The organism is Aliiroseovarius sp. CAU 1755, from assembly GCF_054482655.1.
Window position 1 is genome coordinate 112,572 of record NZ_JBTLRH010000002.1, and the last position, 227,646, is coordinate 340,217.

A 227,646-nucleotide genomic window follows, 5' to 3' on the forward strand; every position below is an offset into this window, starting at 1 on the left:
GTTGAACGGATTTCGCGCAGGCACGCTGCGCTTTTTGTGCGCGTCTGACGTTGCGGCGCGCGGGCTCGACATTCCCAATGTCAGCCACGTGTTCAACTTCGACGTGCCCGGACACGCAGAAGACTATGTCCACCGCATCGGCCGCACGGGCCGCGCCGGGCGTGACGGCAAGGCCATCATGATTTGCGAGCCGCGCGACGAAAAGAACCTTGATGCAGTAGAGCGCCTGATTGAGACGAAAATTCCGCGCGTCGACAACCCGCTTGCGACCCATCAGCCAGCGGCTGACAAAAAGGACGCAGGCGAGGTCGAGGAGAAACCGAAGCGGTCGCGTGGTCGCCGGTCAGATGACACAGCCAAGCCTGCACCCAAGGATCAGCCCGCCAAAGAGGCGCGCCAAACACCCGACACCGAGGCGCAACAGCAAGCGCCTAAGGCAAAGCGCGACGACGCCAAGCCGCAACGGGGCGGGCGTGGACGTGGCGGCTCTGACCGTCGTGACGGCGGCAACAAGACTGTCGGCATGGGCGATCATCTGCCTGATTTCATTGCAAAAAGCTTTGACGAACGCCGCACAAGCTAAGGCACGCGTCCTTCAGCACAAATACGAAAGGCCCGCAGGATAACCTGCGGGCCTTTGAGTTTTCCAAGTGCCTTCGCGCGTTTTGTGACACGACAAACTCTGCCACAGCTTGCCCCGCAACACGCAGCAACACCCACGTTTATTCCAGGCGGCTGACCACCAAAGTGACTTCCGGCTTGTGGCCGGTTTCATCATTGGTCGTCTTGCGCGCGATACGCTTGAGCTCTTCGCCCAGCTTGTCGTCGTCCCGCAGGGTCTTTTTGCCCGCGCGCATCAGGAATTGACCAAGGTCTTCTTCAAGCACGTCGACCAGAGCCGCTTTGGACTTTCCAATCTCGGGCAGCCCCATCAGTTCGACCCACGGCTCACCCAAAGGCTCGTTGCCTTCGACAATCACGTTCACGATGACATGACCGTTCAGCGCCAGACGAATGCGGTCGCGCACGACCCCGTCCAGTGCGCCGATCAAAATGTCGCCATCCAGATAGATGCGCTCTGCCTCGACATGTTCGACCACGTGTGGGGTGCCACTTGTCAGGTCACACATCGCCCCATTCACCACGACCAGCGATTTGCGGCCACTCTCTTGCGCCAGCATGGCGTGTTGGCGCAGATGACGGTGTTCGCCGTGCATCGGGATCACGATCTCGGGGTCCACAATCTCGTGCACGCGTTGCAGGTCCGGGCCATTGGCATGGCCAGACACATGATAGCGATCGCTTTCAGCAACGACATCGACACCCATCTCGGAATAGGCATTCAGGATGCGGATAACCCCGCGTTCATTGCCGGGGATGGTCTTGGACGAAAACAGGAACATGTCGCCTTCAGCAAGGCTGAGCCCCATATACTTTCCACGCGCCAATTGGGCGCTGGCGGCGCGCCGTTCGCCCTGACTGCCGGTCACGATCAGCATCAGACTTTCACGCGGAATATCGCGCGCGTCTTCAGGGGTGACGGTTGCGGGGAAGTCCTGCAACACACCGGTTTCGATGCCCGCCTGGATCATACGACGCATCGCGCGCCCCAACAGACAAACAGAGCGTCCCGCCGCTTTGCCCGCTTCGGCCAGTTGTTTCACGCGGGCGACGTTCGAGGCAAAGGTGGTCGCCACCACCATATGCGGTGCCGCCTCGATCAGCGTCACCAGTTCGGGGCCAACTTCGGCTTCCGAGCGGCCGGGATGGGTTGAAAACACGTTGGTGGAATCGCACACCAGCGCCTTCACGCCCGGTTTCGCAATTTCGCGCCACAGCGCTTCGTCAAACGGGTCACCCAGCACCGGGGTTTCGTCCAGTTTGAAGTCACCCGTATGCACCACCCGGCCAGCAGGCGTGTCAATCACCAGCCCTGCGCTTTCCGGGATCGAGTGGCTGATCGGCAGAAAGCTGACCTTGAACGGCCCCGCCTCGATCACTTGTGGATAGACATCGGCCGCGATCACGACCTCGGGCACTTGGCCCGCTTCTTCCATCTTGCGCTGCGCGTGATAGCGGGTGAAGGGGCGCGCGTGGATCGGCGCTTTCAGCCGCGGATACAGCCGCCCAATTGCCCCCACGTGATCTTCATGCGCGTGGGTGATGAAGATCGCTTCCAGCCGGTCGGCATTGTCAGCAAGCCACGTGATGTCCGGCATGATCAGGTTCACCCCCGGCGTGGTGTCCATATCCGGGAAGGTCACGCCCAGATCCACAAGGATCAGACGTTCTTTCCCCGGTTTGCCATAGCCATAGACATAGGCATTCATGCCGATCTCGCCGGCGCCCCCCAGTGGGAGGTAAATCAGACGGTCAGCACTCATAAGTTGCCCTGTTCCTTATTGTAATCGTAGATCCGAACCAGACCGTGCATGGTCAGGTCGTGATCAATTACGTCATATAGATTGTCGCCCTGCTCGAACAGCGGGGCAAGGCCACCGGTTCCGATGACTTTCATTGGCAGGCCGTATTCGTCTTTCACCCGTTGCACAAGCCCTTGCACAAGCCCGACATAGCCCCAGAAGATGCCCGACTGAATGCAGCCAACCGTATTGGTGCCAATCACCTTATCTGGCTGGGTCACGTCGACATGCGGCAGGGCTGCGGCGCCTTGGTGCAGAGCCTCGAGCGACAGGTTAACACCCGGCGCGATCACGCCCCCGATATAGGCCCCGTCATGCGCCACCACGTCGATATTTGTGGCGGTGCCGAAATCGACGACCATGCAATCGCCACCGTGGCGATCAAAGGCCGCAACCGCGTTTGCCAGGCGGTCGGGGCCGGGCACAGCGCCCACGTCCACACGTGGCGGAACGGGCAAAAGGCAATCGGGCTTTCCGACCACCAAAGGGCGGCAGTCAAAAAACCGATCCGCAAACACGCGCAGGTTCCACACGACGCGCGGCACGGTCGAGCTGACGACCACATCCGTGATCTCTGGCTTGATCCCATAGTGGTTGATCAGAGTCGAGAACCACGTGAAATAGGCATCCGCCGTGCGTGAATGGTGGGTCGAGGTTCGCATCGTGCACAGAAATTTCTCGCCATCCCAGATCGAGAATGCTGTGTTCGTGTTTCCGCAGTCGATCGCCAAAAGCATGCGTTGCCCCTTAGAAGAAAATCTCGGCCGCGGGGATGACCTCGCGGGATGTGGCTGTTGATAGAACAAGGTTGCCGTCCGCGTCCACCGTGTCAAACCGTCCGGTATATTCGGCGCGCGTGGTGCGCGCGGTGATGACCTCGCCCAGACGGGCGGCGCGGGCCAGCCATGCTTCGCGAATGGGCGCGAAACCGTAGGTGGTGAAGCTCGCCTCGTGTTGCGCATAGGCGGGGGCCAGCAGGTCAAGAAAGCCTTCAGGCGTCAGGCTGACCCCGGTTTCCCCGGCCAGACTGACAGGCGCAACGGCGCGTCCTTCGATGGCCGCTCCTTCGGGCGCGTCGATCAGGTTCACGCCGATGCCGATGGCAAAATGCCCAACCTGCGCGCCCAACCCGGCGCTTTCCAGCAATATGCCAGCCACTTTGCCGCCGTTCAGCAGCACATCATTGGGCCACTTCAACGAAAACGCCTCCGGCCGACCGGTGGCCATGACGAGTGCATCAAAAAGCGCCAGCGAGGCCACGAAGCTTCGCAGTGCCACCTGTGCAGGTGGCTCAGTCGGGCGCATCACAAGGGTGGCTGAGAAATGTCCCTTGGGGTCCGCCCAAGCACGGCCCCGGCGACCGCGGCCTGCAGTTTGACGGTGGGCTAGGATCCATGTTGGACCCAAAAGACCCGGCGCGATGCGCCGGGCCTCTTCATTGGTGCTGTCGACCTGGTCCAGAACGCGTTTTCCAACGCCCTCTGGCCAAGCCGTGACGGGTTTATTTGACAAGGGCTTCGGCCGCTGCAGCGGCGGCTGTTTCGATGCCGAAGAAATTGACGACGCCCAGAACAACAATCGCAGCCGATCCGACCAATGCCACCCAAGCGGCAGGCGACATCTTCATCTCGACCCCGGCGCCTTCTTCCCCGAAATACATGAAGTAGACAATGCGCAGGTAATAGAACGCACCGATCACCGATGCGATTACACCGGCCACAGCCAGCCATGCCAGACCGGATTGCACGGCAGCGATCAGCACACCGTATTTGGCAAAGAAGCCCAGCATCGGCGGCACACCGGCCAGCGAGAACAGCAAGATCAGCATGGCCAGCCCGCGCAGCTTGTCATTCACCGCAAACTGGTTCAGCGCCGAGATGTCAGCGACCGGGCGCCCGTCACGTTCCATCGACATGATGAAGGCGAAGGTGCCGATGTTCATGGTCAGGTAAACCGCCATATAGAGCAGCATCGCCTGCACACCGTATTCCGTGCCAGCGGCCAGACCCATCAAGGCGAACCCCATATGGGCGATCGACGAATAAGCCATCAGGCGTTTGATGTTGGTTTGACCAATGGCGGCAATGGCACCAAGGAACATCGACAACACGGCCAGAAGCGCGATGATCTGCTGCCAGTCTCCGATGGCTCCGCCGAACGCATCGAACAATACGCGGCCGAAAAGGCCCATTGCTGCCAGCTTTGGTGCGGTGGCGAAGAACGCCGTGACCGGGGTCGGCGCGCCTTCGTATACGTCCGGCGTCCACATGTGGAACGGCACGGCCGAGACCTTGAAGGCCAAACCGGCAGTCACGAAGACCAGACCGATCAACAGGCCAAGGCCCACATGCCCGTCATTGGCAGCTTGAATGATGCCCGAGAACAACGTTGTGCCCGCATAGCCGTAGGTCAGCGACGCGCCGTAAAGCAGCAAGCCCGAGGACAACGCGCCCAGCACGAAATACTTAAGACCCGCCTCGGTCGATTTCACGCTGTCGCGGTTCAGGGACGCGACGACATAGAGCGACAGCGATTGCAGCTCCAGCCCCATGTATAGCGACATCAGATCGCCTGCGGACACCATCATCATCATGCCGACGGTGCCAAGCGCCACGAGGATCGGGTATTCGAAGCGCAGAAGCCCGCGGCGCGACATCGTCGCCTCGCCCATCACCAGAACGGCAGCAGCGGCCAGCAGGATTGCCACCTTCGCAAAGCGCGCATAGGCGTCGTCCAGGAACATGCCACCGAAGCTCGCATGTGCGCCGTCACCACCTGCCACCATCAACGCGATGGCAACCATCACCGCACCGGTGATCCATGTGATCGGCTTCGCCAGCGCATCCTTGCCGGTATAAACCGCGCCCAAAAGGGCAACCATCGCATAGATGGCCAAAGCGAGTTCAGGCAGAACCGTTTGAATATCGACAGAGCTCATCTGTGCTCTCCTTAATGCGATGCAGTCTGGGCCATCTCTGCAACATTTGCAGGAACGGCGGCGTGGAAGTTGGTCAGAAGGGCCTCAACCGAGGGACCGATCATGTCGGTCACAAGGCTGGGATAGATGCCCAGAAGCAGGGTCATGAAAACCAGCGGGGCGAAGATCATCTTCTCGCGCCCGTCCATGTCGGTGAGCGACTTCAGGCTTTCCTTGATCAGATCGCCAAAGACGACGCGGCGATAAAGGTAAAGCGCATAGGCCGCCGAAAGGATCACACCCGAGGTGGCAACCAGCGCCACCCAAGTGTTGGCTTGGAACATACCGACCAGCGTCAGGAATTCCCCGACAAAGCCAGAGGTGCCCGGCAGGCCGACATTGGCCATGGTGAAGAACATGAAGATCAGCGCATAGGCCGGCATCCGGTTCACAAGGCCTCCGTAAGCGTCAATCTCGCGGGTGTGCATGCGGTCATAGATGACGCCAACACACAAGAACAACGCGCCCGAGATAAAGCCGTGGCTGAGCATCTGGAAGATCGCCCCGTCCACACCTTGTTGGTTGAGCGAGAAGATACCCGCTGTCACATAACCCATATGTGCCACGGAGGAATACGCGATCAGCTTTTTCATGTCCTCCTGCACCAGCGCCACGAGCGAGGTGTAGACAATCGCGATGACCGACAGCCAAAGCACGAAAGTCGCCATCACATCCGTCCCAATCGGGAACATCGGCAAGCTGAAGCGCAGGAAGCCGTAGCCGCCCATCTTCAAAAGGATCGCGGCCAGCACGACCGAACCCGCTGTTGGCGCCTGAACGTGTGCATCCGGCAACCAGGTGTGCACCGGCCACATCGGCATTTTCACCGCGAACGAGGCGAAGAAGGCCAGGAACAAGAGCGTCTGCGCCCCGCCAACGATCTGGATGCCCAAAAGGCTGAAACTGTCCGACCCGAACTTATGCGCCATCAGCGTCGGAATGTCGGTCGAGCCCGCATCCACATACATATAGACCATGGCAACCAGCATCAGGACCGAGCCGAGGAAGGTGTAAAGAAAGAACTTGAAGGCGGCATAGATCCGCTCTTTCCCGCCCCAGATCCCGATGATTAGGAACATGGGGATCAGGCCTGCTTCGAAGAACAGGTAGAACAGCACCAGATCCAGCGCCATGAAAACACCCAGCATCAGCGTTTCAAGCAGCAGGAAGGCGATCATGTATTCCTTCACGCGGGATTTTACGCCCCAGCTGGCCCAGATCGTCAGCGGCATCATGAAGGTGGTGAGCATCACGAACAGGACCGAAATCCCGTCGACGCCCATCTTGTATTTCAGGCCCATGATCCATTCACCTTCTTCCACGAACTGGAAGTCGGTGTTGGCAGAGTCAAACCCGGTCAGCAGAAGAAGCGAGAACAGGAACGTGGCCACAGTTGCCGCAAGCGCAAGCCACTTGGCGTTGCGAACGGCCGCTTCGTCATCCCCGCGCAGGAAAAGCGCAAGGATCACCGCCGCGACCAGCGGCAGGAAGGTGATGATGGAAAGCAGATTGTTCATTAGTGCGCTCCACCGCTGAAGAGGATCATGATTGTCACCAGAGCGACGATGCCAAGGACCATCGCGAAGGCATATGTAAAGACGTAGCCAGTTTGTGCCCGACCTGCCTGTTTGGTGAACCATGGGACAACGCCCATGGCGACCCCGTTCAGGAAGCCGTCGATGACGTTGCCGTCACCGCGCTTCCAGAAGAACCGCCCTATGGCGAAAGCAGGCTTGACGAAGAGCACGTCATAGATCTCGTCGAAATACCATTTGTTCAGCAGGAACTGGTAGACATGCGGGAACGTCTCGGCCAGCTTTTTGGGCAGGCTCGTGTTCACCATGTAGAACCAATAGGCCGTCACAAGCCCGATCAGCATCGCGATGAAGGGCGACACCTTGACCCAAGCGGGCGCATGGTGGGCATCGTCGATCACGGTGTTGTCCGCGCCCATGAAGATCGCACCTTTTGGTGCCTCCCCATGATGGACGGCGGCGACGGGGGCGTGGGCCGGATCTGCCATATTGGCGGCGTGATCCTCGTCCTCGGTATGGGTGGTGTCGGCGGTTGCGGTGTCCGTCGCCGGGGCCTCGGCGTGCGTGTCCGCAGCTTCGCCGTGGCTTGCGTCAGCCTCGGCATGCGTTTCAATCCCGAAGAAATGGTTGACCTTGTGATGGTCGCCAAAGAACGAGCCATACCAGATCATACCCGAGAAGATCGCACCCAGCGCCAGTACGCCAAGCGGCACCAGCATGACCATCGGGCTTTCATGCGCGTGTTCATGCGTGTGCTTGTCACCGCGCGCCTTGCCGTAGAACGTCATGAACATCAGCCGCCAGCTGTAGAAGCTGGTGAACAGCGCCGCGATGACCAGCATCCAGAAGGCATAGCCGCCTTGCGTGCCAGCATAGGCGCTTTCGATGATTGCGTCTTTCGACAGGAAGCCTGCAAAGCCGATGGTTGTCAGCGGAATGCCGACACCGGTGATGGCCAGCGTGCCGATCATCATTGCCCAGAAGGTCATCGGTAGCTTTTTGCGCAGGTTGCCATAGTTCCGCATGTCTTGTTCGTGGTGCATGCCGTGGATCACGGAGCCTGCCCCTAGGAACAACATCGCCTTGAAGAAGGCATGGGTGAACAGGTGGAACATGGCGACCGAATAAACGCCGACGCCGGCGGCCACGAACATGTAGCCCAGCTGCGAACAGGTCGAATAGGCGATCACGCGTTTGATGTCGTTTTGCACCAGCCCCACGGTGGCCGCGAAGAACGCGGTCGTGGCCCCGATGAAGACGATGACGCCAGTTGCCTCGGGCGCGTATTCCATCAAGGGCGACATGCGGCAGACAAGGAAGACACCCGCAGTCACCATGGTCGCAGCGTGGATCAGCGCCGACACGGGCGTCGGGCCTTCCATCGCGTCGGGCAGCCAGGTGTGCAGGAACAGCTGCGCCGATTTGCCCATCGCGCCGACAAACAGCAGGAACGCCAGCAGGTTGGCCGCATTCCAGTCGCGCCACAGGAAGTGAAGCTCGGTCTCGGCCAGCGCAGGGGCGGCGGCGAACACGTCGTCCAGCACAATCGAGTCCGTCAGGTAGAACAGACCGAAGATCCCCAGCGCGAAGCCGAAGTCACCCACACGGTTCACCACGAAGGCTTTGATCGCCGCCGCGTTGGCCGAGGGTTTCTTGTAGTAAAAGCCGATCAGCAGATAAGACGCGACGCCCACACCTTCCCAGCCGAAGAACATCTGAAGCAGGTTGTCGGCGGTGACCAGCATCAACATCGTGAAGGTGAAGAAGCTGAGATAGGCGAAGAAGCGGGGGCGATAGCTTTCGCCCTCAAATTGCGGATCGTGGGCCATGTAGCCCATGGAATAAAGGTGAACCAGCGACGACACCGTGGTCACGACGATCAGCATGATCGCGGTCAGCCGGTCTAGTCGGATCGACCAGTCAACCGACAGAGTGCCTGACTGCACCCAATCCAGAAGGTGGATGTGCTGGGTCTCGGACCCAAGGCTCAGGAACGTCGCCCAAGACAGCAGCGCAGACAGGAACAGAAGTGCCGTGGTCAGCACTTGCGCGCCCTTGTCGCCGATGACCCGATGGCCAAAGCCCGCGATCAGCGCACCGATCAGGGGGGCAAAGAGGATGATTTGTACCATTTGCCGTTAGCCTTTCATCACGTTGACATCTTCAACCGCAATGGTGCCGCGGTTTCGGAAGAAGCTGACAAGGATCGCCAGACCAATGGCCGCCTCGGCGGCCGCAACGGTCAGCACGAACAAGGTGAACACCTGCCCGACCAAATCGCCTAGGAAGCTTGAGAAGGCCACGAGGTTGATGTTCACCGCCAGAAGCATCAATTCAATCGACATCAACAAGATGATGATGTTCTTGCGGTTCAGGAACAGCCCGAAAATGCCGATGACGAACAGCGCCGCCGCCACCGCGAGATAGTGTTCAAGTCCAACCATGTGCTTGCGTCCCTTCGTTCCGGGCTTGGCTGCCGGTGCAGCCTGCCCAAGTCTTGTTATTCGTGTTCATCAAAGCCCCTGCCCCGGTTTCACGTCGATGATCTTCATCGCCTCGGCCGGGTCGCGGTGCATCTGGGCAATCACGTTCTGGCGTTTGATATTGGTGCGGTGGCGCAGGGTCAGGACGATCGCGCCGATCATGGCGACCAACAGGATCAAACCGGCCAGCTGAAACAGCAGGATGTAGTCTGTGTAAAGGATCATCCCCAGCGCCTGCGTGTTATGCGCGACATCAAGCGCGGGCGTTACAGCAGCACGCGCCGCCTCGGCCCCGTCCGAGAACTGCCAGACGCCAAAAATGGTGCCCAGTTCCATCAAGAGGATCACGCCGATCAGAAGTGCCAGCGGCAGCGATTTGGCCATTTCAGCCTTCAACGCCGCGAAATCCACATCCAGCATCATCACGACGAACAGGAACAGAACCGCGACCGCGCCCACATAGACGATCATCAGAAGCATCGCGACGAACTCGGCGCCCAGCAGGACAAACAGCCCGGTGGCCCCCACAAAAGCGGTGATCAGCCACAGGACCGAGTGGACCGGGTTTCTTGCCATCACGGTGAAGAACCCGCCCACCACAGTGGTCAGGGCAAAGAGGTAAAATGCGAAATCGGCAACGCTCATGCGTCCCCCTCCTCGTTGTCGGCAAACACGGCTTGCGCCAGTTCCAATGCACGGGTCATGGCCGGAAGGCCGCCCAGCATCGACATTTGATAGATCACCTCGGCGATCTCTTTCTCGGTCGCGCCCGCTTCCAAAGCGTGGCGCACGGTCATCTTGATCTGCGCGTCGGCTTGCGCGCCAAGAACGGTCAGACCCGCCAGCGTGATCAGCATCCGCGTCTTGGCATCCAGCCCGTCCTTGTTGAAGGCGTTGCCAAACATCATGTCCATCATGTCTTTCGGCATGGTCGGCATCATCTTGTCAAAACCCTGCGGCTTGAACGTCTCCAAGGCAGGATTGAAGTTGCGGAGCATTTCCTGCCCCTGCTCCATCATCTGTGCGTATAGTTTGGAGAAATCGTTCATGGCTTTTCCTTCGCGGTCACTTAGCGATACGGCGCGTCAAGTTCGATATTGCGGGCAATCTCGGCTTCCCAGCGTTCGCCGTTCTCAAGCAGTTTGGCCTTGTCGTAAAACAGTTCCTCGCGCGTTTCGGTCGCAAACTCGAAATTCGGACCTTCCACGATGGCATCCACCGGGCAGGCTTCCTGACAGAAGCCGCAATAGATGCACTTGGTCATATCAATGTCATAGCGCGTCGTGCGGCGCGATCCGTCGTCGCGGGGTTCGGCGTCAATCGTGATCGCCTGCGCGGGGCAGATCGCCTCGCACAGCTTACAGGCGATGCAACGCTCTTCCCCGTTGGGATAACGGCGCAGCGCATGCTCCCCCCGGAAACGCGGGGACAACGCACCTTTTTCATGCGGGTAGTTCAACGTCACCTTGGGCGCGAAGAAGTATTTCAGCCCCAGTCCGAACCCCTTGATGAAGTCCGTCAGCAGGAAGTATTTCGTTGCGCGTGCGTAGTCGAATGCCATCCGATCAGCCCCCTACAGTCCAGCGGGCGTAAGTGCCCCAGAATGCCCCGTATTGGGCGAAGAATGCGACCAGAACAACCCATGCCAGCGACAAAGGCAGGAAGACTTTCCAACCGATGCGCATCAACTGGTCATAGCGGTAGCGCGGCGTGATGGCTTTCACCATCGAGAACACGAAGAAGAAGAAGAAGATCTTCGCAAACAGCCACAGGATACCATCCGGCAGCGCCTCGACCGGCGACAGCCAGCCGCCGAAGAACAGGATCGAAATCAGCGTGCACATCAGAACGATGGCCACGTATTCACCGATCATGAACAGAAGGAACGGGGTCGACGAGTATTCCACTTGATAGCCTGCGACCAGTTCCGATTCAGCCTCGGGCAGGTCGAACGGCGGGCGGTTGGTTTCAGCCAAAGCCGAGATCAGGAACAGGAACACCATCGGGAAGTGCGGCAGCCAATACCAGCTCAAGAGCCCCTTGCCGTCTTGCGCCATGACAATGTCGCCGAAGTTCATCGAGCCGGTCGTCAGGATCACACCGATGATGATCAGGCCGATCGACACCTCGTAAGAAATCATCTGTGCGGCGGACCGCAGCGAGCCAAGGAACGGGTATTTCGAGTTCGACGCCCAGCCGCCCATGATCACGCCGTAGACCTCAAGCGAGGACACCGCGAACACAAACAGGATCGCCACGTTCACATCGGCCAGAACCCAGCCATCGTTGAATGGGATCACGGCCCAGGCGAGCATCGCCAAGACGAAGCTCATCAGAGGTGCCAGGAAAAATACGAAGCGGTCCGCGCCTGCGGGCACCACAATCTCTTTCAGCACATATTTGATGAAGTCCGCGAAGGACTGCAAAACGCCGAACGCGCCAACCACGTTGGGGCCTTTGCGCATCTGCACCGCTGCCCAGACCTTGCGGTCGAAATAAAGCAGGAAGGCCAGCGCGACCAGAAGCGGGACCACGATCAGCAGACACTGACCAAGGATCAAAAGGGCGATGCCCAGATTTGTTGTCGTGAAGAATTCAATCATTTCTCTTCATGCCCTTAGACCGTCGGTATTCCGTTTTCAAAACAGCTCTGAGCGGTGACCGCCGCGTCAATTGTCACCAGCCCACGCGGAAGCGTCTCTGACACCCAATAGACCGACCTTCCCGTCCAGATACTGTTGTCTCGTGTCACACTTGTCAGAACGTGACGGGTGAACCCATAGCCCCGACTAAGTGTATATTGCGCTGCTACACATTCAGCATACTCAGCGACATCTTCATTCTTTACTTCGCCATTCAGACGCACGGTGATCTGCACCAATTCGTCATCCAAACGTTTTGTTTGAACGCCGAGATACGAAATCTTCCATTTGTCTTCCAGCGCGTCGAAGCTGTTCTCCAACGGGTTGGTTTCCAGCATCGTTGCTTCTTGACCCGCATTGTGTGCGTCCGCACTGATCAAGGCGATATCCTCGCCTGCCGCTGCATCGGTGTTCGCTTCAGTCGACACATTCGACGCAACCTGAGTTGTCCGGTTGGACGCAGCCCACCAACAATCGCCACGCGCTCTGCCCACAGGTCGCCCCGGCGTGTGAAGGATCACATGCTCGCCATTTTCCGAGCCACTCACGGTCTGGACAGCCAAGCCGCCATCCTTAGGCTCGCCAGTTTGGCAATCACTCAGTCCAATGGCCTGCTTCATGACGCCTCCGACATGATCAAGAAACGCACAGGACGACAGGGCGGAGGTGATCACCACCACGCCCAGCAATCGTTTACCCCATCTTCCTATGATCACGGGAAATCCCATAAACTTTTCAGACCCTTAGTTACTCTGCCGCCAGCTTCGACGACGCCCGTGCGCGCGCCTGTGCTGACAGCTCTGCCATCACCTCTGACGCCCGTGCGATCGGGTTGGTCAGATAAAAATCACCGATTGTGTAACGGAAGCTCGCCGCCCCCATCTTGTCGACCGGCAACGGTTGCCATTCATTCTCTGCCACCTGATCGACACCACCCAAAACCGGTGCGGCCTCGACCATCGCCCGGCGCAGGCCCGCCAGGCTGTCCCACGGCAAGGTCGCGTCCAGTTCAGCAGACAGAGCGCGCAGGATGGCCCAGTTTTCCTTGGCCTCGCCCGGTGCGAAATTCGCCCGGAGCGCCAGTTGGGGGCGGCCTTCGGTGTTGACGAACAGCCCGCCTTCTTCGGTATAGGCTGCGCCCGGCAGGATCACGTCGGCACGCATCGCACCACGGTCGCCGTGGCTGCCCTGATAAATCACGAAGGGGCCAGCATCGATGTCAATCTCATCGGCACCCATGTTGTAAATTACATCCGCGCCCATCGTGGCCGCTTCCATGCCACCCTCGGTCACGGCGCCAACATCCATCGCGCCAACGCGGCCAGCGGCGGTGTGCAGGATCATCAGCTTCGATCCGGTGTCCTCGGCCAGCTTCATCGCGTTGGACAGAACCGCCAGACCATCGGCTTCGCGCACAGCGCCCATGCCCACGATCACCACCGACGGGGCATCTTTCACCGCGCCGTAGTCTTTGCCCACGATGCTTTCCAGCGCAGCGCGGTCATTGCCGACATGCGCATAATCATAAGTCAGATCAACGGCTTCGCCGACCAGACCGACCTGAGCGCCCTTGAGCCACGCCTTGCGAATGCGCGCATTCAGAACCGGCGATTCAACGCGCGGGTTGGTGCCGATCAGTTGGATGAATTTCGCGTTGTCGATATCTTCAATCGACGCCGTGCCGACATAGCCCGAACGATTGCCGATGGGCAAACGCGCGTTGTCGGTGCGGCACTCGACATTGCCGCCCAGCCCTTCGACCAGAGTTTTCAGGCTGAACGCTGCTTCGGTCGGGGCCAGATCACCGACCAGACCCGCAACTTTCTTGGCGCCCTTCATGGCGTCGGCCGCCTTGGTCAGCGCCTCGGCCCACGTGGCTTTGCGCAGTTTGCCGTCTTCGCGGATGTAGGGCACATCCAGACGCTGGCGACGCAATCCGTCCCAGATGAAGCGTGTCTTGTCCGAAATCCACTCCTCGTTCACGCCATCATGGTTGCGCGGCAGAACGCGCATGACTTCGCGACCTTTCGTATCGACCCGGATGTTTGACCCAAGCGCATCCATCACGTCGATGGTTTCGGTCTTGGTCAGCTCCCACGGGCGGGCGGTGAAGGCGTAGGGTTTCGAGGTCAGCGCGCCAACCGGGCACAGGTCAATGATGTTGCCCTGAAGGTTGCTGTCCAGCGTTTGGTTCAGATAGCTAACAATCTCGGCATCTTCGCCGCGACCGGTCTGACCCATCTGGGCGATACCGGCGACTTCGGTGGTGAAACGCACGCAGCGGGTGCAGCTGATGCAGCGCGTCATCGCGGTGCCAACCAGCGGACCCAGATCAATATCGTCCACGGCGCGTTTTTGTTCCTTGAAGCGCGACCCGGACAGACCGTAAGCCATCGCCTGATCCTGCAAATCGCACTCGCCGCCCTGATCGCAAATCGGGCAGTCCAGCGGGTGGTTGATCAGCATGAACTCCATCACGCCTTCACGGGCCTTCTTGACCATGGGCGAGTTGGTTTTAACCACAGGCGGCTGTCCTTCGGGACCGGGGCGCAAATCGCGCACCTGCATGGCGCAGGAGGCCGCGGGCTTGGGCGGACCGCCCACGACTTCGACCAAACACATGCGGCAGTTGCCAGCAATCGACAGGCGTTCGTGATAGCAGAAACGGGGCACCTCGATCCCGGCCACTTCGCAGGCCTGGATCAGCGTCATCGCGCCATCAACTTCAACTTCCATGTCGTCAATGACGATCTTTTTCAAGTCGCTCATCACGGTCCCTTTTTCAATTCGCAAGCCGGGGTGTTCCCCGTGCCCGCACGTGTCTACCCCTAGCGTTCGTAAAGCAACGAACCAGCGAAGGAGCCCTTTTCAATCTCGGCGCGGCCAACCGCGCAATAGCTTTCCTCGTCGCCCGCATTCACACCACGCTTGGCCAAGATCGGCTCGGCAATCGCGCGGAACCGGTCCTGCTCGGATTTGCTGTCGACATAGGCCATCACCTCTTTCGACGTGAAACCCAGTGCCATCGCATGTTTGCGCAGTGAAAACGCCTTGTTCAAAAGGCGCAGCTTGCGCAGGTGCAAGGACGAGCAGTTTTCGTCAATCAGATAGGCAATCGACGCGCCCAGCAATTCGCTGTGCATGCGGTCGTCGTCACGCAGCGGCGCATAGTCCTGGGCCGAGGCCATGCTCGTCGTGGCGGTGGCGGCCATAACCGAGGCAAGGGCGAAAATACGTAGTTTCTTCATGACAGTTCTCCTTTTGTCATGAAGCACGTGGGGACGCAGGGGGCTGACATGCAATAACAACGCACCGAAACGGGCGCTTTCGCACCTGTTTTCAATATGTTGTGTTGCATTACCATTTTCATGTCTTCCCTTGCCCAAGCCGACGGATCACTCCGCCGCGATGCTGGCCTTGCCTTGTTTGTTCACTTGAATGCGGTCTTCGATTTCGTCGCGGAAGTTGCGGATCAGGCCCTGAATGGGCCATGCCGCCGCGTCACCCAAGGCACAGATCGTGTGGCCTTCCACCTGCTTGGTCACGTCCCAAAGCATGTCGATTTCCTCGACCTCAGCCTCGCCGCGCATCAGGCGATCCATCACGCGCATCATCCAGCCGGTGCCTTCCCGGCACGGCGTGCACTGGCCGCAGCTTTCGTGTTTGTAGAACTTCGCCAGACGCCAGATCGCCTTGATAATGTCGGTCTGCTTATCCATTACGATCACCGCCGCGGTGCCAAGGCCCGAGCCGAGCTCTCCGCGCAGGTAGTCGAAATCCATGATCGCGTCGCGCATGTTTTCACCACGCACGCATGGCACGGACGAGCCACCGGGGATTACGGCTTTCAAATTGTCCCAACCACCGCGAATGCCGCCGCAATGCTTTTCGATCAACTCCTCGAAGGAAATCGACATGGCCTCTTCGACGACGCAGGGGTTGTTCACGTGACCCGAGATGCCAAACAGCTTGGTGCCGGAGTTGTTGGGGCGACCAAAGCCCGCGAACCATTCGGGCCCACGGCGAAGGATGGTCGGCACAACGGCGATGCTTTCCACGTTGTTCACCGTGGTCGGGCAACCATAGAGGCCCGCGCCCGCCGGGAACGGCGGCTTCATGCGCGGCATGCCCTTCTTGCCTTCAAGGCTTTCGAGCAGAGCGGTTTCTTCACCACAGATATAGGCGCCTGCACCGTGGTGCAGGAACAGGTCGAAATCCCAGCCGGAATTTGCCGCGTTCTTGCCCAGAAGACCGGCGTCATAACATTCGTCGATCGCAGCCTGCAGGGCTTCGCGCTCGCGGATATATTCGCCGCGAATGTAGATGTAAGATGTATTGGCGTTCATCGCGAAAGACGCGATCAGCGCGCCTTCGATCAGCGTGTGCGGATCGTGGCGCATAATCTCGCGGTCTTTACAGGTGCCCGGCTCGGATTCGTCGGCGTTAATCACCAGATAGGCCGGACGACCGTCGCTTTCCTTCGGCATGAAGGACCATTTCAGACCGGTCGGAAACCCTGCCCCACCACGACCGCGCAGGCCCGAGGCTTTCATCTGCTCGATGATCCAGTCCCGGCCCTTCTTGATGATCCCGGCGGTGCCGTCCCAGTGGCCGCGTTGCTTTGCGCCCGCAAGAGTGCGTTCGTGCATGCCGTAAAGGTTGGTAAAGATCCGGTCTTTATCCTGCAGCATTCGTTCTTATCCTTCATCCGCCCGGCGCTTGCGCCAGATCCGATACGTTACCACCAGGCCAAACAAGAACCCGGCAAGGGCCAGAAGATCCACCAACGCCATGGTCCTGTTGGACCAGTCGAGGCTTTTCCCAACCCATGTGCCACCGACCCACAGCGCACCGGTGAAGGCGATGACAAGACCTGCCAGGCGCCCTTCCCGCTGTATGCTGTTTTTTGGATCGGTGTGCATGATCTGTGTCATCCTTTAATAAACATCGCCCTTTTTGACCTTTTTCGAGAACGCGGTTTCCCCGCCCTCGGCCAAGGTCTTGGCTTGTTCCACCCAGCCGTCACGTTCGATCCGGCCTTTGAAGCTTAGGTTGTCATCAACCCACGAAATCTCGTCCGCGGTCCATTTGGCGACCTGGTCGAAATGCCAAAACCCCAGACCATTCAGCGTCTGTTCCAACTTCGGACCCACGCCCTTCAGTTGTTTCAGATCGTCGGCGCCAGATTTTCGCGGCGCTTTCAGGGTGCGTGGCTTTTTCGGCTGGCCAGTCTGCGCGGGTGCTGCCGCTGCTTTCGCGGCGGGCTTGCTGGCGGGCTTGGCGGCTTTCGCTGCGGGCTTCTTGGCCGCCTTCGCAGCCGGTTTCTTTGCGGTCGATGCCTTTGCTGCTGTTTTCTTCGCAGCAGGTTTCTTGTCCGCAGGTTTCTTTTTCGCAGGGGGCGTTGCAGCCTCTGCGGGCACAGGTGCGCCGTCCATCGCGGCCGCCGGAATGCTGGCTGCCGATGCTGCTACGTCCTCAGATGCCGAGGCATCCGCTGCACGGGTGCTGGCGGTTGCGTTGCCACTCAGACTCGCGGCCGTCATCTCGCCCTTGGCGGGACGGGTATCGACCACTTCGCCACAAAGGAATTTCTGCAGAAGTATAGCCGCGGCGACGGCCACGATGATGCCAACGATCAGGCCGATGAAGCCAGAAATCATCAGGAAAACTGCGAAACCCAGCAGCGCGCCGATCATCCAGCACATGTTCTTGCAGTTAAAAAATCCAGTATTGTTACTCATTGTCCCTATCCCTGTTGTTGATTGTGGACACATTTGTCGGGCGCACAGATGCGTTGGCATTTTTCTGCCTTTTCTTACGCTTATGTTCCAAACGACCCGTCAACATACCTGGTTCCTGTCAGACCTTGCCCTTCTTGCCCTTGCGTGAGAACGCGGTGTCACCGCCTTCTGCAAGGATCTTGGCTTGCTCTACCCATCCGTCACGCTCAATCCGACCTTTGAAGGACAATTGATCGTCAACCCAGGCAATTTCTTCCGCACCCCATTTGGCAACCTGATCAAAATGCCAAAAGCCAAGGCCATTCAGGACACCTTCCAGCTTGGGGCCAACGCCCTTCAGCAGTTTCAGGTCATCCGCACCCGACTTGCGGGGGGTCTTCATGACGCGCGGTTTCTTGGTTTCTGTTCCCGCAACCGGCGCAACAGCAGGCTTCACCGGAGGTTTGGCAATTTTCTTGCTGTCGTCCTCGGGCACTTTGCGCACTGGTTTTTGCTTGTTTGCAGGCTTCGCGCTTGCCGCCGGTTTCGGTGGCTGCGTCTTGCCGCTGGTCGCGTTCTTGCCCAGCCACGGCGTCAACAAAGGCACTTCGGTGCCGTCGATCCGTTTGACCGTGTCGCCAAGATCGGTAGCCAGTTGCGCGCTCGCGTTATACTGCGTCTTGCCGCTGTCATATTCTTTCAGGCTGGTCAGACCCGACAGAGGTTCGGACGCATAACGCCCGTTCTGCGGGCCCGGCACGGGCACTTTGCCAGCGGCCAGATCATCCAGCAGCTTGGCGAAGGTTTCGGCGGTCAGATCTTCGTAATAATCCTTACCGATCTGGGCCATCGGCGCGTTGGTGCAGGCACCCAAGCATTCGACCTCTTCCCAGCTGAACTTGCCATCGGCGGACACGACATGCGGCTTGTCGGCGATCTTTTCACGGCACACCGCGATCAGATCTTCCGCACCACAGATCATGCAGGACGTTGTGCCACAAATCTGGATATTTGCCACAGAACCAACAGGTTGTAGCTGGAACATGAAGTAGAACGAGGCCACTTCCAGCACCCGGATATCGGCCATGTCCAGCATATCAGCGATATGTTCAATCGCAGGCTTGGTCAGCCAGCCTTCCTGTTCCTGCGCGCGCCACAAAAGCGGGATCACAGCCGAGGCTTGACGTCCTTCGGGGTATTTCGAAATCTGCCCTTCGGCCCACGCAAGGTTGGCGGGCGTGAAAGCGAAGCTTTCGGGTTGTTCATGATGCAAACGGCGGAGCATTAGCGGTCGATCTCCCCAAACACGATGTCCATGGTGCCGATAATGGCGGCGACGTCGGCCAGTTGGTGGCCTGTGGCCACATGGTTCATTGACTGCAGGTGAAGGTATCCGGGCGCGCGGATCTTGGCGCGGTAGGGTTTGTTTGACCCGTCCGACACAAGATAGACGCCAAACTCGCCCTTGGGCGCTTCGACGGCGGCATAAACCTCGCCTGCTGGGACCTTGAAGCCTTCAGTGTAAAGCTTGAAATGGTGGATCAGGCTTTCCATTGATCGCTTCATATCGCCACGCGACGGCGGTGTCAGTTTACCACGCGCCAGCACGTCGCCCTGCCCTTCGGGCGCGCGCAACTTGGCAATGGCTTGGTGAATGATCGACAGCGACTGGCGCATCTCTTCCAAGCGGACCAGATAACGGTCATAACAATCGCCCTTGGTGCCGACGGGAACCTGGAACTCAAACTCGTCGTAGCATTCGTAAGGCTGAGCGCGACGCAGGTCCCACGCCAACCCCGATCCGCGCGCCATAATTCCGGAATAGCCGTAATTCTGGATGTCTTCTTCGGTCACAACGCCAATATCGACGTTTCGCTGTTTGAAGATGCGGTTCTCGGTCAGCAGACCGCCGATGTCGTCCAGCACTTGCGGGAAGCCATTGGCCCATGCCTCGATATCGTCGATCAGGTCAGGCGGAAGATCCTGATGCACCCCACCGGGGCGGAAATAGGCCGCGTGCATGCGTGCACCACAAGCCCGTTCGTAAAAGATCATCAGGTTTTCACGCGCTTCCAGCCCCCAAAGAGGCGGCGTCAGAGCGCCAACGTCCATCGCCTGCGTGGTCACGTTGAACACGTGGTTCATGATGCGGCCGATTTCCGAAAACAGAACCCGGATCAGAGAGCCGCGACGCGGCACTTCCACGCCCGTCAGCTTTTCAATCGCCAGACACCAGGCGTGTTCCTGGTTCATCGGCGCCACATAGTCGAGCCGGTCGAAATAGGGCAGGTTTTGCAGATAGGTGCGGCTTTCCATCAGCTTTTCGGTGCCACGGTGCAGCAGGCCGATATGCGGGTCAGCACGTTCGACAATCTCGCCGTCCAGTTCCAACACCATGCGAAGCACGCCGTGGGCGGCCGGGTGTTGCGGGCCGAAATTGATGTTGAAGTTGCGGATCTTCTGTTCGCCGGTCAGGGCGTCGTCGAAGTCCTTGGATCCGTCCATCATGCGCTCACCATCTTCTGGGTCCATTCCGACGGAAGCTCACCCATGAACTTCTCGACGAAATTGTATTGCGGTTTCAGTGCTGCTTGCAGTTGGGCGCGTTGGCCCATCGGCAGCGCGGCTTTCACGCTTTGGTGCACCATGCGGTCAAACGGTGCGGGCTGGGGGACAATCCCCAGAAACGCGCACAAGCGTTCGATGGCGGCAGGTGTGAAAAGCCGTTCATAAAATTCGATATGCAGCGCCTCGCGCGGGATCGCGCGGGTCAGCCGGTTCAGCGTCCGGCGATAATTCGAACGGTCAAGGATATTGTCGGCGGTGCCGTTCAACACACCGTCAACCTTCGCATCCAGCGCCGTCTGGCCCCCGGCCCCCGCGACCATGCGGATATTCGACCAGATCCGGTCCACCGGATCGCGCATCAGGTAAACAAAGCGCACTTTGTCTGTCAGTGCGGCCATCGTCGCCAGCGTCTTTTCTTTGAGCAATCCGTAAGCGGGGGTGAAATCGCCGATCACACGGGCCTTTTCGCCACCTTCCTGCACATAGTTCAGATAGGCGGCGTCATCGCGGGTCTTGCCGTCAAAAGTCGCAAGCCAGCGTTCCAGATCAGCGACAAGGCGGTGTTGCCACGCTGTCGGCTTCTCGGCACGGGCGCGATCAAGCCGCGCTTGGGCTTCTTTGCGGTGCCACGCGCCATTGCCCTGCTCCAAAGCGTCGAAATAGTGCAATTCCTTCACCGCCGGGAAATGACACTCCCGGTGACCATAGAGGTAGTCGAACAGCCAGCTTGTGCCAGCTTTCGTTGCCCCAAGGCAGAATATGAAGGTTTGCCCGCTCATCTGCTTCAGCCCTTGGCCTCGTCAGATTTTTCATCACCGGGCAGGATGTAGTTGGCCCCTTCCCACGGCGACATGAAGTCGAACTGGCGATATTCCTGGGTCAGCGACACGGGTTCGTAAACCACGCGCTTTTCAACTTCGTCATAGCGCACTTCGGTGTAACCCGTGGTGGGGAAATCCTTGCGCAGCGGGTGACCCTTAAACCCATAATCGGTCAGGATGCGACGCAGGTCGGGGTGGCCCGAAAACAGGATGCCGAACATGTCGAACACTTCGCGTTCAAACCAGCCGGCCGAGGGGTGAACGTCAGTGATCGACGGCACCATATCATCTTCGCGCACAGCAACCTTCACGCGGATGCGCTGGTTCGTGTACATCGACAGGAAGTGGTAAACCAAGTCGAAACGTTGTTCGCGCGATGGGTAATCCACCGCAGTGATATCCACCAGCGTCGAGAACATGCACGCCCTGTCAGCTTTCAGAAACTCGATGAAGGCCGGAATGGCCGACAGCGGCACATTGACGGTCAACTCGCCAAAGGCGATGTCCCAGCTCAGCACACAGTCGGGGCGTTTTGCTTCCAGCAGACCGCCTAGTTCGTTCAGGGCGTCGCTCATTGCTTACCTCACAATCGTGCCGGTGCGGCGAATTTTGCGTTGCAGTTGCAGGATACCGTAGACCAGTGCTTCGGCGGTCGGCGGGCAGCCGGGGACATAGATGTCCACGGGAACGATCCGGTCACAACCGCGCACGACGGAATAGGAATAGTGGTAATAGCCACCGCCATTCGCGCACGATCCCATCGAGATCACGTAACGCGGATCGGGCATCTGGTCGTAGACCTTGCGCAGTGCCGGAGCCATCTTGTTGGTCAACGTGCCAGCCACGATCATCACGTCCGACTGGCGTGGCGAAGCGCGCGGCGCAATGCCATAACGCTCTAGATCATAGCGCGGCATCGAGGCGTGCATCATTTCAACAGCACAGCAGGCCAGACCAAAGGTCATCCAGTGCAGCGACCCGGTGCGCGCCCAGTTGATGATGTCGTCGGTGGTGGTCAGCAAAAAGCCCTTGTCGGCCAATTGCTCGTTCATCAGGCGCGTGCCGTGTTCGCGGTCGCCTTGTGCCGTGTTGGCTCCAGTCATCACTCCCATTCGAGCGCCCCTTTTTTCCACTCATAGGCAAAGCCGATTGTCAGAACAGCCAGGAACACCATCATCGACCAGAACCCGACCATGCCAACATCCTTGAAGGCCACGGCCCAGGGGAACAGGAATGCGATCTCGAGGTCAAAAATGATGAACAGGATCGCCACCAGATAAAACCGGACGTCAAACTTCATCCGCGCGTCGTCAAAGGCGTTGAACCCGCATTCGTAAGCGCTGAGTTTTTCGGGATCAGGATTGCGCACTGCCAGCACAACGGCTGCAAGGATCAGAACAAGTCCGATAACAATGGCTAATCCAAGGAAAATGATAATGGGGAGATATTCTCTGAGAAGGTCTTCCACGTGTGGCTCCTTTGAACGGTTTACCCGCCTGTCGCTAGCTATCAGCGGTTTACCTTTGCGGGTTCGCAGGGTCAACCGAGTGCATATCGCATTCGAGTTTGTGAATGCGAGCGCAAAACCAAGGGCTGACCTCTCAGTATACCGTTGTTTGCAAGGGTTTTAGCCACAGGTTAAGCATTTTGCGTGTGCAGAAATTCGTCACCTGTTAACCAAAAAACCATCATGTTTTGCCGTCGCGCAGCAAATGGCCGGCAAAACCGGCTTGGGAAAAGAGACTCACCTGCTTGAAATCCCGCAGGGCTAACCCCAGGCAAGTCGCAGCCCGCACAGGACCAGAAGAACGGTCACCGGCCCCCAGATCCGCCGCTCGGGTAGCGACGGGGTGGCAAGGTTTGCGACACATGTCATGACAGTCACCCCCAGCGCCGCCCAGAAGGTCCAAACAGGAAGCGTGCCAACAATTCCTGCCCGCGCTGCCATCGCCCAGCGCATCAAGCCAAGTATTGCTCCCTGCCCCACCGCCGCGAACCGCATCGGCACTGGCAACTGTCCCGGCCACCTGCCGCCATTCGCCAAGTGGCCCCATGGTGCACCTGCCGCCATGCACGCCTGAAACAGCATAACGATGGCGATCAACGCGACATAGATGTATCCGGCCCAGATCATTAGCTCTCAGTCAGGTCAAGCATCACGCCCAGCTTGGCTTGCGCTTGTCAAAGAACGCGGCAATGCCTTCTTGCGCTTCGGCGCTTTCCCAACGTGCAACCAGACCCGCGATGGTTTCGTCAATGATCGCCTCGGTGATGGGGGGGCCAAGTCTGCGTGTCAGCGCTTTGGCTTCGGCAACTGCACCGGGGGCAACGGACAGGTAGGGTTTCACCTCGGCCTCGACCGCCGCGTCCAGCTCTTCGGGCGCGACGGCTTTCGCCAGAAGGCCCAGCGTGACCGCTTCCTCGGCATTAAAAATACGCGCCGACATGAACACGCGGCGCGCCATCGCCTCGCCCAGACGGGCCAGCACATAGGGACCGATGGTGGCCGGGATCAGGCCCAGCCGCGTTTCGGTCAGACCGAATTTCGCGCCGGTCACACCGATGGAGACATCGGACACCGACGCCATGCCAACCCCACCACCAAACGCCTGCCCCTGCACCTTGGCAATCAGAGGTATTGGCATTTCATTAAGCGCGTTCAGCATCATAGCGAGCTTCTTGGCCTCGATCCCCCGTGTTTCCGGGTCGGCTGCCATCTGGTCTTGCATCCAGCGCAGATCCCCGCCCGCGCAAAAACTTTTGCCCGCGCCGGTCAGGATCACCACGCGCACCGCGTCATCAGCGCCCAGCGCGTGGGCGGCGTCAGTCAGTTCCTCGATCATCTTGGCGCTGAGCGCATTGTGCTTGTCCGCACGATCCAGAAGCAATGTCGCCACGCCACGCTCGTCAGCGCTTATGGAAATCGTCTCGTAACCCATGATCAGTCCCCTGCCCGCATTTGCCGCGCCATCTGGGCAGCCTTTTCAAGAATGTCCCGGTCCAACCCGGTCGAATAGCCCAGCGCCGTGACGCGGTCATGCACCGCCTCGGTCGCCACGTTACCTTGAGCTCCCGGGGCATAGGGGCAACCGCCAAGGCCACCCACCGCAGCGTCAAACACGCGCAGACCCTTTTTCAACGACGCCTCGATATTGTCGCAGGCCCGGCCCCCCGTGTCGTGGTAATGGCCCGCAAACATATCTGGACCCGCCACGCTCAGCACCGCATCCAGCATCGCGTCGATGCTTGCGGGTGTCGCCTGCCCGATCGTGTCGCCCAGCGAGATTTCATAACACCCCATGGCGATCAGCTGATCGGCCACCCACGCCACCTTGTCGGGCGGGGTCGGCCCGTCGAACGGGCAGTCGGTCACGCACGAGATATAGCCCCGCATCATGATCCCCGCCGCGCGCGCCGCATCCGCCACGGGCTGAAAGCGTTCAAGGCTTTCGGCGATAGTGCAGTTGATATTGGCCTTGGAGAACCCCTCAGACGCCGAGCCGAATATCGCGATCTCGTCCGCCTTGGCCGCCAGCGCGCCTTCGAACCCGCGCAGGTTTGGCGTCAACGCCGCATAGGACACATCCTTGGCCCGCGTGATCCCTGCCAGCACTTCGGCACTGTCCGCCATTTGCGGCACCCATTTGGGGCTGACGAAGCTCGCGACCTCGATCCGTTTGAAACCCGCACCGGACAGAAGATCAACCAGCGCGATCTTGTCCTCGGTCGGGATCTGGCGTTTCTCGTTTTGCAGCCCGTCGCGCGGGCCGACCTCGAATATTTCGACATAGTCAGCCATCGGGCACCTCATAGAAGTCTTGGGCATAGAAGTTTTGCGGCCCTTCGATCTGCGCCGCCGCCTGCCAGCCGGGGCGCGCCTTCACCCGGTCGATATAGGCGCGCAGGTTCGGAAAATCGTCCAGATGCACGAAGAACGGCACCGCAAAGAGGTTGAAGCCCAACATCACATCCGCGCCCGAAAAGCCCGACGCGAGCAACCAGTCCTGCGCGCCCAATCGCCGCTCTAACGGGGCAAGCGTCTTTTCCAGCCGCTTGGTGTCCAGCTTGATCAGCAAGGGCGAACGTGCCGCCGGGTCCCGCAGAAACACCTGCGCCAGATTGAGGTTGGCGATCAACGCCGCCTGCGTTTCAGCGAAATGCAGGAATTCCAGATAGCGGGGGCGTTCCGGATGACCCGGTGCGCGGCCCAGCCCGGCCTCGGGTCGTGTTTCGCAGAGGTATTCGACGATCGCGCCGCTTTCAAACAACACCTGCCCGTCGATTTCCAGCGCGGGCACACGGCCTGCGGGACTGATCGCCAGAAAGTCCGGGTGGCGCAGCGACCCATCGGTGATCGAATAGCATTCGATCGTCGAGCGCAGGCCCAATTCTTCCAACAGCCACAACACCCGGAAGGAGCGCGACCACGGCACATGATGCAGCTTGATCATGCGGCGGCCTCCTCCTGTTCTTCCTCAAGCCGCACAAGCGGCGCGCCCGCTTCGACCTGATCGCCATCGGCAACCAGCACCTCGGCCACGACACCATCGCGCGCGGCGGTCAGGCTGTGTTCCATTTTCATGGCTTCCAGAATGGCCAACCGGTCGCCTTGCTTGACCACCTGCCCTGCTTTGGCAAAGACGGCTTTCACAAGACCCGGCATCGGTGCTTCGACCACACCGGCCCCTGCACCCGCGCCCGCGTCTTGGTCCAACGGATCAACGATGTGGAATTCCAGCCCGGATTGCGCAAAGACGGTCACGACATTGCCCGCCATTGCGACGCGCGGCCCGCGGTCGCCGCCCATCTTCCATTGGCCATTGAGGCACGTGGCCTCGATGCTGTCTTCCCCAACGGTGATCACATGACGGTCAGCACCATAAGAGGTCACAACAACCTCATATGTATCTTCGGCATGGGTCAGTGTCACAAAGTGGTTCAATCCACCCCAGAGCGTAAAGCCCGACCCTTCGCGCTTTAGCAAATCCAGTGCACACAGCGCGGCTGCCCCCACATCAGCCATGCTTGGGCCGGGGTCGGCGGTCAGCGCCTCTAGATCGCGTTCGATCAGTCCGGTATCCACATCGCCTGCCGCAAAGCCCTCGTGTCGGGTCAACGCCCCGAGAAAGGCGAGGTTCGTGACGGAACCCGCCACCTCGGTATGGGTCAGCGCCGACGACAATTGCCGCAGAGCCGCCGCACGTGATCCTGCATGCACGGTGATCTTGGCGATCATCGGGTCATAGAACGGGCTGATCGTGTCGCCCGCCCGCACGCCAGTATCGGCCCGCGCGCCTTCGGGGAATTTCAGATGGGTCAGCGTGCCGGTGGCGGGCAGGAAACCCTTCGGCACGTCCTCGGCATAGAGCCGCGCTTCAAAGGAATGGCCGTTGATGGACAGTTCGTCCTGCTGCTTCGGCAGCCCCTCGCCTGAGGCCACGCGCAATTGCCATTCGACCAGATCGACGCCGGTGATGGCTTCGGTCACGGGATGTTCCACTTGCAGGCGTGTGTTCATTTCCATGAACCAGAACCCGTCGGTGCGCAGGCCGTTTGCGCCGTCGACGATGAATTCCACCGTGCCTGCGCCCTTGTAGCCGATGGCTTCGGCTGCGCGCACGCCCGCCTGTCCCATCGCCTCGCGGACCTCTTCGGTCATGCCCGGCGCAGGGGCTTCCTCGATCACCTTCTGGTGGCGACGTTGCAGCGAGCAGTCGCGTTCGAACAGGTGCACCGCGTGGGTGCCGTCGCCGAAGACCTGAACCTCGATGTGGCGCGGAGACAGGATGTATTTTTCGACCAGCACGTCAGCGTTGCCAAAAGCGGTCTGGGCTTCGCCCTGCGCAGATTTCAGCGCGTCGGCAAAGTCCTTGGGATCATCAACCCGGCGCATCCCCTTGCCACCACCGCCTGCCACGGCCTTGATCAACACGGGATAGCCCATCTTGTCAGCCTCTGACGCCAGCAGCACGGGGTCTTGGTCTGCACCGTGATAGCCGGGCACGACGGGCACGCCAGCCTCGACCATCAGTTTCTTGGCGGCATCTTTCAGACCCATCTTGCGGATCGCGTCTGACGACGGACCGATAAAGACCAACCCGGCCTTTTCAACCGCATCCACGAAATCGGGGTTTTCCGACAGGAACCCATAACCCGGATGGATCGCCTGCGCGCCGGTATCAAGTGCTGCCTGAATGATGACATCACCCTTCAGGTAAGACTGCGCGGGTTGCGACGGGCCGATATGCACGGCTTCGTCCGCCATTTTCACATGGCGCGCGGCCGCGTCGGCGTCGGAATAAACCGCCACCGTGGTCACACCCAGCTTGCGGGCGGTGTCGATCACGCGGCAGGCAATTTCGCCCCGGTTGGCAATCAGGATTTTTGTGAACATCAAGGTTCCTCCTTCGGGTGGGGTCGCAGTGCGCCCCGGAATTTCAACTCGCCCCTCAATCCGGAGCGTCAAAAAAGTCAGCCGCCCAAGCGGTCACACCAATTGATCCGTGCGCCGGCAGTATAGGCCACCGCCAATCCTTCGCGGATCAGCGTCTTACCAACATCTTGTCCGTCCGCTGACAACCGCACCAACTCGCGCCCATATTTGTCGTGGCCTTCGTGGCGCAGCGTAAGGTCCGCACTTTCAACGATCACACGCAGACGGCGCGTGGCCTTGTCACCCAGTGCCTTCTCAGCAGCGCATCCGGCGTCCTTCGTCTCGGGCGTGTCAAACCCCACCAGCCGGGCAGTGCGCGTGCGGTCGGGGCATTTCAGCTCGACCGTATCCCCGTCATAGACAAAGCCGACCACACAGCCCGCAATCCCACTTTTGCGCGGCACGGGCGCAATCTGCTCGGCCAGCGAATAAAGGATCAACAGCGTCAGCCCGCAATATATGACGAGGTTCGTGTCCAAGACTTACATCCGGAACACGCCGAATTTCGTCGGCTCGATCGGGGCATTCAGCGCCGCCAGCAGCGACAGATACAGCACCTCGCGCGATTTACGCGGGTCGATCACGCCGTCATCCCACATCCGCGCCGAGGCATAGAGGGGATGGGACTGTTCCTCGAACATATCGATGGTGGGTTGTTTGAAGGCGGCTTCTTCTTCCGCCGACCATTCACCGCCCTGACGCTCAATGGCGTCGCGCTTTACGGTGGCCAACACGCCCGCCGCCTGCTCGCCCCCCATCACGGAAATCCGCGAGTTCGGCCAGGACCACATGAAACGCGGCTGGTATGCGCGTCCAGCCATGCCGTAGTTGCCAGCCCCGTAAGAGCCGCCCACAACCATGGTCACCTTCGGCACGTTCGTCGTTGCCACAGCCGTCACCATCTTGGCGCCGTGGCGCGCGATACCTTCATTCTCATATTTACGACCCACCATGAACCCGGTGATATTTTGCAGGAAAACCAAGGGTATATTGCGCTGGCTGCACAGTTCGACAAAATGCGCACCCTTCTGGGCGGCTTCCGAGAAGATCACACCATTGTTGGCGATGATCCCGATGGGGCAGCCCTTCAGATGCGCAAATCCTGTGACCAGAGTGTCGCCAAAGCGCGGCTTGAATTCATCGAAGCGCGAGCCATCGACGATGCGCATGATCACTTCGCGGATGTCGTAAGGCGTCTTGAGGTCGGCAGGCACCACGCCCAGCAACTCCTCCGGATCATAGGCCGGTTCTTCCGGCTCCTGCCATTTCACCGTCATCGGCTTGGTGCGATTCAGGCTTTCCACCGCGCGCCGCGCCAAGGCCAGCGCGTGGGCGTCATCCTCGGCCAGATAATCTGCTACACCGGACAAGCGCGTGTGCACGTCGCCGCCACCAAGGTCTTCGGCCGTAACGACCTCGCCCGTCGCGGCCTTCACCAAGGGCGGACCGGCAAGGAAGATCGTCCCCTGCTCCTTCACGATGATCGTCACGTCCGACATGGCAGGCACATAAGCGCCCCCGGCGGTGCACGACCCCATCACCACGGCAATCTGCGGGATGCCTTTGGCGGACATACGCGCTTGGTTATAGAAAATGCGGCCAAAGTGATCGCGATCCGGGAACACCTCGTCCTGATTGGGCAGGTTGGCGCCACCACTATCGACCAGATAGATGCAGGGCAGATTGCATTCCTCGGCAATCTCTTGCGCGCGCAGGTGCTTCTTCACGGTCATCGGATAATAGGTGCCGCCTTTGACGGTGGCGTCGTTGCAGACCACCATCACCTCTTGCCCGTGCACCTGACCAATGCCCGCGATGACACCGGCACAAGGCGCAGCCCCGTCATACATGCCATGCGCGGCGGTCGCCCCGACCTCGAGGAACGGCGATCCGGGATCGAGCAGGTTCGACACCCGGTCGCGCGGCAGCATCTTGCCACGGCTCAGGTGCCGTTCGCGCGATTTCTGCCCGCCACCCATCACGGCGGCCTCGGCAGCGTCAGCCACAACTTGCAGCGCCTCAAGATGGCCCTCGCGGTTGGCTTTATACGCCTCGGAACCGGGCGTGGCTTGGGAATTCAGTTTCATCTCAGCATCCTTCGTGGTTGCAGATTGTATCGCCGTAGCCGTTCAGATCGGCCTCCAGCGCAAGCGACTGGCGGGCGGTCAGTTGGAGCATGCAGGCGATAGAAGCAGGGCCGCCGCCTGTGCCACCACCCCATTTCGACCGTTCATAGTCGCACGACGCGTCGCGGAAGGTGATCCAAGCGCGTTGCATGTCCAGAAGCGCAGGGGCTTGTTTGGGGGCTGCTGACCCAAGCGTTGCCATTTCTTCATCTTCAGCCTTCAACCGGGTCATCAAAAGCCCATAGGCGCGGTTCAGGCGGCGATCCCAGTCCTCGTATTCCAGCCCAAGACAGGACGACATGCCAACCGTGCTTGACCCGCCTTCGGTTGCTTCCATGCAATAATTGGCCGCCGATCCAACGCAGCGCATCGGGTCGCCATCGTCCCCCATGGCGGACAGGCAGTCCGTTGTGGGGTGGAAGCTATAGGTCATGTCCTGGGCTGTGGCCGGAGAGGCCAAAGCCACGAGCGCAGCAAAGATAAACCCCCGGATGCGCATCACATCTTGCCCATCAATTCGCGCCCGATCAGCATCCGGCGGATTTCCGAGGTGCCGGCGCCGATCTCCATCAACTTGGCGTCGCGGAACATGCGGCTGACGGGGGTTTCGTTCATATAGCCCGAGCCACCCATCGCCTGCACCGCTTGGTGGGCCTGCTTCATCGCCTCCTCAGACGCATAAAGCACACAGGCCGCGGCGTCCTGACGGGTCACCTGACCACGGTCACACGCCTTGGCGACCTCATACACATAAGCGCGGGCCGAGTTCATCGCGGTATACATATCCGCGATTTTGGCCTGCATCAGCTGGAAGTCCCCAATGGGGCGGCCGAACTGTTTGCGCTCTTTCATATAGGGCATGATTTCATCCATGCAGGCGGCCATGATGCCGGTGCCGATGCCCGACAGAACGACGCGTTCATAGTCGAGCCCGGACATCAGAACGTTCACGCCTTTTCCTTCTTCGCCCAGCACATTTTCGAACGGCACTTCGACATCTTCAAAGATCAGCTCGGCGGTGTTCGACCCGCGCATCCCCAGCTTGTCGAAATGGGGGCTTGTGCTGAAGCCCTTCATATCCTTCTCGATAATGAAAGTGGTGATGCCCTTGGGACCAGCGTCCGGGTCGGTTTTAGCATAGACGACCAAAGTGTCTGCGTCCGGGCCATTGGTGATCCAGAACTTGGTGCCGTTCAGCACGTAGTAGCCATTGCGCTTCTCGGCGCGCAGTTTCATCGAAACGACGTCCGACCCCGCACCCGCCTCGGACATGGCCAAGGCGCCCACATGCTCGCCCGAAATCAGCTTGGGCAGGTATTTCTGTTTCTGTTCTTCGGTCGCATTGCGGCGGATCTGGTTCACACACAGGTTCGAATGCGCCCCGTAGGACAGCGAGACCGAGGCCGAGGCCCGCGCGATCTCTTCCACGATCACAACATGCGCCAGATAGGTCATGCCGGCACCGCCGTATTCTTCGGGCGTGGTCACACCCAAAAGGCCCAGCTCGCCAAACTCTTTCCACAGCTCGTTGGGAAACTCGTTCTTCTGGTCCACTTCACCGGCGATCGGTTTGATCCGGTCTTGTGCAAAGCGGTGCACCATCTCGCGCATTGCATTGACGTCTTCGCCCAGGTCGAAATTCATGGAGTGATTGAACATGTGCTGCCCCTCTTGGTGGTCAGGTTTATTGAACGCTTGTTCAGTTATGCGCGCAAGCGACGATTCGGGTCAATACGCAAGCAATTGCACGCAGCGTCACAAAGGGTCTCAGTCGCCGATGTCAGGCCCCGGATTGGAAGCGCGTCGACACCTCATCACGGATAATCCGGCCAATCATGGCACAGTCTTCAAGGCTGAACGTCAGCGGCAGGCGCAGATCCAACACGGCTTTCAGAACGCGGTCGGTCTGCGGCAATTTTGGCGACTGGGCATAGCGCCAACTGTCATAACGGCTGGTGAAGCCGGTCGGCTCGGCCCCGCCGAACCATTTCAGTTCGACCCCACGGTTTGCGCATTTTTGCACGACCTGCTGCACATCAGCCTCGGCCCAATCCAACAGCAGGAATTGAAACGAGGACATGACATAGGCTTCCGCCTCAGGGCGATTGATCAGTGTCAGGCCGGGCGTGTTTCGCAGCCCCTCCTCGACGACACGATAGCGCGCGTTCCACGCCCCACACTGCTCATCCAACTTCGCCAGTTGCGGGCGCAAGATCGCCGCGCGCAAATTGTCCATCCTACCCGAGATGTTGGGCGTCAGGTATTTTATTCGCTCGAAAGCTTCGGGTGGTGGCCCTGCCAGGTGCCGTTCATACAGCATATAGCTGCCTGACAGCACAATCGCCCGCGCCATCAGGTCGGGATCGTCCGAGATCAGAAGCCCACCTTCACCCGAATTCGCGTGCTTATAGGTTTGGGTCGAATAGGCCGCCATCGCTCCATGACGCCCTGACAGGGTGCCATTCCAGCGCGCGCCCATCGTGTGGGCGCAATCTTCGATCACCGTCACACCAGCCGCATCCGTAATTTCCATCAGCCGGTCCATATCACAGATATGTCCGCGCATATGGCTGAGCAGCAAAACCTTCGGCGCGTCCGGCCCGGCGACTTTTGCGGCCAGATCGTCCAGATCTATTGTCAAAGCCTCGGTGACCTCGACAAATACCGGCGCGCCGCCGACGGAGGCAATGGCACCGGGCACAGGGGCCAGCGTAAAGGCATTGGTCAGCACCTGATCGCCCGGCCCTACCCCAATCGCGCGCAGGGCGGTCGCAATGGCATACCCGCCTGACGCCACCGCCAGCGCGTATTTCGACCCCATCAGGGCGGCGAATTCCTGCTCCAACAAGGCTGTGTGGGACGTCTCGCCCTCGGCCACATTGTAGCGGTGCAAGCGCCCGTGGCGCAGCACCTCCATTGCCGCGGCAATCCCGTCCTCTGGAATCGGTTCTTGCTGGGTGAAGCTGCCAGTGAATCGCTCTGTCATGTGGTGAGCCTGCGCAGGAAGCCGCTCGGCGTCAATGGATCAACCGATCAGACGCGCAACCACTGCATCCAGATCATCGAAATGACCCAGCATCGCCTCGGGTGCCAGCCGCGCGACACCCGGCCCTTCGGGGCCAAAGCCCACAAGGATGCACGGCACACCTGCGGCCCGTGCGGTCAGGCGGTCCGTTTCGGTGTCACCGACCAAGAGCGCGCGGGCCGGATCGCCACCCGCCCCATGCGCCGCCGCAACAAAGGGGGCTGGGTCAGGCTTGCGGGTCGGCAGTGTATCCGCCCCGATCAGCGAGGTGAAACGATCCAGAATCCCCAGACGGGTCAACAACAGCCGCGCCAACCCCTCGGGCTTATTGGTGCAAATCCCCACCGCATAGTCGTTGCCGTGCAGTCGCGCGACCGCCTCCATCGCGCCGGGATACAGGCGTGTGTGGCGGTCGATATCGTCCTCGTAGGCGATCAAAAGATTGGGGAACTCGCGATCCACATCGGCCTCGTCCACGTCGCCACCATTCAGCCGCGAAAAGCCAAGACGCAGCATCGCCCGCCCGCCGTGGAAGGCCGTCAGCTGATCCGCTTGGGGGTCCAGAACCTCGCCATGCCCCAGCGAGATGAAACACGCATTGGCCGCCGCGATCAAATCGCCAGACGTATCTGCCAATGTTCCATCCAGATCGAAGATCACCGTGCGGCGCCCTTGGGTTTGTGGGTTCGTCATGTTGACCTCTGTCTTTGGTGCCTCTGGCAATTCCCCGCCAAGCCTGTAACCTCGCGTAAGGTTAATTGAACAGCTTTCGCTTGCGAGCCGCGCCCCAAGGGGTAAAACGGGCGAAAAGAAATTGGAAGAGCAGATAGATATGGCGACCGCCCTGATTGTCCTTGCCGCTGGCAAGGGAACACGGATGAATTCCGACCTGCCCAAAGTGATGCACGAGATTGCAGGCGCTCCGCTGTTTGCCCATGCGTTGGCATCGGGGGCTGCTTTGTTGCCGGATCGCGCGGTGCTGGTTGTGGGTCACGGCGCCCAGATGGTCGAAGCTGCGGCCAAGGACATCGACCCCGAGATATCCATCACCGTGCAGGAAGAACAGTTGGGCACCGGTCACGCGGTTCAACAGGCGCGGGCCGCGCTGGACGGGTTCACCGGCGACGCGATCGTGCTTTACGGCGACACGCCCTTCATCCGCACCGAGACGCTTGAGGCGATGGCAGCGGCGCGCACGAAGGGCGCAGACGTGGTTGTGCTGGGCTTTGAGGCCGCAGACCCCGGCCGTTATGGGCGCTTGATCGTCAAGGATGGCGGGCTGGATCGCATCGTTGAATTCAAAGATGCATCAGATGAAGAACGCGCCGTAACACTTTGTAACAGCGGCGTTGTTGCAGCAGACGCTAAGCTTCTGTTCGACCTGCTGGACGGGGTTGGAAACGACAACGCAGCGGGCGAATATTACTTGCCCGATATCGTGTCGGTCGCCCGCGCGCGCGGTCTGACCGCCTCGGTGGTAACCTGCGACGAAGCGGAAACCCTCGGCATCAATTCCCGCGCCGAACTGGCCGCCGCCGAACAGGTGTTCCAGACCCGCGCCCGCGACGCCGCGCTGGAAGATGGTGTCACGCTGATTGCTCGCGACACGGTCTTTTTTGCCCATGACACCGTCATCGGGCGCGATACGGTGGTGGAACCCAACGTGGTGTTCGGCCCCGGCGTGACCGTTGAAAGCGGCGCATTGATCCGCGCGTTTTCACACCTCGAAGGCTGCCACGTCTCGCGCGGCGCGGTGGTCGGCCCCTATGCCCGCCTGCGCCCCGGTGCCGAACTGGCCAATGACGCCAAGGTGGGCAATTTCGTCGAGATCAAGAACGCCCAGATCGAAGAAGGCGCGAAGGTCAACCACCTGTCCTATGTGGGCGACGCGCGTGTCGGCGAGCACGCCAATATCGGCGCAGGCACCATCACCTGCAACTATGACGGTGTCTCCAAACACCACACGGACATCGGCGCGCGGACGTTCATCGGGTCAAACACCTGCCTTGTGGCCCCCGTATCCATCGGGGACGAGGCGATGACGGCAACCGGCACCGTGGTCACCAAAGATGTGCCCGCCGGTGCCATGGCGGTCGCCCGCGCCAAGATGGAGGTCAAACCCGGCCTTGCCGTCAAACTGTTTGCAAAGCTAAAGGCCGCCAAGGCCAAGCGCATGAAAGGATCCTGAAATGTGTGGAATTGTAGGGGTCCTGGGCAATCACGAGGCCGCACCCATCTTGGTTGAGGCGCTGAAGCGGCTGGAATATCGCGGTTATGACAGTGCTGGGATTGCGACGATCAACGAGGCGGGGTCTTTGGAACGCCGCCGCGCCGTCGGCAAATTGGTGAACCTGTCGGACATGCTGGTGCATGACCCGTTGGCAGGGAAATCCGGCATCGGTCACACCCGCTGGGCCACCCATGGCGCGCCGACCACCGACAACGCCCACCCGCACCAGGCAGGATCGGTCGCGGTGGTGCATAACGGGATCATCGAAAACTTCCGCGAGCTGCGCGCGCAACTTGCGGCAGAAGGGTTGGAGTTCTCGACCGAGACCGACACCGAAACCGTTGCCCTGCTGGCCCAAAGCCACGTCGCACGCGGCAAAACGCCGAAAGAGGCCGTGGCCGCCACGCTGTCCGAGTTGGAAGGCGCGTTTGCGCTGTGCTTCCTGTTTGACGGTGAACACGACCTGATGATCGCCGCGCGCAAAGGCAGCCCGCTGGCCATTGGACATGGTGAGGGCGAGATGTTCGTGGGCTCTGACGCCATCGCGCTGGCCCCGATGACCGACAAGATCACATATCTGGAAGAAGGCGACTGGGCCGTCATCACCCGCGACGGGGCCGAGATATTCGACGCCGAAGGGCGCCTTGCCAACCGCCCGATGAAACAGGTGCGCCTTGACGCAGCCCGGATCGAAAAAGGCGGCTACAAGCACTTCATGGCGAAGGAAATCGCCCAGCAACCGACCGTGGTTGGCGAAGTGCTGAATGCCTATGTGCAAGGCGACCAGATCACCATGGACATGGGCGGTATCAATTTTGCCGATGTCGACCGCCTGTCCATCGTCGCCTGTGGCACCGCCTATTACGCAGGTCTGGTGGCGAAATACTGGTTTGAACACTACGCCCGCCTGCCCATCGACATCGACGTGGCAAGCGAATTTCGCTATCGCGAAGCGCCATTTGCACCCCGCAGCTTGGGCCTGTTCGTCAGCCAGTCGGGCGAAACCGCCGATACGCTGGCCGCGTTGCGCTACTCGGCAGGTAAGGTGGACAAGATCGTCAGCCTGATCAATGTGCCCGAAAGCTCTATCGCGCGCGAAAGCGACGTGGCGGTGGAAATCCATGCGGGGCCGGAAGTGTCGGTCGCCTCAACCAAGGCATTCACTTGCCAGTTGACCTGCTTTGCAATCATGGCACTGAAAGCGGCGCATGATCGCGGTCATCTGGACGACGCCGGCCTGCGGCAGCACCTGTTTGAACTGCGCCAATTGCCCGGCCTGATGAGCCACGCCCTGACCATTGACGCGGCGACCAAAAAGATCGCGGCGCAATTGGCCGAAGCACGCGATGTGCTGTTTTTGGGGCGCGGGCAGATGTTTCCTTTGGCGCTCGAAGGCGCGCTAAAATTAAAAGAAATCAGCTATATACACGCCGAAGGTTATGCGTCAGGTGAACTGAAACACGGACCCATTGCGCTGGTCGACAAGGCCACCCCAACCGTGGTGATGGCGCCCCATGACAAGCTGTTCGACAAGACGGTGTCCAACATGCAAGAGGTCATGGCACGCGGCGGCCGCGTGGTTCTGGTGTCAGACGCACGCGCCGCGAAAGAGGCGGGCGACGGGGTTTGGCAAACACTTGCCCTGCCAGAAGCGCCCGAACTTGTTCAGCCAATCCTTTACGCGATCCCGGCCCAGCTTTTGGCCTATCACACCGCGATTGCCAAAGGCACCGATGTGGACCAGCCGCGCAACCTTGCCAAGTCGGTCACGGTCGAATGACGCTGGATGATGCCCTCGCCGCGCTGAAATCGCATGTGGAAGAAGGTCGCGCCGAAGGCATGGCCGCCTATCACAAGCAGACGCGCGAAGTGCTGGGCATACCAAACCCAGCGCTGAATGATCTGACCAAAAGCTGGCGCCAAACCCTGACGGTCGAGGAGCGTGTAGCGCTGGCCGACCAGCTCTGGCAAAGCGACATCTTTGAAGCGCGCATCGCGGCGGCCAAGCTGCTGACCCAAGCGCGTTTGCGCCCGGACGACGCGGCTTGGGCGTTGATCCAATGCTGGCTGCCTGAATTCGACAGCTGGGCAATTGCCGATCATGTCTGCATGGCCGGTCAAAAGCGGCTGGTCGCCGACCCCGCGCGCATCGACACCGTTGAGGGTTGGACCAGATCGGACCACATGTGGACCCGCCGCGCCGCCCTTGTGATCACCCTGCCCTGGACCAAGCAGAACTTCCCGAAACCTGACGAACTTGCGATCCGCGACCGCGTGTTGGGATGGGCCGAGGGGTATGTCGAGGACCACGACTGGTTCATTCAGAAAGCCGTGGCATGGTGGCTGCGCGATCTGTCAAAGCACGACCCCGACCGCACCCGCGCCTTTCTTGTCGCCCATGGAGACAAGATGAAGGCATTTGCCCGCAAAGAGGCCGGTAAGTATCTGCCCTGACCCCACCTGACACCGCTCAGGCTTTGTCCGAGAACGGATCTTTTGCCGTGTGCAGCCTGAGGTGGCGCATGAACGCACGCGCAATGCCGGGTGTGGGGCGGTGGTCGCTGGTCACAAAATAGCTCCGATAGTCGATTTGCGACGCAAAGGGGCGAAACACCACGTCGTCAGAGCGGTATTGCACAATCGGAAACGGGTTCACGATGGTCAGGCCCAAGCCCTCTTTCGCCAGATCGACCGCGGCGAACGAGGTCGAGACCTCGGCAACGATACGCGGTGTGCTTCGGCTGGCGTGCAAGACCTTCTCGAGTTGGGCGCGGCGGGCGTGGCGGTGTGTCAACGCGACCAAGGCCTGTCCGTGCAGGTCTTCGGGGTGGATGATATCACGCCCCGCCAGCGGGTGGTCGTTGGGCATGACGCAAACCGCGCTTGAGTTGCGATAAGGGGTCAGCTTCACGCCACTGCGCGACAGTTCGACCCCGGTGACGCCCAGGTCAAAGCGCCGCTCCAAAACGCCGCGAATGACATCTTCGGACGGCGACACCTCAAGACTGATGAAAAAATGCGGGTTGGTCTTCAGGAAATTAGCGATGTGCTGGACCAGGAACCGGTGGGCATAGGTGGGCGGGGCAATGATGCGCAGGGTTTCCTGTGCTCGCTCGGGTGGGCCATCGATCCGGTCCAGCGCCTCGAAAAGCGGGTCGAGACGGCGGTTCATCTGCACCGCCTCGTTGGTTGGCCGCAGCCGCCCGCCTTCGCGTTCGAACAAGATACGGCCGGTGCGCGCCTCCAAATGTGCGATGGAGCGGCTGACGGCAGATTGCGACCGCCCAAGCCGGATCGCCGCCTTCGAGGTGGTGCCGCTTTCCATCAGGGCGCGCAGGGCTTGGTATTCCGGCAAGCTGTGCCAAGTCTTCGTGGGCATGGGACTCTCTGCGTATTGGTAATGGGGCTATGATCTTTTATCATGCACTTTACACTGGTCCATGAGAAATACTGCAATAAGCTGTTCAGGTGTTTCTTGGGGGAAATCACACGTGACCGATCCAACTGCTCCAGTTGTCTTTGATGGGCACAACGACGTCCTGCTAAAGCTGTATCGCGCCGGCGGCCTTGCTGTGGCGGACAGCTTCCTGACCGGGCGGGTTGGCGCCATTGACGCTGCGCGTGCCAAGGCCGGCGGTTTCGGCGGCGGGTTTTTCGCGGTCTACATCCCCTCGCCCACCGATCTTGATTTCAAGACCGAGCAAATGACCAAGCCAAGCTATGACTTGCCACTGCCCGATCCCATTGATTGGGAAGACGCCTTCCCCGTGGTGATGGCGCAGGCCGCCATTCTGTTTGATCTGGAAAAGCGCGGCGCGCTGACGGTGTGCCGCAGTGCCGCCCAGATCCGCGATGTGCTGAAGGCCGGTCAGATGGCCGCGATCTTCCACATCGAAGGCGCCGAGGCCATCGACGCCGAGTTGAACACGCTGGAGGTCTTGTATCAGGCCGGATTGCGATCGCTTGGCCCGGTTTGGAGCAGATCGACGATCTTTGGCCATGGCGTGCCCTTTCGGTATCCCAGCACCGGCGATATCGGCGACGGGCTGACCGATCACGGGCTAAGGCTGATCAGACGCTGCAACGAGCTTGGCATCATGGTCGATCTGTCGCATTTGAACGAAGCCGGGTTCTGGGACGTGGCGCGCCATTCGACCAAGCCCTTGGTGGCCACGCATTCCAACGCCCACGCCATTTGCTCGCACAGTCGCAACCTGACTGACAAACAACTTGCCGCAATCCGTGAAAGTGATGGTATGGTGGGGCTGAACTTCGCCGTTGCCTTCCTGCGCGACGATGGCCGCATGGTGGCAGATGTCCCGTTGGAACAGATGTTGCGTCATCTTGATCACCTGATCGACCATTTGGGCGAAGACCGTGTGGGGCTTGGATCAGACTATGACGGGGCGATCGTGCCCGAAGACCTGACGTCCTGCGCCGGCTTGCCAAAGCTGAGGCACGCCATGGCGCAGCATGGGTATGGCGAGGCGTTGATCGCCAAGCTTTGCCAAGAAAACTGGTTGCGAGTGTTGGAGAAAACCTGGGGGCAATAACCCCGCCGCGCGCGCAGCCCGAAATGAAACTGAACAGGAGAGGTTCAAAACATGAATGCTATCAATAGATTACTGACAAGTGCTGCGATTGGCGTGGCGATGGGGGTATCCTCCTTTGCGGCTTACGCGGAAACGCCCGCCAACATGCTGGTCATCGCCAACCGTATCGACGATGTGACGACGCTGGACCCGGCGGAAAGCTTTGAGTTTGCAGGCTCGGACATCAGCCGCAACGTCTATAGCCGTCTGGTCTACCTGGACCCGCTTGACCTTGCCGCAGGCTACCAACCCGGCCTTGCCGAAAGCTGGGAGGTCAGCGAGGACGGCAAGACCATCACCTTCACCATGCGTGAAGGGGTCACGTTCCATTCCGGCAACCCGGTGCGCGCCGAAGATGCGGCGTATTCGCTGCAACGCGCGGTGATCCTGAACAAGACGCCTGCGTTCATCCTGACCCAGTTCGGGTTCACCCCCGAAAACGCGACCGAGACCATCAAGGCCGACGGCAACAAGCTGATGATCACGACGGACAAGCAATACGCGACCTCGTTCGTGTTGAACTGTCTGACGGCCACCATTGGCGGGATTGTCGACAAAGAAACCGTCATGGCCAACGAGGTTGACGGCGACATGGGCAACACATGGCTGAAAACCAACTCGGCTGGCTCCGGTCCCTATACGATGGCAGGCTGGAAGCCCAATGAAAGCGTGACGCTTGAAGCTTATCCGGACTATTACGGCGGCGCGCCGACGATGGAGCGGGTGATCGTGCGGCACGTGCTGGAAAGCGCGTCGCAACGTTTGCTGCTGGAGCGTGGTGACATCGACATCGCCCGCAACCTGAACCCGGAAGATATTGCCGGTGTGATGGAAGCTGGCGGCATCAAGGTCGAGGACGAGCTGAAAGGCCGTCTGATGTATCTGTCTCTGAACCAGAAGCACCCTGAGCTGTCCAAGCCTGAGGTTCGTCAGGCGATCAAATACCTGATCGACTATGAGGGGATGAAAGACAGCTTCCTGAAGGGGCAGTATACGATCCACCAGAACTTCCTGCCCGCCACCTATCTTGGCGCGTCCGAGGAAAATCCCTTCTCGCTGAACATCGAAAAGGCCAAGGAACTGCTGGCGGCTGCCGGTGTCGAAGGGCTTGAGATCGAAACAGGCGTGCGCGAGGCGCAGGAACGCATGGAGATCGCTCAATCGCTGCAAAACACCTTCGCGCAGGCTGGAATCACGCTGAACATCACCGTGGGCACGGCGAAACAGATCCTTGCCCGGTATCGCGCGCGCGAGTTGGATATGTATCTGGGGGCATGGGGGCCGGACTATCCTGACCCGCAAACCAATGCGGGCACCTTTGCCTATAACCCCGACAACAGCGACGAGGCGAACGCCACCGGTCTTCTGGCCTGGCGGAATGCCTGGGATACAGGCGGGCTGACACCGAAGGTCGAGGCCGCCGTAACCGAGGGCGATCGCGACAAGCGGGTGCAGATGTATCAGGACATTCAGGCCGAGTTCCGCGAGATCTCACCCTTCGCGATCATGTTCCAGCAGATCGAACAATCTGCATTGCGTGACAACGTGATGAATTGGTCGACCGGGCAGGCCGTGACCTCTGCCGCCTACTGGCAGGTCACCAAGTAAATGGCCCTGACCGAAGACAATAACGAGAGGCGCCCAACACGGGCGCCTCTTTCAGACACGCTTTGGCCGGCGCTGAAAACGGCTGTCAGAACGCTTAGCTCGATCGCGGTGACGTTGTTGGGACTGCTGTTTGTCACCTTCATTATCGGGCGGGTCATGCCGATTGATCCGGTGCTGTCCATCGTTGGTGAACGCGCCTCGCAATCGACTTATGACGCGGTGTATGAGCAGCTTGGGTTGGACAAGCCCTTGATCGTTCAGTTTCTGTATTACCTCTGGGACGTGCTGCATCTGGATTTCGGCACCTCGCTTCTGAACGCGCGCCCGGTGTCCGAGGATATCGCGCGGGTTTTCCCCGCCACGCTAGAGCTGGCCACGCTGGGCATTCTGTTCGGCGTCATTCTGGGTGTGCCACTTGGCGTGCTGGCCGCAGTGCGTAAGGGATCATGGATCGACCAGGTCGCACGGGTGTTGGCCCTTGTGGGGTATTCCATGCCCATTTTCTGGCTCGGCCTGATGGGGCTTTTGATCTTCTATGGCATTCTTGGATGGGTTGGCGGTCCGGGCCGGGTTGGCATTTTCTATGTCGATGTCGTCCCCAGTGTGACCGGCATGATCCTGATCGACGCGGCATTGGACGGCAATTGGGACGTGTTCAAGGACGCGTTTTCCCACATCATCCTGCCAGCCTCGCTGCTTGGCTATTATTCACTCGCCTATATCAGCCGCATGACGCGGTCGTTCATGCTGGAACAGCTCAGCGCCGAGTATATCACCACAGCCCGCGTGAAGGGCATGTCGGAGTGGGACGTGATCTGGAAACACGCCTTCAAGAACATCCGCGTGCAACTGATCACCGTGATCGCACTCAGCTATGCGGGGCTTTTGGAAGGGTCCGTGCTGACCGAGATCATCTTCTCGTGGCCCGGTATCGGCAGCTATATCACCACAGCGCTTCTGTCCGCGGACATGAACGCTGTGCTTGGCGGCACTGTTGTGGTGGGTTTGGTTTTCATCCTGCTCAATATTTTCTCTGACCTGCTCTACAAGGTCTTTGATCCACGCGCGAAATAGGGCGGGACAGTATCAATGACAGAACAAACACTGAAACAGTGGCTTTTGACGGACACGCCGACCTCGCGCCGCCATGCCAAGATATCCGCCTTCTATCAGGGCTGGCTGTCGTTTCGCAGCAATACGATGGCGATGATCGGTTTGGGCATTCTGGTGGCCTTGGTGTTCATAGCGGCCGCCGCGCCGTGGCTATCGCCGCATAATCCCTTTGTGCAGGATCTGGGCAACCGGCTGGCACCGCTGGGAACCGAGGGTCACATCTTCGGCACCGACAGCCTTGGCCGGGACATCCTGTCGCGGCTGATCTATGGCGCGCGGATCACGCTGTATATCGTGGCGCTGGTGGCGCTGATCGCGCCGGTGGCGGGGCTGCTGGTTGGAACGATCTCGGGCTATGTAGGCGGCTGGACCGATACGATCCTGATGCGGATTACCGATATTTTCCTGGCCTTCCCCCGTCTGGTTCTGGCGCTGGCTTTCGTGGCCGCTCTGGGCGCCGGGATTGAAAACGCGGTTCTGGCGATCTCGCTGACCGCATGGCCACCTTACGCGCGGATTGCGCGGGCCGAGACGCTGACCATCCGCTCCTCGGACTATATCAGCGCGATCAAGCTGCAGGGGGCCGGTCCGCTGCGCATCATTACCAAGCATATCTGGCCCTTGTGCATTTCGTCCCTGATCGTGCGGGTGACGCTGGACATGGCGGGGATCATTCTGGCCGCTGCCGGCCTTGGGTTCCTCGGCCTTGGCGCGCAACCACCCAGCCCGGAATGGGGCGCGATGATTTCCGAAGGGCGCCGGTTCATTCTGGATCACTGGTGGGTCGCCACCATGCCCGGTTTGGCCATCTTCACGGTCTCTTTGGCGTTCAACCTTCTGGGCGACGGTCTGCGTGATGTCCTTGATCCGAAGGCAGGTGAATGATGAGTGTGCTACTTGATGTCGAAAACCTTTGGGTGAAATTCCCGACCCGCCAAGGCGTGTTTGACGCGGTGCGCGGTGTGTCGTTTACACTGGGGCGCGAGCGGTTGGGGATCGTCGGTGAAAGCGGCTCGGGCAAGTCGATGACCGGCCGCGCCATCCTGCGCCTGATCCGCCCGCCGGGGATCGTTGAAGCCGATCACATCAACCTTGAAGGCGTCAACCTGCTGGACAAGACCGAAAAGGAAATGCGCGACGTGCGCGGCCAGCGGATCAGCATGGTGATGCAGGACCCGAAATTCTCGCTCAACCCCGTTATGACCATCGGCGATCAGATCATCGAGGCGTATCGGCTGCACAATTCCGTGTCCAAATCGGCGGCCTATAACAAGTCGCTCGAGATGTTGGAGGCCGTGTCGATCCGCGACTCCGAACGGGTCATGCGCGCTTATCCGCACGAAATGTCGGGCGGGATGGGCCAGCGGATCATGATCGCCATGATGCTGATCCCGAACCCCGAGATCCTGATCGCGGACGAGCCGACCTCGGCGCTGGATGTGTCCGTGCAGCGGCAGGTGCTGGATATCATGGACAAGCTGGTGAAAGAACGCGGCATGGGGCTGATCTTCATCAGTCACGACCTGAACCTTGTGGCCGATTTCTGTGACCGCGTGTTGATCATGTATGCGGGCCGGATCGTCGAAGTTTGCGACGCCGACAAGCTGCATGACGCCAAGCACCCTTATACCCGCGGGCTGCTTAATTCTCTGCCCCGGCTGGACGCGCCGCGTGATCGGCTGGAAGTGTTGCAGCGTGACCCCGCCTGGTCAGACGCCCCAAGTGTGAGTGGACGCGTATGAAGATGTTGGAAGTTCAAAACCTGAACGTCTGGTTCGGCACCCATCGCGACCGGGTGGATGCGGTCAAAGACGCCACATTCGACGTAATGGAAGGCGAAAGCTTTGGGCTGGTGGGCGAAAGCGGATCGGGTAAGTCGACCATTCTGCGCGCGATCACCGGCCTTGCGCCGGACTGGTCCGGCACGATCACGGTCGAAGGCGAACAGATAAGCCACAAGCGCCCCAAGGCGTTCTTCAAGACGGTGCAGATGGTGTTCCAAGACCCCTATGCCTCGCTTCACCCGCGCCATTCGGTGGATCAGGTGCTGGGCGAGACGCTGCAACTGCATGGGTTCAAGGATATTGATACCCGTGTGGTGAAGCTGTTGGGCGACGTTGGGTTGGGCCAGAGTTTCCGGTTCCGCTATCCGCACCAACTGTCCGGCGGGCAGCGTCAGCGGGTCGCCATCGCCCGTGCACTGGCGCCCGAACCGGACCTGCTGCTGCTTGATGAACCCACCTCGGCGCTGGATGTGTCGGTGCAGGCGGAAATCCTGAATCTGCTGGCCGATCTGCGCGCCGAACATAAGCTGACCTACCTCATGGTGTCGCATGATCTGTCGGTTGTGAGCCATATGTGCGACCGGCTGGCCGTGATGAAGGATGGCGAGATTGTCGAGATTCTGGACGTCGAGGCGCTCAGGCAGATGAAAGCGACCCATCCCTATTCGCAAGACCTGCTGGAAGCGTCCCAGTAGCCACGGCCACGACGCAGCGCGCTGCCGAGACCTTGAGCGGTCCGGCCCTTTACCCGTCGCGCAGCGCGCGTCGCATGATCTTGCCTGTGGCCGTCATCGGCAGATCTGCCACAAATTCCACCTGACGCGGCGCCACATGAGGGCTGACGCGGTCACGCACTAGTTGGATCAGATGGTCGCCAAGATCTGTCAGATCGGCCCCTGTGCGGGGGACGACAATTGCTTTCACCGCTTCGGTGCGTAACGGGTCCGGCACGCCGATCACAGCGGCCATGACCACATCGGGGTGTGTCATCAGGCAGTTTTCGATCTCGGACGGCCCAATGCGGTAGCCTGCCGAAGTGATCACGTCGTCATCGCGACTGGCAAAGGTGAAATAGCCGTCGCCATCGCGCACAGCCAGATCGCCAGTGCGCATCCAGTCGCCCTGAAACTTCTCGGCCGTCTTTTCGGGCAGGTTCCAATAGCGCAAGAACATCACCGGGTCACCGGTTCTGACCGCAATCTCGCCCATTTCACCGGGCGCACATTCGCGACCCTGATCATCAATCACGGCAACCTCATGGCCCGGAATGGCCTGCCCCATACTGCCCGGCTTCACGTCCATCGCCCCCGCGACAGAGGACAGGACAAGATTGCATTCGGTCTGGCCATAGAACTCGTTCACATCGACGCCCAGCACGTCGCGTGCCCACCTCAGAAGGCCGGCGCCAAGGCTTTCGCCCCCCGACCCAATTGACCGAATGTCGACACCCAAGGTTGGGCTTTCGGACTGGCGCAGAAGTTTCAATGCCGTCGGTGGCATGAACAGATTGCGGACTTTATGGGTGGCGATCAGACGATATGCCGTTGGCGCGTCAAACTTGCGCATTCGATGGCTGACGATCGGCACACCGAAATACAGGAACGGAATGGCAAGGTCCATCAACCCACCGATCCACGCCCAATCCGCCGGGGTCCAACCCTTGTCACCCAGCTGCGGAACATCCTCGTTATAGGTTTCGACGCAGGGCAGATGGCCCAGCAAAAAGCGATGTGCGTGCAGCACACCTTTGGGTGGCCCCGTAGTGCCCGAGGTATAGATCATCACCGCAGGGTCTTCGGCCAGAGTGGAATGGTCAGTGGAATAGGGCGTTGCAGCGTCGATTTCGGCCCAGAAGTCACGCCCGCCGGCTGTTGCGGTGGTTGTGAAGACCTCGGTCAGGTCAGGCAGGCTGACGCGAATTTCATCAATCTTGCCAAGGCTTTCTGCATCCGTCACCACCATGCGGGCGCCGCTGTCGGACAAGCGGTAAGCCAACGCATCGGCGCCGAACAAAGTAAACAATGGCAACACCACGGCGCCCAGTTTGTAGGCGGCGAAATGGGTGATCAGAACCTCTGGCCCCTGCCCCAGCAACACCGCAATCCGGTCGCCCTTGCGCAAGCCGCGCGCCTGCAAGACGGATGCAAGCCTGTCCGAGGCCTCTTTCAGCGTGCCAAATGTCCAGTCCTGCGCGCTGCCATCCTGTGACACATGGGTCAGAGCCACGCGGTCGGGGTCAAGTGCTGCCCAGCTGTCACAGCACCGTTCGGCGATGTTGAAATGCTTGGGAATATCCCAGCGAAACGCGGCGCGCATCTTGCCCCAAGGCGCCCATGGGGCGACAAGCTTGCGCGCGCGCCCATGTTCCAGCCACGCCGCGTCCGACAGGCGTGGGCTCACGATCCGTAGACCACCAATTCATGCAGCCCGGACAGATCAAGATCCAGAAGTTGCAGTGCAGACAGAGAGATACGGCTGCCACCGCTGGAAATGGGGCGCAGGGTGACTTTGACCGTGCGTCCAGTCACTTTCGATTTCACCCGGCCTTGCGTGTCTGAAGAAACCAAGGGCGTCTCCATCCAAAACCCGGGTGCCGCCGGGTCGCCAAGGCTGGCCACGGTTGTGCCGATGGACCCGGTGTCGACGGGTGCAGTCGCCGCCGCCGCCATCTTGTCTTCATCAGTCGCGGTGTCGAAATCGTCGATCGTCGTCGCGTTCATCGGCGGCGCGGGCGGCGTGTTAGGTGTCATCGTCGCACGCGGTTGGTTTTGAAGATGCGGCGGGCGCGGCAGGAGGTTGTCCATATCAAGACCGGAACACCCGGCAAGCCCAACGCAAAAAAGCGGAATAAGAATTGTGTGTTTCATAACTGTAGCGTGGCGCAATTTCGTGTCGCTTTCAACGGCGGATTTGACGCCTGCGTCTCTTGCGCGCCAGACCGCCCGCAACTAGTGTTACAGCATGGAAACGCCGACGCTCATCGACCCGTTCATGCGGGCGGTTACCTACTTGCGCCTGTCTGTCACGGACCGGTGTGATTTTCGCTGCACCTATTGCATGTCCGAGGATATGACCTTTCTGCCAAAGAAGGATCTTCTGACGCTTGAGGAGCTGGACCGCATCTGCACAGCTTTCATCGGGCTTGGGGTGCGCAAGTTGCGTATCACCGGGGGCGAGCCGCTTGTGCGCAAGGGAATCATGGGGTTTTTCGGGGCCATGGGCCGCCATCTGGAAAGCGGTGCGCTGGACGAATTGACACTGACGACCAATGGCTCGCAACTGCACCGGTTTGCCGACGACCTATATGCCGCTGGCGTGCGGCGGGTAAATATCTCTCTTGATACGCTGGACGAGTCGAAATTCGCCCGGATTACCCGCTGGGGTCGCCTGCCCCAGGTTCTGCGCGGCGTGGATGCCGCGCTTGAGGCCGGTTTGAAGGTCAAGATCAACGCGGTCGCGCTGAAGGGGTTCAACGAAGATGAGTTGTTCTCGTTGGTCGATTGGTGCGCGGCAAAAGGCATGGATCTGACCTTTATCGAGGTCATGCCAATGGGCGATATGGGGGCCGAGGACCGGATTGGGCAGTATTGGGCGCTTTCAGACCTACGCGCCCAATTGGCGGACCGCCTGACGCTGACTGATCTGGATGAAACCACCGGCGGACCAGCCCGGTATATGCGCGTGCAGGAAACCGGCCAGAAAATCGGCCTGATCACCCCGCTCAGCCACAATTTCTGCGAAAGCTGCAACCGCGTGCGGATGAGTTGCACCGGCCAGCTCTACACCTGTCTGGGCCATGACGGCATGTCTGACCTGCGTGCGCCCCTGCGTGCGTCGGAAAATGATGCGGTCTTGATCGACGCCATTCACGCGGCCATCGGGCGAAAGCCCAAAGGGCACGATTTCGATTACTCCCGTCAGGGTGTGCAAGGTCAGACAATCCGCCATATGAACCACACAGGTGGCTGACCGGCAGGTGCGGTCTGCGGTGGTGTTTAACGCGCCGGCATCCGCTGCTCGACGATTTCAGCCCACCACGAACAGCCTTGCGGAATCACTTCGTCGTTGAAGTTGTATTCTGGGTGGTGGACCATCGCCGTATCGCCATTGCCCACAAGGATATAGGCGCCGGGCCGCTCTTCCAGCATATAGGCAAAATCCTCGCCGCCCATGACCAAGGGGGCGTCGTCGCATGCCCCGGCCACGGATGTAGCGACTTTGGCGGCAAATTCGGTTTGTTCGTCATGGTTGACCATCACGGGGTAATTGCGATCGTAGCGCACGGTCGCGGTCCCGCCGAACGTGTCGGCAATACCGTTACAGATCACATGCACCCGCGCCTCGGCCAGATCTCGAACCTCCTGCGAAAGCGTTCGCACCGTTCCCAGAAGATGAACACTCTGCGGTATCACATTGAAAGTCTTGGAACTTGTTTCAACTGACGTGATGGACAAAACCACCTGTTCGGTTGGATCGGCATTGCGTGACGCGATGGTCTGCAAGGCTTGAACCGCCTGAGACGCCATCACCACCGGATCAATCGTGTCATGCGGTTTGGCGGCATGTCCGCCACGCCCTTCGAAACGGATGTCCAAAAGGTCGGTTGCGGCAAAAAACGGGCCGGGGCGGATCGCAAACGTCCCCTGTTCATGGCCCGGCCAGTTGTGCATTCCGTAAACTTCCTGAATACCGAACCGGTCCATCAACCCATCTTCACACATGACACGCGCCCCGCCTCCGCCCTCTTCGGCTGGCTGGAAGATGACGACGCAGGTACCGTCGAAATTGCGCGTTTCAGACAGGTATTTCGCAGCCCCCAACAGCATCGCCGTATGTCCGTCATGCCCGCAGGCGTGCATCTTGCCGGGCTGGGTCGAGGCATAGTCCAGCCCTGTTTCCTCTTCGATCGGCAGCGCGTCCATATCTGCGCGCAGCGCCACCACTTTGCCCGACCCATTGGCCTTGCCACGAATGACCCCGACCACGCCGGTGCGCCCAAGGCCTTCGACCACGTCGTCACAGCCAAACGCGCGTAGCTTTTCGGCAACGATGCCTGCCGTGCGGTGGGTGTCGAACATCAGTTCGGGATGAGCGTGGAAATCACGCCGCCATGCCGTGATTTCGGCTTGCAGCTCGGCAAATCGGTTCTTGATCGGCACGGGTGAACGCTCCTTGTTGCGGCATGTGAGGGTGTGTCTGATTGTGATGTGGGCCTGACCAAACTCTGCGCCGAATTGATCAAGCGTTCAACCATCTTGCGACCGGTGTGCATTGGATCAGCCACGCGGTCTTGGGACGCAAGCTAAAAAAGGACGCAAGGACACAGGTGATGCGATCGGGGTTGGCCCGCGTTCGGTGCAGGCTGGCTTTGGCAAGACGACATTCACCCCGAGAAGCATCGCGCAGGAAAATGTTCTACTGACACCGCGATGCCACGCCACATAGACCCTTGTAAGGCAGAAAAAATCCCGCCAGATGGAACACATTCCCAAAAGCGGAGACGTGAAGATGTTTGAGACCTTTGGCTTTGAGACCCTGACCCCACGCACAGCCTCGATCCTTTTTGGATTGGGACTTGGTGTGGCCTTTGGTGTTCTGGCGGAAATCACACGTTTCTGCCTGCGCCGCGGCCTGATTGGTGGCGGCGGTGACAACCGATCCGCCTTGGCGATTTGGCTGACCGCACTGGCCGTCGCTGTGCTGGGCACACAAGGCATCGTTCAGGCCGGGTGGGTCGAATTCTCTGCCCACCGCTTCCAAGCCGCAAACCTGCCCTTTCTGTCGATCATCATCGGCGGCCTGATCTTCGGTGTCGGCATGGTCATGACACGCGGCTGCCTGTCACGCCTTGCCGTGCTGGGAGCTTCTGGCAACCTGCGCGCGCTGGTCGTGCTGGGTGTCGCCGCACTGGCCGCGCTTGCCACGTTGAAAGGATTGCTGGCCCCCGCCCGCGTCGCGTTGGAGGCTGTGGTCACCCCTGCCCCGACCCTGCCCATCTGGACAGCTGCGGTGCCGCTGGTGCTTGCAGGCTATCTTGTGATCCAATCGCGCCCACGTGCTGGAATGTTGGTTCTTGCGGCCCTTTTGGGTGCCCTGATCCCGTTGGGGTGGCTGGGCACCGGGCTTGTGCTGCAGGACGAGTTCGATCCGATCACCTTCGAAAGCCTCTCGTTCACCGCGCCGTTGGCCGACACGCTGTTCTGGACGGCTGCATCATCGGCCGTTGGCGGCAATTTCGGCACCGGCCTGATCGGCGGCGTGATCCTTGGTGCGCTGGCGTCAGCCCTGATCGCCGGGCGTTTCCAATGGCAGGGCTTTGATGGCCCGGCCCAGATGGGGCGTTACCTCAGCGGCGGCGCTTTGATGGGCTTTGGTGGCGTGCTGGCTGGCGGTTGCACCGTGGGTGCCGGTATTTCCGGCGTGGCCACTTTGTCGGTCGCGGCAGTGTTGGCGCTGCTGGCCATATCGGCGGGCGCATGGGTTGCGGGGCGCGTTGATGCGCGCGTCACTTCTCGATCGAATGACGGATCCGTCGCACGGCCAGCCACACAAGCCCAACCACAGGCAGCGTAAGCACCGCGGTCAGCATCCCTTTCGAGATGCCAAGCACGTCCGTCAGCGGATAGGCCAGATAGCCCGCCAGCGACACAGCGTAGTAGCTGATCGCGACGACGGACAAGCCTTCGACCGTTTCCTGCAACCGCAACTGCATATCGGCGCGCCGGTTCATGCTTTCCAGCAGGGCTTGGTTCTGCTCTGACCGCTGCACATCGACGCGCGTGCGCAACAGATCGCCCGCGCGCATCGACCGCCGCGCCATCGCCGTCAGCTGCTTTTCGGCGCTTTTGACCGTGCGCATGGCCGGGTCATAGCGGCGCATCATGAATTCGCTCAGGGTCTGGCGATCCATGAACCGGGCTTCACGCAGCGAACTGATCCGTTGGTGCACAATCGCCTCATAGGCTTTCGTGGCGCTTAACCGAAACGAGGTCGCCGCCGTCAAATCCTCAAGCTCGGACGAGATTTGAAGCAATTCGTCCAACGTCGCTTCGGCGGGTTCGTCATCGCGTGACATGGCGCTGACCAGATGGGTCAACTCTCCGTCCAGATAACCCAGCTTGGCCTGTAGGTTACGCGCCAACGGCAGGCCCAGCATGGACATGGACTTATAGGTCTCGATCTCGCACAGGCGCTGAACGATCCGCCCGATGCGACTGTCGCCGGCATCCTTGCCGATAAAGGCGGCGAAGCGCATGTGGCCCGCCGGGTCAATGCGGAAATCGCCAGCGATCATCGCCGCGCGTTCCAGAACCCAGGTCGAGGCGACACTTTCCGACACGAACCACTTGCTGATCGCCTCATTCATCTCGTCTTCGGTGTCGGGCATCGTGTCGATACGGATATGGGCCGATGTCACGCGCTTGCCCGGGGCAGTTTGCAGCCAATCATCGGGAAACACGTCGAAGGCGGCGGGATCAAAGGCACGCGAGGCAACGCCATCACCGAATACCGTATAGGTGACGAATTCGGTATGCTGTTCCCATTTCAGATGATAGCGGCCGATTGCCCCGAAATAGTGGTTCGCACCGGGGCTGGGATGGGGGGCGCCGAACCGATCCAGCAGGTCGATCAAATGCGCCCTGTCTGCATCGCGATCCCGACTGGCCGCATTCTCTGGTCGCTTCACCGCCAGATACACCGCCGTCCCCGGCGCTTTCAACGCAGGCGACGGGCGGGCATGTAACTCGTTTGCCAGCTCGTAACGCTGTGGGTGATCGTCCAGTGAAAACATCGCGCGCCCTTCCTTTTGCGACAGAGGTAGCAGAGCAAGGACGCCTTGCAAACCCTTTATAACAAGGGGTTTTCGCGGTGCTTCGTATGCTGCGGGATACCGCCGAGGCTATGGATTGGCGATCAGGGCTGCAACCTGCCCGGAGAAATCCTCGCCGCGCTTTTCGAAATCCGGATATTGGTCGAAACTGGCAGCCGCTGGGGCCAGCAAAACGGTGTCCCCGGGTTGGGCATCAGCCGCCGCCTGCGCCACGGCCTGCGCCATGGTTTCGCAAATCTCGTGCGGCACGTCGCCCAGTTGCAGCGCGAAATCACGCGCTGAATGGCCGATCAGGTAAGCTTTCGTGACGCCAGACAGATCATCGGCGGACAGGCTTTCGATCCCGCCATCCTTGCCCAGACCACCCGCGATCCAGCGGATATTCCGAAACGCTGACAAGGCCGCCCGCGCGCTGTCCACATTGGTGGCCTTGCTGTCATTGATGAACGCCACGCCGTTGCGTTCCCCCACCAGTTGCGAGCGGTGCGGCAGGCCTTTGAACGCGTGAAACGCGGCCTCGATCTGTTTCGGCGCCAGCCCCAGCGTGCGACAGACCGCGTAAGCTGCGCAGGCGTTCTGGTGGTTGTGGGTGCCGGGCAGCCCCTTGATCGCGCGAAGATCAATCGAGCCGACCTGCCGCCCCTTGCGATACTCTGACAGAAAGCCCTTGCGCGCAAAGACCTGCCAGCCGGGACCGGTCAGCTTGCGGTCCACAGACATGCGGATCACCCGGTCATCGGTCGGCCCTTCGGACAGTTGACCCGCCAGAAAGACACCTTCGGGTTCATCTACGCCGATCACCGCCCGATCCGGGCCACCTTCTGCAAACAGGCGGCGCTTGGCCGCGAAATAGCCGCCCATGCCGCCGTGGCGGTCCAGATGGTCGGGCGACAGGTTGGTGAATACGGCCACATCCGGGGTCAGGGCGCGTGCAAGGTCGGTCTGATAGCTCGACAGTTCCAGCACCACAACCTCGCCGTCATGGGCGGGGTCAATGTCCAGCACGCCGCGCCCGATATTGCCCGCCAACTGCGTGGGGCGTCCTGCCTCTTGCAAGATGTGATGGACCAGCGCCGAGGTGGTGGATTTGCCGTTCGATCCGGTGATAGCCACCACCTTCGGCGACACTTCGAAACTGTCCCAATCGTAGGTGGCAAAGCTGCGAAAGAACAGGCCGATATCGTTGTCGACCGGCACGCCTGCCTCCATCGCGGCGGCGATGATCTTGTTGGGTTCGGGATACAGATGCGGGATGCCGGGGCTGACGATCAACGCGGCCACATCCTTCCAGGCCTCTGGTTTGGACAGATCATGCAGGATCAGGGCCTGTCCTTCGGCGCGGTCACGGGCTTCGGCGCTGTCGTCCCAGCACAGGGCTTCCGCCCCGCCTTCTTCCAGTGCGTGCGCCGTTGCGAGGCCAGAGCGCCCAAGCCCCAAAACCGCTACCTTTTGGCCGTCATAACCTTTGACCGGGATCATCCGCGCCTCCTGCATTCATTGCTTCATCGCTACCGGAGTTGACGAAAAAACAAAAGCCCCGCCTGTTAAGGGGCGGGGCTTGAAATCTTGACGGTGCGGCGTGGTTACCGCACCTTCAGCGTCGCCAGCCCGATCAGCGCAAGGATCAGTGAGATGATCCAGAAGCGGATGACGATCTGCGGCTCTTTCCAGCCCAGATGCTCAAAATGGTGGTGGATCGGAGCCATCAGGAACACGCGGCGCCCGGTGCGTTTGTAATAGAGCACCTGAATGATGACCGACAGCGCCTCGACCACGAAGAGGCCGCCGACGATGGCCAGAACGATCTCGTGCTTGGTGGCGACAGCGATGGCCCCCAAGGCGCCGCCCAAGGCCAGCGACCCGGTGTCGCCCATGAACACCGCCGCAGGGGGGGCGTTATACCAAAGAAAGCCCAACCCGCCGCCAATGAGTGCCGAGGTGAAAATAAACAACTCCCCCGTGCCGGGCACATAATGCACGTCCAGATATTCGGTGAAGTCGACGCGGCCAACGGCGTAAGCAATCACACCCAACGTGCCTGCCGCGATCATCACCGGCATAATCGCCAGCCCGTCCAGACCGTCGGTCAGGTTCACCGCATTGGCAGCCCCGACGATGACGATCATCACGAAGGGGATAAAGAATATCCCCATATTCAACAGCGTGTCCTTGAAGAACGGCAGCGCCAGCTGGAACTGAAGCCCCTCGGGGTGGCTGATCGACGCCAGATAGCCCGCAATCGCGGCAATCGCCAAGCCGAGGCCCATGCGCAGCTTGCCCGAAACGCCCGCCGTGGTGGCCTTGGACACCTTGGCGTAGTCATCGGCAAACCCAATCAAACCAAAGCCATAGGTCACGAACAGCGTGATCCAGATATAGGGATTGTCCAGCCGCGCCCACATCAGGGTCGATACAAGAAGGGCGGACAGGATCAACAGCCCGCCCATCGTCGGCGTGCCCTGCTTTTCTTTATGGCTCTCAGGCCCATCATCGCGGATCGGTTGCCCCTTGCCCTGCCTGCGACGCAAGATATTGATCAGCGGCTTGCCAAAAATGAACCCGAAGATAAGGGCTGTGAAGAACGCCCCGCCCGATCGAAAGGTGATATAGCGAAACAGGTTGAAAACATCGCCACCGTCCGAAAACTCGGTCAACCAATACAACATATTGTGGGTCCCTTTTTGGAATTATCGAAGCGATTGACCCATTTTGCGGATCGCGTCAACTGTTTGAGACACCAAAGAGCCTTTCGACCCCTTCACCAGCACCACGTCACCTGCGTCGATGAACTTGCGCACCTGCGCGGACATGTCGGCGGCCGTTTCAACCCACAGGCCTTGCTGGTCGCCGTCCAAACGCGCCCAAAGCGCGTGCATGAGGGGACCGACGCAATGCACCTGATCAATGGCTGCGATGAAGGGCAGATCGGCAATCTCTGCATGTAGAGCGACCTCGTCTGGGCCAAGTTCCAGCATGTCGCCAAGGATCGCGATCCGGCGGCCTTTCTGGATGCGCCCAACGCCGTCCACGGGCTCCATCGCGCCCAGCACCTCAAGTGCCGCCGCCATCGAGGTGGGGTTGGCATTGAACGCGTCGTCGATCAAGGTCACGGTCAACCCTTCGGGGGCGTCCAGCGTAATCTCTTCGCGCGTGCCACGCCCGGTGGGGGGCTGCCACGACGTCATGGAACGAGCGGCCAGCGTGGCATCCGCGCCCAAGGCCCGCGCCGCCACCAGTGCTGCCAGAGCATTCATCGCGAAATGCCGCCCCGGTGACGCGATTTTGAACACCTGTTCCTCGCCCGCAATCACCGCTTTGCAGATCGTGGCGTCCGGGGTCAGGGAGACATGGGTCAATCGGTGAACATTTTTTGCGCCTTCGCCGAAACTTTCAGCCTGAAACCCCGTGGCGGCCTCTGCCAGAACGTGCGTGGTGTCGAGGTCGCCGTTGATCACGGCAATCCCGCCCGACGCTAACCCCTCAAAAATCGCGCCCTTTTCGCGCGCGATGCCGGATAGGTCGTCGAAGGCTTCAAGATGTGCGGCCGCAACGGTCGTGACCAGCGCCACATGGGGCCGCGCCATGCGGGCCAGCGGGCCTATTTCGCCGGGATGGTTCATCCCGATCTCGATCACGGCAAATTCGGTATCCTGAGGCATCCGCGCCAGCGTCAGCGGTACGCCCCAATGGTTGTTATAGCTTGCCTCGGCGGCGTGGGTGCGGCCCTGCGCGGACAGAACCGCGCGCAGCATTTCCTTGGTCGAGGTCTTGCCGACAGACCCCGTCACCGCAACGACCCGCGCATTCGTTCGCGCACGCCCGGACCGGCCAAGGGCTTCCAACGCAGCCAGCACGTCATCGACGATCAACAGGGGCGCATCAGGGTCGATATCATCAGGGATACGACTAACCATCGCAGCGCCCGCGCCTTTTTCCAACGCCTGCGCCACGAAATCATGCCCGTCGCGCACATCTTTCAGGGCAACGAACAGATCGCCCGGCTGGATCGTGCGCGTGTCGATCGATACGCCATCGACCGCCCAATTACCCTGCGCCTGCCCGCCCGTCGCTTTCGCGGCATCTTCTGCGCGCCACAGGCTCATGCCAAATGTCCGTCAAGTGCGGCAACCGCGACCGAGGCCTGTTCGGCATCATCAAACGGCAGCACATCATCGCCCACTGTCTGGCCAGTTTCGTGCCCCTTGCCTGCAATCAAAAGCGCATCACCGGGACCAAGCGCATCGACGCCGCGCAAGATCGCCTCGGCCCGGTCGCCGACATTGACCGCCTCGGGGCAGCCTGCCATCACCATGGCGCGGATCGCGGCGGGGTCTTCGCTGCGCGGGTTGTCGTCGGTCACGAACACCACGTCCGCGTTTTCTGCCGCCGCCTGCCCCATCAACGCGCGTTTCGAGGTGTCTCGGTCGCCGCCTGCGCCAAACACCACCACAAGGCGGCCCAGCACATGCGGGCGCATCGCGCGCAGCGCAGTTTTCAAAGCGTCTGGCGTGTGGGCATAGTCGACAAACACCGCTGCCTTATTGTCACGCGTCGCGGCCAGTTGCATGCGGCCGCGAACGGTTTCCAAGTCCTTGAAGGTGTCAAACACATGCTGCGGTTCGGCACCGCAGCCAATCGCCAAGCCAGCGGCTGCCAAGACGTTTTCGGCTTGAAACCCACCGATTAGGTCCAGCCGTGCGGTATGTGCCGCGCCGTGCCATGTGAACATCAGCTCTTGCCCGGTGGCGTCGAACCGACGGGCTTTGATGCGCAACTCGTTGTCATCACCCTGCCCGACGCGGATCAGGTTTTGACCGCGCGCTTCGGCAATGGTGGCAATCTCGGCGCCTTTCGGGTCATCCATGTTGATGACAGCCGTGCCGCCTTCTGGCAACACGCGGGCGAACAACCCGGCCTTGGCGGCGAAGTATTCTTCGAAGGTTTCGTGGTAGTCCAGATGATCCTGCGTGAAATTCGTGAACGCCGCAGCGGTCAGGCGCACGCCATCCAAGCGGCGTTGTGCCAAGCCGTGGCTCGAGGCCTCCATCGCCGCATGAGTGACACCCGCGCCGGCCATTTCGGCCAGCACCTTGTGCAAGGTGATCGGCTCGGGCGTGGTGTGAGCCAGCGGCGCGGTAAAGGCCCCTTCGACCCCGGTGGTGCCCAGATTGGCCGCCTTGATCCCCAGCAAAGTCCAGATCTGGCGTGTGAAATTGGCCACCGATGTCTTGCCGTTGGTGCCGGTTGCCGCAACCATATGTTCGGGCTGTGCGCCAAACCACAGGGCAGCGGCATAGGCCAGAGCCATACGTGGATCTTCGGTGACGACCAAAGCCGCGTCCGAGGCGTCCAGTTCCGCCTTGGCGATCTTTGCCCCTTCCGGGTCGGTCAGGATCGCACCCGCCTTCATGCGCAGGGCAAATTGAATGAATTCGCCGCCATGCACCTTTGATCCCGGCAGGGCCGCAAACAAATGGCCGGGTTTGACGCACCGGCTGTCCACCGACAGGCCGGTGACCTGCACCGCTTTGCCACCCCGGGCGCTCAGCCCCAGCTCGGCCAGGGATTTCGTTGTCGTCTCAGCGCCCATGATGTTCGTGCCTGTCCTGATCAGTTCGAGGTGAGTGTTACCCCAGTTGACGCAAAGGATTCAACGACGGGTTCCGCTTCGGGCTTCATTCCCAAAAGAGGCGCCGCGCGGCGAATGATCTCGGCCGCGACGGGCACGGCGGTCCAGCCGGCCGTGCGGCGCGGCTTCGGGCCCGTCGTTTCGACTGGTTCGTCCAAGGTGACCACCAGCACATATTTCGGATTGTCCGCGGGGAACATACTGGCGAAAGTGTTGATCACCTTGTCGTCATAATAACCGCCCTGCGGCCTTGGCTTGTCCGCCGTGCCGGTCTTGCCCGCCACCTTGTAGCCCGCCACCTCGCCAAAGGACGCGGTGCCTTCGGTCACGACCTTGCGCAGCATCGCGCGCGCCGCCGCCGCCGAGGTCGCCGAAATGACACGCGGGCCACGCGCGATCCGGTCCTGTTTCAAAACCGTGGGCTTGACCATGAACCCACCATTGGCGATCGCCGCATATCCGGCCGCAAGGTGCATCGGCGTCGAGGACAGCCCGTGACCATAGGAAATGGTCACCGAGCTAAGCTTGCCCCACTGCTTGGGCAGCAACGGGGTCGAGCCACGCGCTTCGACGATTTCAAACGGGGTGCGATCGAACATGCCGATGGCGCGCAGAAATTCCTGCTGGCGCTCGGGGCCGATCTCCAATGCCATGCGTCCGGTGCCGCGGTTCGAGGATTTCACGATGATGTCCGCGACGCTAAGCTTTCCGTAATTCTTGTTCTTAAACTCACCAATCCGGTAGCCTGCGATCCGCATCGGGACATCGGTATCAATCACGGTGTTCGGGTTCACCAACCCAAGATCCATCGCCTGAATGGCGGTGAAAATCTTGAAGGTCGATCCCAATTCATACACGCCCTGAACGGCCCGGTTGAACAATGGGCTGTCGGACTGATCCCCTTTGGTCAGCGCGCGCGGGCGCTTGTTGGGGTCGAAATCGGGCAATGACACAACCGAGATAACCTCGCCGCTGTGCACATCCATCAAGATCGCTGCTGCCCCCTTGGCGTTCATCAGCTTCATACCGCCATACAGCACCCGCTCGATCGCGGTCTGGATGGTCAGGTCGATGGACAGCTCAAGCGGTTTGCCGCCATTTGCCGGGTTGCGCAGATAGTCGTCGAACTGCTTTTCGACGCCCGCCACACCGATCACCTCGGCCGCACTGACACCTTCGCGACCGAAACTGGCCCCGCCCAGAACATGCGCTGCCAGCTTTCCGTTGGGATAGAGGCGCATCTCGCGCGGGCCGAACAGAAGACCGGGTTCGCCGATATCGAACACGGCCTGCTTCTGCTCAGGGCTGAGTTTCTTTTTGATCCACAAGAACTTGCGCGTGCCTGTGAAGTCCTTGATCAGCCGCTCGCGCTTGAGGTCGGGGAAGATCTTGACCAGCTCGTCCGCGGCGCGTTGCGGGTCCACCATCTGGGGCGGCTGGGCGTAAAGGGCGTGGGTAACAAGGTTGGTGGCCAGAAGGCGTCCCTGCCGATCAACGATGTCGGCGCGCGCGGTCGCGATGGCCGCACCGGGCGCTTGGGCGCGCGGCTCTTTGGGGTCCGTCGCGGACAGGGTGGCCATACGTCCGCCGACCACCAGAAACGCACAAAAGAACATGCCTGCCAGCACCAGCAACCGACCCTCGGACTGAAGTCGGGCACGGTCGCGGATTTCTTCATGGCGGTGACGCAGGTTTTCACGTTCGATCGCGTCGGGGTTTTCACCCTTGGCGCGGGCGTCCAGAATGCGGGCCAGTGGGCGCAGAGGAATACGGGTCATCGATCAAGATCTCCGCTGACATCAAAGGTTTCCGTGATCTCGGGGCCGTCCTCGGACGGATAGGCAATTTGATCGACGCGGCCGAACTGCTCTGGTGCCAGCGGCAACAGGCCAAGGCGCCCGTAGTTCATCTCGGCCAGATCACGCAGGCGGTCGGGGCGGTTCAGATAGGCCCATTCAGCGCGCAGAACGGAAAGCTGCTCTTGCATCTGGCCAATCTCGCTCTGCAATTCTTCGACTCGATCCAGCGAGGCTTGGGTTTTGTAGTTCTCGGAATAGGCCCAATAGGCCAATGCCATGACGACCAAAGCGGATGTGATGTAAAGCAAGCTACGCATTATGATTTGTCCTTGAAAACAAGGGGTGGAAGGCCAAGTTTGCGCCGGTCGGATGGCCCGGCAGGCGCATCTGTTCGAGTGGCCACGCGCAGGCGGGATGACCGCGAGCGGGGGTTTACGGCAAGCTCATCTGCGTCCGGCGCGATGGCTTTGCGCGGGGTCAGCTTAAAGCGCGGCGTTTCTGCGGCCTCTTGCGGTGCATAGCGCGACCCGCCCCCGCCTTCTGACGCGCGGGCTTGGAAAAACCGCTTCACCACGCGATCCTCCATCGAATGGAAGGTCACGACGGCCAGCTTGCCACCGGGTTTCAAGGCGCGCTCGGCGGCCTCCAGCCCGTCGATCAGTTGGCCGAATTCGTCATTCACCGCGATGCGGATCGCCTGAAACGACCGTGTGGCCGGGTGGCTCTGACCGGGTTTCGAGCGGGGCAGGCATTTTTCCACGATGCTGGCCAATTGCACCGTCGTTTCAAATGGCGCCTCAGCACGCGCCCTGACAATGGCCCGCGCAATGCGGCGTGAGGCACGTTCTTCGCCGTAGTGATAAAGGATGTCGGCCAGCGTTTCTTCGTCGGCATGATTGACGATATCGGCGGCGGTCGGGCCGGATTGGCTCATCCGCATGTCCAGCGGCCCGTCGCGCATGAAGGAAAACCCGCGATCTGCCAGATCCAGCTGCATCGAGCTGACGCCAAGGTCCAACACCACACCATCCAACGGGCGACCTGCCAACTCGTCCAAGTCCGAGAATGTGCCTTCACGCAAGGCCAGCCGGTCGCCATACTCAGCGACCCAGTCGGCGGCCATGTCGAACACCATCGGGTCACGGTCAATGCCGCAAACCCAGTCCGCGCCTGCGTCCAGCAATCCGCGTGTATACCCACCTGCCCCGAACGTGCCATCCGCCCAATCGCCAGAAACAGGCGCGACCGCTTGCAAAAGCGGTCGTAATAGAACTGGGATATGGGGACGTTTTTCGGTGGCAGCCGGGTCGGTCATGTCAGCCATCCCCTCCGGAAACGGACCCGCCACTTAGAAGCGTCAGCGGATCGAAGTCTTCGGGTTGATCATCCAACCAAGCCTCGGCCTTGGCCATTTCGACATTTTCGTAGGTCTCGGGCTTCCAAATCTGGAACGTATCACCGGTGGCGATGAAGAACGCCTCGTTCTCAAGCCCGATTTTGGCGCGCAACTTTGCGGGCAGCACCAGCCGCCCGGTCTCATCCACCGTGGTGGGCAGCGACTGACCGTTGAACAGCCGTTCCAGCATGCGCCGTTCGATCGAACCGCGCGGCAGGTTCGCGATCTTCGTATCGACCTCGTCGATGGCCTCGATCGTATAGCATTCAAGGAAACTGCGGCGGTGGTCGCCGTATACAATGACAATGTTAGGGTTCAGACCATCGGTCCAGTCGGGGTCGCCAGCTTCCAGAACACGGCGAAACAGGGCTGGGATCGAAACCCTGCCCTTCGCGTCCACCTTGTGGTGGCTTTCGCCTCTGAACCTACGTGCCACTTGCGCGGCTCCTTCACTGTCCCAACTTCACTGCGCCCCGAATATTTAGGGCTGAAATAGAAACGGCGGATTGAGCTGCTGCCACTGCCCAATCCGCCGCCTGTCCCGTTTCCGGGTGTCCAGCTGCGCGCGCCACCTGGGGGGATGTCTGCTCGCGTTCGCGCCGGATCTCTTTCTTAGGATGAAGCGGGTGCCTGTATGAAACCTGACTTGGGAGTGTCGCGAGGTCTTGTTGCCTCTTATGTCCCGTCCTCATCTTGCATTTAGGGATAGCTTGGGAAATCGTGGGACGCAATAGTTTTCTATGGGAAAAATGGCCCACATCTTGTTTGCACCCCCCGCAAGAATCCACATCTAGTGGCAAAATCCGCAAGGATGGCGCGACACCTAGGGTGACGAAAACAAATTTGCACAATATATGGTGCTGCAAGCGCAGCGAAATTTATTCCCACATTTTCCCGGTTTTTTCTGAATTCCGGCAAATTTTTTGAATTTGGCAGGGGTCACCGCCCAAATCTCGAACGGAGACTCCACCCAAATTGCGCCCATTACAGGTGAATCACCCCATTTCCCACCTTCACAGGAGCAAGCGGGGGCAGACCGCCCCGCACGCGTCCCACGATTTCCCATCGCTCAGCTGGCGTTCACTGTCGTTGCAAACGGAAAACTGCCCGGCACCGTCTTGGGACAGCCGGGCAGTGGGGCGCGATCTGGTCGGGTGTGATGCGGTCAGGCGATCCCGCGCGCAATGAGATCCTGCGCCAACTTGGTGTAAGCATCGGCCACTGACCCCTCGCCCGCGGCGGCAGGTGTGCCGCTGTCGCCCGCCAGACGCACGTCCAGCGACAAGGGGATTTCGCCAAGGAAGGGTGCGCCCAGCTCGGTGGCCTCGTCGCGAACACCGCCGTGACCGAACAAATGCGCCTCGTGACCGCATTTGGGGCAGACATAGGTGGACATGTTTTCAACCAACCCCAGGATCGGCACGTTCAGCTTATCGAACATGTCGATCGCTTTGCGCGCGTCCAGCAAGGCCACGTCCTGTGGGGTCGAAACCACAATCGCTCCGGTGATTTGCGATTTCTGCGCCAGTGTCAGTTGCACATCACCCGTGCCCGGCGGCAAGTCGATGATCAGAATATCGAGCGGCGCCCATTCGACCTGAAACAGCATCTGTTGCAGCGCGCCCATCAACATCGGGCCGCGCCACACGACGGCTTCGCGGTCGGATTTCAACATCAGCCCGATCGACATCATCTTGACGCCATGCGCTTCGACGGGGATCAACTGTTCCCCATCTGGTGACGACGGGCGTTGACTGGTGCCCATCATGCGGGGCTGCGAAGGTCCAAGGATATCGGCGTCCAGAAGCCCAACTTTGCGCCCCTGACGGGCCAGTGCGACGGCGAGGTTGGAGCTGAGCGTGGATTTCCCCACGCCCCCCTTGCCCGAGGCAATGGCGATCACATGGGTGACACCGGGCACCGGCAACGGTCCGGCCTGCGGTTTGGGATGGCCACCTACCTTCAAGTTCGGGGCTTTGGGCGCGGATGCTGCCGGGCCGTGCGCGGTCAGGATTACGGACACGCGCTCGACCCCGTCCAGCGCGGCAATTGCCGCTTCAGCGGCGCGGCGCTGTGCTTCCATACCTGCTGCCTTTTCCGGGGTCTCGGCTTCGATCACGAAACTGACCGCCCCGTTTTCGACAGTCAGCGCGCGCACCATATCGCGTGACGCTAGATCCCCACCATCAGGCAAGGCAATGGAGGACAATGTGCCCATAATCTTTTCGCGCATATCCGACATCCAAAACTCCTTTGACTTCGCCCATTACTTGGCAGCTTTGAGCGCAGGCGCAAGGGGGCATCTGTTCATTGGCGCGCGTGACGCCGGCGCTGATTGGCACGGCTGACGGAGGCAGATCGCGGCCCCACCCGCCACAGAGCGCTTTTCTTTACGGTCGATTTTTGGGCACAGCGCCGAAGCACGAGGCGGTGCGCAAATTGACCTAAAGTCACCTTCTCTCAGATCGTTTCTGCATTGCAGAAAATACAGGCAAATTGCTCCGATTGAGGCATTAACCAGTTAAAATCATGGCATTTTTACGTATGCAATTTTTGCATATCGGGATTGCTTGATCGGGGTATTGTGCATCTGCAGCATTCCCCCCATCTTCTGTCTCAAGGCGACAGTGTGAGCGCCAACACGTTTTCAAAGCGGCATCGGCCGCGAGACCCGCAGGCCGCTGTGCCTGACATGTAAGTGAGTAAGTAAGATGACACACGCGACCGAAATCCTTCTGGCCCCCGTCGGCATTGCCGACCGTCTGGCCGCCCGCTTTGCCGAATGGAAAGAGCAGGTGGAAACCCGCGCGCTGTTCCGCAAAACCGTGCGCGAATTGAATGCGCTGAGCAACCGCGAACTGGAAGATCTGGGCATTGCCCGCGCTTCGGTCCGCTTGGTGGCGCGCATGGCCGTTTACGGCAACTAAGTTTTCTGGCCACCACCTCCCTCCTCCCGGGTGGTGGCTTTGATTGGCGGCGGGGTCGACCTCCTCCCCGGCCTCGCCGCTCAATCACCAAAGTTTCGGGCCTTCTTCCTCCTCCCTTAGAAGGTCCGCGGGTCGCGGTGGCGCCGTCCTCCTCCCTGGCGCCACTGCACCCCCAAAGATCCGGTTCGCCCCACCTCCTCCCGGGGTTGAACCGATACGGTGACGGGTCTACCTCCTCCCAGGCCCCAAACCTTCTGACGTCGGGTTCCTACCTCCTCCCAGGGATCCGCATCACATAGAAACGGTGGCGCTCACCTCCTCCCGGGCGTCGCCGTTTTTTTTGTATGTCCGAACGGGATGGAAGCCGGACGCTTGGACGGTGAACTCATCCAATAACGCTGGCTTATTTTCTGCTTAGCGTGCAGGCTTGGGACATGCTGAAAAAAGAAACGCTTCCCATCGCCTCCATCCGTGTGCCGGTCAAGCGCCTGAAGACGTTGGAGGACAACAAAGCCAATGCCTTGGCCGAGGATATTCTGGAGAACGGACAGTTAACGCCCATCCGCGTGCGCGAAGACGCCAAAGGCTATGTGCTGATTGAAGGCTTGCACCGGCTGGAAGCCCTGAAAAAGCTGGGTGAAGGAACGGTTGAAGGCTACAAGGTGCGCGCGCGGTTGCACTGATCCGGGACCCGCTGTTCGCCCACGACTCTGCCGACCCTTGGTGGTCCGGAAAAACGCGTGGTCCGGGATAACGGCATCGCTTTCAAGGCAGGTGCATGGCGGCGCAGATCGGCGCTGATGGCCCGACGCTCTCTTAGAACGGCACGTCGCCCGCCTGCGCTGCGGGGACGATGAACTTGGAAACGACTTTCTTCGCTCCCGCCTTGTCAAACTCGATATCCAGCTTGTCGCCTTCGATGCCCATCACCGTGCCATAGCCGAACTTGGTGTGAAACACGCGGTCGCCTTGGGTGAAGGACGATACTGCCGTTGCGTCGATCACCAACCCGCGCGCCTCGTTCGGGCTGGATTTCGCGCGTATATTCCCATGCGCCTGCATCCGCTTCCACCCCGGCGAGTTATAGGCATCGGCCCGGCTGGCTTTGTCCTCAAGCGGTGACGCACCGAAATCGCCTGCCGCACCGCCATAGCCGCCGCCATAAAGCCCCGGGGCGGTCAGCACCTCGACATGGTCTGTGGGCAGTTCATCGACGAAGCGCGAGGGGAGTTGTGACTGCCACTGGCCGTAAACGCGGCGATTGGCGGCAAACGAGATCGTGCAAATCTCCTCGGCCCGTGTGATGCCGACATAGGCCAGACGGCGCTCTTCTTCGAGGCCCTTCAGCCCGCTTTCATCCATCGAGCGTTGGGATGGGAACAGCCCATCCTCCCACCCCGGCAGGAAGACCGCAGGAAACTCCAACCCCTTCGCGCCGTGCAGCGTCATGATGGTCACTTTTTCCTCGGCGTCATCGCTGTCATTGTCCATGATCAGGCTGATATGCTCCAGAAATCCTTGCAGGTTCTCAAAGCTCTCCAACGCCTTGACCAGTTCCTTGAGGTTTTCCAGCCGCCCCGGCGCTTCGGGCGTTTTGTCGTTCAGCCACATCTCGGTATAGCCGGATTCTTCCAAGATCACCTCGGCCATTTCGACGTGGGTGTCAGCCTCGGCGCGCAACTGGTTGAACCAGCGATCCAACCCCATGACCAGCTCGGCCAGCCCCTTGCCGCCCTTGCCTTTGATGGCACCGCTTTCGACCGCAATCCGCGCGCCTTCGACCAGCGACACGCCGTTTTGGCGCGCAAGCCCCTGAATGGTCTGCACCGCCTTGTCACCCAGCCCGCGGCGCGGCGTGTTGACGATGCGTTCAAACGCCAGATCGTCGTCTTGGCTCACTGCCAGCCGGAAATAGGCCATCGCATCGCGGATTTCCAAACGCTCGTAAAAACGTGGGCCGCCGATGACGCGGTAAGGCAGACCAATGGTCAGGAAACGATCCTCAAAGGCGCGCATCTGGTGGCTGGCACGCACAAGAATGGCCATATCGTCCAGCGACTTTGGTGCCATGCCACGGGTGCCGGATTGCATCGCTTCAATCTCTTCCCCAACCCAGCGGGCTTCTTCGTCGCCATCCCAATGGCCGATCAGGCGGACCTTTTCGCCGCCTTCGGCGTCCGTCCAAAGCTCTTTGCCCAGCCGGTCTTCGTTGCCCGCAATTACGCCGGAGGCGGCCGCCAGAATATGCGCGGTCGACCGGTAGTTTTGTTCCAGCCGGACGACTTTGGCGCCCGGAAAATCCTTTTCAAACCGTAAGATATTTCCCACTTCCGCCCCGCGCCAGCCATAGATCGACTGGTCGTCATCGCCCACACAGCAGATATTCTTGTGACCCGCCGCCAGCAGGCGCAGCCACAGGTATTGGGCCACGTTGGTATCTTGGTATTCGTCGACGAGGATGTAGCGAAACCAGCCTTGGTATTGCTTCAGGATGTCGTCGTGTTTCTGAAAAATCGTGACCATGTGCAGAAGCAGGTCGCCGAAGTCGCAGGCGTTTAGGGTTTTGAGGCGCGCCTGATACTGCGCATAAAGCTCGGGGCCGCGTCCATTGAACGCGTTGGCCTCACCCGCCGGCAGCACCTCGGGCGTCCAAGCCCTGTTCTTCCAGTTGTCGATCACGCCAGCGAGCAGCCGCGCGGGCCAGCGCTTTTCGTCGATATTGTTGGCGGCAATCAGCTGCTTCATCAGCCTGATCTGGTCGTCCGTGTCCAGAATGGTGAAGTTCGTTTTTAGCCCCACAAGCTCGGCATGACGGCGCAGAAGCTTCACACAGATCGAGTGGAACGTGCCCATCCAGGGCATCCCCTCAACCGTTTGCCCCAGCAGGCTGGCGACACGCTCTTTCATCTCGCGCGCGGCCTTGTTGGTGAAGGTTACGGCAAGGATCTCGTTCGTCCGCGCCTGCCCGGTGTTCAAAAGATGCGCAATCCGCGTCGTCAGAGCCTTGGTCTTCCCCGTCCCCGCACCCGCCAGCATCAGGACGGGGCCGTTCAACACCTCGACCGCCTCGCGTTGCGCGGGGTTCAGCCCATCAAGGTAAGGCATCGGGCGCGCGGCCATCGCCTGTTGCGACAGGCTGGGGCGGGCGGCGGCCTCGAATGCGTCGTTTTCGTCGAATTCGCTCATGGGTGTTCTTTATCAACGGGGGATGCGGGTGGGAAGAGTGTTCCACGAATGTTCTTTGCGCGCAAACCGATTGTCGCCTGCGGGCTGAAATTCTCCGCCCCCTAAAGGGGGCGTGGCGCACCCTGCCCCTATATATAATGACACGCCATTGACAACCTGCCCCTTCCCGACCCATCTAACGCCCCGTGATGAGGGGCCAGTATTGCGTGGCCTGACTGAGTCGAGAGGAAGTTCATGCCAGTTGTCGTCGTTGAAAGCCCGGCCAAAGCCAAGACCATCAACAAGTATCTTGGGTCGGACTACACCGTTCTTGCCTCTTACGGTCACGTGCGTGATTTGCCGCCCAAGGATGGATCGGTCGACACAGACGCCGATTTCGCGATGAAATGGGAAATTGGCCGCGACAGCGCCAAGCACGTGCGCGCCATTGCGGATGCGTTGAAAGACGACAACAACCTGATCCTCGCAACCGACCCCGATCGTGAAGGCGAAGCGATTTCGTGGCACCTTGAGGAAGCCCTGCGCAAGCGGCGGGCGATCAAGAAGGACACACCGGTCAGCCGTGTTGTGTTCAACGCGATCACCAAATCCGCAGTGACCGAGGCGATGGAGCATCCCCGCGACGTCGACACCGATCTGGTCGAGGCCTATCTGGCCCGTCGCGCACTGGATTATCTGGTGGGCTTCAACCTCAGCCCCGTTCTGTGGCGCAAACTGCCCGGCGCGCGCTCTGCGGGCCGTGTGCAGTCGGTCTGCCTGCGCCTGATCGTTGAGCGTGAGGAAGAGATTGAGGCGTTCAAGGCCCGTGAATATTGGTCTGTGAAAGCATTGCTTTCCACCCCACGCGGGCAGGAATTCGAGGCACGTCTGACAGTTCTGGGCGGCCAAAAGCTGGACCGCTATGACCTTGAGAACGAGACCGCTGCCGAAATGGCCGTGCAGGCGATTTCCTCGCGCGATCTGACCGTTCAGTCGGTCGAAGCAAAACCCGCGACCCGCAACCCCTCGCCGCCCTTCATGACGTCGACCCTGCAACAGGACGCCAGCCGCAAGTTCGGCTTTGGCGCGCGTCAGACAATGTCGACGGCCCAGCGCCTGTATGAAGCTGGTTACATCACCTATATGCGGACCGACGGGATCGACATGGCGCCGGAAGCCGTGGCCGCCGCGCGTGACGCGATTTCGGATCGCTATGGCAAGGAGTTCATCCCGGCCAAGCCCCGGATTTACAAGAACAAGGCCAAGAACGCACAGGAAGCGCACGAATGTATCCGCCCGACGGATATGACCGTTTCCGCAAGCGATCTGGCGCGGTTGGAACCCGATCAGCGCAAGCTTTACGACCTGATCTGGAAGCGCACGCTGGCCAGCCAGATGGAAAGCGCGAAGTTCGAACGCACCACGGTTGATGTGGGCTCATCCGACGGTCAGGTCGTGCTGCGCGCCACCGGACAGGTTGTCGTGTTCGAGGGCTTTCTGAAGGTCTATGAAGAAGGTCGCGACGATCAGGTGGTGGATGACGACGACAAGCGCCTGCCCCAGATCATGGAAGGCGAAAAGGCCGAGAAAAAGGGTGTCACGCCCGAACAGCATTTCACCCAGCCCCCGCCCCGTTACACCGAAGCCACGTTGGTCAAGCGGATGGAAGAACTGGGCATCGGTCGCCCCTCGACCTACGCATCCGTTATCACCACGATCCAGGACCGCGAGTATGTTCGCAAGGACAAGAACCGCCTGTTTCCTGAAGATAAGGGCCGGATCGTCACCATCTTCCTGATGAACTTCTTCCGCAAATATGTGGGATACGAGTTCACAGCGAATTTGGAGGAAGAGCTGGACGAAATCTCGGCGGGCGACATGGACTACAAAGAAGTGCTCGCGCGCTTCTGGCGTGATTTCTCGGCGGCAATTGCCGAGACATCAGAATTGCGCATTTCGGAAGTGCTCGACAAGCTCGACGCCGCCCTTGCGCCGCAACTGTATCCGCCCCGCGAAGATGGATCAGACCCGCGCATCTGCCCGAAATGCGGCAACGGTCAGCTGCACCTGAAAACCTCGCGCACTGGTGGGTTTGTCGGTTGTGGCAACTATCCTGAATGCACCTATACCCGCCCCATCGCGGGCGAAGGCGCCGAGGGGGATGAACGTCTGCTGGGCGAAGATCAGGGCGACGAGATCTGGTTGAAATCTGGTCGTTTCGGCCCCTACGTGCAGCGCGGTGAACCGACGCCTGAAAACAAAAAACCACCACGTGCCAGCCTGCCCAAAGGGTGGGACAAGGACGCGATGGACCTAGAGAAGGCTCTGGTGCTGCTGTCCTTGCCCCGCGAAATTGGCGAACACCCCGAAGGCGGCATGATCAGCGCGAATTTCGGGCGCTTTGGCCCTTATGTCATGCACAAACTGCCCGACGACGCCAAACCGACCTATGCCAATCTGAAAGACCCCGATGACGTGTTCGAGATCGGCATGAACCGCGCGGTCGAGATGCTGGCGGAAAAACGCGCCAACCCCGGTGGGCGCGGACGCGCAGCGGCCAAGCCGTTGAAAGAACTGGGCGAACATCCCGAAAACGGCGGGCCGGTCAATGTCATGGACGGGCGCTATGGGCCTTATGTGAAATGGGAAAAGGTCAACGCGACCATTCCCAAGGATGTCGAAGCCGCTGACGTGACCATGGAGATGGCGGTCGCCCTGATCACGGAAAAAGCCGGGAAGAAGAAGCCTGCGAGAAAGAAAGCAGCACCGAAGAAGAAAGCGGCAGCAAAGAAACCCGCCGCAAAGAAAAAGCCCGCCGCCAGCAAGGGCTGACGGCGGCTTTGACACCTTGATCCGGGCCAGAAATGCGACACTGCGGGTGCCACATTCAAACTCGCGCATTCGTGAGTTGAAACCTGCGCGCGCGTTGGATTGATTGCGCCCAAACGCAATCGAACAGTGAGCCTCACCATGTCACGTATTCTTTCGCGCCGCGCGGTCATCGCGGGCGCAACAGCCTCTTTCGTGCTGCCCGCTGCCGGGCTTGCCACACCCATCATCGAAACCGCTAAGCGCAACGTGTCGAGCTTTGCCAGTCAGGACTGGCGTGATCATTTCGACAAGCTGGACCGGGTCACGATCGTCTGTGACACGGTTTCGCGCGCCTTGCATTACTGGAGCGCGGATGGCCGCGATTATCGCATTTATCCTTCCTCGGTTCCGATGACGGATGAACTGACCAAGACCGGATACACAAAGATTGTGCGCAAGAAGGTCGGACCAGACTGGACGCCGACCCCCAGTATGATGGAACGTAATCCAGACCTGAAATACACCCCGCCCGGCCCGGACAATCCGCTGGGCACGCACGCCATGTATCTGGATTGGCCCGCTTATCTGATCCACGGCACCCATGACACGCGCAAGATCGGGCGGCGCAGTTCGGATGGCTGTATCGGGCTATACAACAGCGCCATCGCCGAGCTGTTCTCGATCACGCCAATTGGCGCACAAGTGCGGGTCATCTAAGGGGGGCCGTAAGAAAGGCGCGGCCTAAGCGGCATCCTTTCTTTTCTGGTCGTCCGGCCCTTCAAGCAGGTCCGCAACAACCGCGCCGACTACTTGCGTGCGGTCCTTTACCCCAGCCTTGCGGTAGATCGCGTTGCTTTGCGATTTGACCGTGCCTCGACTGGTGTTGCGTGCCTCGGCGATCTCGGCCTCGGTCATGCCCTTGACGGTCAACAGCGCGATGTCCTGCTTGGCTTCGGTCAACGACCATTGCGCGAACATGGCTTGCAACATTGCGGTGAAAAAGCCAGCGGCTGCGCAACATTGTCCTGGCCGAGGTGAGGGTTTGGTTGCGCTGGCTTTAACTTCATTCATGGTGCGATTGCGTAGCGGTCTTAAATTTGCCTAATTCGTCGGGCAAACCGTTGGGGCAAAAAACAGATTTGAGCAATCGCATGAATGATAACAGGGATTATATCACCGAGGCAAAAGCCAAAGCGCGCGATGAGAAACGCGACGTTGATCGCGCGATCCAAACCGACAGAACGCACAGCTTTTTCCGCAAACGCACTGTGTCAATTGCCGGCGTGTTTGAAGGCATGTTTCTGACCGCGCTCATGGCTCTTGTGCCTTTTCTGGTTTTTGCGGGGTTGGCCATGTGGTCGTTCAACGCCACCGAAGATGGCGTCACGATGTCTTGGGTCTTTGTCCTGCTTGCCGTGGCCATTCCGCTTTTCGTGCTGTTTCGCGCCCTGACCTCCAAAACAGACGAACCCGCCGAAATGCTCACCGATTTGATTGGCGGCTTTTGGGTTGGCGTTTTTCCGTATCTATTGGTTGGCGGCCTGGTTGTGCTTGCCATCGCAACTTGGCTCGGGGTTTCTGTGCTGTTGGTGCTGGGCATATTGTGTGTTGGCGGCGTAATTCTGGCGGGACTCACAAATCAGTAGGCATTTCGCCCCGTCTCAGACACCTGTGCGTTAGCATGCGCATCGGTGCATTATCCTTAGGTGTCGCGAGCACATGAACTCGGACCTAAGTAGAAATACCTGCGCGCGCCTCAAACGCTCACGTTTCGTTGACTCCCTCCCCCCCACGCGTCAGAACAGGTGCGAAACTGACGAGAGGTAACTTTCATGAAAAAGGTATATGGCAGCGCCGGCGAAGCCCTTGATGGGCTGCTGAGCGACGGCATGCTGATTGCCGCCGGGGGCTTTGGCCTGTGCGGCATTCCCGAGCTTCTGATCGACGCGCTGGTCGAAAGCGGCGTCAAAGACATCACGATCGCATCAAACAACTGCGGTGTTGATGGCTTCGGGCTTGGCAAATTGCTGGACACCAAGCAGATCAAGAAAATGATGTCGTCCTATGTGGGCGAGAACGCCGAGTTCATGCGCCAATACTTGTCGGGCGAGTTGGAGCTTGAGTTCAACCCGCAAGGCACATTGGCCGAGCGCATGCGCGCTGCCGGTCACGGCATCCCCGGTTTTTATACCAAAACCGGCGTGGGCACCGTCATCGCTGAAGGCAAAGAAGTGAAGGTCTTCAATGGCGAGGAATATATCCTTGAGGAAGGCATCTTCGCCGACCTGTCCATCGTGAAAGCTTGGAAAGCCGATGAAACCGGCAACCTTGTGTTCCGCAAGACCGCCCGCAACTTCAACCCGCCCGCCGCCATGTGTGGCAAGGTTTGCGTGGCCGAAGTCGAGGAGATTGTGCCGACAGGGTCGCTTGACCCCGATGCGATCCACCTGCCGGGCATCTATGTGCATCGCATCATTCAGGGCGATCACGAAAAGCGTATCGAACAACGCACCATTCGGGAGGGCTGAGATCATGGCATGGGACCGCAATCAAATGGCCGCCCGCGCGGCACAGGAACTGCAAGACGGATGGTATGTGAACCTTGGCATCGGCATCCCGACGCTGGTGTCCAACTTCATCCCTGATGGGGTCGAGGTCACACTGCAATCGGAAAACGGCATGCTGGGCATGGGCCCCTTCCCGACCGAGGCCGAGATCGACGCCGACCTGATCAATGCTGGTAAGCAGACCATCACCGAACTGCCCCAGACCTCGTATTTCGACAGCTCGATGAGCTTTGGGATGATCCGGGGCGGCAAGATCGCCATGGCGATCCTTGGCGCGATGGAAGTGGCCGAAAACGGCGATCTGGCGAACTGGATGATCCCCGGCAAGCTGGTCAAAGGCATGGGCGGCGCGATGGACCTTGTGGCCGGTGTTGGCCGCGTGGTGGTCGTGATGGACCACACCAACAAGCACGGCGACAGCAAAGTGCTGAAGGAATGCAGTCTGCCGCTGACCGGCAAGGCCGTGGTCGACCGTATCATCACCAACCTTGGGGTTCTGGATGTGGTCGAGGGGGGCTTGAAAATCGTCGAGACCGCCGATGGCGTGACCGAGGACGAATTGCGCGCCGCGACCGAGGCGACGATCGTCAACTAAAACCAGCGCGAACACGATATCAAGGGGCTCCCGTTCGGGGGCCCTTTGTTGTTTCACGTGGGGCTGATGCGTGCGGGTGAAGGCTTCTCGCCGTATTTCCCCTCGCAATTGCGCGGAAGCTTTCATAATCTCGCCTCAATCCCCCGCCATAAGCCGGGCAATGACAATGAGCAGCACAAACCCCATATCATCCACTGCAGGGAAACAATCTGCACCGGACGTCGCCCCCCGGCGGCTGCGTGATACGCTTGTGCTGTTTGGGTTGTTCGGGCTGGTCCTGGTCGGGCTGATCGGGCTGGCGGCTGCAACCGGGTGGGACGAAACCCGCGCCCAGCTTGCCAAGCTGACGGGCTTGCAATTTGTTGCCCTGCTTGCACTCAGCCTTGTGAATTACCTGTTTCGTGGGCTGCGCTGGCATATCTTTGCGCGCAAACTGGGACTGCCCACGGGTCTTGTCCAAGACCTGCGCCACTTCCTTGGCGGCTTTGCTATGTCGGTCACACCCGGCCGCGTGGGCGAGCTGGTGCGGATGCGCTGGCTGAAACGCGAAACCGGTTGGGCGTTTGAACGCACAGCGCCGCTTGTGTTGGTTGATCGCGCATCGGACCTGTCAGCCATGGCCCTGATCCTTGGGCTTGCGCTGGCCTTTTCGGCCACCGGGATCGCGGGCGGGCTGCCCGTCACCATCCTTGCCCTGATCGCCGCCTTCGCCGCGACCCGACCGCGCCTGCTGGGCTGGTTTGCCACGATGGGGCACAGGATCACCGGGCGGTTTGCGCGGCTTTGGGCCAAGATCCGCCGTGCCTCCCTTTCGCTGTCGGCGTTCACTTCGCCCACATTGATGGCGCTTGCCGCTCTGATCGGGGTCATTGGCTGGATTGCCGAAGGCTATGCCTTTCACCTTCTTCTGATGTGGATGGGGGCCGATATCGGCTTTGCCAAGGCGGTCGCCATCTTCGTCTTCTCAACCCTTGCCGGTGGCCTGACCGGTGCACCCGGCGGCGTCGGCGGGGCTGAAGCCGCCATGATCGCCCTGCTTGCGATGGAAGGCGTGCCGCTTGAGGTCAGCGTCCCCGCCACCGCCATCATCCGCGTAACAACCCTTTGGTTCGCCATCGGGATCGGCCTTCTGGTCTTTCCCGTCGCCGAACGCAACTCTTTGAGACATACACATGGTTTGGAAAAATAACGAGTATTCCGGCTGGGGCCGCGTTCTGAAAGCCTCTGCCGAACTGGCGCGTCCCGAACGCGCCCGGAGCCTGAAGGCCGCGGTGGCGCAGCATCCCTGCCCGGCCATAGGCAATTGCCGATCCTATGGTGATGCGCCGCTAAACGACGGTGGTCGCGCCATCGACATGACGCGGATGAATCGCATCATCGACTTTGACGCAGACACCGGCGTTGTCACGGTCGAGGCCGGCATCACCATCGGTGATCTGGCCCACGTCTTCGCCCCGCGCGGATGGCTGCCCGCCGTCATGCCCGGCACCGGCTTTGCCACCGTGGGCGGCTGCATCGCACAAGACGTGCACGGCAAGAACCACCATAACGAGGGCAGCTTCGGCCAGCACGTTCTGTCGGTCACGCTGCTGAATGGTGACAAGCGCACCGTTGCTACGCCCACCCGAAACGCAGCCCTGTTCCGCGCCACCATGGGCGGCATCGGACAGACCGGCGTGATTGCCGAGACGAAATTGCAACTCAAACCCTGCCCCGGCGACGTGATGATGGTCACCGAACGCCGGGCCGAGGATTGGGACGACCACCTTGCCCTGCTCGATGGCAGTCAGGCCACCTATTGCGTGGGCTGGATCGACACGACCGCCAAGGGTGCAGCCCTTGGGCGCGGTGTCATAGAAGAGGCCGAGTTGGCCGCTGGGCTTCTGCCCAAGGCAAAGCCGTCCAAGAAGATCCCGCTGGACGCGCCGAATTTCGCACTGGCGGGTCCGGTCGTCCGGGCCTTCAACAACGCTTATTACCGACGGGTGCCAAGCTCGGGGCGCTCGTCCGTCAAACGGATCGACGACTTCTTCTTCCCGCTCGACAAAATCCACGACTGGAACCGCCTTTACGGAAAACGCGGCTTTTACCAGTTTCAAAACGTGGTGCCGCTGGACCAGGCAGATGCCTTGAAAGCGATGCTGGAGCTGATCGCGGGCGCAGGCCTTTCGTCGCCTCTGGCCGTGCTCAAACGCATGGGACCGGGACGTGCCGGGCATATGAGCTTCCCGATGGAAGGCTACACGCTCGCCGTCGATTTCCCCGCCCGTGACGCGGCTGTCGACCTGATCGCGATGCTTGAGGACATGACCATGGACGCTGGCGGGCGGCTTTATCTTGCCAAGGACGCATTGGCCACTGGACCCGCAATCAAGGCGATGTATCCCGAACATGGCGACTGGGTGAAACAGGTCAACAAGGCCGACCCGGATCACGCGCTGGAAACCGATATGGTGCGCCGTCTGAACCTGCGCGAGGCGGAGTAAGAACATGACAAAGACCAAACAAAACCAGTGCTGGATCATCCTAGGTGCAACTTCGTCCATGGCGCGCGCCTTTGCGCAGGCCGTGGCCGATCAAGGCGCAAGTGTCATTCTGGCCGGGCGCGATATGGACGACCTGAAACGATCCGCAACAGACCTGTCCGCGCGCGGTGTGACCGCTGAGGCGGTGAAGTTCGACGCCCGCGACATCGCAACCTTCCAGCCGATCATCGACCGCGCCGGGCGCGAGGAGGGCGTAATCAACGCCGCAGTCTTTGTTGGCTCGATGCCCGCTCAAGAAGACATCGACGCCAACCCCGCCCTGATCGAAGGCGTGGTGAAAGACAGCCACACTGGCCCTGCGGCATTCCTGACCATGCTCGCCCCAATCATCGAAGACCGGGGTGCGGGCACAATTGTCGGCGTTTGTTCGGTTGCAGGCGATCGGGGTCGGATCGGCAACTATGTCTATGGCTCGGCCAAGGCAGGATTTGCCACCTATCTGTCGGGCCTGCGCAACCGCCTGACCCGCGCGGGCGGCCATGTGGTAACGGTAAAGCCCGGCTTCGTGGACACCGCGATGACATGGGGGATCGAAGGGATGTTCCTTGTCGCCTCACCCCAGAAGGTGGCGGCTGACATCCTGAAAGCGGTCGAGGGGCAGCGCAACGTAATCTACACACCGTTCTTCTGGCGCTATATCATGCTGATCATCCGACACATCCCGGAGTTTATCTTTAAGAAGATGTCGATCTGAGGACCGGTTTGACCAGGCGGCGCGTTAGCCGACCCCGAACCATTCCTGCCACAAGCCTGCGGCATAGAACATGATCGACATGGCCATCAACATCAGGCCAATGCCGCGCTTGTCCTTCATCGCAAAGACGATCGGGTCGTAATCCTGCTTGCCGTGCCAGCCCAGACGCACCATGCGGATCATCCACCACGCCAGCGGGATCTCGGCCACCCAGATCAGCCATTGCGTCTTGTAAAGCGAGATGGCCTGATCGGTGAAAGAATAGAGGAAAAACGCCACCAGCGCTGCCACCACACCCAGCGACGCCACGTTCAACAGGTCAGGCCGGTCAGGGCGGCCATAGCCGCGCCCCGGCAGACGGGCATCGGATGTGGCCAACGTAAGCTCGGTCAGCCGCTTCACGCAGCCCAGTGCCAGAAACACCGGGAAGATGAAGACAAGCAGGTAGCCCGACACATAGATGCCTGTCGCCGCCGCGCCCGCAACCACCCTGAGTGTGTAGAGCGAGGCCAGCACCGCGATATCGACCCAGCGCATCCGCTTGAGCTTAAGGGAATAGGCCAGCGACAACAGCATATAGAAGCTGACGACACCGACAAAAGCCCAGCCAAGGGCCGCGGCAACGCCCAACGCGATCACTGCCAACACCAGAAACGACACCATCCCCACCTGTATCGGCACCGCGCCCGAAGCAAAGGGACGTTTGCATTTCTTCACATGCAGCCGATCGGCCTCAAGGTCCAGAAGATCATTGACCAGGTATATGGAAGAGGCTGCGGCCGAAAAACTGATCACCCCAAGGATCGCCATCACAAGTGTGTTCAGGTCAAACGCATGCCCTGCAATCAACGGCACAAACAAAAGCACGTTCTTGACCCATTGATGCGGGCGGAAACTTCTAAGCACATCTTTCATGCGCCAGCCTGCATTGATGCGGGTCACGGGTTTGCCGCGTGCCTCCATCACCTTGGCCGAGCGTTCGTCCCCCACCACCAATGCGCCATCTGCATGGTCCCAGATCGCGCGATCCACTGCGGCGTTGCCACCATAATCGAACCCTTCTTCACCATAGGCGGCGATCAAGGCGTCGGCCTTGCGTTCGCCCTTGAGGTTGGTCACCCCGTCAGAGGCGAAGACGCGCTCTGACAGGCCGTGATCAGCTGCCAAACGTGTCACCAGCGACTGGTCCGACGCCGAGGCCAAAATGACCTCGTAGTCTTGGCTTTGCGCGGTGCGTGCCATCGCCAGAACCTCGGGTTCGACGGGCAGAAGGTCGGTGCGCAGCTGGGCAATCTGAGCCAGTTCAGCCTTCAGGCGTGCCGGGTTTTTGAAATGCGCAAAGCTGGTCTTCAGCGTGGCAAACGGGTTCTTTCCCAAGCCCGCCCAAAAGCATTCGAACAACATGTCGGTGCGCAGAAATGTGCCATCGACATCCAGCACCAAAGGCTTGCGGGCGGGTTTGTTGGCAGAATTGTCAGCCATTGGTCTACACTCCGTTCACGGCAAAAACACAGCCGTCAGACAAAAGCTCTGGCGGGGTCAGGCACAGGCCACGCGCCACTTGCCATGCCGCCAGAACCTTGGGCACATAAGCACGCGTCTCCGCATAAGGAGGCACACCGCCATTGTCGGTCACAGCGTTTTCGCCCGCATTATATCCAGCAAGGGCTAAAATGGGGTCGCCCTGAAAATGGGTCAGCAGCCACTGCAAATAGGCCACGCCACCTTTGATGTTCTGCGTGGGGTCACCGCTATCTGCCACACCAAAGCGTTCAGCCGTCGCCGGAATCAATTGCATGAGCCCCTGCGCCCCTGCCCCGCTTTCAGCGTCAACGCGCCCTGCACTTTCGACCGAGATCAGCGCAAGCACCAGTGCCGGAGATACAGGCGTGCCGATCGTCGCGCTCAGGATATCCTTGCCATACGCCTGCGCGATGCCCTGCAGATGTTGCAGGCGCGGCTGCGGCATACCTTCTTGCGTTGCGACAAGATCCAGCGCCGCGCGCACATTGGCGGGGCCTGCCTTGTCTAGGCGCGGCGAAACGGCGGTCCAGAACCAGTCCCATTCAGGCGAGATCGGCGCGACGCTTGCCACGACCGCGTCCCCGTCACCCGGTTCGGCGCTGTCGGTCTGGTCTGGGGATGTGCGGGGTTTTACGGCAAGAGCTGCGGCTTGAGCAGCCGGGTCGATCTGGATGGTGATCCGTTTGGCCCCAGCATCCGGCACGCCGACTCGCTTGAAGGTAAAGTCAGCAAAGGGCGCCGGCGCGTCATCCGCCTGCACCTGAGACCCCATTACAAGGGTCAGAAATATGCTTATGTTTACGAAGCGCCGCATTTGCGGTTCACTGCTCTGCCTCGGATTGTTTTGCCTTTTGTCGCAGATTTGTGTCTACAGAGCCAGAATTACCTTGAATCGTTTCCAAAACTGATGTCAGAAAGCCCACAAAATTAAGGACTATAAGATTATTTCAATTTTTTTCTCTATGTTTTTCAAAGCATTAAATAGTAAATACATTAAAAAATCGTTAAGCCATAAAAGGTACGAAACCCGCCCAACTCTCGCCCCAATCAAGGGGTTAATTAGCTACATGCCAAGCAGCGCTGCGGACGGCAAACAGTTCAGGCGCCAAGGTGAAAGAAACGAAACAACACCTTTTCGGAGTGACACAAAATGAAACTTTATAACCTGATCAAGACCTTCAAAGCCGACGAAGACGGCGCCGTAACCGTAGACTGGGTCGTTCTGACCGCAGCTATCGTGGGCCTGGGTATCGCAGTTCTGACTTCGGTTTCGGGCGGCACCAAATCGCTGGCCAACAAGATCTCGTCGAACCTGTCGACAATGACCATCATGACGCACTAAGCGTCGCATTAACCAGTAACCAAGGAGTATTACTATGAAACTTTTCAACCTGATCAAGACTTTCAAGGCCGACGAAGACGGCGCCGTGACCGTAGACTGGGTCGTTCTGACCGCAGCTATCGTGGGCCTGGGCATCGCAGTTCTGACATCGGTTTCGGGCGGCACCAAATCGCTGGCCAACAAGATCTCGTCGAACCTGTCGACCATGACCATCATGACGCACTAAGCCCAAAGCTTGTGCAAGAAAGGCCGCGCCCCTCCGGCGCGGCCTTTTTCGTTGTGCATTCTGGTTTTGGTCGATATGCAACAACAACACATCAAATCGGCGAGCTCTAGTATTGTTGCCGCATTTGATGAAATTCACCCTTAATTCATGCTTTGTGCTTCAAATTGCCTCAATTCACGAAGACATATATATCAATTAGTTCGTTTTGGGGATGCTCTCCATTCGGTTGAGGGAAAGGATTCAAGATGCGTTTGGTTTTTGGACTGGTCCTGGTCGTAGGCGTCGGCCTTGCAGGCTTCGCAGTCTATATGGCGCAGGGATTTATCGGCGACTATCAAGCCCAGCTTGAAGCAGAACGCGCCGCGCGCGCAAATGCAGTGCCGACGGTCGAAGTTTTTGTCGTAAATCGCGGTCTGCGATATGGCGAGCAACTGACCGAGGAAGACATTCGCCCGGTGAACTGGCCAGAGAATGCGATCCCCGAAGGCACGTTCCGCGCGATTGACGAGATTTTCCCGGACGGCGAAAAGAAATTCCGCACCGTTTTGCGGGCGATGGAAAAAGACGAAGCCCTGATGACCATTAAGGTCACCAAGCCGGGCGCCGATGCCGGTGTGGCGTCGCGCCTGTCTGCGGGTATGCGGGCATTTGCGATCAATGTTGATGTCAGCTCTGGCGTGTCGGGCTTTTTGCGCCCCGGAGACCGGGTCGATGTCTACTGGACCGGTCGCGGCGTGGATGACCTGGGCAACAACCAGGCGGTGACAAAGCTGATCCTTGCCGGTGTGACCCTGATCGCGGTCGACCAAATCGCGGACAGTGACCGCGCTGCGCCCTCAATTGCGCGCACCGTCACGGTCGAAGTCACGCCCCGTCAGGTGGCCGCGCTTGCGCAGGCCCAATCAAGCGGTCGCCTTTCTCTGTCGCTTGTCGGCGCAAAAGACGAAACCGTTTCGACGGCTGTCGAAGTCGGTCAAGACGAGTTGATTGGTGAGGTTGTCGGTCCGAAAAAAGAGATCTGCACGATCAAAACGCGCCGTGGCGCGGACATCATCGAGACCCCGATCGACTGTCCTGAATGACAATTTCCCTTTGCGGGCCGGCCCCCGGCCCGCAGACTGTTGCGACTTATCCACATGAATAGGAGGCAACAAGGCATTGATTCTTGCATTTTTTCAATTTCTAACGCAGTCTGCGTTTTAATTGGGCAAAAACCCATCACCGGACGTGAAGATCCGGAGCAGTCAAAAGGGGTCGCCCCCTTCTATCGAGACGTGATCAGAGAGGCAGGATCACATGAAATATGATCGTTTTATCAAGGCGGCCCTTTTGGGCCTGACGCTGGGCTTAGGCGCTCCCATGGGGGCATCCGCTGAAACCTTACGCGTCATGAGTGGCGCCCCATCGGGCGCACTAAAGGTTCCCATGAACCGTGCAGTGGTCGTCGAAAGTGACGCACCATTCGCCGAGCTTTCCATCGCAAACCCGGGCATTGCCGACATTTCGACGCTGTCGGACCGCACCATTTACGTGCTGGGCAAGACACCGGGACGCACGACGCTGACGCTGCTGGGTGCTGATGGCAAGCTGCTTACCAATGTCGAGGTGCACGTCGCCCCCGACATCGCAGAATTCAAAGAACGCCTGCGGCAAATCCTGCCCGGCGAACAGATCGAAGTGCGCACCGCTAATGACGGGATCGTCCTGTCGGGTATGGTCAGTTCGATCCAGCGCATGGACCGCGCGCTTGATCTGGCGCAGCGCTATGCGCCTGAACGTGTCTCGAACCTTATGTCCGTCGGCGGCACCCAGCAGGTCATGCTGAAGGTGCGCTTTGCTGAAATGGGCCGCTCGGTGCGTAAAGCGCTGTCCAGCTCTGTCGGGTTCAGTGGTGGGATCAACCAGACCATCGCTGCTGAAACCGGCACATGGCTGCAGAACGGCAACAACGCCGGCAGCTTCCCCGTCATTGTCGATGGCGATCAGGAAGGTGTCTTTGGCCTGAGCTTTGGCGCCGGCAGCCTGCAAGTGGGGATCCTTCTGGAAGCCCTTGAAAGCAAAGGCGTCGTTCGCACACTGGCCGAACCCAACCTGACCGCGTTGTCAGGTCAGGAAGCCTCGTTCCTGGCAGGTGGCGAATATCCGATCCCGGTCAGTTCCGGCGAAGATCGCATCACAGTCAGCTACAAACCTTTCGGGGTCGAGCTGACCTTTACACCAACGGTGCTTGCCGATGATGTGATCAATCTTCAACTGAACGCCGCCGTTTCAGGCATCGACAGCTCGATCAGCTATAACAACGGTGGTCTGACGCTGAATTCGTTCCGCCGCCGCGAAACCTCGACCACGGTCGAAATGCGGGATGGCGAAAGCTTTGCCATCGCGGGCTTGATCGAAGACGACTTTCAGGACGTGATCGGATCGGTGCCTTGGTTGGGTGACCTTCCGGTGCTGGGCGCGCTGTTCAGATCCACGGAATACGAACGCAAGCAATCCGAGCTTGTCATCATCGTGACCGCGCATCTTGTCAGCCCGACGCGCGGCGAAGTTCTGGCAGTTCCGACTGACCGCATTCGCCCGCCTTCCGAAAAAGACCTGTTCCTGTTTGGCAAGACCTCTGCCCCGAACAAACCGCGCACGGGCGCGGCGGGCGAAGTCGCGCAACAGGATTTCTCGGGTTCCTATGGCTATGTAATGGAGGACTGAGATGTCTCTCGCACGGATCAAACCCCTTCTCGCGGCGACGTCAATCATGGCCTTGCTGGCTGGTTGCGCCGATAACAAAACCGCCTTGGCGTTCTGGCACGGCGAAGCTGGTGCCCAAATCGACGAAGGCAATTTCGGCGTGCCCACCGCCTATAACCAAGGGGTGCAAACGGGCAAGATCGACGCTGTCGTCAGCATGGCGCATCGATTCAACCAGGAAACCGCAGACACGGTGAATTTTGAATTCAACCGCGCCAATCTTGATGATCAGGCCCGCAACATCCTGCGCAAGCAGGCCCATTGGATCAACCAATTCCCTGAATTGCGGTTCCGCGTTTATGGGCACACCGACCTTGTCGGGTCGAACGCCTATAACAAGCGTCTTGGTATGCGCCGCGCCCGCGCGGTTGTGAATTACCTTGTTGCCCAAGGCATCAGCCGTTCGCGTCTGGAAGCCGTGGTCAGCTATGGCGAAACACAGCCCCTGATCCCGACGCAACAGCCCGAGCTTCGCAACCGTCGCACGGTGACCGAAGTGACCGGCTTTGTTGGCCGCCACCCTACGGTTCTGGACGGCAAATACGCCGAAGTTATCTATCGCGAATATATCAGAAGCGCAGTTCCGGTGCCGATCATCTCGGCTGGCACGGCTGGCACGGTCGAAGGTGGTGGTGGCTGACGCCGCCAAGCCCTCGGACAAGTTTCAAAAAGGCGCGACACGGTCGCGCCTTTTTGCGTCTTGGTGCCGGTTTGCCGCTCAAATCTGCCCGCGGACCACATTTTTGCCACATTCAAGGGAAGTTGGCGTAATCTTTCCCCCTGTAGGACATCGTGATTTGCCTTATTAACATAGCCAACACACCATATATTGGTCGTCGGTTCCCGTTTAACACGAATGACTTTGCCGTTCCTCAGGTCGAAACAGATGCCATGCCCAGCACAAGATCGTCCCAAAAGAACGAATAATTTGGCCGTTTCAGCCGCAATCTTGCCCAGATTGGCTGGCACTTCTTGGGCCTGCCGGGAGCAGTCCGTGCGCAAATCCGACTCGCGCACCTTCTCCTGGAAAGAGGCCCCGACGGCAGAATGCTTGAATGCGGGCTCGAACTGGAAGGAATGAGTCAATGAGTGGCAGTGTTGCGCTACAGACAGACCCCGAACCGATCGTCGCGTGCACGATCTCTAGGGATGTTCAGAATTTCGATCTTCTGATCGAAGACATGGAGGCCGAACTGGGCGAAGCCTGGGGCGACCTGACGATGGAAGATGCCATCACTTTCTTTGCGCAACCCGATGCGGATGCCTTGGAATTTGTGGCCATCGCGCTGGACGAACAGGACGAAGCTGATCTGTCAAAGGTCGCAGGGGTCATCAAGGCCGCCGTCGAAAAAGATATCAAGGTCATCGTGATTGCCGAAGAGGTAAGCCCGATCGCCTTGCACCAGCTTTTGAAGCTGGGGGCCGAGGAATTCGTCCCCTACCCGCTTCCCGAAGGGGCGTTGCACGATGCGATCACGCGTTTGCGCGCCGCCGCATCCACCCAGCAAACCGATGTGGACGCAGGCGATCATGCCACGACGCTCAAGCCCAAGGGGGACCGCGAAGCTGTTATTTTGGCAGTGCACCCGATGGCTGGCGGCACCGGTGCGACGACACTTGCGGTTAACTTGGCGTGGGAGCTGACCCAAACCAATAAGAAAGACCCACCGCGCGTGTGCCTTTTGGATTTCGGTCTGCAATTCGGGTCCGCCGCCACCTATCTTGACCTGCCCCGTCGCGACGCGGTTTATGAACTGCTGTCCGACACCGAGATGATGGATCAGGACATCTTCATGCAAGCGTTGCTGACATATGGCGACCAGTTGCAGGTTCTGACCGCGCCATCTGACATGCTGCCTTTGGATCTGGTGACAAGTGAAGATATCCAGCGGGTTGTCGAAATGGCGCGTTGCAATTTCGATTATGTCATAATCGACATGCCCAATACGCTGGTTCAGTGGACGGAAACGGTCCTGCACGCGTCCCATGTCTATTTTGCTACGCTTGAGCTTGATTTGCGCTCGGCGCAGAACACGTTGCGGATGATCAAGGCCCTGAAAGCCGAAGAGCTGCCCGTCGACAAGCTTCGCTATGTGCTTAATCGCGCACCGAAGTTCACAGATCTGGCTGGCAAATCGCGGGTCAAGCGTCTGGCGGAAAGTCTGGATATCTCGATCGAGGTTCAATTGCCCGATGGTGGCAAGCCCGTGACCCAGGCAGGCGACCATGGTGCACCCCTTGCATCGGCGGCGGCGAAAAATCCGTTGCGCAAGGAAATCCAGAAACTGGCCAAGTCTGTTTACGATGTTAATCAGGCCGAAGCGACAGCCAACTGACCCTCGGAGGCACGATGTTTTCCCGCTACAAAAAACCCGCCAAGACACCCGCCAAAGGCACCCCGCAACTGAAAGCGGTGGACGGTGGACGTTCGGCAGAGGCGACGCCTGAAAAGGCGAAGTCGCCCAGCGCGGCGGATTCCGCGGCAAAGCATTCCGTCACGCGCCGTCAACTACCGGCACAAGACGCCAAACCGGTCGCCGGCGACAAGGAACGCAAACGCAAAGAGCGGTTGGGCGACATCAAGACCGAGCTTCACAAAGAGCTTCTGGACAACCTGAACCTTGGTGCGCTGGAATCCGCTTCGGAAAAAGACCTGCGTTCGGAAATCACTGATATCACGTCAGAATTCCTGACCACACGCGACGTTGTTTTGACCCGCGACGAACGTTTGATGCTCAATCAGGAGCTCTACGACGAAGTGAAGGGCCTTGGCCCCCTTGAGCCGCTTTTGCAAGACGACACCGTCAACGATATTCTGGTGAACGGACCGCAGCAGGTCTTTGTCGAACGCGATGGTCGGCTTCAACTGACCGACGTGACCTTCAAGGATGAACGCCACCTTCTGCGCATCATCGACAAGATCGTATCGGCGGTTGGTCGTCGCGTGGATGAAAGCAACCCGCATGTCGACGCCCGTCTTGCGGATGGTTCGCGCTTCAACGCGATGGTGCCGCCGATTGCGGTGGACGGATCGCTTGTTTCAATTCGTAAATTCAAGAAAGACAAGCTGGGCATCGACGAACTGGTGAATTTCGGCGCGTTCTCGGAAGAGATGGCCGCCTATCTTCAGGCCGCCGTCGCCACCCGGCTGAATATCATCGTATCGGGCGGGACCGGTTCTGGTAAAACGACGACGCTGAACGCGCTCTCGTCTTTCATCGACAATTCGGAACGCATTCTGACGATCGAAGACACGGCCGAACTTCAACTCCAGCAGACCCATGTCGGCCGGATGGAAAGCCGCCCCTCGAACGTCGAGGGCAAGGGCGCGGTCAGCCAACGCGACTGTCTGAAAAACGCCCTGCGGATGCGTCCTGACCGGATCATCGTGGGGGAAACCCGCGGCGAAGAAGTCATCGACATGCTACAGGCCATGAACACCGGCCACGATGGGTCAATGACGACGATCCACGCCAACTCGGCCCGTGATGCGGTGTCGCGTCTGGAAAACATGGTCGCCATGGCCGGGATCGAGATGCCGCTGAAAGCGGTGCGCAGCCAGATCGCTTCGGCTGTGAACCTGATCGTTCAGGCCAGCCGCTTGCAAGATGGCTCGCGCCGTATGGTGTCGATCACCGAGATCACCGGCATGGAAGGCGAAGTCATCTCGATGCAGGAGGTGTTCCGCTATGAACGTCTGGGCCTTGCGCCCGACGGCAAGATCATCGGACGCTTCAACGCGACCGGCGTGCGGTCGCATTATTCTGATCGCTTCCGTCAGTGGGGCTATGATCTGCCCGCATCCATTTACGAACCCTGGAGCGAATGATCCATGTCCATTTCCATTGAGCCGATCCTTTATGGTCTGATCTTCCTGGCAGTGCTGCTGTTGGTCGAAGGCATCTATTTGACCGTGTTCGGCAAGTCGATCAGCCTGAACAACCGCGTGAACCGGCGCCTCGATATGCTCGAAAAAGGCGCGGCGCGCGAAGAGGTTCTGGAAAAGCTGCGCAAGGAAATGGGCCAGCACGTTCGCGCGCAGGGTATTCCGTTTTATTCCCTGCTTGCCACCAAAGCCCAGAAAGCCGCAATTGCGTTCACACCGGGTCAATTGGTGATGATCATGGGGCTGTTGACGGTCTTTGCCTATGTCGGGCTCAGCGTCGCCACTGCGGCGTCGCCACCCGTGCGCATCGGTGTGTCGATCGTGATGGGCATCGGTGGTGTCTACATGTGGATCAACAACAAGGCCAAGAAGCGCACATCGATGATTGAAGAACAGCTGCCCGACGCCGTCGAACTGATGGTGCGCAGCTTGCGCGTCGGACACCCGTTTTCGTCGGCCGTGCAGATCGTCGCAAAAGAGGTTCCCGACCCGCTTGGCACCGAAATGGGCCTGATCGCTGACGAAAGCGCCTATGGCCGTGACGTGGGCGAAGCCCTGTCTTCGATGGCGGAACGCCTTGATAATCAGGACATGCGATTTCTGGCCGTTGCGGTGACCATTCAACAGACCTCGGGCGGCAATCTTGCCGAAATTCTGGACGGTCTGGCCAAGGTGATCCGGTCGCGCTTCAAGCTGTTTCGCCGGGTCCGCGCCATCACCGCCGAGGCGAAATGGTCCGGCAACTTCCTGTCGGGCTTCCCGGTTCTGGCGTTGGTGATGATCAACCTGATCCAGCCCAACTATTACGACAAGGTGCGTGACACGCCTTATTTCATCCCGGCCTGTCTGGTTGTTGCCGGCTTTCTTGTGGCGAACATCTTCGTCATGCGCATGCTTGTAAACATCAAGGTCTGAGGGGGTCAGACGGACATGGAACAGATCAACACTATTCTGACAGACCTGATGGGCCCGATGGGTCCGATGATCGCCGTCGGTGGGGTGGGGCTGTTGTTTATCGTCTTCGCTCTGCCCTTCTTGTTGAAGCGCACCGTTGATCCGCTGGACAAGCTGCGCCAAACCCGTGAACGCGGTGCGAAGGCTGGGCAAAAAGCCGACCTCCGTGTCGCATCCGGCTCCAATAAGCTTGAGAAATACTCGGCCTTTTTGGAACCGCAGGACGCCGAAGAATATTCAGCCATACAGTTGAAACTGCTTCAGGCGGGTTATCCCGGCAAGAACGCCGTGCGGACGTTCCACTTTTCCCAGTTTGCACTTGGCATCGGGTTGCTGATCTTTGGCGTCTTTCTGACCATCCTGAAAACCGCCAACGAACAGGAAATGTCGACACAAGCGCGGATGTTGTGGATCCTCGTGCCAGGTGTCTGTGGCTATCTGTTGCCGAAATACTGGGTCACGCGCCGGGTCGAAGAGCGCAAGGAAGAGATCACCAACGGTTTCCCCGACGCGCTGGACATGATGCTAACCTGTGTTGAGGCCGGTCAATCGCTGGATCAGTCGATCTTGCGCGTCTCCAAGGAAATTCGCGCCTCCTATCCGGCGCTGGCGGATGAATTCACCATCGTCTCGAACGAAATGAAGGCTGGTAAAGACCGCATTCAGGTGCTCCGTGACATGTCTGAACGCTCGGGCGTGCCAGATGTGGCCAGCTTTGTGACCGTGATGATCCAGTCTGCGACCTTTGGCACCTCGATCGCGGATGCGTTGCGGGTCTATGCCGCGGAAATGCGCGACAAACGGGTTATGCGGGCGGAAGAGAAGGCAAATACCTTGCCCACCAAGATGACACTTGCCACAATGATGCTGACAGTTCCGCCGCTTCTGATCATCCTGATCGGTCCGTCGATCTATGACATCTATCTGACCCTCAAGCAGGTCCGGTTCTGACGCCGGCATCGGGCCGCGCGAAGGAGAGCACTTTGACCACGCGCCGCCCTGCCCCACCGGCTTTCATTCGACCGGCCCTTTTCCTGGCATCAACCACAGACCGGCTGCGCGTGCGTGGCGGTCTTGGTGTTTTGATTGTGCTCGCGCTGGCAAGCTGCCAGACGCCCAACGGGTTTCCGGCAAAAGACGGCAATCCCTATGCCCCGACGGCCCTGAAGCGCGGCGAAGAATCCATTGACGGCTTGACCGTTGGCCACCGCCTGACGGCTGCGGGCGAACATGAACTGGCCCTGAAGGCCTATCTGCGTGCCGCCAGCGAACAGGGCATCACCGTCGATGTGCTGTCTGCCATCGGGTCAGCCAACCTCCAGCTGGGCCGCTTGGGACAGGCGGAACGGCTTCTCAGAAAGGCCACGCAAACGGACAGCACCTTCGTTCCCGCATGGAACAATTTGGGCGTTGTGCTGATGGAAACCGGCCAAACGGGCGAAGCGGCCCGTGTCTTTCGGATCGCGTTTGGGCTGGATCGTGGCCAATCTGCCCAAATTCGCGAGAATTTACGCTTGGCGCTCGCAAAAATGGAAAATCCCGACTATGATGAAGCGCATAATGATACATTCGCGCTGGTTCGGCGAGGAACGGGAGATTACCTGCTTCTGTCCGAAATCTAAGCGAAGACACGAGCAGTAAAAGGACGCAAACATGCGCCATCCCATCTTTTTGTCGCTCTGCCTCGGCAGCGCGGTCGCACTTTCGGCCTGTGATAAGTCGAAATCCGGCGGCGAAGACGTCGAACGCGCTATGGCTGATGTCAACGTGATCGACGAAAGCAACCTCAATGACATCATGTTGACCGTGGGCGACCCGAACGAGGCCGCCGCCTATTTCCAACGTGCCGTAAAGGGTGCGCCGGATCGGATCGACCTGAAACGCGGTTTGGCCCAATCGCTGGTGCGCGCCAAGCGCCCGGCAGAAGCCATTCCGGTCTGGAAAGCGATCGTAGCGAGCGCCGAGGGCACGCAAACCGACAGTGTCAGTCTGGCAGATGCCTATATCCGGGCTGGCGACTGGGATCAGGCCGAAGCGGTTCTGGACAAGGTGCCGCCCACCCACGAAACCTATCGCCGTTACCGGCTTGAGGCGATGATCGCCGACAGCAATGAAGAATGGAAGAAGTCTGACAGCTACTATGAAACGGCGGTTGGGCTGACAACGCAGCCCGGTTCGGTTCTGAACAACTGGGGTTATTCCAAACTGACTCGCGCCGATTTCAGCGGGGCGGAAAAGCTGTTCGCGCAGGCGCTGGACTATGACAACAAGATGTTCACAGCCAAGAACAACCTTGTTCTGGCGCGCGGTGCGCAGCGCAAATACGACCTGCCGGTCATTCCCATGACCCAGATCGAACGCGCGCAGCTTTTGCACACCTTGGCGCTGTCGGCTATTAAGCAAGGCGATGTAGCGACCGGAAAAGGGCTGCTGCAAGAAGCCATCGACACGCACCCACAGCATTTCGAAGCCGCGACGCGCGCGCTGGAAGCGCTGGAAAACAACGTCTCGAACGGGTGAGCGCCACATGACGACCGCGTTGACAAGTTGGGCAGCGACCTTGTTTCTGCCCTTCGCCGTTCCGATTTCCTTGTGGGTTGCCTGGTCTGATCTGTCGCGAATGAAGATCCCCAACAAGGCCGTCATGGCACTGACGGTGGTGTTTGCGATCGTCGGGCTGATTGCCTTCGACCTGAACGAATATCTGTGGCGCTGGCTGCACCTCGTGGTGATCCTGGTGATCGGTTTCGTGATGAATATGGGGCGGATGCTGGGCGCAGGCGATGCCAAATTCGCCGCCGCCATGGCGCCGTTCGTCGCACTTTCAGATGCGTATTTCGTGCTGATGTTGTTTGCGGTGATGATTGTGGTGGGCTTCGTGCTGCACCGCATGGCCAAGAAAATCACGCCATTGCGCAACGCGACGCCAAACTGGGAAAGCTGGACGCGGCGAGATTACCCGATGGGGCTAAGCCTTGGCGCGACGCTGATTTTTTATCTTGTGATTGCAGCCTTCGCCGGCGCCTGAGCGCGCCACGATCGAACAAAGCCAAAGCCCCCGCAAGCATCGCTTGGCGGGGGCTTTTTCGTGGGGCCACGCTCAGTCTTGTGCAGAGGTTTCTTCATCCGGTTCTTTCGGTGGCGCGACCTTGATCGGGCGTTCACCGGGCAGGCTATAGAGCGTGTATAGCTCGGTGCGCCGCACCTCTTTCACTGCATCGAACCAAGGCTGGCCGGTGACCTCATCAAGGATTTTCTTGCTGGTGTCAGGTGACAGCGGGCAATGCGGCAACAACAGGTAATCGGCGTTCTCGATCCCGGTCAGGTCCCCGTAATACCACGGCGCGCCACCTTCAAGCGGCTTCAGGTCGCCATACATCCAATAGCTGGACAACAGGTCCGCCGTGAACAGCGATTTGCCGCGCCCCTGATCCCAGCCAGCGATGTCATCGGCAAGGGTCTTGAACCACGCGACCATGCCAAGCTCCAGTGAACAGAACTCTAACGTGCGACCCTTGAACGTGACGGTCGTATCTTCGCGCGCCTTTTCATCGTAGTAGGCGGCAAAAGGTGTGTCCGGACCATCCAATGCGCGGCGCACATCGACGCGATAGGCGCGTGGCGCGAAGGTTTGCAGATCCTCGTGCACCCCCGTGCCAGGCATCAAGGCAGCGTAGTCCTCGACGTCCGTGGCAAGGTGGCGGAACGGGCTTGCCGCCATGTTCAAGAAACTTGGCGTGCCAAAACACAACGCCGCCAGCGCCACCGCGGAAATCGCTTTTTGCATATCCCAGCCAAAGCCGCTGAAGACAGGGCCGTTCGGCCGCATGGAAAACAGCAAAATGCCCAGAAGCCACAGCCATTGCGGATCATTTCCGAAGTTTTGAAACGTGACATAGAAGAATGCGGGCACAAGCAGCAAAAGCGTCAGCCCCTCGGCCTTGCGCCCGGCTTGGCGCAGAAAAATCACGGCAAGGACGGCCACCAGCGATCCGCCCAGATAGGCAGGCGCGCTGACCACATCACCGAAGGCGCGACCCGGTTGCGGGCGCACGTCCGACGCCGCCACGTTCAGCAGATCGCGCAGATAGGCCAGCCAGAACAGCGGCGTGCCCGCCCAAAGCGTGACGACAACAGCCGCCACAGCGCCGGTCAGAGCCGCCCACAACACCGTGCGCCACGCCCCCCGCGCCAAAAGCCCAACAAGGATCGGTATGAAAAAGGCTGCGAAATAGGTCACCTTAATCAATGCCATCGCGGCCATCGCCAATCCGACCACCACCCCATCGATGCGCGGATTGTCGCCTTCGCGCCCCGGCAGTATCGTGGTTGTGATCGCCAAAAACGCCGCCGCCCAGGCCCAACGGTTGTAATGCATCGAGATCGAGACGGAATCATGCGCCTCGCCATGCACCAACGCCACCGCGTAAACAAGGATCGTGGCTGCGAAAAGCAGCGCCCATCCCCCCTCGAACCGCGACTTTGCAACCCACCAGGCTACTGGAAAAAACACAATGGCAACAAGGAATTGGCCTGCCAGAATGGCCTGACCGACGCCATAACCTGCCTCAAGAAACACGGTGATCGGCGCAAAGGCCAGAACCCCGATCGGGGTGACAAAATCGAGGTGCGGCCAGTCGCCATCCCCCATCCGCAACAACATCTGAAGCAGATGCAGCGTGTCGCCTTCATGCTTGCCGATGAAGAAACCGCCCTTCGAAAAGGTCACAATGGCAAAGAGCCCCAACAGCCCTGCCATAAAGGCTGCCAAAATCTTTCCTTTATTTGCGCTCATACCTGCCCTCATTCTTTTGTAGCCAAATTAGCGCCAATATGGTGATACGCAACGCTTTGTAATTGTTCGGCCAAGTTAATGGTTGGGCGATTCAAAACCGCAACATAAGATCGAGCATGCCTATGAATGTGCAGAACACGGACATCATCGCCCCCCCGCCCGCCATGAGCTTGGCCGAGACGGGACTGACCAACGTGATGATGCGGGATATCCTGCTGAAAACCATGTTCCGAACCAATCTGGAACAGATCTCTGACCTTGAACGCGTTCTGTGCCTGCCGGCACGCGTCGTGCAGGAACTGATCGACATGAGCCGGGATGGCGGTCTGGTCGAAGCAATGGGCACGCTTCATGCAGGATCGAAATCTTCTGAAATGGGCTATCGGCTGTCTGACTCGGGTAAGGCGCGCGCGCTTGATGCGCTGTCGCAGTCCGAATATTTCGGCGCCATGCCGGTGCCAATGTCGGTCTATGCCAAACAGGTCAAGCGTCAGTCGATCCGCAACATCCACATGTCGCGTGATCAGTTGACCGGTGCGATGGGACATCTGATCTTGCCGCCTGACCTGCTGGACCAGTTGGGCCCGGCGGTCGGATCGGGTCGGTCGATCCTGATGTATGGCCCTCCGGGTAACGGGAAGTCCTCGATCTCGAACGGGATCCGTGACGCACTTGGCGACCGGATCTATGTCCCGCGCGCGATTGAGTATTCTGGTCAGGTGATCACGGTCTATGACCCGATTGTGCATACCGCGGCCGAGGAAACCGCCGATGATCCCGCCGCGCTGCGCCGGACCTCGAAAAAGCACGACCGTCGCTATGTGCTGTGCGACCGTCCCACCGTGATCACCGGGGGTGAATTGACGCTGGACATGCTGGATCTGGTCTATAACCCGACCGCGCGGACCTATACGGCGTCTTTGCAGCTGAAATCTTCGGGCGGCGTCTTCATCGTCGACGACCTTGGCCGCCAAGCTGATCCGCCCCAGGCGCTGATCAACCGCTGGATTGTGCCATTGGAAGAAAACAAAGATATTCTGGCCCTGCAATCGGGTGAGAAATTCGAGGTGCCGTTCGACACGCTGGTCATCTTCTCGACCAACTTCCACCCGAACAAGATCTTCGACAAAGCGGCATTGCGCCGGATCTTTTACAAGATCAAGATCGACGGCCCGGATCAGGAAGGCTTTCTGAAAATCTTTGCGATGGTGGCAAAGAAGAAGGGCTTGCCGCTTAATCAAGATGCGTTGATCCACCTTTTGAAGAACAAGTATCCGACGATTGACAATATCTATGCAAACTACCAGCCGGTCTTCCTGATCGACCAGATCTTGTCAATTTGCAGCTTCGAAAAAATTCCGCCGCAAATGACGCCTGAACTGATCGACCGGGCATGGGAAAACATGTTCGTGAAAGAAGAAGAAATCGTGCACTAGCACGCTGTTCCAGCACGCATTCAGGGGCGACTTGCGGATGGCCGCACGTCGCCCTTTTTTTGTGCCCAACCCATTTGCGGCATGTTCACGGCGCAGCGCTTTGCCTATCCTGCCCACATGACCACCCTGCCCCCTCATGTCGACCGCTGGTTCACCCAGCGCGGTTGGGCCCCGCATCCGCATCAACTCGAGATGCTGGAACAAGCGACCGACCCGGCCTTGATGCTGATCGCGCCCACAGGGGGCGGCAAAACGCTTGCTGGGTTTCTGCCGACGCTGGTCGAACTGGGCGAGGCCCCCGGTCCGGGATTGCACACGCTCTATATCTCGCCTCTAAAGGCGCTGGCCGCCGACATGCGGCGCAACCTGATGACGCCCATCGAGGATATGGAGCTGGCGATCCGGGTCGAGGATCGCTCAGGTGACACCACCCAAACCCGCAAGAAGGCCCAACGCGCCGACCCGCCGCACATCCTGCTGACCACGCCCGAGAGCCTCGCGCTGTTGCTGAGCTACGAGGATGCGCCGCACATTTTTGCGGGCCTGAGGCGCGTGGTGGTGGACGAGCTGCACGCCTTGGCGGAAAGCAAACGCGGCGATCAACTGATGTTGTGTCTGTCGCGGTTGCAGGCGCTCTGCCCCGACCTCAAACGCGTCGGGCTGTCGGCCACGGTCGAAGACCCGCCTGCGCTGGCTCAATTCCTTGCCCCGCACCCAACCCGGTGCGAAATTATCGAAGCCGACCCCGGCCCCGATCCCGACATCGCAATGCTAACCACCGACACCCCGCCCCCATGGTCGGGCGGTGGGGGGCGCTATGCGATCCGCGAGGTGTTGGACGAGGTGGCAAAACACAAGACCACGCTCATCTTCCACAACACCCGCGCGCAGGCCGAGATTTTCTTTCACGAACTCTGGATGGCCAATGACGCCGCCCTGCCCGTCGGCATCCACCACGGCTCGCTGGCGCTGGAACAACGCAAGAAGGTCGAGGCCGCGATGGTTGCGGGCCAATTGCGCGCCGTGGTCTGCACGGGGTCGCTGGATCTTGGGCTTGATTGGGGCGATGTCGATCTGGTCATTCAAGTGGGCGCACCTAAGAACGTCAAACGGCTGGTGCAGAGGATCGGGCGGGCCAATCACCGATACAATGCGCCGTCAAAAGCGCTGATCCTGCCCGCTAACCGGTGGGAAGTCATCGAATGTCACGCCGCGATCGAGGCTGTGCTGGCCCACGACCTTGACGGCGACCCGCGCGGCCCCGGCCCGCGTGATGTCTTATGTCAACACATCCTGATCACCGCCTGCGCCGCCCCTTTTGACGCCGACGCGCTGTTTGGCGAGGTCACGACCGCTGGCCCCTATGCGGGCCTCACCCGCGCAAATTTTGACGCCTGCCTCGATTTCGTGGCGACCGGTGGCTACGCCCTGCGCGCCTATGATCGTTGGCAGCGGTTGATGCAGCGCGCCGATGGGCTGTGGCAGTTGCGCGATCCGCGACTGGCCCAACAGGTGCGGATGAATGTGGGCACGATCATCGACACCGACACGCTTAAGGTGCGGATGAAGGGACGGTCGGGCGCCTCAGCCGGTAAGCCGCTGGGCGAGGTCGAAGAAAGCTTCGCCGCCTCGCTCGTGCCCGGCGACACGTTTCTGATGGGTGGCAAGATCGTGCGGTTTGAAACCCTGCGCGAGATGGAGGTGCAAGTCAGCCGCGACCGGGGCCGCAAGCCAAAGCTCGCGGTGTTCTCCGGCACCAAGTTTTCGACCTCGACGCAGCTGTCGGAGCGGATACTTGGCCTACTGCACCGCACACCCCTGCCCGACTTGCCGCACCACACGCTGGACTGGATCGAGTTGCAGCGCGAGGTCAGCCAGCTGCCCCGCTCAGGCCGCATCCTTGTCGAAAGCTTCGACCACGAAGACCGGCCGCACACCTGCATCTATGGTTTTGCAGGCAAGAACGCGCAGCAAACACTGGGCCTGATGGTCACGCGGCGGATGGAGGATATGGGGCTTGGCCCGCTGGGCTTTGTCGCCACCGACTATGCCACGCTGATTTGGTCCGTGTCGCATCTGGACAACCCGGCGCAGGCGCTGGACGCCACAGACCTGCGTGACGGGTTGGACGGATGGCTTGCGGAAAACGCCCTGATGAAACGCAGCTTCAAGGGTGCGGCCACCATCGCCGGGCTGATCACCCGCAACCTGCCGGGCAAGCGATCTTCGGGGCGGCAGGCCACGTTCTCGGCCGACATCCTTTACGACACGCTCCGGAAATACGACCCGGACCACCTGTTGCTGTCGATCACGCGCGACGAGGCGATGCGCGGGCTGATCGGCTTTGGCCGGATTGACGAAATGCTGGCACGCACCGGCGGGCTGATCGACCATGTGCATCCGGGTCGCGTGACGCCCTTCGCCGCCCCTCTGTTCCTTGAGGTCGGCAAGGTGCCGGTGGACGGCGCCGGGGCAGACGCCCTGATGCGTGCCGAAGCAGATCGCCTTATGATGGAAGCCGGGCTGGTATAGCGCGCCACGCGTCGTAATAGCTTGCAATAACGCGGGAAATCGACTTTCTAGACTATATGAAGGGGTACGACTTTAATTTGGCTGGGGTGAAGCTGACCTTGCTGCCATCCGGTGCGTTGTGGTGGCCGGACGAGTGGCTTTTGTGCGTGTCCGACCTGCATCTTGGCAAATCGGAACGCATGGCGCGCAAGGGCGGCGCGATCCTTCCCCCTTACGAAACGCGCGACACGTTGCACCGTCTTCAAACCGATATCGAGGCATCTGGCGCACGCACCGTGGTCTGTCTGGGCGACAGTTTCGATGACCTTGAGGCGTCCGACAACCTTCCCGAGGTTGAAGCGCAGTGGTTGAACCGCCTCATGGCCGGGCGCCGCTGGGTCTGGATCGAAGGCAACCATGATCCCGGCCCGATTGAGTTCGCGGGCACCCATCTGGCCGAGCTGTTGCACCCTCCGCTGCACTTTCGCCATATCGCACGGGTGGGCGCGGCGGGCGAGATCACCGGGCATTTCCACCCCAAGGCGCGACTGCACATCAAGGGGCGCACGGTCAGCAGGCCTTGTATGTTGTTCGACGGCGACCGAGTGATCATGCCGTCCTATGGCACCTATACGGGTGGGTTGCAGTCCGACCACTCTGTCCTGTCGCGCCTGATGCGGCCAGAGGCCATCGCGGTCCTGCTGGGTGACCCGCCGCAGCCAATCCCGATGCCGCGTTAACCCGGTTTGACGCCGCGTTCCGGGTTCACAATGCGCGGGTTATGTTAGTCTTGGCTGACGCAAAGGATTGCTCATGACCGACCTACCCCAAGACACCGTAACAAAAATCCGCGACAGCTTTGCGGCACAGAACCTGATGACGTTGATCGGCGCTGACATAACCGATCTGCGGCATGGCTTTTGTCAGATCACCGCACCGATCCCGGACACGATGCGCCAACAGCACGGGTTTGGTCACGCAGCCCTGACCTTTGCGTTGGGCGACACAGCGGCGGGCTATGCGGCGCTGTCCGTCATGCCCGACGGTCACGAGGTTCTGACCTCGGAAATCAAGATCAACCTGCTTGCGCCCGCCAAGGGTGACAGGCTGGTCGCCGAAGGGCGCGTGTTGCGCATTGGCCGCCGTCTGATCCCGGTCGAAGCCGATGTCTGGGCCGAACATGACGGCCAGCGCACGCTGATCGCCAAACTTCTGGGCACGATGGTTCCCGTGTCCACACCACCTGCCGCAACGTGACAGTTGGCCCGGCTGCAGACAAACGGCACACTCGCGCCTAAGCCCAAACAGGAGATCTCCATGTCCGACCGCGTCCGCATCACCGAAGACAACCAAGTGGCCACCGTCACCCTGACCCGCGCCGACAAGCGCAATGCGTTGGACCTAGAGATGATCCGCGCCATCGTGGCCGCAGGCGAAACCCTTGCTGCGCGCAAAGACATTCGCGCCGTTGTTCTTGCGGGCGACGGGCCTGCGTTTTCAGCCGGGCTTGATCTGGCCGCCATGCCTGAGATCGCGCAGTTCGCCATGCAGGGCGGCGTGTTTCTGGAGCGCACGCATGGCAATTCGAACCTGTTCCAAGCTGCCGCGATGGTTTGGGCAGAGATGCCACAACCCGTGATCGCAGCCGTGCATGGCTATGCGTTCGGCGGCGCGTTCCAGATCATGCTGGGTGCGGATATGCGTATCGCCGCGCCGGATACGCGCTTTTCGATCATGGAAGGCCGCTGGGGCATCATCCCCGACATGGGGGGCATGGTCCTGATGCGGCGCTTGGCGCGCGGGGATGTGATCCGCAAGCTGACCTATTCGGCTGAACAGTTCGAGGCACAACAGGCGCTGGACTGGGGGTTTGTGACGGAACTCTCCGACACCCCGCAGGCGCGCGCGCAAGCGATAGCCGCCGAGATTGCGCAGAAATCCCCCGACGCCATCCGCGCCGCCAAGGCGCTGATCCGCGACACCGAGTTGATGGGCTGGAAAGACACGTTGCTTGCCGAAAGCCGCGCGCAGGAAGCCTTGATGGGCAAGCCCAACCAGATGGAAGCGGTGATGGCTGGCATGCAAAAACGCGCGCCGAAGTTCAAAGATTAAGGTCGAGCAGCAGCAAAGCTGCCCCTTGTCAGGGATGCGCCACCAACGGCTTTCCATTGTCGACATGGCGCCTGACCAGCGTGTCGATCTGTTTGGCCTTGGTCGGACTGTGGCGCGCCATGGCGGGGGCGTGGGCATCTGTGGCAAGCTCAGGGAACAAGGTCATAATCTCCTCATAGGCTGCACGACCCACGCTTTTGAGCGCCTCCTGCCCGGCAAACAGGCTTTCCGCCGGCGCGCCTTCAGCAAACACCACCTCGTGGCTATCAAAGAGCATGTGGAAATAGGTGACCGGTTCCGCGACGGTGTCAACGGCGATACCCGGCATGCCAACCAGCTTCTTGGCCGCGATCAGCACCTCGTCACCACCAAACATTTTTGCCGCAATCGGCGAACGCACCAACATGCGGTGCTGCGGGGACACCAAAAGGTCACGCTTGGGCAACCCGTCGCCCAAAGCCCCGGCGCAGATCCTGATCGGGTGCAGCTTCGGCGCCAAGGCCAAAGCCCGCAGATCCAACGCGCTGGCACCAATCCAACGTATCGGCTGCGCCCCATTGTCAGCAGTCAACACCATATCACCGACCTGCAACTGCTCGACCTTGCACGCGCCTTCGGGCGTGTCGATCAGCGTGCCAGACGCAAAGCAGATCACGACGCTGTCTGCTGGGATTGAGGGGCCGTTGTTGGTCACCGAGCTAACGGTCAGCGTGGTGTTCAACGGCGGTATGTCACCGATGAAGGCTATGAAATATCCTTGCTCGGGACCGGGCCATTGCATTGTGCCGTTTCCGTTAAGGTCATAGTCCATCACACCAACCTCATAGGTGTTGGTGCCGTCCGTGACCTCGATCGTATAGTCCCAAGTGATCGCACTGCCGCCCAAGGTCTGGGTTGGATCATTGGGGGTTTCGTTGGTGCTGCTGTCACCTGAGATGATCGTGGGATCAGCGCCATCAGTGATGGTGATCTTGCTGTAGGAGCTGATCTGAAACGTCGATCCTATGGTCGCATAGGTCGCCGTGTTGTTTGACATCGTGGTGTCAGTGCGAAAAGCACCATAGATCGAAATAGACATTGCATTCCCGTTGCGGTCTGGCGACAGCGCAACACGTGGCCCTCACAAAAACAGCAGGTCCACGCACGGTGTCACAGGGTCAAGGCCCGAACAGGCCAAGCTTTCAAACCAAGTATACCACAAAGACCAAGGCGCGCGCCGATCAAATCTCTGACATCCGGGGACCGAGTTGTCTGCGCGCAACACTGCGGTCAGGTGTTAAGCCGTCAGGCCTTCGGGTTCGACCAGACCATTTGCACGACAGCACGCCGTCAGCGTGTTGGCCAGCAGGCAGGCGATCGTCATCGGGCCAACGCCACCCGGCACGGGGGTAATCGCACCGGCAACTTTGGCCGCACTTTCGAAATGCACGTCGCCCACAAGGCGGGTCTTGCCCTCACCCTTTTCGGGCGCGTCGATGCGGTTGATGCCGACATCAATCACGGTCGCACCGGGTTTGATCCAGTCACCCGGCACCATCTCGGCGCGACCGACGGCGGCCACGACGATATCGGCGCGGCCCACAACGTCGGGCAGGTCTTTGGTCCGGCTATGCGCGATGGTGACGGTGCAGCTGTCGCCCAACAGCAATTGCGCCATCGGTTTGCCGACGATGTTGGACCGGCCAATCACCACCGCATCCAGACCCGTCAGCGACCCGTGATGGTCGCGCAGCATCATCAGGCAGCCCAGCGGCGTGCAGGGCACCATGGATTTCTGACCCGTGCCCAACAGGCCGACATTCGAGATGTGGAACCCGTCCACGTCTTTTGCCGGGTCGATAGAGTTGATGACGAGATCTTCGTTCAGATGGCCGGGCAATGGCAATTGCACAAGAATACCGTGCACAGCCGGGTCATTGTTCAGCTTGTCGATCAGCGCCAGAAGGTCGGCTTCGGACGTGTCCGCCTCCAACTTGTGCTCATAGCTGTTCATGCCAACTTCGACGGTCTGTTTCCCTTTCGAGCGGACATAGACCTGGCTGGCAGGGTCTTCACCCACCAGCACGACGGCCAGACCGGGTGTGATCCCGCTTTCGTCTTTCACCCGCGCCACATGGGCGGCGACCTTTTCGCGCACCGTGGCCGCGAAGGCTTTGCCATCAATGATCTGAGCTGTCATCGCCCACTCTCCTTGTATCGTGTAAATGGGTCTTTGGGCTGACCGGTATCAGAACAGGCCGGGGCGCGGCAACAGGTAAGCCCCGCGCCGCGCCCCATCCTTGTTCAGAACAGACCTTCAATCTCGCCCTCGGCATTCAAACCGATGGATAGCGCCGCGGGATTGCGCGGCAGGCCCGGCATGGTCATGATCTCTCCGCAGACAACGACGATGAAACCCGCGCCCGCCGACAGCCGCACTTCGCGCACCGGGACCGAATGGCCGGTGGGCGCACCGCGCAGGGTCGGGTCGGTCGAGAAGCTGTATTGCGTCTTCGCCATACAGACCGGCAGGTTGCCATATCCGGCTTCCTCCCAATCGCGCAACTGGTTGCGCACTTTGTTGTCGGCCAAAACCTCGTCCGCGCGATAGATGCGCTTGGCGATGGTTTCGATTTTCTCCATCAGTGGCATCTCGTCGGGATAGATCGGCGCGAAGCTGGCGACATCTGCGTCGGCCACCTCGGCCACGCGACGCGCCAGCGCCTCCGACCCTTCCGAGCCAAGTTCCCAATGGCGCGACAGGATCGCCTCAGACCCGTGGCTATCCACATAATCCTTCACCGCCTGCACCTCGGCATCGGTGTCCGTGACAAAGTGGTTGATCGCCACCACAACCGGCACGCCAAAGGATTTGAGGTTCTCGATGTGACGACCAAGGTTCGGGCAGCCAGCCTGAACAGCCGCGACGTTTTCCGCGCCCAGATCGGCCTTGGCCACGCCGCCATTCATCTTCATCGCGCGCACTGTGGCAACCAGCACCACGACAGACGGCGCAATGCCAGCCTTGCGACACTTGATGTTCATGAACTTCTCGGCACCCAGATCGGCCCCGAAACCGGCTTCGGTCACGACATAGTCGGTCAGTTTCATCGCGGTTTTCGTCGCAATGACCGAGTTACAGCCATGCGCGATGTTGGCAAACGGGCCGCCATGCACAAAGGCCGGGTTGTTTTCCAGCGTCTGCACAAGGTTGGGCTGCATCGCGTCCTTCAACAGCACCGTCATCGCGCCGTCTGCGCCAATGTCGCGGCAATAGATCGGGGTGCGTTCGCGGGTATAGGCCACGATGATGTCGCCCAGACGCTTTTGCAGGTCTTCCAGATTGTTGGACAAACACAGGATCGCCATCACTTCCGAGGCGACGGTGATGTCATATCCGGTCTGGCGCGGGAACCCGTTCGATACGCCACCAAGTGACACCACGATGTCGCGCAGCGCACGGTCGTTCATGTCGACCACGCGACGCCACGCCACGCGGCGTTCGTCGATCGCAAGCTCATTGCCCCAATAGATGTGGTTGTCGATCATCGCCGACAGAAGCGAATGCGCCGAGGTGATGGCATGAAAGTCGCCGGTGAAATGAAGGTTCATATCCTCCATCGGCACGACCTGCGCGTAACCGCCGCCAGCCGCACCACCCTTCATCCCGAAGTTCGGCCCAAGTGACGCTTCGCGAATGCACACCATCGCTTTTTTGCCAATCCGGTTCAGCCCATCGCCCAGACCCACGGTCGTCGTCGTCTTGCCTTCGCCCGCTGGCGTCGGGTTGATCGCGGTCACAAGGATCAGCTTGCCATCTTCGCGGTCCTGCACCGAGTTGATGAAATCCTGACTGACCTTTGCCTTGTCATGTCCGAAAGGCAGCAGATGTTCGGTCGGAATACCCAGTTTGTCGCCAATTTCTTGGATCGGGCGTTTCTTGGCTTCGCGGGCAATTTCGATGTCGGATTTATAGCTCATAGCAGATCCTTCAGATTCGTGCGCTTTTGTTCAGGTCAGGTCGCAGCCCTGTTGATACCGCGATCCTTTTCTTCTCGATACATATCTGCACTGACGGCCCCCCATAGGGTGGAATCCGACATGTTTGCCGCAGAATTCGTCGGAAAGCTCGGCGGCCCTTCTGCGCCAAGGTTGGTTGGGTCAACGGCGAAGCGCCGGTGCTACCCCTTGGGCTGCCACGCCCTTTGGCCGGGAATATACAGACGCAACTGATCCCCCAGCTTCAGCGTGCCCGGATGCTCGACCCAGACCGTGACACCGCGTCTGCCCTTGGCGGCAGGCTTGAAACCAAGGCCGTGGCCTGGCCGCACACGTTCCAATTCGCGGCTGACGTAATTGCAGGGACGGTTTTCCATATCCACCACCAATGCCGCGCCGTTATCCGCCTGAAGTCGCGCCGAGGGCGGCAAGTGCGTGAAGTCAGGCAGCCCCTTGACCACCATCGACGCGCCCAACCATGCTGGGTCGATCTGGTCTAAATCCAGCGCGCTTGCGATTTCGGCCAGCTCTTCTGCGGACAGAACCGAGATCTGTCGGACATTGCGGATTTCGGTATCAAGCGGATACTGGTTGGTCACGCGCGGGCACGAGGATCGGGTGATGCCAGACCGTGCTTCGCCAATGATGCCCTCGTAATTCAGCTCGACCGCATCGCAGGCGACCGAGGTCAGCGTCGCGTCGCGGTCAGCGGTCTTGCCAAGCCACGTGATCGTGGCCCTGTGGTCGGTGGGGATAAGGGCGGGCATGGAGGCTCCTTGTCTTGTGTTGCGCCTATCCTGACGGGAAGAACATGCTGGCGCAAACCAAAAGCAGTGACGCTACCTTGCGTCGGCTCACCAACGACCGTGCAGCACGGCCAGCAGGCGACCGTCCGTCACTGCAAACCCAATGGCAATGACACCAAAGCCCAGATAGGCGCTGGCTTGCAGACTTTCCCCAAGAAACATCACGCCAAGCGCGATGGCAAAGGGCGGGATCAGCAGCGTGACCAACATCAGGTTGGCCGCGCCCGCCCGCGCAAGGATGGCGAAATACAGCACATATGCCAGCGAGGTGGAAAGGGCCGCGATGCCAAACACCGCCCCCCAGACCGGCAGCGACAGATGCACATTTGGCATCCCATCGACCAGAAGGACAACCGGCACCATCAACACGACGCTGCCCACCACCATACCCAACGCATTCATCAACGGGGGCTGTCGTGCAAGCTGCGTCTTTCCCCAGACACTGGCGAAGGCATAGGACAGGGCGGCTGCCAGCACCGCAAGCTGCGCCAGATTTGTCAGGTTGAAATCGGACATTGCATCGCGCCCCATGATGATGCCAACCCCGGCGACACCCAACGTGGCCCCTGTGAGTTTGGGCAAGGTGAGCGGCTCGTCTTTCAACAAAAGCCCGGCCACAACCGCACCGAACACTGCCGTCGTGGCGTTCAGAATGGACGCCATACCGCTTTCAATTTCGCGCTGCCCCCAGAATATCAGCGTGAACGGGATCGCGTTGTTCAACGCGCCCATCACCAGATAGCTGCCCCAGATCCGCGGAGATCTTGGCAGCGTGATGCCTTTGGCGCGCACAACATACCACAAGATCGGCGTGGCCCAGAACACCCGATGAAGGGTGATCGTCAGGGGCGACAGCTCGCGCAGAGCGATTTCTGCGAAGAAGAATGACCCACCCCAAATGGCGGCCAGCAAAAAAAGCAGCGCAAAACTAAGGACGTCCAAAGACGGTGCGGTCGCTCGTGTCAAATGTCATTTCCCCCGGTCCAATTCTTGACCTTGCTGCCAGACGTATCTGGCGACAGCGACCCGGTTCTTGCGCGAAAAGCCCGTCACAAAAGAACCCCCCCGGCGCCATTGCTGGGCCGGGGGTTTTTGGCATGCGTTTCTTAGGTTGTCGGCTCGGGTTCCAGCCCGGAGTCACCCGAAGGCTTCGCGCGCGGCTTGGTTTTGGGAATGGCCGCCAGCGACGGGGCGTCACCCTCGTCCGAGGTATCATCCTCGTCATCGCCCTTGGTCGGTGGGTCGCCCTTCATGACGCGCTCGATCTCGGGCCCGGTCAGGGTCTCAAACTCCAGCAAGCCTTGGGCAAGGTTTTCCCATTCTTCCTTCTTCTCAGACAAGATCTTGAAGGCCGTGTCATAGCCGTTCTGAATGAAGCGCTTCACTTCTTCCTCGATCAGCTCTTTGGTGTGCGCCGAAACCGAGAAACCCGCCGTGTTGCCCGAATATCCTTCGGCCGCCTCGGCATAGTCGATATTGCCGACCTTCTCGGACATGCCCCAGCGCATCACCATGGCGCGCGCCAGACCCGAGGCCTGCTGGATGTCACCCGCAGGTCCATTGGACACATTTCCTTCGCCATACTTGATGATCTCGGCTGCCTTGCCCGCCATGGTCATGGCCAGCTTTTCTTCGCATTCCGACTTGTGCCAGTTCAGGCGGTCGATCTCGGGCAGGGATACAACCATACCCAGCGCGCCTCCGCGCGGGATGATCGTCGCCTTGTAGACCGGATCGCACTGCGGCAGCGACATGCCAACCACCGCGTGGCCGGCCTCGTGATAGGCGGTCTTCTCCTTCTGATCGTCCGTCAGAACCATCGAGCGGCGTTCAGCCCCCATCATCACCTTGTCTTTCGCGTTCTCGAAATCTTCCATGGTGACGAACCGGCGACCAATGCGCGCGGCCATCAGGGCGGCTTCGTTCACAAGGTTTGCCAGATCAGCACCCGAGAACCCCGGCGTGCCGCGCGCGATGATGCGCATATCGGCGTCGGGACCCAGCGGCACCTTGCGGGCGTGCACGCCCAGGATCTTCTCGCGACCTTTGATGTCGGGGTTTGGCACGGTGACCTGGCGGTCAAAGCGGCCCGGACGCAGAAGTGCTGGGTCCAGAACGTCACGACGGTTGGTGGCGGCCAGGATGATCACACCCTCGTTCGCTTCAAAGCCGTCCATTTCGACCAGAAGCTGGTTCAGCGTCTGTTCGCGTTCGTCGTTGCCACCGCCATAGCCTGCGCCACGCGACCGGCCCACCGCGTCGATCTCGTCAATAAAGACGATGCAGGGCGCGTTTTTCTTGGCCTGTTCGAACATATCGCGGACACGGCTTGCGCCGACACCCACGAACATCTCGACGAAATCAGAGCCGGAGATGGTGAAGAACGGCACGCCGGCCTCGCCAGCAATGGCACGGGCCAGCAGCGTTTTACCGGTGCCGGGAGGGCCAACAAGAAGCGCCCCTTTGGGGATCTGCCCGCCCAAGCGGCTGAATTTCTGCGGGTTGCGCAGGAATTCCACGATCTCTTCCAGCTCTTCCTTGGCTTCATCAATGCCCGCCACGTCGTCGAAGGTCACACGACCTTCGCGTTCGGTCAGCATCTTGGCCTTGGATTTGCCAAAGCCCATGGCACCGCCGCCCCCGCGGCCCTGCATCCGGTTCATCATGAAGAACCAGAAACCGATCAGCAGAATCACCGGCAGCAGCAAGGACATGAGGCTCATGAACCCTGATTGCTGTTGTGCTTCGGCTTTGACCTCGACACCTTTGGAGATCAACTGGTCGGTCACCTTGGCATCACGCGGCACGATGGTTTGATACATCTTGCCATCTGAACCCTGATAAACGACTTGCTCACCATCAATGGTGGCGGTCTTGACCTGGTCACCATCTACAGCGGCCACGAACTCGGAATAGCTGACCTGCGATGCAGCCAGCCCGGCCTGCCCGTTCGAAAACAGGTTGAACAAGGCCAGGATCAGCAGAAAGAGCACGATCCAGAAGGCGAAATTTCTCGCGTTGCCCAAGGGGGATCTCCTTTGAATGCCATGACGACGAGGCGCAAGCCGGACGGCACAGCGCTGTCTCTAAAATAGGGATGATCTTGGTATGTTCAATGCGATAAAATGGACAGAAGGAAATCTTCCTTCTCGGGTGCCGTCGAAAGGCTCCATCCGTTGGCGTATTCTGCCAAAGGTGCCGCGATCAAACCGGCCTTGGTCCAGACCGCAGGTGAGGCCAAAACCGTCTGGCGCGACAGCCCTGACGCCCGCCAGTTCGGGCAGTCCGAAATCCCCTGCCCCAACGCCGCAATCCACGCATTTTCAATAGGTTGCGCACTTTCTAGCCGCCAGCGACCGTCCCAAAGCGCGTCAGATTCAGCCCTTTGATTATGCACCGCCTCGTATTCGCGCACGACCTCGATCACATCTTTATGCAACGTCACCAGGCAGCCCTGAAGGGTGCGCGCAGTGCCAGACAGAACGTCGGTCTCTAATGCGCAAAGGGCGTCAAAGCGCGGCCGATAAACCGTTGAAGACACGAACATAAGGGCGTGCGCCAGCAACCGATGGCGGGTTTCAGCCGGCAATTGCCGAAACGCGACAGCGTCAAAAAGCACCGCACCCCCTTCGACACGCGCAATGCGCACGGCAGTTTCGTGGGCGAAATATGACAGCGCGCTGCGCGCCTCGCGCATGTGGCGCGCCGTTTCGACCAGACGGGAGCGATCAAGGCCCAGTTTCGCAAGATCCTGCATGGCTTGGCGGACGCGAACCCGGTCAAAGCGCGGATCGTCGTTCGAGGGGTCATCGACCCAGCCATGCCCGCGGTCCTGCAGCCAACCTCGCAGCGCATCGCGTTCAGCCGAAAGAATAGGGCGAAGCCAACGCACCCCCCTGTCCACCCAATCGTCGCGCATTTGCGAAAGCCCATCCACACCCGATCCGCGCGCAAGCCGCATCAAGAACGTCTCGGCCTGATCGTCGGCTGTGTGCCCAAGTGCGACGGCGTCCAGCGCCTGCGCCTTGGACCAACCCGCCAGCAGGTCATAGCGTGCATGGCGGGCCGCGTGTTGCAGATTGCCCGTGATATCCGGCGACCAGCGCAGGATGTCGTGCGGCACGCCAAGCCGGTCGCAGGTATCGGCAACCCGGCGGGCTTCCGCCTCGGCTTCGGGGCGCAAGCCGTGATCGACGGTGGCCGCGCCAAGCGCCACGCCCTGCGCCGCACTCCACCCGTGCGCCATGTTCAACAGCGCCATGCTGTCGCTTCCGCCAGACACCGCCACCCCCAAACGCAGAACGGGCCCGCGCGCGCGGGCCCGGTTCAGGGCATCAGCCAGTGTCTTTTCAAGCGTCATTGGCACCCAAGGCTGATCCGTGCGGCCTGCGCATCTTCAACGGCGGGTGTGCCGGGGAAACGTTTGCCGACTTCGGTCAGCGTCGCGCAGGCTTCTGAAATCTGGCCAAGCGCACCAAGGGCATTGCCCAACCGGAACAGCGCGTCTGGGGCACGGTCGCTGTTGGGCGCCCCTGAGAAAGCGTTCAGATAGGCGCGGGCGGCGGATTTGACATCGCCCTGACCGGTCAACGCTTCGCCGCGTTGAAAATGCGCCTCGGCGGTCAGCGGCCCACCGGGATAGGCATCAATGAACGCCTCATACATGGTCGCGGCCTGTTCAAAGTCGCCCGCTTCCAACGCCGCACCGGCGGCATCGAAATCCTCTTTCTCCGACACGGCGAGTTCGGTCGTCAGGGGTTGGGCGGGCTCTGGGGCCGCGATGGGGGCGGTTGGCGCGGCGCCCCCGCCCAGCGTCGTGGTTTCGCTCAGCTTGCTGACATCGCCGCCTTCAAGTTCGACCAGACGAAATTCCAGATCACCGATCCGGTTGGTGCCATCCTGCACGATCGAATTGATGCGGAACTCCAGCTGTTCCGTCTTGCCGGTCAGCCGCGACAGCTCGCCTTCCAGCGTTGCCATGCGTTCGTTGAGACCGCCCGCACCCGCCTGCACCGATGCAGCCCCCGTGGTGGACAGTTCGGTCTTGAGCTTCTGAATCTCGACATAAAGCATCGTCAGCTCTTGCCGGATATCCGCCAACGATTGCGCCCGGTCCTGAGCGAATGATGGAGTGACAAGCGTGATGGAAAGACTAAGTGCGACGGCACCTAACCGGGGAAAACGCGGCATCGGGAACCTCCTTGTCCGGTGGGGGATCAGCTGACCAAACTGCCTGCGGCCAGAACGGTCACAGCGCGGCGGTTCTTGGCATAGCAGCTTTCTTCCGAACAGATCTCAAGCGGCCGTTCCTTGCCATAGCTCACAGTTTGCAGCCGGTTCGGGGCGACGCCGCGTTCGATCAGGAAGTTTTGCACAGCCGAGGCGCGGCGGGCGCCCAGCGCAAGGTTGTATTCACGCGTGCCTTGTTCGTCGGCGTGGCCTTCGATCACGGCGGTGTAGGCGGTGTTTTCCATCAGCCAAGCCGCTTGTTTGGTCAACAGCTCGATGCCCTCGGCGCTCAGCGAAGACTGGTCCACGGCAAACAGCACGCGATCCCCAATCGTCTGTTGGAAATAGGCTGGTGATTTCGGGTCGGACGGGCTGCCCGCCACGAAATCCCCACCCAGCGCACCTGCGCCATATTCATTGTCCAACCGGTTTTTTGAACAGGCCGAAAGTGTCAAAGCGCCCACAACCAGCGCAGCGATTGCAAAAGTTCTCATTGGTCGTTCCTGTGTCCATTCTGAGCCTGCATTATCAGGTGACAGGCTGTTTTGTTGCTCGTTGGCGCAAGTTTAACAGTTTGCGCACCATTTGGAAACGGATCGGAAAACAGCGCCAAAGCTGCCCCGATCCGTGGGCGTGAAAGCGCCTATTTCAAAAGCGGTGACCAAGCTGGGTCAGACGCGGCCCCCTCTGTCACCACACGACGCAGATTGCGCCCCGAAATGTCAACGGAATAAAGCGCAGGCGCCCCGGCTGCCCCTTGGCTTTCGCGCGCGAACATAATCACCCGCCCATTTGGCGACCAGGTCGGACCTTCATCCAGGAACGAGGCCGTCAGAAGCCGTTCTTCCGACCCGTCCGTGCGCATGACGCCGATATGGAACCGGCCGGCATTTTGCTTGGTAAACGCGATCAGGTCGCCACGCGGGGACCAGACGGGCGTGCCATAGCGGCCCTGCCCGAAGCTGATGCGGGTGGCCTCTCCTCCGCCTGCGGGCATGACATAAAGCTGCTGACTGCCGCTTCTGTCACTTTCAAAGACGATCTGGCTGCCATCGGGGGAAAAGCTGGGCGCGGTTTCGATGGATGGGGTCGAGGTCAACCGGCGCGGATTGCTGCCGTTGATGTCCATCGCATAGATATCCGTATTGCCCCCGGCCGACAGCGAATAGACAACCGTGCGCCCATCGGGCGAAAAGCGCGGCGCAAAGGTCATCGTGCCCTGCTGTTGCGACAACACCTGCCGCCCCACCGTGGCAACGTCCAGCACATAGACCTGCGGGAACCCTGTCTCGTAGCTGGTATAAAGCACCTTGTCGCCTGTTGGCGAGAAGCGCGGTGCCAGCACCAGCGCCGAACTGTCGGTCAAATACTGCACATTCGCGCCGTCGTAATCCATGATTGCCAGCCGCTTGCGCTTGGCATTCTTGGGACCGCTTTCAGACACGAACACCACACGGCTGTCGAAATAGCCGCCCTCGCCGGTGATCCGGCTATAGACAATGTCGGCCACCTTGTGCGCCATGCGCCGCCACGAGGCGGCGGTGCCTGCAAACTGCAAGCCCTCACCCAGTGGCTGATCGGAAAACACGTCAAACACCCGGAACTTGACGTTGATCGTATCGCCCGAGGTCGACACCGCCCCGGTGATCAGCGCCTGCGCATTAATTGCCTTCCAGTCAGCGTAGGCGACCGGGCTCGCAAAGCTTGTCACGTTGGACACGAACGCATCGGCCGGGATTTCACGAAACAGCCCCGTTCCGGCAAGATCAGCCGCGACGACGCGCGCGATCAGACCGGCGTAATCACTGGCCCCGCCATCTTCGGCCTGAAAATCAGGGATCGCGAAGGGCAAGGGTTCGATCACACCGTCGGTGATTTCGATCCTTAAAGGGCCTTCTGCAAGGCTGGTGTTTGGGGCACCAAGAAGCGAAAGCCCCGTGGCAAAAGCGATGGTCAATGTCCTGATAAGGGTCATTTTATCCTCATCTTTTCCGGGTTGAAGGTCATTTCAATTTCCTGCCATTGGCCATATTTTTCGGCCGGCAGATCGAAGCCGCTTGCGCCGCAGCGAATGATCGCGCGCCGCGCGGCTTGAAACGCAGTGTCGGCGGCGCCTTTGGATGGGCCATCCCATGATGCCATCTTGATCCCCTCGGGTTTGCCGTCTCGGCTCATTGTCACCAATACCACAACCGTAGTGGTCATGGCATCGGTCGACGAAGACCCAAGGTTCCAGCAGCGGCTGACAGCCACACGCAGCCCGTCTTTTTCACCCCGGGTCAGGGGCGGACCTTCGGGCACGTCTTGCGCAGGCGTATCGGTTTCACCACCGGCAACTTGGTCGGCCACGGCTGCGGCGACGGCCGCTGCGGTATTGGCAGGCGCCGGAGTCTCGGCCGGGGTTTCAGCAGGCGTTTCCGGTTCAGCGGTTTCCACAGGTGCAGGGCGGCTGGGACGCGTTTTTGGACGCGACGAGGTCGCAGGGGCAAGCGACGGATCTTCCACCGGCTCTTCGGCTTCGGTCACAATCTCGGTCGAGGCCTCAGGCGGCGCGGTTGGCGTCACCTCTTCGGGCAGAGGCTCGGGCGTCGGTTCTGGCGAGGGTTCTGGCGCTTCAACCACCTCGGGCGCTTCCTCTACAGGTGTTTCCGGCTCTGGCGCGGGGGTCGGGGCCACGCGCGGCGCGGGCGCGGGAGGGGCTGTTTCGGGTTCCGGTTCAGGCGTCGGTTCGGGTTCCGGTTCAGGCGTCGGTTCGGGTTCCGGCTCCGGTTCCGGCGCTGGTGCGGGTTCAGGCTCCGGCGCTGGCGCAGGTGCCGGCTCTGGCGCGGGCTCGGGCGTCGGGCGCGGGGCGGGGGGCGTGTCGCCCTCGGTTGCGGCCTCGCCTTTTGGCGCGCTCAACGCGGCAAATTCAGCTTCCGAGATGATCGAGACATCGGACACCTGCACAAGCTCTTCGTCGCGCGACCAGTTGAAGGCCCCGCCGAAAAGCACCCACAGGATCAAGATCCCGTGGACAGATGCCGAGATGTAAAGACCTCTGCGCATACGCCCTGCCCTAGTTGTCCGTGCCGGTCAGACTTGGCCCGCCACCTTCGGTCACAAACCCGATCGAAGTGAAGCCCGCCGCGTTCAACGCACCCATCACCTTGGCAATCGCGTCCCATTCGACCTGCCCATCGGCGCGCAAAAAGACCTTGTTGTCCGTGCGCTCAGCCGCAATGGCGCGCAGCTTGGTGATCAACTCGCTCTGAGCAATCTCAGTGGTTTGCAGGAAAATCTGCCCCTCTTCGGTAATGGTGATCGCCAAAGGCTCTTCCTCGGGGGCGTCCAGCGATTTGGCGGCGGTTTTGGACAGCTCCACCGGCACACCGACAACCATCAGGGGTGCGGCGACCATGAAAATGATCAGCAGCACCAGCATTACGTCCACGAAGGGGGTAATGTTGATCTCAGCCATCACGCGGCGATGCTTGCCGCGACGACGTCCGCGCCGGGCGCGTCGATCCGCACCCGCGCTTTGTTGCACACCAGCAGCCATATCAGCTGTCCAGCTGACGGCTGAGGATGGTGGCGAACTCGTCTGCGAAGGCTTCGTAGCCCGCAAGGATATTGTCGCTATCCACGCTTAGCTTGTTGTAAAATACGGCCGCCGGGATCGCGGCCAGAAGGCCCAGACCGGTGGCCAAAAGCGCCTCGGCGATGCCGGGGGCGACGACGGCCAGGTTGGTGTTTTGTTGCTGCGCAATCTCGACAAAGGCGTGCATGATGCCCCAAACGGTGCCGAACAACCCCACAAACGGCGCGGTTGACGCGACAGTCGCCAGAAAGCTCAGCCCCTTGTTCAGCTCTTCGCCTTGCTTGGCGATGGCCACATCCATTGACCGGTCAATGCGCGACTGCGCGTTCGCGATCAAACCGCCATCAGCCCGGTGAGAGCGGCGCCATTCCAGCATCCCGGAGGAAAAGACCTTTTCCGCCGACCCGTCAGGCGTCGGTCCGATCTGGTCAAACAGCTCGTCCAGCGGCTCACCCGACCAGAACTTGCGGTCGAACGCCTCGGCGTCCGAACGGGCGCGCCGGAAGGCCATGTGTTTTGTGATAATAATCGCCCACGACCAGATGGACGCCGCAATCAAAAGCAGCATCACCAGTTTGACCGTGAAAGTTGCGCGAATAAATAGGGCGAAGAAGGAGAAATCAATCTCCGCCGCCGCCTGAAGCGTTTCCGTTTCCATATGTCTGCCTCTGTACCGCCGCCTCTTTGTGCAGCTTTTCTGCACGAAGATTAGCCCAATGCCACGGGGAATGCCATCAAAACCGCGTCATCGGCGACAAAGCCCTGTGGTTCAGTGAACCAGACGGCGGATATTTGCCGGAAGCCGGGCGGGTTGGCCGGTATCTGAGACGCAAACAATGGTGACGATGGCTTCAAACAAGCGTTCTTCACCACGTTTCACGACTTGCTCCATCACCAACCGCGCGCCGGTAACCTGCTGAACAGATGTTTCAACCTGCAACTTTTCGTCAAAACGCGCCGAGGACAGGTAGTCCGCTTCGACCCGGCGCACCGCGAACACCTGCCCGTCTTCGCGCATCGCGTTCTGGTCGATCCCAATCTCGCGCACCCAATCAGACCGCGCGCGTTCGATATAGCGCAGATAGTTGGCGTAATAGACGATCCCGGCCATGTCGGTGTCTTCATAATAAACGCGGATGGGAAAACGGTGCATCGGGGCCTCGTGGTTCTGCTCGTCCCGACCCTAGCCGCGAAGGGGATAGTCTGCCAACCGCTCATATCGCGCGCCGTCCGGGCGCAGGTCAGACCGATAAAGCGACAGGGTGTCGAGCGTTACGGTCGGATATCGGATCGCGCCGTGGGTTTCCAGCGCACGGCCCAACGCGGACATGTCATTGGCCGTGGGCGTGCGCGGCAGGCGGGCCAGCGTCACGTGGCCGCGAAACCGCCGATGGGGCAATGTGATCCCGGCGCGACGCACCACCTGTCGGACCTGTTTGTGCAACCCGTCCACGCCCGCAGCGTTGATCGTCAGCACAGAGGGCACGGCCCCGCCCATGGTCGTCAGCCCCGCCAGATCAACGGTCGCGGGCGGAGCGTGCAAGACCTCTAACTCCGCGTTCAGGTCTTCGAGCGCGTCGAGTGGTTGTTCATCCAGAAACACCAGCGTCAGGTGGATGTTTTCCTCAGGTAGTGGTCGCCCGACCTTGAGCCGGCTCGCAAACCCGGCGAGTTGCGCGGCCAGATCGTCCGGCACGGGAAGGGCCAGAAAGCAGCGCATTTAGTGCAATGTGGTGGCAGCGGGACCACCCACCTGCATCCGCGCAAAGATTCTGAGCGCATGTGACGCATCATCTGCCGCCACGGGCAGCATCGGATCATAGGCTGCCGCAATCAGCGCGGCGATTTCTGGGCGCAGGATGGTCTGGCCATCAGGCAGCAGTGCAAGCGGGCTTTTGGTCGAAAACGCCCCTTCACCCCACAGCAGGATCGCTTGCACAGCCTGGGACAGCGCCAACGTCTCGGCCGGTTGGTCCACCATCGCGCCTTGCATGCAGACAAAGGTGAAACAGGCTTGAATGGCGTTCTGGTCATCAAAGCGGAAGGCGCGGTATTGCGTGGCCCCGGCCTCTTTCAGCCGGGCCACCAGCGGCTCCAATCCGGGGATCATCTCGCCCAGTTTTGGCACCTCCAGCAACTCGTCCCAGTCGCGGAAGAAGAACACCATCAGGTTCGCGCCCAGTTCCGGGTCAGTCTCGGCCATCTTGTGACCGGCCAGCGTCACCACCGCCTCGATCGCGCCTTTGACAACCTCAAGCGTGGCGTCTTCGACACCGAACACAACCGGCACGATGGGGCGGCCCCAGCGGGCGAAGGTGAAGTCACCATTTGCGCGGGTGAAATGCGCGGTCACGTCTTCGGGGGTCATAAGGGGGGCGGTCATCTGGCGTCTCCTGATCTGCGGGGTGATGTCCCGCAAATGGACGCGCGTTTCAAGGGCTAACCTTCGAAAAGCTGTCCTTGTCCCGCACCGCGCGGTTGAGAAACGGGGGCAGTCAGTCCGAGGTGTCGCCATGCAATCTGGCCCAGCATGCGCCCGCGAGGGGTGCGTTGGATCAAGCCTTGTTGCAAAAGGAACGGCTCGATCACTTCTTCCAGCGCATCGCGGCTTTCGGACAGAGCGGCGGACAGGGTTTCTATGCCCACCGGGCCACCGCCGTAGTGCTCTGCCATCAAGCCAAGATAGCGCCGATCCGCTCCGTCCAACCCCAGATGATCGACACCCAACCGCGTCAGCGCGTTGTCGGCGAGGTCGCGGGTGATCCGCCCGTCGCCTTCGACCACCGCGAAATCGACCACGCGCCGCAACAGGCGCCCGGCAATCCGCGGCGTGCCACGGGCACGTTTCGCGATCTCGCGCGCGCCATCTTCGTCGGCAGGTGCGCCCAGTTTGACGGCGTTGCGGGTCACGATCTCGTGCAACTCATCGACCGAATAAAATTGCAGCCGCACAGGAATACCGAAGCGATCGCGCAGCGGCGTGGTCAGAAGGCCCAACCGCGTCGTTGCCCCGACCAGCGTGAAGGGTTGTAATTCGATCCGCACGGTGCGGGCCGCAGGCCCTTCGCCGATCACCAGATCCAGTTCGAAATCTTCCAGCGCGGGATAAAGCACTTCCTCGACCACCGGATTGAGCCTGTGAATTTCGTCAATGAACAAGACGTCATTGGCTTCCAGATTGGTCAGGATTGCGGCCAGATCGCCGGCCTTGGCGAGCACGGGGCCAGAGGTCATGCGGAAGTTCACGCCCAACTCGCGCGCCATGATCTGGGCCAGTGTGGTCTTACCAAGACCGGGAGGGCCATGAAACAGGACGTGGTCCATCGCCTCGTTACGCTTGCGTGCGCTTTCGATGAAGATACGAAGATTGGAACGCGCCTCGGCCTGCCCGATGAAATCACCCAGCGTTTGTGGGCGAAGGGCGCGGTCGGCCTCGGTCGCGTCTTCCGGGCGCGGGGCGGGGCGCAGCGTCGGGTCTGGTGCATCAAGGGGGTCAGAGGCGGTCATAATATCCTTCTAGCCCCCTACCCTTTGGGCGCAAGAAGTTTCAGCGCGGCGCGGATCAGACCGGAGGTGTCCAGCGACGGATCCTCGCCCAGCGCCTGTGCGACGGCGGACGCTGCTTCACCGGGCGCGTAGCCGAGGTTGGTCAGGGCCGACAGCGCCTCGGATTGAGCAGCGGCATTGCCCGCCGGCGCGGGCGGAGTGATGGGCGTGGCCGGAATGTTCGGCTCGATCACCGCATCATCCGTCGCAGGTGCACCTGTGGCCACCGATGCCTGACCCGACAGCGCCATGACAGATGCCGCCTTGTCCTTCAGCTCCAACACCACGCGCTGCGCGGTTTTCGGGCCAAGCCCCTTGGCGGCTTTCACAGCGTTCCAGTCGCCCAACGCAATCGCGCGACTGACCCCGTCCGGCCCCAACGTGCCAAGGATCGCCATCGAGGCTTTCGCACCGATACCCTGCACGCTCATCAACAGCCTGTGCCATTCTTTTTCGACAAGGGTGGTGAAGCCGAACAGTTGCAGATTGTCCTCGCGCACCAAAAGCTCGGTATAGAGCGCGACAGCTTCGCCCGGTCCGGGCAGGCTGGCCATGGTGCGGTCCGAGACATAGACCAGATAGCCCACGCCGCGCACGTCGATCAGAACATGATCATCGGCACGGTAATCCAGACGTCCTGCGATTTTACCAATCATGCTGTGGCTTTCTTTAACGCGGCTTCCAGACGGCCCGCAGTCTGGGCGTGAAAGGCATGGCAGATCGCGATGGCCAGCGCATCGGCGGCATCGGCCCCTTTGATCTGAACGCCGGGCAATTGCATTTTCACCATATGTTCGACCTGTTTCTTATCGGCATGGCCCACACCCACTACGGCCTTCTTCACCGCGTTGGGCGCGTATTCCCCGATGGGAAGCCCCGCCTTGGCAGGCACCAGCAAAGCGATGCCGCGTGCTTGCCCCAGCTTCAGGGTGGCGACGGCGTCCTTGTTCACGAAAGTCTGTTCGACTGCCGCAGTTTCGGGGGCGAATTGCGCCAGCACGTCGGTCAGTTGGTCGTAAAGAGACAACAGTCGCGCAGCCAGTTCACCGGTGCGCGAATGACAGATCCCGTTGGCCACATGGGACATGCGGGTGCCGTCGGTGTCGATCACGCCCCAACCAAGGTTCCTTAGCCCCGGGTCAATGCCAATAACACGCATGTTGCACCCTGCCCTGTCTGCTCTGCCCGGCCGCTGGCGCATGATGCGCGGCGGCCTTGTTGAAAACCGGACTAGCACGAAACAAGAACACGCGCCAGAAAGATTTGCAACACAAGGTGATCACGTGACATCAGTCCGAGGCCATCTGATGTGATGCTTTTGCGACACAGTGCATCCCCCGGGCTGCAAAAGAATGACACGTTTCATAGTCGTTTCAGCCTGTTTTCGACCTCGAACAAACCGAAAGCGACCCGTTGCAGAAAACGCATATGAGTCATGCAATTTGGGGCCTTGTTGAACCCGCTATTCGGTTCTACATGCCGGCCAACGCAATGATGCAAACCGCAGTATTCTTTACCGAGAAGGACATGAAAATGGCTGCTTTCGAAACGACATACATCCCCGCAAATGGTGCGTCCTTCGGGGGTCGCCTTTCCACTGTTATTCGGGGCGCAGTCGCCTCGTTTGCGGCATGGAAAGATGCGCGTTCAACACGCAACGCACTGCTGCAACTGTCAGATCGCGATCTTGACGACATCGGCCTGTGCCGCGCGGATATCGAAAAACTCTGAACCGCTCATAAAAAAAACCGCGCCAAACGGCGCGGTCATTCCCCCCCGCCCGGTCAACCGAGCGGGGGTTTTTTTGTTTTTTGCGGATCAGTCCAGCGACAAGGCCACGAAACGAGGGTTGTCGTCGCGCCGCACCAAAAGCAGAACCGACTTGCGTCCACCGTCCTTGGCAGCCTCAAGTTGCGCCTTCAGGTCTTCGATCGACCCGACGGGTTGCTGCCCGGCTTCGGCCACCACATCGCCCGCACGCATCCCTTTTTCAAAGGCTTCCGTGTCCTCATCGATGTCCAGCACGACCAGACCGGTGGCGCCGGGTTTCAGGCCAAGTTCTTCACGGCGTGTGTCGTCAAGTTCGCCCAGCGTCATGCCGAGGATCTTGTCTTCCGCGGGGGCCTCGGGCGTTTCGTTTTCCGACCCCGGGGTCGAACCCGCGACCGCATCTTCGCGTCGTCCAAGCGTGATTTTCAGGGTCTCGGTCTTGCCACCCCGCAACACCACCACGCGCACGGCCTTGCCCACAGGCGCATTGCCAACGATGCGCACCAATTCGCGCGTGTCGGTGACATCGACGCCGTCGAAGGACAGAATGATGTCGTTGGGCAGAATGCCAGCCTCTTTCGCCGGGCCTTCGGGAACATCGGTGATCAATGCGCCATTGGTGCCGTCCAGCGCCATGGCTTCAGCAATATCGTCGGTGATGTCCTGAATGCGCACACCCAGCCAGCCGCGACGGGTTTCGCCGAATTCCTTCAACTGATCCACAACACGTTTGACCACGGCCGAGGACATCGCAAAGCCGATCCCGATCGAGCCGCCATTCGGGCTAAGAATTGCGGTGTTCACGCCGATCACCTCGGCGTTCATGTTGAACAGCGGACCGCCCGAGTTGCCCCGATTGATCGCCGCGTCGGTCTGGATGTAGTCGTCATAGGCGCCTGACAGCTCGCGGTTCCTTTGCGACACGATCCCGGCCGAGACCGAAAACCCCTGCCCCAACGGATTACCAACAGCCATCACCCAATCGCCGACACGCATGATATCGCTGTCGCCGAAGCTGACAAACGGCAGCGGGCCGTCGCTTTCAACCTTCAACAGCGCGATGTCCGTGTTGGGATCGGTGCCGATCACCTTGGCGGCCAACTGGTCGCCACCGCCGAAGAACTCGATCATGATTTCATCCGCGCCCTCGATGACGTGGTTGTTGGTCACGATGAACCCATCCTCCGAGATCACAAACCCCGAGCCAAGTGCCTGACTGCGCCGCTGACGCTGAGGTTCGCCGTTGCCGTTCGGCCCACCGGGCTGATTGCGATCAAGGAAATCGCGGAAGAAATCCTCGAACGGGCTGCCTTCGGGCACCATGGGCTGGTTGCCTGTTCGCTGGGCCACAAGGGTTGATGTCGTGATGTTGACAACAGCCGGGCTGACCTGCTCGGCCAGATCGGCAAAGCTTTCGGGCACACCGCGCGCTTCGGCTTTTAGCCCTGATGCCAGGGTCACGGCCACGGCCATGACAAGCCCGACGAAGGCGCGCATGCCCCACATCTGATTATTTTGGGGGGAAATCGCCTGCACTTTCACACCTCTCTCCTTTCAAGAAACCGGTTCGGGTCGAAACCCGATCATGAATACTGTCTAGATAGGGCGGCAAAAGCGCAACGCAAAGTTCGTAACACCCATTCACTGCCATGTGATCTGCCGTCACCGGCGCCACCGTGCTGACAGAGGCGGGAAAATGCCGTCGGCACCCCCCGCTGTCGGGTCAGCCGTAAAGCGCGTTGGCTTGGGAAAAGGACAACAGGCGGTGGCTTTTTTCGTCCCACAGGTGAAGCCGGGCGCACACGAGGCTTTCGCGGATCGTCATGCGGTTCGCCTGTGCCAGATCGGCATGGTCGCGCAGCACTTCCGTCAGCCGATAGAAGGGAATGCGGCTGTAGAGGTGGTGAACATGGTGGATGCCAATATTGGCGCTGAACCACTGCAACACCCGCGGCATGACGTAGTGCGAGCTGCCATGCAGCGCGGCATCATGAAGCTGCCAGTCTTCCTCGCCGCTCCAATGGGTGTTTTCAAACTGATGCTGCACATAGAAAAGCCACATGCCAGCCGTGGCCGCCAACAGGGTCGAGGGCAAGAAGATCAGCAACAGCGCCGGAAGGCCGCCGAAATACCAGATCACCGTCAGCGCCGCGACGATAACCAGATTGGTGCCCATTGCGCTGATCCAATAGCGCAGACCCTTCATCAGGCCGAACGGCAGTCGGTTTTGCAGGAAAAACAAGTAGCTGGGCGCGAAGCCAAACAACACCACAGGGTTGCGATACAGGCGGTATTTGAACTGCTCGAACCGTGACAGGTCGTTGTATTCAGCCACCGTCAGGGTCAGGATATCCCCGATCCCACGCTTGCCCAGATTGCCAGCCGCACTGTGGTGGATCGAATGCGTGCGGCGCCAGACCGCATAGGGGGTCAGGGTCAGCACCCCGATCACCCGCCCGACCCAATCGCTGACCGCGCGGTGTTTGAAAAACGAGCCGTGGCCGCAATCATGTTGGATGGTGAACAAGCGCAGCAGGAACAGGGCGTTCAGGATGGACAGGCCAAGCGTCAGCCACAGACTGACCGACATCGACATCCACGCCAGCACCCAAAGCGCCAAGAACGGACCGATGCTGACGGCAAGCTCGAAAAAACTGCGCCCCAGATCGGGCTCGCGGTAGGTGGCTAGTGTTTTGACCCAGTCTTTCGCAGATCGTGTCGATTCGGATGATTTCGGAAAGTCTGGTGAGTGTTTCATATGCCTGCTTTTTACGATGCCCCATGCATCGATAAACGACCAGCCTGACATATCAAGCAAAATATGGGGTTTGACGCAGATGTCGCACTGGGTCAGCAAGGACGACACAGCCTTTACAGGCGCGACAGCCACACAAGCAAAACGCCCAATGCGATGGCGACCAGCCCCATCATTCGCCGCTGATCACGGCTGAGGGCGGCCATCATGGCCACCAGATCGTCCAAACGCGAAGGGGCCAGTGCGAACACCAGCCCCTCGATCACGAGCACAAGCCCGAACCCTAACAGGATCAGGGACATCAGCGACCCGTGTCCGATTTCAGATAGTCGAAGAACTCGCTGTCGGGCGAAATCACCATCGAAGAAGTGCCCCCGACCAACGAATTCTCATAGGCTTCAAGCGACCGCATGAACGCATAGAATTCAGGGTCGCGACCCAACGCATTTGCCAAGATGCCATTGCGGCGGGCGTCTGCCTCACCACGAATGATCTGCGCCTGTTTGCGTGCCTCGGACACGGTTTCAACCACGGTCCGGTCAGCGGTGGCCCGCAAACGCTGGGCCGCTTCGTTACCGCGGGCGATTTCATCTGCGGCCAGACGTTGGCGTTCGGCGCGCATCCGTTCAAAGGTAGCTTCAAGGTTCTGCTTGGGCAGATCGGCACGTTTGATCCGCACGTCGATGATTTCGACGCCAAGCGACGCCGCTTGGGCACGGGCTTGATCGCGGATCTGGTTCATCAGCAGAACACGGTCAGCGGACAGAACCGCATTCGAGTTCACTTTACCCAAAACCTCACGCAGCTCTGCGTTCAGGATCCGCTCAAGACGCGGTTGCGCACCGGCAATCGAGCTTGCGCCGACTGCGCGGCGGAACTGCTTGGCATCAGAAATGCGCCAGCGAGCAAACGCGTCAACTTCAAGCCGCCGGCTGTCTGCTGGCGTCACTTCAAGCTTGCTGGTTTCCAAAGGCAGGATCCGAGCGTCATATTTGACGATCTCGTGAAACACGGGAATTTTGAAATACAGGCCTGGATCGGTGATCTCGGCTTGCACTTCACCAAACCACAGCCGCAGGGCGGTTTGGCGTTCATCGACAATATAGACAGCCTGCAACGCGCCAAACAGCAGCGCCACAACGGCGATCAGGATGATTTGAGTGCGTTTCATCAGTTCGCCCCCCCGTCCGTTGTTTGCGCCGGTTTGCGCGTCAGTTCATTCAGCGGCAGGTAAGGAACAACCCCCCCTTCTCCGCCGATGCCCTGATCAAGAATTACCTTGTCCACGCTCTTCATCACTTTTTCGATCGTTTCCAGATAGAGTCTCTTGCGCGTGATGTCCGGCGCCTTGGCGTATTCGTCATAAACCGCGATGAAGCGTGCGGCTTCACCTTCGGCTTCGTTCACGACGCGGGCGCGATACCCTTCGGCTTGCTCCATCAACTGAGCGGCTTCACCACGTGCTTCGGCAACGACGCGGTTCGCATAAGCGTCCGCTTGTTTTTGCAACGTGTCGCGTGTCTGTTCGGCCGCTTGCACTTCGCGGAAGCTGTCGATCACGTCCTCGGGCGGGTCGGCCTTGTCAAAGTTCACACGAACGATGTTGACGCCCGACTGATACCCATCCAGCGTCGACTGGATCAGATCTTGCAGATCCTGTTGGATGATACCACGATCCGAGGTCAGGATCGGAGACAGGCGAGAGCGTGCGATAATCTCGCGCATGGCTGATTCCGACACGGCCTGAATGGTGTTTTCTGGGGCTGCCAGATTGAACACGAACTTCTCAAGGTCCGAGATGTTCCAAACAACCTGAAAATCGATATCAACGATGTTTTCGTCACCTGTCAGCATCAGGCCTTCGCTGACCCCGTCGCCGATGTTGATCACGTTCTCACGCGTCACCGGATAGATCTCCCTGGTCACAACCGGCCAAGGCGCAAAGTTCAGACCCTCTTGGCCAACGCCGTAACGTTCACCGAACAAAAGCTCGACCGATTGCTCCGAGGTGTCGACGCGATAAAAACTGGCATATATCCAAACCGCGACCGCGACCAGCGCGATCAACAGGATCGAGCCACGCCCTAAGTTGGGGCCGTTGCCTTCGCCGCCCTGACCAGCGCCGCGACCTTTGTCGCCGCGTCCGCCCATGAGCACGCGCAACTGCTCTTGCCCCTTCTTCATCAACTCATCAATCTCGGGCATTTGCGGGGGCTCTTTGCCGCCGCGATTGCCACCACCATTCGAGGGGGGGCGCCCACCAGAGCCGCCACGGTTTCCACCGCCGCCCCAGGGACCACCATTATCGCTGGCCATCTGGTCAAATTCCTTCCAAGTCAAACAAGGTATTGCGTTCATACCTGACCCTTTGCAGGGCGGATTTCAAGGTAAAGGCGGCGCAAGATGCCGCCTTTTCGGTTGTTTTTCGACGCGGGCGGCGTAGAGACCCGGATTAAAGCTCAGTCGCTGCGGGTGGGCGACTTCATCAGCACGATTTCTTCGGACATGGTCGGGTGCACGGCCACGGTCCGGTCAAAATCCTGTTTGGTTGCCCCCATTTTTACGGCGACGGCAGCCAATTGGATCATTTCGCCCGCCCCGTCCCCAACAATATGGCAACCCAGAACCTTCTGGCTTTTCTGGCTGACGATGAGTTTGAACAAGACCCTTTCCGTCGAACCGATGAAGCTTTTCTGCATCGGGCGGAAGGCGGCGCAGTAGACATCGATCTTCTCTTGTGCGCGGGCGGCTTCCTCGCTCAGACCGACGGTGCCGTATTCGGGCTGCGTGAACACTGCCGAGGCGACGTTTTCGTGGTCCGGTTTGGTCGGGGTGCCGTTGAACACGGTTTCGACAAAGGCCATGCCTTCGCGGATCGCCACCGGGGTCAGGTTGATCCGGTTTGTGACATCCCCTACGGCATAAATCGACGGCACGGCGGTCTGGCTGTAGTCATCCACGATCACCTCGCCGGAGCGGCCAAGGGTGACACCGACCTCTTCCAGCCCCATGCCATCGGTGTTGGCGACACGGCCCGTGGCAAAAAGCACCTGGTCAAAGACCTCTTCACGCCCGTCCGTCCCCTTTACCCAGATCGCATCACCATTTTCCGTGCTGCGCCGCTCCATCCGTTCGACCTCCAGCCCCACATGCAGGTCCACACCGCGCGCGCTGATGTGTTCGGCCAGGAACCCGCGCACTTCGTCATCGAACCCGCGCAAGATCTGCGCTCCGCGATACCATTGCGCGACATGCGCGCCCAGACCATTGAAAATGCAGGCAAATTCACAAGCGATGTAACCGCCGCCGACAATCAGGATACGCTTTGGGAACGTCTCAAGGTTGAACACCTCATTCGATGTAATGCCAAATTCGGCCGCGCCGGGCGTGTCGGGCAGGAAGGGCCGCCCACCGGTTGCCACAAGAATATGTTTGGCGGTGAAAGTTTCGCCAGTGGACAAGGCGACCGTGTGGGCATCCTTCACCACCGCGCGGGCATTGAAGATATCCGCCCCGGAGTTGCCCAGATTGCGGGTATAGATCGCCTCAAGTCGGTCCAGTTCGGCGTGCAACATCGGCTGGAAACGATCCCAATGGAACTGTCCGCCCTCGTAGTCCCACCCATAGCTGCGCGCATCGTCCGCAGCGGGGCCGTAATTCGAGGCAAAGACCATCAGCTTTTTGGGCACACAGCCGCGGATCACACAGGTGCCACCCATGCGAAATTCCTCGGCAAGTGCCACCTTGGCGCCGCCTTCCGCCGCCACGCGACCGGCGCGCACGCCGCCCGACCCGCCGCCGATCACGAAAAGGTCGTAGTCAAAACCACTCATGTCACTTTGCCTTTCTTCGCCTCACAGGGGGCAATTGGTTCCATTTCCGGGGCAAGCTATGTTCTTCGCCCCCGGCATTCCAGAGCCGAGACGGTAACAAGTGTCACAATGTCGCGTGTGGAGCGCGCGGACCGACCCACCGTGGCCTCATCTTGGCCGCTGCGCCGTCATAGGTCCGCAAAGATGTTGTCGGTCTCGGTGAATTCAATCCGGCCCTCTTCGCGCGTGCCTGCGTTGATGTCGATCACCTCGACCCGGCCGTCACCATGGCCGACCACGACAGTATCACAGATGTCGATGAACAGCCCGTTTTCGACCACGCCGGGGATCTGGTTCAGCACCATCGACAGTTTGCGCGGGTCGCCAATGCGTTTCACGTGCAGATCAAGGATGTGGTTGCCTTCGTCCGAGATAAAGGCCGCATCGCCATTCATCCGCAGGCTCGTTTCCGTGCCCAGAACGTCGACAGCGCCCAGCATTTCTTCGACCAGCGACTTGGTGGTCTGCCAGCCGAATCGAATGACCTCGATCGGCAAGGGGAACGCCCCCAGATGTTCGACCGATTTCGAGGGGTCGGCGATCACGATCATCCGGTCCGATGCGGTTGCCACGATCTTTTCCTGAAGATGCGCCCCACCGCCACCTTTGATCAGGCACAGGTCAGCGTCATATTCATCTGTGCCATCAATGGTCAGATCCAGCCACTTGGCATCGTCCAGGGTTGTCACCTCGATCCCCACTTGCCGCGCCAGGTCTGCGGTGCGCGTGCTGGTCGGCACGCCAATGATCTTCAAGCCGTCCTGGCGCACCATTTCGCCCAAGCAACGCACCATCCAGGCGGCGGTCGAACCGGTGCCAAGCCCCACGCGCATGCCGTCTTCGACAAATTGGACCGCGCGTTTGGCAGCAACGAATTTAGCGGTGTCAATTGGCGACAGTTCCCCAGCCATGGCAGCGATTCCCCTTTGTGGCACATATATGAAGTTCGTGGCGTTATACGGCCAAGGGCGTTGCGTGGCGAGGCCCGATCACACCAGCGCGCGAAAAACTGCACGCTGCTGCCTGCCGCCGTCGCCCCCCACAGCGCCGACGCGACGTTTTGGCCGGGTGGACAAACTTTGCCGCTTGGCCCAAAGCTTGCGGGCGCAAACCGGGTCGGGTGCAATATGGGCAGGTATTTCTACATCGCGTTAGGCTGGGGCGCCGTGGCCCTTGGGCTTATCGGTGTGGTGCTGCCAGTGCTGCCCACGACACCCTTCCTGCTGGTCGCTGCTTTCGCCTTCGGCAAGGGAAGCCCCAAGGCACGGGCCTGGCTGATCGAACACGCGCATTTCGGCCCCGCCATACAGGATTGGGAAGACCGCGGCGCCATTTCACGACGCGCAAAGACTTTGGCCGTGACCATGATGACGCTGGTCTTGGTCGTCTCCCTTATCCTTGGCGCGCCAGTTTGGGTGCTATTGGCGCAGGGCGTTTTGATGGGCGCTGGGGCTGCATTTGTGCTGACGCGGCCGGACTGACCCGCAAAGTGTCGTTTTCGCGCTGACAAAACTTTTCCGATCGCCCAAGCTGTCCTGAATTCTTGCCGCGCGAGGTCATCATGTTTTTGTCCGTATTCGACATGTTCAAAGTCGGGGTCGGCCCCAGTTCGTCGCACACGATGGGACCGATGGTCGCCGGTGGGCGGTTTCTTGATCACCTGCGCGCTCAACCGTTCAAGGTGGCCGGGCTGCGCGCCTCATTGCACGGCTCACTCGCCTTCACGGGGGTCGGGCACGCAACCGACCGCGCCACGATCCTTGGTTTGGCCGGGGTTCTGCCGGACAGCTATGATCACGCCAAGGCCGAAGCCATATTGGCCGACATCGCGCGCACCGGAACGGTCAGCCCGAAGGGCCTTGGCCGCCTCGCCTTCGTTCCGAAAGACGATCTGATCTTTGACTACGAGACTGCCCTGCCCGGCCACGCCAACGGCATGCAGCTTATGGCGACCGACGCCCAAGGCGACGTGGTCGCGCGCGAGGTCTATTACTCCATCGGTGGCGGGTTCGTCGTCACCGAAGCAGAACAAGCGCGCGAGGCGGCGCTGGATGCGCGCGACGCAAAGGCACATCCCTATCCGTTCGAAACCGCGGTCCAGATGCTCGACATGGCCAAGGCCTCAGGCAACACCATCGCCCAGATGAAGCGCGAAAACGAACTTGTCCACCTTGACCCAGACGCCCTTGCCGCAGGGCTGGACCGCATATGGGGGGTCATGAATGACTGTATCGACCGGGGGATGGCCAATGACGGTATCCTTCCCGGCGGGCTGTTGGTGCGACGGCGCGCCAAAGCCATTCACGACAGCCTAATGGCCGAACAGGGGCTGAACCTGTCGGCCCCGCATACGATCAACGATTGGATGAGCGTCTACGCGATGGCCGTGAATGAAGAAAACGCAGCCGGCGGTCAGGTGGTCACCAGCCCGACCAATGGCGCCGCCGGTGTCTTGCCAGCGGTGGTGCGATACTGGCTGCATCATGTGCCCGGTGCCGCGCCCTCGCGCATTCACGACTTTCTGCTGACTGCGTCTGCGATCGGTGGGATCATCAAGCACAACGCCTCGATCTCTGGCGCCGAAGCCGGGTGCCAGGCCGAGGTCGGGTCGGCCAGCGCAATGGCCGCAGCCGGGCTGTGCGCCGTGATGGGCGGCACGCCGATGCAGATCGAGAACGCCGCCGAGATCGCGTTGGAACACCATCTGGGTTTGACCTGTGACCCGGTGCGCGGGCTGGTGCAAGTGCCCTGTATCGAACGCAACGGGCTGGGGGCGATCAAGGCCGTGTCGGCCGCGTCGCTGGCGTTGCGCGGCGATGGCACTCATCTTGTCCCGCTGGACGCCTGCATCAAGACGATGTTCGAAACCGGGCAGGATATGAGCGTAAAGTATAAAGAGACCTCGTTGGGTGGGCTTGCCGTGAATGTGCCCAATTGCTGACCGTCAGTGCCGACTGAGAGCGGCAATCGCCTGACGCAGCACTCCGCGCGGCAGAATCACCAACAGACCAGCCCGATCCGCCGCAAGCGTGACGCGCGGTGAGCCTGTTTCGTTCGAGGTTCCGATCGTTCCCCATGGTGCCATCGCCAAATCTTCGACCGGCCAGACCAGCCCTGTGCCCTGCGCGATTACCTGCGCCATTGGAAACAGTGACAGACGGGTGCCGACCGGCAGATCAAGCAAGATTTCACGCGACAGGTGAAAGCAGATATCCACCTCTCCGACCAGAATGGCGGGCTTTTCGTGTTGGCGCACAAGCGCATTATAGCAAGCCAATTCATGGTCCAAGCGACCGCCCATAAAGCCGACACCCAGTATAATGGGGGCCTTTACCAGCTCAAGCGCCTTGTCGAAATCGGTCCGATTCTGGTCTGGTGTTTCGTGAAACCGCGCCGCGCCGATTGTTTCGCGTGCTGAAACAGAAACCGAATCCATATCGCCCACAACCGCTGCCGGAACATGCCCCAATGCCAGCGCCTGATCCGCCGCGCCGTCCGCCGCCACCAGATTCGGTGCCAGCGTCAAACATTCGGAAAGATTCTTTGGGTTAACGTTTCCACCGCCCAGAAGGGTTACATTGTGTTCAAAATGTGGAAAATGATGCATTCTGCCTCAGTATTGTCTAAATTTCAGAAACTAAACACATTCCTGCCCGGAAAAAATACCGTGAATTTCGCGGTTTTGTTGAATTTCCCGAGACACCGCATGGTAAACATACTGTTGCTGGATCGGGGGAGAAAGCGAGTTACCTATGGTGAGCAATAGCAAGATTCTCACTGTATCCTACGGCACGTTTTCGTGCACGCTTGAAGGATTCGATGAACCCTTCGGCACGATGAAGTCGATTGCGGAGTATTTCCGCGATCTGGCAGCTGACGATCGCTACTTTGGTGCAGAGCCTCCGACTCCGGATGCTGAAATGCTACACCGTATCGCTGAACGCGAAGTGCAAAAGCGCGTCGAAGCCCGTGTCGGAGACGACGGTATTGTGTTGCGTCAGGAAGGCTCTGCCCTGCCCGCCGTGACCAAGACCGGTGCCACGCTTGTGGCAGGCGAAGCCCTGTTGGATACAGATCAGACCGACGCCGACGCACCCGTTGCGCCGGATGAAACGCCAAGCGCAGAAGCGCCGGTGGCCAAGGCGCCCGTTGCTGAAACGGCTGAGCGTGCTGAACCGCAGGCCGCCGCGCCTCAACCGGAGCCGGTCCCTGCACCGACTGCACCTTCTGTGCCCACGGCCGAGGCCATGCCTGACTTGGACGCCGACGCCGCGGCCGACAGCGCAGCCGCCAAGCTTCTTCGCATTCGCGCCGTTGTGAACGCTGAAGAAACCCTGGACGACTACGCCGAAGATGAGGACATCACGTCCTTCTTCCAGGACGAAGACGACACGGATGTGGATCAGATCGAAGACTCGCCGATCCCCGCAGCCGCTCTGGTGTCCGACACCAACGAAGACCTGGTCGAGCAGACCCCTGAGGCTGCTGTTGCAGCTGAAAACACCGTCACGGAGCAAGAAGCTGAAGCTGATGTTCAGGACAGTGTTCAGGCTTTGGCGCAAGACGACGACACCGAAGCCGGTCAGGACGACGTGTCCGATGACGCAGAGCGTGAGGTCGCAGATGATGCGTCCGAACCGCTTGTCCTGTCGGATGACGACAAGGTGAAACTGGACGATACCGATGACGATGTCGACGCTATCCTGTCCCAGATGGACACTTATGACGCGTCCGACGATGACAGCGACGAGGACTATGAAGACGAAGACGACACGCTGACATCTGATGACGAGATCGCCAATGTGCTGGAGCACGCGTTCGACGAAGACACAAGCGACGAAGATGACCCGGCGCCGCTGCGTCCGGTCGGTCGTATCGTCCATGTCAAACGCCTGCGCCGCGATGATGGCAAAGAAGCGATTGCGCTGGACACTGACAGTTCCGACCCGTCGTTGACAGACGAAGATGAAGAGGACTTGTTGGCTGATCTGGCCAAGGCCCAAGAAGACAGCGCAGCGGACGACACCGCATCAGGCGAAGACGCCGGTGAAGATGTGGACGCCGAGGCACTTTTGACGCTGATCGACCGCGAAGTGAAAACCGGAGAGCGCCGTGACCGCCGCGAACAGGTTTTTGACAACGGCGCTGCTGATCAAAGCGATGAAACGCTGAACCGTATTCTTGCCGAAACCAACGACAAGATGGGCAGCCAGGAAGTGTCGCGTCGTCGCAACTCGATCGAGCATTTGAAGGCCGCTGTTCAAGCCAAACGTGCCGACGAAGATGCAGGCGAAGATGACAGCGAAGGACTGGACGAAGACCAGTATCGCGAAGATCTGGCGCGCGCCGTGCGCCCGCGTCGTCCGGGCCGGGCAGATGCCGAACACGCCACGCGCCGTATGGCTCCGTTGGTGTTGGTGTCTGAACAGCGTATCGACGAGGCGCCGACAGAAGTGGCCGCGTCGCCCAGTTCTGACGAGCCAGTCAAACCCGCCCGTGTGGTGCGCCCGCGCCGGATCAATCGTGACCAGTTGGGCGCCACCGAAGCATCGGACGGCACCAGCGCAAAGGACGATGATGCTGCCGATGAGGTGGTTGGCGCGGACCACAGCGACGATCTGGCCCATGACGACTTGCGCAAAGCCATGGTGGAGGACGACAACGTCGCCGCCGCTCGCTCGGCCAAGAATGACGCCAATGTCGAAGCTTTTGCCGCCTATGTGAATGGCGCAGATGCCTCTGACATGACCGGTCTTCTGCATGCCGCCGCCACCTTCCTGTCTGAAGAGCAGGGCGTGACAGAATTCAGCCGTCCCAAGGTTTTACACCTTGTGATGGGACTGAACGTCAATGGCGGTATTTCACGCGAAGAAGGCTTGCGTGCTTTCGGGCGCTTGCTGCGCGAAGGACGGATCGTGAAGCTTGGTCGCGGCCGTTTCTCGCTGGCCGACAGTGCCAAAAAAGAAGGCGGTCGCCAGACGGCCTGATCGCAAACCACACTGAAAAACAAAAGGGGCTCCGTTTCGGGGCCCCTTTTTTGGTTGGGGGCATGCGCGAGGTTCGCGTCTTCGCCCTGTCGTCTCGCTCTGGCCGGCTAGTCCTTGTCGTCGCCCGCCCCCGGATCAACCGGGTCATGCGGATAGCTGTCAGGGTCTGCGTCCGGATCAGCCTTGCCCACCCCCAGAAACACCTTGCGCAGCGGGATCATCCACAAAAACCCCAGCACAATGTAGACCAGCAGTTCCAACAGGATCGGCGGGCGGTCAAACATGCCCACCACCGACACTGCGGCGAGAATATAGAGCGGCAGTCCCACCAGCAAAACCAGCAAAGACAAACGCTTACGTGCTTTGTATCCCAATGCCATTTACCCGCGCCCGATCAATCGGCAAACGGGTCGGTGACAAGAATCGTATCGTCACGTTCGGGGCTGGTGGACAAAAGAGCGACCGGGCAGTCGATCAGTTCCTCCACCCGTTTCACGTATTTGATCGCGTTGGCGGGCAGATCATTCCAACTGCGCGCGCCTTCGGTCGTTTCCGACCAGCCGGGCATTTCTTCATAGATCGGCGTGCAGCGCGCCTGTTGATCCGACGCGGTGGGCAGATAGTCCATCCGCTTGCCGTCCAGCTCATATCCCACACAGATTTTCAGCGTCTCAAACCCGTCCAGAACGTCGAGCTTGGTCAGCGAAATCCCGGACACACCCGAGGTGGCGCAGGTCTGGCGCACGAGGGCGGCATCGAACCAACCACAGCGGCGCTTGCGCCCGGTCGTGGTGCCAAATTCATGGCCGCGTTCGCCAAGGCGTTGGCCGTCCGCGTCGTCAAGCTCGGACGGGAACGGGCCTTCACCCACGCGGGTCGTATAGGCCTTCACGATGCCCAACACGTAGTCGATCGAGCCAGGGCCAAGGCCCACGCCCGTCGCCGCCTGCCCGGCGATCACGTTGGACGAGGTCACAAAGGGATAGGTGCCGAAGTCAATGTCCAGCAGAGCGCCTTGCGCCCCTTCAAAAAGGATACGCTTGCCCGCCTTGCGTTTCTCATTCAGCACTTTCCAGACCGGCGCGGCAAAGCGCAGGATCTTCGGCGCGACCTCCTTCAACTGCGCAATCAGGGCGTCGCGGTCGATCGCCTCGATCCCCAGCCCCTTGCGCAGCGGGTCGTGGTGTTGCAGCGCACGGTCAACACGCGCTTCCAGCGTTGTATCATCGGCCAGATCGGCCACGCGGATCGCTCGGCGGCCAACCTTGTCTTCATAACAAGGGCCGATCCCGCGCCCGGTGGTGCCGATCTTGGTGCCCTTGCTGGCGGCCTCTTCGCGCGCGCGGTCTAGTTCGCCGTGGAACGGCAGGATCAGCGGCGTGTTTTCGGCGATCATCAGGGTCTCGGGCGAAATGTCGACGCCTTGCTTGGTGATCGTCTCAATCTCGTTCAGCAGGTGCCAGGGGTCCAGCACGACGCCATTGCCGATCACCGACAGCTTGCCACCACGCACAACGCCGGATGGCAAAGCGTGCAGCTTGTAGACCTCGCCTTCAACGACCAGCGTGTGGCCCGCATTGTGACCGCCCTGAAAGCGCGCGATCACATCGGCACGTTCGCTGAGCCAGTCAACAATCTTGCCTTTTCCTTCATCGCCCCACTGGGCGCCTACAACAACGACATTCGCCATGGTCTTTTTCCTATCAAAAAGAAAACCCGCACTGGTCATAGCGGGACTAGCCCCTGCGGGAAAGCCGAAAACCGTGAATGGCGTGACAAAGGGCATAAAGGGCAGAATCCAGACGCGCGCCTTCTTGCGCCCCCCCCGCTTTTCCCCTACATAGCCCCGCAGATCAAACGAACCCCAGCCACGGAAGCGTCGCTTATGGAAAACGTCATCCTCGTCATTCACCTGATCCTGGCGCTCAGCCTGATCGGGATCGTGCTTTTGCAGCGCTCCGAGGGCGGTGGCCTGGGCATCGGCGGCGGTGGCGGCGGTGGCGGCATCATGTCGTCGCGCGGGGCTGCCACGGCCTTGGGCAAGTTGACCTGGCTGTTTGCCATTGCGTTTCTGGGCACCTCGATCACATTGACGGTCATTGCAGCCAAGAATTCGGCCGACAGTTCGGTTATTGATACGCTTGGGCTTGAAGCACCGGTCGCTCCGGATACGGACGCGCCTGTTACGCCTGACGTCACGGACCTGCTGCCCCCGACAGGCGGTGCCGACGATAGCCTGACCCCGCCACGCGCAGACTAAAGCGTTTCGAGACCAAGTTGTGTCACAACTTAATCTCAAAACGCGCTAATACCCACAATACCTTGAGGAGGGGCGGATTTCCTGCCCCATCATCTTGCGATCCGGTTGCGCGGGGCATCGGAATCGGTTATCTCTTTAACCCCGTGGAAAGCGGATTCGCTGGGGCCTTTTTTGTGGCCGTTTCGCGAGTTCGAGAGCCAATAATCTAAGGCGCCTTTGCGCCGGTTTCACGGGGGCAGCCTGACGCATGGCACGTTACATTTTCATCACCGGTGGTGTTGTTTCTTCATTGGGCAAGGGGCTGACCGCGGCGGCCCTTGGCGCGCTGTTACAGGCGCGTGGGTATTCGGTGCGGATGCGCAAGCTTGACCCTTACCTGAACGTCGACCCCGGCACGATGAGCCCGTTTGAGCACGGCGAGGTGTTCGTCACCGATGACGGCGCGGAAACCGATCTGGACCTTGGTCACTATGAACGGTTCACCGGCGTCGCGGCGCGCAACACGGACTCGGTCAGTTCCGGGCGCATTTACACAACCGTTTTGGAGAAAGAGCGGCGCGGCGATTATCTGGGCAAAACCATTCAGGTGATCCCGCACGTCACCAACGAAATCAAAGACTTCATCGAAATTGGTGATGACGAGGTCGATTTCATGCTGTGTGAAATCGGCGGCACGGTCGGTGACATCGAAGCCCTGCCCTTTTTTGAAGCGATCCGCCAGTTCAGCCAAGAACGCCCGCGTGGCCAGTGCATCTTCATGCACCTGACCTTGTTGCCGTTCCTTGCGGCCTCGGGCGAATTGAAGACCAAACCCACCCAGCACTCGGTGAAGGAACTGCGCTCAATCGGCATCGCGCCCGACGTGTTGGTTTGCCGCGCCGAACACACCATCCCGGAAAAAGAGCGCGCCAAGATCGCGCTGTTTTGTAACGTCCGCCTTGACGCTGTGATCCCGGCCTATGACCTGAAGTCGATCTATGAGGCCCCGATGGCGTTTCACCATGTCGGTCTGGATCAGGCCGTGCTGGATGCGTTCCAGATCGCCCCCGCCCCCAAACCCGACCTGCGTCGCTGGGAAGATGTCGAAGACCGCATTCACAACGCCGAAGGCGAAGTGCGCGTGGCCGTTGTGGGCAAGTATACCCAGCTAGAGGACGCCTATAAGTCAATCAAAGAAGCCCTGATGCATGGTGGCATGGCCAACCGTGTCAGGGTGCGTCTTGAATGGGTCGATGCAGAGTTGTTTGGTCAGGAAGACCCCGCGCCTTATCTGGAAGGGTTCCACGCCATCCTTGTGCCCGGCGGCTTTGGCGAACGCGGCACCGAAGGCAAGATCAGGGCCGCGCAATTCGCCCGTGAACGCAAGATCCCCTATCTGGGCATATGTCTGGGAATGCAGATGGCGGTGGTCGAAGCGGCCCGGAATGTGGCAGGCATCACCGATGCCGGGTCAGAAGAATTTGACCACGAGGCCGGTGAAACCCGCTTTACGCCAGTTGTCTATCACCTCAAGGAATGGGTGCAGGGCAACTACAAGGTCAAGCGCGCGGTGTCCGACGACAAGGGCGGCACGATGCGACTTGGCGCCTACACGGCAACCCTAAGCGAAGGGTCGAAAGTGGCGCAGATCTATGGCGACACGACAATCGAAGAACGCCACCGTCACCGCTATGAGGTGGACACGAAGTATCGTGAGCAGTTGGAAAGCTGCGGTTTGAAGTTTTCCGGCATGTCGCCTGATGGGCGCCTGCCCGAGATCGTCGAGTGGGAAGACCACCCATGGTTCATCGGCGTGCAGTTCCACCCGGAACTGAAATCCAAACCGTTCGACCCTGCCCCCCTGTTCGCCGATTTCGTGCGCGCCGCGAAAGAGGTCGAGCGCTTGGTATGATCCGGGCGCTTCTGGCAGGAGCGATCCTTGCCGCGCCCCCCGCGCTGGCAGGCAGCGTGACCCCGGTTGAATACGACGATATGGCCGCGCAGTTGTCCGGCCATGTTGATTTTGAGAGCTACCCAACCCTGCCCGAACCTGGGCTGGCGCTGACGGGTCCATTGGTCTTTCCCGGCCTGTCCATTGGCGCAAGGCTGCGTGGCCAGTCCATTGAGTCGACCGACGGGTTCGAACTGCTGACCGGCCAGCCCACCCTGCCGCTTATCGCGGATATCGGCGGCAAGGCTGCGGTTCTGGCCGTGGCCTTCCACGCAGGTTTCGGATCAACTGCGGGTTTTCCCCTTGGACCGGACGGGTTTGCACAGCGGTCCGGGCGGGGCGAAGGGGCGTTGGCCTTTGTCTTTGACGGCACGATCACGGGCTTTGCGCTGAAACTGCATGCGGATTATGCCGACCCGCTGGGCGCGCGCCCACAACCGGGGCCTGTCATGCTGACCTTCTTTGCCCCGTCAGGCCATGAAACCGCGCGCCATACCGTTACCCCTGCACATGGTGTGACGAAGATCGCGGTGCAGGTCACACCGCCCGCTGCGGCGATCACCCTGACGCACCGCGATCCGGGCGGGATTGCCATTGACGACATCCGCTATTCTTTAGACAGTCCGGGCAGTTGACACGTTGCACCGGCCCATTGCACGGCCCGCTGACGCAAAGGTGACTGGCCCCGGTGCCACAACAGTCTGGTTTTTTTCGACGTATCGCATAGGTTTCCCCCATGATCCGATCCCTTCTTGCCAAACTCACCCAGCCCGCGCCTGACCCGTTTGACGATGCAGATGCCCGGTTGGCAATCGCCGCCCTTCTGGTGCGCCTTGCCCGGTCCGATCACCAATATGAAACGGCTGAAACCGACGCGATCACCCATATCCTGTCGCAACGTTATGGCTTGTCGCAGGATGACGCGATCGAGCTTCGGCGCGAGGCGGAGCTTCTTGAGGAAGCCGCCCCCGACACGGTGCGCTTCACCAACACCGTGAAAGAAGCCGTACCGCTTGAGGACCGCCTGTCGGTGGTCGAAGCCGCGTGGTCCGTCGTGTTGGCAGATGGCACGCGTTCGGTCGAGGAAGATGCCCTGATGCGCATGATCCCTCGCTTTCTGGGCATCACCGACCTTGAAAACAATCACGCCCGCTTGCGGGCAGCCGAATTGATTGAGGCCGATCGGGCCTAGGCGCGCGCCAAAGCTGCCAACTGCTCTGGCCCAGCACACCAGATTTCGCCGCAGTCCTTCGCGGCTGAACGCGATGCGCCAGATGCAGACATGCAGCCCGGCGCATTCAACTCATGCGCGCAGGACAGGCGCAAATTGTCGGTTGCACCGTCCATTCGCCCTGATTTACGTGACTTCCCCGCCTTTTCGCCGTTGCAATTCATGTCAAATTGCGCCCTACTCCGATGTCACATCACTTGTTTACCGTCAGGTTCCTACGTGCCACTAGACACAGCTGCCCAAAAATCCTCAGACACGTCCCCCGTGATCGAAATCCATGATCTTCACAAGAGCTATGGGGCGCTTGAGGTCCTCAAGGGCGTCGATCTGGTGGCGGAGCGGGGGCACGTGGTGTCCCTGATCGGGTCGTCCGGCTCTGGCAAATCGACGTTGCTGCGCTGTGCCAATCTGCTTGAAGACAGCCAGCAGGGCGACATCCTGTTCGAAGGCGAGCCGATCAAGTGGCGCGGCCATGCCATGCACCGCCATCCCGCTGACCGGGCTCAGGTGACACGCATTCGCACAAACCTGTCGATGGTGTTTCAGCAGTTCAACCTCTGGTCCCATATGACCATTTTGCAAAACGTGATGGAGGCCCCCGTTACCGTGTTGGGGCGCGACAAGGCCGAGGTTGAAGAAAAAGCACGCGCCTATCTGGCGAAAGTGGGCATTGGCGACAAATGCGATGTCTGGCCTGCTCAATTGTCGGGCGGGCAACAACAACGTGCCGCGATTGCGCGCGCGCTGTGCATGGAGCCAAAGGCGCTGTTGTTTGACGAACCCACCTCGGCGCTTGATCCCGAACTTGAACAAGAGGTCGTCAAGGTCATCCGGGATCTGGCGTTCGAAGGCCGCACAATGGTGATCGTGACCCACGACATGCGACTGGCCGCGGATGTATCGGACCATGTTATCTTTCTGCATCAAGGCCTGATCGAAGAAGAAGGCCCACCCGAAACCCTGTTCGGGTCGCCCAAAAGCGAGCGGCTCCAACAGTTTTTGTCAGCCACCCAATCGAGCTGACCTGTTCAACAACAAAGAAACCAAACAACACCACTAAGGGAGTAAACCAATGAAAAAGCTGATCCTTTCAACCGCAGCACTGGCGCTTACCGCCGGCTTCGCTATGGCGGACAACCACGGCAAGACCGTGCGTTTGGGCACGGAAGGTGCCTATGCGCCGTGGAACTTCGTGAACGATGCCGGCGAGATCGACGGCTTCGAACGCGAGCTGGGCGACGAGCTGTGCAAGCGCGCCGAATTGACCTGTGAATGGGTCAAGAACGAATGGGACACGATCATCCCCAACCTCGTTTCCGGCAACTATGATGCGATCATCGCGGGCATGTCGATCACCGACGAACGCGACGAAGTGATTGACTTCACCCAACCCTACACCCCGCCAGATCCCTCGGCTTATGGTGCGATGTCGGCTGATGTCGACCCGGCAACTGGCGTTGTTGCAGCGCAAGCGACCACCATTCAGGCGGCGTTCGTGGCGGAACAGGGCTGGACCCTTGTCGAGTTTCCGACACCCGAAGAAACTGTCGCGGCCGTAAAAGGTGGCGAGGCCGATGCGGTTCTAGCCGACAAGAGCTTCCTTGACACCATGGTCGGTTCGGACGGGTTGGTGATGCTGGAGCGGATGGAAATGATCGGCGGCGGCGTCGGTATGGGTTTCCGCGAAAGCGACACCGAACTGCGCGACATCTTCGATGCGGCGATCCAGTCCATGAAGGACGACGGCACGCTGAACACGTTGATTGCCAAGTGGGAAGTCGCTTCGCAGTTCTAATATGACCCTTTGGCTCGCGCACATCTGTTGCGCGGGCCATCCCTGCCACCCGGTCCGAGACGGACCGTTCAAGGTGGCACGATCCCCAACCGGTATCTGCAATGTTTTCCTACTGCTCTGATCCGTCGACGCTTGAGGGCCTGAGCTGGCTCAGCTGCTACCTCACCACTGGCAAGCATATGGGGTTCTATGGCTCGTTCGTCACGGTCATCGTGCTTTTGCTGATCACCGCACCGGTCGCGCTTTTGTTCGGCTTTGCAGGGGCCGCCGCCGCACGGTCGCGGTTCCTACCGCTCAGCCTTTTGGGCAAGACCTACACGGCGATCGTGCGTGGCGTGCCGGACATCGCGTTTTTCATGTTCTTCGTTATCGCGCTGGATCAGGCGTTCGAATACCTGCGCCACAAGGTCAAGTGCCCCGATTGGTCGGAACCAATTCGTCAGGGCAGTGATTTCGTGGTCTGCACGCAGGCCAAGTTACCCTTGTCCACCAGCCCACAATGGGTGCACGAAACCTATGGGTTCTCGCTTGCGGTGCTGACCTTTTCCATCGTGTTCGGCGCGTTTGCCGCCAACGTCCTTTTCGGTGCCATGCGGGCCGTTCCGCGCGCCCAGCTGGAAACCGCAGAAGCCTATGGCATGACCCAGCGCCAGACCTTTTGGCGCATCCTCGTGCCGCAGATGTGGGTCTATGCGTTGCCCGGCCTGTCCAACCTTTGGATGATCCTCGTCAAGGCGACACCGCTTCTGTTCCTGCTGGGGGTTGAGGATATCGTCTATTGGGCACGCGAACTTGGCGGCACCAAGACGGCGCGCTTTTCTGATTATCCGCATGGCAATTGGCATGCGATCTATTTCTTCGGTCTGCTTGTGTTCTATCTGATGCTGACCTCGGTCAGTGAACGGGTCTTCAAACGGATCTCGGCCCGCTTGTCGCATGGACAGGCCACCGCCGCCGGTGAAGCCCAAAGAAAGGCCGCCCAATGAGCTGCCTTCAAACCATTCAGGACTATGCGCTGCGATCAGTTGGCATTGGTGAGCGGCTTCTGCCCCGGGAAGATTTCACCCTGTGCGAGCAGATCACCCTGATCGGATCAGGCATGATCTGGAACATCTATTTCGGGCTGATCGCGATTGCGTTTGGCTTTTTTGCCGCAACCGCCGTGGCGCTGGCCAAGAACAGCCAGCTCTATTGGCTGCGTAAACCGGCCGAATTCTTCGTTTACGTGTTTCGCGGGTCGCCCTTGTTCATCCAGATGTTCTTTGCCTATGCGCTTTTCGTGGTGCTGAAACAGAGCCTTCCATTCCTCGCGCCGTTTACCTCGGCGTGGCTGGGCGCAGCACTTGTGTTGTTTCTGAACACCACCGCCTATACCGCCGAGATCTTCCACGGTGCGCTGCAATCAATCCCAAAAGGTGATCTGGAAGCTGCTGACGCCTATGGCATCACGGGGTGGACACGGTTCAAACGGATCGTATGGCCGTCAATGCTGCGGCTGGCTTGGCCGGCCTATACGAACGAGGCGATCTTTCTGTTCCACGCGACCGCACTGGTCTATTTCTCAGGCTTTCCGGTCTGGCAGCAGCGCGGTGACGCTCTTTATTATGCAAGCTACTTCGCCGACAAGACGTTCAACCCGTTCATCCCCTACCCCATTCTGGCCGGGTTTTTCATCCTGCTGACCTTGGTGGTGATCACGGTTTTCGGAACAATCGGAAAACGGTTGAATCGGCACTTGCCGCAAGCGGTTATTCGTCGTCCCGGGTTCATGCGCACGTTGATGCGGTAGCGGTCCGCCATCGCACATGGCCCCTTCGCAAGCACCGAGATCCAGTCCCACCAAGGGCATGAATGCGACCTTTGATTTTCCCCTCTTGCCCCGATCGAGTGGCTCGGATAATGTCCAAATCATAATTTGATCAAATTTGGTGACTCATGAGGATCGGTATCCTTCAAACCGGCCATTCTCCCGATGAAGTGCGCGACGAACTTGGCGACTATGGCCAGATGTTCACCCGCCTGCTGGACGGATATGGCTATGACTTCACGACCTACAGCGTCGTTGATGGCGACTTCCCCAGCGGACCTGATGCAGCAGATGGTTGGCTGATCACGGGGTCGAAACACGGCGCCTACGAAGACCACGACTGGATCGCGCCCCTTGAGGCGTTGATCCGCCAGATTCGCGATGCGGGGCGCCCATTGGTGGGCGTATGCTTCGGCCACCAGATCATTGCGCAAGCGCTTGGCGGCAAGGTTGCCAAGTTCGATGGCGGCTGGGCGGTCGGGCGGCAAACTTATGACATCGACGGTGAACAGATCGCTTTGAATGCCTGGCACCAGGACCAAGTGGTTGAACTGCCCGAAGGGGCGCGCGTCTTTGCCAGCAATGATTTCTGCGCCAATGCCGGGTTCATGATCGGGGACCGAATCATGACGATTCAACCGCACCCGGAATTCACAGCCAAGATGATCGACGCGCTGATCCAACACCGCGGGCGCGGCAATGTCTCTGACGACATTCTGAACGCCGCTCAAGACAATCTATCCCAACCCGTGGACGCGCCGGCATTTGCCGACCGAATGGCCGACGTGTTGAACAAGGGAGACAAGTAATGGACACGACCAAGCCAAATTCCACGTCGTGGATGAAGAACCTGCCCGAGGCCGCACAAGAATATCTGGACGGCAAACGGCTGGACGAGGTCGAATGCATCATCTCGGACCTTCCAGGCATCGCCCGCGGCAAGGCGGTTCCGGCCCGCAAGTTCGCCCGTCAGGACTATTTCCACCTGCCCGACAGCGTGTTCTACCAAACCATCACAGGCGACTGGGGCGAAGCGGCCGGCGACGAAGGTTTTCTGGAACGCGACATGACGCTGAAGCCGGACATGTCCACCGCCACAGCAGCCCCCTGGACCGGGGACTGGACGCTTCAGGTGATCCATGACGCGTTTGATCGCAACAACAAACCGATCCCGTTCAGCCCACGCAACGTGCTGCGCCGCGTGGTCGAGCTGTATCACGCCCAAGGGTGGGAGCCGATCGTTGCGCCCGAGATGGAGTTTTATCTGGTCGCCCGCAACATCGACCCGGCCGAGAAAATCAAGCCGATGATGGGCCGCTCGGGTCGTCCTGCTGCGGCGCGTCAGGCTTACTCGATGACGGCTGTCGACGAGTTCGGGCCGGTGATCGACGATATCTATGATTTCGCCGAAGCCCAAGGGTTCGAGATTGACGGCATCACGCAGGAAGGTGGCGCCGGTCAGCTTGAGATCAACCTGATCCATGGTGACCCGATCAAGCTGGCGGACGAAGTGTTCTATTTCAAACGCCTGATCCGCGAAGCCGCCCTGCGCCACGATTGTTTCGCCACCTTCATGGCCAAGCCGATCGCGGAAGAGCCGGGGTCGGCGATGCACATCCACCATTCGGTGTTGGACATTGAGACAGGCGAAAACATCTTTGCAGGCCCGCAAGGCGGCGACACCGATGCTTTCTTCCACTTCATCGCGGGGATGCAGAACCACCTGCCCAGCGTGGTGGCGGTGCTGGCGCCCTATGTGAACAGCTATCGACGCTATGTGAAAGACAACGCCGCGCCCATTAACCTTGAGTGGGGCCGTGACAACCGCACGACGGGGATCCGTGTGCCGCTGTCTTCCCCCAAGGCACGACGGGTCGAAAACCGCATCGCCGGGATGGATTGCAACCCCTATCTGGGGATCGCTGCCAGCTTGGCGGCCGGTTATCTTGGCCTGATGGAAGAAAAGCGCCCGAAAGCGCTATACAAGGGTGACGCCTACGAGGGCGAAGAAGATATCCCGCGCGATCAGGGCTATGCGCTTGAGCTGTTTGACGAAGCCAAGCAAATGCACGAGGTGCTGGGGCCGGAGTTCGCACGCGTCTACTCCATCGTGAAGCACACCGAGCTTGATGAGTTTTTGCAAGTCATCAGCCCGTGGGAGCGTGAGCATCTTTTGCTGAACGTCTAATACTTGAAGGGCTGGGCGCGTTACGCCCGACATGGTCGCAACTGCCCAGCCTGCCCCTATATTCGACACAAGCGTCACCACAGCCGTTTGTCCGACGCCGATGGCCTTGGTCCGCGCAAGCTCGGCGCTCGGTGATGGGCTATCATAACCACAAGCCCCCGATCTTCCTCATCGAACTCACAGGGAACGGGGGCGATATGGTCTGGTTTTCCGTAGCATTTTGACCTACAGATAATCCGAAGAAGAGTTTCGGCAATTCTGAAATGTTCGAATCTCGCCCATTGAGCAGGACCAGGACATGACCCTCGCCCCGAATGTCTATGACGCCGAACCCATCCCCGACGCCGCACGAGCCGAGATTGACCGGCTGCTGCAATCCGGGGACTTGTTCCGGTATACCGCCCCTGAAGACGCGCCCGTTAGCTTGCTGGAAGCTGAGTTCGCCGAATTGATGGGGGCAAAATACGCGTTGGCTGTGGCAAGTTGCTCGGCCGCGCTGTTCTTGTCGCTGAAAGCGCTGGACCTTCCGCGCGACGCGAAGGTCCTAATCCCTGCCTTCACATTTGCCGCCGTGCCAAGCGCGATCGTGCATGCGGACTGCCAGCCTGTTCTGGTAGAGGTTCAGGACAACTACCGCTTGGATATGGCCGATTTTGACCGCAAGCTGACCGATGATATCCATGCCGTGATCATCAGCCACATGCGCGGTCACACCTCGGACATGGATGCGATCATGGCGCTGTGCGAGGCGCGCGGCGTGCCGGTCATCGAAGACGCGGCGCATTCGTTGGGCACGTTGTGGCATGGCCGCAAGATTGGGACGATTGGCAAGATCGGCTGTTTTTCGTTTCAGTCCTACAAGATGCTGAATGCCGGCGAGGGCGGGATTATGATCACCGATGACGCCGATTTGATTGCGCGTGCCGTCATCATGTCCGGCGCCTACGAGCACAATTGGAAAAAGCACAAAGGCCCGCACGGCGACAACACACCAGCGTTGGAAGAGGCCTTTGCGCGCTGGCAAAACCAACTGCCGCTCTACAACACGCGGCTGTCAAACCTGTCGGCGGCGGTCATCCGCCCGCAACTGCCCGAGCTTGCGCGCCGGGTCAGAGATGGTTTGATAAACCACGATTATGTGGCCGCAAAGCTGAACCAGAGCCCTTGGATCGACGTGCCCCCTGCCCTGCCAGCTGAAACCCGCGCGCCTGATTCCATTCAGTTCAACCTTGTCGGCATGAGCGATGACGACACGCTTGCCTTTCAAAGTGCGGCGAAGGCGCGCGGCGTGTCTGTTCAGGTCTTCGGGATGAGCACCGACAATGCGCGGGCCTTCTGGAACTGGCATTTCATCGGGGATCAGGGTGACTTGCCCCAGACACGCGACATGCTGATGCGGGCTTGTGACACGCGTCTACCGGTGCGTCTGAAAAGACCAGACCTGGACTTCATCGCCGCGGCGCTGGTCGATGCCGCCGCCGAGGTCAAATCAGCAAAGGCTGAAACAGCCGCCTGACACCCGCACCCAGCGCTGGGCCAGACTGTCAGGATTGTTTCCCCAGCAGCCGCACACCATCGCGCAGCCAGGGAAATTCCTTCTGTGCGGGCTGAACGACCAGATCATCCAGAACTGCAGTCAGGCGTCGGGCCATGTCGCGGGGCAAATCGCCCAGCACATCCTGACGGGCCGTCAGGTTGATGCGGCGGGTGAAGGGGGCAAAGGGCAGCGGGATCAGATCGGCGGCGGCGCGAAAGCGTTGCGCGCGGAAAAAGCCAAGCGGGGTGATAATGGTCCATCCTGCACCTGCCGCCACCATCGCCATGATGGCGTGATAGCTGTCCAGCTCGAACCGGTTGTCCAGTCGCAGATTCTGGCGCGCCAGATTGGCCGAGATTACCCGCCCCATATGGTGTCGCGCCGTGTATTGCACCAACGGCAGGGCGCGCAGCACCTCCATCGGGTCGGCTTGACCGATCGCTCCCTTGGGCACGGCGGCGACGAAGGGTTCTTCCATTACCGGATGCACCTCCATCCACGGGGCCGAGGCACCGGTGTCGGCAGCGACGATCACATCCAGCGCACGGGCATCCAGTTGGTCGTGCAGCCGGTGCGACGCGCCGGTTTCCAGCAAAAAGCGCGTTCCGTCCAGATCGGCCGCCATGTCCGACAACAGGCGGGGTGTCACGTCTGCGTCGAAATCCTCGATCATGCCAAGGCGCAACCGCGACAGGTGCGACATCGCCCCAAGGGTCAGTTCGGCGCGCGCCTGCTCAGCCTCGTTCAGGATTGTCTGCGCGCGCTTCAAAAACAGCCCCCCTGCGGGCGTCAGAGCCAAGGGGCGTGCGGATCGGTCCACCAACAGGGTGCCCAGCGCAGTTTCAAGGTTGGTGAGTTGCTGGCTGACGGATGACGGGCTGACCCCCAGCCGTCGCGCCGCCACCGAAATCGAACGCTCGTCGGCCGCAGCGACAAACACCTCGACCCCCCAAAGGGTGATCCGTCCTGCTGTTTCGACCATGGTGCGCTCCTTTCACGAAACGCTAGGGGCTTTGCGCGCGCCGGGCAACAGGCATCGGTGCCTATCTGGTCCATAGTCGGTCCCCGGTGCGTGACACTGTTGTTTCAACGCGAAAACCGCCGGGTTCGGGCCAAAGGGCGACGGCACCCGTCTTGGCCAGCCCGGCCCTGTCCAGAAGGACACACCCGGCAGGCGCATCGGCTTTGCGCCACGCGGACAGGATCACCAGATCGGCTTGGGCGCAGGCGCGTGGCAGTTGCGCCTCGGCGCCCCGGCCGCTCAGGTGGACAAGTCGCAATCCGTCAAGGTCTGCGCGCAGAAAGCCCTTTTCACCATCGAACCCCGGACGGGCAGATGCCGCGTCCTGGTCCGCAGCGTCGCCATCGTTCTCGAGCCAAGATCGGGCTGCAAAACCTTCACCCTTGGGTTTCGACAAGGCCCGGCCCGATTTGGTCATCACACCAACCAAGCCACCAGAGGCGCTGACCAGAAGTGGCGGGCGTTCGGCCTGCATCCATAGAACCAAGGCCAACCCCAGCGGGACAAGACCGACAAGCCGCTCCTTACCGACCAGAAGTGTGACGAGGATCCCACCCACCGCCACGCAAGGCAGCACAGCGTCAGGTGGGGCCACGACCTGCCCAATGGCTCCGTCCAGCCCGGCCACGAGGCCTGCAACCCAGATGATCCAGTCGATGGGGGGGCCCATCGCCTTGACCGGCACCCAGCCAAGCCCCAAAGGCGCCAGCACCGCAGAAAGCACCGCCAGCGGCATGATCAATGCACCCATAACCGGCACCGACAGCAGGTTTGCCACCAGCCCGAAGTGGCTGACCTGATTGAAATGCGCGGCGCCAAAGGGTGCGGTGGCCAGCCCCGCCACGGCAGACGAGATGACCACTGCCAGAATGGGCCGCGCCCATTTCGGCGCGCGCCGGGCCGTGTCGCTCTTTGCGCGATCGCGCAGCCAACCGAACACCGCAACCAGCGCCGTCGTCGCGGCAAAGGACATCTGGAAACCGGGTTCGGTCAGGGCTTCGGGGTGCAACACCAAAACGATGATCGCCGCCATCGCGACCGCGCGCAGGGTCAGGGCGCGACGGTCAAACAATATGGCGACGAACATGGTTGCCACCATGATGAAGGCACGTTCAGTTGCGATGTTGCCACCCGACAGCGCCAGATAGAAGGCCCCGGAGGCAATCGCCACGACCGCGGCCAGCTTCTTGACCGGATAGCGCAACGCGAGCCAAGGCCAAAGCCCGAACATTATTCGCAGGGCTTGAAACACGAACCCGGTCAATAGCCCCATATGCAGTCCGGAAATCGCCAGAAGGTGGGCCAGATTTGACCCTCTGAGCGCTTGCAGCGTGGTCTGGCTCATGGCCGACCGATCCCCTGTGGTGATCGCTGCGGCAAAGGCGCCGGTTTCACCCGGCAACACGCTGCGCACCCAAGCCGAGATGTCTTGCCGCATACGTGTGACGGCCAACACTACGCCACGCTTTGGCTTGGCAAGCAACAGCGCAGGCACGCGGGTATAGCCCACCGCTCCGATGTCGCGAAACCAAGCCATGCGCTGGAAATCAAACCCGCCCGGTTCGACGGGGCCGTTAGGACCGGACAAATGAGCCGTGAGCGCCACGCGCTGGCCGATTTCAGGGGTCAGAAACGCTTGGTTGCCATGCAAGGACACGCGCACGCGGCGGGGGTGTTTCCAGGGTGCCACATCGTCAAGCCTGACGTGATCGAGGGTCAGGCGCACCGCATCAGATTGCGACCTGTCGATGGTAACGATGCGGCCTTCGACCGGACCGTAGTAGCGAAAATCCAGAACCGGCGCAGCCACCCAATGCGCACGCGCACCCGCCCAGCATGTGCCAAAGGCGACCAAACCAAGCGCGACCGCCAAGGGGCCGATGCCCCATGGGCGCAGCCATGCCAAAACAAGCGCCACCACCACGGTGGCGATCAGCAGCCCATAGGCGGTGGGCCCAAGTTCTTGGGGCGATGCAAAGTAGAGCCCGATCCCCAAACCCAGACACAGCGGCGCCCAATTCAGCAGCCGCCCGCGTTCTTCTTCGATACGCGTCAGGATCTTCTGGACCAGCACCCTTGTTCACGGCCTCCGTATTTCGTAAAGCGATGGGGAATATACCCGAACCGCGCCACTCCCTGACAGGCGCCCGGCCCGTTGCGGTCTGTTGGCTTGTCAGTGTCTCGCGGTCTTGGGCAGACACCCGAAACGCTTTCATACCTGCTTAACTCCTGCATGGTTTCCAAAAGGTTAACGTCCATGGCACCGACCGATCAGATCGTCACCCGTTTCGCCCCGTCCCCGACTGGATACCTGCATATCGGGGGGGCCCGCACTGCGTTGTTCAACTGGCTTTTCGCCCGTGGCCGCGGCGGGAAGTTCCTGCTGAGGATCGAGGACACCGACCGCGCCCGGTCAACGCCCGAGGCGACGTCGGCGATCCTGAAGGGTATGGAGTGGCTTGGTCTTGACCATGACGGCGAGGTGATCAGCCAATTCGACCGTGCCGACCGCCACGCCGAGGTTGCGCATGAGATGCTGGCGAACGGCCATGCCTATAAGTGCTTTGCCACGCAGGACGAAATTCAGGCGTTTCGCGACGATGCGCGCGCAGCTGGGAAATCGACGTTGTTCCAATCGCCGTGGCGCGACGCGGACCCCGCGACCCACCCGGATGCGCCTTACGTGATCCGCCTGAAAGCCCCGCGCGAGGGGGCAACGATCATCGACGATGCTGTTCAGGGCAATGTCACCATCCGAAATGATCAGCTCGACGACATGATTTGTTTACGGTCTGATGGCACACCCACTTACATGCTGGCTGTTGTCGTTGACGATCACGATATGGGCGTGACCCATGCCATTCGGGGGGATGATCACCTGAACAACGCCGCACGTCAGCAGCTTGTTTATCAAGCCATGGGTTGGGATGTGCCGGTTTGGGCGCATATCCCACTGATCCACGGCCCTGACGGCAAGAAACTGTCCAAACGCCACGGCGCGTTGGGGGTCGAGGAATACCAAGCCATGGGCTATCCCGCCCGCGCGATGCGCAACTATCTGGCGCGTCTGGGGTGGAGCCACGGGGATGACGAATACTTCACCGACGCGCAGGCGTTGGAGTGGTTTGACCTGAAGGGAATCGGCAAAAGCCCAGCGCGGTTTGACTTCAAAAAGCTCGACAACCTATCGGGGCAACACCTCGCGGCGATGGACGATGCCGAAGTGATGGCCGAGCTTGAAGCTTTTCTGGCCGCAATCGGGCAAATCCCTTTGCAACCGCAGCAACGTCAACTTTTGACAGATGCGATGTATGTGTTGAAAACGGGGGCGAAGACATTCCCGCAACTCCTTGAAAAGGCAAGCTTTGCAACCGCGACCCGCCCCATCGAACAGGACGAGAAAGCAGCAAAGGCACTGGATGAAGTATCCCGTGGTATACTGAAAGAATTGACGCCGCAGCTGCAAAATGCTAGCTGGGATCGCAACACGCTGGAAGGGATCCTGAACGAGCTTGCCGAAGCTCACGGGACCAAGTTTGGCAAACTGGCTGCTCCCTTGCGGGCAGCCCTTGCCGGTCGCGCCGTGACCCCAAGCGTTTTTGATATGATGCTTGTTCTTGGCCGTGACGAAACTGTTGCCCGCCTTGAAGATGCAAGCGCATAGAACAAGCACACGCGTCCGACCCATCCGGGGTGGACGCGGATAGATACGAACACGAAGGGAATAAATAGATGGCCAAACCGACCGGAACTGCAAAGCTTACCTTTGGCGACAAAGATCTGGAGCTGCCGATATATTCGCCCACGGCGGGCCCCGACGTGATCGACATCCGCAAGCTGTATGCAAAAGGTGACGTGTTCACCTATGACCCTGGCTTCACCTCGACGGCAAGCTGCGATTCGACAATCACCTTCATCGACGGCGACAAGGGCGAGCTGCTGTATCGCGGCTATCCGATCGACCAGCTGGCCGAGAAATCGCATTACCTCGAAGTGTGCTTCCTGCTGCTGTATGGTGAACTGCCGACCGAAGCTGAACTGATCGATTTCGAAAGCCGCGTCACCAACCACACAATGGTGCACGAGCAGATGATCAAGTTCTTCACCGGGTTCCGCCGTGACGCGCACCCGATGGCGATTATCACTGGCGTTGTCGGGGCAATGTCCGCCTTCTATCACGACTCGACCGATGTGAACGACGAATGGCAGCGTGAAGTCGCCGCGATCCGAATGATCGCCAAACTGCCCACCATCTGCGCGATGGCCTACAAGTATTCCGTCGGACAACCGTTCGTTTATCCGAAAAACGATTTGGATTACGCCTCGAACTTCCTGCGCATGTGCTTTGCCGTTCCGTGCGAGGAATACGAGGTGAACCCGATCCTGTCGAAAGCGATGGACCGCATTTTCACCCTGCACGCTGATCACGAACAGAACGCCTCGACCTCGACCGTGCGTCTGGCCGGGTCGTCGGGTGCCAACCCGTTTGCCTGTATCGCAGCTGGCATCGCTTGTCTGTGGGGGCCAGCGCATGGCGGTGCGAACCAAGCCTGCCTTGAGATGCTGCGTGAAATCGGTTCGGTCGACAACATCCCGGAATACGTGGCCCGCGCCAAGGACAAGAACGATCCGTTCCGCCTGATGGGCTTTGGTCACCGCGTCTACAAGAACTTCGACCCACGTGCGAAGGTCATGAAGGAAAGCGCAGACGAGGTTCTGGGCCTTCTGGGCATCGACAACAACGAAACGCTGAAAGTCGCGAAAGAGCTTGAGCGCATTGCGCTGGAAGACCCCTATTTCGTTGAGAAGAAGCTGTATCCGAATGTCGATTTCTATTCGGGCATCATCCTTGAGGCCATGGGCTTCCCCACCTCGATGTTCACACCAATTTTCGCGCTGTCGCGCACCGTTGGGTGGATTTCGCAGTGGAAAGAGATGCTGGGCGATCCGGGCCAGAAAATCGGCCGTCCGCGCCAGTTGTATCTGGGCGAAACGCTGCGCGACTATGTGGATGTTGCAAAGCGCTAAGACGCCATTCGCCAAAACCAGAAAAAAGCCGCCGATTTTGGCGGCTTTTTTTGTTTTCATAGCGCGCATCAAGCTACTGGCTACTCTATCAATCAAGGAGGTTGGACATGTCTCAGTATCTGTCTGGCAGCTGCCTGTGTGGAGCGTGCCAATTCGACTATACCGGCGAAATACGCTTCACAATTCAATGCTATTGCAGAGATTGCCAACACGTGACCGGGGCCGGACACGCCCCACAAATGATGGTTCACCGCGATGCGCTGATGACCAAGGGGCCGACAAAAACCTACCGCCAAAGGGCGGATTCGGGATCAATGTTGGAGTTCATATTCTGTCGCGATTGTGGATCGCCGCTGTTGAAAGCGACATCCCGCATGCCAGATGCCATAGCCATTTATGCTGGTGCACTTAACGATCCGACGCTTTTTGAACGCGGCAAAGATGTCTTTGAAGACGCGCGGCAGCCTTGGGATCAGGCCTAGGCTCTAACGTCCCTCATAGTCGGGGCTACGCTTTTCTAGAAACGCCAGAACGCCTTCCTTGAAGTCGCGCGAGTTGCCGCATTCGCCCTGCAACTTGGCCTCAAGCGCCAGTTGTTCGTCCAGCGTGTTGCTCATCGAGCTGCGCAGAGCTGTCTTGATGTTGCGATACGCCAGCGTCGGCCCCTGTGCCAACTGTGCGGCACGGGCGCGCCAGGTCGCTTCGAACGTATCATCTGCGACGCATTCCCATATCAACCCAGTGTCAGCTGCTTCGCGGGCGGTCATCTTTTCGGCAAACAGCGCGGCGCCCATGGCTTTTGCGAACCCCATCTGACGCGGCATCCAATACGTGCCGCCAGCGTCCGGGATCAGGCCAATGCGCGCAAACGCTTGCATGAAAAAGGCGCTTTCTGACGCGATGACCACATCCGCAGCCAGCGCGATGTTCGCCCCTGCCCCGGCCGCAGCCCCATTCACCGCCGAAATCGTAGGGATCGGGCAGGTATAGATCGCCTTTAACAGCGGTTCGTATTCATCGCGAAGGGTGCGTTCCAGATCCACTTGCGCGGCGTTCGCACGATCCCCAAGATCTTGCCCGGAACAGAACGCACGCCCCGCCCCGGTGATCACCAAAGCCCGAGCAGTATCGCCAGCGTCTTTGACGGCGTGGGTGATTTCAGCGCGCATCTGTGTATTCAGCGCGTTCATCACATCGGCGCGGTTCAGGGTTAGAACGGCCAGCCCATCCGTTGTGTCCAGCGTGATCGTTTCGTAGTCCATTCGGTCCTCCCGGGAATTTGGCACAGCTTATCTGACCCGTTGGTCGGGTAAAGGAGGACGCTCCGTCATTTACCTAAAACCCAAGCGCGACAGGTGAAAATTCACCGGTCAGTCCTTCAAAATCTCCTCAAGCCGCGCTTCTTCGTCGTCAGACAGCGTTTTCGGGCCGTCATTCGCCTGCGAGCGCCGCCGAAGGTAAAGCCCCCCCGCCAGGATCGCCAAAATGAACACAATCGGCCCGGCCGCCCACAAAACCACATTCGCGCCGGCACGGTTTGGCTTCATCAAGACATATTCGCCATAGCGTTCGACGATGAAGTCGACGACTTGTTCGTTGCTGTCGCCTTCTTCCAACCTTTCGCGCACCAAAAGCCGAAGGTCACGAGCGATCGCGGCGTTGCTTTCGTCGATATTCTCGCCCCGGCAGACAACGCAACGCAGATCAGCCGAAATATCGCGCGCGCGCGCTTCCATCGCAGGGTCGTCCAACACTTCGTCTGGATTAACCGCACCCGCTGGCGTGGCGCACAAGGCGCTGGCGACAAGGCCTGCTAGGATCAGACGTTTCATTCCGCTGGCACTCCTTGCGCGCGCGCCTTTGCGGCGCCTGCTGCGACGCGGAAGCGACGATCAGACAGGCTGATCAGCCCACCAAGCGCCATGATGATTGACCCGGCCCAGATCCAGTTGGCGAAAGGCTTGATAAACGTGCGCACGGCCCAACCACCGTTGTCCTGTGGATCACCGATGACCAAATAGAGGTCACGCCAGAACCCGTTTGCAATCGCGGCTTCGGTCGTCGGCATGGCCTGAACCGGATAGACGCGTTTTTCGGGATAAAGGGTGGTCACGTCCTGCCCGTCGCGGGTGACGTGAATTTCTGCTTTCGTGGTGAAATAGTTCGGACCTTGTTCACGCCCGACCGAAACCAGAGTGACCTCGTATTCAGAGACATCGAACGTTTCACCGATCTGCGCCACGCGGATGTCTTCGACGCTCCAGGCCATAAGTCCGCAGATCCCCATAATGGTGATCCCGAACCCGGAATGTGCGGCCAGCTTGCCCCAGTCGGACCGGGGCAGACGGGTCAACCGTGACAGGCGACCAGACAACGTGCCGCGCCCGGTGCGCGTGGCCAGATCGACCAGCGCCCCCGCAACGAGCCACGTGCCAAGAAACATGCCAATCGGCCCCAGCGCGGACTTGTTCGTCTGGATGGCCCAGACCAGCGCCCCTACGGCCACAGCAAGGATGAACGCAGGTATCAGTGCCTTTACCGCGCGGCCAAGTTTGGCGCGCTTCCAAGGCAACATCGCCCCGATAGGCATAATCAGCGCCAACACCACCATGAAGGGCGTGAAAGCGGCTTCGAAGAACGGCGCCCCGACCGAGATCTTGCGGTCAAAAATCTCACCGATAAGCGGCCATATCGTGCCGGTAAAGACCACAAACGCCGAGACCGCCAAAAGGATGTTGTTGCTGACCAGCGCACTTTCGCGGCTGACGAAACCAAAAACGCCACGTGCCTCCATCGCGCGCGCGCGGGCGGCGAACAGGGTTAAGGCGCCTCCGGTAAAGACCAGTAGAATCAGCAAGATGAATACGCCGCGTTCCGGGTCAGAGGCAAATGCGTGGACCGAAGTAATGACGCCTGACCGCACGATGAACGTGCCGATCAGCGAAAATCCGAAAGCAAGGATGGCCAGAAGGATGGTCCAGCTTTTCAGCGCCTCTCGTTTTTCCACGACAATCGCGGAATGGAGCAGGGCCGCGGCAAAGAGCCAAGGCATGAAGGACGCGTTTTCGACCGGATCCCAGAACCAGAAGCCGCCCCAACCCAGCTCGTAATACGCCCACCAACTGCCGAGCGCGATACCGATAGTCAAGAAAACCCAAGCCGCCAGCGTCCAAGGACGCACCCAGCGCCCCCAAGCAGCGTCGATACGCCCCTCGATCAGGGCGGCAACGGCGAACGAGAAGGCCATCGAAAGCCCGACATACCCCAGATAAAGGAACGGCGGATGGAAGGCCAAACCCGGGTCTTGCAAAAGCGGGTTCAAATCGCGCCCGTCAAAGGGCGGCTGCACAAGGCGTTCGAACGGGTTCGATGTGAAGATGACGAAGCCCAGAAACGCCACTGCGATCGAACTTTGCACCGCCAGCACCCGCGCCTTCAGGCGTATCGGAAGATTGCCCCCAAACCACGCTGCCATGGCGCCAAACAGCGTCACGATCAGCACCCAAAGAAGCATAGACCCTTCGTGATTCCCCCAAACGCCCGACACTTTGTAAAGCATCGGTTTGGCGGAATGCGAATTCAGCGTCACAAGCTTCAGTGAGAAATCCGAGGTCACAAACGCGTAAGTCAGCGCCAAAAATGACGCGGCCACCAGCAGGAACTGGATCGTTGCCGCAGGCACCGCCATCTCCATCCAGCTGCGCCAGCCGTAATGTGCCCCAATCAGTGGAACGATCATTTGTGTGACCGCCACGCCCAGCGCCAATATCAGCGCGAAATGTCCAAGCTCTGTAATCATGAGCGCGACCTTAAACGGAGTCGCAACCGGGGCCTAGCCCCATGCGGCACCACGTCACGTCTTTGTGCAGTCAGACCACCAGATAGATCAACGTAGACAGCGCCACCGCGCCAAGTGCTGGCCAAAGAAAGGCGGCGCCATGGCTTCCGAACGACCGATGAATCACGCTGAAATGCAGGACCGCACCGGTCAGATAGAGCGCAAGGGGCGCAAAATGGGCCGCACTTTCGCTCATCACAACCGGTTCGCCGGCGAGGGCAAAAATCCACCACCAGCCCAGCACCAGACTGGCCCCTGACCAACTGTAGGCCATGCCAAGCGCCAAGGGGGTCGCGCGCTGCACGTAAAGCCACAGAAAAGTCAGCGAAATCATCAGGCCCATCAGCGTGATGGCCCCATATCCGATCTGATAGATCGCATCGTAACCCGCCAGCAGATATCCCAATTGCAGCAAGGCGGCGAGCAACATCATCAAAGCAAACGCTTGTTTCATTTCTGCAAGACCTTTCGCACAACCGCGTCCAATTCGGCCGCAGCATGTTCGTTTCGTTCAAGTGTTTGTCTGAACCTTGCACCCAGCACCGCGGCGCGAAGCCAGCGCGCCGCCCTTTCAACCGCCGTCATCCCCGCCCCACTCCACCGCCTGCGGGCAGTCGTTCGCGAATGATTGTCGTGATCTCGATCAGGATCGACGAGTTCTTGTCCAGAACCGCGCGCGTGGCCTGATCCTTCTGAAGATCGCGATAGAGCAAGTAGAACACCAAAAGCACCCACGGCCCGTGTTCGGCCACCAGTTTGAGAAGAAGATCACCGGCCACGGCGTGTCCTTTGCCAATCCGCAAGCGCTGCATTTGCCGTGGTATCGACGGGTCGCGGAGTATGAATGGGCGCGCTCAGGGAAGACGCGGGTTTGGGGCGCGGTTGTTTGGGCCGTTGCACCACCGGCATAGGCGCCGTTTCGCCTTGCAGGTCGCGCCGAACCCGCCTCTCGCTCAACGACAAGGACGCCGCCAGTGCGCGTTGCAACTCTTGCCCTTTCATTTGGTGACGCGCGCCGAAATAGAAGCTGACGATCACCCCCATGAGCCACCACAAGGGTTCAGGGACCAACGCCACGCCTTGCATCCGCGCCGCAAACCATGCAGGGCTGACCATCGCGGCGACAAAAAGCCCCAGTGTCGACAGGGCAAGAGCGGGTCGGGGGATACGGTTCAGACCGTCCATGAAGCGGTCAAAGCGACCAGAACGAGAATGTGCAAACTCGGCGGCAAAGGCGTCGATCGCGGCGCGCTGCAGGTCAGCTTCTCGAGCCGAGGCCGCCTCAGCGTTCTCGCGAAACACCTCTGCGGTTTCGCGAACGACATTTCCGCCCGACCCGCCAGCCCCGAAAACCATGTTAAAAACGCTGTCAATCAGGCCCATTTTGCGGTCCTCGTGCGATGTTCTTCATTTGAAAAGTGATACCGGGGCGACAGGAACTCCTCGGCGCGGGTGATCCAGCCCCCCTTGCCGCCATCGCGTCGGCGCGCGTATTTGCGCGAACTGGGCCGACGATCGGCAAGCCTGTAGTAATAGTTGCGCCGCTCGATCCCATAGGCGTCCACAAGGTGATCGGGCGCAGCCGTCAGTGCCGCGCGCGCCACCGCAAGGGTCTGCGGGCCGAGCGCGCCGTCTACGGCAACTTTGAACCCCATCTTCAAGAGCAACTTTTGCAAGATGCGAACCGCATTGCCGCCCGCATTCACATACATATCGAACACGGAAGCCTGCAGCGGGCGCGGAAGCTCCGCCAGCCGGGGTTTCTGGAAATAGTGCTTCAGGAAGATGTCGCGGGCCTGATCACGGGTCAGGGCTTTGACATCCTTCGATGTCACCTTCCCGTCGCGATCCAGATCCAACCCAAGGCGCCGCATGGTGTGGATCGTCACGCCGTATTTGGTCGCGCCGCCCGGATCGTCCGGGTCGTTTACATAGCCACCCTCGCGGGCGACAATCTCGGTCGCTATTTCTTCAACGCTTTTCATTTGCGCCTATACCCCGCATGTCAAACATGGGGGTAAGGCTGGTTAAGAAGCGTTAAGAAACCTCAAATCAGGAGGTCGGCTCGACGTAAACGCCGGTTTCCTTGAGGCTGTCGATAACCTCTTTCGGCATATAATCTTCGTCGTGTTTGGCAAGGATTTCCGTGGCTTGGAATGTGCCGTTTACATAGCTTCCAGTGCCGATCATGCCTTGGTTTTCACCAAACAGATCAGGCAACACGCCAGTGTAGCTGACCGGCACAACCGCCCCACCGTCGGTGACGGAAAAGGTCACCGTTTCGCTTTGACCACGCACAAGTGTGCCGTCTGACACCAGACCACCCATGCGGAACACCTCGTTTTCGCTGGGCGGTTCGGCCAGAACTTCGGTCGGGGAACGGTAATAGTTGATCCCGTCTTTCAGCGCATAGCCGATCAACCCTGTGGAGATCCCGAGCGCCACAAATGCCAGAACAATGATCTGGATTCGTCGTGTTTTCTTCAGACTTTTCAAACCGGCCATGGTCGGCTCCTTTTCAAAGACTTATGGAAAGACCGGGAGCATCATCAGCCCCGTCGTCTCATCCTCGCCCAACATGAGGTTGGCATTTTGCATCGCCTGACCGGACGATCCTTTGCATAGATTGTCCAACGCCGACACCACCAAAGCACGCCCCGGAACGCGGTCGCCTACAACGCCCAGATGGCATTGGTTCGACCCCATGACATGCCCCATACCGGGCAGTTGGCCCTTGGGTAGCACAGTCACGAACGGTTCGTCTTGATATTGCTCAACCAAGGCTGCGTGGATCTTGTCCGCATCCCCGTCAACATAGCAATCCGCCAGAATGCCGCGGTTCACCGGCACAAGGTGCGGCGTGAACATAATCTGAACCGGACGGCCCGCCAGCTTTGAGAACTCCTGATCGAACTCACCTAAATGCCGATGCTTGCCGCCATGCGCATAGCCCTGCACATCGGTCGAACGTTCAGCAAACAGCATGTTTTCCTTCAAAGACCGCCCGGCCCCGGACACCCCGTTCTTCAGATCACAGATGATCCGGTCAAGGTCGATCAGGCCCGCTGAAATCAACGGGCGAAGCGCGTATTGCACCGTCGCCGCGTTGCAGCCGGTGCCGGCCACCAATCGCGCAGATGTGATGTCGTCGCGGTAAAACTCGGTCAGCCCATAGACCGCTTCTTTCTGAAGCTCGGTCGCCACATGCGGCGCGCCATACCATTTCTCATAGTCCGCAGGGTCGCGCAGCCGGAAATCGGCACCAAGGTCCACGACCTTCACCGACTTGGGCAGATCACGCACCAACGCTTGGCTAAGACCATGCGGCAGGGCCGCGAAGGCCAGATCAACATCCGCAAAGTCGATCTGATCCATCTTGACCAGCTTGGGCAGATCGAGGTGGCGCAGCTGCGGATAGACATCTGCCATCTCCATCCCCGCCTTGCGGTCGGCAGACAGGGCGACGATTTCCATCGTCGGATGGGTTGCGATCAACCTGACAAGTTCAGCGCCGGTATAGCCGGACGCACCAAGAATGGCGATTTTGTGGGTCATCATGACCTCCTGAGACTTCGCGAAAGATGTAGTGGTTTTATCGGCCCGCTTCAATCAGGCCGCGTCGAACGTGATCTTTCGTCGCAGAAACTGGGTGGCACGGTCGGACACCCGGTCAGGGTCGCCGGTGGTCAGGAACTTCGACCCCGCGCCCTCGCCCAACATTTCAGGGTGACGGCCAAGGTAGTCGGCAAGGCTTTCGGCCACCAGATTGGCTTGACTGTAAACCTGCACCTCCTTGCCCAGCGCGTCTTGGAACACCTGTTCCATCAGCGGGTAATGGGTGCAGCCAAGGATCGCAGCCTCGGGCTTTGGCATCTTGCGTTTCAAGGCGTCCACATGGCTGCGCACAAGCGCTTCGGCCAGGATCATGTCGCCCTCTTCAATCGCATCCACGACCCCGCCACAGGCTTGCGCTTCGACATCCACGCCGATCGCCCGGAAAGCCAGTTCACGCTGGAACGCACGGCTGGACACGGTGGCGGGCGTGGCAAACAGCGCCACATGTTTCACTGCCACTTCGCGCGGCGGCGAGTTGTCGCCCCAGTTCCGTTCTGTCATCGCCTCGATCAACGGCACAAAAACGCCCAGCACACGCTTGTCGCCGGGAACCCAGCTTTCCTGCATCCGGCGCAGCGCTGCCGCCGAGGCCGTGTTGCACGCAAGGATCACCAGATCGCAGCCCTGATCCCACAAAGCCTGAACGGCGGTGGTCGTCAGATTATAGATGTCATCGGCGTCGCGCACACCATAAGGCGCATGCTTGCTGTCAGCGTAGTAGACGAAATCAACATCGGGCAGACGTTTTGTCACGGCATCCAGCACCGTCAGCCCACCCAGACCTGAATCGAAAATCCCTACTGCCATTGTCTTTGGTCCCGTCCGTGTTGCCTTTGCACAAGGCATATGTCTGTTCGCGACGGAAATCCATTGTGGAAATGGGCTTGGGTTGAAAATCCGCCCATCAAGCGGGTGTCGCGTCGCCGCATGGCTTGAGCCAGCGGCGGCGCAATCCTTATTCGGCAGCCCGCACCAGCGGTGCTTGCCCGCTGAACTGAGCCAAAAGCTCTGCCCGACGTGCAGCCGCCTTTTCGACATTTGCCTCTTTCACCGGACCAAAGCCGCGGATCGACAAGGGAAGCTCTGCCAAGTCGCGCGCAACGGACAGATTGTCGTCGGTCAGCCCTGCCAGAACGGTTTTCATGTCGGCCTCAAATTCCGAAATGAGCGCACGTTCCGTGCGGCGCTCCTCGGATCGGCCGAAGGGATCAAGCGGCGTGCCGCGAAGGCTCTTCATCTTGGCCAGCCATGGGGCCGACTTCTCAAACCAGCTTCCAAAGCCACGTTTCTTGGGCCGTCCGTTGGCGTCCGTCCCACTCAGGATCGGCGGGGCGAGGTGATAGGTCAGCTTCAGATCGCCATCGAACTCGGCCTCGGCCTTGGCACGGGTGTCGCACAACATGCGCGCGACCTCATATTCATCCTTATACGCCAAGAGCTTGTGATAACTTTTCGCCACCGGCTCTTTCAACGCGTCGGGCATCTGATCGACAAAGGCGCGATAGCGTTTCGCCAGCCGCTTGTTCTGATAGGTGACCAGGTGATTTGCACGGAAATCGATGATCTCAGCCAGCGTCTTGGGCTTTTCAACAACCTCACCGACAACCATCTTCTCGGCTTCTTCCGGGTGCAGAACGGCCCAACGACCCAGCTCAAAAGCGTGTTTGTTGCGGTCGATCGCCTGACCATTCAACTCGATGGCATACATCAGCGCATCGTGGGTCAGCGGCACGATTCCCGCCTGCCAGCTCGCCCCCAGCACCATCATGTTCGAGAAGATGTTGTCCCCCATCAGCACCCGCGCCAGCTCGGTCGCGTCGAACATCGACAGACGGTCGCGCAGCCGCGCCTCAAGCGATAATTGCAGACGATCACCGGGAATGGCGAAATCGGTGTTGCGGGTGAACTCGCCCGTCACGGTTTCGTGGCTGTCTACGACGACCCCGGTGCGTCCGGTTTTGGTCAGACCCAAGGTAGTGGACGAAGCCGACACCACCAGATCGCAGCCGATCAGCGCATCGCATTCCCCCGTCGCCACACGAATGGCCGAGATGTCTTCGGGTTGTTCTGCAAGCCGCAGGTGAACCGTAACCGCGCCACCTTTCTGGGCCAGACCGGCCATTTCCATCATGCCCACGCCCTTGCCGTCGATATGGGCGGCCTGCGCCATGATCGCGCCGATGGTCACGACGCCTGTGCCACCAACGCCGGTGATCACCGTGTTAAAGGTGCCGTCAATGGCGGGAAGCGCTGGCGCTGGCAGATCAGGAATGTCCACCTCGGCGGTCGCCGATTTCTTCAGCTTGGCCCCTTCGACGGTCACGAAGCTGGGGCAGAAGCCGTTCACACAGCTGAAATCCTTGTTGCAACTGGATTGGTCAATGGCGCGTTTGCGGCCCAGCTCGGTTTCCACTGGCACGATCGAGACACAGTTCGACTGCACCCCGCAATCGCCGCAGCCCTCGCAGACGTCGGTGTTGATGAACACACGTTTATCCGGGTCAGGGAATTGCCCGCGCTTGCGGCGACGGCGTTTCTCTGCCGCGCAGGTTTGGATGTAAAGAATGACCGAGACACCCTTGATATCGCGACATTTCTTTTCAACCGTCAACAACTCGTCACGGGTGTGATGCGACAGTCCCTTAGGGAAGGCTGACAGGTCCACATCCTCTTTGTCGTCATAGACAAGGAAGATGTGCTTCACGCCCATCGCCTGCACCTCACGCGCGATACGCTCTGCGTCCAAGCCACCTTCGTTGGTCTGCCCGCCCGTCATCGCGACCGCATCGTTGTAAAGGATCTTGTAGGTAATGTTGGCATCCGACGCCAATGCCGCCCGGATCGCCAGATTGCCCGAATGGTTATAGGTTCCGTCGCCCAGGTTCTGGAACACGTGACCGGTTTTCGAAAACGGCGCCTCGCCAATCCAGTTGGCACCCTCGCCGCCCATTTGGGTGAACCCGACGGTATCGCGATCCATCCACTGCACCATATAGTGACAGCCAATCCCGGCATAAGCGCGCGACCCATCCGGCAGTTTGGTTGAAGTATTGTGTGGGCAGCCCGAACAGAAAAACGGCAAGCGTGCCGCGATATTGGGCGCATTGTCCGCGCCTTTCGCCTCGGCCAACATTGTCAGGCCCGCCTTCACGGATTCGGTCCCGCGCCCCTCTTCAATCAAGATGTCTCCGATTTTCTCGGCAATCATGATCGGATCCAACGCATAGCGGGTCGGGAAAAGCTCCAACCGGCGGCCGTTTTCCCACGTGTCGCCCTTGTGCCAGCCATAGACGCGCCGACCGTCGCGATCGTCAAAGATCGCTTCCTTGATCTGCACTTCCATCAGCTTGCGCTTTTCTTCGACCACCACGATCAGGTCCAGCCCCTCGGCCCATTCGTGGAAGCTTTCCATATCCAGCGGGAAGGTTTGGCCGACCTTGTAGGTGGTCAGGCCCAGGCGTTCGGCCTCGGCTTCGTCGATGCCCAGAAGGCCCATCGCGTGCACAAGGTCCAGCCAGTTCTTGCCCGCCGCGACAAACCCGATTTTCGCACCCGGCTTGCCCCACTTGCGCTGGTCAATCCGGTTGGCGCGGGCATAAGCCTCGGCGGCGAAACGTTTATAGTCGATCATCCGCGCTTCTTGCGGCACCGGCTGGTCAGCCAAACGAATGTTCAACCCGCCATCCGGCATGTCGAAATCAGGTGTGACAAGTTGCATCCGGTTTGGGTCGCCATCGACGACCGAGGTCGCCTCGACCGTGTCTTTCATTACCTTCAGACCCGCCCAGACGCCCGCAAAACGGCTGAGGCCATAGCCATAGATGCCGTAATCTAAAATTTCCTGCACACCCGCCGGGCTGAGAACCGGGATATAGGCATCCACCATCGCCCAGTCAGACTGGTGCAACACGGTCGAGCTTTCGCCGGTGTGATCATCGCCCATCGCCATCAGCACACCCCCATGCGGGCTGGTGCCGGCCATGTTTGCGTGGCGCATAACGTCGCCGGTGCGGTCCACGCCCGGCCCCTTGCCATACCAAAGGCCAAAGACGCCATCATGGGTGCCCTCGCCGCGCAGTTCGGCCTGCTGGCTGCCCCACAAAGCGGTGGCGGCCAGATCTTCATTCAGACCGGGATGGAATTTGATGTCGTTGGGTTCCAACACCTTTTTGGAGCGCCCCATCCAAAGATCCACAGCCCCCAATGGCGAGCCACGATACCCCGTGACATACCCAGCCGTGTTCAGACCCGCAGCGCGGTCGCGTTCCTTCTGCATCAGCATCAGGCGCACCAAGGCTTGCGTGCCATTCAACAGCACCTGCTGCTTGGTCAGATCAAATCGGTCGTTCAGAGTGATGTCTGGCTTGCCCATGACGCACCTCCCGTACGTTAGAGTGATAACTGGATTGAGCGAATTATAGGTCAAAACCTATGACCTATCAAATCATTTCGCATCACAATCCGTGCTGGCAATCATCACGGCTCTGATGATAACACAGTGCAAGTTTTATGCGCTATCAAGTATCGGTAATTTCGCCATGGATTGGGACAAACTCAGAATATTTCACGCCGTGGCAGATGCCGGGTCTTTGACCCATGCCGGCGATGCTCTGCATTTGTCGCAATCGGCGGTATCGCGCCAAATCCGCGCGCTGGAAGAAAGCTTGAACGCCACACTTTTTCATCGGCACGCACGTGGACTGATTCTGACAGAACAGGGCGAGCTGCTGTTTGATGCCTCAAAAGCGATGAGCCACCGGCTAGAAGCTGCCGTCGCCCGCATACGCGATAGCAAAGAAGAGGTGTTCGGCGAACTGCGCGTGACGACGACAACCGCCTTCGGGTCGCTTTGGCTGGCCCCGCGCCTGTCGAAACTCTACGAGAAATACCCCGATCTGAAAATCGACCTGATGCTGGAAGAGCAAGTGCTGGACCTGCCGATGCGCGAAGCCGATGTGGCGATCCGCATGAAAGAACCAAGCCAGGCTGATCTGATCCGCAAGCGGTTGATGGATGTGCACATGCGCCTTTACGCGACGCCCAGCTATCTCAAGAAATACGGCACACCTGAAACCCTTGAAGACTTGTCGCAACATCGGCTGATTTGCCAGAATACCGCATCGGCGCAGGTTAGCGCAGGGGCTTCCTTGGTGCAGGAACTTTTGACCTATGAAATCAAGTCGCGACTGACGGTGAACAATTATTTCGGTGTGCTTCAAGCGGTGCTGCATGATCTGGGAATCGGTGTGCTGCCAGATTACGTGACGCAAGACTTCACAGAGCTTACGCGCGTGTTGCCCCAAGCAGAAAGCAAAGATATCCCGGTTTTTCTTGCCTATCCCGAGGAATTGAGGGCATCGAAACGGATCGAAGCCTTCCGTGATTTCGTCATGGAGGAGCTTTTGGCACAGCGCCAAAGCAAAAAGAGCTGATCATTCCCCGGCATCGCGCAGAAAAGTCTGTGGCAAGCGCGCCACAGGTGGAGCATCCGACTTCGTGCGCCTTGGTATACAATTGTCCACAAAGCTTACCTTTAACTCATTCTAAAAACAGGCAAACTTTAGACTCTCTCCAACTTTAACGCGATTACGTCCCGCAACCCGCAGCAAGCCATGCAAAAAATACATAGCTGCAATGCGGCATTTTTCCTTGATCCGTCCCGTCGGCACCCCTAATTCTGGTTCAAAGCCGGCGGTGGAGCATCGCTCTGGTCGGTTTTTACCTCCCTGTTGGACTTGGCCGGGCTTTGCCCGGCCTCTTTTTTTCCGAAACGTCCCAAACAGGCGAACTGCCCTTACCTTTGCCCTTTCCCAATCCCCCCCCTTCGCCTAAAAGTCGCGGCATGGACAGCCTAGCCTAAGGGGGAAACAGGCATGCAAGAGCCGAAGATCACCGAGGACCTGATTTCCGCACACGGTTTGAAGCCGGACGAATACGACCTGCTCCTCGAAATCATAGGTCGCGAGCCGACATTCACCGAGCTTGGCATCTTTTCGGCGATGTGGAACGAGCACTGTTCCTATAAATCATCGAAGAAATGGCTGCGCACCCTGCCCACCGAAGGCCCTCAGGTCATTTGCGGTCCGGGCGAAAACGCGGGCATCGTCGATATCGGTGATGGTCAGGCTGTGGTCTTCAAGATGGAAAGCCACAACCACCCGTCCTATATCGAACCCTATCAGGGTGCGGCCACCGGCGTTGGCGGCATTCTGCGCGACGTGTTCACCATGGGCGCGCGCCCCATCGCCGCGATGAACTCCCTGTCTTTTGGCGAAATTGATCACCCCAAGACCAAGCAACTGGTCAACGGGGTCGTCGAAGGCATCGGCGGCTACGGCAACTGTTTCGGGGTCCCCAATGTGGGCGGCGAGGTTCGCTTCCACCCCGCCTATAACGGCAACTGCCTTGTGAACGCCTTTGCCGCGGGCTTGGCCGACACCGACAAGATTTTCTATTCCGCCGCCTCCGGCGTCGGCATGCCTGTCGTCTATCTGGGTGCCAAGACAGGTCGCGACGGTGTGGGCGGCGCGACGATGGCATCGGCCGAGTTTGACGACACGATCGAAGACAAGCGCCCCACGGTGCAAGTCGGTGACCCCTTCACCGAAAAGCGCCTGATGGAAGCCACGCTGGAGTTGATGCAGACCGGCGCTGTCATCTCGATCCAGGACATGGGTGCCGCTGGCCTGACCTGCTCGGCGGTCGAAATGGGCGACAAGGGCGGCTTGGGCGTCAAGCTGAACCTTGAAGACGTGCCCCAGCGCGAAGACAACATGACCGCCTATGAAATGATGCTGTCCGAAAGCCAAGAGCGGATGCTGATGGTGCTGAAGCCGGAAAAAGAGGCTGAAGCCCGCGCCGTGTTCGAAAAGTGGGATCTTGACTTCGCAATCGTCGGTGAAACGCTTGCCGAAGATCGCTTTTTGATCATGCACAACGGCGAGGTCAAAGCCGACCTGCCGCTGTCCCCCCTGTCTGGCCGCGCCCCTGAATATGATCGCCCATGGGTCGAAACACCTGCCGTTGAACCTCTTTCGGACGTGCCCGAAATCGACGCGATTGATGGGCTGAAGGCCCTGATTGGCTCGCCCAACTACGCGGCGAAGCAATGGGTCTATGAGCAATACGACCACATGGTCATGGCCGATACCGTTCGCGCACCCGGTCTGGGCGCAGGCATCGTGCGTGTCCACGGCACTGACAAGGCGATTGCCTTCACCTCGGACGTGACGCCGCGCTATGTGATGGCGAACCCGTTTGAAGGCGGCAAGCAAGCGGTGGCAGAGGCTTATCGCAACCTGACTGCCGTCGGCGCAAAGCCCCTTGCGACCACCGACAACCTGAACTTCGGCAACCCCGAAAAACCCGAGATCATGGGCCAGCTTGTGGGTGCCATCAAAGGCATTGGCGAAGCTGTCGCGGCGCTGGACGTTCCCATCGTGTCGGGCAACGTCTCGCTTTACAATGAAACTGACGGTCAAGGTATTCTGCCCACACCCACCATTGGCGCGGTGGGCCTTTTGGACAGCCTTGACGACATGATCGACGGTGTGGCCCGTGACGGCCATGTCGCGATGGTCATTGGCGAGACAACCGGGCATCTGGGCCAATCCGCCCTGCTGGCCGAGGTCTTCAACCGCGAAGACGGCGACGCCCCGCATGTGGACCTTGCGGCCGAGAAAATGCACGGCGACTTCATCCGGGCCAATCGCGAACTGATCAAAGCCTGTTCTGACCTGTCTGATGGCGGTCTGGCGATCGCTGCCTTTGAAATGGCCGAAGCGGGAGGCGTGGGGGTCTCGCTCGACACTGCCGACACGCCGACCCTGTTCGGAGAAGATCAGGCGCGCTATCTGGTGGCTTGTAACTTCGATCAGGCCGAGGCCTTGATGATTGAGGCGGGCAAGTTGGGCATCCCCATCGCCTCTGTCGGTCGCTTTACAGGCGATACGGTCAAGATGGGTGGCTCAGAAGCGCCGCTGGATGAGTTGGCCCAGATCTTCCGCACCGGATTTGATCAGGCGCATCGTTAAGCCATGACGCCCGCACCCGATCCGCAGGACATGACCGCCTTGGTGGCCGATTGCGCGTCCTGTGCCGGGCTATGCTGCGTGTCGCCGGGCTTTGACGCGGGCGACGATTTTGCCTTCGCCAAGCCTGCGCTTGCCCCGTGCCGTCATCTGGGCGCCGATAACCTATGCCGCATCCACGAAAGTCTTGAAGATCAGGGGTTTCCGGGCTGTGCGCGATTTGACTGCAAAGGGGCCGGGCCTTATGTGATGACCCACATCTTCCCGCGCAAACGCTGGCGCAAAGATCGTCAATTGCTAGAGGACATTTCCGAAGCCTATCGCCGGATGCGCGCCATCTGCGACATGATCGAGATGTTTCGCGTGGCCGAAAACCTGCCGCTCAGCCCGACGCAGGAAGCAGCGCGTCAGAAGATGCTGAACACCCTTCTCCCCAACCCTGCCTGGACGGCACCCGGATTGGCCGATGCAGAGCAAGCGGGGCTATTGTCCGACGCCCGCGCTGTGCTGACCAGCTTTCGTGACGCCGTGACGCGCCGCTAGCCCTTGCGGCGCCCTGCCCCCGATCTTAGATTGAGTTGAAACACAAACGAGGTTCTGAACATGGCCATGGAAGCATCCGCAATCGAAGCCCTCATCCGCGAGGCCTTCCCGGACGCAAAAATCACCATCACCGATCTGGCGGGTGACGGAAACCACTATGCCGCCGAAGTGGTGGACGAAAGCTTTCGCGGCCAGAACCGTGTGCAACAGCAACGCGCCGTCTATGCAGCGCTGAAAGAAAAGATGGCCGGCAGCCAGGGCGAGCTTCATGCGCTGGCACTGACCACGAAAATACCAGAATAAAGGTCCGCTTCGGGCCAGCTCCACAGACACGCAAGGACTTCAAACATGACCGACGCAAAAACACAGATCCAAGATACCGTGAAAGCCAACGATGTTGTGCTTTACATGAAAGGCACCAAGGACATGCCGCAATGCGGGTTTTCGTCCCGCGTGGCCGGGGTTCTGAACTTTATGGGTGTGGACTTTGCCGATGTGAACGTGCTGGCCGATGAGGGCATTCGCCAAGGCATCAAGGACTATTCGGATTGGCCGACCATCCCGCAGCTTTACGTGAAGGGTGAATTCGTGGGTGGCTGCGATATCATCACCGAGATGACGTTGTCGGGCGAGCTGGACACGCTGTTTGACGAAAACGGTGTCGCCTATAACAAAGAAGCCGCGGACAAAATCCGCGAAGCGAACGGCTAAGCCCGTTCGCGCGGGTTGGTTTACCGCGCCTTACATTGCGACAGAAGCGTTTCATCCTCACCGCTTTGGGCAATACCCCAAGCCAGAAACGCTTCGTCGCCCTTGGTCCACCAGATGTATCCTTGCCCATCCGTCGCCTGAGCGTATTTCGCGCCCGATGCCGACTGGACCTGAGTGAGCCCCACCTGCTGCCCTTCGACCGAAACCACAACAAAAGATGCATCCGCGCTGTTGACGTAGGTGGCTGTCACGAGCGCCTCGCGTTCGCAGACATATTGCACAGTCATCAGGGCATCGCTTGACCAAACAGGCGTTGCGGCTGTGGCCAGAACAAGCCCAGCACCCATCGCGCTTGCACGACGCCAAAGTCGCGCCATCATCTCAGGAAGCCCGTTCTTCAACCTCAGCTGCCACCGCCTCAGCGCGGGCGGCGATCTCGGCCAACGTATCCGTGACCGCATCGGGAATAACGGGCACTTCGACCTTCTGAGGGGCCGCGTTCTTCAATGCATGAAGCTCAGCCTCAAGTTCCGCCATCCGTTTGTCGGCAAGCTTCACCTTGTCCTCCATCCCGGCGGTCTTGTCGGCAAGCATCAGGCCCGACATCAGCAACAAGCGGCTTTCCGTCAGGTTGCTCATCTGGTTGACCAGAACCGAGGCTTCGGCATTCAACATTGCCGCTGCTGCGTTCAGGAAATGCTCTTCCCCTTCTTGGCAGGCCACGTCGAACGTGCGGTTCCCAATCGTGATTGTAACGTCAGGCATCAGCCCCCTCCCTTTCGGCGGTGTTTGGGGCGTCTGGGTCGTTTTCGGCGATCAGCGCGCCAAGCTCGCCCAATACAGCGTCAAGTTCGGCCCGGTCGGCGGATTGCGCAGCGCGCAGCCCTTCCAATTCGGCCATCATGGATTTGTTGATCAAATGCGGCTCGGCGACGCCAGCGCTGATCGCCGCGCGCAGGGCGTCGTTGTTGGCGCGCAAATCCGCGTTGGCGCGGCGAAGTTTGGACAGACTTTTTTCTTCTGACGCCAGTTGATCCTGCAACCAGTCCACTTCGCTTTGCAACGCGGCAACCTTGCGGCCACGCTTGGATTTAAGGTTCTTGACTCGCTCTTGAAGCTGCGCGTTTGCGGTGCGTTCCTCTTCAAGCGCTGCCCTAAGCTGTTCCAGCTCGGCTTCGGTATCTGGCGAACCTGCGTCGGATGGCTGGGGGGATAGTGCCGAAAGGCCGGTGCTGATCCGTTCCAGCGCGGTGGTGATACGGGTTTCCAGTTCGGAAATGTCGCTCATAATCTGCCCTGAACCATTTTCTTTGCCCATTCTTGTCACAAGCCGCCCTGCGACACAACGCTTTGCAAGGGGCGAATCAGCCCTGTGCGCTGCTTTGCCGATCTTACCCAATGCCTTTGCAAAATGCGCCCCCCTCGTTCTTTTCCAAGCACTTGAGCGGCGACGTGCACGCGCGCTTGACCCTTGGCGGAGGGCTGCTATCAGAGGGCAACCCTGAACTTAGCCAAAGGATGTGGACCGTTGGACATCGCCACACTGCGCGCAAGCCACCCCGATCACTGGAAAAAAGCCACTGCGATCCGTTCGCTGACACTGGATGCGGTTGCTGCCGCGAACTCGGGCCACTCTGGCATGCCGATGGGCATGGCCGATGTGGCGACGGTGCTTTTTGAAAACCACCTGAAATTCGATGCCTCCGCACCGCGTTGGGCAGACCGCGATCGGTTCATCCTGTCGGCCGGACACGGCTCGATGCTGATCTATTCGCTGCTGCACCTGACGGGCTATGAAGATGTGACCCTGCAGCAGATCAAGGATTTCCGCCAGTGGGGCGCGATCACCGCCGGTCACCCGGAATACGGCCACGTCTCGGGCGTTGAAACCACGACCGGCCCGCTGGGTCAGGGCATCGCCAACGCCGTTGGGTTTGCCATGGCCGAGGAAATTCAGCGCGCGCGCTTCGGCAAGAAGATCGTGGATCACTACACCTATGTGATCGCCGGCGACGGTTGTCTGATGGAAGGCATCAGCCACGAGGCCATTGGTCTGGCCGGGCGTCACCAACTGGGCAAGCTGGTCGTGTTCTGGGACAACAACGACATCACGATCGACGGCAAGGTCTCGCTGTCTGACCGCACCAATCAGGTTATGCGCTTCAAGGCGGCGGGCTGGCATGTGCAGGAAATCGACGGTCACGATCCCGAACAGATCGACGCTGCGATTGCTAAGGCCAAGACGACCAAGAAGCCGTCGATGATTGCCTGCAAGACGCATATCGCGCTGGGTCATGCGGCGCAGGACACCTCGAAGGGGCATGGCGCATTGACCGACGCCGACCAGCTGAAAGCTGCGAAAGAGGCTTATGGCGCACCGCTTGGAGCGTTCCAGGTTCTTGATGATGTGAAGAAAGCCTGGGAAGCCATCGGCGCCAAGGGGGCCGAGGCGCGTGCTGAGTGGGAAGCCCGCTTTGCGTCGATCAGCGAACGCAAACAGGCCGAGTTCAATCGCGCCTATGCGCTGGATGTGCCCAAGAAACTTGGCGGCGTCGTGCGTGCCCTGAAACGTCAGGTGGCCGAAGGTAAGCCCACGGTTGCCACCCGAAAATCGTCGGAAATGGCGCTTGAGGTGATCAACCCGGTGATGCCGGAAACCGTTGGCGGGTCGGCAGACCTGACTGGATCGAACAACACCAAGACCGGTGATCTGGGCGTCTTTGACGTGGACAACCGCAAGGGTCGCTACATCTATTGGGGCATCCGCGAACACGGCATGGCCGCTGCGATGAACGGCATGGTGCTGCATGGCGGTATGCGCCCCTACGGCGGCACGTTCTTCTGCTTCACCGATTATGCCCGTCCGGCCATGCGTCTGGCGTCACTGATGAAAATCCCGACCGTGTTCGTGATGACCCACGACAGTATCGGCGTCGGCGAAGACGGCCCGACGCACCAGCCGGTCGAGCATCTGGCGATCTGCCGCGCGACCCCTAACAGCTACACCTTCCGCCCGGCGGACACGGTGGAAACGGCGGAAGCGTGGGAGTTGGCGCTGACCTCGAAGGAAACACCATCGACCATGGTTCTGACCCGGCAAAACCTGCCGACAGTGCGCACCGAGTATAAGCAAAAGAACCTCACCGCTCAGGGCGCTTATGTTCTGGCGGATGCGGAAGCTGGCAAGCGTCAGGTGATCCTGATCGCGACCGGGTCCGAGGTGTCGCTGGCGATGGACGCCCGCGCCGCGCTGGAAGCCCAAGGCATCGGCACCCGCGTTGTTTCCATGCCCTGCATGGAGCTTTTCGCGCAGCAAGACGAAGCCTATCGCCGCAAGGTTCTGCCCCCCGGCCCGGTGCGCGTCGGGATCGAAGCTGCGGTGCGTGATGGCGGCTGGGATCGCTGGCTTCTGGGCGAACGTGGCCGCGAGGCCAAAGCCGCCTTCGTGGGGATGGACAGCTTCGGCGCGTCAGCCCCGGCAGGCGTGTTGTTTGAGAAGTTAGGCATTACCGCCGAGAACGTCGTCGCGAAAGCGAAAGGTTTGCTGGGCTAAGCACTAAGCTTCCGAAAGACAGAACGCCTCGCCGGATCTCCGGCGAGGCGTTTCTTTTTGAAACACGCGACACTGACAGCAGCCCGCAATTAACAGATCAATAGAACCCGACCGCGCGGACAGACAGGTCCGCATCGTGATCCCGCCCGAAGGCCGCGACGGCAAGGCTGCGCACAGCCTTGGCATCGAATGTTTTACGCAACAGCCCTCCATACGGGGCAAAGTCATCAAAGGGAATGCGCACCTGTTTCCATGTCTCTGACACATCGAAAGAGGCTTGATAGAATTGCCACGGAAGCACTGTCCGCGTAGTGCGCAGGTGGACATAATAGGTTTGATCGTTGCCGCGCACGTTCAAAATCACGCCTTGCGCAGTGGCTGGCAACGGCGCGTCCAGCTTTGTGCGGGCCTGAATAAAGCCACCGCGATTGGCGGTGCTGACCTTTCCAGTCAAGCGAAGGATGGGCTGGTCGCCGCTTGCATCAAACGAGGCCGCCCCCTCTGACACGCCCCCCATGACTTGATCGCTGAAATAGTTCCAACGAGATTGGTCCGATAGCGAAAACTGGATCATGGCATCCTCGGCATAGCTGACCACGGGGGCAGCCAAGACGATGGCCAGAGCCAGACCGCGGAATTTTTTTCGTGTCATCAATCACTCCTCGGTTCCAATTCATATAGGAACTGAGGGATGTCACGACAACGCACCACTTATGAAGGGCGCATTCCAGTCTAAACGGTCGCATTGTTGCCGACCCGCGATCATCAAAGCCGTGGAAACTGACTAGGCCTTCCCCTTGAACACGCTTTGCCAAACCGGCCCGATGACGCGCGTCGCCAAAGGAATGATCAACACGCCCAGCGCAAGTCCGACAACACCATCCAGCGTCGCCGTCACCGCCCATTCTATGAAGCCCGGCATGCTGGGCACTGCCTGTGCAGCCGCGACGGCGATGTCGTGAATGACCTCATACGGTTGATGCACGCCGAGTTCGTGCAGCCCGTGAATGATGATAGAACCGCCGACCCAGATCATGGCCGCCGTTCCAATAACCATCAAAAGCTTTAGAAGCCCCGGCATCGCATTCACGACGCCGCGCCCGAAGGCCCGTGTGGCCGACAGCTTGGCATGTTGCGCCATATACAAGCCAACGTCGTCCATTTTCACGATCAACGCCACCGATCCGTAGACAACCACCGTGATCCCAATCGCGACGACCGCCAGAGTGGCCGCCTCCATCCAGATGTTGCTTTCAGGGATGGCTGCCAGCGAAATGGTCATGATCTCGGCCGACAGGATAAAGTCGGTTTTGATCGCACCGGCAATCTTCTCTTCTTCCAGATGGGCCGGGTCGCCAATGTCGTGTTCGGCGTGGTCCCATGTTTCTTCATGGGGGAACAGGACGTGCCAGACCTTTTCCGCCCCTTCGAAACACAGATACGCACCTCCCAACATTAGCAAAGGGGGGATCAGCCATGGTGCAAACGACGACAAAAGCAAGCCAATTGGAAGAAGGATAATCAGCTTGTTCTTGATCGACCCCCACGCGATACGCCCGATGATCGGCAACTCGCGCTTGGGCTCAAACCCCTGAACGTATTTCGGCGTGACGGCGGCATCGTCGATCACCGCCCCGGCCGCTTTCGCCCCAGCCTTGGCCGCTTGCCCGGCCACGTCGTCCACCGACGCCGCCGCAATTTTCGCAATGCCAGCCACATCGTCCAGAAGCGCGATCAAACCACTCATCAAATTCACCCTTTTCGTGATCTTTCCGGAAAACCTAGTGGCTTTCTGTGGCGGTGAAAAGCACTCACCACGAATTTGCGATGTGGCGCATTGGTCTGGGTCGTTTGCGCTAACGACCGAACGACTCGTCATGTTTTCGCTAACAAGCTCGCATCAAACGCGTTTTGCGGGTTGGGACATTGGGCGGCGGTCGTTATATCAGCGGAAAGTTTCCGGGCCATCGGGCCAAACCTGAGGGGAAGACGCATGACCGTCACAGTGGGTATCAATGGATTTGGCCGCATCGGCCGCTGCACCTTGGCGCAAATCGCGGCATCGGGCCGCAATGACATCAATGTGGTCAAGGTCAATGCGACCGGCCCGCTTGAAACAGCTGCCCACCTGTTGAAATACGACAGCATCCACGGACGCTTCCCGAACGAGATTTCGCTGGGCAATGGCACCATGGATGTGGGTCGTGGCCCGATGCAGATGATGTCGACCTATGATATGGGCGAGTTGGACTGGACTGGCTGCGACGTGGTTCTGGAATGCACCGGCAATTTCAACGACGGCGAGAAAGCCAAACGCCACATCGAACAGGGCGCGCGCAAGGTGCTGATCTCGGCCCCCGCCAAGAACGTGCAAAAAACCATCGTTCTGGGTGTGAACGACAAAGAGCTGGAAGCGCACCACAACATGGTCTCGAACGGATCATGCACAACGAACGGCTTGGCCCCGCTGGCCAAGGTGCTGCATGAGGCGCTCGGGATCGAGCGTGGAATCATGACCACCATCCACTCCTACACTGGCGACCAGCCGACACTGGACCGCCGCCACAAGGATCTGTATCGCGCCCGCGCGGCGGCCATGGCGATCATTCCGACCTCGACCGGGGCAGCGAAAGCCTTGGGCGAAGTGCTGCCTGAACTGGCTGGCAAGCTGGACGGCACCGCGATGCGCGTGCCGACCCCGAATGTCTCGGCCATCGACCTGACATTTGAAGCAGGTCGCGATACCACGGTCGAAGAGGTCAACCAGATCGTGCGCGAAGCCGCCGAGGGTGCCATGTCGCGCGTGCTGGGCTATGACCCCGAACCTAAGGTTTCAATCGACTTCAACCACACCGAACAAAGCTCGATCTTCGCACCCGACCAGACCAAGGTTGTGGGCGGTCGCACCGTGCGTGTGATGGGTTGGTATGACAACGAATGGGGTTTCTCGACCCGCATGGCCGATGTTGCAGTCAAGATGGGGTCGTTCTAAGCGACCCAACCACTTGAAAATCACCCCCGTCCCCCTGTGTGGCGGGGGTTTTCTTTTCCCCCTTGCCCCGGCCCGACAGGCGTTGCAACAATGCGGCCAAACAGGCAGGAGCAGTCCGTGACAAACCAGATCGCGCTTATTCTTGGCATTCTGATCTTGGTGCTGATCGGAGGCGATCTGTTATTGGCAGACGGCACCAACCTTGTGTTTCTTTCCAAAAAGTTCCTCGATTTCACCGAATGGATGGCATTCTGGAGGTAGCCCGCGTCGCCCTATTCTGTGATCATCTCTTGACCTTTTGGGAAAAATGATGATGTTAGCGCTCACATCACACGATCGGCTTTGCCGCTCCTAACGGCAGGCGACGCTCATGCAAGGAAGATGAAAATGACAGTCAAAGTGGCCATCAACGGATTTGGACGGATCGGACGACTGGTGCTGCGTGCCGTGCATGAAACAGGTCGTGATGATATCGAAGTGGTCGCGATCAACGATCTTGGCTCGGTCGAGATGAACGCCCACCTGCTACAATTTGACAGCGTCCATGGCCGTTTCATGAACGAAGTGAAATGGACCGAAACCACCATTGATGCCGGACGCGGCCCGATCGAGGTCACCGCAATCCGCAACCCCGCCGATTTGCCGTGGGGTGACGTCGACATCGTTTTGGAATGCACCGGCATCTTCAAAGGTGACAAGGCGCTTGTGCACCTTGAAAACGGCGCAAGCCGCGTGTTGGTCTCGGCCCCGTCGTCTGGCGCAGACAAGACCATCGTTTACGGCGTGAACCATGACATTTTGACCGCCGACGACGTGCATGTCTCGAACGCATCCTGCACCACGAACTGCTTGGCACCCGTGGCAAAAGCCCTGAATGACGCTGTCGGCATCAAAAAGGGCTTCATGACCACGATCCACTCCTATACCGGCGACCAGCCGACGCTTGACACACTGCACAGCGATTTCTATCGCGCCCGTGCTGCAGCGCTTAGCATGATCCCAACCACCACTGGGGCGGCCCGCGCGGTTGGCCTTGTGCTGCCCGAACTGGCTGGCAAGTTGGACGGTGTTGCGATCCGCGTGCCGACCCCGAACGTGTCTTGTGTCGACCTGACATTCGAAGCCGCGCGCGACACAACGGTGGAAGAAATCAACGCCGCCGCCATCGCCGCCGCCAACGGTCCGCTGAAAGGCGTTCTTGGCATCGTCGATCGTCCGTTGGTGTCCAGCGACTTCAACCATGACCCCCATTCGTCAAGCTTTGCCCTGGACCAAACCAAGGTTCTCGACGGAAACATGGTCCGTGTGCTGAGCTGGTATGACAATGAATGGGGCTTCAGCGTGCGGATGCTGGATACCGCGGTCGAGATGGCGAAACATCTGTAATCTGACGCACTTAAGCGAAAAAGCCGGGGCCTGAACCCCGGTTTTTTTGTGTGTCGGTAGAGGTTTTCGGTTGGTGCGGAAAGTCTGGTTTGCGGCGCGCAAGCCGCTATTCGTCGCAGATGTAAGCAAGTCTGCTTTGCCACGCTTAGCGGATTTTGACCAAGGTTCGCGCATGAATTGCACTCCTTCTGCGGCGAAGACCTTGATCCAACGCCGCGGTCCGCCCAATCCTCCAAGAATAGCCTAGGGTCGAAACCCATAACCAGAACATGACCACGAAGGCGCAGGCATCTTCGCGACTGCGACAGGCATGACCTCTGCATGGCGACGTCCATCTTTGGATATTCTGGGGCCACTGGGATCGTCGGGATCGCACCTTCATTCCAAGACTTTTGCGGTCAATAGGAAGCGCGTGTTCGTGGGGTCCTTCAACTTTGATCCCCGCTCGGCAACTCTGAACACAGAGATGGAACTGATGATCGAAAGCACCGGCATGGCCGAGCGCGTTGCACGATGGCGCGACCTTCTTCAAACGTCAGGCCTTGACGGTCATCGGCTGGTTTCCCGTCGAATGGCTTTTGTAAACAGGCTGTCGTATTCCGCGCACGCCATTAAGCAAGTGGAAGCCTCCCGCTCAATCCGGCAAGCCGAGGTCGGATCGACGCCAAGGTGAGACCTCCATGACGCTTAGGAAGAACGTCGAGAGGCTCTTCGTACACCTCAAACGCATTCTTGGACTGGGCAGGCTCCGACCACAGGGTCCATGCGGCACAACACCTTTTCACGCTAGGTCGCAGTTGCAGTCGCCGGCATTTTGCACGGCTTTTCATCGAACTGGTCGACCAAGATCATAGTTGATTGGCGGGTTTCAAACGAGCCGCTCTTGCCAAACTTCGAGAAGCCGAACGTCGCAGTAGACAGGTTTCAATGTGTGGTTCGATTAAGTCGACCCAATTGGACCCCTGACAGATTAATGGCTCTCCAAGTCGCTCAAATCTGATTGAGGAAGGCGTCAATTCCTGCCTGCGCGACGGCTCTATCTTGATCTGGCGTGCCTGAACTGACCCCGATCCCCCCGACGACATGGCCGTCAACAATGACGGGAAGGCCGCCGCCGACAACCATCAACCGACCGCCGATGGCGGACCCGATCCCATAAGCGGGTGCGCCCGGTTGGCTGGCGATCCCGTATTCATGCGTCGCTTTCTTGGCACCCGCAGCGGTGAACGCCTTGTCGATTGCGATGGTCGTCGACGTCACTTTGCCGCCGTCCATCCTGCAAAAGGCGATCAACTGGCCCGCCTCATCGGTGATCGCGATACACATCGGCACGCCGATCGCCTTCGCCTGTGCCACCGCACCTTCGATAAGGACGTCGGCATCTGCGATATCAAGCCGGGTAACTGAAATCATGTCGTTTCCTTCTTTTGCGGCACGCCAGCAACGTAGGTTTGTGCAATTGCACGGTCATCGCCCATCATTTGAACGACGAACAATTCGTCCGACAGGCTTTCGGTCCGGTCCATTCGCACGTCCATTGCTGCGGTCGCGCGTACGTTAATGACGACGATGTCGGCTTCTGTTCCCGCATCAAGGGTGCCGATCTTGTCGGCCATCCCCAAGACTTCTGCGTTGCCGCGGGTGATCCAGTGAAAGGCGCGGAGCGTGTGCAATTTCTGATCTTGGAGTTGAAGGATTTTATACCCTTCATTCAGCGTCTGTAGCATCGAATAGCTGGTCCCTGCCCCGATATCCGTGGCGATCCCGCTTTGGATGCCTCGCGCGCGCAAGCCCGCGTCATCGAACAGCCCACTCCCGAGGAAGAGGTTGGACGTCGGACAGAACACCGGATGGGCACCGGTGTCGGCCATCGCGCCGATTTCGCGGTCCTTGAGGTGAATAGCATGTCCCAACAAGGTGCGCGGGCCAAGCAGTCCGTTGCTTTCGTAAACATCAAGGTAGTCGCGCGCATCCGGATACAGCGTGGCCGTATAGGCAATCTCGTCGTGGTTCTCGGACAGGTGCGTCTGGATGTAACACTCGGGATGCTCGTTGGCCAATGCGCCAGACATCTCAAGTTGCTCGGGGGTCGAGGTGATCGCGAAGCGCGGCGTAATTGCATAGGAGGCGCGGCCCCTGCCGTGCCACTTCGCAATAAGTGCCTTGCTGTCGTCATAACCCATTTGCGCAGTGTCCAAAATCGCATCGGGTGCGTTGCGGTCCATCATGGTTTTGCCAGCCACCATCCGCATATTGCGATCGTCGGCTTCTTGGAACAACGCTTCGGCGGATGAGGCATGGACCGAACAGAACGCGACGGCGGTCGTCGTGCCATGATCCGTCAACAAATCGCAAAACCGCCCCGCCATGGCGCGGGCGTGTTGGGCGTTGGCGTATTCTGCCTCGGCGGGAAAGGTGTAGCCATTCAGCCAGTCCAGCAACTGACTGCCCCAACTGGCCACGATCTGCACCTGCGGGAAGTGGATATGCGTGTCGATAAACCCGGCCATCAGCAGATGCGGGCGGTGGTCTGTAATTTTGGCACCATCGGATGTGACGGCAACCTCATCATAGTTGCCCGAAGCGACAATCATGCTGTCCCGGATCAACACAGCCCCATCTTCGATGTAGCTATAGGCGTCTGTATCGTCAGGACCCACGGGCTCCTGATGAAACGTCAAAAGGCGACCGCGCAGAAGGGTATCGGACATAGGAGAGCTTCTTTCGTGGGGGTGGTGGTGAACGAGGCGGCCAAGTCGCGGCCGCCTCGTCAGGTTCTGCAATCAAGCGACGTCGAGCGCCGGACTATCATCGTCCACGAGGTCAGGCTCGTCAGGAACGATGATGCGATGCTCAAGGTCTTCCTTGGGTGCAACCATCGGATAGATCAGCATGAACGCGCCGATGATCAGGTAGCCGATCGTGACACCGTCAAATTGCGGCATCTGCAAGGTGTAACTGTGGATAATCCCGATTGATGACATCACAGCCGCTGCGATTGCGAACCCGCCTGCCTGCTTGAACCGCCCGTCGATCACATCCGCCGCAATAGCGCCCCAGACAAGCCCGGTGATGATCGCACCTTGCGACAAGGCAAGGTGGCCTTCGTAATGCGCCCCTTCCATGAGCAGCGCCGCCGTCAACTCGCCATCGCCCAAACCGGGCAACCCTTCGACACCTGTGTTGCGCAAAGCGTTCATCAACGACCCCCACTTGGTGATCAGGAAGTTCGAGATATGGGGCAAGATCGCAAACGCGACAGCCGCCATGTGCGCAGGTTTCACCGCGTAACCGGTGTTGGTGATCAGGCTCACGGCCACGAACACCAGAACAGGGGCTGCTGCTGCAATCGGGATCAACCCGGCGAGGAACGACAGGAAGCCAAGGAACGCCGCAGCCGCAATGACAAGGGCCACGCCGATGATATATCCAGCGCGTGCATCCATCCGCTTGTAGGCCGGGTGGCCGATATAGACTGTTGTCGGGAAAGGCGAGCCGAACAACGCGCCGATCATTGTGCCCGCACCGTCTGTCACCTGACAGACGGCAACCGGATAGCTGTCGCCCGCGGCTTCGGCGGATTCTACATTATTCATCGTTTCAATGAAGTTGTAGATCTGCACCGGGATCAGAACGAGGAACAACTCGGGATTGGCAAACAGATATTGAATACCGATGAGCATGTCCCCGAAATAGGGAATGGGCGCGTAAAAACCGATGCCGTCGGTGTTGAAAGACGACTGACCAAGGAAAATCGCGATGACCGTGCCGACCCCAATCGCCACCAGTCCGGCAGGCAGATTGCCCGGCAGGCGGAAGCGACCGATCAGACCCCACAGGATGAACAACAGCGACGTAAAGCCGATCAGGGGATGTTCAAAGATCGTGGCAAGAGGAACCGATCCGATGAACACCAAGGCGATACCGCACAGCGTGCCCAGCATACCCGCGCGCGGCGTGATCCGTTTCAGGAACGGGCCAACGATTGCACCGAACGCTGCGACGATGCCGCCCATGAAGCCTGCGCCAATGCCGACCTGCCAGGCCAGCAGGGAATCGCCGGTCGCCCAGTAGATCGGGCCGATGACGCCGAACAGGTAAACGAACATGACAGGGGTCGAGATACCGTAGGGCAGCGCGGTCACGTCTTTGCCCTGCCTGTTGGCGACCCATCTGGCCATCAATGTGTAAACGACCACACCCGCAAGGATCGCAACCGCAGCGCCCGGCACAATACGGCCAAAGACGATTTCGGCTGGCATCTGAAAGACGAACTGACAGATCCCGGACAGGATCAGAAGATTGACAAGGTTGTCGGTGAACAAGGCCCAGAACGCGTTAAAATCGTTCCTGTTGAATAACTTGTAGCTGAAGACTGTATCAGACATTTCGGGTTTCCTCCCATTGGTATTGCTCCGCGCCGCCCTTCTCAGACGATCTTTGCGGAGTTTGGTTCTGTTGGTGTGATGGCGACGTCGGGCGCGGTGCCGGACCGGTCAGCCGTGTCATGACTTCTGCCACAACGAAGGCCGCGATGACCTCGGGGCGCTTGTCGGCGCTTTGTGTCGGACCGATGGGGCAGGTGAGATTGCAGGTGTCTTTCGTGACTGAATTGGAGGCGTGAAAGCGCGAGAACTTGGCCCGTTTCGTCGCGGACCCGATCAGGCCGACATAGGCCGCGTCGCCTCGGTCCAGCGCCTCGGATGTCAGCAGGAAATCAAGCGCGTGATCATGGGTCAGCACGATGAAGGCACTGTTCGGCGGGGCGCAGCGTATGTCCGCCTCTGCCATTGCAGATAGGCGCGTCTCGACCTTCGCATCACACAGGGATAGCTCTTCGTGCCGCGCGTCAATCAGAATGCATTGCACAGGCAAGAACTGAAAGAAACGCGCCAACGCGCGCCCGACATGACCCGCGCCGAGGATGTAGACATGCGGGCGCTGAGCAATATCGCGCATCTCAGCCCCGCACTCTGCCAGTCGATCCGCGACTGTCATCTGGTGCAATGTGACGGCGACCCGGCCCCCGCAACACTGACCGATCTCCGGCCCCAATGGCACGTCCATATCTTCCGCCAAATGCCCGGCACGCAACATCGCGCGGGCCTTGTCGATGGCCATATACTCCAGTTGTCCGCCACCGATTGTCCCGTGCAGGCCATCGGCGCTGACAAACATCTGCGCGCCTGCGTCACGCGGCGATGACCCGCGCACATCCGTCAGGCGGATGTGGACGACGTCTTCGGGTGTTGACAGGAAGTCGGCGAGGGTCATGGAATCAGCCCTTCAAACGCTCGACCGCCATCAACACACGCTCTGGCGTGGCAGGCGCATCCAGACGGGGGCATTCACGGTAATCGGCGATACTGGCGACCGCGTGCGACAAGGCCTCGAACACCGAAATGCCAAGCATGAACGGCGGCTCACCCACGGCCTTGGACCGCTTGATGGTGTGTTCCTTGTTCTCGGACCACGCCGCTAGGTTCGTGTTGAAGATGCGCGGACGATCCGACGCCAGCGGGATCTTGTAAGTCGACGGCGCATGGGTGCGCAGCTGACCCTGGGCGTCCCACCACAGCTCTTCTGTGGTGAGCCACCCCATGCCCTGAATGAACGCCCCCTCAACCTGACCAACATCAAGGATCGGATTCAGGGATTTGCCGACATCATGCAGAATATCGGTGCGTTCGACGCGGTATTCGCCCGTCAACGTGTCAACGGAGACTTCAGAACATGCGGCACCGTATGCGTAATAGTAGAACGGACGGCCCTGCCCCGTTTCGCGATCCCAATGGATCTTAGGTGTCTTGTAAAACCCTGCTGCGGACAGGTGGACACGGGCCATATAGGCCTGCTTGATGAAATCACGGGAGGACATGATCTCATCGCCCACCTGAACCGCATTGGGGAGGAAACGCACGGCATCGGCATCGGTTTTCCAATGCTCGGCCGCAAACGCCACCAGTCGTTCCTTGATCTGCCGTGCCGCGTCCCGCGCGGCCATCCCGTTCAGGTCAGACCCTGATGAGGCCGCCGTCGCGGAGGTGTTCGGCACTTTTTCCGTTGTCGTCTTGGTGATCTTGATCATGTCAAAATCCACCTGAAGCTCATCGGCCACGATCTGCGCGATCTTGGTGTTCAGACCCTGACCCATTTCCGTGCCGCCATGGTTCAGATGCACCGAACCATCCGAATAGATGTGCAGCAATGCTCCGGCCTGATTGTACCAGGTGGCCGTAAACGAAATCCCGAACTTCACCGGGGTCAGCGCGATCCCCTTCCGGATCGTGCCACCCTTTGCGTTCCACTCAAGAATAGCCTGACGGCGGGCGCGGTAATCGGCGCTGTCTTCCAGTTCCTGACAGATGCGCGGCGCGATATTGTCTTCGACGGTCTGGTGATAGGGTGTCACATCGCGCCCATTGTCGCCGTAGAAATTGCGCTTGCGCACCTCAAGGCTGTCCAGCCCGCGGTGATAGGCGATCTCTTCCATGATCCGTTCAGCTGCAATCACGCCCTGCGGTCCGCCAAAGCCGCGAAAGGCGGTGTTGGACACGGTGTTGGTCTTCATCGGGTGCGAATTCAGCAGGACGTTCGGGTAGTAATAGGCGTTGTCGGCATGAAACAGCGCGCGGTCGGTCACCGGGCCAGACAGGTCGGACGAAAACCCGCAGCGCGCCGCAAAATCTCCGGTCACAGCTTCGATCACACCGTCGTCGTCGAAGCCCACTTCGTAGTCGATCACGAAGTCATGGCGCTTGCCGGTCGCTGACATATCGTCGTCGCGATCCGGGCGGATTTTCACGCCGCGGTTCCATTTCTTCGCAGCCACGGCGGCCACCGAACAGAACAGGTTCATCTGGGTTTCCTTGCCCCCGAACCCGCCCCCCATGCGACGCACGTTGATGGTCACGGCATTCGACGGCACACCCAGAACATGCGCCACCATGTGCTGCGCTTCCGACGGGTGCTGCGTGGAGGAGTGAACGATGACGTCGTCATCTTCGCCGGGAATGGCAAACGCGATATGGCCTTCAAGATACATGTGATCCTGCCCGCCAACACGCAGCTTGCCCTTGATACGGTGGGCCGCCTTGCTCATCGCGCTTTCGGCCTCGCCCCGTTTGAGCGTCAACGGCGGGGTCACATACCCCATGCCGGCCTCTTGCGCGGCTTCGGGATCCAGCGCGTGTGGCAGGTCTTCGTAGGTGACTTGCGCCAGCTTGGCCGCACGGCGGGCCGCATCGCGTGTCTCGGCCACGACGGCGAACATTGGCTGCCCCCAGAACTCGACCTTCTCAGTGGCGAAGATCGGCTCGTCATTGCGCCCTGTCGGGGAGACGTCGTTGACGCCCGGAATATCGTCAGCCGTCAGCACGCCGACAACGCCGGGGGCCGCGCGCACGGCGCTCAGGTCCACGTCGCGCAGCAGCGCATGGGCCTTGGTGGAAAGCCCCAGATAGGCATGCAGGGTTCCGATGGGTTCTGCGATATCATCGCAGTATTCAGCGCGGCCTGTGACGTGTTTGATGGCGCTGTCATGGCGCAGATCAGTGTTCACGGCCCCTTTGATCGGGGCATTTGCGGATTTTTGAACATTCATGGCAAATCTCTCCCTTACGCGCTGAGGCGGTTGGTGGCGGTGTCGCTTTGCTGGTCCAGCCAGAACTTGCGAAACAGGTTCTTGGACACTTGCAGGCGGTAATCGGACGATGCGCGCCAGTCACTGAGCGGGCTGAAGTCGTCGCCAAGCCGCTGGGCGGCTGCGATCAGCGCCGCCTCGCTCCATGCTGCGCCGACTAGCGCCGCTTCCGCGTGTGCGGCCCGCTTGGGGGTCGCGGCCATACCGCCGAATGCGATCCGCGCGGCGGTGATTGTGCCGCCCTCGACGGTGACGTTGAATGCCGCACAGACGGACGAGATATCTTCGTCGCGACGTTTGGATATCTTGTAGGCCGCGTGAATGGTGTCCTTGGCGGGGCGTGGGACGCTGATGCTTTCCAGAAACTCGCCCTTAGAGATGTCCTGCTTGCCGTAGTCGATGAAGAAGTCCTCAATCGGGATGGTTCGGCGGACGCCACCTTTGCGCAGCGTGATAGATGCACCAAGGGCGATCAGAACCGGTGGCGTGTCGCCGATGGGCGATCCGTTGGCGATATTGCCGCCGATCGACCCCATGCTGCGGATTTGCCAACCCGCGATCCGGTCCCAGAACGCGGCAAGGTGCGGGTAGTCGTCAGACATCGCCGTCCGGCTGTCGGTATAGCTTACACCTGCGCCGATTTTGATCTCGTCCTCTGTGACGTCGAGTTGGCGCAGCTCGTCCAGATGGCTCAGGAACACGACGGGAGAGATATCGCGCAGGAACTTCGTCACCCAAAGACCAACATCGGTCGCCCCTGCGATGATCGTCGCGTCAGGGGTTTCCAGCAGAACTTCCGCCAGATCATCTACAGAAGCGGGCAAGATACAGCGGCTGCCACCGCTTGACACTTCAACCCGTTTGCCATCGCGCAACTGCGCCAGCTTGGCGGTCATTGCCGCCCGTTCCAGTGTCAGCGCGTCATCGGCTGGGCTGCCGTGGGCGGTCACGGCCTTCGCTGCTTTGATGATCGGCTCGTAACCCGTGCAGCGGCACAAGTTGCCTTGAAGCGCGGTTTCAATCTCGGTCTCGGACGGTTCGGGGTTCCCCATCCAAAGCGCATAAAGCGACATGACGAAGCCCGGCGTGCAGAAGCCGCACTGGCTGCCGTGATGATCCACCATCGCCTGTTGGACGGGATGCAGCTTCCCGTTCGGACCGGACAGATATTCAACGGAGACAACATGACAGGCATCAAGTGACGCTGTCAGCCGGATGCAGGCATTCACCGGCTCATAGCGCAGCACGCCATTTTGCAACCGTCCCACCAGAACCGTACACGCGCCGCAATCGCCCTCGGCGCAGCCTTCCTTGGTGCCGGTCAGGCGGCGATCAATCCGCAGGAAATCAAGCAAGGTGTCACTTGCGCTCACGGTGTCCAATGTCACGTCGCGGTCGTTCAGCACGAAGCGTATTTCGGATCTGGTTGTCATAATTCCTCCCTTGCCGCAGTCGGGAATCTGCGATCTCAGCAACTATGACTCACTTAACTATCCCGAAATACGGCGCATTCAGCTACGCTCTTTCAACGATTCGTAGATAATCAGAGGTTCCCGTGCCCTACCTTGAAAGCCTGAGAGTATTCGTGAGAGTGGTCGAGCTTGGCAGTATCACAGCCGGTGGGCGCGACCTGCGACTGACACCGGCGGTCGCGAGCAAACGTATCAAAGAGCTTGAACGACGGTTGGATGTGCGTCTGTTCAACCGTACGACCCGAAAGCTGTCCCCCACGGACGTCGGCCAAACATTCTACGATCACGCCCGCCTGGTTGTGCAAACCTTGGAAGACGCCGAGGCCGCGATTTCCGGCTATTCCCAAACACCGCACGGCACCGTGCAGGTGACAGCGCCCCTTGGCGTCGGAAAGCGATTGGTCGCACCGATCATTCCCGAATTTGTCGATATGTATCCGGATGTGTCGGTGCGGCTGCGCCTGTCAGACCGCAAGGTGGATCTGTTGGAGGACGGCCTTGATGTGGCGCTGTTCATTGGCCGGCCGCCGGATTCGAACCTGAAGCTGCGCAAGATTATGGACACGCCGCGGATCCTTTGTGCCGCGCCGTCCTATCTTGAAAAACACGGTGTGCCGCAGACACCCGATGATTTGACGCGCCACAATTGCCTGCTCTTGCGTTACCCACGATCGCCCGAATGGTTCTGGACGTTGTCGACATCTGAAGGCCCTAAGCGGATGGACGTCTCGGGCAGTTACGATTCCGATGACGGTGATGTGCTGACGGCATGGGCCTGTGCCGGGCGTGGTATCATCAACAAGCCGCGTTTCGATGTCATCTCCCACCTCCAAAGCGGGGACCTCGTCGAAGTGCTCCCTGAAACGCCGCCAGAACCCGCGATGTTCGGATGCCTCTATCCGCACCGGCGATTGCAGGACAACAAAGTTCGCCTTTTCATTGATTTCTTGCTTGAGCGCTGCCGTGAGAAGCTGTCCCTGACATGAACTGCGAATAGGTCTCCTATCGGTCGCAAGCAGACCCGGCAAACGCTGGCTCAAATGGCAGGTTTGCCCCGCGATGCTGACCGTGGACTACATTGCGGCGAACGTAAGGTGTCCGCCCATGTTGCGACGGTTCGACCTCATTCCAATACGTAGTCTTCTCCAATTTCGCCGCTCTTGTTGCGATGTCGTCGGAACTAGCGATACGTCTGATGCAGAAAGTGATGATGTTTTCATACCCAAACTGGGTATTTGCCGTATACCAATGCGCCATTCTTTCTGCGCCCAACTCTTAGCCCCGAGATCCCTTCGGCCAGCCATCATTTCGCGTTTCGGCAAGTAAAAATGACCAATGGCGAACCTATTGGACCAAAATGGCAATCCCTGGAGTCAAACTGGCAAGACTATGGGAGCCTCCACCTGACGCTCGATCTGACCTAGCCGCACTTGGAATGGCCACAAGACGCACAGGTCATGCAGCCTTCGATCATCCGCATGTCATATTGCCCACAGCTTGGGCAGGCCGGGCCGCGTGGGGCGTTGCCAAGGTTGACGACCTCGGCGTGGGGGTCGGTTTTCAAGCCCATCCCCTCGCCTTCGATGAACCCTGTCAGAACCATGTGACGTTCGATCACGCCACCGATGGCTGCGAGGATTGAGGGGATGTATTTCCCTTCCATCCACGCGCCGCCGCGCGGGTCGAAGACCGCTTTCAGTTCTTCGACGACAAAGCTCACATCGCCGCCGCGCCGGAACACGGCCGAGATCATGCGCGTCAACGCAACCGTCCAGGCGAAATGCTCCATATTCTTCGAGTTGATGAACACCTCGAACGGGCGGCGGTGACCGTTCAACACCAGATCGTTCACGGTGATATAAATCGCGTGCTCGCTGTCAGGCCATTTGACTTTGTAGGTATGACCCTCCAGCGATTGCGGGCGGTCGAGCGGCTCGGAGATATAGACGACATCCGCACCGGTGTCGGCCTCGGGGGCCTTTTCGCTGACCTCGGACACTGACAGGACGGACCCCGTGACCTCGTTCGGTCGATAGGTCGTGCAACCTTTGCAGCCGCTGTCCCATGCTTCCATATAGACCGTTTTGAACGCCTCAAAACTGATATCTTCCGGGCAGTTGATGGTTTTCGAGATCGAGCTGTCGATCCATTTCTGCGCGGCGGCCTGCATCTTCACATGCGCCAAAGGCTCCAGCGTTTGGGCGTTCACGAAATAGTCGGGCAGTTCCTTGTCACCAAACTTGTCGCGCCACATTTGAACGGCATAGTCCACGACCTCTTCTTCCGTGCGCGAGCCATCTTTTTGCAGCACCTTGCGGGTGTAGGCATAGGCAAAGACCGGCTCGATCCCCGACGACACATTGCCCGCATAGAGGCTAATCGTGCCGGTGGGCGCAATGGACGTCAGCAGCGCATTGCGAATGCCGTGTTCACGGATCGCATTGCGCACGTCGTCGTCCATATGGGTCAGCGAACCGGACGCGAGATATTTTTCTGCGTCAAACAGCGGGAACGGTCCCTTCTCTTTCGCCAGTTCCACTGACGCCAGATAAGCCGCCCGTGCGATCTGCTTCATCCATGCTTCGGTCTGGGCGGCGGCCTCGTCCGAGCCGTAACGCAGACCCAGCATCAACAACGCGTCGGCAAGGCCCGTCACACCAAGGCCGATCCGGCGTTTGGCTTGGGCTTCCTGCCGCTGTGCTTCCAGCGGGAAGCGGCTGGCATCGACCACGTTGTCCATCATCCGCACGGCGGTCGCGACCAGTTCGGTCAGCGCGTCGCCGTCCAAGTGGGCCGCGTCCTCGAACGGGTCCGCAACCAGCCGCGCAAGGTTGATAGAGCCTAGCAGGCACGCGCCATAGGGCGGCAGGGGCTGTTCCCCGCACGGGTTTGTGGCGGCGATTGTCTCGCAATAAGCGAGGTTGTTCATCTGGTTGATGCGGTCGATGAAGATCACGCCCGGCTCGGCGTAATCATAGGTCGCCTTCATGATCTTGTTCCAAAGATCGCGCGCTTCGACGGTGTGGTAAATGGTGTCTTCGAATTTCAAATCCCAGCTGGCGTCGTCTTTGACGGCCTGCATGAAGTCATCCGTGACCAATACCGACATGTTGAACATACGCAGCCGTGCGGCGTCGGATTTCGCGGTGATGAAGTCCTCAATGTCGGGGTGATCACAGCGCATCGTGGCCATCATCGCACCGCGACGCGAGCCTGCCGACATGATGGTGCGGCACATGGCGTCCCACACATCCATGAAGCTGAGCGGGCCAGAGGCATCGGCCGCCACGCCCTTCACATCCGCGCCACGCGGGCGGATGGTGGAGAAGTCATAGCCGATCCCGCCACCCTGCTGCATGGTCAGCGCGGCCTCTTTCAACATATCGAAAATGCCGCCCATGCTGTCGGGGATCGTTCCCATGACAAAGCAGTTGAACAGCGTCACCGCCCGCCCTGTCCCTGCGCCCGCGGTGATCCGGCCTGCGGGCAGGAATTTGAAATCTTCCAGCGCGCTATAAAACGCGTCTTCCTGCGCTGGTTCAGCCTCGGCCAGCGACCGGGCAATCCGGCGCCACGTATCCTCGACCGTTTTGTCTACCGGCGTGCCTTTGGCCGTTTTCAGACGGTATTTCATGTCCCAGATTTGTTCGGCGATAGGGGCAGCAAAGCGGCTCATTCGGGCGATTCCTGTGCGTGTTGGAAGGCCTTTCAGACTAGGCGATCAGGTCGGGGAAGGTCAATTGCCAAAGGACGAGATTCGGCGTAAAGTGGCAAGCTAACCACAACATCTGGGGTGCTGCTTTGGTTGACACCATAAATCTTGTAAAACTCTGCGTCGGAGCTGAGCGGGTCGAAGACCTTGAGACATGGCAGGCCGCCCGCATGGCGGCAGGCGGTCTGCCAAATCCCCGCCATGTCACGCGGATGTGGCCCAAGCGTGAGGAAATGCTGCTGGCCGGTGGATCGCTATACTGGGTTTTCAAAGGGCTTGTCCTTGCCCGACAGCGCATTGTGCGGCTGGAAGAGGTGATCGGCGACGACGGTATTCGCCGCTGTGGCATCGTGCTTGACCCGAAAATTGTGCGCACCGAAAGCCAGCCGCGCCGAGCCTTTCAGGGCTGGCGCTATCTGAACCCACAAGATGCACCGCGCGACTTGTCGACCGAAAGCACCCACAGCGACGACACTCCCTTGCCCAACGAACTGGCCGCGGCGCTGGCCGATATTGGCATCCGCTGACCGCCCAGCACGCCGCGCAACGGGTCTGGACACCGGTCTTTTGCCTGATACTGTCTGCTTGAAATTGAAGGAGGCCCCGATGGCGACCGGCACCAACATTCGCACCTATTTCAACGGCACATGGCACGCGGGCGACATTCCGGTCATGAATGCTGCCGACCATGGCGCTTGGCTTGGCACGACCGTTTTTGATGGGGCGCGGTATTTCGAAGGCATCCTCCCGGACCTTGAGCCACATTGCGCGCGGGTGAACCGATCAGCCGAAGCCCTGATGATCACGCCCACAGTCTCCTCCGCCGACATGGTCGAGATCGTCAAGGAAGGGCTGGCCGCCTATCCCAAGGACGCCGCCGTTTATATCCGGCCCATGTATTGGGCGCTGGAAGGGGGCGATCTGGGGATCGTGCCGAAAGAGGGCGCTACGGGCTTCGCCGTCTCGCTTGAAGAAATCCCGATGGCGCCGAAGACGGCCTCGACCACCCTGACGACCACCCGCTTTCGCCGTCCGGTGATGGAGGACGCGGTGGTCAACGCCAAGGCCGGGTGCCTTTACCCAAACAACGCGCGGATGCTGGCCGAAGCACGCGCAAAGGGATACGGCAACGCGCTGGTCGCCGACGCGCTGGGGAATGTGGCGGAAACGTCATCTGCCAACGTGTTCATGGTGCGCGACAAAGAGGTGTTCACACCCATCGCAAATGGCTGTTTCCTTGCAGGCATCACCCGTGCGCGTCACATCGCCAATATGCGCGCGGACGGGATAAAGGTGCATGAAGCGGTATTGACCTTCGATGACTTTCACCGCGCTGACGAGGTTTTCCTGTCCGGCAACATGATGAAGGTCACACCGGTCAGCGAGTTTGACGGCACCATGTATAACTCCGGCCCAATGACGCAACGAGTGCGCGAATTGTATTGGGACTGGGCACATTCCAATGCGTGAGCCGCTTCGTACGGTTCTGACACTGTGTGTCGGGTCCGTTGGCGCGGCGATTGCCTGGGCGATCAACATGCCGATGGGGCTGTTGGTCGGGCCCGCTCTGGTGGTTGCAATTGCCAGCTTGCGCGGGATGGACACCGACATTGCCCCACCGCTGCGCAACGTAATCTTCATTCTGGTGGGGATCACAGTTGGGTCGATGGTCACCCCCACCAGCATTGAGGCGGTGCTGCGCTGGCCCGTTGCCTTTTCAATGCTCGCCGCGCTCACCCTCGCAACGCCATTTGCCGGACGCTGGGTGCTGACGCGCACGATGGGGTTTGACCGGGACGAGGCTTTTTTGTCGGCCGCCCCCGGCCATCTGAGCCTCGTCGTCTCCCTGTCCGACAGCCTGGGTATTCCGGTCGCACGCCCCGCGATCCTCGCCTCGTTCCGTGTTCTGGCGCTCAGCCTGTTCGTGCCACTGGCCGCGCGCCTGTCGGGGATCGACCTTGGTCCCGGCCTACCGGTTGGCCGCGCCACGGCACCGTGGCTGATGCTGGGCGCCGAACTGGCCGTCGCACTGGCCCTGACGCCGTTGCTGATCCGCGCGCGCCTGCCTGCGCCGGTTTTGCTGGCCGCGATGATTGCCGCCGCAGCGTTTCACCTGACCGGGGTGGTCGATGGCAACCTGCCCCCATGGGTCAGCCAGGTGGTGCTGGTGATGATGGGATGCCTGATCGGCACCCGGTTTTCAGGCGTCACATGGCGCGACCTGAAACGAAACGTGGCGGCCGGCGGGATCGTCGTCGCATTGACCGGGCTGATGGCCGCCGCCGTCGCCATTCCAGCGGCCTATCTGTCCGGCCTTCCGATGCTGGATCTGCTTGTCGGGTTTGCCCCCGGCGGGCTGGAAACCATGATCATTGTCGGGGTGGCGATGGGCGCTGACCCCAGTTTCGTCGCCGCTGCTCATGTGGGTCGGTTGGTCCTTCTGGCGATCCTGATCACCGCCTATGCCGCCCGAATTGCCCGGCGCGTGCCGCGTTGAAAACCATAGACAGCCTTTCGCCCCTGATGCAGACTGGCCCCGTTTTGGGAGGTCCAACATGCGCAAGTTCCTTGTTATCCTTGATGACAGCCATGAATGCCTGAATGCCATGCGCTTTGCCGCGATGCGGGCAGCCAATACCGGGGGCGGGGTCGAAGTTCTGTCGATCATACCACCAGATGAGTTCAATCACTGGATCGGCGTCGGCGCCCTGATGCGCGAAGAAGCGCGTGAACGGATCACCGTGCATTTCGAGGTGTTCGCAAAATGGATGCGTGACCGTCAGGGCATCGACCCCGAACTTGTCATCCGCGAAGGCGAACCCGTGCCTGAAATCCTGTCTCAGGTGCGCGAGGACAAGGAAATCGGCGTGCTGGTGCTTGGGGCCGGCGAAGGCAAACATGGCCCCGGACCGCTTGTCACCCAGCTTACACGTTCCTCGGCCGACCTGCCGATCCCGATCACCATCGTGCCGGGCAACATGACCAAGGAACGGCTGGAAGCGATCACCTGAGCGACCTTTTGACCACCTTGACTTCACGCGCGCCGAGGCCCATATCAAACCTGACAAAAAAGGTGCGCCAACATGTTTATCCAGACCGAATCCACACCGAACCCCGCCACACTGAAATTCCTTCCCGGACAGGCTGTGCTGGGCACAGGCACAGCTGACTTCCCGTCGGCCGACACGGCTGGCAGCTCTCCTTTGGCCGAACGCATTTTCAAAGTGCAGGGCGTCACAGGTGTTTTCTTTGGTGGTGACTTTGTCACCGTCACCAAGGGCGAAGACATCGACTGGGATCACATCAAGCCAGCAATTCTTGGCGCGATCATGGAACATTTTCAGTCCGGTCAACCCATCATGGCAGGCGAAGCCACGGCCCCGGCAGGTCATGCGGAACACACTGGCGAAGATGGCGAAATCGTCGAGCAGATCAAAGAGCTGCTGGACACGCGCGTGCGTCCCGCCGTCGCTCAGGATGGCGGCGACATAACATTCCACGGGTTTGATCGCGGCATCGTCTACCTGCACATGCAAGGCGCCTGTGCGGGGTGCCCCTCGTCGACGCTGACGCTGAAGATGGGCATCGAAAACCTGCTCAAGCACTATATCCCCGAAGTGATCGAGGTCCGCCCTGTTGCCGCGTGATCCTTTGATCCTTTCCTTCGACACATCGGCCGCGCATTGCGCGGCCGCTTTGCTGTCTGGCGACACGATCATCGTTCATCGCGTCGAAGACATGGCGAAGGGGCAGGCCGAACGCCTTATGCCATTGCTCGAAGAGGTTCTGGCCGAGGGCGGGGTCCACTGGCGTGACCTCAGCGCCATCGGCGTCGGGATCGGGCCGGGCAACTTCACCGGCATCCGCATATCGGTTGCCGCCGCGCGGGGTTTAGCCCTGTCGTTGGACGTGCCGGCAATCGGCGTATCGTCACTGGAAGCGCAGGCTGGCGACGCCCCACGCCCGGTCTGGTCCCTGATTGATGCGCGCCGCGATCATGTCTATGCCCAATTCCTTGGGTTGGACGCAGAAGACGACGCCCCGATTCTGATCCCCCTCACCGAAGCGACAGCACTGCCCGGCCAACATATCGGCCCCGATGCTGTGACGGACATTGCCGTTAAAATCGCGCGCATTTCTGCCCGGCGATTTTCACACGCTGATCCACAAAGCCCCGTGCCGCGCCCTGCCCCGCTTTATGTTCGCGCGGCTGATGCTGCTCCACCCCGTGACCCTGCCCCCACCATCTTGCCATAAGGAACAGACCCTCGCATGCGCGGTGCCACACCCGACACCTTGGCGGATATCCATGCCACGTCGTTTCACCCCGCGCGTGGCTGGACCACGTCCGAGATCGCTGGACTTCTCGCCTCGCCCCATGTCTTTGTCGTAACCGATCGCGCAGGCTTCGTGATGGGACGTGTCGTCGCCGATGAGGCCGAGCTTCTGACGATTGCCGTCCTGCCTGCGACGCGGGGCACTGGAATGGGCGCGCGCCTTCTGCGCGGATTTGAGGCCAACGCCACGGAACGCGGCGCGAAACGGGCATTTCTTGAAGTTGCGCAGGATAATACCAAGGCGCGTGCGCTGTATTCCGGCGCAGGGTGGCACGAATCTGGTCGTCGCAAGGGATACTATGCGCGGTCCGGGAAAGAAAACGTCGATGCGATCTTGATGGAAAAGCGCTTTCCCTAACGTGAAGCGCCTGAATTTCCGGCGTTTTCAGGTCGACGCTGAAAACTTAATATTGACCGCGCTCTTGCCCTTTGCCCAAAATCCCGGATGATCCTAGTCAGCGATCTGCTCGCAGAATTTGGGAATCGGCGGACAAGATGTCCAGCCGCCCCAGCAACAACAACCGGGAGTGTTCAAATGACCCTGATGAAAACCTTTCTTGGTGCCGCTGCTTCAATGGCACTGACCGCAGGCGCAGTGATGGCCGAGCCGGCGATCATTTTCGACCTTGGCGGCAAGTTCGACAAATCGTTCAACGAAGCGGGCTTCAATGGTGCGCAGAAATGGGCGGAAGAAACCGGCGGCAGCTATCTTGAGATCGAGCTTCAGTCCGAAGCCCAACGCGAACAGGCCCTGCGCCGCTTTGCCGAAACGGGTGCTAACCCTGTGGTCACATTGGGCTTTGCCATGTCCGCAGCCCTGTCTGAGGTTGCTCCGGATTTCCCGGAAACCACATTCGTCGCCAATGACGGCTGGTCTGATGCCCCCAACGTGCTGAATGTGGCATTTGCCGAGCACGAAGGCTCGTATCTGGCGGGTATCATGGCTGCCATGGCCTCCAAGTCGAACACGGTCGGCTTCATCGGCGGCATGGACATCCCGCTGATCCGCAAATTTGGTTGTGGCTACGCTCAAGGCGTTCTGGCGACAAACCCAGATGCCAAGATCATTTCGAACATGACTGGCACTACCCCGACCGCGTGGAATGACCCGGTGAAGGGCGGCGAGTTGACGAAAGCCCAGATCAGCCAAGGCGCTGACGTGATCTATGCCGCAGCAGGCGGCACCGGCATCGGCGTTCTGCAAACCGCCGCCGACGAAGGCATCCTGTCGATCGGTGTGGACAGCAACCAGAACTACCTGCATCCCGGCAAGGTTCTGACCTCGATGGTCAAGCGGGTCGATGTGTCCGTCTATGAATCGATGAAAGAAGGCGAAAACCTGAAACCGGGCATGCGCGTCATGGATCTGGCACATGATGGCGTCGGACTGGCAATGGACGAGCACAACGCCGATCTTGTCACGGACGAGATGAGGGCCGCCGTGGACGACGCCAAGGCCAAGATCATCTCAGGCGAGATCGCGGTCCACGACTATCAGTCGGATGACAGCTGCCCTGTCATCAACTTCTGATCCGGCGATGTCTGGTCTGAAAAATGGGGAGCAACAGTCGTCTGTTGCTCCCGCTATCGAACTTCGCGGCATCTCGAAGGCGTTTGGCCCGGTGCAGGCGAACAAGGACATCTCGATTTCCGTGCAGCCGGGGACGATCCACGGGATCATCGGCGAAAACGGCGCGGGCAAATCGACGCTGATGTCCATCTTGTATGGGTTTTACAAAGCCGATGAAGGGCAGATCTTCATCCACGGCAAAGAAACCCAGATCCCTGACAGCCAGGCCGCCATTCGCGCCGGTATCGGGATGGTGTTCCAGCACTTCAAACTGGTTGAAAATTTCTCGGTGCTTGAAAATGTGATCCTTGGAGTCGAAGAGGGCGCAATGCTGCGCCCGTCCTTGGCAAAGGCACGCAAGTCACTGAAGTCGCTTGCGGAAGAATATGAGCTGCATGTCGATCCAGACGCCCTGATTGAAGATCTGGGCGTGGGGGTTCTGCAGCGGGTCGAGATTTTGAAAGCGCTCTACCGCGAAGCTGACATCTTGATCTTGGACGAGCCGACCGGCGTGCTGACCCCCGCCGAAGCTGACCACCTGTTCCGCATTCTCAACGGGTTGCGCGATCAAGGTAAGACGATTGTTTTGATCACCCACAAGCTGCGCGAGATCATGGAGATCACTGACACCGTTTCTGTCATGCGGCGCGGTGAAATGACCGCGACGGTCAAGACGAAAGACACGGACGCCGAGCATTTGGCCGAATTGATGGTGGGCCGCAAGGTGTTGCTACGGGTTGACAAAGTGCCCGCTCAGCCGGGCGAAAAAGTGCTTGAGGTGGATGACCTTCACATGGTTGACGATCATGGGGTTGAACGCCTCAAGGGTATTTCGTTGCATGTGCGGGCGGGCGAGATCCTTGGCATCGCTGGCGTATCCGGCAACGGACAGTCCCAATTGCTCGAGGTTCTGGGCGGCTATGCAACAGCAACCGGCGACATTCGCATCAACGGTCAACCAATTGATCTGACGGGAAAGTTTTCCGACGGGCGATCCCGACGCGCGCGTGGCATTGCGCATGTGCCAGAGGACCGGCAGGATCATGGGCTGATCATGGATTTCCCTGCTTGGCAGAACATGGTGTTTGGTTACCACCACGAACCAGAATATCAGAAAAACAAATTTCTGATGGATAATGCGAAGATGATCGAGGTTGCGCAGGACAAGATGGACCGCTTCGATGTCCGGCCACCAAATCCGTATCTCGAAGCCAAAAGCTTCTCTGGGGGCAACCAGCAGAAAATCGTCGTCGCCCGTGAAATCGAACGCAACCCCGACCTACTGTTGGTCGGTCAACCCACGCGCGGTGTCGACATCGGTGCGATTGAATTCATTCACCAACAAATCATCGCCCTGCGCGATCAAGGCAAAGCCGTGCTTTTGATCTCGGTCGAGCTGGAGGAGATTTTGTCGCTCAGCGACCGGATCGCTGTCATGTTCGACGGACACATCATGGGTGAACGCCTTCCGGACAAGACCGACGAACGCGAGCTTGGCCTTCTGATGGCCGGGGTCACCGAAGAAGGGGACGCAGCCTGATGGAAAAGATGCCAAAATGGGCCGACGTTGCCCTAATCCCCTTCCTGAACCTGCTGATCGCCTTTGTGCTCTCTGGATTGGTCATTCTGGCCATCGGGGAAAACCCTGTCAAAGCGCTGCAGATGATGATTTCGGGGGCGCTTGGGTCGACTTATGGCTGGGGCTATACGCTGTATTACGCCACCAATTTCATCTTCACAGGTCTTGCCGTTTCGATCGCGTTCAAAGCGGCAATGTTCAACATCGGCGGCGAAGGTCAGGCGATGGTCGGCGGGTTGGGTGTGGCGCTTGTCTGCCTTTACATCCCCTTCCCGCACTGGTCCGTCGCGATCCTTTTCGCGATGATTGGCGGCGCCGTCTTCGGGGCGGCCTGGGCGGCCATCCCGGCCTATCTGCAAGCCAAGCGCGGCAGCCATGTGGTGATCACGACGATTATGTTCAACTTTATCGCCGCATCGCTTCTGAACTACATGCTGGTGAATATCTTGCGCCCGAAAGGCGAGATGAACCCGCAAACCGCAGGCTTCCCCGACGCGACACATTTGCCGACCCTGCACGAGATGCTGGCGCCGTTTGGCATCGCCTTTTCCAAATCGGCACCGGTGAATGTCTCGCTTTTCATCGCCCTTGCGGCTTGCGTGGTCGTCTATCTGCTGATCTGGCGGTCACGACTGGGGTACGAGATCCGGTCCTTCGGGCATAGCCAGGAGGCTTCCGTCTACGCTGGCATCTCGCCCGTCAAGATCACCATGATCGCGATGCTGCTGTCGGGTGGTCTGTCGGGTATGATGTCGATCAACAACACGATGGGCGAGGCTGAGCGCCTCGTCCTGAACTCGGTCGAGGGCGCAGGTTTCATCGGCATTGCCGTGGCTTTGATGGGTCGCAACCACCCGTTCGGCGTATTGCTGGCCGCGCTATTGTTCGGCTTTCTGTATCAAGGCGGCAGCGAATTGTCGCTGTGGACGAAGATCCCGCGCGAACTTGTCATTGTCATTCAGGGCCTCGTGATCTTGTTCACCGGGGCGTTGGACAACATGGTGCGCAAACCGGTTGAACGCGTCTTCATTGCCGCTGCGAAACGGAGGGCAAGCTGATGGATTTCTTCACGATTGTCCAAATCTTCGACAGCGGCCTGCGCCTTGCGATACCGCTGCTGTTCGCCTGCCTTGCTGGTCTTTTCTCGGAACGCGCGGGCATCTTTGACATTGGGCTTGAGGGCAAGATCCTTGTGTCGGCCTTCTTTGCCGCTGCCGTCGCAGCCATGACCGGTTCGGTCTGGCTTGGCTTGCTGGCGGGCGTTGCTGGATCGCTTGCGTTTTCGGCGGTGCATGGCGTTGCGTCGATCACCTTTCAAGGCAATCAACTGATTTCCGGCGTTGCGCTGAACTTCCTTGCTTCGGGTCTGACCGTTCTGGTTGGCGAGGCATGGTTCGCACTTGGTGGGCGCACGCCGTCGCTGTTTGGCAAGGGCCGTTTCACAAATATCGACCTGCCCTTCTCGATCACCAAAGCCGACGCCGAAGCTGCCGGGTTGCCTTTGTCGAAAATGCTTGAACAGGCCAATCCCATTCAACAGGTCTATACCGAGCTGATCTCGGGCCACACCATTTTGGTCTATGTCGGCCTGCTTCTGGTGCCACTGTCGTGGTTCGTCCTGTATCGCACGCGCTTTGGTCTGCGACTGCGTGCCGTGGGTGAAAACCCTGCGGCCGTCGATACGGCAGGCATTTCGGTGATCGGCCTGCGCTATAGCGCGATGGCGATCGCCGGCACGCTTTGCGGTTTGGCGGGCGTCTATCTGGCCACGGGTCTGGGCGCTGGTTTTGTGAAGGAAATGAGCGCTGGCCGCGGCTTTATCGCACTGGCCGCCCTGATCTTCGCCAAGTGGAAACCGGTTCCTGCCTTAGGCGCAACGTTCCTATTTGGCCTGCTGGAAGCCATCGCGAACCGTTACCAGAGCATCGACCTTGGCGGGTTCGTCATCCCGGTGCAATTCATGCAAGCCCTGCCCTATATCCTGACCGTTGTCATTCTGGCCGGTTTTGTCGGCAAGGCGGTTGGTCCAAAAGCAGGCGGTGTTCCCTATGTCAAAGAACGCTGAGGCACTGGCCGCTCAAATTCGCGACGTCGCCGGCCCCGAGCCAGTCCAGCTTGGTCTTGTTCTGGGGTCAGGTCTGGGTCATCTGGCCGAAGCGGTCGAAGGCGTGGCCATCCCCTATGATCGGCTGGACGGCTTCCCCCAATCACATGTTTCGGGACACAGCGCCAAGCTGGTGGTGGGCCAATTGGAAGACACGCGGGTCGCGGTTTTTGCGGGCCGCTCGCATTACTATGAGAACGGAAAGCCGGATGCGATGCGTCTTCCGCTTGAATTGCTCAAGGCTTTGGGGGCTGACAAGCTGATCTTGACCAATGCGGCTGGCTCCATGCGTCACGACATCCCACCCGGAGACCTGATGCTGATCTCGGATCATATCAATTTCTCGGGCCTCAATCCCCTGATCGGAGAGCCTTCGGACGCGCGCTTCGTTCCGATGGGCGACGCCTATGATCCTCAGATGCAGGCGGACTTTGCCAAGATTGCGACGTCCGAAAGCATCCCGCTGAAAGCAGGCGTCTATGCGTGGTATTCCGGGCCATCATTTGAAACCCCCGCCGAGATCCGGGCGATCCGCACCCTGGGCGCAGACGCTGTCGGTATGTCCACCGTGCCAGAGGTGATCCTTGCCCGTTTTCTTGGATTGCGCGTTGGTGCGTTCTCGACAATTACCAATATGGCGCAGGGGATGTCGGACGAGGCCATCAGCCACGAGCACACCAAAGCAATGGCCCCACTTGGGGCTAAAAAGTTGGAAAAACTGGTTCGCCGCTACTTAACGCGTGACTAACAGCCTGCAAATGGGCCAAGTATAGAGAACATCACCCCGGAACGCCCTTAGCCCAGAAGTCTTTCGAATATGCAGATTTACCTGCCGATCGCCGAAGTATCCGTGAATGCGTTTCTGCTGCTCGGATTGGGTGGAATCGTCGGCATTCTTTCGGGCATGTTTGGCGTGGGCGGTGGGTTCTTGATGACGCCACTGCTGTTTTTCATTGGCATTCCGCCAGCCGTCGCCGTCGCCACCGAGGCCAACCAGATCGTTGCCAGCTCGTTCTCCGGCGTGCTCGCGCACTTAAAACGCAAGACCGTAGACCTGCGAATGGGCTGTGTTTTGCTGGTCGGTGGCCTGATCGGTGCGGCCTTCGGGGTGCAACTGTTCAACAGCCTCAAGGCAATCGGCCAGGTCGATCTGTTGGTGAAGCTGTCCTATGTGCTGTTTTTGGGCGTCATCGGTTCGCTTATGTTCGTGGAAAGCCTGCGCGCCTTGCTGCAGTCACGCGGTGGCACTGTGGTGCCGACCCGGCGCAAGCACACATGGCTTCACAATCTGCCCTTCAAGATGAAGTTCCGCACATCGGGGCTTTATATCTCGGTCATTCCGCCGATCATCGTCGGAATTCTGGTGGGCATACTGGCTGCGATCATGGGGGTTGGCGGCGGGTTCATCATGGTGCCTGCAATGATCTACCTTCTGGGAATGCCCACCAAGGTGGTTGTTGGCACATCGCTGTTTCAGATCATCTTCGTGACCGCCTTCACGACGCTATTGCACGCGACGACCAACTTCACCGTTGATATGGGGCTGGCCGTTTTGCTGCTGGTTGGTGGCGTGGTGGGGGCCCAGATCGGCGCGCGCATCGGCACCAAGCTGAAAGCAGAACAGCTGCGCGTTCTATTGGCGCTGATGGTGTTAATTGTGTGCGGCAAACTTGCGATCGACCTGCTGATCCAACCCGCCGAGCTTTACGAACTTGGCGCGAAAGGTGGCCACTGATGCGGCGCACCTTGTCCCTTCTTCTTTTCTTCATCGCGCTGGCCTTGCCCGCCCGCGCGGAAAAGGTCGTGGCCGGGCTGAGCCAGAACCGCGTGTCCATCACCGCAACCTTCGTCGGGTCAGAAATCCTGATCTTTGGTGCGGTCAAGCGCGACAAACCACCGCCCGAGGGTGATCCCCTGCAAGTTATCGTCGTCGTTGAAGGGCCAGCATCGCCCGTGACAGTGCGCCGCAAGGCGAAACGGTTCGGCATCTGGGTCAACACCGACGCAATGGAACTTGCTGCTGCACCCAGCTTTTACGCGGTGGCGACCTCGGCCCCGCTGTCACAAACCGTGTCCATTCTGGATGATCTGCGCCACCTCATTTCAGTTGAGCGGTCCATCCGCATCAGTGACAACCCCTTCACCAATGAAGACCCGCGTGATTTCTCAGCGGCCCTCATTCGCATTCGTGAAAACAACGGCCTTTACACGCTGATGGAAAACACCGTGAACCTACGCGAAGAAACGCTGTTCGACACCCGCATTGCCTTGCCGGCCAACCTGACCGAAGGTGACTATCGCACGCGGATTTTTCTGACCCGTGGCGGCTATGTTGCATCGCAATATGAGACGGTGATCAACGTGCAGAAGGTCGGATTGGAGCGCTGGATCTTCAACCTCGCCCATGAGCAGCCGCTGATTTACGGGCTTCTGTCTCTGGTGATTGCCATCGCCGCAGGTTGGGGCGCTTCGGCTGCATTCCGGTTGATCCTGCGCACCTGAGCGCGCTTCTAGCCGCGCCCGATATAGGGCATCTTTGTTGCCATGACCGTCATAAACTGCACATTCGCTTCAAGCGGCAAAGTCGCCATGTGCAAAACCGACCGCGCGACATCGCTGACATCCATCGTCGGCGGGGGCGCAACGCCGTCGCGAACCGAGGCATCGACAATGCCCTGCAAAAGCTCGGTGCGCGCGTTGCCAATGTCGATCTGACCGCACGCGATATCGAAGGGGCGGCCATCCAGGCTGATCTGGCGCGTCAGCCCTGTGACACCATGTTTGGTGACGGTATAGGTCACGGCCCCCGCCCGCGGAACATGGGCGCTGACCGAGCCATTATTGATGATCCGTCCACCTTGCGGCGTCTGTGACCGCATCCGGGCAAAGGCGGCACGCGCGCACAGGAACATCCCCGTCAAATTGACCGACACGGCACGCGACCAATCCTCGACCGACACCTCGTTAATCGGAGCCGCTTCGGTGAACAGCCCTGCGTTATTGAACAGCAGGTCCAGCCGCCCGGCCTGCGACGTGAAACTGTCAAACGCGGCGTCTACGTCTTGTGGCTTCGACACATCCGCGGGCAACACAATGGCACGGTCATGCCCCGCGGCGACTTCTTCCAGCGCCTCACGGCGGCGGGCCAGAAGGCCCACGGTCCAGCCCTCTGCCAGAAAGGTTTCTGCCACGGCACGGCCAATACCTGCACTGGCACCGGTGATCAGAAGGCTAGGCATCGACTTCTCCTTCGGACTGCAAGTTGAGCGGGGCGGGTTTTGTCGACAGGTCTGCTGTTGAAAGCTCGGCCTGCGGGCGCGCCATGGCGTAGCGCTTGACCCAATGAAGCCGCGTTTCCGCGCGGGTGATCGCCACATAGGCCAAACGTTTCCACAGCGGCAAACCTGCTTCGGTGCGCCCAGCCCGCGACGCCGCCCAGATATCTGGCGCAAACACTTGCACCTCTGGCCATTGAGACCCCTGCGCCTTGTGGATCGTGACCGCAGCCCCATGAAGAAACGCGGCGCCCATTCGGGCCGCGTAGGGGATGAACGGCTCTTCCTCGTCTGGCATCTCGATCTTGATGATCGACGCCACGGACACCTGAGGGTCTTCGGCACCGATCACGTGAAGCCGCGAAAAGCCCTCGCGATTTCCCGGCCCAAGATAGACGCATTGAGCGCCCTTGATTAGACCACGCGCTTCTAGATCAATCCGCTTTTTTCGGTGCTTCAATGGCAGCTCGATCCCGTCGCAGATCAGCGGTTCACCGGGAAGAAGCGAATGTTCGGGGGCACCGAAAGCGCCTCGGAATGCACTGATCAACCGCACACGGGTCACATTGCGCCAGACCAAAACCGGAGACCGCGCCATCAGGTCGGCATTCACGCGTGCAGCCACCACGACACGATCATCAACGCGCGCTGCGTCCTCGATCATTTGCTCGAATGACGCAAAGTCGAGCGTGTCATCCGCCAAGGCATGGGCCAGATCCAAGATCGGGTTGTCCTGCGCTTGCCGGTGTATGCGGTGAAGCTCCAGCTTGCGGCGTGCACCCAGCTTGTCAAACACCATCTCGCCGGATTGGCCGACCGGGGCCAGTTGAGCAGGATCCCCGAACAACACGAGCGTCGGGAAAATCTCGCGCAGATCGGACAGTTGCTTTTCATCCAACATCGAGCTTTCATCGACAAAGCCAATGTCCAGCGGGTCATCTCGACGTTTCCAGCCGGTGATAAAATCGGATCCGCGCAGTCCCGCTGCGGCCAGCGCGCCAGGAATGGATTTCTGTGTCTGGTAAAACGCAAACGCGCGGTCAAGCGCGTCATCCGTCAAGCCCTCAACCGTTGGCCGTTCGCCGTTTCCAGCCAGCCATTCCGCTATTTTCTCGTATTCCGGGTCATAGACCGGCGTGTAGAGGATGCGGTGAATTGTGGTCGCCGGCACGCCACGGTTTCGTAGCACGCTTGCGGCCTTGTTGGTTGGTGCCAGAATGGCCAAAGTGCGTCGATCCTTGCGGCGCTTGCCTTCCCAGTCGCCCGACACAACCTCGACGCCCGCATCCTGCAACGCCTTGTAGAGTTCGGCCAAAAGCAGGGTCTTTCCCGACCCTGCTTTGCCGATGACAGCCATCACTTGTGCCTTTCCGTCCGCAAGCGGCGTCAGCACAGCATCGTCCAGATCAACCCCCGCACCGCGCAGCATTTCAGCCACGCGATCATGGGCTTCGGCCTGGTCGTCAGAGTAGGTCAGGGGCGCGCGTTCGGTCATAGCGCGACCCTAACCTGCACTCTGGTCCTGCGCCAGCGCATAGGCGCTGGCCACAACGTTTTCGTCAGGCGGTTTCGGGCAGGTCTTGCTCTTGCGGAGCAGAACGTGCGCCAAGGCCGAGTGAATAACGCAACCAGCTTTTGCTGGTTTCGCGGCTGACGCCCACCCGTTCGAGGGTTGGGGCAAAGGCATCGTCATTCATCGACCATAGGCCTACACCGATCCGTTCCTTGCCTTCACCGTCCATACCGACGACCTCGGGCTCAAGCCCCATCAGGCGATAGATCCGCTCCATGCGCGGATCGAACACACCGACATAGTGCTTCAGTTTGAAGGCGCTCATCAACTCTCCGGCCCCCAACGCAAGTGCGGCCGACGCGCGACGGTCGGCACCGGGTGCCAGACAGAACCGGGTGCATTCCCAAATGAGCGGGCTTTCAATCCGCACACCTTCGGTCAAATGGATGAAGTGGTCGTTGACCATCGTTTGCCCCACTGTGGGCAGAAAACGCATTGATCCACCGTGACGGCCATCAGCCTGTTCCCAGATCACATAGAGAGGGTTAATGGCATCATACTCGTCACGTTCGTGCCCTGCCTCGTTGACGTGAACATCCCAGCCGAGACGGCGCGAGAATTGTTCAGCCCGATCGCGGAACATGGTGTCTGCAAGCAGAGGGAAATTGTTAAGATCGTTACCATAGAGATAGCGCAGCATGAGATTGGCTCCTTTGTCCGATAAGCTAGCCAAACAATGGTCGCCTTAAGGTTAATGTAAGGCAAATGTCTCGTGCGTTTTCATCAAATTTTAAACGATGATGATTCCCGTCGACAACGCACGCGCTACCGCATGGGTTGTATTCATGGCGCCCAGCTTGTGACGAGCCGATTCGATATAAACTCTTAGCGTGTGCTCTGATATCTGCAACTCAGCCGCAGCTTGTGCTCTATTCATCCCTTTGGCGAGGCAGGTCATGGCCGAAAGTTCGCGCGGCGACAGTGAGGGCGACGAGCTTTCTTCGCCCCATTTTTCAAATGCCAGCGCCTTTTTGTTCAGCTCGTGTGCAATAATCATCAGATCGTGGGTGTTCTGATCGACGAAACGCTCCCAGTCCTCATCGGCAACATTGTCGTTCAAAGTAAACAGCGCGAACTGTCCATTTGGTCCGCGGATCGGAATTGTGAAACCCTGATTGCCTAAACCGAACGCAAGCGCGTCCTGAAACATTTCACGTGCGGCCTTCGAGGACCAGTCGAGCTCTTTCCAGGAAACCGGCGTAAACCTTTGAAAACATCCGAAAATAACCGGATCAATCCGCAGGTAGTCCTTTTCGAGATAGCGATCTACCCACTCGGCGCTGTAGGTTCCCGCGCCGAAACGCTCTCCGACAGAGTTCACCCAATGATAAACGGCATGCGACACATTGTAGTAGTCCCGAAGCGCTTCGATAACGCTTTGAAGATCCTCAAGCGTGCTCGCCGCCTGCAATGTAGAGAGTAGGTCTTCCAACCGGTTTATCATATGGCTTCACGTTCTCCGTCGTCCGACGTGAAGCGCTTGCGATCTCGGTCATGGCGATAAGGCGCGCATCATCCAACTGGTCTGCCGTGACACTTAAACCATTTTTCACGGCATAGGCCTTCAGGTCGGTAAGAACATCAATGATCCATTCATCTGACATGTAAAGCCTCGATCCATAGGTTAGGGAAAACAACCTTAGCATGTGATTTTTTTTCGAGGTATTCACAGTTTTGCACTCCCCAAAAATGGCGAGGCGCAGAATACTATCCTATTGATTTGATCCCGGTGATGCCAATCGGCGTCGTTTCGCTAAAAGTGATTCGGAATAAATCTTTTCGCTGAATAGGTGTGCTGCGCGCACGAAAAAGCCCCCCACCCCAAGAACAGGGTGAGGGGCCGATCCATATGGCCCAGCAATCGGGTTGGTTACTTGGGACCAGCTTCCAGAGCGTCCTCAAATGTTCGCAGCCCGGTTTTCGGGGACTGCACCAGAACCGCCATGTTGCCCGGCTTGTGTTCGTTGCGCAGCATCTTCATATGCGCGTCCGGGATCTCGTCCCATGGGAACACCTCTGACATGCAGGGGTCGATCCGACGTTCCACCATCATCCGGTTGGCCGATGCGGCCTGCTTCAGGTGCGCGAAGTGACTGCCTTGGATGCGCTTTTGGTGCATCCAGAGGTAACGCACATCAAACGTGCAGTTGAAGCCCGTCGTGCCCGCGCAGATCACGACCATGCCGCCTTTTTTACACACGAAGGTCGACACCGGGAACGTCGCTTCGCCGGGATGCTCAAACACCATGTCCACATTGTTGCCCTTGCCGGTGATGTCCCAGATGGCTTTGCCGAATTTACGGACCTCTTTGAACCACGCGGCGTATTCGGGTGTGTTCACGGTGGGCAGTTGCCCCCAGCAATTGAAGTCCTTGCGGTTGATGACGCCCTTGGCGCCAAGCGACATCACGAACTCGCGTTTGTCTTCTTCAGAGATCACACCGATGGCATTGGCGCCAGCCGCGTTGATCAATTGGATCGCGAAGGACCCCAAGCCACCTGACGCGCCCCAAACCAGCACGTTTTGACCGGGCTTCAACTCATGTGGCGCGTGACCGAACAGCATCCGGTAGGCCGTTGCCAAGGTCAGCGTGTAGCAAGCGCTTTCTTCCCAAGTCAGGTGCTTGGGGCGTGGCAAAAGCTGCTGCGCCTGAACATTGGTGAACTGCGCGAACGAGCCGTCAGGTGTCTCATACCCCCAGATCCGCTGGCTGGGCGAAAACATGGGGTCGCCGCCGTTGCATTCTTCGTCATCGCCGTCGTCCTGATTGCAGTGGATGACAACCTCGTCCCCAACCTTCCAGGTTTTGACCTTGTCTCCGACAGCCCACACGATGCCCGACGCATCAGACCCCGCGATGTGATAGTCAGCGCCATGGCCATCGAAGGGCGAAATCGGCACACCCAGACCAGCCCAGACACCGTTGTAGTTAACGCCTGCCGCCATCACGAGCACCAGAACTTCGTGGCTGTCCAATTTCGGTGTGTCGACGACTTCCACCAGGAACGACTTGTCGGGTTCGCCGTGCCGTTCGCGACGGATCGCCCAAGCATACATTTGTTCAGGCACATGGCCCAACGGTGGCATCTCGCCGATTTCGTAAAGGTCTTTTTTCGGGGCATCGTAGTCAGCGATGCTGGGTTGCGTGTCCAAAGCCATCGGGGCCTCCTGCTATTGCGCGTTATCTGATTCTGTTGCCGCAGTGCAGAAATGCGGCTGCTAATGCAGCATTACGTATGGCTCCGCAAGATTGCAACACCAAACAGCACATTTTTGTAACTTTATGTCGCGTCAAATGATTTCAGGGCTAAGGCAGAACGGCTGCGTCAGCCACCTCGGACGGGGTCAGGTCCGATATTTGAACCGTCGTGATGGCATCCGACAAATGGGCGATAGAGTTGGCGTAGTAAGACAAGATCAGCCGATCCGAAGGATTGACGCGATAGACCGACGCGCCATCTCTGCCCTCTTCCATGATCAACTTGCGCGATTCCAGAAGACGAAGTCCGACTTCGGCGGCATATTTCATGTCACCACGGGGCAAATGCACATGAGCGCCCTTGGCTTCCATGTCGGCCACAAGAGTCTGGAACCGATCTTCGATCTCGGCACTCGTATGCGTGTCTTTTTCAAGAAGAATGGCGGCGACAACGGGCACGGGAAGCACCGGCACGACGTCACGGATGCGCGACATCAGCTCTTTCCCAAGCGGGATCAGGATCTGTTCGGGGGTGCGATCCCCAAGAAAGGTCGCCAGTGATACCGGCGCCCCAAAGGACACACTGGCATAACCAAAGCGATGAAATTTACCTGTCAGGCGTTGCCAGATGTGGCGGCCCACATGGCGCGCAACATACTTGAAGCGCAGCCCGAACTTGCGATGACCGCTGACATCGGCGGCCACCAACACGCGATCCTCCAACACCCGGTCATAATTCATCGCCACCGGCACGAACACCACGTCGCGGTTCTTGCCCGGTTCGAAATCTTGCACGATATAGCTGAGCAGCCCCAGCTTGGGCGCCCCAACTGTCCCATTGAGGCTCAGCCCGCCTTCCGGGAACATCGCCTGCGTCACGCCGCCCTCTGTCGCCATCCGCACATAGCGCGCCAGCACCTTGCGATACAGCGCATTGCGGCTTTTGCGACGAATGAAGAACGCGCCCATCGACCGGATCAAGGCGCGCAGCGGCCAGACACGGGCCCATTCGCCCACAGCATAGGACAAGTGCGAACGTTCGGCCGCAAGCCACGTGACCAGCACATAATCCATGTTGGATCGGTGGTTCATAACAAAGACGACCGTCGCGTCAGGCTCTATCTCGCGCAGGCGCGCTTCGTCGAAAGCGCCAAGGCGCACACGATAGAAGGCCCGGCTCAGCAGTTTTGCCAGCCAGATCCCAAACCCGAAATAGGCGGTGGCCGAGAACCGCGGCACGATCTCGCGTGCGTATCGCTGGGCTTTCTCAAAGGCGACCTGCTCGGGAATGCCTTCGTCGCGGGCATGTTCGGAGATCGCCTTGGCCACTTCAGGATCATAAGACAGCCTTTGCACCATGTCATAGCGCCGGGCCAGCTTGAAGGGTTCGATCGGGCGTTCAAGCCTTTGGTTTAGCTGCGCAACCGCTCGTTCAAGGCGACGGCGAAAGAACCAACGGACAGAGGGGAACAGGAAATGCGACGCAAAAGTCACCGTGGCGAAAGCCAGGATCAGGACAAGCAGCCAAAGAGGCAATTCCACCACGCGCGTCATGGCGTCACGTTTTCAGGTTTCCGGCGCAAGGTAAAGCCTGACCAGCACCAATGCGGCACGCAATGCACGCGCCAATTCTCATTTGTTTGCAATTGGAAGGCAGGATTGATGCCAACAACCGAGCCTGCCAGCATGGCGTCCCTAAAGCGCGCAACTTTCTTCATGCAATATTCACCCTTGCGTAACATTCTTTCGTCTGCGAAAAATGCTGCAGCGCAACAAACCCGCGAGTCACGGAACATGAACAGCCCCACGAATCCCAGCCCTCAAACGCGGCCATGGCTTTTCCGCACGTATGCGGGTCACTCGACCGCCAAAGCGTCGAACGCGCTTTATCGCACAAACCTTGCAAAAGGTCAGACGGGTCTGTCGGTGGCTTTCGATCTGCCAACCCAAACCGGATATGACAGCGACCACAAGCTGGCGCGCGGCGAAGTGGGCAAGGTGGGCGTGCCGCTTGGCCACCTGGGCGACATGCGCGCGCTGTTCGCTGATATCCCGCTTGAGCAGATGAACACCTCGATGACGATCAACGCCACGGCGCCGTGGCTGTTGTCGCTTTATATTGCAGCGGCTGAGGAGCAAGGCGCGGATGTCTCAAAGCTGCAAGGCACGGTGCAAAACGACATCATCAAGGAATACCTGTCGCGCGGCACCTATGTCTGCCCGCCAGAGCCTTCGCTGCGGATGATTACCGACGTTGCCGCCTATACGCGCGAACATCTGCCAAAATGGAACCCGATGAACGTGTGTTCCTATCACTTGCAAGAAGCCGGCGCGACGCCCGAAGAAGAGCTGGCCTTCGCACTGGCCACCGCCATCGCCGTGTTGGACGATCTGAAAAACAAAGTGCCCGCCGAGGCCTTCCCGGCCATGGTGGGCCGCATCAGCTTCTTCGTAAACGCGGGCATCCGCTTCGTCACCGAGCTGTGCAAGATGCGCGCCTTTGTCGAGCTGTGGGATGAAATCACCCGCGACCGCTACGGCGTCGAAGACCCCAAGTTCCGCCGTTTCCGCTATGGTGTGCAGGTGAATAGCCTCGGCCTGACCGAGCAGCAGCCCGAAAACAACGTCTACCGCATTTTGATCGAGATGCTGGCGGTCACGCTGTCTAAAAATGCCCGCGCCCGCGCAGTGCAACTGCCCGCTTGGAACGAAGCACTTGGCCTGCCCCGCCCGTGGGACCAGCAATGGTCTCTGCGCATGCAGCAAATCCTAGCCTATGAAACCGACCTTCTGGAATTTGACGACCTTTTTGATGAAAACCCCGCCGTGGAACGTAAAGTGGCCGAGTTGAAAGACGGCGCACGTGCCGAACTGGCCCAGATCGACGGGATGGGCGGTGCGGTGGCCGCCATCGAATACATGAAGTCGCGCTTGGTGGATTCGAACGCGCGGCGCATCAACAAGATCGAAGCGGGTGAAACCACCGTTGTCGGTGTGAACCGCTGGACGGAAGCCGCCGAAAGCCCCCTGACCGCAGGCGATGGCGCGATCATGGTCGCCGATAAGGAAGCCGAGGCCGATCAGATCGCCCGGCTGGAACAATGGCGCGCGGATCGGGACGGGGCCAAGGTCAAAGTTGCGCTGGACGCTCTACGCGCGGCTGCCAAATCCGGCGACAACATCATGCCGCCGTCAATCGCCGCCGCCAAAGCGGGCGTGACAACGGGTGAATGGGGCGAAGTTATGCGCCAGACCTTCGGGCAGTATCGCGCGCCAACGGGGGTTTCGAAAAACCCATCAAACCGCACCGAAGGGCTGGACGAGATCCGTACCCGCGTGGATGCGGTGTCTGACGCGCTTGGTCGTCGTCTGACCTTCCTGGTCGGCAAACCGGGGCTTGATGGTCATTCCAACGGTGCCGAACAAATCGCCGCCCGCGCCCGCGATTGCGGCATGGATATCACCTATGAAGGCATTCGCCTGACACCGGAGGAGCTTGTCGCCTCGGCCATCGAAACCGACGCACATGTGGTCGGCCTGTCGATCCTGTCAGGCAGCCATATCCCGCTGCTGGAAGAACTGATCGAACGGATGCGCGAGGCTGGTCTGGGCCACATCCCCGTGGTTGCGGGCGGGATCATCCCGGATGAGGACGCAGACCGGCTGCGCGCCATGGGGGTCGCCAAGGTCTATACGCCGAAGGATTTCGAGCTGAACACCATCATGGACGACATCGTAACCTTGGTGGCTCCAGCAGAAGTCGCCGCCGAATAGATCGGCCCCGACACGACGGTTGAAAGCGTGCTGCGCCACTCTGCGCTGCATGAACCTTTCCCTTTCCGCACGCGCAGGCTAGGTTTCCTCTGTCCCAAGAAACGGAGAAGACTATGACCGTCCATATCGGTGCCGAAAAAGGCCAGATCGCTGAAACCGTGCTGATGCCCGGTGACCCCTACCGCGCCCGCTGGGCAGCAGGAAAGTTTCTGGATGGGGCCGAGTTGGTCAATGAAGTCCGCGGGATGCTGGGGTTCACCGGCACCTACAAAGGCAATCGCGTTACGATCCAGGGGTCGGGAATGGGGATGCCCAGCCTGTCGATCTATGCCAACGAGCTGATCCGCGACTACGGGGCAAAAACCCTGATCCGCATCGGGTCATGTGGCGGGATGCAGCCGCAGGTCAAGCTGCGAGATGTGGTGATTGCGATGACCTGCACGACCGTCGGGACACCCTCCAACACGATCTTCCGTGAGTTGAACTATTCGCCCTGCGCCGATTACAGCCTTCTGGAGGCCGCAGTGGCATCGGCCCGCACTCGCGATGTTGGGGTTCATGTCGGCGGTATCTATAGCTCGGACACGTTCTATGATGAACGCCCAGACCTGAATGAGCAGATGACGCGGCACGGCATTTTGGGCGTCGAAATGGAAGCGGCAGAGCTTTATACGCTTGCCGCCCGCCATGGCGTGCGTGCGCTTGGGATCATGACTGTCTCGGACCACCTGCAAACCGGCGAGGCTTTGGCCTCGGACCTTCGCGAACAGAGCTTCGGTGACATGGTCGAGATCGCGTTGGACGCCGCGTTCGCCTGAGCCTATCGGCCATGACTGCGGTCATAGCCGTTGCACGGCGGCTGTGACCATCCAGCAAGCGCACCTTCATTGGGGGCGAACACCTCGACCTGCAGCGGAAAACACGCCGCCGTATCCGAGCTGTGTTCAGATGAACAATCCCCACCCGGACAGGCGCTGAGTGCGCCCAGCAGGTCGATCTCGGCAAAGAACTCCAGATAGTCGCCGGGACGGACCGGACTTTTCTTCATGAAATACTGGCCAGTATCGCGGGTAAACCCGGTGCACATGAAAACATTCAGAACGTCATGGATGTGAGGTTCTGCTTGGGCCAGCGTGCAGCCCAGATGATCCGCCAAGCACCGCGTCAAATTGGAATGGCAGCAGTGGTGATATTGCCCGCCCGTCAAAAGATTGTGCGTATAGGGGTCACAGCGTGTGCCGATCACGTCATGCACTGACCCGCCAAAAGCGTCGAACCCATACCAATCCAGCGTGTCATCAACGATGGTCGCCATCGGACGCGTGCCGGGAAAACTTGTCCACATCCGATCTGAAACGGACAAATGCGTGCCGTGAAGGGCGCGTGTCTTGCCCGAATAGAACCTTTCATCAAGGTCATGCGCATTCCAAAGGTTCAGATCTCCGACCTGCGGCCCTTCGACCGAGGTGATGCGAAAGAAGTGACCGGCTGGCACGCTGAACACGCGCGCATCGCGTGGCGGCACCCGTGTTTCACTGATTTTCAGAGCCCCCTCGCGTGCCTCGCGGTAAAGCGACATGGGCGGGGGTGGCAGTGTGTCGGCGCGATAGCAGATCACCGGACCCTCGGCACGGCGAAGGTCGGCATCGCTTGGGGCCTCATACATCGGGTGTTGTGGCTTCATCCTTGGGCCTTTCGCTGTGTTTTCCGCATGAAGCCACGCCAGGACAACAGGGGCAAGGCTTCTCGATATGGCTGGTCAGGGACGGTCGGGTTGCGCCGGGCAAGCCAAATCTGCCGTCGCCACCGATCCGACGTCCTGGCACGAGGCGCCTGCATGTGCCGCGTGCCCACTGCCCCCGGCCGCACCATCGACCACAAGATTGACAAGCGGCGTATCGAAGGCCATCTGATAAGCCGTCTAGTGGAAGGGGTTTTTGATGAAGCTTGCCTATGTGATTGCACCGGGCCGGGGGCAAACCAACCTCTTGCTGGCGGGTGTGGCTGCGGCGTTGGGCCAGCGGGGTCTGTCGCTGTGTGGGACCGTTCAGTTGGACACGGAACGCGCCGAGGAACATCACTGCGATATGGACGTTTTGGTCTTGCCGGACGGGCCGAAGATCCGCATCAGCCAGTATCTTGGAGCGAACGCCCAAGGCTGCAAATTGAACCCCGACGCCTTGGAAACAGCCGTGGGCCAGACCGAGGACAGGGTGAAAGCTGGCGCTGACCTTCTGATCGTCAACAAGTTCGGCAAGCAAGAGGCCGAAGGGCGTGGATTTCGCGAAGCCATTGGAAGTGCGCTTCTTGCCGACATCCCCGCGATTATCGGTGTCAGCGAAGGGTCGCATGACGCCTTCAAGGCCTTTGTCGGCGAGGCAGAGCAGTTGGCACCTGAACATGACGCCGTGATGACCTGGGCAATCGACGCGACGGCCAAATAGAAAGGGCGCCGAACAGCGCCCTTCCCAGTCAACTGTGCGATTGTCGGACCTTAGGTGCGAAACACCCGGTAGATCGCGGGAATGACCAACACCGTCAGCAGGGTCGAACTGAGAAGCCCGAACAGAAGCGAAATCGCGAGCCCCTGAAAGATAGGGTCAGCCAAGATCACCACTGCACCGATCATCGCCGCGATCGCCGTCAACAGGATCGGTTTGAAGCGGATCGCGCCAGCTTCGATCAGGATCGACACCTTGTCCTGACGCGGGTCCGCATGCCGGATGAAGTCGACCAGAAGGATCGAATTGCGCACGATAATCCCCGCCAAGGCAATGAACCCGATCATTGATGTGGCCGAGAATGGCGCGGCAAACAGCCAATGCCCCACCATGATCCCAAGGAAGGTCAGCGGAATTGGGGTCAGGATCACAAGCGGAAGCTTGAATGACCCGAACTGCGCCACGACAAGGATATAGATCCCCAAAAGGGCCACCGCAAAGGCCGCGCCCATGTCACGGAACGTCACCCATGTGACCTCCCATTCGCCGTCCCAAAGAAGGGTGATGACGCTTTCATCCTCAGGCTGGCCATTCATTCGGATAACGGGCTTGGTGCCGTCTTCCCACTCCATCTGGTCCAACGCGTCAGCAACGGCGAGCATGCCGTAAAGCGGTGCCTCGAAATCGCCCGCCAGTTCCGCCATCACCATCTCTGTGGCGCGGCCGTTATGGCGAAAGATCGGGAAACTCGCGCGCTCTTCAACCAGCGAGATGACGTCGCCCAGTTCGACCACGCCGCGCGCACCCGGCAGCGTGTTTGCGGGGATCGGCGTGGACAAAAAGCGTTCATCAACCACCCGGTCGGCCTTGTCACGCCCCACCACGATCGGAATGGGATAGCGCCCGTCGCTGCGGTGCGAATAGCCGACCGTGGTCTGGGTGTTCAGCATGCCCAAGGTCGCGAATACGTCCTGTTCCTGAACGCCGTGGAATTCCAGCTGGTCGGATGAAATGGTTGCGCGGATCTTGCGTGGCTGGGTGCCGAACCCGTCATCGGTATCGACCACATAGGGAACGCTTTCAAACGCTTCACGGATCTTCAGCGCAGCCGCCCGGCGGGCGTCGGCCGTGGGTCCATACACCTCGGCCAGAAGCGTCGCGATGACCGGCGGACCGGGGGGCGGTTCGACAGTTTTCAGCGTCGTGCCCGGCGGAACATCCAGCGCCGCAATTCGGTCGCGGATCTCCAACGCAATATCATGGCTTTCGCGGTCGCGGTGGTGTTTGGCGGCCAGCATGATCTGCACATCGCCCATCTGCGGTTCTTCGCGCAGATAATAGTGACGCACCAACCCATTGAAGTTGAACGGGCTTGCTGTGCCGGCATGGGTCTCGACCGAGATCACCTCGGCCAGCTTCATCACTTCATGCGCGACAGATTGCGCGACGGCATCGGTGGCTTCAACCGAAGACCCTTCGGGCAGGTCGATCACCACGGACAGTTCGGACTTGTTGTCAAACGGCAAAAGCTTGACCGTCACGTCCTTCGTATACAGCAGTCCCAGCGATCCGAAGCTCAGCACCACCGAGACAAGAAGAAAGATCAGGCTGCGCGACTTGCTGGCCAGAATGGGCCGTGCGACCGCGGCATAGATAGCTCCCAGTCGACCCCCTTGAGGGCCTTCCTCGGCGTGATCATGGGCCGGCGCGTTGCCCGCGATCTTGATCATCAGCCATGGTGTGATGATCACCGCCACGAAAAAGGAAAAGATCATCGCAGCCGAGGCATTGGCCGGAATCGGGCTCATATAGGGGCCCATCAATCCCGACACGAACAGCATCGGCAAAAGGGCCGCAACCACGGTCAACGTGGCGACAATGGTGGGGTTGCCAACTTCAGCCACTGCACGCACGGCCTTGGTAACCCGATCGGCCTTGTCGCCCATCGCCCAATGGCGGGCGATGTTTTCGATCACAACGATGGCGTCATCGACCAAAATCCCGATGGAAAAGATCAACGCGAACAAGGACACTCGGTTCAGCGTATAGCCCATCACCCACGCCGCAAAGAGCGTCAGCAGAATGGTGACCGGGATCACAACCGCAACCACGATGCTTTCGCGCCAGCCAATGGCAAACAGCACAAGCCCGACGATCGACACCGTGGCAAGGCCGAGGTGGAACAATAGCTCGTTGGCTTTCTCGTCCGCGGTTTCGCCGTAGTCACGGGTGACGGTCACTTGCATGCTGTCAGGGATCAACGCGCCTTGCAGGGCGTCGACTTTGTGCAGAATGGCTTCTGCCACCACGACGGCGTTTGCGCCGGCGCGCTTCGCGATGGCCAATGTCACGGCCGGCGCCCGGATCAAGTCACCGGCACCGCCTGCGTGATCGTCACCATGCGCCCCACTTTCACGGCGGACCTGCGACACGATGCTGTCGGACATGTCTGGCACAAAGCTGACATCAGCCACGTCGCGCACATAGACCGCCCGCCCATCACGCGCGGTCAGCAACAAGTTGGCCACGTCGGCCGGGGCGCGCAGGGTTTCGCCCGCAACCAGCGTGACTTGCTCCCCCTTGTCGCGAACATAACCGGTTGAAAACGCGCGATTTGCCCCCTGAACCTTACCCGCCAGCTGTTGTAGGGTGATGCCATAGAGGGCCAGCTTTTCAGGGTCGGGCGCGATACGGATCGCTTCCGAACTGTCACCGACCAGATAGGTCAGCCCAACATCCTGGATCTTGGCAACCTCGTTTTGCAGCTCGCGCGCCACACGGGTCAGGTCGTTGGCCGTCACCGCGCCCTGTCCGTCGACCGGCGTCAGGGTCAGCGCCACGATGGCCACATCGTCGATACCACGCCCAACGATCAGAGGCTCTCCGATCCCGACGGGGATGCGGTCCATATTGGCGCGCACCTTGTCGTGCACCCGCAAGATCGCGGCGTCCGACGAGGTGCCAACAAGGAACCGTGCCGTCACCATCGAATAATCGTCGCGGGTCGAGCTATAGACATGCTCGACACCATTGATGCCCTTCACGATGGTCTCCATCGGTTCGGACACCAGCTTCACGGCATCTTCAGCACGCAAGCCCGGGGCTTGCATGTGAATATCCACCAGCGGGACCGAGATCTGGGGCTCTTCCTCACGTGGAAGGCTGGCCAGTGCGACAAGCCCAACGGCCAGCGCCGCCAGGATCATCAAGGGGGTCAGAGCAGATTGAATGAAGCCTTTGGTCAAAGCTCCGGCAAGGCCCAGCGCCGTATCGCTTGGCGGAGGGGTGCTTTTATCACTCATGGGTCGCAGCTCCGCTTGTGGGCTTGGCTTGCGCCAAAACCTGTTCGCCGGCGCTTAGCCCGGTCAGGATCTCGACCAGATCGACGCCATCAAGGGCGTGGTGTTCACCGGGCACGACCACACGATCCACTGCCGTTCCATCCGCGCCGACGACCGACACGAAATCGAGCCCCATGCGCGTCGCAACCGCTTCGACCGGCACGACCAATCCTTGTGTCTCACCGACAGGGAGCCGCACCAGAACGCGCGCATCTACGAAGTCTTCGCTCAGGTCTGACACCTTGACATCAGCAATCACGCGGCCGTTTTCGATTTGCGGATAGACCTTTGCAAGTTGCCCAGACACATCCGTCCCGTCATTGCCAATCATGATCTCGGCCCCTTCTTTCAGAAAGGCAGCATGACGTTCAGGGACGGCAAGACGCAAAAAGAACCCGCCACCACCGATCACGGCCACAGGTTCGCCCGGCATCACAACCGAACCGCGCGTTACTGGCACCGACAAAACAGTGCCCGCGATGGGGGCCAGCACGGCACCCTCGACCGCTTGTTGCTCAATGACACTCCGCTCGGCACGGGTTGCAGCGATCTGCCCCTTGACCACATCAACCTGCGTGCGCAACGCGTCCAGCCTTTGAGCCGTGGCGACCCCCCGTTCCACGAGGCTTTCGCCGCGCGTCAGTTCGCTTTGTGCGTTTTCCAGTTGCGCCTGAAGCGAGGTCAGCGTGGCGTCGATGGCCGTCAGTCGCAGGTCCAGCTTTGCGTCCGTCACAGTGGCCAGCAACGCGCCTTCGTCCACCCGCGCGCCTTCGGAGACAAGGATTTCGGTCAACGTGCCGCCCAGCCGCGAACGCGCAGGCACCATATCGGAGGCTTCGACCTTACCAAACACCGCTTTCCATTCTGTCAGTTGAACCGGCGCGACCGTGTATAGATCAGCCGCGTTGGCTGGCCCCGTCAGGCACAAAAGAGGGAGGGTCAAGATGATATCGCGCAGCATTGGGGTCTCCTTCAGCGGGCATTGCATCACTTCATATGCACATTTTTGAATGTTTATCAAGCGCAGCTATTTTTTATCTTTGCACCAAGTGCTTTGCAGCACCTTGACCCATGTCTAGTCTTTGACAGAAAACAGTCAAATAAACGTGCACATCTGTGCGCCTGATGCCAGGATCATCCATTGACCATGTCTCACCTCTCCCAGCACCCGGCGCGGACAAGTTATGATGTCGTGATCATTGGCGGCGCGATGATGGGTTCATCCGTTGCGTGGTGGCTTAGCCATTCGCCCGACTTCCAAGGTCGCATCTTGGTAGTCGAACGCGATCCGACCTATACGCAATGCTCAACCGCTCACACGAATTCCTGCATCCGCCAGCAGTTCAGCGAGGCGCTAAACGTGCGCATCTCGCAATTCACGGCCGAATTCATAAAGAACCTGCGTGCGAACATGGGGGGCGATTTGCGGGTCGATGACCTGTCGATCCAAGAATTTGGCTATCTGTATCTGGCCGACAGCGAACCCAAGGCCAACGCATTGCGTGCGGCACAAGTGATGCAAAACGGCCTTGGCGCACGCACACGTATCATGACCAAGCATGACCTGGCGCGCGACTTCCCGTTCTATCAGCTCGACGACATCCTTCTGGGCAGCCACGGCACGCGCGACGAAGGCTACTGGGATGGCGGGGCACTGTTTGACTGGTTTCGGCGCAAGGCCGTCGCGGCAGGCGTTGAATATGTGAATGCCGAGGTCACTGGGATCGAGGCAACGCAAGCTCAGGTGACATCGGTAGCGCTCTCCTCTGGGCGAACGCTGTCATGCGGCCATTTGGTGAACGCCGCAGGCCCGCGCGCCAACCATGTGGCGCAATTGGCTGGTCTGGACATACCCGTTGAGCCGCGAAAGCGTTTCACTTGGGTTGTGAAGGCTGAACACCCGTTAGATCACGAATTGCCGCTGACCATCGACCCATCCGGCGTGCACATCCGCCAGGATGGACCCGAAACCTATATGATCGGCGCGCGCCCTGGCCCTGATCCGGCGGTCGACCCGGCTGATTTCCACATGGATCACAGCCTGTGGGAAACCCATGTCTGGCCCATCGTTGCGACACGCATACCACAATTCGAAGCGCTGCGGATCGTGACCGAATGGGCGGGGCATTATGCGTATAACACGCTGGATCAGAACGCGATTCTTGGACCGCATAGCGAGGTCCGAAACTTCTACTTCATCAACGGGTTTTCCGGCCACGGGCTGCAGCAAGCCCCTGCCATGGGGCGTGGTCTGGCCGAGTTGATCACCACCGGCAGATTTCAAACCTTGGACCTAAGCCCCTTCGGCTATGACCGGATCGCGGCTCACCGCCCATTTGGCGAAAGCGCAGTGATCTAGGCGTCTAGCCCCGATGCGCCCCGTCGGACAGCGTTTTCACGAAAGCCAGCACATCCGCGACGGGTTCGCCTGCCGCAATTTTGGACACGATCGCGCTGCCCACCACCGTGCCGTCCGCGATGCTTGCGATCGCCTCGGCCTTTTCAGGTGTGTTCACGCCGAAGCCAACGATCACGGGGATATCTGTGGCCGCCTTGATGCGCGCGACCTCTGGCCCGACATTGGTCGCCTGCGCTTCGGCAGCCCCGGTAACACCCGTCACCGACACGTAATAAACGAAGCCAGAGGTATTCTGGAGCACCTTCGGCAACCGCTTGTCATCGGTGGTTGGCGTCGCCAGCCGGATGAAGTTCAACCCGGCCTTCTGCGCCGGGATGCAAAGCTCGTCATCTTCTTCAGGCGGTAGATCGACAACAATCAGCCCATCCACGCCCGCGGCCTTTGCATCCACCAGGAACTTGTCCACACCGCGACTATAGATCGGGTTGTAGTAGCCCATCAGAACAATCGGGGTCGTATCGTCGCCCTTGCGAAACGTGGCCACCATATCCAGCGTCTTTTGCAGGGTCATGCCGCCGTCAAGCGCACGTTGGCCTGCCAACTGGATCGTCGGCCCATCCGCCATCGGGTCGGTAAACGGCACGCCAAGTTCGATGATATCGACACCTGCCGCAGGCAGTCCCTTCATCACCTCAAGCGAGGTCGCCATGTCGGGATCCCCGCCCATGATGTAGCTGACAAACGCCTTCTGACCCTTTTCGGCCAAGGCAGCAAACTTCGCATCAATCCGGGTCATCATCCGTCCTTTGTCATGTTCAGAACCGATGTGCCGAATACGGGCGGGAAAATCAATGGGTCACTCGTAGTCGCTGTCCGCCATGATCATCCAACGCACCCCGAACTTGTCGGTCAGCGTGCCGAAAAGCGGCGTCCAGAACATCTCGCTCAGCGGCATCCGCACGTCACCCCCATCGGCCAAGGCATTGAAGACCCGCTTGGTTTCGGCCTCGTCCGGCAGGGAAAGGCAAACATTGCAGCCGGCCATTTCCGGTGTTTCGCCGCTTGGGTCGTCGCTGGCAAACAGCATACCGTCACCGATTGCCACGCTTGCGTGCATGACAGCATCATCCGGCACGCCGGGCATCTGGTTGCGATCTTCCTCTGGCATATCCTTGAAGGACATGATTTCGGGCGAGCTGCCAAAAATCTCAGCGTAGCGCGTGACGGCGTCACGACATTTGTCTTTAAAGAACACATAGGGAATGGGCTGCATGGCAAAGCTCCTCTGTTGCGCGTCTCGCCACTTCACCACGCTTGCGCCCATCCTGTCAAAGCCCTAGAACGCCCCGAACACTGAATGACGGAGGCCGTGATGGGTTTCAAGATGGGCATCGTTGGTCTGCCGAATGTCGGCAAGTCGACCCTTTTCAACGCACTGACCAAGACCGCAGCTGCGCAGGCGGCGAACTTTCCGTTCTGCACGATCGAGCCCAATGTGGGCGAGGTGAACGTGCCGGATGACCGGTTGGACAAACTGGCCGCCATCGCCGGGTCGAAAGAGATCATTCCGACCCGCATGACCTTCGTTGATATCGCGGGGCTGGTGAAGGGCGCCTCCAAAGGTGAAGGGCTGGGCAACCAGTTTCTGGCCAACATCCGCGAGGTGGATGCCATCGCCCACGTCCTGCGCTGCTTTGACGACGGCGACGTGACCCATGTCGAAGGCCGGGTGAACCCGGTTGAAGACGCCGCGGTGATCGAAACGGAACTGATGCTGGCCGATCTGGAAAGCATTGAAAAACGCCTGCAAAACATCGTGCGCAAGGTGCGCGGCGGAGACAAAGAGGCAGTTCAGCAAGAACGCCTTCTGCGCGCCGCTATGGAAGTGTTGGAAAAAGGCGAACCCGCCCGCACCGTTGATGTGGACGACGAGGACCGCAAGGCATGGAATATGCTGCAACTTCTGACCTCCAAGAAAATCCTGTATGTCTGCAACGTCAACGAAAGCGATGCGGCCAGCGGCAACGCCTATTCGCAAGCGGTCGAGAAGATGGCCGCAGAACAGGGCGCGGCCTCGGTCGTGATCTCAGCCAAGATCGAGGAAGAGATCAGCCAGCTTGACGCAGACGACATGGAAATGTTTTTGGAAGAGCTGGGGCTGAAAGAAGCCGGACTGGACCGCCTGATCCGCGCCGGATACGAACTGCTGCACTTGGAAACCTATTTCACCGTTGGCCCGAAAGAGGCCCGCGCCTGGACCATCCGCGAAGGCACCCGCGCGCCGCAGGCGGCCGGCGTCATCCACGGCGATTTTGAACGCGGCTTCATCCGGGCAGAGACCATCGCCTATGACGACTACATTGCCCTGGGTGGCGAAGGTGGCGCGAAAGAAGCAGGCAAAATGCGGGCGGAAGGCAAAAGCTACGAAGTGAAAGACGGCGACGTCCTGCACTTCCTGTTCAACGCCTGATCCAACACATATGTCGAAAATATGAAAGCCGGGGCGCGTCGGTCCGGCTTTCTTGGCGCAGAAAAGTCGCAAAAGTGATAGCTATCGCCGTCACCATTCAGGGCTGGGTGGGGTGGTGCGGGCGGTGGGAGTCGAACCCACACGGGCACAAGGCCCAACAGATTTTAAGTCTGGTATGTCTACCATTCCATCACGCCCGCGCCGGGCGGGGCAAGCCCCTGCCCTTCCCTACAATCAAAGAATTGCTGACGCAATCAACCAGTTGCATGCCTCAAAGCGCCGTCCCCTTTGGTTTGGCCAGCATGCGGCGTTCAGGGATCCAAGGGTTGAGCGTCAAAGCAGCGCGCAAGCTTTCCTGAGCGGCCTCGCGCCGCCCCAAAGCATGAAGCGTCAAAAACTTACCTGACAAGGCCGCGACGTGACGTGGATTGCGCATCAAGGCGGCATCCAGATCGCCCAGCGCGGATTGATAATCGCCCTGCAAAAAGTTGGCAAACGCGCGCTGATTATAACCTTCTGCATAGTCCGGGCAGTAGTCGACCAAGTCAGACAAGGCCTGCGTGGCGGCTTCATGGTCGCCAAGCCGGATCTTCGCACGCCCATCGTCCAGCAGCGCCTGCGCCTTCGCATCGGGGGCACGGGTCCACAAAAGCCACATCCCATTGACGGCGGGTCGCGCCTCGCCTTCGTTACGGGCTTGTTGAACCAGCGAGAATAATACATCCATCTGGTCGCGAATGTCGGGCGGGCGCGGGCATGCCTGAGCTGTCGCGGCAATGGGAAACGCCAAAACCGCAGACAGGAAAAACGATATGAAACCAGCCCGTATCATGGCCTATTTTGCTCTCGAACACCTTGATCGGGTCAAGTCACAACCCTGTGTCCATCGTCTTTGACCGCCTGCATCACCACATGTGTCGAACTTTGCGCCACATGCGGCAGTGACGATATCGCTTCGCCAAGCACCCGACGAAAATCGCGCATATCATGGGTGCGCACCTTCAAAAGATAGTCGAAATGGGCCGCCAGCATGTGACATTCTTCAACTTCGGGAATTTGCGCGACTTGCGCGTTGAACGCCCTGAGCGCCGTTTCGCGAGTGTCTGACAGCTTCACTTCGACAAAGGCGACGTGATCGCGACCAAGCCGGATCGGATCAATGTCCGCCCGATAGCCAGTAATCACGCCCTCAGCCTCCAGCCGCCTGACCCGCGCCTGCGTCGGGGATTTCGACAACCCGATCCGCCGCGCCAAATCGGTGATAGAAATCCGTCCGTCCCCCGACAGCACATCCAGAATCTTCTGATCAAGCCGGTCCATCTCGACTTGCTTTCTTTCCCGCATATCTGCCTCCAAACAGGTCATATTAACTGTGTCCAGACAATATTCAGGAATACCGCTAGGCTAATTCGGAATATCATAGGGGAAACGTGAACATCAATGGGATCTGCGAAATGACTGATTCTTTGCGCCAGAACATCGACCGCCTCGCCTACACGGACGAAGAAAGCCACATTCAAACGCTTGTCCGGTCAGCCGGGCTGACGGCCGATGACCGCGCGCGGATCGCCGCGCGTGGCGCTGACCTTGTGCGCGCCATCCGCGCGTCGTCTGATCCGGGCATGATGGAGGTCTTTTTGGCCGAATATGGCCTGTCGACCGACGAGGGCATCGCGCTCATGTGTCTCGCCGAAGCCCTTTTGCGGGTTCCAGATGCAGAAACCATCGACGCGCTGATCGAAGACAAGATCGCGCCCAGCGACTGGGGCAAGCATCTTGGGCGGTCATCGTCTTCGCTGGTGAACGCTTCGACTTGGGCGCTTTTGGTCACCGGCAAGGTGCTGGATGAACGCGAACCCGGCATCGCCGGTGCGCTGCGCGGCGCAGTCAAACGACTGGGCGAACCTGTCATCCGCACCGCAGTTGGTCGTGCAATGAAGGAAATGGGTAACCAGTTTGTCTTGGGCGAGACCATTGGCAACGCGATGAAACGCGGTGCAAAGATGGAGGCGAAAGGCTTCACCTATTCCTATGATATGCTGGGCGAAGCTGCGCTGACCGATGATGATGCCCGGCGGTATCAAATGTCCTATGCCAAGGCAATTTCCGAGATCGCAGGCGCCTGTAAATCAAAAGATATCCGTGCAAATCCCGGCATTTCCGTCAAGCTGTCGGCATTGTTCCCACGCTATGAACGCGCCCAGCGCGACCGGGTGATGGCGACACTCGTGCCACGCGTCTCTGCCCTTGCGCACTTGGCGAAATCGGCGGGCATGGGCTTCAATATCGACGCCGAAGAAGCAGATCGTTTGCAAATCTCGCTGGACGTGATCGAAGCTGTGCTCAGCGACAAGGCACTGGCCGGGTGGGACGGGTTCGGCGTCGTCGTGCAGGCTTATGGCCAACGAGCGGGCGCTGTCATTGACTGGCTTCACGCATTGGCCCAGCGACTGGACCGCAAGATCATGGTCCGTCTGGTCAAAGGCGCTTATTGGGACACCGAAATCAAGCGCGCACAGGTCGAAGGGCTGGACGCGTTTCCGGTTTTCACCCGCAAAGTGGCCACCGATGTCAGCTATATCACCAATGCGCGCAAACTGCTGTCGTTGACAGATCGCATCTATCCGCAGTTTGCGACGCATAACGCCCATACAGCGGCCGCCATTCTGGACATTGCGCATAGTTCGGGCGTGGACGCGCGTGGGTATGAATTCCAACGCTTGCACGGCATGGGCGAGCGTTTGCATCAGATCATCATGGACGAGAACGGCACCCGTTGCCGTATCTACGCCCCAGTCGGCGCACATCGAGACTTGCTGGCCTATCTTGTGCGCCGCCTTCTTGAAAATGGCGCCAACAGCTCGTTTGTAAACCAGATCGTTGACGAAAGCGTCACGCCCGAAGAGGTCGCAGCCTGCCCGTTCGACGCGCTCGATCACCCCGCGCCGCATGTTCCGACCGGACCAGAGTTGTTCGGCGCGAGAAAGAACTCGATGGGGCTGGACCTGACTTATGAGCCGCATCTTGAAAGGATCGATGCGGCACGCGGCAAACACTATTCTACGTCGTTCAAGGCCGCGCCGCTGATCGCATCCACGCCGAAGGGTGGCCAAGTCGTATCCGTCACCAACCCTGCCGATGGCAGCCCGGTCGGCAAGATCACATGGGCAAGCGCCGAAGACGTGTCGGCAGCCCTTGGCGCGGCCACCCGTTGGAATGCAAGCCCTGACGACCGCGCCAAGGTGCTGAACCGCGCTGCCGATCTGTATGAGGATCATCTCGGCACCTTCTTCGCCCTGTTGGCCCGCGAGGCTGGCAAGACTTTGCCCGACTGCATGGGAGAGCTGCGTGAAGCCGTTGATTTCATTCGCTACTATGCCAGCCGCATCCCGCTGCTTTCGCGCGATGCTTGTGGGGTTTTCGCCTGTATCTCGCCCTGGAACTTCCCGCTGGCCATCTTTACCGGCCAGATCGCCGGAGCCTTGGCGGCGGGCAATGGTGTGGTGGCCAAACCGGCCGAGCAAACCGGGATCATCGCGTATGAGGCCGTGAAGCTGCTGCACAAGGCCGGTGTGCCGCGCGAGGTGCTTCAGCTGTTGCCCGGTGATGGGGCGACGGTCGGCGCAGCCGTTACGTCGGATGCACGCATCAGTGGCGTGGCCTTCACCGGCTCGACCGAAACCGCACTGGTAATTCGGCGCGCGATGGCCAAGCATCTGTCACCCGCAGCCCCGTTGATTGCCGAAACCGGCGGGCTGAATGCCATGATCGTTGACAGCACCGCGCTGCCGGAACAGGCCGTGCGCGACATTGTCGCGTCAAGCTTTCAGTCGGCAGGTCAACGTTGCTCTGCGCTGCGCTGCCTTTACGTGCAAGATGACATCGCGGACGCCATGACCGAAATGCTGATCGGCGCGATGGATGCGCTTTCACCCGCCGACCCTTGGGATTTGTCATCGGACCTTGGCCCCGTCATCGACCAAGAGGCGCAAGACGGGATTCAAGCCTATGTCGACACCGCCCGCGCCGAAGGCCGATTGCTGCACGAGCTTTCGGCCCCACAAACGGGGCATTTCATCGCCCCTGCCCTGATCCGCATCGACGGCATTCACCAGATGGAACGCGAAATCTTTGGACCGGTCCTGCATATCGCCCGGTTCAAATCCGAAGACCTTGACGCCGTGATCGATGCGGTGAACGCCACGGGCTATGGCCTGACATTCGGCCTGCACACGCGGATCGACGACCGGGTGCAGCACGTGGTTGAGCGTATCCATGTCGGCAATGCCTATGTGAACCGCAACCAAATTGGGGCCATCGTCGGGTCGCAACCCTTTGGGGGAGAGGGCCTTTCAGGCACTGGCCCCAAAGCGGGCGGACCATGCTATATGGACCGGTTCTGCGCACCGGCGCCTTCGCCTGTTTCCGGTGCGGATGACAAAACGGCTCCGCCTGACGCAGCCGCCTTGTCTGCCAGCATAGCGGCAGCAACCGCGGACCTTGTTCTTGGCTCAGAACGGCTGCCCGGCCCGACCGGAGAGTTGAACCAGCTGTCAACACACACCCGCGACCCTTTCGTCTGCCTTGGACCCGGACAAGCTGTGGCAACGCGCCAGAAAGCCGACATCGAAGCCCTTGGTGGGCGGGCTGTCGTTGCACCGAACCTCAGCGCTGAGGCGCTTGGCGATCTGAACGGCATCGGTGGTGCGGTCTATTGGGGCGATGCACAGACCGCACGCGCCTTGGTGACGGCGCTCGCAGCGCGCGACGGCGCGATTTTGCCTTTGATCACCGGTGCAATAACTGCAGAAGTCGTCACCCACGAACGGCATCTCTGTGTCGACACCACGGCCTCGGGTGGCAATGCCGAGCTTCTGCTGATGTCGCAGCCGCCTGATCTGGCCGCACAATAGACCACAGCGCAAGCCTATGCTTGACCCGGTGCATCGCATCGGGTCAAGTCAGCCAATGTTCCCGATCCGTGATCACAACCCGTCTGAGCGCACCCCTTATGTCACTTATGGGCTGATCGCGGCCAACCTGATCGTGTTTGCGATGATGTGGCCGCTTTATAGCGACGAGGCTGCCGCCGGTGCCGTCTTCCAGCGGTTTGGGATTATACCCCTGCGCCTGATGTCCGGCGACGGATTCGAGACGATCCTGACCTCGATGTTTCTTCATGCAGGGTTTCTGCATTTCGCGGGCAATATGCTATTTCTGTATATCTTCGGCGACAACCTTGAAGATGTTCTTGGGCATGTCAGATTCGCCGTTTTCTATGCCATCTCGGGGCTTGGCGCGGCGCTGTTGCAAATCGGTGCCGACGTCACAAGCCCCGTGCCCATGGTTGGCGCATCGGGTGCCATTGCAGGCGTAATGGGGGGCTATCTGCTTTTGTTTCCGCGCGCCCGTGTCGATGTGCTGTTCATCATCGTCATCATTTTCAGGGTCGTTCCGTTCCCAGCCTGGCTGATGCTACTGATCTGGTTCGCGCTTCAGGTCGTAAATGGCGCGCTGAGCCTGTCGCAGGTCGGTGGCGGCGTCGCATATTGGGCGCATGCCGGGGGCTTCATCGCTGGGTTTTTATTCGTGCTGCCTGTTTGGAAGGGGTTGGGAGGGACGGCCTATTGGGCCAGAACGGACGGCCACCCGGACCATCCGGAAACGCGTTATCGGCTGGACCGAACCAGCGTGCCGACCGTCTATCGACGTAAATAGATGGAATGCCCACGCGCCGCATTTAACGACGCCAATCGACAGCGCAAAACACTGCTTGTCGCATAAAGCGCATCTTGCCGTGTCAGGACACCCACCCCGGAAACCTTCCGAAGCACCAATCAGCTCCTAGCATCGGTGACGTGCCTTAGCCGCCAATCGTCATGTTTGACAAGGAACTGCTGACCCTGTCAGCAAATCCCGGGATGTTGCCAGTCACAATAAACATGCTGATCATCCCCAAAAACAATATTGTAGCGGTCAGGACGATCCAATCGACGGTGACAGCACCGTCCTCATCCCGAAACAAATCAGCCAATTGGCATTTAATATATAAAATACGTTCCATAGGCTCTTTTCACCTGACTTTCAGGCAGGAATGTGACCTTCAAACGTCTTTTTGCAGAAAACACTTCTATTTCAGGCGCCCCGAACAAGCTTTGCGAACTTGTCGAAAATGGCTTCGTTGCTTGCGATGACTTCCCCGTCAGCAAGCACATTTTTGCCCGGCGTGATCGGTTCGATGAAGCCGCCGGCTTCGCGCACGATGATCAGCCCCGCGGCCATATCCCATGCATTCAGGCGCCGCTCCCAATACCCATCATACCGCCCGGCCGCTACATACGCGAGATCAAGCGCCGCCGATCCATACCGGCGCACGCCAGAGCACGACGGCAGGATGCGCGCAAGATCCTGGATCGTTTCCGGCAAATCCGACCGCCCCCCGAAGGGCAATCCGGTCGCAAACAGGCTTTCGATCAACCGCGCGCGGCCCGAAACCCGCAGGCGGCTTTGGTTCAGCCAGGCGCCTTTGCCTTTTTCGGCGACGAACATCTCGTCCTTGGCGGCGTCAAAGATGACGCCTGCGACGACCTCGCCCTTGTGCTCAAGACCGATGGACACCGCCCAATGTGGCAGTCCGTGCAAGAAATTCGTCGTGCCGTCCAGAGGGTCAACAATCCAGCGCCGCGTCGGGTCTTTGCCTTCGATCGCTTCGCTTTCCTCTGCCAGCCAGCCGTAGTTGGGTCGCGCTTCCATAAGCTCATCACGGATGATCTTTTCGGCCGCAATATCCGCTTTTGAGACGAAATCACCGGCCCCCTTCATCGAGACTTGCAGGTTCTCGACTTCACGGAAGTCTTTCACAAGGCTGCGACCCGCCATTCGGGCAGCCTTGATCATCACATTCAGATTTGCACTGCCTTCCATGGGGCGCTCCTATCTTCTCAGACGGCGCGTATACGCGCAGACGCCTTGTTTGCCAAGTCGGTTTAGCGGCTCAACTGCGTTGGCGTTTTACCGGCTCCGATCGACACAGCCGGATCATATGGGCGACATAGGGCACCATCGTGTCTTCGTCGCGTGTCGCCGCATACATCCGCTTGGACAGCCCGTTTGGTGTCAGCGGTCTTGTCACGAAATCCGAATTATCCGCGACCTTGCGCAAAACCCAATCCGGCAACACCGCCACACCACGCCCAGCGGCGACAAGCATCAAGATGACCTCGGTCATCTCGACCTGCCGAACAGCGCGCGGTTCAACCCGCGCAGGCGTTAACAAACCAGTGAAAACATCGGTTTTTGAACGGTCTACGGGATAGGTCAGCAACAGCTCTTCCTCGAAGTCTTCGGCTTCGATGTGATCGTGTTGCGCCAAGGGGTGCGCGGCAGCCGCGACAAATCTGGGTTCATAGTCAAACAGCGGTGAAAAAGTAACCCCGGGCAACGCCACCGGGTCCGACGAAATGACAAAGTCGATTTCTTCGCGCCGGAGGGCTTCCAGCGCATCGAAAGCCAGTCGCTGACGGATGTCCAGATCGACCTCGGGCCAGGCGTGGCGCAACTGGTCCAGCACCGGAAACAACCAGTCAAAGCAGGCGTGACATTCGATCGCGATGTGAAGGCGACCAGAACGACCGGATTTGAGCGCCCGAAATTCCTCCTCAAGCCGTGCGACTTCGGGCAGGACCATTTCGGCAAGGCGCAACATCTTCATACCTGCCGGGCTAAGCCGCATGGGTTTTGTGCGTCGGTGGAACAGCTCCATCCCGACCTGATCTTCCAGTCCCTTGATCTGGTGGCTCAGGGCTGACTGCGTGATGTGCAGGGTGTCTGCTGCGCGCGCCAAGCTGCCAGATTGGTGAATGGCACGGATTGTGCGCAGATGCCTAAATTCCAGATACATGTATGAGGCTCATGTTAAATGTGAGTAATATGAATTTGTCTCACAAACCAAAAACAGGCACAAGGGGCCATCCGATTAACGAGTCGCAATCCGAGGCCACCATGATCACGCCAAACATCTCTTTCGAATTCTTCCCGCCACAATCCTTGGACGCCTCATTCCGACTTTGGGAAACCGTTCGTGAATTGGCACCGCTGGATCCCGGCTTTGTGTCCGTCACTTACGGCGCGGGCGGCACGACCCGAGAGCTGACCCATGACGCAGTGGGCACGATCCACAAGCATTATGGCCTGAATGTCGCCGCGCATCTGACCTGCGTCGACGCCTCGCGCGAAGAAACAATGGAAATCGCCAACGGCTATGCCGCCGAAGGCGTGCGCGAAATCGTGGCCCTGCGCGGCGATCCCCCCAAAGGAAGCGCTGGCTTTGTGCCGCACCCTGACGGCTTTGCCTCATCGGTCGAACTGATCGAGGCACTGGCAGATACTGGGGACTTCCACCTTCGTGTCGGCGCCTATCCCGACCCCCACCCTGAAAGCGGCAGCATGGACGACAATGTTGCATGGCTGAAACGCAAGGTCGACGCAGGCGCTGGATCGGCAATCACTCAATTCTTCTTCGAAGCAGACACGTTTTTCCGGTTTCGCGACAAGTGCGAACGGGCCGGCATCACCGTGCCGATCATTCCGGGCATTCTGCCGATCGAGAACTGGAAAGGTGTGCGCAAGTTTGCGGAACGCTGCGGTGCGACGGTTCCGGCGTGGCTTGATGACGCGTTTGACAAAGCCAACCGCGACAACCGCGAAGACCTGCTGGCAACAGCACTGTGCAGCGAGTTGTGCTCGGACCTGATTGATGGCGGCGTAGAGGACCTGCACTTTTACACGCTGAACAAGCCGGCTCTGACACGCGATGTCGCGCGCGCGCTGGGGATCACCCCACGCGTCACGCTTCAAGACGTCGCATAAGGCGCGTCGCGGCGCGGCGGATTACAGTCCGGCGTGCTGCACCGTCACCAGTTCAAGCACCCCGTAGCCATTGAAGCGGGTCACGGTCGCCATGCTATAGGCGCCCATTCCGGCAAACAGCACATAGTCCTCTTCCGCCAGATCAGCAGGCAAAGCCAACGGATGAGGCAGCTGGTCAATTGAGTCGCAGGTCGGACCGAACACCACACGCGGCGTGGCGATACCCTGGTGCGCTTTACCCTTCGGTGTAACGGTAACAATCCGGTCCGGCACCCCAATCGAAGGCGCCTCGGACAAGGCGCCATATATCCCGTCGTTCAGAAAGACGGCCCCGTCTTCGCGGATCGATTTGACCTGCGTGGCAAGGGTGAAGGCCTCGGCCACCATCGCGCGACCGGGTTCACAAACCAAACGCGGCACGTCGGCACCAAAGGCGCTTTGCGCCGTGTTGTGGATCGCATCGAAGATCGCTTCAAGATCCGGTGCAACGCCACGGTCGGCGGCAAATCCGCCACCGACATTCAACCGGGCCAGCCGCACACCAGCTTTCTTCGCCACGTCAGCGCAGGTCACAATATAAGTGGACCACGCTGCGGGCTCGGCACATTGGGTGCCGGGGTGAAAAGTCATCGACGGGGTATAGCCCGCTTGGGCGACCTCTTTCAAAAGCGCGATCGCATCTTCCGTATCAGCCCCGAACTTCGCACCGAAATGATAGGCCGCCCCCGCAACGGGAAGCCGCAAACGCACCGCAACCTCGATGCCTTTCGGGGCGACTTGGGCTTGCAGCTTGCGAAATTCATGAGGCGCATCCACGGAATAGGATTTGACGCCCAGCGCGACCGCCTCGGCGATCTCGGCCCGCGACCGGACGGGGTTGTTGTAGTGCATCACTGCATCGGGTGACACGGCGCGCAGCGCATGCATTTCCTCGGGGCTTGCGACATCGAATGCGCTGATCCCGGCCGCAACAAGATTTTCCAGAACGACACGGCTATCATTCGCTTTGACAGCATATGTCACCAGCCCGTCAAACCCGTCGATGAAACGGCGCGCCGTTGCCTGCAGGGTCGCAGGCGCAAAATACAGCACGGGCCGGGATGGCGTTTCGGTTTTCAGATGGGACAAGGCTGTCAGCCAGATCGAGGGTTGCCTGCTCATGTTTGCTCGCTTTTTGGTCTTAGAGTGTCTGTTCGCGGTCACATGTTAAGAATCTGGCCCGCGACCGTCGATTTCCAGTGGCATTTCATACCAAATGTAAGGTATTTTCCGACGAAACATCGAAGGATTTAGGCGAATGGACGAAAAAGACCGCGAGTTGATCGCCCAGCTGGAAACAAATGCGCGCCTTCCCGTGGCCACGCTCGCGCGGC

General features: G+C 59.8%; 218 protein-coding genes and 1 tRNA gene (2 of these 219 running past the window's edge). 91 read left to right on the top strand and 128 right to left on the bottom strand.

Annotated features, from left to right (window positions below; genetic code table 11):
- Positions 1–583, top strand: partial view of a DEAD/DEAH box helicase gene (locus ACXYMP_RS07745; protein ID WP_298565970.1) — the final stretch only. Its footprint begins 881 nt before the window's first position; only the last 583 of its 1,464 coding nucleotides appear in the window; its start codon lies off the left edge, out of view; its stop codon occupies positions 581–583.
- Positions 584–722: 139 nt separating this feature from the next.
- Here ACXYMP_RS07745 and ACXYMP_RS07750 read toward each other — a convergent pair whose 3' ends face one another.
- The 34 genes from ACXYMP_RS07750 to ACXYMP_RS07915 form a co-directional block, all read right to left on the bottom strand.
- Complete coding sequence (locus ACXYMP_RS07750) at positions 723–2,384, bottom strand: ribonuclease J (protein ID WP_458905483.1); 1,662 nt, start codon at positions 2,382–2,384, stop codon at positions 723–725.
- Positions 2,381–3,160 (bottom strand): type III pantothenate kinase, encoded by a 780-nt coding sequence (locus tag ACXYMP_RS07755; protein WP_298565968.1) that lies wholly within the window; start codon positions 3,158–3,160, stop codon positions 2,381–2,383. The genes ACXYMP_RS07750 and ACXYMP_RS07755 overlap by 4 nt, the downstream gene beginning before the upstream one ends.
- 10 nt (positions 3,161–3,170) lie before the next feature.
- The gene (locus tag ACXYMP_RS07760; RefSeq protein ID WP_458905485.1) at positions 3,171–3,935 is read right to left on the bottom strand and encodes a biotin--[acetyl-CoA-carboxylase] ligase; all 765 of its coding nucleotides are present in this window, start codon (positions 3,933–3,935) and stop codon (positions 3,171–3,173) included.
- Positions 3,925–5,361 carry an NADH-quinone oxidoreductase subunit NuoN gene (nuoN, locus tag ACXYMP_RS07765; protein ID WP_298565965.1) on the bottom strand — a complete coding sequence of 479 codons (1,437 nt, stop codon included), beginning with the start codon at positions 5,359–5,361 and terminating at the stop codon, positions 3,925–3,927. The genes ACXYMP_RS07760 and nuoN overlap by 11 nt, the downstream gene beginning before the upstream one ends.
- Before the next feature lie 11 nt (positions 5,362–5,372).
- Positions 5,373–6,917, bottom strand: a complete 1,545-nt coding sequence (locus tag ACXYMP_RS07770) for an NADH-quinone oxidoreductase subunit M (protein ID WP_458905488.1) — start codon at positions 6,915–6,917, stop codon at positions 5,373–5,375.
- Positions 6,917–9,067, bottom strand: coding sequence for an NADH-quinone oxidoreductase subunit L (gene nuoL / locus ACXYMP_RS07775; RefSeq protein ID WP_458905490.1), 2,151 nt, complete (start codon positions 9,065–9,067; stop codon positions 6,917–6,919). Before nuoL ends, ACXYMP_RS07770 begins: the two co-directional genes overlap by 1 nt.
- 6 nt (positions 9,068–9,073) lie before the next feature.
- Positions 9,074–9,379, bottom strand: coding sequence for an NADH-quinone oxidoreductase subunit NuoK (gene nuoK, locus ACXYMP_RS07780; RefSeq protein WP_298565958.1), 306 nt, complete (start codon positions 9,377–9,379; stop codon positions 9,074–9,076).
- Between the two features lie 69 nt (positions 9,380–9,448).
- Positions 9,449–10,063 (bottom strand): NADH-quinone oxidoreductase subunit J, encoded by a 615-nt coding sequence (locus ACXYMP_RS07785; RefSeq protein WP_298565956.1) that lies wholly within the window; start codon positions 10,061–10,063, stop codon positions 9,449–9,451.
- Entirely contained in the window at positions 10,060–10,467 is a 408-nt protein-coding gene (locus ACXYMP_RS07790) for a carboxymuconolactone decarboxylase family protein (protein WP_298565953.1), read from the bottom strand. The genes ACXYMP_RS07785 and ACXYMP_RS07790 overlap by 4 nt, the downstream gene beginning before the upstream one ends.
- Before the next feature lie 20 nt (positions 10,468–10,487).
- A complete protein-coding gene (gene nuoI / locus ACXYMP_RS07795; RefSeq protein ID WP_298565951.1) occupies positions 10,488–10,979 on the bottom strand; it encodes an NADH-quinone oxidoreductase subunit NuoI in 492 nt (163 codons plus the stop codon).
- Positions 10,980–10,983: 4 nt separating this feature from the next.
- Positions 10,984–12,021, bottom strand: coding sequence for an NADH-quinone oxidoreductase subunit NuoH (gene nuoH / locus ACXYMP_RS07800; protein ID WP_298565948.1), 1,038 nt, complete (start codon positions 12,019–12,021; stop codon positions 10,984–10,986).
- Positions 12,022–12,035: 14 nt separating this feature from the next.
- Positions 12,036–12,776, bottom strand: a complete 741-nt coding sequence (locus tag ACXYMP_RS07805) for a hypothetical protein (RefSeq protein WP_458905494.1) — start codon at positions 12,774–12,776, stop codon at positions 12,036–12,038.
- A 31-nt stretch (positions 12,777–12,807) separates the two neighbouring features.
- A complete protein-coding gene (nuoG, locus tag ACXYMP_RS07810; RefSeq protein WP_458905496.1) occupies positions 12,808–14,829 on the bottom strand; it encodes an NADH-quinone oxidoreductase subunit NuoG in 2,022 nt (673 codons plus the stop codon).
- Positions 14,830–14,888: 59 nt separating this feature from the next.
- Entirely contained in the window at positions 14,889–15,308 is a 420-nt protein-coding gene (locus tag ACXYMP_RS07815; RefSeq protein ID WP_458905498.1) for a DUF5333 domain-containing protein, read from the bottom strand.
- Between the two features lie 147 nt (positions 15,309–15,455).
- Complete coding sequence (gene nuoF, locus ACXYMP_RS07820) at positions 15,456–16,751, bottom strand: NADH-quinone oxidoreductase subunit NuoF (RefSeq protein WP_298565936.1); 1,296 nt, start codon at positions 16,749–16,751, stop codon at positions 15,456–15,458.
- Between the two features lie 6 nt (positions 16,752–16,757).
- Positions 16,758–16,982 carry a DUF5337 domain-containing protein gene (locus ACXYMP_RS07825; protein ID WP_248370283.1) on the bottom strand — a complete coding sequence of 75 codons (225 nt, stop codon included), beginning with the start codon at positions 16,980–16,982 and terminating at the stop codon, positions 16,758–16,760.
- A 15-nt stretch (positions 16,983–16,997) separates the two neighbouring features.
- The gene (locus tag ACXYMP_RS07830) at positions 16,998–17,801 is read right to left on the bottom strand and encodes an NADH:quinone oxidoreductase (protein WP_363317596.1); all 804 of its coding nucleotides are present in this window, start codon (positions 17,799–17,801) and stop codon (positions 16,998–17,000) included.
- 118 nt (positions 17,802–17,919) lie between these two features.
- A complete protein-coding gene (locus tag ACXYMP_RS07835) occupies positions 17,920–19,065 on the bottom strand; it encodes an NADH-quinone oxidoreductase subunit E (RefSeq protein ID WP_298565932.1) in 1,146 nt (381 codons plus the stop codon).
- A complete protein-coding gene (locus ACXYMP_RS07840; protein WP_298566177.1) occupies positions 19,065–20,285 on the bottom strand; it encodes an NADH-quinone oxidoreductase subunit D in 1,221 nt (406 codons plus the stop codon). The genes ACXYMP_RS07835 and ACXYMP_RS07840 overlap by 1 nt, the downstream gene beginning before the upstream one ends.
- Positions 20,285–21,127: a sulfotransferase gene (locus ACXYMP_RS07845; RefSeq protein WP_298565930.1), complete on the bottom strand. Its 843-nt coding sequence runs from the start codon at positions 21,125–21,127 to the stop codon at positions 20,285–20,287. Before ACXYMP_RS07845 ends, ACXYMP_RS07840 begins: the two co-directional genes overlap by 1 nt.
- Before the next feature lie 5 nt (positions 21,128–21,132).
- Positions 21,133–21,744 carry an NADH-quinone oxidoreductase subunit C gene (locus tag ACXYMP_RS07850; RefSeq protein ID WP_298565927.1) on the bottom strand — a complete coding sequence of 204 codons (612 nt, stop codon included), beginning with the start codon at positions 21,742–21,744 and terminating at the stop codon, positions 21,133–21,135.
- A 3-nt stretch (positions 21,745–21,747) separates the two neighbouring features.
- Positions 21,748–22,281: a NuoB/complex I 20 kDa subunit family protein gene (locus ACXYMP_RS07855; protein ID WP_248370287.1), complete on the bottom strand. Its 534-nt coding sequence runs from the start codon at positions 22,279–22,281 to the stop codon at positions 21,748–21,750.
- Positions 22,272–22,637 carry an NADH-quinone oxidoreductase subunit A gene (locus tag ACXYMP_RS07860; RefSeq protein ID WP_298565925.1) on the bottom strand — a complete coding sequence of 122 codons (366 nt, stop codon included), beginning with the start codon at positions 22,635–22,637 and terminating at the stop codon, positions 22,272–22,274. Before ACXYMP_RS07860 ends, ACXYMP_RS07855 begins: the two co-directional genes overlap by 10 nt.
- Before the next feature lie 300 nt (positions 22,638–22,937).
- The gene (locus tag ACXYMP_RS07865; RefSeq protein ID WP_458905503.1) at positions 22,938–23,303 is read right to left on the bottom strand and encodes a hypothetical protein; all 366 of its coding nucleotides are present in this window, start codon (positions 23,301–23,303) and stop codon (positions 22,938–22,940) included.
- Between the two features lie 22 nt (positions 23,304–23,325).
- Positions 23,326–24,108, bottom strand: coding sequence for a crotonase/enoyl-CoA hydratase family protein (locus ACXYMP_RS07870; RefSeq protein ID WP_458905505.1), 783 nt, complete (start codon positions 24,106–24,108; stop codon positions 23,326–23,328).
- A gap of 2 nt (positions 24,109–24,110) precedes the next feature.
- On the bottom strand, positions 24,111–24,968 hold the full coding sequence (locus ACXYMP_RS07875) for a hydroxymethylglutaryl-CoA lyase (protein ID WP_458905507.1): 858 nt from the start codon (positions 24,966–24,968) through the stop codon (positions 24,111–24,113).
- Entirely contained in the window at positions 24,961–25,620 is a 660-nt protein-coding gene (locus ACXYMP_RS07880) for a glutathione S-transferase family protein (protein ID WP_458905509.1), read from the bottom strand. Before ACXYMP_RS07880 ends, ACXYMP_RS07875 begins: the two co-directional genes overlap by 8 nt.
- Positions 25,617–27,563, bottom strand: a complete 1,947-nt coding sequence (locus tag ACXYMP_RS07885) for an acetyl/propionyl/methylcrotonyl-CoA carboxylase subunit alpha (protein WP_458905511.1) — start codon at positions 27,561–27,563, stop codon at positions 25,617–25,619. Before ACXYMP_RS07885 ends, ACXYMP_RS07880 begins: the two co-directional genes overlap by 4 nt.
- Before the next feature lie 77 nt (positions 27,564–27,640).
- A complete protein-coding gene (locus tag ACXYMP_RS07890; protein ID WP_458905512.1) occupies positions 27,641–28,081 on the bottom strand; it encodes a thermonuclease family protein in 441 nt (146 codons plus the stop codon).
- Between the two features lie 3 nt (positions 28,082–28,084).
- Positions 28,085–29,689 carry a carboxyl transferase domain-containing protein gene (locus ACXYMP_RS07895; RefSeq protein WP_458905514.1) on the bottom strand — a complete coding sequence of 535 codons (1,605 nt, stop codon included), beginning with the start codon at positions 29,687–29,689 and terminating at the stop codon, positions 28,085–28,087.
- A gap of 1 nt (position 29,690) precedes the next feature.
- Positions 29,691–30,227: a lysozyme inhibitor LprI family protein gene (locus ACXYMP_RS07900; RefSeq protein ID WP_458905516.1), complete on the bottom strand. Its 537-nt coding sequence runs from the start codon at positions 30,225–30,227 to the stop codon at positions 29,691–29,693.
- The gene (locus ACXYMP_RS07905) at positions 30,227–31,387 is read right to left on the bottom strand and encodes an isovaleryl-CoA dehydrogenase (RefSeq protein WP_248370296.1); all 1,161 of its coding nucleotides are present in this window, start codon (positions 31,385–31,387) and stop codon (positions 30,227–30,229) included. Before ACXYMP_RS07905 ends, ACXYMP_RS07900 begins: the two co-directional genes overlap by 1 nt.
- A gap of 121 nt (positions 31,388–31,508) precedes the next feature.
- Positions 31,509–32,714 carry a DegT/DnrJ/EryC1/StrS family aminotransferase gene (locus ACXYMP_RS07910; RefSeq protein ID WP_298565900.1) on the bottom strand — a complete coding sequence of 402 codons (1,206 nt, stop codon included), beginning with the start codon at positions 32,712–32,714 and terminating at the stop codon, positions 31,509–31,511.
- Positions 32,715–32,753: 39 nt separating this feature from the next.
- On the bottom strand, positions 32,754–33,446 hold the full coding sequence (locus tag ACXYMP_RS07915; protein WP_298565897.1) for an HAD-IA family hydrolase: 693 nt from the start codon (positions 33,444–33,446) through the stop codon (positions 32,754–32,756).
- Between the two features lie 139 nt (positions 33,447–33,585).
- Between ACXYMP_RS07915 and glmU the strand changes: the two genes are divergently transcribed.
- The 3 genes from glmU to ACXYMP_RS07930 are packed head-to-tail and all read left to right on the top strand — an operon-like array spanning position 33,586 to position 37,437.
- Positions 33,586–34,941 carry a bifunctional UDP-N-acetylglucosamine diphosphorylase/glucosamine-1-phosphate N-acetyltransferase GlmU gene (gene glmU, locus ACXYMP_RS07920; RefSeq protein WP_458905519.1) on the top strand — a complete coding sequence of 452 codons (1,356 nt, stop codon included), beginning with the start codon at positions 33,586–33,588 and terminating at the stop codon, positions 34,939–34,941.
- A gap of 1 nt (position 34,942) precedes the next feature.
- Positions 34,943–36,763 carry a glutamine--fructose-6-phosphate transaminase (isomerizing) gene (glmS, locus tag ACXYMP_RS07925; protein ID WP_458905521.1) on the top strand — a complete coding sequence of 607 codons (1,821 nt, stop codon included), beginning with the start codon at positions 34,943–34,945 and terminating at the stop codon, positions 36,761–36,763.
- Positions 36,760–37,437 carry a DNA alkylation repair protein gene (locus tag ACXYMP_RS07930; RefSeq protein WP_458905523.1) on the top strand — a complete coding sequence of 226 codons (678 nt, stop codon included), beginning with the start codon at positions 36,760–36,762 and terminating at the stop codon, positions 37,435–37,437. The genes glmS and ACXYMP_RS07930 overlap by 4 nt, the downstream gene beginning before the upstream one ends.
- Before the next feature lie 16 nt (positions 37,438–37,453).
- Here ACXYMP_RS07930 and ACXYMP_RS07935 read toward each other — a convergent pair whose 3' ends face one another.
- Positions 37,454–38,362, bottom strand: coding sequence for a LysR substrate-binding domain-containing protein (locus tag ACXYMP_RS07935; RefSeq protein ID WP_298565887.1), 909 nt, complete (start codon positions 38,360–38,362; stop codon positions 37,454–37,456).
- Between the two features lie 112 nt (positions 38,363–38,474).
- On the opposite strand from ACXYMP_RS07935, the gene ACXYMP_RS07940 reads away from it, so the two are divergent.
- From ACXYMP_RS07940 to ACXYMP_RS07965, 6 genes are read left to right on the top strand one after another with little or no spacing between them, the layout of a single operon-like run.
- A complete protein-coding gene (locus tag ACXYMP_RS07940; RefSeq protein WP_298565885.1) occupies positions 38,475–39,536 on the top strand; it encodes a dipeptidase in 1,062 nt (353 codons plus the stop codon).
- Positions 39,537–39,587: 51 nt separating this feature from the next.
- Positions 39,588–41,183, top strand: a complete 1,596-nt coding sequence (locus ACXYMP_RS07945) for an ABC transporter substrate-binding protein (RefSeq protein ID WP_458905526.1) — start codon at positions 39,588–39,590, stop codon at positions 41,181–41,183.
- On the top strand, positions 41,184–42,257 hold the full coding sequence (locus ACXYMP_RS07950; RefSeq protein WP_458905528.1) for an ABC transporter permease: 1,074 nt from the start codon (positions 41,184–41,186) through the stop codon (positions 42,255–42,257).
- Between the two features lie 15 nt (positions 42,258–42,272).
- Positions 42,273–43,181, top strand: coding sequence for an ABC transporter permease (locus tag ACXYMP_RS07955; protein WP_248363774.1), 909 nt, complete (start codon positions 42,273–42,275; stop codon positions 43,179–43,181).
- A complete protein-coding gene (locus tag ACXYMP_RS07960) occupies positions 43,181–44,038 on the top strand; it encodes an ABC transporter ATP-binding protein (RefSeq protein WP_298565876.1) in 858 nt (285 codons plus the stop codon). Before ACXYMP_RS07955 ends, ACXYMP_RS07960 begins: the two co-directional genes overlap by 1 nt.
- Positions 44,035–44,775, top strand: a complete 741-nt coding sequence (locus ACXYMP_RS07965) for an ABC transporter ATP-binding protein (protein WP_458905531.1) — start codon at positions 44,035–44,037, stop codon at positions 44,773–44,775. The genes ACXYMP_RS07960 and ACXYMP_RS07965 overlap by 4 nt, the downstream gene beginning before the upstream one ends.
- 49 nt (positions 44,776–44,824) lie before the next feature.
- On the opposite strand, the gene ACXYMP_RS07970 is transcribed toward ACXYMP_RS07965, so the two are convergent.
- Together ACXYMP_RS07970 and ACXYMP_RS07975 are read right to left on the bottom strand one after the other, a co-directional pair.
- On the bottom strand, positions 44,825–46,480 hold the full coding sequence (locus ACXYMP_RS07970; RefSeq protein ID WP_458905533.1) for an AMP-binding protein: 1,656 nt from the start codon (positions 46,478–46,480) through the stop codon (positions 44,825–44,827).
- Positions 46,477–46,947, bottom strand: a complete 471-nt coding sequence (locus ACXYMP_RS07975) for a D-galactarate dehydratase (protein ID WP_458905535.1) — start codon at positions 46,945–46,947, stop codon at positions 46,477–46,479. Before ACXYMP_RS07975 ends, ACXYMP_RS07970 begins: the two co-directional genes overlap by 4 nt.
- A gap of 94 nt (positions 46,948–47,041) precedes the next feature.
- On the opposite strand from ACXYMP_RS07975, the gene moaA reads away from it, so the two are divergent.
- Positions 47,042–48,049 carry a GTP 3',8-cyclase MoaA gene (moaA, locus tag ACXYMP_RS07980; RefSeq protein WP_298565868.1) on the top strand — a complete coding sequence of 336 codons (1,008 nt, stop codon included), beginning with the start codon at positions 47,042–47,044 and terminating at the stop codon, positions 48,047–48,049.
- A 26-nt stretch (positions 48,050–48,075) separates the two neighbouring features.
- On the opposite strand, the gene ACXYMP_RS07985 is transcribed toward moaA, so the two are convergent.
- The gene (locus tag ACXYMP_RS07985; protein ID WP_458905537.1) at positions 48,076–49,239 is read right to left on the bottom strand and encodes a M20 aminoacylase family protein; all 1,164 of its coding nucleotides are present in this window, start codon (positions 49,237–49,239) and stop codon (positions 48,076–48,078) included.
- A gap of 349 nt (positions 49,240–49,588) precedes the next feature.
- On the opposite strand from ACXYMP_RS07985, the gene ACXYMP_RS07990 reads away from it, so the two are divergent.
- Positions 49,589–50,653, top strand: a complete 1,065-nt coding sequence (locus ACXYMP_RS07990; protein WP_458906492.1) for a YeeE/YedE family protein — start codon at positions 49,589–49,591, stop codon at positions 50,651–50,653.
- Here the strand turns inward: ACXYMP_RS07990 and ACXYMP_RS07995 are convergent.
- The 10 genes from ACXYMP_RS07995 to ACXYMP_RS08040 all read right to left on the bottom strand — a co-directional run bounded on the left by ACXYMP_RS07995 (position 50,586) and on the right by ACXYMP_RS08040 (position 62,977).
- On the bottom strand, positions 50,586–51,872 hold the full coding sequence (locus ACXYMP_RS07995; RefSeq protein WP_458905539.1) for a DUF3422 family protein: 1,287 nt from the start codon (positions 51,870–51,872) through the stop codon (positions 50,586–50,588). The genes ACXYMP_RS07990 and ACXYMP_RS07995 overlap by 68 nt on opposite strands.
- A gap of 108 nt (positions 51,873–51,980) precedes the next feature.
- Positions 51,981–53,390, bottom strand: a complete 1,410-nt coding sequence (gene murD / locus ACXYMP_RS08000; RefSeq protein ID WP_298565858.1) for a UDP-N-acetylmuramoyl-L-alanine--D-glutamate ligase — start codon at positions 53,388–53,390, stop codon at positions 51,981–51,983.
- Positions 53,391–53,494: 104 nt separating this feature from the next.
- Positions 53,495–54,577 (bottom strand): phospho-N-acetylmuramoyl-pentapeptide-transferase, encoded by a 1,083-nt coding sequence (mraY, locus tag ACXYMP_RS08005; protein WP_458905542.1) that lies wholly within the window; start codon positions 54,575–54,577, stop codon positions 53,495–53,497.
- Positions 54,578–54,598: 21 nt separating this feature from the next.
- The gene (locus ACXYMP_RS08010) at positions 54,599–56,014 is read right to left on the bottom strand and encodes a UDP-N-acetylmuramoyl-tripeptide--D-alanyl-D-alanine ligase (RefSeq protein WP_458905544.1); all 1,416 of its coding nucleotides are present in this window, start codon (positions 56,012–56,014) and stop codon (positions 54,599–54,601) included.
- Entirely contained in the window at positions 56,011–57,501 is a 1,491-nt protein-coding gene (locus tag ACXYMP_RS08015) for a UDP-N-acetylmuramoyl-L-alanyl-D-glutamate--2,6-diaminopimelate ligase (RefSeq protein ID WP_458905546.1), read from the bottom strand. Before ACXYMP_RS08015 ends, ACXYMP_RS08010 begins: the two co-directional genes overlap by 4 nt.
- 20 nt (positions 57,502–57,521) lie before the next feature.
- Entirely contained in the window at positions 57,522–59,318 is a 1,797-nt protein-coding gene (locus tag ACXYMP_RS08020) for a peptidoglycan D,D-transpeptidase FtsI family protein (protein WP_298565847.1), read from the bottom strand.
- Positions 59,315–59,656, bottom strand: a complete 342-nt coding sequence (ftsL, locus tag ACXYMP_RS08025) for a cell division protein FtsL (protein ID WP_298565843.1) — start codon at positions 59,654–59,656, stop codon at positions 59,315–59,317. The genes ACXYMP_RS08020 and ftsL overlap by 4 nt, the downstream gene beginning before the upstream one ends.
- The gene (rsmH, locus tag ACXYMP_RS08030; RefSeq protein WP_458906494.1) at positions 59,656–60,654 is read right to left on the bottom strand and encodes a 16S rRNA (cytosine(1402)-N(4))-methyltransferase RsmH; all 999 of its coding nucleotides are present in this window, start codon (positions 60,652–60,654) and stop codon (positions 59,656–59,658) included. Before rsmH ends, ftsL begins: the two co-directional genes overlap by 1 nt.
- A gap of 1 nt (position 60,655) precedes the next feature.
- On the bottom strand, positions 60,656–61,171 hold the full coding sequence (mraZ, locus tag ACXYMP_RS08035; RefSeq protein ID WP_458905549.1) for a division/cell wall cluster transcriptional repressor MraZ: 516 nt from the start codon (positions 61,169–61,171) through the stop codon (positions 60,656–60,658).
- A 729-nt stretch (positions 61,172–61,900) separates the two neighbouring features.
- Positions 61,901–62,977: an Mrp/NBP35 family ATP-binding protein gene (locus ACXYMP_RS08040; RefSeq protein ID WP_298565832.1), complete on the bottom strand. Its 1,077-nt coding sequence runs from the start codon at positions 62,975–62,977 to the stop codon at positions 61,901–61,903.
- Between the two features lie 469 nt (positions 62,978–63,446).
- On the opposite strand from ACXYMP_RS08040, the gene ACXYMP_RS08045 reads away from it, so the two are divergent.
- The gene (locus ACXYMP_RS08045; RefSeq protein ID WP_298565829.1) at positions 63,447–63,662 is read left to right on the top strand and encodes a DUF1127 domain-containing protein; all 216 of its coding nucleotides are present in this window, start codon (positions 63,447–63,449) and stop codon (positions 63,660–63,662) included.
- A gap of 434 nt (positions 63,663–64,096) precedes the next feature.
- A complete protein-coding gene (locus ACXYMP_RS08050; protein WP_458905552.1) occupies positions 64,097–64,345 on the top strand; it encodes a ParB N-terminal domain-containing protein in 249 nt (82 codons plus the stop codon).
- A gap of 133 nt (positions 64,346–64,478) precedes the next feature.
- Here ACXYMP_RS08050 and ACXYMP_RS08055 read toward each other — a convergent pair whose 3' ends face one another.
- Positions 64,479–66,848 carry an ATP-dependent helicase gene (locus tag ACXYMP_RS08055; protein ID WP_458905554.1) on the bottom strand — a complete coding sequence of 790 codons (2,370 nt, stop codon included), beginning with the start codon at positions 66,846–66,848 and terminating at the stop codon, positions 64,479–64,481.
- Between the two features lie 234 nt (positions 66,849–67,082).
- On the opposite strand from ACXYMP_RS08055, the gene topA reads away from it, so the two are divergent.
- A complete protein-coding gene (gene topA / locus ACXYMP_RS08060) occupies positions 67,083–69,659 on the top strand; it encodes a type I DNA topoisomerase (protein WP_458905556.1) in 2,577 nt (858 codons plus the stop codon).
- A gap of 138 nt (positions 69,660–69,797) precedes the next feature.
- Positions 69,798–70,355 carry a L,D-transpeptidase gene (locus ACXYMP_RS08065; RefSeq protein WP_298565817.1) on the top strand — a complete coding sequence of 186 codons (558 nt, stop codon included), beginning with the start codon at positions 69,798–69,800 and terminating at the stop codon, positions 70,353–70,355.
- Between the two features lie 24 nt (positions 70,356–70,379).
- On the opposite strand, the gene ACXYMP_RS08070 is transcribed toward ACXYMP_RS08065, so the two are convergent.
- Positions 70,380–70,616 (bottom strand): helix-turn-helix transcriptional regulator, encoded by a 237-nt coding sequence (locus ACXYMP_RS08070; RefSeq protein WP_458905559.1) that lies wholly within the window; start codon positions 70,614–70,616, stop codon positions 70,380–70,382.
- Between the two features lie 173 nt (positions 70,617–70,789).
- On the opposite strand from ACXYMP_RS08070, the gene ACXYMP_RS08075 reads away from it, so the two are divergent.
- The 6 genes from ACXYMP_RS08075 (at position 70,790) to ACXYMP_RS08100 (ending at position 76,040) form a co-directional block, all read left to right on the top strand.
- Complete coding sequence (locus ACXYMP_RS08075; RefSeq protein WP_458905561.1) at positions 70,790–71,284, top strand: hypothetical protein; 495 nt, start codon at positions 70,790–70,792, stop codon at positions 71,282–71,284.
- Between the two features lie 186 nt (positions 71,285–71,470).
- Positions 71,471–72,166, top strand: a complete 696-nt coding sequence (locus ACXYMP_RS08080) for a CoA transferase subunit A (RefSeq protein ID WP_298565808.1) — start codon at positions 71,471–71,473, stop codon at positions 72,164–72,166.
- Positions 72,167–72,170: 4 nt separating this feature from the next.
- A complete protein-coding gene (locus tag ACXYMP_RS08085) occupies positions 72,171–72,800 on the top strand; it encodes a 3-oxoacid CoA-transferase subunit B (protein ID WP_458905564.1) in 630 nt (209 codons plus the stop codon).
- Between the two features lie 166 nt (positions 72,801–72,966).
- Complete coding sequence (locus ACXYMP_RS08090; RefSeq protein ID WP_458905566.1) at positions 72,967–73,989, top strand: lysylphosphatidylglycerol synthase transmembrane domain-containing protein; 1,023 nt, start codon at positions 72,967–72,969, stop codon at positions 73,987–73,989.
- On the top strand, positions 73,973–75,286 hold the full coding sequence (locus ACXYMP_RS08095) for an FAD-binding oxidoreductase (protein WP_458905568.1): 1,314 nt from the start codon (positions 73,973–73,975) through the stop codon (positions 75,284–75,286). Before ACXYMP_RS08090 ends, ACXYMP_RS08095 begins: the two co-directional genes overlap by 17 nt.
- A 4-nt stretch (positions 75,287–75,290) precedes the next feature.
- Positions 75,291–76,040: an SDR family NAD(P)-dependent oxidoreductase gene (locus tag ACXYMP_RS08100; RefSeq protein ID WP_458905570.1), complete on the top strand. Its 750-nt coding sequence runs from the start codon at positions 75,291–75,293 to the stop codon at positions 76,038–76,040.
- A 24-nt stretch (positions 76,041–76,064) separates the two neighbouring features.
- Here ACXYMP_RS08100 and ACXYMP_RS08105 read toward each other — a convergent pair whose 3' ends face one another.
- A complete protein-coding gene (locus tag ACXYMP_RS08105; RefSeq protein WP_458905572.1) occupies positions 76,065–77,522 on the bottom strand; it encodes a UbiA family prenyltransferase in 1,458 nt (485 codons plus the stop codon).
- A 4-nt stretch (positions 77,523–77,526) separates the two neighbouring features.
- Positions 77,527–78,336 carry a lytic transglycosylase domain-containing protein gene (locus tag ACXYMP_RS08110; protein WP_298566174.1) on the bottom strand — a complete coding sequence of 270 codons (810 nt, stop codon included), beginning with the start codon at positions 78,334–78,336 and terminating at the stop codon, positions 77,527–77,529.
- Positions 78,337–78,714: 378 nt separating this feature from the next.
- Between ACXYMP_RS08110 and ACXYMP_RS08115 the strand changes: the two genes are divergently transcribed.
- The 12 genes from ACXYMP_RS08115 (at position 78,715) to ACXYMP_RS08170 (ending at position 89,745) form a co-directional block, all read left to right on the top strand.
- Entirely contained in the window at positions 78,715–78,906 is a 192-nt protein-coding gene (locus ACXYMP_RS08115) for a Flp family type IVb pilin (RefSeq protein ID WP_298565791.1), read from the top strand.
- Between the two features lie 34 nt (positions 78,907–78,940).
- Positions 78,941–79,132 (top strand): Flp family type IVb pilin, encoded by a 192-nt coding sequence (locus ACXYMP_RS08120; RefSeq protein WP_298565788.1) that lies wholly within the window; start codon positions 78,941–78,943, stop codon positions 79,130–79,132.
- Between the two features lie 245 nt (positions 79,133–79,377).
- Complete coding sequence (cpaB, locus tag ACXYMP_RS08125; RefSeq protein ID WP_298565785.1) at positions 79,378–80,214, top strand: Flp pilus assembly protein CpaB; 837 nt, start codon at positions 79,378–79,380, stop codon at positions 80,212–80,214.
- Between the two features lie 214 nt (positions 80,215–80,428).
- The gene (locus tag ACXYMP_RS08130) at positions 80,429–81,838 is read left to right on the top strand and encodes a type II and III secretion system protein family protein (protein WP_298565782.1); all 1,410 of its coding nucleotides are present in this window, start codon (positions 80,429–80,431) and stop codon (positions 81,836–81,838) included.
- Position 81,839: 1 nt separating this feature from the next.
- Positions 81,840–82,517 (top strand): OmpA family protein, encoded by a 678-nt coding sequence (locus ACXYMP_RS08135; protein ID WP_298565779.1) that lies wholly within the window; start codon positions 81,840–81,842, stop codon positions 82,515–82,517.
- A 445-nt stretch (positions 82,518–82,962) separates the two neighbouring features.
- Positions 82,963–84,213, top strand: coding sequence for an AAA family ATPase (locus ACXYMP_RS08140; protein ID WP_298565776.1), 1,251 nt, complete (start codon positions 82,963–82,965; stop codon positions 84,211–84,213).
- A gap of 14 nt (positions 84,214–84,227) precedes the next feature.
- Entirely contained in the window at positions 84,228–85,706 is a 1,479-nt protein-coding gene (locus ACXYMP_RS08145) for a CpaF family protein (RefSeq protein WP_298565773.1), read from the top strand.
- A 3-nt stretch (positions 85,707–85,709) separates the two neighbouring features.
- A complete protein-coding gene (locus ACXYMP_RS08150) occupies positions 85,710–86,678 on the top strand; it encodes a type II secretion system F family protein (protein WP_298565771.1) in 969 nt (322 codons plus the stop codon).
- 15 nt (positions 86,679–86,693) lie between these two features.
- Positions 86,694–87,668: a type II secretion system F family protein gene (locus ACXYMP_RS08155; protein WP_298565768.1), complete on the top strand. Its 975-nt coding sequence runs from the start codon at positions 86,694–86,696 to the stop codon at positions 87,666–87,668.
- A 104-nt stretch (positions 87,669–87,772) separates the two neighbouring features.
- Positions 87,773–88,339, top strand: a complete 567-nt coding sequence (locus ACXYMP_RS08160) for a tetratricopeptide repeat protein (RefSeq protein ID WP_458906496.1) — start codon at positions 87,773–87,775, stop codon at positions 88,337–88,339.
- A gap of 31 nt (positions 88,340–88,370) precedes the next feature.
- Entirely contained in the window at positions 88,371–89,237 is an 867-nt protein-coding gene (locus ACXYMP_RS08165) for a tetratricopeptide repeat protein (RefSeq protein WP_298565765.1), read from the top strand.
- 7 nt (positions 89,238–89,244) lie between these two features.
- Positions 89,245–89,745 (top strand): prepilin peptidase, encoded by a 501-nt coding sequence (locus ACXYMP_RS08170; protein WP_298565762.1) that lies wholly within the window; start codon positions 89,245–89,247, stop codon positions 89,743–89,745.
- Between the two features lie 72 nt (positions 89,746–89,817).
- Here the strand turns inward: ACXYMP_RS08170 and ACXYMP_RS08175 are convergent, their stop codons facing one another.
- A complete protein-coding gene (locus ACXYMP_RS08175; RefSeq protein ID WP_458905578.1) occupies positions 89,818–91,512 on the bottom strand; it encodes a hypothetical protein in 1,695 nt (564 codons plus the stop codon).
- 122 nt (positions 91,513–91,634) lie between these two features.
- Here ACXYMP_RS08175 and ACXYMP_RS08180 point away from each other — a divergent pair, with 122 nt between their 5' ends.
- The 5 genes from ACXYMP_RS08180 to ACXYMP_RS08200 all read left to right on the top strand — a co-directional run bounded on the left by ACXYMP_RS08180 (position 91,635) and on the right by ACXYMP_RS08200 (position 97,571).
- Positions 91,635–92,948, top strand: coding sequence for a P-loop NTPase family protein (locus tag ACXYMP_RS08180; RefSeq protein ID WP_298566172.1), 1,314 nt, complete (start codon positions 91,635–91,637; stop codon positions 92,946–92,948).
- Positions 92,949–93,065: 117 nt separating this feature from the next.
- A complete protein-coding gene (locus tag ACXYMP_RS08185; protein WP_458905581.1) occupies positions 93,066–95,480 on the top strand; it encodes a ligase-associated DNA damage response DEXH box helicase in 2,415 nt (804 codons plus the stop codon).
- Positions 95,481–95,536: 56 nt separating this feature from the next.
- Positions 95,537–96,199, top strand: a complete 663-nt coding sequence (gene pdeM, locus ACXYMP_RS08190; protein ID WP_458905583.1) for a ligase-associated DNA damage response endonuclease PdeM — start codon at positions 95,537–95,539, stop codon at positions 96,197–96,199.
- Positions 96,200–96,272: 73 nt separating this feature from the next.
- On the top strand, positions 96,273–96,716 hold the full coding sequence (locus ACXYMP_RS08195; RefSeq protein WP_458905585.1) for a PaaI family thioesterase: 444 nt from the start codon (positions 96,273–96,275) through the stop codon (positions 96,714–96,716).
- A 60-nt stretch (positions 96,717–96,776) separates the two neighbouring features.
- Positions 96,777–97,571, top strand: coding sequence for a crotonase/enoyl-CoA hydratase family protein (locus ACXYMP_RS08200; protein ID WP_298565750.1), 795 nt, complete (start codon positions 96,777–96,779; stop codon positions 97,569–97,571).
- A gap of 28 nt (positions 97,572–97,599) precedes the next feature.
- Here ACXYMP_RS08200 and ACXYMP_RS08205 read toward each other — a convergent pair whose 3' ends face one another.
- From ACXYMP_RS08205 to ruvC, 19 genes are all read right to left on the bottom strand, one after another.
- Entirely contained in the window at positions 97,600–98,649 is a 1,050-nt protein-coding gene (locus ACXYMP_RS08205; RefSeq protein WP_458905587.1) for a Hint domain-containing protein, read from the bottom strand.
- A 198-nt stretch (positions 98,650–98,847) separates the two neighbouring features.
- Complete coding sequence (gene folD, locus ACXYMP_RS08210; protein ID WP_298565746.1) at positions 98,848–99,750, bottom strand: bifunctional methylenetetrahydrofolate dehydrogenase/methenyltetrahydrofolate cyclohydrolase FolD; 903 nt, start codon at positions 99,748–99,750, stop codon at positions 98,848–98,850.
- 104 nt (positions 99,751–99,854) lie between these two features.
- On the bottom strand, positions 99,855–101,531 hold the full coding sequence (locus ACXYMP_RS08215) for a formate--tetrahydrofolate ligase (RefSeq protein WP_458905589.1): 1,677 nt from the start codon (positions 101,529–101,531) through the stop codon (positions 99,855–99,857).
- Positions 101,532–101,731: 200 nt separating this feature from the next.
- On the bottom strand, positions 101,732–102,316 hold the full coding sequence (locus ACXYMP_RS08220) for an MOSC domain-containing protein (protein WP_298565742.1): 585 nt from the start codon (positions 102,314–102,316) through the stop codon (positions 101,732–101,734).
- A gap of 87 nt (positions 102,317–102,403) precedes the next feature.
- Positions 102,404–103,321 (bottom strand): DMT family transporter, encoded by a 918-nt coding sequence (locus tag ACXYMP_RS08225; protein WP_298565740.1) that lies wholly within the window; start codon positions 103,319–103,321, stop codon positions 102,404–102,406.
- 140 nt (positions 103,322–103,461) lie between these two features.
- Positions 103,462–105,381, bottom strand: coding sequence for an ATP-dependent zinc metalloprotease FtsH (gene ftsH / locus ACXYMP_RS08230; protein ID WP_298565738.1), 1,920 nt, complete (start codon positions 105,379–105,381; stop codon positions 103,462–103,464).
- Positions 105,382–105,467: 86 nt separating this feature from the next.
- A complete protein-coding gene (gene tilS, locus ACXYMP_RS08235; protein WP_458905592.1) occupies positions 105,468–106,715 on the bottom strand; it encodes a tRNA lysidine(34) synthetase TilS in 1,248 nt (415 codons plus the stop codon).
- Positions 106,712–107,545 (bottom strand): tol-pal system protein YbgF, encoded by an 834-nt coding sequence (gene ybgF / locus ACXYMP_RS08240; RefSeq protein ID WP_458905594.1) that lies wholly within the window; start codon positions 107,543–107,545, stop codon positions 106,712–106,714. Before ybgF ends, tilS begins: the two co-directional genes overlap by 4 nt.
- Positions 107,546–107,571: 26 nt before the next feature.
- Positions 107,572–108,078, bottom strand: a complete 507-nt coding sequence (gene pal / locus ACXYMP_RS08245) for a peptidoglycan-associated lipoprotein Pal (protein WP_458905596.1) — start codon at positions 108,076–108,078, stop codon at positions 107,572–107,574.
- A 149-nt stretch (positions 108,079–108,227) separates the two neighbouring features.
- The gene (gene tolB, locus ACXYMP_RS08250) at positions 108,228–109,559 is read right to left on the bottom strand and encodes a Tol-Pal system beta propeller repeat protein TolB (protein WP_298565732.1); all 1,332 of its coding nucleotides are present in this window, start codon (positions 109,557–109,559) and stop codon (positions 108,228–108,230) included.
- Positions 109,556–110,629, bottom strand: a complete 1,074-nt coding sequence (locus tag ACXYMP_RS08255) for a hypothetical protein (RefSeq protein ID WP_458905598.1) — start codon at positions 110,627–110,629, stop codon at positions 109,556–109,558. Before ACXYMP_RS08255 ends, tolB begins: the two co-directional genes overlap by 4 nt.
- A gap of 10 nt (positions 110,630–110,639) precedes the next feature.
- Positions 110,640–111,122, bottom strand: coding sequence for an ExbD/TolR family protein (locus tag ACXYMP_RS08260; RefSeq protein WP_458905600.1), 483 nt, complete (start codon positions 111,120–111,122; stop codon positions 110,640–110,642).
- Position 111,123: 1 nt separating this feature from the next.
- On the bottom strand, positions 111,124–111,819 hold the full coding sequence (tolQ, locus tag ACXYMP_RS08265; RefSeq protein WP_298565726.1) for a protein TolQ: 696 nt from the start codon (positions 111,817–111,819) through the stop codon (positions 111,124–111,126).
- Between the two features lie 111 nt (positions 111,820–111,930).
- The gene (gene ybgC, locus ACXYMP_RS08270) at positions 111,931–112,314 is read right to left on the bottom strand and encodes a tol-pal system-associated acyl-CoA thioesterase (RefSeq protein ID WP_298565725.1); all 384 of its coding nucleotides are present in this window, start codon (positions 112,312–112,314) and stop codon (positions 111,931–111,933) included.
- A 30-nt stretch (positions 112,315–112,344) separates the two neighbouring features.
- A complete protein-coding gene (thpR, locus tag ACXYMP_RS08275; RefSeq protein WP_298565724.1) occupies positions 112,345–112,881 on the bottom strand; it encodes an RNA 2',3'-cyclic phosphodiesterase in 537 nt (178 codons plus the stop codon).
- Positions 112,882–113,544 carry a hypothetical protein gene (locus ACXYMP_RS08280; RefSeq protein WP_458905603.1) on the bottom strand — a complete coding sequence of 221 codons (663 nt, stop codon included), beginning with the start codon at positions 113,542–113,544 and terminating at the stop codon, positions 112,882–112,884.
- A 56-nt stretch (positions 113,545–113,600) separates the two neighbouring features.
- Positions 113,601–114,668 carry a Holliday junction branch migration DNA helicase RuvB gene (gene ruvB / locus ACXYMP_RS08285; RefSeq protein ID WP_458905605.1) on the bottom strand — a complete coding sequence of 356 codons (1,068 nt, stop codon included), beginning with the start codon at positions 114,666–114,668 and terminating at the stop codon, positions 113,601–113,603.
- A 17-nt stretch (positions 114,669–114,685) separates the two neighbouring features.
- Positions 114,686–115,363: a Holliday junction branch migration protein RuvA gene (ruvA, locus tag ACXYMP_RS08290; protein WP_298565720.1), complete on the bottom strand. Its 678-nt coding sequence runs from the start codon at positions 115,361–115,363 to the stop codon at positions 114,686–114,688.
- Positions 115,360–115,866 carry a crossover junction endodeoxyribonuclease RuvC gene (ruvC, locus tag ACXYMP_RS08295; RefSeq protein ID WP_298565719.1) on the bottom strand — a complete coding sequence of 169 codons (507 nt, stop codon included), beginning with the start codon at positions 115,864–115,866 and terminating at the stop codon, positions 115,360–115,362. The genes ruvA and ruvC overlap by 4 nt, the downstream gene beginning before the upstream one ends.
- 269 nt (positions 115,867–116,135) lie before the next feature.
- Between ruvC and ACXYMP_RS08300 the strand changes: the two genes are divergently transcribed.
- Positions 116,136–116,438: a DUF1127 domain-containing protein gene (locus tag ACXYMP_RS08300; RefSeq protein ID WP_363317593.1), complete on the top strand. Its 303-nt coding sequence runs from the start codon at positions 116,136–116,138 to the stop codon at positions 116,436–116,438.
- Positions 116,439–116,525: 87 nt separating this feature from the next.
- Here the strand turns inward: ACXYMP_RS08300 and ACXYMP_RS08305 are convergent, their stop codons facing one another.
- From ACXYMP_RS08305 to rpiA, 7 genes are all read right to left on the bottom strand, one after another.
- Positions 116,526–117,974 carry a Do family serine endopeptidase gene (locus ACXYMP_RS08305; RefSeq protein WP_298566169.1) on the bottom strand — a complete coding sequence of 483 codons (1,449 nt, stop codon included), beginning with the start codon at positions 117,972–117,974 and terminating at the stop codon, positions 116,526–116,528.
- Between the two features lie 226 nt (positions 117,975–118,200).
- On the bottom strand, positions 118,201–119,235 hold the full coding sequence (locus tag ACXYMP_RS08310; protein ID WP_298565717.1) for a fatty acid desaturase: 1,035 nt from the start codon (positions 119,233–119,235) through the stop codon (positions 118,201–118,203).
- A 113-nt stretch (positions 119,236–119,348) separates the two neighbouring features.
- Positions 119,349–119,534 carry a DUF2065 domain-containing protein gene (locus ACXYMP_RS08315; protein ID WP_298565715.1) on the bottom strand — a complete coding sequence of 62 codons (186 nt, stop codon included), beginning with the start codon at positions 119,532–119,534 and terminating at the stop codon, positions 119,349–119,351.
- Complete coding sequence (hflC, locus tag ACXYMP_RS08320) at positions 119,534–120,403, bottom strand: protease modulator HflC (RefSeq protein ID WP_298565713.1); 870 nt, start codon at positions 120,401–120,403, stop codon at positions 119,534–119,536. Before hflC ends, ACXYMP_RS08315 begins: the two co-directional genes overlap by 1 nt.
- Positions 120,403–121,548, bottom strand: coding sequence for an FtsH protease activity modulator HflK (gene hflK, locus ACXYMP_RS08325; RefSeq protein WP_458905609.1), 1,146 nt, complete (start codon positions 121,546–121,548; stop codon positions 120,403–120,405). The genes hflC and hflK overlap by 1 nt, the downstream gene beginning before the upstream one ends.
- Positions 121,549–121,691: 143 nt before the next feature.
- Positions 121,692–123,065 (bottom strand): glutathione-disulfide reductase, encoded by a 1,374-nt coding sequence (gene gor / locus ACXYMP_RS08330; protein ID WP_458905611.1) that lies wholly within the window; start codon positions 123,063–123,065, stop codon positions 121,692–121,694.
- A gap of 167 nt (positions 123,066–123,232) precedes the next feature.
- Positions 123,233–124,015 carry a ribose-5-phosphate isomerase RpiA gene (gene rpiA / locus ACXYMP_RS08335; RefSeq protein WP_298565709.1) on the bottom strand — a complete coding sequence of 261 codons (783 nt, stop codon included), beginning with the start codon at positions 124,013–124,015 and terminating at the stop codon, positions 123,233–123,235.
- A gap of 216 nt (positions 124,016–124,231) precedes the next feature.
- Between rpiA and ACXYMP_RS08340 the strand changes: the two genes are divergently transcribed.
- Both ACXYMP_RS08340 and ACXYMP_RS08345 read left to right on the top strand, forming a co-directional pair.
- Positions 124,232–124,585, top strand: coding sequence for a YbaN family protein (locus ACXYMP_RS08340; RefSeq protein WP_458906499.1), 354 nt, complete (start codon positions 124,232–124,234; stop codon positions 124,583–124,585).
- 80 nt (positions 124,586–124,665) lie between these two features.
- Positions 124,666–126,045 (top strand): L-serine ammonia-lyase, encoded by a 1,380-nt coding sequence (locus ACXYMP_RS08345; RefSeq protein WP_298565708.1) that lies wholly within the window; start codon positions 124,666–124,668, stop codon positions 126,043–126,045.
- A 3-nt stretch (positions 126,046–126,048) separates the two neighbouring features.
- On the opposite strand, the gene ACXYMP_RS08350 is transcribed toward ACXYMP_RS08345, so the two are convergent.
- Positions 126,049–126,711 (bottom strand): thiamine diphosphokinase, encoded by a 663-nt coding sequence (locus ACXYMP_RS08350; protein ID WP_298565706.1) that lies wholly within the window; start codon positions 126,709–126,711, stop codon positions 126,049–126,051.
- 145 nt (positions 126,712–126,856) lie between these two features.
- Here ACXYMP_RS08350 and ACXYMP_RS08355 point away from each other — a divergent pair, with 145 nt between their 5' ends.
- The gene (locus ACXYMP_RS08355; protein ID WP_458905614.1) at positions 126,857–129,091 is read left to right on the top strand and encodes a hypothetical protein; all 2,235 of its coding nucleotides are present in this window, start codon (positions 126,857–126,859) and stop codon (positions 129,089–129,091) included.
- Between the two features lie 107 nt (positions 129,092–129,198).
- Here the strand turns inward: ACXYMP_RS08355 and ACXYMP_RS08360 are convergent, their stop codons facing one another.
- Both ACXYMP_RS08360 and ACXYMP_RS08365 read right to left on the bottom strand, forming a co-directional pair.
- Positions 129,199–129,471: a DUF2842 domain-containing protein gene (locus tag ACXYMP_RS08360; protein WP_298565703.1), complete on the bottom strand. Its 273-nt coding sequence runs from the start codon at positions 129,469–129,471 to the stop codon at positions 129,199–129,201.
- 14 nt (positions 129,472–129,485) lie between these two features.
- Complete coding sequence (locus tag ACXYMP_RS08365) at positions 129,486–130,781, bottom strand: adenylosuccinate synthase (RefSeq protein WP_458905616.1); 1,296 nt, start codon at positions 130,779–130,781, stop codon at positions 129,486–129,488.
- Positions 130,782–130,976: 195 nt separating this feature from the next.
- Between ACXYMP_RS08365 and secG the strand changes: the two genes are divergently transcribed.
- The 4 genes from secG to ACXYMP_RS08385 all read left to right on the top strand — a co-directional run bounded on the left by secG (position 130,977) and on the right by ACXYMP_RS08385 (position 134,473).
- On the top strand, positions 130,977–131,351 hold the full coding sequence (secG, locus tag ACXYMP_RS08370) for a preprotein translocase subunit SecG (RefSeq protein ID WP_298565699.1): 375 nt from the start codon (positions 130,977–130,979) through the stop codon (positions 131,349–131,351).
- 247 nt (positions 131,352–131,598) lie between these two features.
- Complete coding sequence (locus tag ACXYMP_RS08375; protein ID WP_298565698.1) at positions 131,599–133,242, top strand: CTP synthase; 1,644 nt, start codon at positions 131,599–131,601, stop codon at positions 133,240–133,242.
- A complete protein-coding gene (locus tag ACXYMP_RS08380) occupies positions 133,239–133,916 on the top strand; it encodes a hypothetical protein (protein ID WP_458905619.1) in 678 nt (225 codons plus the stop codon). Before ACXYMP_RS08375 ends, ACXYMP_RS08380 begins: the two co-directional genes overlap by 4 nt.
- Positions 133,917–134,017: 101 nt before the next feature.
- Positions 134,018–134,473 carry a tellurite resistance TerB family protein gene (locus ACXYMP_RS08385; protein ID WP_298565696.1) on the top strand — a complete coding sequence of 152 codons (456 nt, stop codon included), beginning with the start codon at positions 134,018–134,020 and terminating at the stop codon, positions 134,471–134,473.
- Here the strand turns inward: ACXYMP_RS08385 and ACXYMP_RS08390 are convergent.
- Entirely contained in the window at positions 134,470–134,628 is a 159-nt protein-coding gene (locus ACXYMP_RS08390; RefSeq protein WP_458905621.1) for a hypothetical protein, read from the bottom strand. The two genes, ACXYMP_RS08385 and ACXYMP_RS08390, sit on opposite strands and share 4 nt — an antisense overlap.
- Positions 134,629–134,776: 148 nt before the next feature.
- Here ACXYMP_RS08390 and ACXYMP_RS08395 point away from each other — a divergent pair, with 148 nt between their 5' ends.
- The 7 genes from ACXYMP_RS08395 to ACXYMP_RS08425 all read left to right on the top strand — a co-directional run bounded on the left by ACXYMP_RS08395 (position 134,777) and on the right by ACXYMP_RS08425 (position 141,818).
- Positions 134,777–135,535, top strand: a complete 759-nt coding sequence (locus ACXYMP_RS08395; protein WP_458905623.1) for an ABC transporter ATP-binding protein — start codon at positions 134,777–134,779, stop codon at positions 135,533–135,535.
- Between the two features lie 49 nt (positions 135,536–135,584).
- Entirely contained in the window at positions 135,585–136,307 is a 723-nt protein-coding gene (locus ACXYMP_RS08400; RefSeq protein WP_298565692.1) for a transporter substrate-binding domain-containing protein, read from the top strand.
- 101 nt (positions 136,308–136,408) lie between these two features.
- Complete coding sequence (locus tag ACXYMP_RS08405; RefSeq protein ID WP_458905625.1) at positions 136,409–137,293, top strand: ABC transporter permease; 885 nt, start codon at positions 136,409–136,411, stop codon at positions 137,291–137,293.
- Positions 137,290–138,096: an ABC transporter permease gene (locus tag ACXYMP_RS08410; RefSeq protein ID WP_298565690.1), complete on the top strand. Its 807-nt coding sequence runs from the start codon at positions 137,290–137,292 to the stop codon at positions 138,094–138,096. Before ACXYMP_RS08405 ends, ACXYMP_RS08410 begins: the two co-directional genes overlap by 4 nt.
- 146 nt (positions 138,097–138,242) lie before the next feature.
- Positions 138,243–138,923, top strand: coding sequence for a type 1 glutamine amidotransferase (locus ACXYMP_RS08415; protein WP_458905628.1), 681 nt, complete (start codon positions 138,243–138,245; stop codon positions 138,921–138,923).
- Positions 138,923–140,302, top strand: a complete 1,380-nt coding sequence (locus tag ACXYMP_RS08420) for a glutamine synthetase family protein (protein ID WP_298565687.1) — start codon at positions 138,923–138,925, stop codon at positions 140,300–140,302. Before ACXYMP_RS08415 ends, ACXYMP_RS08420 begins: the two co-directional genes overlap by 1 nt.
- 298 nt (positions 140,303–140,600) lie before the next feature.
- Positions 140,601–141,818, top strand: coding sequence for a DegT/DnrJ/EryC1/StrS family aminotransferase (locus ACXYMP_RS08425; protein WP_458905630.1), 1,218 nt, complete (start codon positions 140,601–140,603; stop codon positions 141,816–141,818).
- 28 nt (positions 141,819–141,846) lie between these two features.
- Here ACXYMP_RS08425 and ACXYMP_RS08430 read toward each other — a convergent pair whose 3' ends face one another.
- On the bottom strand, positions 141,847–142,821 hold the full coding sequence (locus ACXYMP_RS08430; protein WP_458905632.1) for a LysR family transcriptional regulator: 975 nt from the start codon (positions 142,819–142,821) through the stop codon (positions 141,847–141,849).
- Positions 142,822–142,882: 61 nt separating this feature from the next.
- Complete coding sequence (locus tag ACXYMP_RS08435) at positions 142,883–144,934, bottom strand: ComEC/Rec2 family competence protein (RefSeq protein WP_458905634.1); 2,052 nt, start codon at positions 144,932–144,934, stop codon at positions 142,883–142,885.
- Positions 144,935–145,117: 183 nt separating this feature from the next.
- Here ACXYMP_RS08435 and gltX point away from each other — a divergent pair, with 183 nt between their 5' ends.
- The 3 genes from gltX (at position 145,118) to ACXYMP_RS08450 (ending at position 148,370) form a co-directional block, all read left to right on the top strand.
- The gene (gltX, locus tag ACXYMP_RS08440) at positions 145,118–146,524 is read left to right on the top strand and encodes a glutamate--tRNA ligase (protein ID WP_298565682.1); all 1,407 of its coding nucleotides are present in this window, start codon (positions 145,118–145,120) and stop codon (positions 146,522–146,524) included.
- A 68-nt stretch (positions 146,525–146,592) separates the two neighbouring features.
- Positions 146,593–147,888, top strand: a complete 1,296-nt coding sequence (gltA, locus tag ACXYMP_RS08445; protein WP_298565681.1) for a citrate synthase — start codon at positions 146,593–146,595, stop codon at positions 147,886–147,888.
- Between the two features lie 107 nt (positions 147,889–147,995).
- On the top strand, positions 147,996–148,370 hold the full coding sequence (locus tag ACXYMP_RS08450) for a GFA family protein (RefSeq protein ID WP_298565680.1): 375 nt from the start codon (positions 147,996–147,998) through the stop codon (positions 148,368–148,370).
- Between the two features lie 3 nt (positions 148,371–148,373).
- Here ACXYMP_RS08450 and ACXYMP_RS08455 read toward each other — a convergent pair whose 3' ends face one another.
- The 11 genes from ACXYMP_RS08455 to ACXYMP_RS08505 form a co-directional block, all read right to left on the bottom strand.
- Positions 148,374–149,150, bottom strand: a complete 777-nt coding sequence (locus tag ACXYMP_RS08455; protein ID WP_298565679.1) for an enoyl-CoA hydratase-related protein — start codon at positions 149,148–149,150, stop codon at positions 148,374–148,376.
- Between the two features lie 108 nt (positions 149,151–149,258).
- Positions 149,259–149,720 (bottom strand): cytochrome c-type biogenesis protein, encoded by a 462-nt coding sequence (locus ACXYMP_RS08460; protein ID WP_298565678.1) that lies wholly within the window; start codon positions 149,718–149,720, stop codon positions 149,259–149,261.
- Positions 149,717–151,687: a heme lyase CcmF/NrfE family subunit gene (locus ACXYMP_RS08465; protein ID WP_298565677.1), complete on the bottom strand. Its 1,971-nt coding sequence runs from the start codon at positions 151,685–151,687 to the stop codon at positions 149,717–149,719. Before ACXYMP_RS08465 ends, ACXYMP_RS08460 begins: the two co-directional genes overlap by 4 nt.
- 70 nt (positions 151,688–151,757) lie before the next feature.
- A complete protein-coding gene (locus ACXYMP_RS08470) occupies positions 151,758–152,180 on the bottom strand; it encodes a hypothetical protein (RefSeq protein ID WP_458905638.1) in 423 nt (140 codons plus the stop codon).
- A gap of 127 nt (positions 152,181–152,307) precedes the next feature.
- Entirely contained in the window at positions 152,308–152,505 is a 198-nt protein-coding gene (locus ACXYMP_RS08475; RefSeq protein WP_298565674.1) for a hypothetical protein, read from the bottom strand.
- Positions 152,495–153,109: a holin family protein gene (locus ACXYMP_RS08480; protein WP_458905640.1), complete on the bottom strand. Its 615-nt coding sequence runs from the start codon at positions 153,107–153,109 to the stop codon at positions 152,495–152,497. Before ACXYMP_RS08480 ends, ACXYMP_RS08475 begins: the two co-directional genes overlap by 11 nt.
- A complete protein-coding gene (locus tag ACXYMP_RS08485) occupies positions 153,100–153,711 on the bottom strand; it encodes a holin-associated N-acetylmuramidase (RefSeq protein ID WP_458905642.1) in 612 nt (203 codons plus the stop codon). The genes ACXYMP_RS08480 and ACXYMP_RS08485 overlap by 10 nt, the downstream gene beginning before the upstream one ends.
- Before the next feature lie 67 nt (positions 153,712–153,778).
- Entirely contained in the window at positions 153,779–154,222 is a 444-nt protein-coding gene (gene ccmE, locus ACXYMP_RS08490; RefSeq protein WP_248369537.1) for a cytochrome c maturation protein CcmE, read from the bottom strand.
- Between the two features lie 30 nt (positions 154,223–154,252).
- On the bottom strand, positions 154,253–155,281 hold the full coding sequence (gene argC / locus ACXYMP_RS08495) for an N-acetyl-gamma-glutamyl-phosphate reductase (protein WP_458905644.1): 1,029 nt from the start codon (positions 155,279–155,281) through the stop codon (positions 154,253–154,255).
- A 54-nt stretch (positions 155,282–155,335) separates the two neighbouring features.
- Positions 155,336–156,148 (bottom strand): glutamate racemase, encoded by an 813-nt coding sequence (murI, locus tag ACXYMP_RS08500; RefSeq protein WP_458905646.1) that lies wholly within the window; start codon positions 156,146–156,148, stop codon positions 155,336–155,338.
- A 148-nt stretch (positions 156,149–156,296) separates the two neighbouring features.
- Complete coding sequence (locus ACXYMP_RS08505; protein WP_458905648.1) at positions 156,297–159,713, bottom strand: indolepyruvate ferredoxin oxidoreductase family protein; 3,417 nt, start codon at positions 159,711–159,713, stop codon at positions 156,297–156,299.
- Positions 159,714–159,879: 166 nt separating this feature from the next.
- Here ACXYMP_RS08505 and ACXYMP_RS08510 point away from each other — a divergent pair, with 166 nt between their 5' ends.
- From ACXYMP_RS08510 to grxD, 5 genes are all read left to right on the top strand, one after another.
- Positions 159,880–160,773 carry a LysR family transcriptional regulator gene (locus ACXYMP_RS08510; protein WP_458905651.1) on the top strand — a complete coding sequence of 298 codons (894 nt, stop codon included), beginning with the start codon at positions 159,880–159,882 and terminating at the stop codon, positions 160,771–160,773.
- A gap of 441 nt (positions 160,774–161,214) precedes the next feature.
- Positions 161,215–163,374, top strand: coding sequence for a phosphoribosylformylglycinamidine synthase subunit PurL (gene purL, locus ACXYMP_RS08515; protein ID WP_458905653.1), 2,160 nt, complete (start codon positions 161,215–161,217; stop codon positions 163,372–163,374).
- A 3-nt stretch (positions 163,375–163,377) separates the two neighbouring features.
- The gene (locus ACXYMP_RS08520) at positions 163,378–163,914 is read left to right on the top strand and encodes a hypothetical protein (RefSeq protein ID WP_458905655.1); all 537 of its coding nucleotides are present in this window, start codon (positions 163,378–163,380) and stop codon (positions 163,912–163,914) included.
- A 60-nt stretch (positions 163,915–163,974) separates the two neighbouring features.
- On the top strand, positions 163,975–164,217 hold the full coding sequence (locus ACXYMP_RS08525; RefSeq protein ID WP_298565659.1) for a BolA family transcriptional regulator: 243 nt from the start codon (positions 163,975–163,977) through the stop codon (positions 164,215–164,217).
- Between the two features lie 45 nt (positions 164,218–164,262).
- A complete protein-coding gene (gene grxD, locus ACXYMP_RS08530) occupies positions 164,263–164,625 on the top strand; it encodes a Grx4 family monothiol glutaredoxin (RefSeq protein ID WP_248369356.1) in 363 nt (120 codons plus the stop codon).
- Between the two features lie 20 nt (positions 164,626–164,645).
- Here the strand turns inward: grxD and ACXYMP_RS08535 are convergent, their stop codons facing one another.
- From ACXYMP_RS08535 to ACXYMP_RS08545, 3 genes are read right to left on the bottom strand one after another with little or no spacing between them, the layout of a single operon-like run.
- Positions 164,646–164,972 (bottom strand): MliC family protein, encoded by a 327-nt coding sequence (locus tag ACXYMP_RS08535; protein ID WP_458905658.1) that lies wholly within the window; start codon positions 164,970–164,972, stop codon positions 164,646–164,648.
- 34 nt (positions 164,973–165,006) lie between these two features.
- Positions 165,007–165,390 carry a cell division protein ZapA gene (locus tag ACXYMP_RS08540; RefSeq protein WP_298565655.1) on the bottom strand — a complete coding sequence of 128 codons (384 nt, stop codon included), beginning with the start codon at positions 165,388–165,390 and terminating at the stop codon, positions 165,007–165,009.
- Positions 165,383–165,913 (bottom strand): hypothetical protein, encoded by a 531-nt coding sequence (locus ACXYMP_RS08545; RefSeq protein WP_458905660.1) that lies wholly within the window; start codon positions 165,911–165,913, stop codon positions 165,383–165,385. The genes ACXYMP_RS08540 and ACXYMP_RS08545 overlap by 8 nt, the downstream gene beginning before the upstream one ends.
- A 240-nt stretch (positions 165,914–166,153) precedes the next feature.
- On the opposite strand from ACXYMP_RS08545, the gene tkt reads away from it, so the two are divergent.
- Positions 166,154–168,178 (top strand): transketolase, encoded by a 2,025-nt coding sequence (gene tkt / locus ACXYMP_RS08550; RefSeq protein ID WP_458905662.1) that lies wholly within the window; start codon positions 166,154–166,156, stop codon positions 168,176–168,178.
- Between the two features lie 97 nt (positions 168,179–168,275).
- Here the strand turns inward: tkt and ACXYMP_RS08555 are convergent, their stop codons facing one another.
- Together ACXYMP_RS08555 and ACXYMP_RS08560 are read right to left on the bottom strand one after the other, a co-directional pair.
- Positions 168,276–168,830 (bottom strand): CIA30 family protein, encoded by a 555-nt coding sequence (locus tag ACXYMP_RS08555; RefSeq protein WP_298565649.1) that lies wholly within the window; start codon positions 168,828–168,830, stop codon positions 168,276–168,278.
- 132 nt (positions 168,831–168,962) lie between these two features.
- Positions 168,963–169,925, bottom strand: a complete 963-nt coding sequence (locus ACXYMP_RS08560; protein ID WP_298565648.1) for a DUF808 domain-containing protein — start codon at positions 169,923–169,925, stop codon at positions 168,963–168,965.
- A 246-nt stretch (positions 169,926–170,171) separates the two neighbouring features.
- Here ACXYMP_RS08560 and gap (ACXYMP_RS08565) point away from each other — a divergent pair, with 246 nt between their 5' ends.
- From gap (ACXYMP_RS08565) to ACXYMP_RS08580, 4 genes are all read left to right on the top strand, one after another.
- Positions 170,172–171,170 carry a type I glyceraldehyde-3-phosphate dehydrogenase gene (gene gap, locus ACXYMP_RS08565; RefSeq protein ID WP_458905665.1) on the top strand — a complete coding sequence of 333 codons (999 nt, stop codon included), beginning with the start codon at positions 170,172–170,174 and terminating at the stop codon, positions 171,168–171,170.
- Between the two features lie 117 nt (positions 171,171–171,287).
- A complete protein-coding gene (locus ACXYMP_RS08570; protein ID WP_248369338.1) occupies positions 171,288–171,431 on the top strand; it encodes a hypothetical protein in 144 nt (47 codons plus the stop codon).
- A 126-nt stretch (positions 171,432–171,557) separates the two neighbouring features.
- Positions 171,558–172,556: a type I glyceraldehyde-3-phosphate dehydrogenase gene (gene gap / locus ACXYMP_RS08575; RefSeq protein ID WP_298565644.1), complete on the top strand. Its 999-nt coding sequence runs from the start codon at positions 171,558–171,560 to the stop codon at positions 172,554–172,556.
- Positions 172,557–172,866: 310 nt separating this feature from the next.
- On the top strand, positions 172,867–173,229 hold the full coding sequence (locus ACXYMP_RS08580; RefSeq protein ID WP_458905668.1) for a phospholipase D-like domain-containing protein: 363 nt from the start codon (positions 172,867–172,869) through the stop codon (positions 173,227–173,229).
- A 317-nt stretch (positions 173,230–173,546) separates the two neighbouring features.
- On the opposite strand, the gene ACXYMP_RS08585 is transcribed toward ACXYMP_RS08580, so the two are convergent.
- The 6 genes from ACXYMP_RS08585 to xdhA all read right to left on the bottom strand — a co-directional run bounded on the left by ACXYMP_RS08585 (position 173,547) and on the right by xdhA (position 181,631).
- Positions 173,547–173,969 (bottom strand): GlcG/HbpS family heme-binding protein, encoded by a 423-nt coding sequence (locus tag ACXYMP_RS08585; RefSeq protein WP_248363150.1) that lies wholly within the window; start codon positions 173,967–173,969, stop codon positions 173,547–173,549.
- Positions 173,966–175,267 carry a guanine deaminase gene (gene guaD, locus ACXYMP_RS08590; RefSeq protein WP_458905670.1) on the bottom strand — a complete coding sequence of 434 codons (1,302 nt, stop codon included), beginning with the start codon at positions 175,265–175,267 and terminating at the stop codon, positions 173,966–173,968. Before guaD ends, ACXYMP_RS08585 begins: the two co-directional genes overlap by 4 nt.
- Positions 175,268–175,339: 72 nt before the next feature.
- Positions 175,340–176,944: a xanthine/uracil/vitamin C permease gene (locus ACXYMP_RS08595; RefSeq protein WP_458905672.1), complete on the bottom strand. Its 1,605-nt coding sequence runs from the start codon at positions 176,942–176,944 to the stop codon at positions 175,340–175,342.
- Entirely contained in the window at positions 176,937–177,830 is an 894-nt protein-coding gene (xdhC, locus tag ACXYMP_RS08600; RefSeq protein ID WP_298565636.1) for a xanthine dehydrogenase accessory protein XdhC, read from the bottom strand. The genes ACXYMP_RS08595 and xdhC overlap by 8 nt, the downstream gene beginning before the upstream one ends.
- 4 nt (positions 177,831–177,834) lie before the next feature.
- Positions 177,835–180,159: a xanthine dehydrogenase molybdopterin binding subunit gene (gene xdhB / locus ACXYMP_RS08605; protein WP_458905675.1), complete on the bottom strand. Its 2,325-nt coding sequence runs from the start codon at positions 180,157–180,159 to the stop codon at positions 177,835–177,837.
- 14 nt (positions 180,160–180,173) lie between these two features.
- Positions 180,174–181,631: a xanthine dehydrogenase small subunit gene (xdhA, locus tag ACXYMP_RS08610; protein ID WP_458905677.1), complete on the bottom strand. Its 1,458-nt coding sequence runs from the start codon at positions 181,629–181,631 to the stop codon at positions 180,174–180,176.
- A gap of 122 nt (positions 181,632–181,753) precedes the next feature.
- Here xdhA and ACXYMP_RS08615 point away from each other — a divergent pair, with 122 nt between their 5' ends.
- Positions 181,754–182,656, top strand: coding sequence for a LysR family transcriptional regulator (locus ACXYMP_RS08615; protein WP_458905679.1), 903 nt, complete (start codon positions 181,754–181,756; stop codon positions 182,654–182,656).
- 434 nt (positions 182,657–183,090) lie between these two features.
- Here ACXYMP_RS08615 and ACXYMP_RS08620 read toward each other — a convergent pair whose 3' ends face one another.
- A complete protein-coding gene (locus tag ACXYMP_RS08620) occupies positions 183,091–185,346 on the bottom strand; it encodes an adenosylcobalamin-dependent ribonucleoside-diphosphate reductase (protein WP_458905681.1) in 2,256 nt (751 codons plus the stop codon).
- Positions 185,347–185,471: 125 nt separating this feature from the next.
- On the opposite strand from ACXYMP_RS08620, the gene ACXYMP_RS08625 reads away from it, so the two are divergent.
- From ACXYMP_RS08625 to ACXYMP_RS08690, 14 genes are all read left to right on the top strand, one after another.
- Entirely contained in the window at positions 185,472–185,909 is a 438-nt protein-coding gene (locus tag ACXYMP_RS08625; RefSeq protein ID WP_458905683.1) for a DUF1489 family protein, read from the top strand.
- A 79-nt stretch (positions 185,910–185,988) separates the two neighbouring features.
- Positions 185,989–186,852: a branched-chain amino acid aminotransferase gene (locus tag ACXYMP_RS08630; RefSeq protein ID WP_458905685.1), complete on the top strand. Its 864-nt coding sequence runs from the start codon at positions 185,989–185,991 to the stop codon at positions 186,850–186,852.
- Positions 186,845–187,879 carry an AbrB family transcriptional regulator gene (locus ACXYMP_RS08635; RefSeq protein WP_458905687.1) on the top strand — a complete coding sequence of 345 codons (1,035 nt, stop codon included), beginning with the start codon at positions 186,845–186,847 and terminating at the stop codon, positions 187,877–187,879. The genes ACXYMP_RS08630 and ACXYMP_RS08635 overlap by 8 nt, the downstream gene beginning before the upstream one ends.
- 58 nt (positions 187,880–187,937) lie before the next feature.
- Positions 187,938–188,393, top strand: coding sequence for a universal stress protein (locus tag ACXYMP_RS08640; RefSeq protein ID WP_298565623.1), 456 nt, complete (start codon positions 187,938–187,940; stop codon positions 188,391–188,393).
- A gap of 72 nt (positions 188,394–188,465) precedes the next feature.
- Positions 188,466–189,029: a NifU family protein gene (locus ACXYMP_RS08645; RefSeq protein ID WP_298565621.1), complete on the top strand. Its 564-nt coding sequence runs from the start codon at positions 188,466–188,468 to the stop codon at positions 189,027–189,029.
- Complete coding sequence (gene tsaB / locus ACXYMP_RS08650; RefSeq protein ID WP_298565620.1) at positions 189,019–189,639, top strand: tRNA (adenosine(37)-N6)-threonylcarbamoyltransferase complex dimerization subunit type 1 TsaB; 621 nt, start codon at positions 189,019–189,021, stop codon at positions 189,637–189,639. The genes ACXYMP_RS08645 and tsaB overlap by 11 nt, the downstream gene beginning before the upstream one ends.
- A gap of 15 nt (positions 189,640–189,654) precedes the next feature.
- Entirely contained in the window at positions 189,655–190,077 is a 423-nt protein-coding gene (locus ACXYMP_RS08655) for a GNAT family N-acetyltransferase (RefSeq protein ID WP_458905690.1), read from the top strand.
- 177 nt (positions 190,078–190,254) lie between these two features.
- The gene (locus tag ACXYMP_RS08660; protein ID WP_298565616.1) at positions 190,255–191,250 is read left to right on the top strand and encodes a BMP family lipoprotein; all 996 of its coding nucleotides are present in this window, start codon (positions 190,255–190,257) and stop codon (positions 191,248–191,250) included.
- Positions 191,251–191,257: 7 nt separating this feature from the next.
- Positions 191,258–192,829 carry an ABC transporter ATP-binding protein gene (locus ACXYMP_RS08665; protein WP_298565615.1) on the top strand — a complete coding sequence of 524 codons (1,572 nt, stop codon included), beginning with the start codon at positions 191,258–191,260 and terminating at the stop codon, positions 192,827–192,829.
- Positions 192,829–193,926 (top strand): ABC transporter permease, encoded by a 1,098-nt coding sequence (locus ACXYMP_RS08670; protein ID WP_298565614.1) that lies wholly within the window; start codon positions 192,829–192,831, stop codon positions 193,924–193,926. Before ACXYMP_RS08665 ends, ACXYMP_RS08670 begins: the two co-directional genes overlap by 1 nt.
- Positions 193,926–194,933, top strand: coding sequence for an ABC transporter permease (locus ACXYMP_RS08675; protein ID WP_298565612.1), 1,008 nt, complete (start codon positions 193,926–193,928; stop codon positions 194,931–194,933). Before ACXYMP_RS08670 ends, ACXYMP_RS08675 begins: the two co-directional genes overlap by 1 nt.
- A complete protein-coding gene (locus tag ACXYMP_RS08680) occupies positions 194,917–195,720 on the top strand; it encodes a purine-nucleoside phosphorylase (protein WP_298565610.1) in 804 nt (267 codons plus the stop codon). Before ACXYMP_RS08675 ends, ACXYMP_RS08680 begins: the two co-directional genes overlap by 17 nt.
- Positions 195,721–195,789: 69 nt before the next feature.
- On the top strand, positions 195,790–196,707 hold the full coding sequence (locus tag ACXYMP_RS08685; protein WP_298565609.1) for a sulfite exporter TauE/SafE family protein: 918 nt from the start codon (positions 195,790–195,792) through the stop codon (positions 196,705–196,707).
- A complete protein-coding gene (locus tag ACXYMP_RS08690; protein ID WP_458905694.1) occupies positions 196,707–197,474 on the top strand; it encodes a TIGR02186 family protein in 768 nt (255 codons plus the stop codon). Before ACXYMP_RS08685 ends, ACXYMP_RS08690 begins: the two co-directional genes overlap by 1 nt.
- Before the next feature lie 8 nt (positions 197,475–197,482).
- Here the strand turns inward: ACXYMP_RS08690 and ACXYMP_RS08695 are convergent, their stop codons facing one another.
- The 8 genes from ACXYMP_RS08695 to ACXYMP_RS08730 all read right to left on the bottom strand — a co-directional run bounded on the left by ACXYMP_RS08695 (position 197,483) and on the right by ACXYMP_RS08730 (position 204,816).
- Positions 197,483–198,211, bottom strand: coding sequence for an SDR family oxidoreductase (locus ACXYMP_RS08695; RefSeq protein WP_458905696.1), 729 nt, complete (start codon positions 198,209–198,211; stop codon positions 197,483–197,485).
- A complete protein-coding gene (locus tag ACXYMP_RS08700; RefSeq protein WP_458905698.1) occupies positions 198,204–199,742 on the bottom strand; it encodes an ATP-dependent DNA helicase in 1,539 nt (512 codons plus the stop codon). The genes ACXYMP_RS08695 and ACXYMP_RS08700 overlap by 8 nt, the downstream gene beginning before the upstream one ends.
- Before the next feature lie 64 nt (positions 199,743–199,806).
- Positions 199,807–200,460, bottom strand: coding sequence for an acyl-homoserine-lactone synthase (locus ACXYMP_RS08705; protein ID WP_298565601.1), 654 nt, complete (start codon positions 200,458–200,460; stop codon positions 199,807–199,809).
- A 90-nt stretch (positions 200,461–200,550) separates the two neighbouring features.
- Positions 200,551–201,264 (bottom strand): helix-turn-helix transcriptional regulator, encoded by a 714-nt coding sequence (locus ACXYMP_RS08710; RefSeq protein WP_298565599.1) that lies wholly within the window; start codon positions 201,262–201,264, stop codon positions 200,551–200,553.
- Entirely contained in the window at positions 201,209–201,424 is a 216-nt protein-coding gene (locus ACXYMP_RS08715) for a hypothetical protein (protein ID WP_298565597.1), read from the bottom strand. Before ACXYMP_RS08715 ends, ACXYMP_RS08710 begins: the two co-directional genes overlap by 56 nt.
- Before the next feature lie 266 nt (positions 201,425–201,690).
- Positions 201,691–202,980 (bottom strand): crotonyl-CoA carboxylase/reductase, encoded by a 1,290-nt coding sequence (ccrA, locus tag ACXYMP_RS08720; RefSeq protein WP_298565594.1) that lies wholly within the window; start codon positions 202,978–202,980, stop codon positions 201,691–201,693.
- Between the two features lie 148 nt (positions 202,981–203,128).
- Positions 203,129–204,574 (bottom strand): 1-acyl-sn-glycerol-3-phosphate acyltransferase, encoded by a 1,446-nt coding sequence (locus tag ACXYMP_RS08725; RefSeq protein WP_298565592.1) that lies wholly within the window; start codon positions 204,572–204,574, stop codon positions 203,129–203,131.
- Positions 204,571–204,816, bottom strand: coding sequence for a hypothetical protein (locus ACXYMP_RS08730; protein WP_458905702.1), 246 nt, complete (start codon positions 204,814–204,816; stop codon positions 204,571–204,573). The genes ACXYMP_RS08725 and ACXYMP_RS08730 overlap by 4 nt, the downstream gene beginning before the upstream one ends.
- Between ACXYMP_RS08730 and ACXYMP_RS08735 the strand changes: the two genes are divergently transcribed.
- Positions 204,815–206,794 carry a methylmalonyl-CoA mutase family protein gene (locus tag ACXYMP_RS08735; protein ID WP_458905704.1) on the top strand — a complete coding sequence of 660 codons (1,980 nt, stop codon included), beginning with the start codon at positions 204,815–204,817 and terminating at the stop codon, positions 206,792–206,794. The genes ACXYMP_RS08730 and ACXYMP_RS08735 overlap by 2 nt on opposite strands.
- A 113-nt stretch (positions 206,795–206,907) precedes the next feature.
- A complete protein-coding gene (deoD, locus tag ACXYMP_RS08740; protein WP_458905706.1) occupies positions 206,908–207,612 on the top strand; it encodes a purine-nucleoside phosphorylase in 705 nt (234 codons plus the stop codon).
- A 2-nt stretch (positions 207,613–207,614) separates the two neighbouring features.
- Here deoD and ACXYMP_RS08745 read toward each other — a convergent pair whose 3' ends face one another.
- Positions 207,615–208,478 (bottom strand): urea carboxylase-associated family protein, encoded by an 864-nt coding sequence (locus ACXYMP_RS08745; protein WP_298565587.1) that lies wholly within the window; start codon positions 208,476–208,478, stop codon positions 207,615–207,617.
- A gap of 256 nt (positions 208,479–208,734) precedes the next feature.
- Here ACXYMP_RS08745 and ACXYMP_RS08750 point away from each other — a divergent pair, with 256 nt between their 5' ends.
- Positions 208,735–209,238 carry a DUF2478 domain-containing protein gene (locus ACXYMP_RS08750; RefSeq protein WP_298565585.1) on the top strand — a complete coding sequence of 168 codons (504 nt, stop codon included), beginning with the start codon at positions 208,735–208,737 and terminating at the stop codon, positions 209,236–209,238.
- Positions 209,239–209,288: 50 nt separating this feature from the next.
- On the opposite strand, the gene ACXYMP_RS08755 is transcribed toward ACXYMP_RS08750, so the two are convergent.
- Both ACXYMP_RS08755 and ACXYMP_RS08760 read right to left on the bottom strand, forming a co-directional pair.
- Positions 209,289–212,537, bottom strand: a complete 3,249-nt coding sequence (locus tag ACXYMP_RS08755) for an efflux RND transporter permease subunit (RefSeq protein WP_458905709.1) — start codon at positions 212,535–212,537, stop codon at positions 209,289–209,291.
- Positions 212,530–213,537 carry an efflux RND transporter periplasmic adaptor subunit gene (locus tag ACXYMP_RS08760; RefSeq protein WP_298565583.1) on the bottom strand — a complete coding sequence of 336 codons (1,008 nt, stop codon included), beginning with the start codon at positions 213,535–213,537 and terminating at the stop codon, positions 212,530–212,532. The genes ACXYMP_RS08755 and ACXYMP_RS08760 overlap by 8 nt, the downstream gene beginning before the upstream one ends.
- A 186-nt stretch (positions 213,538–213,723) precedes the next feature.
- Between ACXYMP_RS08760 and ACXYMP_RS08765 the strand changes: the two genes are divergently transcribed.
- Positions 213,724–214,935 (top strand): NAD(P)/FAD-dependent oxidoreductase, encoded by a 1,212-nt coding sequence (locus tag ACXYMP_RS08765; protein ID WP_458905711.1) that lies wholly within the window; start codon positions 213,724–213,726, stop codon positions 214,933–214,935.
- Positions 214,936–214,939: 4 nt separating this feature from the next.
- On the opposite strand, the gene trpA is transcribed toward ACXYMP_RS08765, so the two are convergent.
- Both trpA and ACXYMP_RS08775 read right to left on the bottom strand, forming a co-directional pair.
- Entirely contained in the window at positions 214,940–215,731 is a 792-nt protein-coding gene (gene trpA, locus ACXYMP_RS08770) for a tryptophan synthase subunit alpha (RefSeq protein WP_458905713.1), read from the bottom strand.
- Between the two features lie 60 nt (positions 215,732–215,791).
- Entirely contained in the window at positions 215,792–216,208 is a 417-nt protein-coding gene (locus ACXYMP_RS08775) for a VOC family protein (protein ID WP_298565577.1), read from the bottom strand.
- Positions 216,209–216,307: 99 nt separating this feature from the next.
- Between ACXYMP_RS08775 and ychF the strand changes: the two genes are divergently transcribed.
- Positions 216,308–217,405 carry a redox-regulated ATPase YchF gene (ychF, locus tag ACXYMP_RS08780; RefSeq protein WP_458905716.1) on the top strand — a complete coding sequence of 366 codons (1,098 nt, stop codon included), beginning with the start codon at positions 216,308–216,310 and terminating at the stop codon, positions 217,403–217,405.
- Positions 217,406–217,518: 113 nt separating this feature from the next.
- On the opposite strand, the gene ACXYMP_RS08785 is transcribed toward ychF, so the two are convergent.
- The 3 genes from ACXYMP_RS08785 to ACXYMP_RS08795 form a co-directional block, all read right to left on the bottom strand.
- Positions 217,519–217,605 (bottom strand) — tRNA-Leu (locus ACXYMP_RS08785).
- A gap of 71 nt (positions 217,606–217,676) precedes the next feature.
- Positions 217,677–218,237 (bottom strand): tetratricopeptide repeat protein, encoded by a 561-nt coding sequence (locus ACXYMP_RS08790; protein ID WP_458905718.1) that lies wholly within the window; start codon positions 218,235–218,237, stop codon positions 217,677–217,679.
- A gap of 32 nt (positions 218,238–218,269) precedes the next feature.
- On the bottom strand, positions 218,270–218,749 hold the full coding sequence (locus ACXYMP_RS08795; protein WP_298565571.1) for an Lrp/AsnC family transcriptional regulator: 480 nt from the start codon (positions 218,747–218,749) through the stop codon (positions 218,270–218,272).
- Positions 218,750–218,859: 110 nt separating this feature from the next.
- On the opposite strand from ACXYMP_RS08795, the gene putA reads away from it, so the two are divergent.
- Together putA and ACXYMP_RS08805 are read left to right on the top strand one after the other, a co-directional pair.
- Positions 218,860–222,318 (top strand): bifunctional proline dehydrogenase/L-glutamate gamma-semialdehyde dehydrogenase PutA, encoded by a 3,459-nt coding sequence (gene putA / locus ACXYMP_RS08800; protein ID WP_458905720.1) that lies wholly within the window; start codon positions 218,860–218,862, stop codon positions 222,316–222,318.
- Between the two features lie 55 nt (positions 222,319–222,373).
- Entirely contained in the window at positions 222,374–223,123 is a 750-nt protein-coding gene (locus ACXYMP_RS08805) for a rhomboid family intramembrane serine protease (protein ID WP_298566167.1), read from the top strand.
- 145 nt (positions 223,124–223,268) lie between these two features.
- Here the strand turns inward: ACXYMP_RS08805 and ACXYMP_RS08810 are convergent, their stop codons facing one another.
- The 3 genes from ACXYMP_RS08810 to ACXYMP_RS08820 all read right to left on the bottom strand — a co-directional run bounded on the left by ACXYMP_RS08810 (position 223,269) and on the right by ACXYMP_RS08820 (position 225,305).
- Positions 223,269–223,469 carry a hypothetical protein gene (locus tag ACXYMP_RS08810; RefSeq protein ID WP_298565567.1) on the bottom strand — a complete coding sequence of 67 codons (201 nt, stop codon included), beginning with the start codon at positions 223,467–223,469 and terminating at the stop codon, positions 223,269–223,271.
- A 71-nt stretch (positions 223,470–223,540) separates the two neighbouring features.
- Entirely contained in the window at positions 223,541–224,329 is a 789-nt protein-coding gene (locus ACXYMP_RS08815; protein WP_298565565.1) for an inositol monophosphatase family protein, read from the bottom strand.
- A 70-nt stretch (positions 224,330–224,399) separates the two neighbouring features.
- Positions 224,400–225,305, bottom strand: coding sequence for a LysR family transcriptional regulator (locus tag ACXYMP_RS08820; protein ID WP_298565564.1), 906 nt, complete (start codon positions 225,303–225,305; stop codon positions 224,400–224,402).
- Between the two features lie 101 nt (positions 225,306–225,406).
- Here ACXYMP_RS08820 and metF point away from each other — a divergent pair, with 101 nt between their 5' ends.
- Positions 225,407–226,273 (top strand): methylenetetrahydrofolate reductase [NAD(P)H], encoded by an 867-nt coding sequence (metF, locus tag ACXYMP_RS08825; protein ID WP_298565562.1) that lies wholly within the window; start codon positions 225,407–225,409, stop codon positions 226,271–226,273.
- Between the two features lie 21 nt (positions 226,274–226,294).
- On the opposite strand, the gene ACXYMP_RS08830 is transcribed toward metF, so the two are convergent.
- Positions 226,295–227,434 carry a type III PLP-dependent enzyme gene (locus ACXYMP_RS08830; RefSeq protein WP_298565560.1) on the bottom strand — a complete coding sequence of 380 codons (1,140 nt, stop codon included), beginning with the start codon at positions 227,432–227,434 and terminating at the stop codon, positions 226,295–226,297.
- Positions 227,435–227,570: 136 nt separating this feature from the next.
- Between ACXYMP_RS08830 and ACXYMP_RS08835 the strand changes: the two genes are divergently transcribed.
- Positions 227,571–227,646: the start of an Lrp/AsnC family transcriptional regulator gene (locus tag ACXYMP_RS08835; protein WP_458905725.1), read on the top strand. The gene runs 356 nt beyond the window's last position; the window shows 76 of its 432 coding nt (coding positions 1–76); its start codon is at positions 227,571–227,573; its stop codon lies off the right edge, out of view.

What these genes read in the sequence shown, in the direction of transcription:
- xdhB (WP_458905675.1), bottom strand. Translation starts at nt 180,159, where the DNA reads ATGAATGTTCAAAAATCCGCAAATGCCCCGATCAAAGGGGCCGTGAAC.
- ACXYMP_RS08220 (WP_298565742.1), bottom strand. Translation starts at nt 102,316, where the DNA reads ATGCCCGCCCTTATCCCCACCGACCACAGGGCCACGATCACGTGGCTT.
- xdhC (WP_298565636.1), bottom strand. Translation starts at nt 177,830, where the DNA reads ATGACCCTCGCCGACTTCCTGTCAACACCCGAAGACGTCGTCCACATC.
- ACXYMP_RS08450 (WP_298565680.1), top strand. Translation starts at nt 147,996, where the DNA reads ATGTCTCAGTATCTGTCTGGCAGCTGCCTGTGTGGAGCGTGCCAATTC.
- ACXYMP_RS08420 (WP_298565687.1), top strand. Translation starts at nt 138,923, where the DNA reads ATGGACACGACCAAGCCAAATTCCACGTCGTGGATGAAGAACCTGCCC.
- metF (WP_298565562.1), top strand. Translation starts at nt 225,407, where the DNA reads ATGATCACGCCAAACATCTCTTTCGAATTCTTCCCGCCACAATCCTTG.
- ACXYMP_RS08545 (WP_458905660.1), bottom strand. Translation starts at nt 165,913, where the DNA reads ATGAGCGACATTTCCGAACTGGAAACCCGTATCACCACCGCGCTGGAA.
- ACXYMP_RS07895 (WP_458905514.1), bottom strand. Translation starts at nt 29,689, where the DNA reads ATGAAACTGAATTCCCAAGCCACGCCCGGTTCCGAGGCGTATAAAGCC.
- ACXYMP_RS08050 (WP_458905552.1), top strand. Translation starts at nt 64,097, where the DNA reads ATGCTGAAAAAAGAAACGCTTCCCATCGCCTCCATCCGTGTGCCGGTC.
- ACXYMP_RS08165 (WP_298565765.1), top strand. Translation starts at nt 88,371, where the DNA reads ATGCGCCATCCCATCTTTTTGTCGCTCTGCCTCGGCAGCGCGGTCGCA.
- ACXYMP_RS08670 (WP_298565614.1), top strand. Translation starts at nt 192,829, where the DNA reads ATGGAAAAGATGCCAAAATGGGCCGACGTTGCCCTAATCCCCTTCCTG.
- ACXYMP_RS08175 (WP_458905578.1), bottom strand. Translation starts at nt 91,512, where the DNA reads ATGAGCGCAAATAAAGGAAAGATTTTGGCAGCCTTTATGGCAGGGCTG.
- ACXYMP_RS08455 (WP_298565679.1), bottom strand. Translation starts at nt 149,150, where the DNA reads ATGGACTACGAAACGATCACGCTGGACACAACGGATGGGCTGGCCGTT.
- ACXYMP_RS07965 (WP_458905531.1), top strand. Translation starts at nt 44,035, where the DNA reads ATGAAGATGTTGGAAGTTCAAAACCTGAACGTCTGGTTCGGCACCCAT.
- ACXYMP_RS08215 (WP_458905589.1), bottom strand. Translation starts at nt 101,531, where the DNA reads ATGAGCTATAAATCCGACATCGAAATTGCCCGCGAAGCCAAGAAACGC.
- ACXYMP_RS08055 (WP_458905554.1), bottom strand. Translation starts at nt 66,848, where the DNA reads ATGAGCGAATTCGACGAAAACGACGCATTCGAGGCCGCCGCCCGCCCC.
- ACXYMP_RS08755 (WP_458905709.1), bottom strand. Translation starts at nt 212,537, where the DNA reads ATGAGTGATAAAAGCACCCCTCCGCCAAGCGATACGGCGCTGGGCCTT.
- ACXYMP_RS08430 (WP_458905632.1), bottom strand. Translation starts at nt 142,821, where the DNA reads ATGGTCGAAACAGCAGGACGGATCACCCTTTGGGGGGTCGAGGTGTTT.
- rsmH (WP_458906494.1), bottom strand. Translation starts at nt 60,654, where the DNA reads ATGACCGACCCGGCTGCCACCGAAAAACGTCCCCATATCCCAGTTCTA.
- ACXYMP_RS07865 (WP_458905503.1), bottom strand. Translation starts at nt 23,303, where the DNA reads ATGATCTGGGCCGGATACATCTATGTCGCGTTGATCGCCATCGTTATG.
- ACXYMP_RS07815 (WP_458905498.1), bottom strand. Translation starts at nt 15,308, where the DNA reads ATGAAGAAACTACGTATTTTCGCCCTTGCCTCGGTTATGGCCGCCACC.
- ACXYMP_RS07755 (WP_298565968.1), bottom strand. Translation starts at nt 3,160, where the DNA reads ATGCTTTTGGCGATCGACTGCGGAAACACGAACACAGCATTCTCGATC.
- ACXYMP_RS08130 (WP_298565782.1), top strand. Translation starts at nt 80,429, where the DNA reads ATGAAATATGATCGTTTTATCAAGGCGGCCCTTTTGGGCCTGACGCTG.
- ACXYMP_RS08415 (WP_458905628.1), top strand. Translation starts at nt 138,243, where the DNA reads ATGAGGATCGGTATCCTTCAAACCGGCCATTCTCCCGATGAAGTGCGC.
- ACXYMP_RS07835 (WP_298565932.1), bottom strand. Translation starts at nt 19,065, where the DNA reads ATGCTCCGCCGTTTGCATCATGAACAACCCGAAAGCTTCGCTTTCACG.
- ACXYMP_RS08185 (WP_458905581.1), top strand. Translation starts at nt 93,066, where the DNA reads ATGACCACCCTGCCCCCTCATGTCGACCGCTGGTTCACCCAGCGCGGT.
- ACXYMP_RS08045 (WP_298565829.1), top strand. Translation starts at nt 63,447, where the DNA reads ATGACACACGCGACCGAAATCCTTCTGGCCCCCGTCGGCATTGCCGAC.
- ACXYMP_RS07955 (WP_248363774.1), top strand. Translation starts at nt 42,273, where the DNA reads ATGACAGAACAAACACTGAAACAGTGGCTTTTGACGGACACGCCGACC.
- ACXYMP_RS07850 (WP_298565927.1), bottom strand. Translation starts at nt 21,744, where the DNA reads ATGAGCGACGCCCTGAACGAACTAGGCGGTCTGCTGGAAGCAAAACGC.
- ACXYMP_RS07840 (WP_298566177.1), bottom strand. Translation starts at nt 20,285, where the DNA reads ATGGACGGATCCAAGGACTTCGACGACGCCCTGACCGGCGAACAGAAG.
- ACXYMP_RS08680 (WP_298565610.1), top strand. Translation starts at nt 194,917, where the DNA reads ATGTCAAAGAACGCTGAGGCACTGGCCGCTCAAATTCGCGACGTCGCC.
- argC (WP_458905644.1), bottom strand. Translation starts at nt 155,281, where the DNA reads ATGACCCACAAAATCGCCATTCTTGGTGCGTCCGGCTATACCGGCGCT.
- ACXYMP_RS07830 (WP_363317596.1), bottom strand. Translation starts at nt 17,801, where the DNA reads ATGAGTAACAATACTGGATTTTTTAACTGCAAGAACATGTGCTGGATG.
- ACXYMP_RS08790 (WP_458905718.1), bottom strand. Translation starts at nt 218,237, where the DNA reads ATGATACGGGCTGGTTTCATATCGTTTTTCCTGTCTGCGGTTTTGGCG.
- ftsL (WP_298565843.1), bottom strand. Translation starts at nt 59,656, where the DNA reads ATGCGTAGCTTGCTTTACATCACATCCGCTTTGGTCGTCATGGCATTG.
- nuoL (WP_458905490.1), bottom strand. Translation starts at nt 9,067, where the DNA reads ATGGTACAAATCATCCTCTTTGCCCCCCTGATCGGTGCGCTGATCGCG.
- tolQ (WP_298565726.1), bottom strand. Translation starts at nt 111,819, where the DNA reads ATGGAAACGGAAACGCTTCAGGCGGCGGCGGAGATTGATTTCTCCTTC.
- ACXYMP_RS07875 (WP_458905507.1), bottom strand. Translation starts at nt 24,968, where the DNA reads ATGGCTGACTATGTCGAAATATTCGAGGTCGGCCCGCGCGACGGGCTG.
- ACXYMP_RS08510 (WP_458905651.1), top strand. Translation starts at nt 159,880, where the DNA reads ATGGATTGGGACAAACTCAGAATATTTCACGCCGTGGCAGATGCCGGG.
- gltA (WP_298565681.1), top strand. Translation starts at nt 146,593, where the DNA reads ATGGCCAAACCGACCGGAACTGCAAAGCTTACCTTTGGCGACAAAGAT.
- ACXYMP_RS08730 (WP_458905702.1), bottom strand. Translation starts at nt 204,816, where the DNA reads ATGTTCCGTGACTCGCGGGTTTGTTGCGCTGCAGCATTTTTCGCAGAC.
- ACXYMP_RS08345 (WP_298565708.1), top strand. Translation starts at nt 124,666, where the DNA reads ATGTTTTTGTCCGTATTCGACATGTTCAAAGTCGGGGTCGGCCCCAGT.
- ACXYMP_RS08280 (WP_458905603.1), bottom strand. Translation starts at nt 113,544, where the DNA reads ATGACCGCCCCCCTTATGACCCCCGAAGACGTGACCGCGCATTTCACC.
- ACXYMP_RS07945 (WP_458905526.1), top strand. Translation starts at nt 39,588, where the DNA reads ATGAATGCTATCAATAGATTACTGACAAGTGCTGCGATTGGCGTGGCG.
- ACXYMP_RS08765 (WP_458905711.1), top strand. Translation starts at nt 213,724, where the DNA reads ATGTCTCACCTCTCCCAGCACCCGGCGCGGACAAGTTATGATGTCGTG.
- ACXYMP_RS08640 (WP_298565623.1), top strand. Translation starts at nt 187,938, where the DNA reads ATGCGCAAGTTCCTTGTTATCCTTGATGACAGCCATGAATGCCTGAAT.
- ACXYMP_RS08645 (WP_298565621.1), top strand. Translation starts at nt 188,466, where the DNA reads ATGTTTATCCAGACCGAATCCACACCGAACCCCGCCACACTGAAATTC.
- xdhA (WP_458905677.1), bottom strand. Translation starts at nt 181,631, where the DNA reads ATGACAACCAGATCCGAAATACGCTTCGTGCTGAACGACCGCGACGTG.
- ACXYMP_RS08535 (WP_458905658.1), bottom strand. Translation starts at nt 164,972, where the DNA reads ATGGGTGCTGGGCTTGTTCTGGCCACAGCCGCAACGCCTGTTTGGTCA.
- ccrA (WP_298565594.1), bottom strand. Translation starts at nt 202,980, where the DNA reads ATGGCTTTGGACACGCAACCCAGCATCGCTGACTACGATGCCCCGAAA.
- ACXYMP_RS08715 (WP_298565597.1), bottom strand. Translation starts at nt 201,424, where the DNA reads ATGTCAGATGAATGGATCATTGATGTTCTTACCGACCTGAAGGCCTAT.
- ACXYMP_RS08665 (WP_298565615.1), top strand. Translation starts at nt 191,258, where the DNA reads ATGTCTGGTCTGAAAAATGGGGAGCAACAGTCGTCTGTTGCTCCCGCT.
- ACXYMP_RS08725 (WP_298565592.1), bottom strand. Translation starts at nt 204,574, where the DNA reads ATGACGCGCGTGGTGGAATTGCCTCTTTGGCTGCTTGTCCTGATCCTG.
- ACXYMP_RS08085 (WP_458905564.1), top strand. Translation starts at nt 72,171, where the DNA reads ATGGCATGGGACCGCAATCAAATGGCCGCCCGCGCGGCACAGGAACTG.
- ACXYMP_RS07910 (WP_298565900.1), bottom strand. Translation starts at nt 32,714, where the DNA reads ATGACAGAGCGATTCACTGGCAGCTTCACCCAGCAAGAACCGATTCCA.
- ACXYMP_RS08090 (WP_458905566.1), top strand. Translation starts at nt 72,967, where the DNA reads ATGAGCAGCACAAACCCCATATCATCCACTGCAGGGAAACAATCTGCA.
- ACXYMP_RS08100 (WP_458905570.1), top strand. Translation starts at nt 75,291, where the DNA reads ATGACAAAGACCAAACAAAACCAGTGCTGGATCATCCTAGGTGCAACT.
- ACXYMP_RS08540 (WP_298565655.1), bottom strand. Translation starts at nt 165,390, where the DNA reads ATGCCTGACGTTACAATCACGATTGGGAACCGCACGTTCGACGTGGCC.
- ACXYMP_RS08155 (WP_298565768.1), top strand. Translation starts at nt 86,694, where the DNA reads ATGGAACAGATCAACACTATTCTGACAGACCTGATGGGCCCGATGGGT.
- ACXYMP_RS07855 (WP_248370287.1), bottom strand. Translation starts at nt 22,281, where the DNA reads ATGGGAGTGATGACTGGAGCCAACACGGCACAAGGCGACCGCGAACAC.
- ACXYMP_RS07790 (WP_298565953.1), bottom strand. Translation starts at nt 10,467, where the DNA reads ATGAACGATTTCTCCAAACTATACGCACAGATGATGGAGCAGGGGCAG.
- ACXYMP_RS08385 (WP_298565696.1), top strand. Translation starts at nt 134,018, where the DNA reads ATGATCCGATCCCTTCTTGCCAAACTCACCCAGCCCGCGCCTGACCCG.
- moaA (WP_298565868.1), top strand. Translation starts at nt 47,042, where the DNA reads ATGGAAACGCCGACGCTCATCGACCCGTTCATGCGGGCGGTTACCTAC.
- ACXYMP_RS08635 (WP_458905687.1), top strand. Translation starts at nt 186,845, where the DNA reads ATGCGTGAGCCGCTTCGTACGGTTCTGACACTGTGTGTCGGGTCCGTT.
- ybgF (WP_458905594.1), bottom strand. Translation starts at nt 107,545, where the DNA reads ATGCCGCGTTTTCCCCGGTTAGGTGCCGTCGCACTTAGTCTTTCCATC.
- ACXYMP_RS08710 (WP_298565599.1), bottom strand. Translation starts at nt 201,264, where the DNA reads ATGATAAACCGGTTGGAAGACCTACTCTCTACATTGCAGGCGGCGAGC.
- secG (WP_298565699.1), top strand. Translation starts at nt 130,977, where the DNA reads ATGGAAAACGTCATCCTCGTCATTCACCTGATCCTGGCGCTCAGCCTG.
- gor (WP_458905611.1), bottom strand. Translation starts at nt 123,065, where the DNA reads ATGAGTGGTTTTGACTACGACCTTTTCGTGATCGGCGGCGGGTCGGGC.
- ACXYMP_RS08705 (WP_298565601.1), bottom strand. Translation starts at nt 200,460, where the DNA reads ATGCTGCGCTATCTCTATGGTAACGATCTTAACAATTTCCCTCTGCTT.
- ACXYMP_RS07900 (WP_458905516.1), bottom strand. Translation starts at nt 30,227, where the DNA reads ATGCGCATCCGGGGGTTTATCTTTGCTGCGCTCGTGGCTTTGGCCTCT.
- ACXYMP_RS08810 (WP_298565567.1), bottom strand. Translation starts at nt 223,469, where the DNA reads ATGGAACGTATTTTATATATTAAATGCCAATTGGCTGATTTGTTTCGG.
- nuoK (WP_298565958.1), bottom strand. Translation starts at nt 9,379, where the DNA reads ATGGTTGGACTTGAACACTATCTCGCGGTGGCGGCGGCGCTGTTCGTC.
- ACXYMP_RS07825 (WP_248370283.1), bottom strand. Translation starts at nt 16,982, where the DNA reads ATGCACACCGATCCAAAAAACAGCATACAGCGGGAAGGGCGCCTGGCA.
- ACXYMP_RS08300 (WP_363317593.1), top strand. Translation starts at nt 116,136, where the DNA reads ATGAGTCATGCAATTTGGGGCCTTGTTGAACCCGCTATTCGGTTCTAC.
- ACXYMP_RS08630 (WP_458905685.1), top strand. Translation starts at nt 185,989, where the DNA reads ATGGCGACCGGCACCAACATTCGCACCTATTTCAACGGCACATGGCAC.
- murD (WP_298565858.1), bottom strand. Translation starts at nt 53,390, where the DNA reads ATGATCCCGGTCAAAGGTTATGACGGCCAAAAGGTAGCGGTTTTGGGG.
- ACXYMP_RS08485 (WP_458905642.1), bottom strand. Translation starts at nt 153,711, where the DNA reads ATGAAAAGCGTTGAAGAAATAGCGACCGAGATTGTCGCCCGCGAGGGT.
- cpaB (WP_298565785.1), top strand. Translation starts at nt 79,378, where the DNA reads ATGCGTTTGGTTTTTGGACTGGTCCTGGTCGTAGGCGTCGGCCTTGCA.
- ACXYMP_RS08410 (WP_298565690.1), top strand. Translation starts at nt 137,290, where the DNA reads ATGAGCTGCCTTCAAACCATTCAGGACTATGCGCTGCGATCAGTTGGC.
- ACXYMP_RS07750 (WP_458905483.1), bottom strand. Translation starts at nt 2,384, where the DNA reads ATGAGTGCTGACCGTCTGATTTACCTCCCACTGGGGGGCGCCGGCGAG.
- ACXYMP_RS07905 (WP_248370296.1), bottom strand. Translation starts at nt 31,387, where the DNA reads ATGTTCAATCACTCCATGAATTTCGACCTGGGCGAAGACGTCAATGCA.
- ACXYMP_RS08205 (WP_458905587.1), bottom strand. Translation starts at nt 98,649, where the DNA reads ATGTCTATTTCGATCTATGGTGCTTTTCGCACTGACACCACGATGTCA.
- ACXYMP_RS08520 (WP_458905655.1), top strand. Translation starts at nt 163,378, where the DNA reads ATGACGCCCGCACCCGATCCGCAGGACATGACCGCCTTGGTGGCCGAT.
- ACXYMP_RS07935 (WP_298565887.1), bottom strand. Translation starts at nt 38,362, where the DNA reads ATGCCCACGAAGACTTGGCACAGCTTGCCGGAATACCAAGCCCTGCGC.
- nuoG (WP_458905496.1), bottom strand. Translation starts at nt 14,829, where the DNA reads ATGAGCGACTTGAAAAAGATCGTCATTGACGACATGGAAGTTGAAGTT.
- ACXYMP_RS08040 (WP_298565832.1), bottom strand. Translation starts at nt 62,977, where the DNA reads ATGTCGGATATGCGCGAAAAGATTATGGGCACATTGTCCTCCATTGCC.
- ACXYMP_RS07960 (WP_298565876.1), top strand. Translation starts at nt 43,181, where the DNA reads ATGAGTGTGCTACTTGATGTCGAAAACCTTTGGGTGAAATTCCCGACC.
- ACXYMP_RS08355 (WP_458905614.1), top strand. Translation starts at nt 126,857, where the DNA reads ATGGTGAGCAATAGCAAGATTCTCACTGTATCCTACGGCACGTTTTCG.
- ruvB (WP_458905605.1), bottom strand. Translation starts at nt 114,668, where the DNA reads ATGACCGCCTCTGACCCCCTTGATGCACCAGACCCGACGCTGCGCCCC.
- ACXYMP_RS08180 (WP_298566172.1), top strand. Translation starts at nt 91,635, where the DNA reads ATGAATGTGCAGAACACGGACATCATCGCCCCCCCGCCCGCCATGAGC.
- ACXYMP_RS08390 (WP_458905621.1), bottom strand. Translation starts at nt 134,628, where the DNA reads ATGGACGGTGCAACCGACAATTTGCGCCTGTCCTGCGCGCATGAGTTG.
- ybgC (WP_298565725.1), bottom strand. Translation starts at nt 112,314, where the DNA reads ATGCACCGTTTTCCCATCCGCGTTTATTATGAAGACACCGACATGGCC.
- grxD (WP_248369356.1), top strand. Translation starts at nt 164,263, where the DNA reads ATGACCGACGCAAAAACACAGATCCAAGATACCGTGAAAGCCAACGAT.
- ACXYMP_RS08310 (WP_298565717.1), bottom strand. Translation starts at nt 119,235, where the DNA reads ATGAAACACTCACCAGACTTTCCGAAATCATCCGAATCGACACGATCT.
- ACXYMP_RS08305 (WP_298566169.1), bottom strand. Translation starts at nt 117,974, where the DNA reads ATGCGCGCCTTCGTCGGGCTTGTCATGGCCGTGGCCGTGACCCTGGCA.
- ACXYMP_RS08400 (WP_298565692.1), top strand. Translation starts at nt 135,585, where the DNA reads ATGAAAAAGCTGATCCTTTCAACCGCAGCACTGGCGCTTACCGCCGGC.
- rpiA (WP_298565709.1), bottom strand. Translation starts at nt 124,015, where the DNA reads ATGGCTGGGGAACTGTCGCCAATTGACACCGCTAAATTCGTTGCTGCC.
- ACXYMP_RS07990 (WP_458906492.1), top strand. Translation starts at nt 49,589, where the DNA reads ATGTTTGAGACCTTTGGCTTTGAGACCCTGACCCCACGCACAGCCTCG.
- ACXYMP_RS08075 (WP_458905561.1), top strand. Translation starts at nt 70,790, where the DNA reads ATGAATGATAACAGGGATTATATCACCGAGGCAAAAGCCAAAGCGCGC.
- ACXYMP_RS08820 (WP_298565564.1), bottom strand. Translation starts at nt 225,305, where the DNA reads ATGTATCTGGAATTTAGGCATCTGCGCACAATCCGTGCCATTCACCAA.
- ACXYMP_RS08365 (WP_458905616.1), bottom strand. Translation starts at nt 130,781, where the DNA reads ATGGCGAATGTCGTTGTTGTAGGCGCCCAGTGGGGCGATGAAGGAAAA.
- ACXYMP_RS08425 (WP_458905630.1), top strand. Translation starts at nt 140,601, where the DNA reads ATGACCCTCGCCCCGAATGTCTATGACGCCGAACCCATCCCCGACGCC.
- ACXYMP_RS08080 (WP_298565808.1), top strand. Translation starts at nt 71,471, where the DNA reads ATGAAAAAGGTATATGGCAGCGCCGGCGAAGCCCTTGATGGGCTGCTG.
- putA (WP_458905720.1), top strand. Translation starts at nt 218,860, where the DNA reads ATGACTGATTCTTTGCGCCAGAACATCGACCGCCTCGCCTACACGGAC.
- deoD (WP_458905706.1), top strand. Translation starts at nt 206,908, where the DNA reads ATGACCGTCCATATCGGTGCCGAAAAAGGCCAGATCGCTGAAACCGTG.
- ACXYMP_RS08675 (WP_298565612.1), top strand. Translation starts at nt 193,926, where the DNA reads ATGGATTTCTTCACGATTGTCCAAATCTTCGACAGCGGCCTGCGCCTT.
- ACXYMP_RS08460 (WP_298565678.1), bottom strand. Translation starts at nt 149,720, where the DNA reads ATGAAACGTCTGATCCTAGCAGGCCTTGTCGCCAGCGCCTTGTGCGCC.
- ruvC (WP_298565719.1), bottom strand. Translation starts at nt 115,866, where the DNA reads ATGCGTGTTATTGGCATTGACCCGGGGCTAAGGAACCTTGGTTGGGGC.
- gap (WP_458905665.1), top strand. Translation starts at nt 170,172, where the DNA reads ATGACCGTCACAGTGGGTATCAATGGATTTGGCCGCATCGGCCGCTGC.
- ACXYMP_RS08350 (WP_298565706.1), bottom strand. Translation starts at nt 126,711, where the DNA reads ATGCATCATTTTCCACATTTTGAACACAATGTAACCCTTCTGGGCGGT.
- ACXYMP_RS08815 (WP_298565565.1), bottom strand. Translation starts at nt 224,329, where the DNA reads ATGGAAGGCAGTGCAAATCTGAATGTGATGATCAAGGCTGCCCGAATG.
- glmS (WP_458905521.1), top strand. Translation starts at nt 34,943, where the DNA reads ATGTGTGGAATTGTAGGGGTCCTGGGCAATCACGAGGCCGCACCCATC.
- purL (WP_458905653.1), top strand. Translation starts at nt 161,215, where the DNA reads ATGCAAGAGCCGAAGATCACCGAGGACCTGATTTCCGCACACGGTTTG.
- pdeM (WP_458905583.1), top strand. Translation starts at nt 95,537, where the DNA reads ATGAAGGGGTACGACTTTAATTTGGCTGGGGTGAAGCTGACCTTGCTG.
- ACXYMP_RS08340 (WP_458906499.1), top strand. Translation starts at nt 124,232, where the DNA reads ATGGGCAGGTATTTCTACATCGCGTTAGGCTGGGGCGCCGTGGCCCTT.
- ACXYMP_RS07930 (WP_458905523.1), top strand. Translation starts at nt 36,760, where the DNA reads ATGACGCTGGATGATGCCCTCGCCGCGCTGAAATCGCATGTGGAAGAA.
- nuoH (WP_298565948.1), bottom strand. Translation starts at nt 12,021, where the DNA reads ATGATTGAATTCTTCACGACAACAAATCTGGGCATCGCCCTTTTGATC.
- ACXYMP_RS07845 (WP_298565930.1), bottom strand. Translation starts at nt 21,127, where the DNA reads ATGAGCGGGCAAACCTTCATATTCTGCCTTGGGGCAACGAAAGCTGGC.
- ACXYMP_RS08695 (WP_458905696.1), bottom strand. Translation starts at nt 198,211, where the DNA reads ATGCCTAGCCTTCTGATCACCGGTGCCAGTGCAGGTATTGGCCGTGCC.
- ACXYMP_RS08690 (WP_458905694.1), top strand. Translation starts at nt 196,707, where the DNA reads ATGCGGCGCACCTTGTCCCTTCTTCTTTTCTTCATCGCGCTGGCCTTG.
- ACXYMP_RS08105 (WP_458905572.1), bottom strand. Translation starts at nt 77,522, where the DNA reads ATGGCTGACAATTCTGCCAACAAACCCGCCCGCAAGCCTTTGGTGCTG.
- ruvA (WP_298565720.1), bottom strand. Translation starts at nt 115,363, where the DNA reads ATGATTGGTAAAATCGCAGGACGTCTGGATTACCGTGCCGATGATCAT.
- ACXYMP_RS08065 (WP_298565817.1), top strand. Translation starts at nt 69,798, where the DNA reads ATGTCACGTATTCTTTCGCGCCGCGCGGTCATCGCGGGCGCAACAGCC.
- ACXYMP_RS08465 (WP_298565677.1), bottom strand. Translation starts at nt 151,687, where the DNA reads ATGATTACAGAGCTTGGACATTTCGCGCTGATATTGGCGCTGGGCGTG.
- ACXYMP_RS08260 (WP_458905600.1), bottom strand. Translation starts at nt 111,122, where the DNA reads ATGGCTGCTGGTGTGCAACAAAGCGCGGGTGCGGATCGACGCGCCCGG.
- ACXYMP_RS08760 (WP_298565583.1), bottom strand. Translation starts at nt 213,537, where the DNA reads ATGCTGCGCGATATCATCTTGACCCTCCCTCTTTTGTGCCTGACGGGG.
- mraY (WP_458905542.1), bottom strand. Translation starts at nt 54,577, where the DNA reads ATGTTGTATTGGTTGACCGAGTTTTCGGACGGTGGCGATGTTTTCAAC.
- glmU (WP_458905519.1), top strand. Translation starts at nt 33,586, where the DNA reads ATGGCGACCGCCCTGATTGTCCTTGCCGCTGGCAAGGGAACACGGATG.
- ACXYMP_RS08560 (WP_298565648.1), bottom strand. Translation starts at nt 169,925, where the DNA reads ATGAGTGGTTTGATCGCGCTTCTGGACGATGTGGCTGGCATTGCGAAA.
- folD (WP_298565746.1), bottom strand. Translation starts at nt 99,750, where the DNA reads ATGACAGCTCAGATCATTGATGGCAAAGCCTTCGCGGCCACGGTGCGC.
- ychF (WP_458905716.1), top strand. Translation starts at nt 216,308, where the DNA reads ATGGGTTTCAAGATGGGCATCGTTGGTCTGCCGAATGTCGGCAAGTCG.
- ACXYMP_RS08150 (WP_298565771.1), top strand. Translation starts at nt 85,710, where the DNA reads ATGTCCATTTCCATTGAGCCGATCCTTTATGGTCTGATCTTCCTGGCA.
- ACXYMP_RS08010 (WP_458905544.1), bottom strand. Translation starts at nt 56,014, where the DNA reads ATGAGCCTGTGGCGCGCAGAAGATGCCGCGAAAGCGACGGGCGGGCAG.
- ACXYMP_RS08580 (WP_458905668.1), top strand. Translation starts at nt 172,867, where the DNA reads ATGACCTCTGCATGGCGACGTCCATCTTTGGATATTCTGGGGCCACTG.
- ACXYMP_RS08470 (WP_458905638.1), bottom strand. Translation starts at nt 152,180, where the DNA reads ATGAAACAAGCGTTTGCTTTGATGATGTTGCTCGCCGCCTTGCTGCAA.
- ACXYMP_RS08380 (WP_458905619.1), top strand. Translation starts at nt 133,239, where the DNA reads ATGATCCGGGCGCTTCTGGCAGGAGCGATCCTTGCCGCGCCCCCCGCG.
- ACXYMP_RS07915 (WP_298565897.1), bottom strand. Translation starts at nt 33,446, where the DNA reads ATGACGAACCCACAAACCCAAGGGCGCCGCACGGTGATCTTCGATCTG.
- ACXYMP_RS08595 (WP_458905672.1), bottom strand. Translation starts at nt 176,944, where the DNA reads ATGTCTGATACAGTCTTCAGCTACAAGTTATTCAACAGGAACGATTTT.
- ACXYMP_RS08745 (WP_298565587.1), bottom strand. Translation starts at nt 208,478, where the DNA reads ATGAAGCCACAACACCCGATGTATGAGGCCCCAAGCGATGCCGACCTT.
- ACXYMP_RS08070 (WP_458905559.1), bottom strand. Translation starts at nt 70,616, where the DNA reads ATGTTCGCGCAATGGTCGTTGACCGAAGCCAAGCAGGACATCGCGCTG.
- ACXYMP_RS08685 (WP_298565609.1), top strand. Translation starts at nt 195,790, where the DNA reads ATGCAGATTTACCTGCCGATCGCCGAAGTATCCGTGAATGCGTTTCTG.
- ACXYMP_RS08375 (WP_298565698.1), top strand. Translation starts at nt 131,599, where the DNA reads ATGGCACGTTACATTTTCATCACCGGTGGTGTTGTTTCTTCATTGGGC.
- ACXYMP_RS08585 (WP_248363150.1), bottom strand. Translation starts at nt 173,969, where the DNA reads ATGATTTCAGTTACCCGGCTTGATATCGCAGATGCCGACGTCCTTATC.
- ACXYMP_RS08750 (WP_298565585.1), top strand. Translation starts at nt 208,735, where the DNA reads ATGAAGCTTGCCTATGTGATTGCACCGGGCCGGGGGCAAACCAACCTC.
- ACXYMP_RS08115 (WP_298565791.1), top strand. Translation starts at nt 78,715, where the DNA reads ATGAAACTTTATAACCTGATCAAGACCTTCAAAGCCGACGAAGACGGC.
- ACXYMP_RS07975 (WP_458905535.1), bottom strand. Translation starts at nt 46,947, where the DNA reads ATGAAACACACAATTCTTATTCCGCTTTTTTGCGTTGGGCTTGCCGGG.
- ACXYMP_RS08135 (WP_298565779.1), top strand. Translation starts at nt 81,840, where the DNA reads ATGTCTCTCGCACGGATCAAACCCCTTCTCGCGGCGACGTCAATCATG.
- ACXYMP_RS08110 (WP_298566174.1), bottom strand. Translation starts at nt 78,336, where the DNA reads ATGGGGTCTCAGGTGCAGGCGGATGACGCGCCGGCGCCCTTTGCTGAC.
- ACXYMP_RS08405 (WP_458905625.1), top strand. Translation starts at nt 136,409, where the DNA reads ATGTTTTCCTACTGCTCTGATCCGTCGACGCTTGAGGGCCTGAGCTGG.
- ACXYMP_RS07995 (WP_458905539.1), bottom strand. Translation starts at nt 51,872, where the DNA reads ATGTTTTCACTGGACGATCACCCACAGCGTTACGAGCTGGCAAACGAG.
- ACXYMP_RS08735 (WP_458905704.1), top strand. Translation starts at nt 204,815, where the DNA reads ATGAACAGCCCCACGAATCCCAGCCCTCAAACGCGGCCATGGCTTTTC.
- ACXYMP_RS08805 (WP_298566167.1), top strand. Translation starts at nt 222,374, where the DNA reads ATGTTCCCGATCCGTGATCACAACCCGTCTGAGCGCACCCCTTATGTC.
- gap (WP_298565644.1), top strand. Translation starts at nt 171,558, where the DNA reads ATGACAGTCAAAGTGGCCATCAACGGATTTGGACGGATCGGACGACTG.
- ACXYMP_RS08200 (WP_298565750.1), top strand. Translation starts at nt 96,777, where the DNA reads ATGTCCGACCGCGTCCGCATCACCGAAGACAACCAAGTGGCCACCGTC.
- nuoN (WP_298565965.1), bottom strand. Translation starts at nt 5,361, where the DNA reads ATGAGCTCTGTCGATATTCAAACGGTTCTGCCTGAACTCGCTTTGGCC.
- murI (WP_458905646.1), bottom strand. Translation starts at nt 156,148, where the DNA reads ATGGCAGTAGGGATTTTCGATTCAGGTCTGGGTGGGCTGACGGTGCTG.
- guaD (WP_458905670.1), bottom strand. Translation starts at nt 175,267, where the DNA reads ATGTCCGATACCCTTCTGCGCGGTCGCCTTTTGACGTTTCATCAGGAG.
- topA (WP_458905556.1), top strand. Translation starts at nt 67,083, where the DNA reads ATGCCAGTTGTCGTCGTTGAAAGCCCGGCCAAAGCCAAGACCATCAAC.
- ACXYMP_RS08315 (WP_298565715.1), bottom strand. Translation starts at nt 119,534, where the DNA reads ATGTCCCTGATCCTGTTAGGGTTCGGGCTTGTGCTCGTGATCGAGGGG.
- ACXYMP_RS08555 (WP_298565649.1), bottom strand. Translation starts at nt 168,830, where the DNA reads ATGACACGAAAAAAATTCCGCGGTCTGGCTCTGGCCATCGTCTTGGCT.
- ACXYMP_RS08120 (WP_298565788.1), top strand. Translation starts at nt 78,941, where the DNA reads ATGAAACTTTTCAACCTGATCAAGACTTTCAAGGCCGACGAAGACGGC.
- nuoF (WP_298565936.1), bottom strand. Translation starts at nt 16,751, where the DNA reads ATGCTGCAGGATAAAGACCGGATCTTTACCAACCTTTACGGCATGCAC.
- trpA (WP_458905713.1), bottom strand. Translation starts at nt 215,731, where the DNA reads ATGACCCGGATTGATGCGAAGTTTGCTGCCTTGGCCGAAAAGGGTCAG.
- ACXYMP_RS08015 (WP_458905546.1), bottom strand. Translation starts at nt 57,501, where the DNA reads ATGGGCGCTGAGACGACAACGAAATCCCTGGCCGAGCTGGGGCTGAGC.
- ACXYMP_RS08795 (WP_298565571.1), bottom strand. Translation starts at nt 218,749, where the DNA reads ATGCGGGAAAGAAAGCAAGTCGAGATGGACCGGCTTGATCAGAAGATT.
- ACXYMP_RS08095 (WP_458905568.1), top strand. Translation starts at nt 73,973, where the DNA reads ATGGTTTGGAAAAATAACGAGTATTCCGGCTGGGGCCGCGTTCTGAAA.
- ACXYMP_RS08830 (WP_298565560.1), bottom strand. Translation starts at nt 227,434, where the DNA reads ATGAGCAGGCAACCCTCGATCTGGCTGACAGCCTTGTCCCATCTGAAA.
- ACXYMP_RS07870 (WP_458905505.1), bottom strand. Translation starts at nt 24,108, where the DNA reads ATGGGTTACGAGACGATTTCCATAAGCGCTGACGAGCGTGGCGTGGCG.
- ACXYMP_RS08525 (WP_298565659.1), top strand. Translation starts at nt 163,975, where the DNA reads ATGGCCATGGAAGCATCCGCAATCGAAGCCCTCATCCGCGAGGCCTTC.
- ACXYMP_RS08145 (WP_298565773.1), top strand. Translation starts at nt 84,228, where the DNA reads ATGTTTTCCCGCTACAAAAAACCCGCCAAGACACCCGCCAAAGGCACC.
- ACXYMP_RS08660 (WP_298565616.1), top strand. Translation starts at nt 190,255, where the DNA reads ATGACCCTGATGAAAACCTTTCTTGGTGCCGCTGCTTCAATGGCACTG.
- ACXYMP_RS08480 (WP_458905640.1), bottom strand. Translation starts at nt 153,109, where the DNA reads ATGGGCCTGATTGACAGCGTTTTTAACATGGTTTTCGGGGCTGGCGGG.
- hflC (WP_298565713.1), bottom strand. Translation starts at nt 120,403, where the DNA reads ATGAAACGCACTCAAATCATCCTGATCGCCGTTGTGGCGCTGCTGTTT.
- gltX (WP_298565682.1), top strand. Translation starts at nt 145,118, where the DNA reads ATGGCACCGACCGATCAGATCGTCACCCGTTTCGCCCCGTCCCCGACT.
- ACXYMP_RS07770 (WP_458905488.1), bottom strand. Translation starts at nt 6,917, where the DNA reads ATGAACAATCTGCTTTCCATCATCACCTTCCTGCCGCTGGTCGCGGCG.
- ACXYMP_RS07950 (WP_458905528.1), top strand. Translation starts at nt 41,184, where the DNA reads ATGGCCCTGACCGAAGACAATAACGAGAGGCGCCCAACACGGGCGCCT.
- thpR (WP_298565724.1), bottom strand. Translation starts at nt 112,881, where the DNA reads ATGCGCTGCTTTCTGGCCCTTCCCGTGCCGGACGATCTGGCCGCGCAA.
- ACXYMP_RS08620 (WP_458905681.1), bottom strand. Translation starts at nt 185,346, where the DNA reads ATGAGCCGCTTTGCTGCCCCTATCGCCGAACAAATCTGGGACATGAAA.
- ACXYMP_RS07785 (WP_298565956.1), bottom strand. Translation starts at nt 10,063, where the DNA reads ATGAGCGTTGCCGATTTCGCATTTTACCTCTTTGCCCTGACCACTGTG.
- ACXYMP_RS08020 (WP_298565847.1), bottom strand. Translation starts at nt 59,318, where the DNA reads ATGACCCGTATTCCTCTGCGCCCACTGGCCCGCATTCTGGACGCCCGC.
- ACXYMP_RS08655 (WP_458905690.1), top strand. Translation starts at nt 189,655, where the DNA reads ATGCGCGGTGCCACACCCGACACCTTGGCGGATATCCATGCCACGTCG.
- ACXYMP_RS08195 (WP_458905585.1), top strand. Translation starts at nt 96,273, where the DNA reads ATGACCGACCTACCCCAAGACACCGTAACAAAAATCCGCGACAGCTTT.
- ACXYMP_RS07885 (WP_458905511.1), bottom strand. Translation starts at nt 27,563, where the DNA reads ATGTTCACAAAAATCCTGATTGCCAACCGGGGCGAAATTGCCTGCCGC.
- nuoI (WP_298565951.1), bottom strand. Translation starts at nt 10,979, where the DNA reads ATGGCATTCGACTACGCACGCGCAACGAAATACTTCCTGCTGACGGAC.
- ACXYMP_RS08360 (WP_298565703.1), bottom strand. Translation starts at nt 129,471, where the DNA reads ATGGCATTGGGATACAAAGCACGTAAGCGTTTGTCTTTGCTGGTTTTG.
- ACXYMP_RS08170 (WP_298565762.1), top strand. Translation starts at nt 89,245, where the DNA reads ATGACGACCGCGTTGACAAGTTGGGCAGCGACCTTGTTTCTGCCCTTC.
- ACXYMP_RS08140 (WP_298565776.1), top strand. Translation starts at nt 82,963, where the DNA reads ATGAGTGGCAGTGTTGCGCTACAGACAGACCCCGAACCGATCGTCGCG.
- ACXYMP_RS07880 (WP_458905509.1), bottom strand. Translation starts at nt 25,620, where the DNA reads ATGATCAAGCTGCATCATGTGCCGTGGTCGCGCTCCTTCCGGGTGTTG.
- tilS (WP_458905592.1), bottom strand. Translation starts at nt 106,715, where the DNA reads ATGACGCTTGAAAAGACACTGGCTGATGCCCTGAACCGGGCCCGCGCG.
- ACXYMP_RS08505 (WP_458905648.1), bottom strand. Translation starts at nt 159,713, where the DNA reads ATGGGCAAGCCAGACATCACTCTGAACGACCGATTTGATCTGACCAAG.
- pal (WP_458905596.1), bottom strand. Translation starts at nt 108,078, where the DNA reads ATGAGAACTTTTGCAATCGCTGCGCTGGTTGTGGGCGCTTTGACACTT.
- hflK (WP_458905609.1), bottom strand. Translation starts at nt 121,548, where the DNA reads ATGGCCAGCGATAATGGTGGTCCCTGGGGCGGCGGTGGAAACCGTGGC.
- ACXYMP_RS08775 (WP_298565577.1), bottom strand. Translation starts at nt 216,208, where the DNA reads ATGCAGCCCATTCCCTATGTGTTCTTTAAAGACAAATGTCGTGACGCC.
- tolB (WP_298565732.1), bottom strand. Translation starts at nt 109,559, where the DNA reads ATGACCCTTATCAGGACATTGACCATCGCTTTTGCCACGGGGCTTTCG.
- ACXYMP_RS08700 (WP_458905698.1), bottom strand. Translation starts at nt 199,742, where the DNA reads ATGACCGAACGCGCGCCCCTGACCTACTCTGACGACCAGGCCGAAGCC.
- ACXYMP_RS08255 (WP_458905598.1), bottom strand. Translation starts at nt 110,629, where the DNA reads ATGCGCAGAGGTCTTTACATCTCGGCATCTGTCCACGGGATCTTGATC.